Genomic DNA, 225,401 nt, shown 5'->3' with positions numbered 1-225,401 from the left:
GAGGACTTCTCGACCTGCCTGATCTCCTTCAGGCGGGCCGTGGCGGTGGAGACGGTCTGGTCGGCGCGGTTCTGCTCGACGAAGCCGGCCGAGGTGACCGTCCTGGTCAGGGTGCCGGCGAGCTCCGGCGTCGTGTACACCTTCAACCGCTCGGCGTACGCCGCCGGGTCCTCGTCGTACCGGAAGGTGCCGTACGCGGCGGTGAACCGTTCGGCCAGGTCCGCCGCCGCGGCGAGCTGCTCTTTCTGCATCGGCAGGTACGCGTAGATGTCGAACGGCGCGGCGCTCGCGGTCGCCAGCGGCGTGCTCGACACCACGGCGGAGCTGGTGGCGATGCTCGCCTCCGGCTCCCGCGCGGCCTGGTCGGACGAGTCCGGCCACATCGTCAGGTAGATGCCGACCGCTGCGATGACCACGACGATGGCGGCGAAGGCCACCCCTCGCCTGTCACCTGCCTGCGCCATGTTCAGTCCTTGTCCGGGTTGTTCGGCTTGAGCCAGAAGGGCACGTCGGGGCTGTCACCGCCGGAGCCGCCGCCGCGGCTGCTGCGCAGCCAGAGCGGGGGTGCCTCGGAGGCGCGGGACGACGGCTCGTCGGAGCCGAAGATCCGGGGGCCGGACGAGGCACCGCCACCTGACCTGGCCCCTCCGTTGCCCGACCCGCCGAACAGGCCGCCGCGCGAGCCGTTCGACCCGTTCGAGCCGCCGGACCCGCGCGAGCCGCCGGATCCGCGCGAGCCGCCACCGCCGAACAGGCCGCCACCCGAGCCACCCGAGCCGCCGCCGAACAGGCCGCCGCCGCCCGAGCCGCCACGCGAGCGGGCCCCTCCCGCCCGCGAGCCGCCCGAGCCGCCGAAGCGCGAGCCACCGGAGCGGGAGCCGCCAGAACCCGAGCCGCCGGAGCTCGTGGACCCGCCGAAGCGCGAGGTGCGCGCGCCGGTGCTCCGCGTGCCGCCGGACGAGCCGCCGGAGCCGCCGCGCCGGGCCCAGCCGCCGCCGGACGCCCCACCGAACCAGCCGCCGGCGGAACCGGAACCGCCGCCCGAACCGCCCGAACCGCCGCCCGAGCCGGAACCGCCCGGGCCGCCCGTCGTCGGGGAGGCCGCGCCCGCCCTGGGGCCGCCCGCCGCTCCGCCGCGGGTGCGGGCCGGCGTGCCGTTCAGGTTGAGCGGGGGCGCGGTGCCCCTGCGCGGTTCGAGCGTGGCCCGGCCGGCCGCCTTGCCGCCCTGCTGGTCGGTGTCGAGCGGGGCCGCCGTGGCCGGGATCCGGGTGCCGGAAGCGGCGCCCTCCCCCTCCTCGCCGCGCGCGCGCAGCTGCCCGGCCGCCGCCGTCGCCGCCGCGCCCGCCGGGTTGGCCGCGCCCGCCGCCCTGATGAGCGGCTCGGCCTTGCGCAGCCCCCAGCGGCCGATGCGGGCCGAGGCGACCGGCGGCAGCGCGCCCGCCGACCGTTCGAGCACGGACGAGCTCGCGGCCTCGCCCAGCATGCGGGTGGCGACCGTGTGGCCGCTCATCGAGGCGAACAGGTGCTGGAACGGCCGCCGGTAGAAGAACACCGCGATCGTCAGCAACGCCATGAACAGCACCTGCATGCCCCACGGCATGGCCGTCGAGATGATCAGCGCGTACCCGTACACGAGCACGCTGAGCACGACCGTCAGCACGGCCTGCCGCAGCAGCGTGCCGATGAGCATCTCCACCCAGCGCATGGCGACGATCCGCCCGCTGCCCGGATGCACGCCGATCAGCAGGAAGATCGGCCCGAGGATGAGCAGCAGCAGGAAGCCGACCTTGAGCACCAGCAGCGAGACCGCCACGAGGAAGATGAGCAGCCCCGCGACGATGGCCGCGATGAACGCTCCGACGGCCACTCCGAGCCGGTTCGACCAGTCACGGCCGGAGAAGGTGGCGTAGCGGGGGTCGTTCCTGAGCTTGTCGGCCAGCGAGGCGTACTCCGACTGCCTGGCCCCCACGTCGGGGGCAGGCTGGCCGGCCTGTGGCGGCGGGACCGACTGCATCTCCAGCACCTTGCGGCCCCAGTCGCGCACGACGGGCTGCTGCGGGTCGGAGGTGCCGAACAGGCCCACCAGCCACGGCTTGCAGACCAGGGTGGACCACAGCGCGTCGGCGTTCTGGTCCACGCCCGCCGTGCCGGTCTGGGCGTACCCGCCGGGCGTGACCTGCGGGTTGGCGTTGCCGGGCGGGGGCAGGCAGGACGCGCCGCCCGCGCCGGGCAGGCCGGAGAAGGCGGAGTTGACCACCTCGCCCGTCTTGTCCGTGACGACCTTGCCCAGGCCGGTGAAGTCGCCGGGGCGGCTGAAGAACCAGACCGCCACCGTGACCGCCAGCACCATCCAGATGACACCCTCGGCGGTCGTGGTGGCCCGCTTGCGGATCAGCCCGTACCAGGCCAGCCAGATGGCGCCGAGGATGACGATCGGGCGGAGGTAGGGCCAGTACATGGCGTTGGACAGGTTCGTGACGATGTCGTCGACCACGTCCTTGATGGCCTGGAGCGGTCCCTCGGTCGCCGCCGCCTGGTACGTGGTGATCGTCAGCCGGTCGACCGCCTTGGCCGCGGTGAAGATGCCGTTCGCCCACATGTTGCCGAGCACGGCCACGTAGTCGGAGCAGGTCAGCTCGTGCGTGTGCCAGAACTGGCCGCTCATGCCGAACTGCGTGTAGTTGGTGGTCGGCGCCTGCGGGCCGGCCGTGGTGGCCGGCGGCTGGATCAGGCCGTCGACGCCGCTGCCGACCATCTCGGGCGAGAGCGGGCCCGACAGGTCGCAGGGGGCCGCGGCGGCCGGGGTGGTGGTGGCGCCCAGCACGAGCGGCACCGCCAGGACAGCACCGATGAGCGCGAGAACCAGCGCCAGTCGTCGGGATAGCCGGACCTTCATGACCGTACCTCCTGCGCCCTGCCCACGCCCCCTTGATGATCATCATGCCCGGCGGCGCCGGGTTTGTCGTGCGTCGGGTTCGTGTCGAGCCAGCGGAGAAGTTCCTCGGAGATCAGGTCTACTCCGATCCGGCCCGCCCTGCCATCCAGATCGCGGAATACGCATTCGCCGTTGCCCAGCGAGCGCAGCACGGCCTTGTGCTCCTCCGACGGCTCCACCCCGAGCAGGGACATGACGTGGTCCACTTCCACCCGTTCCGTGGACCTGAACGCGAAGACGGACGACAGGCAGTTGGTCACCTGCTCGTTGAGCAGGTCTCCCGCGTTCTGCGAGACCAGCACCAGAGCGGTGTTGCGGGAGCGGCCCATCCGGCTGACCTCGGGCACCAGCTTGGCGCCCTCGGGCGTGGAGGTGATCGCCCACGCCTCGTCCAGGAAGATCGCCTTGGGGGCGCGCCGGTCGAGGCCGTTCATCAGCCTGCGCGCGAACTGGGACACCAGGTAGAGCAGGGCCACCGACAGCCGCTGCTCGTAGGAGTAGTCCTCCCTGCCCGTGGTCACGTCCGGCAGCGTCAGCCCGCCGAGCGTGAACACGGTCGTCCACCCCTCCGAGTCGATCTGGTCGCCACCGGAGGGGTCGAAGCAGAGCCTGGCCAGGTGCATCTCCGACATCGAGCGCAGCACCGCGCCGAGGTTCTTCGAGGCGGGGTCGTCGGCCTGCTCCAGGAAGTCGACGACCTTGCCCAGCGAGGGATCCTCGCCGTTGGACACCGCCGCCACCGCCTGGATCATCGCCGACTCGCGCTCCTCCGACATGCGGGGCAGCAGCAGCCGCAACGTCTCGGTCGCCATCGTCTTCTTCGCCGCGATGTCGTCGCCGAACGAGAACGGGTCCAGCAGCCCCGGCGCGGCCGAGCCCAGCGGGATCACGCGGGCCTTGCGCCCCCGCTTCTCCAGGAGCTGCACCAGCGACTCCGCGTCGCCCTTCGGGTCGATCACCGCGACCGTCACGCCGCGCAGCGCCATCTGGTAGATCATCAGTAGCGCGAGCGTGGTCTTTCCGCCGCCCGGCTCGCCGGTGATCGCGATGGCGGTCGGCCGGTTGCGGGTCGCCGCCACCAGCGGGTCGAAGTGCACGATGCTGCGCGCCCTGCCGACCGTCTCGCCGATGTACGGGCCCAGCCAGCCCTCGCTGCCCTCACCCAGCCGGTCGCCCAGATCGACCGTGGCCGTGGACATGCCGCCCGCGATCGTCCGCAGGGGCTGGCGCTGGGCGTAGGCGTTCATGCGAACCTTCTCGCCCGGCAGCGACTCGCAGAACAGCGAGAACTGGTCGCCGGTCGAGTTCACCACGTCGATGCCCATGTCGCGGTAGTGCTCGACCACCGCCTCCACCCGCTGCACGCAGATGTCCTCGGTGGGGGCCGAGACGATCAGGCGGTGCCAGCCGTACACGAAGGGCAGCCGTTCCTTGGTGATGCCGTGCTCCAGCATGCGGGCCGCGTCGATCTGCTCCGCCAGCGCCAGCGGCGCCTCCGCGCCCGCCTCGCGGATGTGGTGGTCCATGTCGCGGGCGTGCGCCAGCTTGCGCGCCACGTCCTTGGACGCCTTCACCGGCGGGATCAGCCGCATCCGCGACGACACCTCCACCGGGAACGGCAACTGGTCGGCGAAGTGCATCCACGGCTCGCCGTCCGGGAACGGCATCAGGTCGGGGAACCGCGCGAACGACAGGTACGCCACGTACGAGTCGCCCTGGGGCTGCACGATCCGCAGCAGCGACCTGCCGTTGTGGATCTCGCCCTCCACCAGCGACTCGATCTCGCCCCTGCCCCAGCGCCTGCGCGGGCTCGCCGACGGCGCCGGATCCCCCGCCGAGCCGGCGGCCGCGTGCTGGAACAACCACGCCACCTCGACCGAGGTGGCGTGACGGGCGTACAGGGCGCTCGACGCGAGCGCCCTGCCGAGCCGTTCGGCCTGCTCGGTCCACCGCCCGATCTCGCTGTCGGGCACGTGGTCGTCCTCCATGCCCAGCGCCTTCTCCGTCTTCTGGTAGAAGCCGAAGAGCTGGGACAGCACGCCGCTGCCGAGCTGCTTGCCGCGCGGGCCGAGCCGTACGCCGAGGTAGACCTCCTTGGTCCAGAAGTCCTTGGCCCAGACGTGCCGGTACATCTCCTCCAGGTAGTCGCGCCAGCCTGGCCCCTCGTCGGACGTGGCGTTCAGCGCCATGGCCCACTCCGCGGCGGGGTACGTGCGGTGCGCCACCCTCAGGTGGACCTCGGCGTCGGGCATCCTGATCGCCGCCAGCGCGATCGTGATGTTGGTGGCCAGCGCCTCACGCTCTTCCGGCGTGACGAACTCGTAGCTGACCGTCGGGAGGCGGAAGTACGCCCATGCGCAGGTGTCTGTGAGCAGGACGCGGTCGTCGAAGTAGCGGACCGCGAGGCGCTGGTGCGCTCGGGACGCCCTGCTCATGCCGCCCCCTCGGCGCATGAACGGGCCAGACCTGCTCGCTTGTTCACTTAACGCTCACCGATTCTCGTGCCCGGGGGGTCACTCGCCAACTCCTCTTCGCTCGTCCGTACGGTCTGTGCCGCGAAGCCCGCGACCACGACACCGGCGAGGGCCAGATAGGCCCGCCGCCCGGCCGCGCGCAACTGCCCGGGATCGACGACCTCGGCGCCGCCGGGCGCCAGATCGTCCTCCCAGGGGACCCTGACGATGGCCCGGCACCTGCCTCTGGCCACCGACTCCGCCTGCTCGACGTCGGTCATCGAACGCCTGCTGACGCCGTTGACCACCATCACCGCCCGCCTGCGCAGCTCCGCGCAGCCGTGCCCGTCGAGCCACTCGTACGTCATCGCCACCGCCTCCGGCGCCTCCTCGCTCGCCGGAACCACCAGGACGAGCTGGTCCGCGTACGGCAGCAACCTGGCCGCCAGGGCGGCGGCCGGGTCGATGACGGCCAGCTTGTAGTGGCGGTCGAGCAGGCGCATGGATTCGCCGAGCCGGTGGTCGGAGAAGAAGGACCGGTCCGCGAGACGCTGCTCGGCGCCCGCGTCGGTGTCCGCGCTGATCACCTCTAGCCCGGAGGCGGTCCGCGTGGTGTAACCCCGCATGGTGAGATAGCCGCTGACCCGGTCGAGCCCCGACAGCAACGACGTCAGGGTCTCAGGGGTCTCCGGCTGGATCTTGCTGGTCAGCGTGCCGCCGCCGGTGTTGGCGTCGACGGCCACGACCCTGTCGTCGCGTACCTGGGCGAAGGTGTGACCCAGCATGAGCGCCGTCGTGGTCTGCCCGGCTCCGCCGGTGCAGCCCAGCACGACGACCCGCCGGCCGCCCGCGAACACGGCCCTGGCCCGCGCCTCGTCGATCTCCGACCCGTCGGTACGGACCCCGCCGCCGCCGACGACGACCTGCGCGATGCGGCGCCAGCCGCCGGAGTCCCTGCCCACCACGGACTCGACCCTGCGCACCCTGCCCTCACCCGGCCTCGGCACCGGCACGGGCGCCACACTCTCCCCAGCCCGCCCACCCCGCTCACCGGCCGGCTCACGCGACTCCTGAACCGCGCCGCCGCCCCGCACGGCCGCGCCCTGGGCGCTCGCCGCCTCGCGCCCGTGGGCGCTCCTGCGCTCGCTGGCCGCCTCGCTCGCGCGGGTCGCCTCACGGTCGCGCGGCGTCGGCGCGCTGCGCTCGGGCACCGCGGGGGGTTCCTCGGTCGTCGGCGCGCGGTCACCTGCCACCTTGTCGCGGGGCTCGCCCGCCACCGGCGCGATGCCGGCCTCCGCGGTCGTGGCACCGCGGTCGCCTGTCTCCGTGGCGCTGTCATCGCCCGCTGCGGTCCCGCTGCCGTCGCCGGTCACCACGGCGCTACCGTCACCCGCGGCAGTCCCGCCGTCTTCGCGGGTCACCACGGCGCTACCGTCACCCGCAGCCGTCCCGCCATCGTCGCGGGTCACCACGGCGCTACCGTCACCCGCAGCCGTCCCGCTGCCTTCGCCCGTTACCGTTTCGCCGTCGTCGCCTGTCACCGCGACGGGCTCGTCAGCCATCACCGGTCCCGGCCCCTGAGTGCCGCCGCTCTCCCCGGCGACCACCTCGGCGGGCGCGTCCGGCGCGACGTCCTGCGGCACCTCATCCGAGCCCGGCACATCGCCCACAGCCGTCTCCACCGGAGCGGCTTCCGGCGCGCGGTCGCCGGGGTTCTCGCCGTGGTTCTCGCCGGGGTTCTCGGGCCGGTCCGCTGGAGCGTCGGGCGTCGCGGGGGCGGCAGGGCGGGGCTGGGGCTTGGCGTTGGGGTTGAGCGGGGGCCAGACCCGCTGGGTGCCGGGCAGCACCAGCCCGCCCTGGGCCAGCCGCGGCGGCTGGCCCTTCCTGTGCTGGTCCCTGGCGACCTCGTCCTCACCCCGGGCCGACGGCCCCCGGCGCACCACGCCCTCGGCCCGTCCCGGAGCGTCGGCGGGGGCGTCGGCGCTGGCCGCGAGCCGTCGCAACCGCCGCAGCGCCTCCGTGTCGATGGGCTTGCCCGCCGCGGGCTTGCGGCTCTCCGCCGTCTTGATCGGCACGCTCGCCTCGCGCGCGGCCACCGCCTCCGCGCTCATCTCCGCGTGCGCACCCAAGAGGCCCGAGCCGCCCAAATCTGAGCCGCCCGTAAGCTCCGGGCCGCTCGTAAGCTCCGAGCCGCGATCCACCGCGGCGCCCGTCTCCTGCGCCTGCTCCAACGCACGCCGCGCACGAGCGTCGTCCGCCGCCCCGTCGTCATATCCGCCGGCGATCTCGCGTGCGGCAGCGGCTCCTTGACCGGCGGTAGCGGCCTCCTGGCCGGCGATCTCGCGTCCGCCTGCTTCGCCGGCGGTTTCGCCGGCGGAACCGCCGGCGATGCTCGTTGCGCGCTCGTCCAGCCCGGGGACCGGTGCCACAGCCTCGCGCCCACCGGATCCGGAGCGAGGGCCGGTCGTCTCGGCCGGCGGGTGCGCCGTGCCGACAGCCTCGTCCAGAAGCGACACCGGCCGCTCCCGACGCCCCCCAGAGCCGCCTGAGACCCCCTTCTCACGCCACTCCGGCCCACCCGTGGTCCCAGATGCCGGGGGCGCGGCTCCCTGGCGTACCCGGCCCTTGAGGGCGGGCGCGGCGCCGCGGCGGCTGCCCCAGCCCGTACGGGCGGGCGGCTCGGCGACGGGCGCCTGGGAGGCGGCGGCAGCGGCGGCGGCGACCGCGGGGCGGACCTGGCGGGGCCCGGTGATCCGCTGGGCCTCGCGCCTGCGCTGCGGCTGGCGGGCCTTGCGGGGCGCCTTCGACTTGGCGCGGGCGGGGCCGGTGCGCCAGACGCGGCCGGAGAACGTGACGGTCTCGGGCTCCGAGCTGGGCGCCATGCGGTACCACGCCTTCGGCTGGCCCAGGTAGCGGAGCTGCGATTCGAGCAGCTCGGTGAGCCGCTTGCCCTCGATGACGGGACGGGTGGACAACCACGTCACGATGCCCGGCGGCACCAGGAACAGCACGTGCCAGGGCATCTCCACCGGCACGCCCACCAGGACCAGCAGGAGCGACCACGGGACGAACACCCCGACGAACACGCCGATCCAGACGATGGGCAGCGGCATCGGCAGCCGTAGGTCGTACAGCTTGTACAGCCGCTTCTCTATCCGCCAGATGTTCGTATACGTGGGCAGGTCCACACGGTCCTCCTCTCCACCCGCTCGTTCATGACCGCCGCGAAGCGGTCTCAACCCTTATCTGATGCCCAGTGCGCCCGCGATCGCCCGCGCTGTCACCTCGATGATGTTGGGCACGTAGAAGATCACTCCGATGGCCACGGCCAGGATCAGGAACTGCACGAACCGCGTGATCTCGCGGGTGAAGAGGAAGAACAGCGCGACCACGGAGACGACGACCAGGAACAACGGGGCGAAGAACGCGCGCAGGAAGTTGGCGAGCCCTCCGGTGTCGATGCCGGTGGACACCGGGGTCGGTGTCGGCGACATCTCGATCAAGGTGAGCATTACTGTCTTCAAGGTCACTTCTTGTCCTCCCGGGGGGTACCGATCAGCGGCGCGGCCGTGCCTCTATCCAACGACGCGGCCGCCACCGCGGATGTCGGCGACGAACCACTTGTCGCCCTGCTTTTCCACGGTCAGGCGGTAGACCTGCTCCAGCGTGCCGCCGACCGCCGCCGGGTCGGTGGCGTTGGGAGTGGGCGGGGCGTCGCCGCTGGGCACGGCCCACACCACGACCGCCTGGATCTCTCTGGTGGCACCCCCCACAGGCACCACGACTTCCTTGAGCTGCGAGAACGCGAACGCGCCGCCGAAGCTGGGCAGGCTCCTGCCCGCGGCGACGTAGCGCTGCAGCCCCGCCGCGTCACCGGACGCGTATTCCTTGAAGAAGCCCTCCAGCTGGGGCTTGAGCTCGGCTGCCGCGGCGTCGTCGGTCTCCGGCGCGGCCACCTGGGGAAGGTCGGCCGGGGCCGGTGCGGGCAGGATCGCCGGGCGGCCCGCCACGACGAAGCGCCGTCCGGCGTCGTCGCCGGAGTAGTAGATCGGCACCGACAGCAGCATCCGGCGCGGGCCCGACTGGAACGCCACGCTGACCACGGCGTTGTGGGCGTCGCTCGCCTCGATGTCGTACGGCTGGACGGCGACCGCCGCCAGCTTGCCGTAGCCGTCCCAGCCCATCTGCGCGTCCATGCCCTCGGCCAGGAACGCCGCGAGCTTGCTCGACCTGCTGGCCGCGTCCTCCGGGCTGAAATTCAGATAAACCCCAGCGAACTGGGCGGCGAACGCCATGCCGCCGTCAGTGGGGAATCCCTTGTCGACCTGCGCGGCAACATTGGACGAAGCAGGCTCTTGCTGCGTAAACCGCTCAAATGGGGCACGAATCCCATTCACCACGATAACCACGATAAGCGCCCAGAGAATGATGCGGCCCGTCCACACCAGCCATCGTCCGCCGCCACCCGACCAGCCGCCGCGCCGCGGCCTGCGGGGCGGCGGCGCCTCGAAGTCGGCCGTGTCCAGGGTTGCGGAAAGCCCGGGCCCGTCAGCGATCCGAGGATCGTGCTGGACGGTAGACCTACGAGCCATCACGCCTCCGCTCGCGCCGATCCCCCCGGCTGGCGCGGTGTCGTCCGTTGCCGATCCCCATCATCCGCGGTGAAGTAGTCACCCTATCCGGTCTCCGCCATTGTTCCGAGAAAGCCACGCCCATGCTGCGGCATGACCCTCCCCACCGGCAAACCGGGCCCGCATGACAGGCCACAGTGCCGATTCCTGTCAGTTCCCGTTGGAATCGCCTTTTGACCAGGCCAGACGCCTAAAATCGCATAGCGCGGCAGCCATGGATTCCTGTCCAAAACAGGCATGGACCTGTCTCGACCTGCGGAATCGGCATGGGTCGGAATCGGCTGCGGATCGTCAGGCCGGCTCGGGGTCCTGGCTCGTCCGCGCCTGACGGCGGCTGTGCAGGTCCACGACCGTCGGCCGCACCGAGCGCTCCAGCGAGCCCCGGAGATCGGCCAGCATCTCGGCGGGCTCGCGCTCGCGCATGCGCGACGCCATCTCGACGCGCTCGTCCACCTTCCTGCGGAGGTACGCCTCGCGGTTGACGCGCAGGCCGTACATGAGCTCGACCCGGATGAGGGCCAGCTCCTCCTCGAGGCTGATGCCCGCGAGCGTGGGCGCCGAGCGCCGCTTCCTGGTGATGCGACGGAACATGAGGGCCTCCCGATTCAGCGTGAACGCCGTGACGATTCGACGCGCGGGGGCCCAAAGTGGTTGACGCCTCAGTAATCCCTGGAACGAACGTCTGGCGTTCCAGGGACACCAGACGCTTTGGGGGCTTCGCCGTCGGCCGCCGTCGGTAACCTACCGTAGCGAAGCCTTGCTCTACGTGAGCGCCGTGCCGTCGAAAGGCGTCAGACGTTGAAGCGGAACTCCACGACGTCGCCGTCGCGCATCACGTAGTCCTTGCCCTCGATGCGCGCCTTGCCCGCCGACCGGGCGCTGGCGATCGAGCCGGCCTCCACCAGGTCGCCGAAGGAGACGACCTCGGCCTTGATGAAGCCGCGCTGGAAGTCGGTGTGGATGACGCCCGCCGCCTCCGGCGCCGTGGCGCCCTTGCGGATCGTCCAGGCCCTGGTCTCCTTCGGCCCGGCCGTCAGGTACGTCTGCAGCCCCAGCGTCTCGAAGCCGACCCTGGCGAGCTGGCGCAGGCCGGACTCCTCCTGGCCCACCGACTGCAGCAGCTCCAGGGCCTCCTCCTCGTCGAGCTCCACCAGCTCCGACTCGATCTTGGCGTCGAGGAACACGGCCTCGGCCGGGGCGACCAGCGTCGAGAGCTGCTCCCTGAGCGCGGTGTCGGTCAGCTCGTCGGCGTCGAGGTTGAACACGTACAGGAACGGCTTGGCCGTGAGGAGGTGCAGCTCGCGCAGCTCCTCGCGGTCGAGGCCACTCTCGAAGACGGTCTTGCCGGTCTCCAGGACGGCCAGGGCGGCCTCCGCGGCCTCCAGCGCGGCCTTCTTGTCCTTGTTGTTGCGCGCCTCCTTCTGCAGGCGCGGCACGGCCTTCTCGACCGTCTGCAGGTCGGCCATGATCAACTCGGTGTTGATCGTCTCGATGTCGCGCTTCGGGGAGATGTCGCCGTCGACGTGCGTCACGTCGGGGTCGCTGAAGACGCGGATGACCTGGCAGATCGCGTCGGTGTCGCGGATGTTGGCGAGGAACTGGTTGCCCCTGCCCTGCCCCTCCGACGCCCCCTTGACCAGGCCCGCGATGTCCACGAACTCGACCTTGGCGGGCAGGATGCGGGCCGAGCCGAAGATCTCGGCCAGCACGGGCAGCCGGTCGTCGGGCACGCCGACGATGCCCACGTTGGGCTCGATGGTGGCGAACGGGTAGTTCGCCGCGAGCGCGTTGCCGGTCTTGGTCAGCGCGTTGAAGAGCGTGGACTTACCGACGTTGGGCAGGCCGACGATGCCGATGGAGAGACTCACGGACGCAGAGTTTACTTGCTGAGAACGTACAGACAGGTCACCGGACGGTAGCCCTCGTCGGCGCGCAGGTAGCGCCGCGAGCTCGGCGGGCAGCGCGCGGGCGTGACCTCGAACGACAGCACCCTGGCCCAGGCGTGCGGGGAGTCGCAGGGCACGCGGGTGACGGCCGAGCGGGCGATCACGTCGGTGGCGGGCTCGGCCACGCAGGTGCCGCGGTCGAGCACCTGGCCGCCCCGGCCCAGGCAGATGACCTGGGAGTCGCCGTCCAGGGTGTCGAGGGTGCCGTCGGGGCAGGCGGCGGACTCGTCCGCGAGGGCGAGTGTCCTGCCGTACCAGCCGGGCCGCGCGCAGGCCCGCTCGCGGCCCTCCAGCGTGACGCAGTCGCCCGGCCTGAGCAGGCCGCCGCCCCCGCCGGGGTCGCCGGGATGGGGCTCCAGGAAGTTGCGTACGCACGCCGTACGGCCCGCGCCGACCCGCAGGACCTCGTCGGTGTCCACCGGGCACTCGCCGGGCGCCGGCGGGTCGGCGGCCATGGCCACCACCTCGGAGTCGCCCCCGTTGCACGCCGTCAGCGCCAGCTCGCCCGTGACGCACGCGCCCGGCGTCCAGCGCAGCACCGGGCGGGGCTGCGTGGACTCCCCCGAGCCCGCGATGACCGCGCCGGCCAGCGCGATCAGGGCCGCGGTCACGGCGACGCCCGCAATGGCGAGCTTCGGTACCGTATCCATCCCAGTACTGTGCGTGACGGGTGATGAGGCGCACAAGCGGAACGCCCAAGCGTGTCGGGAAGATTCGAGCCCCGCATCCTGGGATCATCGCTGGGGTGGACGTCGTGTCGCTTCTCATCGGTCTCGCCGTCGGTCTGCTCGTGGGGTTCCTGGTCGCCAGGACCAGGGCGGCGGTGCGGGTGGCCGAGGCCGACGCGCGCGCCAAGTCGGCGGGCGAGAAGCTGGTCTACGTCGAGGAGCAGCTCGCCGAGCGGTTCCAGGCGCTGTCCACGCGCGCGCTCGACGTCAACAACGTCCGGTTCCTGGAGCTGGCCGAGACCAGGCTCGCGGCCACCCGCGCGGAGGCCGCCGGCGATCTGGAGCAGCGCAAGCAGGCCGTCGAGCACCTGGTCGAGCCGCTGAAGGACGCGCTGGCCCGGGTGGAGTCCCAGCTGCGCGACACCGAGTCGGGGCAGCGGGCGGCGCGGGCGGAGCTGGCCAAGCAGCTCGAGTTCGTCCGCCAGAGCAACGAGCAGCTCCGCTCCCAGACCACCGCCCTGGTCAGGGCGCTGCAGCGGCCCGAGGCCCGCGGCCGGTGGGGGGAGCTGCAGCTGCGCAGGGTCGCCGAGATCGCCGGCATGCAGCGCTACTGCGACTTCGACGAGCAGGTCACCGAGGGCGCCATGCGGCCCGACATGGTCGTCAGGCTCGCCGGGGGCAAGAACATCGTGGTCGACTCCAAGGTCTCGCTGGCCGCCTACCTGGAGGCCGCCGAGGCGTCCGACGAGTCACTCGCCTCCGTACGCCTGGACGCGCACGCCCGCCACGTGCGCGAGCACATCGACCGGCTGGCGGCCAAGTCGTACTGGCAGGGGTTCAACCCGTCGCCGGAGTTCGTGGTGCTGTTCATCCCCGGGGAGGCGTTCCTGGCGCCGGCGCTCGAACGCGAGCCCGGGCTGCTGGAGTACGCGATGACGCGGCGCGTGCACATCGCCACCCCCACGACGCTGATCACGATGCTGCGCACCGCGCACTACGCCTGGCAGCAGGCCGCGCTGAGCGAGAACGCGCGGGCGGTGTTCGAGCTGGGCAAGGAGCTGTACGAGCGGCTGTCGTCCCTGGGCAGGAACGTCGAGTCGCTGGGCAAGGCGCTGACGCGGGCTGTGGAGGCGTACAACAAGTCGGTCGGATCGCTCGAAAGCCGCGTGCTGGTCACGGCGCGCAAGTTGCACGATCTCGGCGTCGTGGACGGCGAGCTCGACGCGCCCGAGATGCTCGAAGGGCTGCCCAGGCCCCTGGCCTCCCCCGAACTGCTCGAAACCTCATCTCTGATAACCCACGCGAACGGTAAGTTGGCAGGCGGGTCGCAGTAAAAGGGGGGTGGGCCAGTGGCAGGTGAGAAGGGCAGGCGCTCTGCGGTCAGGCTGACGGCTCGCGGCGCCATCGCGCTCGCCCTGGTGGCCACCCTGGCGGGCTACGTGCTGACAGCCGTGTTCGGCGTGGACCAGATCGTGGGCGCGGCGTTCGTGCTGGCCAGCGTGCTCGGCGTGGTGCTGGTCAACCAGCGCGAGCTGCTGTCGCTGGTGGTGACGCCGCCGCTGGTGTTCTTCTGCGCCACGCTCTTCGTGGAGCTGGGGCGGGCGTTCGGCTCGGTGTCGATCGTGCAGTCGCTGGCGCTGGGCCTCTACACGTCGATGACGCAGGGCGCGCCGTGGCTGTTCGCGGGCTCGGCCCTGGTGCTGGGCATCGCGTGGCGGCGCGGGCTCCGCGACAACGTACGGGAGCTGCGGGAGGAGCTGAAGGCGGGCACGGAGATGTCGCGCCCGCGCCAGCCGTTCGTGCCGGAGCCCGAAGGGTACTTCGAGCCCAAGGTGTACGGGACCCCGCGCGGCGAGGACTGAGCCGTCAGGAGGCGCGCAGGTCCTTGCGCAGCTCGTGGGGCAGGGCGAAGCGCATGCTCTCCTGCACCGGCTCCACCTCCGTCACGTCGCCGAACCCGTGCCGGGCCAGCCTCGCCAGCACCTCCTCGACCAGCTCTTCCGGCACCGAGGCGCCGCTGGTGACGCCGACCGTGGTGACGCCGTCGAGCCACTCGTCGCGGATGAAGTCGGCGTTGTCCACCAGGTACGACGCCTGCGCGCCGTAGTCCTTGGCCACCTCGACCAGCCGCTTGGAGTTGGAGGAGTTCTCCGAGCCGACCACGATGACGAGCTGCGACTCGGCGGCGATCTCCTTGACCGCGACCTGGCGGTTCTGGGTGGCGTAGCAGATGTCGTCGCTGGGCGGGTCGATCAGCGTGGGGAAACGCTCCTTGAGCCGGGCCACGGTCTCGGTGGTCTCGTCGACCGAGAGCGTGGTCTGCGACAGCCACACCAGCCTGCTCGGGTCCTTGACCTGCACCTTGTCGACCGCGTCGAGCCCGTCGACGAGCTGGATGTGGTCGGGGGCCTCACCGGAGGTGCCCTCGACCTCCTCGTGGCCCTCGTGCCCGATCAGCAGGATGTCGTAGTCCTTGGCCGCGAACCGCTTGGCCTCGTTGTGCACCTTGGTCACCAGCGGGCAGGTGGCGTCGATCGTGCGCAGGTTGCGCTGCCTGGCCTCCTCGTGCACGGCCGGCGAGACGCCGTGGGCGGAGAAGACCACGATCTCCCCCTCCGGCACCTCCTCGGTCTCGTCGACGAAGATGGCGCCCCTGGCCTCGAGCGTCTTCACGACATGCGTGTTGTGGACGATCTGCTTGCGGACGTAGACGGGCGCGCCGTACTGCTCCAGAGCCTTCTCGACCGCTACCACGGCTCGATCGACTCCGGCGCAGTAACCCCGTGGCTTGGCTACGAGGACTCGGCGGGATGAGGGGGTCTGGGGCTCCATACTTTCTATGCTACGTGGAGCGGTCATCTGGCCCGCGCGTGCGTGGTCGCCCGCGGTGCGCCAGACTAGCCGTCCAATACTGACCTCCCAGGGAGACGTTCATGTCCCTCAGCGACGTGATACGCAACATCGCAAGAACCGTCACCAACAAGGACGAGCTCAAGGAGAAGGCGAAGGACCTGCCGCTCATGGTCGTCCAGACCACGCTCAGCGCCGCCGGGCAGGCGTTGCTGCTCGTGGACAGGATGAAGAACTCCATCAAGGGGCTCGGGGGCAAGCAGGAGCGCGAGGAGGAGGAGTACGACTCCCGGCCGTCCGCCGCCGACCAGGTGGCCGCCGCTCCCGCCGAGACCTCGGAGGACAAGCCGGCGCGCAAGGAGCCGGTCATCTTCGCTCCGCGCTCCGGCGCTGCCGAGCCCAACGGCGCCGCCAAGGCCAAGCCGGACCCGGTCATCTTCACGCCCGCGACCAAGCCCGAGCCGGCGGAGAAGGCCGAGCCGGCCGGCAAGACGGAGCCTGTCACGGAGCCCGTCGCCGAGCCCGAGGCCGCTCCCGAGGCGGCTGTGGCGCCTGCCGCCCCCAAGGCCGTGGCCGAGCCCGCCGTGGAGACGCCCGCCGTGGAGGCGCCCGCTCCCAAGCCGAAGGCCGCCAGGAAGCCCAAGGCTCAGCCCAAGGCCGCCAAGGCCGCCGAGCCCGCCCCCGCGCCGGAGCCCGCCGCCGCCACCGCCGAGCCCGCCGCGGCTCCCGAGCCGGTCGCCGCCCCTGAGCCGGTGGCCGCGCCCGAGCCCGCCGCCGCCGTGGACCTGGCCGAGCCGCTGCCCGGCTGGTCCGGGCTGACCGTCGCCTCGCTGCGCGCCAGGATGCGCGGCAAGACGGCCGAGCAGATCGGCGACTTCCTCGCGTACGAGCGGGCGACGACGGCGCGGCCCGAGGTCATCAAGATGTTCGAGAACCGCCTCGCCAAGCTCCAGGCCGGCGAATAGGTCACTAGTCTTCCCCCATGACCTCGAAGACCACGCCTGAGTCCCCCCTGCCGATCCGCACGGTCCTGCAGATGGTGGGCGGCTGGATCGGCAGACTCGGCACGGTCTGGGTCGAGGGAGAGATCACCGACCTGAGCGCGCGTGGCGGCACGGTGTTCCTGACCCTGCGTGACCCGGTCGCCAACGTGTCGGCCAGGGTCACCGCCCCGCGCGGCGTCTACGAGGCGACGGTGCCCCGGCCCTCCAACGGCGCCAGGGTGGTGCTGCACGTCAAGCCCGACTTCTGGGTCAACAGGGGCTCGTTCGCGTTCACCGCGCTGGAGATGCGCCCGGTGGGCGTGGGCGAGATGCTGGTCAGGCTGGAGCGGCTCAGGCAGTTGCTGGCCGCCGAAGGGCTGTTCAACGCCGACAGGAAGCGGCGGCTGCCGTTCCTGCCGGGCACGATCGGGCTGATCTGCGGCCGCGACTCGGCGGCCGAGCGCGACGTGCTGGAGAACTCGCGGCGCCGCTGGCCGGCCGTGCGGTTCAAGGTCGAGGAGGTGGCCGTCCAGGGGCCGTACGCGGTGGCCGAGGTCACGGAGGCGCTGCGCAAGCTGGACGCCGACTCCTCGGTCGACGTGATTGTCGTCGCCCGCGGCGGCGGTTCCCTGGAGGACCTGCTGCCCTTCTCCGACGAGACGCTCGTGCGCGCGGTGGCGGCCTGCCGTACGCCCGTGGTGAGCGCCATCGGGCACGAGCAGGACAGCCCGCTGCTCGACCTGGTGGCCGACGTACGCGCCTCCACCCCCACCGACGCCGCCAAGAAGGTCGTGCCGGACGTCGGCGAGCAGCTCACGCTGGTGCGCCAGCTCCGCGACTGCGGGCGCAGGGTGATGAGCGGCTGGCTCGACCGGGAGATGTCCTGGCTGACGTCCGTACGCTCGCGGCCCTCGCTGGCCGACCCCGTACGCGAGCTGGAGCGCCGGGCCGAGCAGGCGGAGGCGTTGCGCGACAGGGCCAGGCGCTCGTTGTCGGGCTCGCTCGACCGCGCCGCCGACGACCTCGCCCACCTGCGCGCCCGCCTCGTCTCCCTGTCCCCGGCCGCCACGCTGGAACGCGGCTACGCCATCGTGCAGCACCCGTCGGGCGAGGTCATACGCCTGGCCAAGGACGTCGCGCCCGGCACCCTGCTGACCATCCGCCTGACCGACGACCGCCTCACGGTCCGCGCCGAGGACCCGGACGCCTGACCGGTCCCGGCCGGCAGCCTGCTCAGGCTGGCGGCCTGCTCAAGCTGACGGTGTGGCGCGGGTGACGGCCTCGGCCAGGGCTTCCAGGCCGGACTTGATCTGCTCGACCGTCATGCCGCGCTCCTCCCGCTGGCAGGCGATCAGGTGCGCGTTGACCGGCGCGAGCAGCGCGTCGGCCAGGTACGCGGCGTCCGCGCCCGGGCACGCCCGCGCGAGCAGCGTGGCGAGGTGGATGTGGTGCACCCGGTACGGCCCGGTGAAGCGCTTGGCCGTGCCGCCCTTCTCCAGCAGCAGGAACAGCGCCTCGTCCGCCAGGATGCGATCGACCAGCGCGTGCAGGAACGCCACGATCCGCTCGCGGGCGGGCGCGCCCGGACCGAGCGGCGGCGGCCCCGACAGGAACGCCGCCTGGAACCGCCGCTCCCGCTCGTCGATCAGCGCCAGCAGCAGCCCGGTACGGTCGCCGAACCGCCGGTAGACGGTGCCCACGCCGACGCACGCCTCGCGGGCGACCTCGTCGAGCGAGAGCTCGTCGGTGCCGCACTCGGTGACCATCCGCGCCGCCGCCTCGATGATCTTCTGCCGGTTGCGGGCGGCGTCGGCCCGCTCCGGCTGGGGCTGCCCGACGACGGGCAGCGATCGACGTTCGCGCACGGGCGCAGCATACCGGTTGTAAACGGAGAGTTCTCCGATTAACCTGTCAACCGGAGAACTCTCCGATTATTGAGGAGCCGAGGATGCCCAGCGATTTCAACCAGCAGATCATCGACGAGTTCCGGGCCAACGAGGGCCGGGTCGGCGGCATGTTCGAGGGCTCCCCGCTGGTGCTGCTCACCACCACGGGGGCCAAGAGCGGCCGGTCCGTCACCACTCCGGTCATGTACCTGGCGGACGGCGACCGTTACGTCGTGATCGCCTCCAACGCCGGTGCCGACAACCACCCGGCCTGGTACCACAACCTGCGCGCCACGCCCGAGGCCACGGCGGAGATCGGGACGGAGGAGTTCGGGGTGAAGGCGGAGTTCGTCGAGGGTGCGGAGCGCGACCAGCTCTACGCCCGGATGGTGGCTCAGGCGCCGGGCTTCGCCGAGTACGAGGCCAAGACCACCCGCCGCATCCCGGTGGTGGCTCTCCACCGCACGTCCGCCTGACTGCCGGAGACTGTACGGCCGGCGGGCCACCGCAGGGGTCGAGCGGTCCGGCGAGCCCAGAGCGACGGTGCGGGGGCCCGTCGCGCTGGGCGAGAGCGCGCCCGCGAAAGCCTCTGGAAGCGCCGGGCGAGAGCGCGCCCGCGAAAGCGTCTAGAGGGCGCTGCCCGATAGCCTCTAGAAGGGCGCGTCGTTGGAGTGGCCGGAGGCAGGGTCGGAGCGGCGGGCCATGGCGGCGGCGAGCTTGACGCGAGCGCCCTGGAGCCACTCCTCGCACACGGCCGCCAGCTTCTCCCCCCGCTCCCAGAGCTCGATCGACTGCTCCAGGGTGAGCCCCCCGGTCTCCAGCCGGCGCACCACCTCGGTCAGCTCCTCGCGAGCCTGCTCGTAGGAGGGGTTCTTCTCGCCTGATTCCTCTGCCACGGCCACCACCCTAGACGCGCCGGCCGACAACCTCAGCCTTTGGGCCGCTGCTGGAGCCGCGCCGCCAGCTCGCCCAGCTCCGTCCAGTCGGCCGTGCCGGTGATGACGAGCGTCACGTCGGGCAGCACGCGCACCAGCGAGCGCTGGTTCTTGTCCTCACGGAAGCGCTGCTCCCACGCCACGCCGCCGATCTGCTGCGTGCCTTGCGTCTTGTCGGTGTTGGACATGCGGTTGGCGAAGCCGGCCGCGGGCTGCTCGTTGCTCTGCGCGAACATCGCGTGCTGGCGCTTGGCGGTGGCGTAGCCGAGGTAGAGGACCTGCGCGCCGCTCTCGCCCTTGGCGATCCTGTTGCTGTTGGGCACCCAGCCTGCCGGGTCCTGGCTCGGGGCCCAGACGCCGAAGGGCACGGTGTGGCCGAAGTTGGCGACGGTGATGGAGTAATCAAGCCGCGGGATGTGCTCCTCCCGGCTCTGCGGGGTGACCAGGAGGAAGATCCCGGCGCCCGCGAGGCAGACGAAGAGGGCTACCGCGTAGCCGTACAGACCTTGGGTGAACCGTCGCACAGTTGGCGAGGTTACCCGCTGGAGGGCGTGGTCGCGGAAGCGGCCGGGCGGATCCGGCCGATGATGGCCAGCACCTCCTCGGCCAGCGCGCGGTCGCCGGAGCGCACCACCTCGGACACGGCCGCCGCCAGCGCCCCGGTGACGACCACGACGAGGGCGGGCTCGTCCTCGAACAGGGCCGCGTTGCGCTGGGCCCACACGCGCAGCCGGTCGCGCATCACCACGTCGAACCCGGGCGGCCCGTCGCCGCGCAGGAACAGCGCGGCCAGCTCGCGCTCCTCCAGGCAGCCCTCCAGGTACGCGCGGGCGGCGCCGACGAACACGCGCATGGGGTCGTTCTCGCCGTCGCCGCGGGCCGTGCGGACGGCCCGCTTGGTCCGCTGCGTCTGCCTGGCCTGGAACTCCTCCCACAGCGTGAGGTACAGGTCGGCCTTGCCGGAGAAGTGGTGGTAGAGGCTGCCCACGCTGGCGTCGGCCCTGCCCACCACGTCGGTCACGCCCGCCTCGGCGAAGCCCTTCGAGACGAACACCTCTCGGGCGGCGGCGAGCAGCGAGCTGCGCGTGGCGGCACCACGCTCGGACGTACGCGGCTGGGCCACCGCATTCTCCACATCAGGGCTCATACGGGATCTCCTCCACGGCGGGGGCGCCACGCTCCATGGTGGAGGCAAGATCCTTGGCGCGCACAGGGTATGACGCAAATCCTCTCGGTAAGCAGATTAACCGCCTCCGACCGGGCAGAGACCGGCAACTACGATCGAGGCAGTTGTCCCACGAGGAGGGCCCGTCATCATGTCCGACCAGACTTCCGTGCCACCGGCGCTCGCCACCAGCGAGCACGCTCCCGATCGAAACCTGGCGCTGGAGCTCGTCCGCGTCACGGAGGCCGCCGCGATGGCCGCCGCCCGCTGGGTCGGCAGGGGTGACAAGAACGGCGCGGACGGCGCGGCCGTGAACGCCATGCGCCAGCTCATCAGCACCGTGTCGATGAACGGCGTGGTCGTGATCGGCGAGGGCGAGAAGGACCACGCCCCCATGTTGTACAACGGCGAGCAGGTCGGCGACGGCAGCGGCCCCGACTGCGACGTGGCGGTGGACCCCATCGACGGCACGCGGCTGACGGCGCTGGGCATGCCCGACGCGGTGTCGGTGATCGCGGTCAGCGAGCGCGGCTCGATGTACGACCCGTCGGCCGTGTTCTACATGGAGAAGCTGGTCACCGGCCCGGAGGCGGCCGACGTGGTGGACATCGAGGCCCCCGTGGCCGCGAACATCAACGCCGTGGCCAGGGCCAAGCACTGCTCGGCGTCCGACGTGACCGTGGTCGTGCTCGACCGGCCCAGGCACGAGCGGCTGGTCAAGGAGATCAGGGAGACGGGCGCGCGGATCAAGTTCATCACCGACGGCGACGTGGCGGGCGCGATCATGGCGGCCCGCGCGGGCACCGGCATCGACCTGATGCTGGGCATCGGCGGCACGCCCGAGGGCATCGTGGCGGCGTGCGCGCTCAAGTGCCTGGGCGGGGTGATCCAGGGCAGGCTGTGGCCGCGCGACGACGCGGAGCGGGCCAAGGCCGTCGAGGCCGGGCACGACCTCGGTCAGGTGCTCACGACGAACGACCTGGTCAGGTCCGACGACGTGTTCTTCGCCGCGACCGGGATCACGCACGGCGAGCTCATGCAGGGCGTACGGTTCCGCGCCGGCTCCGCGGTGACGCAGTCGCTGGTGATGCGCGGCAGGTCCGGCACCATCCGCAAGATCGACAGCGAGCACCAGCTGTGGAAGCTGCGCGCGTACAGCGCGATCAACTTCGACACGGCGGGGTAGGGGCGGTCAGCGGCGGCGCTTGCGGCGGGGCGGTTCCTTGACCTTGACCTCGCCCGCGAAGTTCGTCGTGCGCACCTCGACCACCGGCGCTCCCGGCTCGGTGGGCTGCTTGGTCAGGCGGACCGTCTTGTCCTTGGCGACCCTGATCACCTCGAGCCCTTCCGGCACGTGGATCTCCAGCCCGCCGAAGACGAGGGTGGCGTTGATGATGATCCGCCGGTTCTGCAGGATCGCGTCGCGGAAGTCGAGCTTCGTCGTGCCGAACATGGCCGTCACGCCCAGCTCCGCCGGCACCACCCAGCGCCCGCCCCGCTGCTCCTGCTTGAAGATGGCCGAGACCGGCCGGCCGTCGAGGTTGAGCGGCTGCTGGTCGGGGGGCAGCAGGTCGGTCGTGAGCGCGGCCAGCTCGCCGAGCGTGCGCGCGGAGTAGAGCACGCCGAGCCGTTCCTCCAGCTCGTCCAGGGTGAGCCGGCCGTCGGCGTGGGCGTCCTGGAGCACCTGGGCGATGCGTTCGCGGTCGGCGTCGGACGCGCGCAGCTCGTGCGGCTGCGGCACGTCGTCGGAGGCCGGGGGACGGCGAGCGGACACCCATTCCTCGGCCAGCCGCTCGCCGACTTCCTGCAGCTTGGGCAACCACGATCCCGCGCGTTCGTTCACACTTCTGACGATATCTGGCTCTCGCCCTGTTCGCTCGTGCCGAATGACCCGGTGTCGGCGGATTCTGGCCAGGAGACCGGCCATCTCCTCCGCCAGGTTCTCGTTCACGTCGGCGTGGCGGTTGAGCAGCCGGTGCCGCGTGACGACCTGATCAGGCAGGCGCTCGGCTGAGCGGCTTTCTCACGAATTTCTTAGGAATCTACGCGCGCGCATCGCCGTTATCCCGGCAAAGGTATCCCGGTAGAGGGAGGTGTGCGTGCATCAACCGGCGCGGTGGGGTCTCGGCGCGGCAGGCACGGGCAGCATGGTCATCCTGGGCCTCGACCTGACGAACCTCGACGAGACGAACCCGTTCAGAAGGACCATCAGCGAGCACGGCCTGGGCCCCGACGGATGGATATTCGGGCTCGGGGTGGGGCTGCTGGCGGCGGGTTCGCTGGCCATCGGCGTGTCGCTGGCGCGCAAGCGGCTGGCCGGGATCTTCGGCAGCATCGCGCTGCTGGGCTGGAGCGTCGGGCTGTTCCTCACGGCCTGGTTCGAGAAGCACGACTGGTCGGTCGGGCCGAGCCTGAGCGGCAGCATCCACCGGGTGGGCAGCTTCGTGGCCTTCCTCTGCCTGCCGCTGGCCGCCGTGATCATCGCCAGGCCGTGGCGGCACAAGGAGCGGTCGAAGGCCACGCTGGCGGCGTTCGGGCTGGGGATCTGCTCGGTGCTGTGGGTGGCCGGCATCGGCGCGGTGATGCTCGTCGGGGCCGGCAACGGGCTGCCGTGGTACCGCGTCATGCCGCTGGGGCTGGTGGAGCGGGGGATGGCCGTCACCGAGGTGGCGGCGCTGCTGGCGCTCGGCGTGTGGGCCGCGGCCAAGCGCCTGGAGGACGTGCCGGCGCCCGCCGCTCAGGGGCGCAGCGTGGCGATGAGGTCGTCCACGTAGCCCTGGAAGACGGCCGCCATGTCCACCCGGTCCGGGTCGATCAGCCACTGTGTCTGCAGGCCGTCCATCATGGCGATCAGCCGGTCGGCGTGCGCCTCGGCGTCGAGCCCCGCCCTGAACTCGCCCAGCTCGACACCCTTGCGCAGCGCCGCCGCCATCATCGCGCGCAGCCGCCGGTAGCGCCGCCTGGCCCAGTCGTGCCCGGGGTGGCCGGGCGTCACGGCCTCGCCGCTGATCACGGAGAAGAGCTGGACCAGGCCCGGCACCCGGGAGTTGTGCTCGACGACCGCGGCCAGGGCGCGCAGCGCGCCGATCCCGCCGGACGGCTCCAGGTCGAACCTGCGCACGTCCAGCTCGTCGCGGTAGTCGAGGACGGCGACGAGCAGCAGCTCCTTGTTCCTGAAGTGGTGCAGCAGCCCGGCCTGTGACAATTCGGCACGCTCGGCGATGCGGGCCAGCGACGCGCCCCGGTAGCCGTGCTCGGCGAACTCCAGCAGCGCGGTGGCCAGGATGCGCTCCCTGCGCGCCGCACCGGTCGCGTAGCCCCGTCTCACGCGCGGCAGCCTATCTCGCCCCTGGCGGAGGGCCTTGGGCAGCCGTTAACCTGACCGCGCCTCACGTTTGATTCCCCCCCCCCGATCAGGAGGCCGCTGTGCCGTCCGCACGTGATCGCCAGGCCCGCGTCGCCACGTACGTCGTCTACGCCGTGCAGGGCCTCTCCTTCGCCTCGTTGCTCATCCAGGTCGCCAACCTTCAGGCCAAGCATGGGCTCGACGAGGGCTCGCTGACGATGTTGCTGCTGGTCGTGCCCGTGTTCGCGGGGGTCGGCAGCGTGGCGGCGGGCGCGTTCGCCGCCCGGTTCGGCAGCAAGCTGCTGCTGCGGATCGCCCAGCCGGTGGTGGCCGGCGCGGTGGTGCTGGCCGGGCTCGCGCCGAACGTGCCGCTGCTGCTGCCGGTGCTGCTGCTGTTCGGGGTGGCGGTCGGCGCGGTGGACGCGGGCATGAACATGCAGGGCGTGGCCGTCGAGCGCAGGTACGGCGTGGAGGTGCTGAACGGGTTCCACTGCGTGTGGAGCGTGTTCAGCCTGGCCGCGGCGCTGTGGGCGTCGGGAGCCGCCGGGCTGCCGCTGCCGGTGGTCATGGCCCTGCCCATGGTCCTCGCGGTGGCCGGCTCGCTCTACGCCGGGCGGGACCTGTGCACGCGCGAGGAGGAGAAGGTCGAGGCCGAGGGCACGGCCGTCGCCGGCCGCTTCCCGTGGCGGCCGATCATCCCGCTCTGCCTGGCCATGGGCTTCCTGTACGTCGGCGACGCCGCCGTGTCCAACTTCAACACCGTCTTCATGAAGGACGTGCTCGCCGCGAGCCCCGCCGTGATCCCGCTGGCCTACGCCGCGTACCAGGCGACCACGCTGGCCGTCAGGCTCGGCGGCGACTTCGCCGTCCGGCGGTACGGCCCCGCGGCCATCGTCAGGATCGGCGGCGTGATCGCCACGCTCGGGTTCCTCGGCGTGGTGCTGGCCCCGACGCAGCCGCTGGGCATCGTCGCGTTCGGGCTCACGGGCGTGGGGCTGGCGGTGGTGGCGCCGCAGTCGTTCTCGGCGGCGGGCAAGCTCGACCCGGCGGGCACCGGCGTGGCCATCGCCCGCGTGAACCTCTTCAACTACGTCGGCTTCATCGTCGGAGCCGCCCTGGTGGGTGGCATCGCGGACGCGGCCGACATGCGGGTGGCGTTCGCGGCGCCGCTGGTGCTGGCCGCCGCGATCATCGCGCTGGCCCCGGGCTTCGAGCCCAAGCGCGCCCCCGCCGCCACCTGAGGCCGGCGCCGCACCTCCACGCCCCCGCCGCGACCTGACGCTAGTGCCGTACCTCCGCGACCTCGACGGGACGGCCCTCGCGCAGCGACAGGTCGGCGGCCTCGGCCACGTAGAGGGCCTCCAGCGCGTCCTCGATCGAGCACGGGCTCCGGTCGCTGCGCAGGAAGGCGTCCAGCTCCGCGCGGTAGGCGGTCTCGAAGCGGGCCACGAAGTCCGGCCAGGGCGGCTCCAGGCCGGACGGGCCCTCGGTGGTGTGCAGCGGGGCTCGCGGGCCGAGGCCGACGGCCTGCGTGCGCCTGGTGCCCGCCAGCTCCATGCGCACGTCGTACCCGCCGCCGTTGTAGCGCGAGCCCTGCAGGGTGGCCAGCGTGCCGTCGTCCAGCGTCAGCAGCGCGGCGCTGTTGTCCACGTCGCCCGCCTCGGCGAAGAACGCGGCGCCGCGGTTGGCCCCCCTCGCGTAGACTGACACGACCTCCCGGCCGGTCACCCAGCGCAGGATGTCGAAGTCGTGGATGTGGCAGTCGCGGAAGAGGCCGCCGGACAGCGGGATGTACGCGGCGGGCGGCGGCGCCGGATCGGCCGTGACCAGGTGCACGCGGTGCAGCTCGCCCAGCTCGCCGGCCCTGAGCGCGTGCGCCGCAGCCACGTAACCGGGATCGAACCTGCGCTGGAACCCGATCTGCACCCGGTTGCCCGCACCGGCCTCCAGCACCTTGACGGTGTCGGCCACCGTGCCCGCCACCGGCTTCTCGCAGAAGACCGGGATGCCCAGCCGGCACGCCTTCATGATCAGCTCCGCGTGGGTGCTGGTCGGGGTGGCGATGACGACGGCGTCCGCCTCGAACGCGTCGCCCGGCCTCCCGTGCGGCGAGGTGTGTACGGGATCGCTCACGATCAGCTCGTCCACCAGGGGATGCGCGGCCAGGGTCGCGGCGTGGAAGGCCCCGATCCTGCCCAGCCCCAGCAGTCCCACCCGCATGGCGCCTCCCGTTCGCTCGTCCGGCTCTCTTTCTAAGCGAGCACTTCTCCCTCAGTCAACAGTTTGTCCTGACATGCGGACCTTCAACCCGCGTACGGCCTCGGCCGCCTTGTGCGGGGGCAGCCGCGCGAACCCCACCACCACGGCCGCCGGCCCCGGCAGCTCCCGCATCGGCCCCACCGGCTCCGCGGACAGGCCGAGCTGGAGGGCGGCGAGCACGGTACGCGACTCGTCCCACCCCCTGGGCAGCTCCAGGTACACGTGCAGCCCGGCCTCGATGCCCCTGACCCGGACTTCCGGCAGCTGCTCGGCCAGCGCCTCGACCAGGGCGTCCCGGCGGCGCCGGTACTCCCTGCGCATGCGCCGCAGGTGCTTGTCGTAGCCCCCGGTACGCAGGAAGTGGGCCAGCGCGTACTGCTCGATCACCGGCGAGCCCAGGTCGAGCTCGCCCCGCGCCCGCCGGATGGCCTCGGCCAGGTCGGGCGGCGCGGCCACCCAGCCGAGCCGCAGCCCGGGCGCCAGGGCCTTGCTCACGCTGCCGGAGAGGATCACCCTGTCGGGCGCCAGGCCCTGGAGGCAGCCGACGGGGTCGCGGTCGAAGCGGAACTCGGCGTCGTAGTCGTCCTCCAGGACGATCCGGCGCCCCGCGTACGCCCACTCCATCAGCGCGGCCCGGCGCTCCGGAGAGAGCACCACCCCGGTCGGGAACTGGTGGGCGGGCGTCACCAGCACGGCGTCCCCGCTCAGCCTGCGCACGTCGAGGCCCTGCTCGTCCACCGGCACCGGCACCAGGTGCGCCCCCGCCCTGCGCAGCAGCGGCACCTGCCGGTGGCTCGTCGGGTCCTCCACGGCCAGCCGAAGCGAGCGCTGCTGGGCCAGCACGTGCAGGGCCAGGCTCAGCCCCTGCGCCACGCCGCCGACGATGATCAGGTGCTCGGGCCGCACGTCGGCCGCCCTGACCCGCCTGAGGTAGGCGGCCAGCTCTTCGCGCAGCTCGGGCACGCCGCCGGGGTCCCCGTAATCGAGGGCGTCCGAGGGTACGGTGGTCAGGACGTGCCTTACGGCCGCGAGCCAGCGTTCACGGGGGAAGTGGCCGAGGTCGGGGGAGGTGGGGCGATGACCGTAGTGCGGGGGAGACGCCTGGGCGCTCGGCGCCCGGCGGACCGGATCGGGCCTGGCGGGGGCGGAGCCGCGCGGCCCCGGGGCGGCGCGGGTGGCGTTCTTGGGGGTGACCCGGGTGCCGGCGCCCACCCTGGAGACCAGGAAGCCCTCGGCGACCAGTTGCTCGTACGCCTCCACGACCACCCCTCTGGAGACCTGGAGGTCGGTGGCGAGGTCGCGGGTGGCGGGCAGGCGGGTGCCCGGCGTGAGCCGGCCGCCCCGGATGGAGGCGCGCAGCTCAGCCGCGATCTGCCCGGCGATGCCCCCCTTTCCGCGATTTATCTGGATATGAAGGTCTGCCATATTGGTCCTGTCTCCCGGCGGGACATTGGACTGTTTGTGCGAACCATTGTCTCCCTAGCATCCTTCGCATGAGAAACGGCATGAAAAACGGCATCGTGGGCGCCGCCGCGGCCATGTTCCTGGTCGGGACGCTGGCGGGGGTCTCCGGACTGGTCGGCGCATACCCCATATACGGCGGCCAGGCGGTCCGGTATCTCGTCGCTTCGGTCATCCTGCTTGTCATAACGAGAGTGCTCGGCCTTCGGTTCGTCCGCATGACGTGGCGCGAGTCGCTCTGCCTGCTCGGGCTGACGCTGCTGGGCCTGGTGTTCTTCAACGTGGCCGTGGTGGAGTCCACCCGCGCCTCGGGGCCGGCGCTGGTGGGCACCGTGCTGGGCACCGTGCCGCTGGCCCTGGCGCTGGCGGGCGGGCGGCCCGCGCCCCGGCTGCTGGTCGGGGCCGGCGTGGTGGTGGCGGGGGCGACGCTGGCCACTGGGCTCGGCAGCGGCACCCAGGAGAGCCTGCTGTGGGCGCTGGGCGCGCTGGTGGGCGAGGTGAGCTTCTCCCTGCTGGCGATCCCCCTGCTGCCGAAGCTGGGGCCGATCCGGGTGTCGGCGTACTCGACGACGCTGGCCGTGCCCATGCTGGCGGTGGTCGGGCTGGCCGACGCGGGGACGGGCATGCTCAGGGTGCCGACGCTGGCCGAGGCGCTCGGGTTCGCCTACCTGGCGGTCGTGGTGACCGTGGTGGCGTTCTTCCTCTGGTACACCTCGCTGCCCAAGCTGGGGCCCGGGCGGGCCGGGCTGTTCGCGGGGCTCATCCCGGTGGCGGCCATCGTCACGGGGGCCGTGCTCGGGGTGGCCATGCCGACCGCGTACGACCTGCTGGGCGCCGGCCTGGTGGTCGCCGGCATCCTGATCGGCCTGAGCGCGGAACGCGCGGGCGCGCGGGCGGCGGTGCGGCCGTCCGAGGCCTGACGGCCCTCCCCTCCTATCGGTGCGCGTAATCTCTTGTGCGACCGAAAGGATGGACATGGGCGAGTTCGACTACACCGACCTGCTGCCGCTTGGAGCCGACGAGACGGAATACCGGCTGATCACCTCGGAGGGGGTGCGGAAGGTCGAGGCGGCCGGGCGTACGTTCCTCGAAGTCGACCCCGAGGCGCTGCGCCTGCTCACCGAGACGGCCGTGCACGACATCTCGCACTTCCTGCGCGCCTCGCACCTCGCCCAGCTCAGGAAGATCGTCGACGACCCCGAGTCCAGCGGCAACGACCGCTTCGTCGCCCTCGACCTGCTGAAGAACGCCTCCATCTCGGCCGGCGGCGTGCTGCCGATGTGCCAGGACACCGGCACCGCCATCGTCATGGGCAAGCGCGGCCGCCACGTGCTGACCGACGGGCAGGACGCCGAGCACATCTCGCGCGGCGTGTACGACGCCTACACCAAGCTCAACCTGCGTTACTCCCAGATGGCCCCCATCACCATGTGGGAGGAGAAGAACACCGGCGACAACCTCCCCGCCCAGGTCGAGCTGTACGCCGAGGACCCCCACGGGCACCCCGACGAGTACAAGCTGCTGTTCATGGCCAAGGGCGGCGGCTCGGCCAACAAGTCGTTCCTGTACCAGGAGACCAAGGCCGTGCTCAACGAGAAGCGCATGATGGCCTTCCTGGAGGAGAAGATCCGCTCGCTCGGCACGGCGGCCTGCCCGCCGTACCATCTGGCCGTCGTCGTGGGCGGCACCTCCGCCGAGTACGCCCTCAAGACCGCCAAGTACGCCAGCGCCCGCTACCTCGACTCGATCCCCACGGAGGGCTCGCCGTCCGGGCACGGGTTCAGGGACCTGGAGATGGAGGCCAAGGTCTTCGAGCTGACGCAGAAGCTGGGCATCGGGGCGCAGTTCGGCGGCAAGTACTTCTGCCACGATGTGCGCGTCATCCGCCTGCCCAGGCACGGGGCCTCCTGCCCGGTCGCCATCGCCGTGTCCTGCTCCGCCGACCGCCAGGCCCTCGCAAAGATCACGCCGGAGGGGGTGTTCCTGGAGAAGCTGGAGACCGACCCGGCCCGCTTCCTGCCCGAGACCACCGACGAGCACCTGTCGGACGACGTGGTCGCGATCGACCTCAACCGGCCGATGCCCGAGATCCTCGCCGAGCTCACCAAGTACCCGGTCAAGACCCGCCTGTCCCTGTCGGGCCCGCTGGTGGTCGCCCGCGACATCGCGCACGCCAAGATCGCCGAACTGCTGGACAACGGTGGCGAGATGCCGCAGTACCTCAAGGACCACGCCGTCTACTACGCCGGTCCTGCCAAGACGCCCGAGGGTTACGCGTCGGGCTCGTTCGGGCCGACGACGGCCGGGCGCATGGACTCGTACGTGGAGCGGTTCCAGGCGGCGGGCGGGTCGATGGTGATGCTGGCCAAGGGGAACCGGTCCAAGCAGGTCACCGAGGCTTGCCAGCAGTACGGCGGCTTCTACCTGGGGTCCATCGGCGGGCCCGCGGCGCGGCTGGCGCAGGACTGCATCAAGAAGGTGGAGGTGCTGGAGTACCCCGAGCTGGGGATGGAGGCGGTGTGGAAGATCGAGGTGGTGGACTTCCCCGCGTTCATCGTCGTGGACGACAAGGGGGACGACTTCTTCACCGACAGGACCGGCCCGGTCCTGTCCATCGGCCGCCGCTGACGCCGGCGCCGGGGAGTCAGGCGCCTGCGGGCGCCTGACAGGCAGGTGCAGGAGGGGCGGCGGCGGCCGCGCGGTCAGGCCGGCCGGCGGGATCGGCCGCGCCGGGCGGCGGCGCGTCCCGCCCTGCGCCGGGCCCGGTGATCGGGGAGATGCTCATGCGGCCACCGGGGCCCGGTGCGGTGCCACGACGGAGCCGTCGGGCAGCAGCAGACCGGTGTCATCGAACAGCACGACGCCGTTGCAGAGAAGGCTCCAGCCCTGGTCGGGGTGGGCCGAGATGACGTGCGACCGCTCGCGGTCGGGGGAGTCGGCACTGGGGCAAACGGGCTTGTGACTGCACATGGCGCACCTCTCAGATTGCGCTCCGGGTTGCGGGTCTTCAAAAGGGCAGCGTGCGCCCTGACGGTGTGCGGAGGTCCAGTGCGGCTCTGGTCGGCTTCTTCGGCCGGCGGCGAACCTGGATCTGGCGCATCCTCATCACGTCCTTAGTGGTCTGACTTCATCGGTGGGACCCTCGGGCGTTCTGCTCTCAGTCTGACGTTCGGCACCGACAGTTTCCTGGATGACGGTCAGCGAGGGCGTTCGGCCTTCTTTCCTGGTCCTAACCATGCCCCCGTCCCCTTACGGCACCCTTACAAGTCGCTGACGGCGCCCCGTGGTTCCTGTCAGTCAGCCTGCCGTACGCCTGAATGTCCCCTACCAGGCATCATGCACAAATTTTCGGCCTGTCGTTGTGCCGATCGACACAAACGGCACATGAGCTGCGGAAACGCGCGGAGAGTGGTCGCGGGTAAAGCGCTCGCGCGGGCGGCGCGAACCTGCCCGCGCGCGGGAGCCCGGGCGGGCCCGGGAGCCGCGGGCCGCGAGCCCGTCACTGAACCGTGACCGATGGGAGAACACCACGCCGCCGCTCGTGTTCGACGCACCGGGGCAGGCGTACTACCTTCGGTATCGCGACGCGCCCGTCCGGATCACGCGGAGAAACTGCGGGGCCTCATCAACTGGGATGATGTGGCCAGGACGTTTGCTGACGTGACGAGTCAGGCGGCTTGACTTAAGTTCGCAACAAATTATCGGCCCCGCCTCTACTGGTCGGTTTACACAAATAGGTAAGCTGCCTGGCATGCGTGCGCCCTCCGGTTACCTACTCGCCGCGCGCTATCGGCTCGTGGAGCCGGTTGGTCGCGGCGGCATGGGCACCGTTTGGCGGGCACATGACGAGCTGCTCGACCGGGACGTGGCGGTCAAGGAAGTACGGCTGCCCACGGTCCTCGACGAGGAGCTGCGTGCCGAGCTGTGCGCGCGCACCGAGCGCGAGGGCCGGGCGACCGCGATGGTCGCGCACCCGTCGGTGATCACCGTCTTCGACGTGGTCACCGAGGACGACCGGCCGTGGATCGTGATGGAGCTGCTGCGGGCCAAGTCCCTGGAGCAGCTCATCCAGGAGGAAGGACCGCTCCACCCGCGCAAGGCCGCCGAGATCGGCCGGCAGATCCTGGGGGCGCTGCGCGCCGTGCACGCCAAGGGCATCCTGCACCGCGACGTGAAGCCGAGCAACGTGCTGGTGACGGAGGACCGCGCGGTGCTCACCGACTTCGGCCTGGCCGCACTCGAGGGTGACGTTTCCATCACCCAGGCGGGCATCGTTCTCGGGTCCGCCGGTTACATCGCTCCCGAGCGGGTGCTCGGCTCGAAGGCCAGCCCCGCCGGCGACCTGTGGTCGCTCGGCGCGACCCTCTACACCGCCGTCGAGGGCAGGGGCCTGCACGGCAGGCGTACGGCCGCCGCCGCGCTCGCGGCACTGACCAGCGGCGAGCCGATCCCGATGACCAAGGCGGGCCCGCTGGCGCCCGTGCTCGACGCGCTGCTCAGGATCGACCCCGCGACCAGGCTCGACTCCGTGCGCGCCTCGCTCATGCTGACCAGGGTCGCCGCGGGCGGCTCGGCGGAGGAGCCGCTGACTCCGCGCAGGCCGGCCCGCCCCTCGCCGTCGATCACGATCCCGCAGCCCCCTTTCGTGCGCAGGCCCGCGCACCGCGGGCTGCACAGGGCGGATCCGCCGGCGGGCTCCGTGAACGTGCCCTCGCCCCGGCAGGAACGCAAACCAGGCGAGGGCGTGCACAGGAAGCGGGTCGAACCGCGTCCGGCGCCGTCGGCTTATGCCCGTTTCAAAGCGACGGTGATAAAGTTGTGCCTTCCTCGGCGGTTCTGGCCAAGAGAACTTCGCAAGCGAGGGTAAAGCACTTCCCAAGCGAGAATCGATATCTTCTTCTCATGCCGGAACAGCAGACACGCCTGCTCGCGGAGCGCTACGAGCTCATCACCCCGCTCGGGCGGGGCACGATGGGCACCGTGTGGCGGGCCCGCGACCGCGCGCTCGGGCGCGAGGTGGCGGTCAAGGAAATCCGCCAGGACCCGGGTCTCACCGAGGAACAGCGGGCCGAGCTGCGCGAACGTATGGTGCGCGAGGGCCGCATCGCCTCCCGGATCAGCCACCCTTCCGTGGCCTCCATCCATGACGTGCTGATCCAGGACAACAGCCCGTGGATCATCATGGAGCTCATCGAGGCCCGCTCGCTGGAGCAGGTCATCGAGGAGGAGGGGCCGCTGCCGCCGCGGCTGGTGGCCGAGATCGGCGTGGACCTGCTCGGGGCCCTGCGCGCGGCGCACGCCCAGGGCATCACCCACCGCGACGTCAAGCCCGGCAACGTGCTCATCACCGAGAGCGGGCGCGTGGTGCTGACCGACTTCGGCATCGCCAAGGCCGAGGGTGACTCCCGGCTGACCAAGACCGGCATGGTGATCGGCTCGCCCGGCTACACCGCGCCGGAACGCGCCAGGGGTGAGTACACCGGCCCCGAGTCCGACATCTGGTCGCTCGGCGCCACGCTCTACTTCGCCGTCGAGGGGCGGCCGGCGTACGAGCGGTCCACGATCGCGGAGACGCTGGCGGCGCTGCTCACCGAGAGCGCCGACCCGCCCACGCAGGCGGGGCAGCTCAGGCCCGTGCTGAACGGGCTGCTGAACAAGGACTACCGGCAGCGGCTGAACGCTGCCAAGGCGGAGACCCTGCTGCGCATGGTCGCCGACACCCCCACGAGCGAGATGCCGGTGCTGACGGCCGAGGCTCTTATGGCGCAGGAGGCCGCTTTGCCCGATCCGTTCGCCACCCCCGAGAACCCGGCCCCAGGCGCCCAGCGCCCGGCCGGCCAGCCGCCCTACGGACCTCCTGGGCAGGGACCCGGCGGGCCTCAGGGCCGCGGCCCGGTGCCCGCCGGTGGGCCGGGGGCCTCCGGTGTGGGGCACGCGATGCAGGGCATGAGCGGGCCTCAGGCACCCACCGGGCCGAACGCCTTCAGCGGGCCCCCTGCCGCCCACACGCCGCCCGGACAGCGCCCGGCGGGCGCCCAGGGCCCGGGCACCCCGTCAGGGGCTCAGCCCGCGCCAGGGCCGCAGTCGGCGCCCGGACGTGGCAGCCCCTCAGGGCCGCAGCCTGCCCCGGGATTCGGCGGCCAGTCAGGGCCGCAGCCCGCGCCGGGAGCCGGCGGCCACTCAGGGCCGCAGCCCGCGGCGGGACCCGGCGGTCCGGCGGGACCGCGGCCTGCCCCGGGACCCGGCGCCCCCACAGGCCCGCACGCGGCTGGCCCGCAGGGGCCGGCGCACGGGCCGAACGCGCCGACCGTGCCGCAGGCCGCCGGCGGCGGCCACGGGCAGGGGCAGCAGCCCTTCGCCCCGAACGCGGGCCAGGCCCCAGGTACCGAGGGCGACTACGACCCCGAGCGGACGGTCAGCATCTCGCGCCCCAAGGGCCCGTTCCCCGGGGCGCAGGAGCAGGGCGGAAGGCCGCAGCGCCCCGCCGACGAGGGCTCCTTCGCGACGACCCGCATCCCGAAGGGATCCCCCGGCCAGCAGGTCTATCCGGTGCCCGCTCCCCCGCCCGGCCAGCCCCAGCCGCAGTCCGGACCCCCGCCGCAGCTGCCCCATCAGCAGAGCCTCCAGGGGCAGCAGTTCGGCGGGCACGGCCTGGGCACGGACCTGTTCGCGATCGCGGGCCCGCCGGAGGAGAAGCGCCCCGCGGGCAACCGCAACGGCATGCTGGTGCTCATGGCGGTGGCGGCAGCGGCGGCCGTGGTGATCGCCGTACTCATCGTGGCCCTGTTCTCGAGCTGAGGCGGGTGCCTCCGGGCCGTTCAGACCGCCGTGGGTCAGACTGGAAGTCATGAGTGAGTTCCGGATCGAACATGACTCGATGGGCGAGGTACGCGTGCCGGCTGGCGCCAAGTGGCGCGCGCAGACCCAGCGGGCAGTGGAGAATTTCCCGATCTCAGGCCGGCCCCTGGAGCCGTCGCACATCGCCGCGCTCGGCCTGATCAAGGCGGTGGCGGCCGAGGTCAACGGCGAGCTCGGCGTGATCGACAAGGACCTGGCCGAGGCGATCGCGCAGGCCGCCGCCGACGTGGCGGAGAACGAGCACGACGCCGACTTCCCGATCGACGTCTTCCAGACCGGCTCGGGCACCTCGTCCAACATGAACGCCAACGAGGTGATCGCGACGCTGGCCGAGGAGCGGCTGGGCCGTCCCGTGCATCCCAACGACCACGTGAACGCCTCGCAGTCGTCCAACGACGTGTTCCCCACCTCGATCCACGTGGCGGCGGCCACCGAGGTGACCTTCCACCTGCTGCCCTCGCTCAGGCACCTGGCGCAGGCGCTGAGGGAGAAGGCGATCGAGTTCGACGGCGTGGTGAAGTCGGGGCGTACGCACCTGATGGACGCGACGCCGGTGACGCTGGGTCAGGAGTTCGGCGGGTACGCCACGCAGGTCGAGCACGGCGTCGTGCGCGTCTCGGCGGCCCTGGAGCACGTGCTGGAGCTGCCGCTGGGCGGCACGGCCGTGGGCACGGGCATCAACACGCCGCCGGGCTTCGCCCAGGAGGCCATCGCCAAGCTGCGCGAGGCGACGGACATCCCGTTCCAGGAGGCCGCCGACCACTTCGAGGCCCAGGGCGCGCAGGACTCGATCGTGGAGCTGTCGGGGCAGCTCAAGGTGGTCGCGGTCTCGCTCACCAAGATCGCCAATGACCTGCGCTGGATGGGCTCGGGGCCGCGCGCGGGGCTCGGCGAGATCAACCTGCCCGACCTGCAGCCGGGCTCGTCGATCATGCCGGGCAAGGTCAACCCGGTGATCCCCGAGGCCACGGCCATGGTCGCGGCCCAGGTGATCGGGAACGACGCGGCGATCACGTTCGCCGGCGCGTCGGGCAACTTCGAGCTGAACGTGCAGCTGCCCCTCATCGCGCGCAACATCCTGGAGTCGATCAGGCTGCTGGCGAACGTCTCCCGCCTGCTCGCCGACCGCTGCGTCGCCGGCATCACGGCCAACGTCGAGCGGCTGCGCGAGTACGCCGAGTCGTCCCCGTCGATCGTCACCCCGCTGAACAAGTACGTCGGCTACGAGGAGGCGGCGAAGATCGCCAAGCAGGCCCTGGCCGAGCGCAGGACGATCAGGGAGGTCGTCATCGAGCGCGGCCACGTGGCGGCGGGAAAGCTCACGGAGGAGCAGCTCGACGCCGCACTCGACGTGCTGTCCATGACTAGGCCCTGACCGTCCCGGCGGCGGCCCGCCGGGTGGCGTCGGCCCAGCGGGTGAGCAGGGAGAGCGCGGCACCGGAGTCGACGGCGTCGGCGGCCCGCTTGTAGCCGGCCGCCAGCGCGGCCGTGATCTCGGCCGCCGGCGGGGTGCCGTCGGCGGCCACCAGGGCGGCGGCCGCGTTCAGCAGGACGACCTCGCGCACGGGGCCCTGCTCTCCGGAGAGCACGGCCCGCGCCACGCCGGCGTTGTGCCGCGCGTCGCCGCCACGCAGGTCCTCGGTGCGGGCCCGGGGGATCGACAGGTCGAGCGGGTCGAAGCCGGTACGCGTGACCCTGCCCCTGCGTACGACCCAGATCGTCGAGGGGCCGCAGGTGGTCAGCTCGTCGAGCCCGTCGTCGCCCCTGAAGACGAGCGCGGAGCAGCCGCGCTCGGCCAGCACGCCCGCGATGGTCGGGGCCATGGTCGGGTGAAAGACGCCGACGGCCTGCGCGGAGGGCAGGGCGGGGTTGGTGAGCGGCCCCAGGAAGTTGAAGACCGTGGGCACGCCCAGCTCGCGGCGCGGCTGGGAGGTGCGTCTCAGCGCCGGGTTGAACGCGGGCGCGAAGCAGAACGTGATGCCCACCTCGTCCGCCACCCGCACCACGGCGGCGGGCGGCAGGTCGATGACCACGCCGAGCGCTTCGAGCACGTCGGCGGCGCCCGCCATGGAGGAGGCGGCCCGGCCGCCGTGCTTGACCACCTTGGCCCCGGCGGCGGCGGTCACGATGGCGGCCATGGTGGAGATGTTCACGGTGTTGGCGCGGTCGCCGCCGGTGCCGACCAGGTCGACGGGGTCGCCGGGCACGCGGATCGCCGAGGCCCTGGCGAGCATGCCGTCGGCCAGCCCCGCGACCTCGGCCACGCTCTCGCCCTTGGCGCGCAGCGCGATCGCGAACGCGGCGATCTGGGCGTCGGTTGCCATGCCGGACATGATCTGGTCCATCGCCCAGGTGGCCTGGCGGGCGGTGAGCGAGGTGCCGTCGAGCAGCGTGGTGAGGATCCGTGGCCAGGTGGTGGTCATGAGTGCCCCTTCGTGTCTGTGCTCGACGGGGGGCACCCACTGCAACGGTGACGGCCGCCTCGTCGAGGCGGCCGTGCGCGTATCGCCGGAGGTCCGCCTAGGAGGCGGGCCACCACTGGGACGAATACGCGATCATGCCCTCACCATAGCAGACGCGCTTGATCCACATAGGCGGCCAGCCATCTATGTCGCCCGCACCCATGCGTCGCGGCCGGGCGAGCGCTTAGGGTGGCGAGGTATGGCGAAGGAGCTGACGGGGCGCACCGCGCTGGTGACGGGGGCCGGGGGCGGCATCGGGGCGGCGTGCGCGCGGCGGCTGGCCGCGGCCGGGGCCAGGGTGCTGGTCGTGGACCTGCGGGCCGAGTCCGCCGAGAAGGTGGCCGCCGAGGTGGGCGGCGCCGCGGTGGTGGCCGATCTGAGCGAGCCCGGCTTCGTGGCGGCGCTGCCCGACGAGCCGGTGGACATCGTGGTGAACAACGCCGGGTTCCAGCACGTGGCGCCGATCGAGGAGTTCCCGCCCGAGGTGTTCGCCACGATGCTCAAGGTGATGGTGGAGGCGCCGTTCCTGATCGCGCGCCGGGTGCTGCCCGGCATGTACGCCAGGGGCTGGGGGCGGTTCGTGAACATCTCGTCGGTGCACGGGCTGCGGGCCTCGCCGTACAAGTCGGCGTACACGACGGCCAAGCACGCGCTGGAGGGGTTCTCCAAGGTGGTGGCGCTGGAGGGGGCCCCGCACGGGGTGACCTCGACCTGCGTCTGCCCGGCGTACGTGCGCACCGGGCTGGTGGAGGCGCAGATCGCCGACCAGGCCAAGGTGCACGGCATCCCCGAGGACGAGGTCGTACGGGACATCATGCTCGCCCCCGCGGCGATCAAGCGCCTGATCGAGCCCGAGGAGGTGGCCGAGCTGGTCGCCTACCTGTGCGGGCCCGCCGGGGCGTTCATCACCGGCGTGTCGCTGCCGGTGGACGGTGGCTGGACGGCGCACTAGTGAGCATCCGGTTCCTGGAGCTGCTGGCCAGGGAGGCGTCCGCGGTCGAGTTCGAGGGGCCGATCATCCAGGCCAGGGCCGCCGGCGCGGACGCGGCGGCGATCGAGGAGCTGGAGCGCGCCAAGGTCGAGGCGCTCAAGGTGCGCGACCTGCTGAAACGGCGGGCCAGGCGCGAGGCGGAGCTGTCCGCGCTGTACGACACGGCCGGCGACCTGGCGGCGCTGCGCGACCTCGACGCCGTGCTGGAGGCCATCGTGCACCGGGCCAGGCAGTTGCTGGCCACCGACGTCGCGTACATGACGCTGCACGACCCCGAGCGGGGCGACACCTACATGCGGGTCACGGACGGGTCGATCTCGGCCAAGTTCCGGGCGTTGCGGCTGGCCATGGGGGCGGGGCTGGGCGGGCTGGTGGCGCAGACGGCGGTGCCGTACGCGACGGCCGACTACTTCGCCGACGCCAGGTTCCGGCACAAGGAGCACATCGACGACGCCGTCAAGGAGGAGGGCCTGGTCGCCATCCTGGGCGTGCCGCTGCGGCTGGGGCAGCGGGTGATCGGGGTGCTGATGGCGGCCAACCGCAGCGCCAGGCCGTTCCACCAGGAGGAGGTGTCGCTGCTGGCCAGCCTGGCGGCGCACGCCGCCGTCGCGATCGACAACGCCAGGCTGCTGCAGGAGACCAGGAACGCGCTGGAGGAGCTCTCCCACGCCCACCGGACCGCCAGGGAGCACGGCGAGGCCGTGGAGCGGGCCGCCATGGCGCACGACCGGATGACCTCGCTGGTGCTGCGCGGCGGCGGCATCGAGGACGTGGCGGCCGTGGTGACCGACGTGCTGGGCGGCTCGCTGGCCGTGCTGGACGACCTGGGGCGGGCCATCAGCGGCGACGTGGGCGAGCTGGACACGGGCGTGTTCGAGGCGGCGCAGGCGTCCAGGGCGCTGGGGCGTACCGTGCGCAGGGGCGATCTGCTGATCGCGTCCGTGGACGTGGGCGGCGAGCCGCTGTGCACGCTGATCCTGCGCAGCGACGACGCCGACGAGCGCATCCTGGAGCGGGCGGCGCTGGTGTGCGCGCTGCTGCTGCTGTTCCGCAGGAGCGTGGCCGAGGCCGAGGGGCGGGTCAGGGGCGAGCTGCTCGACGACCTGATCTCCCGGCCCGGCTCGCCGGGGCTGGCCGACCGGGCACGGCGGCTGGGCATGGACCTGGGCGCGCCGCACGTGGTGGTGGTGGCCAAGCACGCGGGGCAGCGCGAGCGGGCGGCGTTCTGGGCGTCGTCGCACGCCGCCGTGCGGCACGGCCTGGCGACGGGGCGGGGCGACGAGGTGGTGCTCCTGCTGCCGGGCGACGACGCGGGAGGGCTGGCGCAGCGCGTGGCCCGCGAGCTGACGTCGTCCCTGCACAGCCCGGCGACGGCGGGCGCGTCGTGCGTGGTGATGCCCGGCACGTGGCAGCCCGCGGCCGGTGCGGGAGCGCCGGGAGCGGGGCGGCAGCGCACCGGCGCGCCAGGAGGGCAGGAGCAGGAGGCACGGGACGTGGCCGCCGCCTACCAGGAGGCGCGGCGGTGCGCGGAGGCGCTGATCGCGCTCGGACGGGCCGGTGACGGCGCGGGCGCGGCCGAGCTGGGCTTCGTCGGGCTACTCGTCGGCGACGGCCGTGACGTGGGCGGCTTCGTCGGCAGGACGCTCGGCGCGGTCATCGACTACGACGCCCGCAGGGGCACCGCCCTGACCGACACGCTGGCGGCCTACTTCGGCACCGGCGGCTCCCCCTCGCGCACGGCCGAGACCATGCACATCCACGTCAACACCGTCACGCAGCGGCTCGACCGGATCGGCAAGCTGCTCGGCGAGGGCTGGCTGGAGCCGGAGCGGGCGCTGGAGATCCAGCTCGCCCTCCGCCTGCACCGGCTCGGCCACACAGACACGCCCGACACTATGGGTCCGCACGCTATATGAGTGACCCCGGTCACAACCTACGGTGACCGGCATGGCCACTTCCATCAAGAAGATCGTCGCCGCGAGCCTGATCGGCACCACCATCGAGTGGTACGACTTCTTCCTGTACGGCTCGGCAGCCGCCCTCGTGTTCAACAAGCTCTTCTTCCCCGAGTCCGACCCGCTGACCGGCACGCTGCTGGCGTTCCTCACCTACGCCGTCGGGTTCGTCGCCCGCCCGCTCGGCGGCCTGGTCTTCGGCCACTTCGGCGACCGCATCGGCCGCAAGACGCTGCTGGTCGTCAGCCTGCTGATGATGGGCACGGCGACGTTCCTGATCGGCTGCCTGCCGACGTACGAGACGCTGGGCCCGGCGGCGGCGCTGGTGCTGACGACGCTGCGGCTCGTCCAGGGCTTCGCGCTCGGCGGCGAGTGGGGCGGCGCGGTGCTGATCGTCTCCGAGCACGGCGACACGGCGCGGCGCGGCTTCTGGGCCTCCTGGCCGCAGGCCGGCGCCCCCGGCGGCAACCTGCTGGCCACCGGCGTGCTGGCGGCGCTGGCCGCCTGGCAGTCGGAAGAGGCGTTCCTGTCGTGGGGGTGGCGGGTGCCGTTCCTGCTGTCGGGCGTGCTGGTGCTGATCGGGCTCTGGATCAGGCTGTCGATCAGCGAGTCGCCGGTCTTCCAGCAGGCTCCGCCCGAGCCCAGGGCCCCGATCGTCGGGGTGCTGCGGCACCACTCCAAGGACGTGCTGGTCGCGATCGGCGCCCGCCTGGCGGAGAACATCTCGTTCTACCTGCTGACCGTCTTCGTCATCACCTACGCCAAGCAGACCGGCATCGAGAACTCGACCGTGCTGAACGCGGTGCTGATCTCCTCGGGCATCCACTTCGTGACGATCCCGCTGTGGGGCGCGCTGTCCGACCGGGTCGGCCGCCGCCCGATCTACCTGGCGGGCGCCGCCGGCATCGGCGTGTGGATCTTCGCGTTCTTCCCGCTCGTGGACACCGGCAACTTCCTGGCCATCACCCTGGCCGTCACGGTCGGCCTGCTCTTCCACGGCATGATGTACGGCCCGCAGGCGGCCTTCTTCTCCGAGCTGTTCGGCACCAGGACCCGCTACACCGGCGTCTCCATCGGCGCGCAGCTCTCGGCGATCGTGGCGGGCGCGCTGGCCCCGATCATCGCGGTGGCGCTGCTCCAGCAGTTCGGCAGCAGCGTGCCCATCTCGGCCTACCTCGGCGTGGCGGCGCTGCTCACCCTGGTCGCGGTCTACGCCGCCCGCGAGACTCGGGGCAGCGACCTCGCCGAAAGGATCCACGCGAAATGAAGGTCACCACGCCGAGACTCACCCAGCACGTCCTGACCGTCGAGGGCAGGACCACCGGCGAGCCCGTACTGTTCGTGCACGGCAACGTCTCCTCCGCCGCCTTCTGGCGCGACGCCATGGCGGCGCTGCCCGGCGGGTTCCGGCCGCTGGCGGTGGACCTGCGCGGGTTCGGCGACACCGACCCGGCGCCCGTGGACGCCACGAGGGGCCTGCGCGACTACTCCGACGACCTCCTGGAGCTCCTGGACGCGATGGAGCTGGACGGGGTGCACCTGGTCGGCTGGAGCATGGGCGGCGGCGTCGTCCTCCAGGCGCTGCGTGACCGCCCTGCGGCCGTCAGGAGCCTCACCCTGGTCAACCCGGTCTCCCCGTACGGCTACGGCGGCACAGAGGGCCCTGACGGGCGGCTGACGCACCCTGACGGGACGGGGGCCGGCGCCGGGGCGGCCAACCCCGACTTCGTGTCCAGGCTCGGCGCGGGCGACCTGTCGGAGGAGGCCCCCGCCTCGCCCCGGAACGTCTTCCGCTCGTCCTACGTCAAGCACCCCGTCCCCGACGAGGACTTCTACGTGCGGGCGATGCTCACCACGCGCGTGGGCGAGTCCCACTACCCCGGCGACGCCGCCACCTCCGGCGCGTGGCCGGGCGTGGCGCCGGGCAAGACGGGCGTGCTCAACGCCCTGGCCCCGACCCACTTCCGCGTGGACGACCTGCACGCGATCGACCCCAAGCCGCCGATCCTGTGGATCAGGGGTGCCGACGACGTGATCGTCTCGGACGCCTCGCTGTTCGACCTGGCCCACCTGGGCGCGCTCGGCGTGGTGCCCGGCTCCCCCGGCACCCCGGCCCAGCCCATGGTGAGCCAGACCAGGGCCGTGCTGGAGCGGTACGGGAGATACCGCGAGGCCGTCCTGGACGACTGCGGCCACAGCCCGCACCTGGAGTACCCGGAAGAGTTCCAGCGCCTGCTGGCCGAGCACCTGAGGGAGGCGTAGATGCTGGTCGCGCTCACGCTCGTGGCGAGCTTACTGACACCTGCCGGCCAGATCACGGTCCCGGGCGCCGAGCACGCGCAGATCGCCGCGCTCGACGACCTGACCACGGCCGGCACGGCGCGGACGGGCCACACCGACCCCGCCGACTGGGCCGGGCTGCACTCGGCAGCCACGGTCAACCCCACCGGCGTGCCCGGCCTCCAGATCGACGGCTACTTCCCCGACACCTCCACCGGCAACACCACGCACGGCTGGAACCACGACTCCCAGTTCGTGATCAGGCTGCCGAAGGAGTGGAACGGCGGCCTGGTCGTCTCCGGCACCCCCGGCAACAGGGAGCAGTACGCCAACGACTTCACGATCTCCGACTGGGTCCTGTCGAAGGGCTACGCGTTCGCCTCCACCGACAAGGGCAACGTGGGCGTGAACTTCCACGAGGACGGCCGCCGCCCCGGCGACGCCATCGCCGAGTGGAACCACCGCGTCACCCAGCTCACTGTGGCCGCCAAGGCCGTGGTCAGGCAGCGGTACGGCAGGCAGCCCGAGCGCACGTTCGCCGCGGGCATCTCCAACGGCGGCTACCTGGTGCGGTGGCAGCTGGAGAACCGCGGGTGGCTCTACGACGGCGGCGTGGACTGGGAGGGCACGCTCTGGCGGGTCAAGGGCGACAACCTGCTGAACTACCTGCCTCCGGCGCTGAAGGCGTACCCGGACGAGGCCGGGGTGCGGGCGGCCGGGTTCGCGGCGGGCTCGGAGTTCCTGTGGCCGTTCCACCGGCAGTACTACTGGGAGCTCACCCAGCAGCTCTACCAGAAGGAGCTGGACCCGTCCTACCAGGGCGCCGCGGCGGACTACGACTACGACCAGCGCAAGCCGTACGCCGCCGTGGCCAGGATCGCGCTGACCGGCAGGATCACCAAGCCGCTGATCACCCTGCACGGCACGCTGGACACGCTGCTGCCGATCTCGCGCGACTCCGACGTGTACGCGAAGATGGTCGGCCCGCACCGCCCGTTCCGCTACCACCGGATCGAGGGCGGCAACCACCTCGACAGCCTGGTGGACGTCTACCCCGACCGGCTCAAGCCGATGCTCCCGGCCTTCAGGAGCGCCATCGACGAGCTGGCCGGCTGGGTCCGACCATGAGGGGTCAGTCGGTGAGGTAGCGGTACCTGCCCGCGCGCGCCAGGCGCACGAGGTGCCGCGCGCCGGGCAGCCTGCGGCCGAGCCGGTGCAGCGCGGTGTCGCGGCCCATGGGCGGGCGGCGCTCGGGATCGACGGCGGCGGCGGGCCTGGCCTCGATCCTCCCCTTGCGCATCTCCAGCGCGAACCGCAGCCCGACCTCCTCGTCGGGAGAGCGCAGCGTGCACAGCCAGCTTCCCGGCCCGAAGTGCTCGGGGCCGGGAAGCAGGCGCTTGACCGGCACCTTGGCCACGAGCTGGCCGGCGAGCCTGCCCGGCACCCCGGCCTCGACCAGCGCCGGCGCGCTCACCTCGCGGGCGCGCCTGCCGGTGCTGCGCATGACGAGCTCCAGCGGCGGCCCCCCGCTCGGCGGCACGTACGGCACCGGCAGCACGACGTACAGGTGCCGCCCCAGGTGCTTGACCTCCACGCCCGGCGACACCAGCTTGATCGACTCGGAGAACGAGCGCGGCTCGATGGCCAGCCCCAGCTCCCCCGAGTCGCTCCAGCACGGCACGACCAGCCGCATCCTGGGCCGCTGGGCCAGCACGCCGAGGCAGTTGAGCGGGCCGTCGGGGCGGCTGACGCGGCTCCTGGCCTGGTTGGCGCCGCTGAACATGCGCACGTGCACCTCCCACACCCCCGGCCGCAGCGGCTCGCCGAGGGCCGCGGTGGTGATGTCCAGGCGGGTCTCGCCCTTGATGCGGACCCGGACCCGGCGGCGGCCCGCCGGGACGCGCTCGACGTGCTGGGCGAGCGGCAGGAAGTGCACCACGCCGGTCTCGGCGTGGCGCACGTAGAGCTCGATGCGGGCCCGCTCGACGTCCCTGGTGATGTCGGTGACGTCCGCGGGCAGCTTCCTGGTCTCCAGCGAGCGCGGCGGGATCCAGTGCAGGTTGTCGCCGTCCACCTGGTACTTGTCGGGCGTGCCGTCGCCGGCCAGCACCTCGGCGGTCAGCCCGAGCACCAGGACGTGGGCGTCCCAGCGCACCTCGGTGAGGTCGGCGCGCAGGCCCGCGCGCCTGGAGGAGTTCGACATGAGCACGATCTGGTCCAGACGACCCATGCGGACGTACGCGGCCACCACGCGGAGCTGGACGGGCAGGTGGCGGTCGAGGTGCTCGGGGAAGCGCCGCTCCATCAGCTCCTGCACGACGCGGAAGTGCATGCCCCTGTCGACGGACGAGTCGGCGAACCTGCTGGTCACCAGCGGGCGCAGGACGGCGTACCGCAGCCAGTACGCGTACATGCGGTCGCGCTGGCGCCCCTCGCCCACGTAGGTGTCGACGTCGTCCAGCAGCTTGTGCAGCTCCCTGACGATGGCCCGCGGCTCCTCCTCGGTGCCGGGACGCTCCCCGAGGTGGCAGCAGACGTGCTCGGCCAGCACCGCGATGACCTTGGCGTGCAGGTAGGCGCGCAGCACGAACGCCTGCTCCCCCATCCGGCTGCCCGGCACGGAGAAGCCCAGCTCGTGCTCCTCCAGGAACGCGCGCCGGAAGAGCTGCTCCGGGTGGAGCACGGTGAGCAGCCGGTCGCGCAGGATGTCGGCCCGGCCCGTGCTGCGCGCGAAGGCGGTCATCGGCGGGCCGAAGTCGCGGACCATGCGGCCGACCAGCACGTCCGCGTCGGTCTCCACGGCCCGGTCGTGCATGCGCTCGACGGCGTCCCGCTCCAGGCGGTCGCCCGGCTCCAGGAAGTAGACGTAGTCGCCGGCGGCCGCGGCCAGCCCGACGTTGCGGGCGCGCGAGGGTGAGCCCGTGTACGGCAGGTGCAGCGCCCGGACGTTCTCGCGAACGGCCGCGATGGTGTCCAGGCGCTCGGCGATCCCGTCCGTGGACCCGTCGTCCACGACGATCACCTCGTACTCGTCCGGGGGCATCGTCTGCTCCAGCGCGGAGCGGACGCACGCGTCGGCGGTGTCACCCGGATTGTGGACATTGATGATCACACTGACCTTCACACCCATGCGGCCAGCGTGCGCCCGTATACAGGATCGGGCGCGGCGGCTTGCCGATTGGGGAAGGAAAGTTGACCCGCTGCGGACCTAATACCAACCGACGCGCTGCGAGTGGCCCCAGGCGGCGCAGGGCGTGCCGTAGCGGCCCTTGATGTAGCCCAGGCCCCACTTGATCTGGGTCGCGGCGTTGGTCTGCCAGTCGGCGCCCGCGCTGGCCATCTTGCTGCCGGGCAGCGACTGCGGGATGCCGTACGCGCCGGAGTAGCGGTTCATCGCCCGCTCGTTCCAGCCGCTCTCCTTGTGCCAGAGCCGCTCCAGGCAGCCCCACTGGTCCGCGCCGAACCCGAACGAGGCCAGCATCGCCTTGGCGGTGGCCTTGTTGCTGCCCGGCGAGGGGTCGCTGCCCGGCGGGAAGTTCATGGCGGGGAAGCCGTCGCCGGCGGGGGCCTGCTCGGGCACCACCCAGTCGAGGCCCTTGCCGGCCTGGCCGGTGCGGTCCTTCTTGAGCTTGTCGGCCCTGTACGCCTGCTCGGCCTCGGCCTTGAGCAGGTCGGCCTCGGGGTCGGGCGCGTACAGGTCGCCGCTGGCGAGCCTGCCGAGATCGGTGATCGACGGCGGCTCCTGCGCCGGCCTGTTGGCGTTCTCGATGGCGCGGTTCACGACGAACCCGCCGCCACCGAAGACGATCACCAGCGAGAGCACGGTGATGATGATGCGCTTGGGAGTGAAGCGCGAAGGCCGCCGCGCCGAAGGGAGATCTTCCTTCGGGGGGCGCTCACTCAACCGCGGACCGGGGCTCACGATGCATGAGCTTGCCCTGTCCTGGGGGGTGGTCCGCAACCGAAACGCGGGAATCGCTTGACGTAAATTTCACCAACCAGCAGGTTAGCCCCGCGTTTCCGGAAAATTGTGACTTTAGTCACAGAGTTGACAGCCCCCCTTCGGGCGCCCGTTGACCGAAGGGAAGCCGCTTTCAGGGTCGCTGCCCACCTTCCGGATCTCATCTACGCCATGTCACAGTTTGGTGACACATACCGGGTATTCGAGACATGGATTAATAATGTGCGCGTGGCTGGCATCCTCCTCGTAGAAGACGACCCCTCGGTCCGCACGGCGCTAGAGCTGGCGCTGACCAGGCAGGGGCACTCCGTCACGTCGTACGCGACGGGTGAGGAGGCTCTCGACCACATCAGGGCCCGCCGCCCGGAGATCGCGATTCTCGACGTGATGCTCCCGGGCATCGACGGCGTCGAGGTGTGCCGCCGCGTACGCAAGCTCGACCAGCTCCCCGTCATCCTGCTCACGGCCCGCGGCGACGACCTGGACGTGGTCGTCGGGCTGGAGGCCGGCGCCGACGACTACGTGGTCAAGCCGGTCGAGCCGCGCGTCCTGGACGCCCGCATCCGCGCCGTGCTGCGCCGCGCCGAGTCCGCCGCCTCCGACCGCATCACGTTCGGCGACCTCGTGATCGACCGGGGTGCGCTCAAGGTCACACTGGCCGGCAAGGAGATCCACCTGACCCCGACGGAGCTGCGGCTGCTGCTCGAACTGGTCCGGCACCCCGGCCAGGTGCTCAACCGCCGCTACCTGCTGCGCGCCGTCTGGGACCACACGCACATCGCCGACTCCCGCCTGGTGGACGCCTGCGTGCAGCGCATCCGCGCCAAGATCGAGCCCAAACCGGCCGAGCCCGTCTTCATCCACACCGTGCGCGGCTTCGGATACCGGTTCAGCCCCCCGTGATCATCCCCCGTCCCACGGGGCTGCGTGCCCGCCTGGTCATCACGTTCACCCTCGTCGCCGTCACCGCCTCCCTGCTGGTCGCCACCATCGGCTACGAGCTGGCCAAGAGCGCGCTGCTCACCAGGACCGAGACCACCTCACTGGACCTGGTGACCAGGGAGCTGGCCACCATCAACTTCCCCATCGGGAAGCTCAGGCCGGGCGAGGCCGCCCCGACGTCCAGGGAGCTCTCCCGGGTGGCCCACGCGCTGGCGGGGCCGGGACGCAGCGCCCTGGTCGAGTACGGCACCGTCGTCGCCTCCGAGGGCCCCATGTCGCTCAGCGACGTGCCCAACGAGCTGCACGGCAGGGCCAAGCAGAGCGTCGTCACCCAACGCAAGATCATCGACAACGAGCTCTACCTCATCGTCGGCGCCGAGGTCTACCGCGACAACGCCGGCCGGCCCGAGTCCACCGGCCTGCAGGCGTTCGTCTTCTTCCCCCTGCGCGACGACCAGCGCCAGCTCGACACGCTGAGGACCACGCTCGCCCAGACCGGCCTCGTCATCGTGCTGATCGCCCTGGGCGTGGCGCTGGTGTCGGCCCGGCAGGTGCTGCTGCCGGTGCGCCGGCTGAGCGCCGCCGCCCAGGCGCTCGGGCAGGGCAGGCTGGACACCAGGCTGCCCGTGCACGGCCAGGACGAGCTGGCCGGGCTCACCGCCCGGTTCAACGACGCGGCGGCCGCGCTGGAGCTGAGCGTGTCGGAGCTGCGCTCGCTGGAGGCCATGTCCCGCAGGTTCGTGGCCGACGTCTCGCACGAGCTGCGCACACCGCTGACCGCCATGACGGCCGTGGCCGACATGCTCTCCGACGAGGCCGACCACCTGCCGGAGGCACCCGCGCAGGCCGTACGGCTGGTGCTCAGGGAGATCGAGCGCCTGCGCGAGCTGGTCGAGCACCTCATCGAGATCAGCCGCTTCGACGCGGGCACGGCCACGCTCAACCTGGAGCCGGTGAACGTGGCCGACTCCATCCAGGACTGCCTGGAGGTACGCGGCTGGAGCGACCAGGTGACGGTCACCGCCTCCCAGGGCCTGACCGCCAACCTCGACCCCAGCCGGTTCGACGTCATCGTGGCCAACCTGGTCGGCAACGCGCTCAAGCACGGCCTGCCCCCGGTCGTGGTCACCGCCAGGACCACGGAGAACGGCCTGGAGGTGAAGGTGCGCGACCACGGCAAGGGCATCCCGCGGGAGGCGCTGGCGCACGTCTTCGACCGCTTCTTCAAGGCCGGCGCGGGCCGGGCGCGCAGCCAGGGCAGCGGCCTGGGCCTGGCCATCGCCCGCGCCAACGTCCAGCTCCACGGGGGCACGATCTCCGTACGCCTCCAGCACCCTGGAACCCTCTTCACGGTCTGGCTGCCGCACATATGAAGGCCATCACGAGCATCGCCGCCCTGCTGCTGCTGGCCATGACGGCCTGCGGCATCTCACCCACCGACGTGCAGGACAGGGGCAGCGCCCCCACCGTCAGGATCCCGCCGCCGACCAAGACGATCTACCTGGTCAGGAACGGCAAGCTGGCGCGGGAGCCGGCCGACGTCGAGGACGACACCGTGGAGAGCGTGCTCGGCGCGCTCTTCGAGGCCTCGGCCCGCCCGCTCGGCGACCGGGACACCGCGCTGCGCGGGTTCACGTACCTGCGTACCAGGAACTCGATCAACCCGCCGCAGCGTGACGAGATCCAGCTCCCCCGCACCTCGACGCTGACCGTCTACATCAGCGGCGACGGCACGCTGACCAAGCTGGGCATGGCGCAGATCGTCTGCACCGCGCAGCAGGACGCGGCGTACGAGGTGGTGCGGATCGTACGGGAGAACCAGGGCCGCCCCCCGAAGGACGAGGGGCGGCACACGTGCGGTGAGCTCAAGTGAGCGTCACATGGTGATGTCCTCGAGCATCTCCGTCACCAGCGCGGCGATCGGGGAGCGCTCGGACCTGGTGAGCGTGACGTGGGCGAACAGCGGGTGACCCTTCAGCTTCTCCACCACCGCGACCACGCCGTCGTGCCGGCCGACGCGCAGGTTGTCGCGCTGGGCCACGTCGTGGGTGAGCACCACCCGCGAGTTGGCGCCGATCCGGCTCAGCACGGTCAGCAGCACCCCGCGTTCGAGCGACTGGGCCTCGTCCACGATCACGAACGCGTCGTGCAGCGACCGGCCGCGGATGTGGGTCAGCGGGAGCACCTCCAGCATGCCCCGGTCGAGCACCTCCTCGATCACCTCGGGTGAGGTGATGGCGCCGAGGGTGTCGTAGACCGCCTGGGCCCACGGGCCCATCTTCTCGCCCTCGGAGCCGGGCAGGTAGCCGAGCTCCTGGCCGCCCACGGCGTAGATGGGGCGGAAGACGATCACCTTGCGGTGCTGGCGGCGCTCCAGGACCGCCTCCAGGCCCGCGCAGAGCGCCAGCGCCGACTTGCCGGTGCCGGCCCTGCCGCCGAGCGAGACGATGCCGATCTCCGGGTCCATCAGCAGGTCGAGCGCGATGCGCTGCTCTGCTGAGCGGCCGTGCAGGCCGAACACCTCGCGGTCGCCGCGGACCAGGCGCACCGACTTGTCGGGCTGCACCCTGCCGAGCGCGGAGCCCTTGGCCGACAGCAGCCGCAGGCCCGTGTGCGCGGGCAGGTCCCTGGCCTCCTCCAGGTCGGCGGTGCCCGACTCGAAGAGGGTCTCCACGTCGTCCGTGGTGACCTGGACCTCCGCCATCCCCGTCCAGCCCGACTCGTGCACCAGCTCGGCGCGGTACTCCTCGGCCACCAGGCCGATCGAGGCGGCCTTGACCCGCATCGGCAGGTCCTTGGAGACCAGCACGACGTCGCAGCCCTCGGCGGCCAGTGAGCGGGCCACGGTCAGGATGCGCGTGTCGTTGTCGCCGAGGCGGAAGCCCACGGGCAGGATGGACGGATCGCTGTGGTTGAGCTCTACCCTGATCGTGCCGTCCCCTGTCGGCATCGCCTCGTCCAGCCTGCCGTACTGGACGCGCAGGTCGTCCAGGTAGCGCAGGGCCTTGCGGGCGAAGTAGCCGAGCTCCGGATGGTGCCGCTTGCCTTCCAGCTCCGTGATGACCACGATCGGAAGGACCACGTCGTGCTCGGCGAACCGGGTCATCGCCGCCGGGTCGGCTAGGAGGACCGAGGTGTCCAGCACGTACGTGCGCTTGGCCGACTGGTGAGTAGGGTTGCTCGAGGACACTGCCACACGTTCTCCCCCGGGTACCCCTTGGTGCGGGCACCCTGCAGACGAGGTGGGAATCGGACCGGACCCGCGTCCCCGACCGCGAACTGCCGTCGGTGCCGGAGTCCGGCCCCCCTCGGCAAGTGTTGGTGCAAAGGCGGGACCTCTCCGAAATGTCCGACCTGTGACCGGACACTTCCAACGTTACGTCCTGGATACCCGAATGTCGTGTCAGGAACCGTAACGTCGGTGTCTCGCAGCGTAATCACGCAGCGCCCGCAGGAAGTCCACCCTGCGGAAGTCCGGCCAGTAAGCCTCGTGGAAGTAGAACTCGGAGTGAGCACTCTGCCAGAGCATGAAGCCGGACAGGCGCTGCTCGCCCGAGGTCCGGATGAGGAGGTCCGGGTCGGGCTGGCCGCGAGTGTAAAGATGCTCCGCGATGTGCTCGACATCGAGTACCTCGACCAGGTCCTCGATGCTCGCTCCCCTGCTCGCGTGCTCCTGGAGCAGTGAGCGCACCGCATCGGCAATCTCACGTCTTCCTCCATACCCAACTGCAACGTTCACAATCAGGCCTGGACGGTGTGATGAAGCTTCTTTTGCATTTTTTAGGACATTAGCCGTCCGGTCCGGTAGCAGATCGAGGGCGCCGACCGGGCTGATCCGCCAGCCCTCGGCCACCAGCTCCTGCGTCACGTCCTCGATGATGCGCAGCAGCGGCTCCAGCTCTTCCCTCGGCCGGTTCAGGTTGTCGTTGGACAACATCCATACCGTGACCACCTCGACGCCCAGCTCCCGGCACCAGCCGAGCAGCTCGGAGATCTTGTCCGCGCCCTTGCGGTGGCCCGTGGCCACGTCGCGCAGGCCCATGGCCCGCGCCCAGCGGCGGTTGCCGTCGATGATGACCCCGACATGCCGGGGGATGCTGTCCTTCGACAGCTTGGCCTCCAGCCGGTGTTCGTACAGCCGGTAGACCAGGTCGCGCAGGCCCACGGAGTGCCTCCCCAGCGGTGCTTATGCCCCATTGGTCGTATTGCCCCAACAGGCAATTATCACCGCGGATCGCCCGTGCCCGCTCCGTCTGCGCTATTCCTCCGCAGACTCTCCACCTTTCAGACACCCTTCCGCCTCATTCACGAGCTGCCGCACGAACACCGACAGCTCCGCCGAGGTGAGCACCGCCCGCATGCCCACGCCGGTGGCGCCCCAGGCCTCCACGTAGGCCCTCCTGGTCAGCCGCCACTCGCCGGGACCCGGCTGCCACACCGGGATCGTGCGCAGCTGGCAGCGCAGCTCGCCGCCGCCCCGCCCGGCCCTGGTGAGGTAACGGAAGGAGAACAGCTCGCCGTCGGGCTCCTCGCCGGGGAAACGGTCGTCCGGATCGGCCCAGCGCGTGGCCGCGCCCCGGCCCTGGCGGGCCTCGTCCACGCCGTGCGCCAGGCGCGCCAGCAGGTGCCCGCAGCGCTCGCCCACGCTGCCGTACGGGGTGCCGTCGCGGTGCAGCTCCAGGGTGATCTCGTACGGCGCGCCGACGCTGTCCGTGCACGCCACAGGCGTCACGGTCAGGTACGACCCGTCGACGCAGCGTAGACCCCCCACCCCCTCCCCGTTACCCCGCGCCTCCCGGCTAAACCCTCGGCTCCCAGGCGTGCTCCCGCCAGCCCGGCGGCTGGTGCCACTCCGTCCAGCCGTACCCCGTCCGCCCGTCCTCGGTCTCGTACGCGCACAGCGCCCTCGGGAACTCCGCCACCACCCCCTCGGGCGAGGTGAGCGTCACGGGGGCGAACGCGATCGGGCGCACGGTCGTGGCGCAGCCGGGGAAGTTCAGCACGGTCCGCGCCGGCCGGTCGCCGTCGAAGACGGTGGCCGCCGAGAAGCCCTCGACGTGCGCCAGGCCGTCCTTGCCCGCCAGGAACGCCGGCCAGGGCAGCTCCATGCCCAGGTTGGCGCGCATGCCGTGCAGGTACGTGCCGTCGTCCAGGCGGGCGCTGCTCCACAACCACGAGATCGACCACCAGTCGCGCACGCCCCAGCTGTGGTCACGCTCGCCGTGGCCGCGGAAGGGCACGCCGCCGATCGTGCCGGTGACCTCGCAGGGGATCTCGTAGCGCGGGGTGATCGCGTAGCCGTAGACGCCGGCCGCCGAGCGGAACTCCAGGTCCAGGGTGAGCTCGGCGGAGTTCAGGTGGATCTCGGCGCGCTCGAAGGGGTCGGGGGTGCGGTGCGCGGCCGTGTAGGCGGGGCCCGCCACCGTCAGGTCCCGGGCGGGCAGGGCCGCCTCGTTGTCGAGCACCGCCACCGTGCCGCCGCCGGCGGTGACCAGGCAGGCCCAGTACCAGGCGCGGTTCCAGCCGGGGTAGAGGCCGAGCCGGACGTAGCCGGCCGTCCCGCCGTCCTCGGAGACGAAGTCGTAGTACCAGGACTCGTTCCACAGCGGCTCGCCGCCGGGGTCGTGCTGCCGCTCGTCCTCCTGGTCCAGGGGCCACTCGCCCATGTTGACGATCCGCATGCCGCCTCCCAAGCGCTTGCTGCGATCAGGGTATGCCAGGGAGGGGCGGGGTGATCAAGGGCCGATCAGCGCCTGCCGGGAAGGCGGGACCACCAGCGGCGCCTGGGGGCCGGATCTCCGGGCATCCTGCCGCGCTCGCGCAGCCAGGCGGCGAAGTCGTCGGCGTCGGCGCGGTAGCCGGGTGGCGGGGTGGCGCGGGCGGCGGCGTACGCGGCGAACTCGGCGGCCAGGTCGGGGCCGGCCGCCTGGGCGGCGTCCGGGCGGATCCTGGCCACGATGGCGCGGCGCTTGGCGATCAGGCTGAGCGCCTGGGCACGCATGCGCTCCGGGTCGAAGCCCTCGGGCACCTCCGCCCCGGCCACCAGGGCCGCCACGACGCGGCCCTGCGCCTCGGCCAGCCGCCTGCGCCGCTCCTCCTGCTCGCCGAGCCCCCGTGGCCCGCCGTGCTCGTGTCGCGGGGCAGGCCGCGGCGGCTGCGCCGACGGCCCCTGTACGTCGGCGAGCCGCCGCGCCTCCTCCGGGCTCATCCGGCCTCTCCGGCCACCGCCATCGCGGCCCTGATCCTGGACAGCTCGCCGGCCAGCACGGCGTCGCTGGGGTACTCGTCGTCCCACTCCAGCAGCACCCCGGGCGGGGTGACTCTGGAGCACAGCTCGGCGAGCAGGTCGAGCACGGCCTGGGGTGCTGCCGTGGTGTGCGTGTCGTGCCAGATGCCGTGATGCTCGTAGCCGCCGGCGACGTGCACGTACGCCAGGTGCTCCAGCGGCAGCGTGTCCAGCGCCGCCACCGCCGGCAGGCCCAGGTTGAACTGGTTGGTGTAGAGGTTGGCCACGTCGATCAGCAGCCCCACGCCGGTGGCGTCCACCAGCTCGGCCAGGAACTGCGCCTCGGTGAGCTCGTCCTCGGGCCAGCCGAAGATGGCCGCGACGTTCTCCAGGGCCAGCGGGACGGGCAGCGCGTCCTGGGCCCGGCGCACGTTCTCGACGACGACCTTCAGCGACTCGCGCGTGCGCGGCACCGGCAGCAGGTGCCCGGCCTCCACGCCGCCGCCGCGGACGAACGCCAGGTGCTCGCTGACCAGCGGCGCCTCCAGCGCCTGCGCGCAGGCGGCCAGGTGGGCCAGCCGGGCAGGGGAGGGCGGCTCCGCGCCGCCGACCCCGAGCGACACCCCGTGGGGGATCACCGGCAGGCCCCTGGACCGCAGCACGCGCAGCGACTCGGGCAGGTGGGCGGGCTTGACGTTCTCGGCGACCACTTCGAGGAAGTCGACGCCCGCCATGCGCTCGATGGTCAGGTCCAGCTCGGACCGCCAGCCGATGCCCACTCCCAGCCCCGCCATGGTCAGCTTCCTCCTCCGCAACCACCGCCGCCGCAGCCGCCGCCCCCGCCGCACGACGATCCGCTTCCGCAGCCCGCGGTGCCGTGGGCGCTGCCGCCGCCACCACCGCAGCTCGACGAGCCGCCCCCAGCGTACGAGCTCCCGCGCCGCCGCTCGCGCCTGGCCTGCTGCCTGCCGAGCTCGGCCCGCAGGGTGGGGTCGCGCAGCGACTCGACGCCGTAGAGCGCGAGCGGGACGGGCCCCTCGGCGACGCCCCTGGCGTTCGCCTGCCTGGCCGAGTCCAGCGCCTCCCGGCCGGACGCGGTCAGCGTGGCGCGCAAGGCCCGGCGGTGGGTGCCGAGCACGACCTCCGCGCCGAACGCCGTGCCCAGGAAGACCAGCGTGGCGAGCAGCGCGTAGAGGTTCGGGGCCACGACCATGGTCAGGCCCTCGATCACGAAGCCGGCGTACGCGGCCAGCGACAGCACCCGCAGCCGCACGGCCAGAGCGCGGGCCCGGGTGAAGACGTCGTCGGGCAGGAGCAGCCCGTGTGCCAGGAGCCGCTGCTTGATCTCGTCCATCGCCAGGCTCCTGGCGACCTCGATCCTGAGCGACATCACGGGCAGGCCCGAGCGCGCGGCCACCATGCCCAGCACCGCCTCCTCGACGGGCTCCCGCGCGACGGTGCTCGAGATGACGCGGTGCACCCGGCCGCCGCGCGAGACGCGGAGGTCGTGGCGCTCGGCCAGGGTGGCGATCGCGGTGTCGGCCACCCGGTGCGGGCCACCCGCCAGATAGGCCAGGTCGTAGTGGCCGAGATCCCGGTATCGGATGCCCGCGGTCTCGCGCCGGATGGCGGCGTGCGCGCGGGTGACGGCGGAGGTGGTGGCGACGGCGTAAGCCGCGATGGCCACCGAAACGATGAGCAGGAACAGGTCCATGTGCGGCCTCCCCTCGTGCGGCCGATCAGCCTGCGTGCCGGAAAGACACTTATTCGCACGGTAAAGGGTGGGCCAGGGCAGGCCATGGTTTTGCTCGTTTAGCTCCCGCTGGATCCGCCCCCGCAGCTCGATCCGCCGCCACAACTGGATCCGCCGCCACTGCTGGACCCTCCGCCACAGCTCGACGAGCCGCCGCCGAAGTCGAGCCCGCCGTGGGAGTCGCTGCCGAACGTCGAGCCGTCGCCTCCGTACGAGCCGCAGGAGCCGGCGCAGTCACCGCGCGGGTCCCCGGCCGACAGCCCGTCGCACAGGCTCTGGTCGCCCAGCTCGTGCAGCCCGTACAGGCCGACGGGGATGCCGACGGCCAGGACGAGCGAGCTGTGGTCGCGTACGCCCCGCTGGTGGTAGGCGCGGGCCGAGACCAGGACGTCGCGCCCCTCGCGGGTGACGACGTTGCGCAGTCGCCGCTTCTGCCGGTGCAGCGCCGCGGCACCGCTGACCACCGCGAACCCGGAGATCAGGAACGCCCCGACGAGGTAGCTCTCCTTGCCCGCCACCCCGATCGCGCTCAGCACGACCAGCAGCACCAGGTACGCCACGGCCACCGCCACCGCGAGCTGGGTCCGGTCCCTGAGCCGCCACGCCGTCGCGAACGCCTCCTCGCGCACGATCAGCCCGCGGGCCTCCAGCCCGCCTGCCAGGGCGCGGAGCGCGGGATGATGCTCCAGCTCCCGGCGCAGCTCGCCCGCCCGGTAGCCGCCCGGCCTGGCGGCCAGCGCGTCGAGCACGGCCTGCTCGATCGGCTCGGGCGACGGGCGCGCCCCGTGCACCGGGGTGACCTGGGAGGACCGGGACACGCGAACGGCGCCGGCCGTCGCGAGGACGGCCAGCGCCGTGTTGACGGCCCGCCGCGGGCCGCCGGAGAGATAGGCCAGCTCGTAGTGGGAGAGCTGGTGCCCCGTGCCGCTCGGCGTGACCTCGCTGATGCGCCTGCGCTCCCGCTCGACGCGCTGCTCAGCGCTGCCGACCAGGAAGAAGACTCCGAAGGCTGCGATGAGCAGGACGAGATCCAAGGCTGCCCTCCCGAGCGGCGGTACGGCGTCCGGCCAAGTTAGACGGCCTGGCCGTACCGCACAAGGGAGCGGCGCTCAGCCGAGGCGGTCGAGCAGCGCGTTGTACTCGTCCCACAGCTCCTTGGGCAGGTGGTCGCCGAACGTCTCGAAGTGGCCGGGGATCAGCGCGGCCTCCTCCCGCCAGACCTCCCGGTCGACGGTCAGCAGCGTGCGCAGGTCCTCCTCCGACAGGTCGAGGCCCTGGGTGTCGAGGTCGGCCGGCAGCAGGCCGATCGGCGTGGGCACGGCCTTGGCCTCGCCGTTCAGCCGCTCCACGATCCACTTGAGCACGCGGCTGTTCTCGCCGAAGCCGGGCCAGACGAACTTGCCCTCGTCGTTCTTCCTGAACCAGTTGACGTAGTAGATCCTCGGCAGCTTCGCGCCCTGGCGGCGGCCGATGTCCAGCCAGTGGCCGAAGTAGTCGCCCATGTTGTAGCCGCAGAACGGCAGCATGGCGAACGGGTCGTGGCGCAGCTCGCCGACCTTGCCCTCGGCGGCGGCGGTCTTCTCGGAGGCGACGTTGGCTCCGAGGAAGACGCCGTGCTGCCAGCTCAGCGACTCCGTTACCAGAGGTACGGCGGTGGCGCGGCGACCGCCGAACAAGATCGCTGAGATGGGCACGCCCTTGGGGTCCTGCCACTCGTCCGCGATGGTCGGGCACTGGGCGGCAGGGGTGGTGAAGCGCGCGTTGGGGTGGGCGGCGGGCTCGTCGCTGTCGGGCGTCCAGGAGCGGCCCTTCCAGTCGGTGAGGTGCGCGGGCGGCTCCTCGGTGAGTCCCTCCCACCACACGTCGCCGTCGTCGGTGAGCGCGACGTTGGTGAAGATGCTGTTGCCCCAGAGAGTCCGGATGGCGTTGGCGTTGGTGACCTGGCCGGTGCCGGGGGCCACGCCGAAGAAGCCGGCCTCCGGGTTGATGGCGTAGAGGCGGCCGTCGTCGCCGAACCGCATCCAGGCGATGTCGTCGCCGATCGTCTCGACCTTCCAGCCCGGGATCGTGGGCTGGAGCATGGCGAGGTTGGTCTTGCCGCAGGCGCTCGGGAAGGCGGCCGCGATGTATCGGGTCTCGCCGGAGGGCGGCGTGAGCTTGAGGATGAGCATGTGCTCGGCCAGCCAGCCCTCGTCGCGGGCCATCACGCTGGCGATGCGCAGCGCGTAGCACTTCTTGCCGAGCAGCGCGTTGCCGCCGTAGCCGGAGCCGTACGACCAGATCTCGCGGGTCTCGGGGAAGTGGCTGATGTACTTCGTGGAGCTGCACGGCCAGGGCACGTCCGCCTGGCCCTGCTCCAGCGGCGCCCCGACGGAGTGGACGGCCTTGACGAAGTCGCCCCTTTGTTCGATCAGCCGCAGCGCCCTGTCCCCCATCCGCGTCATGACGCGCATGGAGACGGCGACGTACGCGGAGTCGGTGATCTCCACCCCGAGCTGGGAGATCTCGCCGCCCAGCGGGCCCATGCAGAACGGCACCACGTACATGGTGCGGCCGCGCATGCAGCCCTTGAACAGCTCGCCGAACGTCTGGCGCATCTCGCCGGGAGCGATCCAGTTGTTCGTGGGCCCGGCGTCCTCACGGCGCTCGGAGCAGATGTAGGTGCGGTCCTCGACCCGCGCCACGTCGGTGGGGTCGGACTTGGCGTAGAAGCTGTTGGGCCTGGCGGCCAGGCGGGTGAGCGTGCCCTGCTCCACGAGGAGGTTGGTCAGCCGTGTCCACTCCTCCTCCGACCCGTCGCACCACTCGACGCGGTCCGGCTGGGTGAGTGCTGCGATCTCGTTCACCCACGCGGCCAATTCGCGATTGCTGGTGGGCGCTTCTACTTCCACGGAAACGGACACGGCTTGACTCCTCCACTCTCTCAGGGCCCAGTCATCATTAACGACGAAGCGCCCCGAAAGCCAATTGGCATAGACCTTTTGACTGGGGCGTCGCCGCAGGCAGCGGCCCTGACGATTGGGGGAGCCTACCCAGGCGGAGCGGATTTAAAAGAGAAGTTTTTCACACGTCCGAAGGCCAGTGGTCCAGTCCAATTACGCTGGTCTAAACCAATTTCCGAAGTGGTTTAGTCCTTTCCGCGAGCCGTTTCCGCTGGCCGATCTCAGGAATTGACGTCGGGCCCGGAAGAGCGAACGCGGTCGACGTGCTGGAGGGCGTCGCGCAGCTCGGCCAGCCACTCGTCGGTGTTCTTGCCGACCAGGCGCACGCACCACGCGAGCGCGTCGCTGCGGCTCCTGGCCACGCCGGCGGCCACGAGCGTGTCGAGGACCTGGCGCTCGGCCTGGCGCAGGCGTGTCATCACGGGCACGGAGAGTGTGGTGAACATCACAGTCTCGCCGCCGCAGACCACGCCCCAGGACACCTTCTGCCGGAACCTGCGCTCGGCCTCCCTGGCGATCTCGATCCGCCGCTCGCGGGTCTCCTCCCTGAACCTCCTGGCGAGCCCCTCGATCAGGGCCGGCCGTTCGGCGTCCGGCGTGTCGGCCGGCGGGTCGGGCAGCGTGCCGAGCACCGCGATCTCCTCGCGGTCCCTGACGATCACGGGCGCCCCGGTGAACCACCCCTCGGGCAGCCGCCCGGTGAACCAGCCGCGTACCTGTGCGGTCGCGTCGTCTGTAGTCATGTAATCAACATTACATTCTTGCGGCCCGAATGCACGCGCAGGTAGAAGGACCTGTTCGTCAAGGGAAGGGTCAGCGGACCTTGGCCGCCGCGATGGGGCTCACCCGGACGACGCCCGCCAGGTTCCTGGTGCTCACAGGGACGATCTTGACCACGTCCCCGGTACGCGGCGCGTGCAACATCTTCCCGTCACCCCAGTAGATCGCCACGTGGGAGATGTAGTCGGGGTTCGTCGGGTCGTTGCGCCAGAAGAGCAGGTCACCCGGATGCGCCTGCGAGTACGGCACCTGCGGCCCCGTCACCCACTGCTGGTGCGTCACCCGCGGCATCCGCACCCCCGCCTGCCCGTAGGCCCACTGGACCAGGCCGGAGCAGTCGAAGGTCTCCGGCCCCTCGGCTCCCCACACGTACGGGCGGCCCAGCTTGGAGACGGCCGCCTTCAGCGCCACCGTGAGCTGCTCGCCGGTCATGAACGAGCCCGCCGGCCAGTTCCGCTGGGTCACCTTCTGCTGCGGCTGCGGCAGCACGGGGTTGACCATGGCCACCTGCGTGCCCTTGCCCAGCGCCTTCTTGATCTTCCTGCTCAGCGTGTCGGAGTTCGCCTTGGGCGCGCTGACGATGAGCGCGTTGTCGCGGGGCAGCCCCAGCGAGCGGCCGACGTCCTTGGACACGACGGCGTCCACGGCGCCGAAGCCCGTCGTGGCGTAGGCGCCGATGCGCAGCTGCCCGGCCGAGCCGGCCGACACCCGGCTGTGCAGCGACAGCCCGCCGTCGTTGCCGAGCACGAACGAGACCGCCACGTCCCCGGCCGCGACGTTCTGCCACAGCGCGTCGGACGAGGCGGTCACCTTGGGGGTGTAGGACCGGAACGTGGAGGGGTTGACGGCCAGCGTCTGCACGCGCTTGCCGTCGAGCGTGACCGAGGCCGCGTCCGCCAGCTCCAGCGCCCGCACGCCGGACAGCCTGGCGACCTTCTGCAGCATCTCGTTCGTGAACGGCCTGTTCGTCAGCACGAACAGGTTCGGCTTGTGCAGCTTGCTCAGCGGCGCCACCGGCTGCGTGGTCACGGCGGGCTGCTGCTGCGCGGGCCGCTTCTGCGCCAGCGGCGTCTGCCGGGGTGTCACCCGCACGACGTCGTCGACGGGCGTCATGGCCGCGTCCGGCTGCGTCAGTAACAGCACGTCCGCGGTCAGCACCGCGACCAGGGCCACCACGATGAACGGCACCAGTTTGTAGGTGTTACGCCGTTTACGGGTCTTGACTAAGAAACTGAGGTCTTGCCGGATTCCGGACCCATGCGAAAAGTCCGCCGGGCCAGCGTGGGCCCGGCGGTCGTGGTCCATGGGGGTCAGTTGCCGATGTACGGCACAGCCTCGAGGATCTCGACGGTGTTCTGCCGTCCGTTGGGCAGGGAGTAGGTCGCCTTCTCACCGATCTTCTTGCCGTTGATCGCCGCCCCGAGCGGGGACTTGGGCGAGTAGACGTCGATCGGCGCCCCGCTCTCCTCGCGGGAGGCGAGCAGGAAGGTGACCTCGTCGTCGTCACCGACGAACCGGATGGTCACGGTCATGCCGGGGCCCACCACACCCTCGGCCTTGGGGGCCTCTCCCACCTGGGCGTTGTCGAGAATCTGCCGGAGGTGGAAGATCCGGGCCTCCATCTTGCCCTGCTCGTCCTTGGCGGCGTGGTATCCGCCGTTCTCGCGCAGGTCGCCCTCCTCACGGGCGGCCTCGATCTTCTTGGCGATGTCGACGCGCCCGGGGCCAGAGAGATACTCGTACTCCGCCTTCAGGCGGTCGTACGCCTCCTGCGTCAGCCATGTGACGTTCTCATCGCGAGAGTCGGCCACGGGTTCTCCTTGCTTGCCTAGGGGGCCCTGAGATCATCTGAGGTTGCGTACGGTTGAATTGCGAAAGGCTAACAAGTTAACCGCTCGAACGCTTCCCCAAATGTCTCACTATACGAGATTGCAGTACTGGATGTGGACGGAAGTCGCCTGACCACTCGTGTCGAGGCTTTCCTTGAGCTGCTTACTACCCTCACCAGCCGGGATTCTTACTTCCTTGCTGCCCACTTCCGCATGATTGACGTCCAGAGCCCTGATCCGGCAGACGGCCACCCTATCGTCTGGCTTGTAGACCTCAAAGGTGATCTCGGCCCTGCTGGGTCCGTTGACCTTGAACGTCACGACCTGCGCCGGCGCCTCCGACCCCCCGGCCGTCATCGACCACATCACGTAGCCCCAGCCACCTGCGATGATGGCCACCAGCACGCCGATCACCACGTGGACGACCAGCCGGCCACCTCGCTTGGGTCGGTCCGGAAAGTCGTCGGGCGTGCCGAGAACTGGCCCGTTCCCGGCATCTTTGGTGACCATGGCGGAATCTCCCTGCACTCCCTCAGCGTTATCCGAGACAATTGTCGCCCGCGGGGGGTGTGCCCTCGCGACCGCCCAGCAGAAACTAACCTCTCTGGGTGACTGACCGGTCCCAACTGAGGAGCATCGAGCCCGTGAGTGCACCGCTGAGGCTGATGGCCGTTCACGCCCACCCCGACGACGAGTCGAGCAAGGGTGCCGCCACCATGGCGCGTTACGTGCGTGAAGGCGTGGAAGTGCTGGTCTGTACCCTCACGGGCGGCGAGCGCGGATCCGTGCTCAACCCGAAGATGGACCGGCCTGAGATCGTCGCCAACATCGCGGAGGTGCGCAAGGCCGAGATGGCCAGGGCGCGCGAGATCCTCGGCGTCGAGCAGCGTTTCATGGGTTTCGTGGACTCCGGGCTGCCGGAGAACGAGGACGAGGCGCTGCCTGAGGGCTGCTTCGGCCTGCAGAAGCTTGAGGACGCCTCGGCGCCGCTGGTGGCCGCCGTGCGCGAGTTCAGGCCGCACGTGATCATCACGTACGACGACGACGGCGGTTACCCGCACCCCGACCACATCATGACCAACAAGGTGTCCGTGGAGGCGTTCGAGGCGGCCGGCGACCCCGACCGCTACCCCGGCACCGGCGACCCGTGGCAGCCGCTCAAGCTCTACTACCAGATGGGCTTCACCAAGGAGCGCTTCGAGGCGCTGCACGAGGCGATGACCGAGCGCGGCCTCGGCTCCCCGTACGCCGACTGGATCTCCCGCTGGGAGGACCGCCCCGCCAAGTGGCCGGTGACCACGCGGGTGCCGTGCGGCGACTACTTCGAGATCCGCGACGAGGCGCTGAAGGCGCACGCCACCCAGGTCGACCCCGACAGCTGGTGGTTCGTCTGCCCGCGCGAGCTGCAGCAGGAGATCTGGCCGACCGAGGACTACCACCTGGCGCGCTCGCTGGTCGACACCGAGCTGCCGGAGGACGACCTGTTCGCGGGCATCCACGCCGACGAGGTCGAGCCCGCCTGCCACTGAGCGGACCACTGAGCGGACCGCTGAACGGACCACGGCACCTCGGTGGCAGACTGGAAGGGTGATGGTTCTAGCAGCAGGTGAAGTGAGCCCGGGTCTGCTCGGGTTCGTCGTCGTGGCCCTGCTCGGGCTCGCCCTGTATATCCTGATCAAGTCGATGAACAAGCAGATGTCGAAGATCCAGGTGCCGCGCGAGGGCGAGATCGAGGAAGCGGCCCGCGACGACGAGAAGGCCAAGAAGTAGATGCCGATCGAAATAGTCGACAACTCGACGGAGAGCCGGTTCGAGATCCTCGTGGACGGCAAGGTCGCCGGGTTCGCCGACTATCTGCTGCTGCCCACGAAGATCGTCTTCACGCACACCGAGGTGCTGCCCGCGTACGAGGGGCAGGGGCTGGCGGGCAAGCTGGTCGGGCACGCCCTGCAGGCGAGCGCCGACACCGGCCTGCGCGTCGAGCCGCGCTGCCCCTACGTCGCCAAGTACATCGAGCGCCACCCCGAGTTCCAGGAGCTCGTGGGCTGAGCGGTCACTCGGCGGGGGGCGACCAGGCGCGTTCGAGGGCCTTGGGCAGCCCCCACCAGCCCAGTGGCGTGAGCACGTCGTCCTTGTCCACGACGCCGAGCACCCGCCACAGGGTCACCACCGACTCGAAGAGACCCTCCGTGGCGTCGAGGTCGTCGTCGTCCTGCTCGTCGACGTCGATGTCCTCCGACTCTGCGATGAGCCGTGCCATGCGCTCGGGCGAGGCCAGCACCCCGGGGCCCATGCGTACCAGTGCCGCCACCCCGGCCAGCCAGTCGGCGTGCTGGATGGCGCAGAGGTTGGCCAGCGCGGTGTCCTCCTCGCTCAGGTCCCTGTCGAGGTCGGCGAACTCCTCCAGCACGTCAGCGCCGTCCGACAGGTCCGAGATCGGCCCGGCCACCCCGGCCACCACCGCCAGCCACAGCTCCGCGTCGCCGTCCGGCACCGGCCGGTCGTCGAAGCCGGCGCAGGCCCGCAGCACGTTGGCGGGATAGCCGGGCAGGGCGAGCAGCGCGCGCAGCCGCGCCGCGGCCGCCTCCAGCTCCGTGACGGGCAGCTCGGGCTGCTTGGGCAGCTCCGCCATGATCCGCCGCAGCTCCGACAGCGCGAACGCCTCCTCCTCGTCCCAGGCCGCGAACAGCTCCTCGTCCTGCTCGTCGCTGACCGCGAACCCGGGCACCCTGCCGTCGGGCAGCGGCGTGCTCAGCCAGCGCTCCTGCAGCTCCTCGTAGGCCGTGCGGGCGTCCTGGTCGCCGGTGGCCAGCGCGTCGGGGTCGATCTCCCCCGATTCCACCCGCTCCTCCAGGTACGCCACCAACCGGGCGAACATCTCGCTCGCCACGGGCCCGCGCTCGTCCTCCTCCGGCCAGACGAAGTAGCTGGGCGTCATGAGGATCGGCTCCGTGCCCGTGGACTCAACCCACCTCTGCACGTCGCCCACCGTGGCCACCCCCGCCTCGATCGAGCTGAGCGTCGCCTTGGCCGAGTCCCAGAACGCCAGCGAGAGCGGGTTGCCCGCCGACATCATGGCCCGCCGCAGGTCGGGCAGCGCCACGAGCGCCACGCCCGATGGCACGACGAGCAGCGCGCGCGCCACGTCCCTGCGCGTGAGTTCCGGCGCCGGACGACCGGCCTGAGCGCAGACGAAGTCCATATCCACGCCCGTAACCTACGCCGCGTCCTGTTCCGGCCGCACCCCCTGATCCCCGGCGCGGCGGCCGCCGCCGTCTAGGGTGGGCGGGGGAGGTCCTGATGAACCGCTTGAAAGACGCGACGAGCCCCTACCTGCTCCAGCACGCCGGCAACCCGGTCGACTGGCACCCGTGGGGCGAGGAGGCGTTCGCGGAGGCGCGCCGCCGTGACGTGCCGCTGCTCATCAGCGTGGGCTACTCGGCGTGCCACTGGTGCCACGTCATGGCCCACGAGAGTTTCGAGGACGCCGAGACCGCGCTGCTGATGAACGAGCACTTCGTCAACATCAAGGTCGACCGCGAGGAACGGCCCGACGTGGACGCCGTCTACATGGGCGCCACGCAGGCCATGACGCACCAGGGCGGCTGGCCGATGACGGTGTTCGCCACGCCCGAGGGCCACCCGTTCTACTGCGGCACGTACTTCCCGCGCCCCCACTTCCAGCGCCTGCTCAGCGAGGTGCACAACGTGTGGACGGGCGACAGGGAGTCGGTGCTGAAGCAGGGGGCGAAGGTGGTGGAGGCGCTCACCACGCAGACCACGCTGCCGAGCGGGCCGCTGCCGGGCGAGGAGACGCTGCGGCAGGCCGTGGCCAACCTGCGGGAGTCGTTCGACGCGGCTCACGGCGGGTTCGGCGGGGCGCCGAAGTTCCCGCCGTCGATGGTGCTGGAGTTCCTGCTGCGGTCCGGCGAGCGCGAGATGAGCGGCGCGACGCTGGCGGCCATGGCCCGCGGCGGCATGTACGACCAGCTCGGCGGCGGCTTCGCGCGCTACAGCGTGGACGCGCGGTGGGTCGTGCCGCACTTCGAGAAGATGCTCTACGACAACGCCCTGCTGCTGCGCGTCTACACGCACTGGTGGAAGGCGGGCGGCGGCGACCTGGCCAGGCGGGTGGCGCTGGAGACGGCCGGCTGGCTGCTGCGCGAGCTGCGCACGCCCGAGGGCGGCTTCGCCTCGGCGCTCGACGCCGACAGCGAGGGCGTGGAGGGCAAGTTCTACGTCTGGACACCCGACGAGCTGCGCGAGGTGCTCGGCGAGGACGACGGCCGGTGGGCCGCCGGGCTGTTCGAGGTGACGCCCGCCGGCACGTTCGAGCACGGCGCCTCCGTGCTGCAGCTCCTGCGCGACCCCGAGGATCCCGCGCGGTACGCCGACGTGCGGGCGCGGCTGCTGGCCGCCAGGGAGCGCCGGGTGCGGCCCGGGCGCGACGACAAGGTCGTGGCCTCCTGGAACGGCCTGGCCATCGCCGCCCTGGCAGAGACCGGCGTCGTGTTCGAGCGTCCCGACCTGGTGACGGCCGCCACGGAGGCGGCCGAGCTGCTGGCCGGCACGCACCTGGACGGCGGCAGGCTGCTGCGCACGTCCAGGGACGGCAGGGCGGGCACCAACGCCGGCGTGCTGGAGGACTACGCCAACCTTGCCGAGGGCCTGATCTCCCTGTACGGCGTCACCGGCGAGGCCCGCTGGCTGCGGCAGGCGGGCGCGCTGCTGGACACCGTGCTCGACCGCTTCTCCGACGGGACGGGCGGCTTCTACGACACCGCCGACGACGCCGAGCGGCTCTTCCAGCGCCCGCAGGACCCCACGGACAACGCCACCCCCTCCGGCCAGTACGCGGCCGCCGGCGCGCTGCTCTCCTACGGCGCGCTGACCGGCTCCATGCGCCACCGTGACGCCGCCCACGCCGCGCTCGGCACCGTGTCGGTGCTGGCGGCGGGGCACGCCAGGTTCGCGGGCTGGGGGCTGGCCGTGGCGCGGGCGGCGCTGTCGGGGCCGGTGGAGGTGGCGGTCGTCGGGCCCGCCGACGATCCGCGCACGGCGGCGCTGCACCGGGAGGCGCTGCTGGCGGACGCGCCGGGGCTGGTGGTCGCGCTCGGCCGCGGCGACACCGCCGACCGGGGCAGCGGCGATCCGCTCGTGCCGCGCGAGAGCGCCTTCCCCGCTCTGCTGGAGGGGCGCGGGCTGGTCGGCGAGGCGCCTGCCGCGTACGTGTGCAGGGGGTTCACCTGCCGCATGCCCGTGACTACCGTCGAGGAGCTGCGCGCCGAGCTGACCTCCGGGTAAGCGGAGGGTTCGCCCGAGCACAGCGGCGGCACGCGCGGCGGCGGGCCGGGGCGGGGTCAGCGGCGGCACGCGCGGCGGCGGGCCGGGGCCGGGTCAGCGGCCAGGTTGCTCGTCGCGGCCGCCCCTGCCGCCGTCCACGCCGGAGTCCTGCACCGACGGCTGATCCGGGACCTCGCTTTCCGGCGGGGACGTCTGCTCCGGCTGCTGGTCCGGCCCGTTGTCCTCCGGGGTCTCCGTCACCGGCGGCTCGTCGGAGAACGGCGGCGGGCTGAAGTCGGGCTCCGGCCGGTCCCAGTCGTCCTGGCTCGGCGGCGGGCTGTACTGCTGGTCGGGCACGTCGCTGTCACGGTCGGGCTCGGAGTAGCGGGACGTCCACCCGTACTCCGACGGCTCTGGGAACTCCTCGACCGGCTTGCCCTCCATCGCCTCGGTCATGAACGCCCGCCAGATCTGCGCGGGGAGCTGGCCGCCGAACTGCGTGCCGTACCCCGGGATGCTGACCGTGGCGTTGTCGTCGCGGAACATGTTCACCGCCACCGCGAGCTGCGGCGTGAAGCCGTTGAACCAGACGGACCTGGAGTCGTCGGTGGTGCCCGTCTTGCCGGCCACCGGGCGGTCGTAGAGGCGGGCGGCGGTGCCGGTGCCGTACTTGACGACCTGCTGCATCGCGTAGATCGTGTCGGCCGCGGCCTGCTCGCCGACCACCTTGGTCTCTACGGGCTTCACCAGCTCCTTGCGGGCCTGCGCGTCGGTGACCGACCGGACCACGTGCGCCTCCACGTGCACGCCCTTGTTGGCGAAGGTGGAGAAGCCGGAGGCGTTCTGGACGGCGCTGACGGAGGACACGCCGAGCGGGAAGGACGCGGCCGTCTTCTGCTTCTCGAGCTGGGCGGCGGGGATGCCGGCCGCCTCGGCGGTCGCGGCCACCTTGTCCAGGCCGACCTTCTGGCCGAGGTCCACGAAGGCGGTGTTGACGGAGTTCTGGGTGGCGCTGATCAGGTTGATCTGGCCGTACGAGCGGTCGCCGTCGTTGGGGATCGCCTGGGACGCCGACGCCACCCGCAGCGGCGAGTTGCCGTTGACCCTGGTGGACAGGTCGAAGCCGTTGTCGAGCGCCGCGGCCAGCGTGTACGGCTTGAACGTGGACCCGGCCATCACCTTGGCCGAGAACGCGCTGTCGTAGTACTTCGACTGCGACGGCCTGCCGCCGTAGAAGGCGACGACCTCGCCCGTGGCGGGATCGACGGCCGCCAGCCCCGTACGCACCTTGTCGGGCGTGCTGTCCGGCAGCGTCTCCTCCACCGCCCGCCGGGCGGCCTGCATGAGCTTCTTGTCGAACGTCGTGACGATCTTGAGGCCGCCGCTGTTGATGTCCTCGTCGGTGTAGCCGCGCCGGTTCAGCTCGGCGGTGACCTGCTCCAGCATGTACTGGGACTGACCCTTGAGCTCGAAGGGCTTCTTCGGCACCGCCAGCTCGGGGAACCGCTCCGCGGCCGCCTGGCCGGCCGACAGCGCGCCGGTCTGGGCCATGGCGTTGATCACGGACTGCCAGCGTTCCCTGGCCGCGACCAGGTCGGAGCCCTTGGGATCGGCGAAGCGGCTGGGCTGCTGGATCACCGCCGCCAGGTACGCGCCCTCGGAGACGGTCAGGTCCTCGACGTCCTTGCCGAAGTAGGCGCGGGCGGCCGACTGGACGCCGTTGGCGCCGCGGCCGAAGTAGATCGTGTTGAGGTACTGCTCCAGCACCCAGTCCTTGGACTTGGACTGGTCGACCTTCATCGCGATGAGGATCTCTTTGAACTTCCTGGTGACGGAACGTTCCTGGCTCAGCCCGCTGTAGTAGTTGCGCACGAGCTGCTGGGTGATGGTGGAGCCGCCCTGGAGCTGCTGCCCGGTGAGGGTGGACCAGACGGCCCTGCCGGTGCCCTTGAGCGAGACGCCCGCGTCCTCGTAGAACGAGCGGTTCTCGGCGGCGATGACCGCGTCGCGCACGTGCTTCGGCACCCGGGCCAGCTCGACGTTCCTGCGGTCGATGCCCTGCCGGGCGAGCACGCTCTTGCCGTCGCGGTAATAGATCACCGAGCCCTGCGCGGTCGCCTGCTTCTGCGTCGTATCCGGAATGGGAGTCAAAGCCCAGGCAATGGCGAAAAGCCCGGCCAGTACGACGATTCCCGTGCCGATTGAAACCAGGAGAACCCGGAGAATCCGCCGCCTCTTCCGCATTCCGTTACCACCGCCACTCCGCACCCTCGACCCCCCTCGTCAAGCGTCGCCCAACCCCCGCAAGCTGGGCGAATGGTAAGGGTAAACGATCGACAATGGTGCCTAGTCCCTCAGCGATAGTACGTCTACCTAGCCTCCCTACGCGGAACATCGGCGACCAATGGCAGCACCCGGTAGGGAACCGGGGTGTCCAGTGCGATGATCGAATTAGTCCGGAGTACGCCCTGAACATCGACGATCCGATCGATAACCCGCTGTAAATCGGCGTTCGTCCGGGCGACCACGCGGCAGAGAAGATCGCTGTCACCGGTGATCGTGTGCACTTCCAGCACCTCCGGAATGCGGGCCAGCCGGTCGGCCACCGGGTCGTGCCCGGCCACCTGCCTGATCTCCATGCTGACGAACGCCGTGACGTCGTAGCCGAGCGCGGCGGGCGACACGTCGGGGCCGAAGCCGGTGATCACTCCCCTGTCCACCAGCCGGTCGAGCCGGGCCTGGACCGTGCCACGGGCCACGCCGAGCCGCCGCGAGCACTCCAGCACGCCCAGCCGGGGCTCGGCGGTCAGCAGGGCGATCAGCCGGGAGTCGAGCTCATCGATCGTCATGCTGTACAGAAATACCCGATGTGACGGAGGACGGCTAGGCAGATTGTGCACTCATCGAGGTAACTGTTGCGCAACTCGTCCAGGAAAATAAACAGTTAGCGGTATGAGTGATGTCTTTCCGGTCAACGGCATGCACGCCGTGGTGTTCGCCGTGGGAAACGCCAGGCAGGCGGCCCACTACTACTCGACCGCTTTCGGCATGCGGCTCGTGGCCTACAGGGGGCCGGAGAACGGCAGCCCCGACCTGGCCGCGTACGTGCTGACCTCGGGCAGCGCCACCTTCGAGCTGCGGGCCTCGATCCGGCCCGGCACGGACCTGGCGCGGCACGTGGCGGAGCACGGTGACGGGGTCGTCGACCTGGCCATCGAGGTGCCCGACGTGGAGGCCGGCTACGCCTACGCCGTCGCCCACGGGGCGAAGGGCCTGGTGGAGCCGCACACGGTGGAGGACGAGCACGGCAAGGTGGTGCTCGCGGCCATCGCCACGTACGGCGAGACCCGGCACACCCTGGTCGACAGGTCCAACTACGGCGGCCCCTACCTGCCCGGCTACGCGCCCGCCGAGCCGCTGGTCGCGCCGCCGGCGACGAAGAACGGGCGGCTGTTCCAGGCCGTCGACCACTGCGTCGGCAACGTAGAGCTGGGCAAGATGGACGAGTGGGTGGAGTTCTACCGCGAGGTGATGGGCTTCACGAACATGGCCGAGTTCATCGGCGACGACATCGCCACCGAGTACTCGGCCCTCATGTCGAAGGTCGTGGCCGACGGCACCCGCAAGGTCAAGTTCCCGCTCAACGAGCCGGCCGTCAGCCGCAAGAAGTCGCAGATCGACGAGTACCTGGAGTTCTACGGCGGGCCGGGCGTGCAGCACATCGCGCTGGCCACCAACGACATCCTGACCACGGTCGACCACATGCGGGCCGCCGGGGTGAGCTTCCTGCAGACGCCCGACTCGTACTACGACGACCCCGAGCTGCGCGCTCGCATCGGCCAGGTGCGGGCCCCGATCGAGGAGCTGAAGAAGCGCGGCATCCTCGTGGACCGCGACGAGGACGGCTACCTGCTGCAGATCTTCACCCAGCCCGTGCAGGACCGGCCCACGGTCTTCTTCGAGCTCATCGAGCGGCACGGCTCGCTCGGGTTCGGCAAGGGCAACTTCAAGGCGCTGTTCGAGGCCATCGAGCGGGAGCAGGAACGTAGAGGCAACCTTTAGTTTGTCCCGACTTAGTGGTGGTCATCCAGACATCATGGGATTGCCGCCACCGGGGCTGGCGGGACGCTGGCGGCGGCTGTTCGCCGGCGTCCTCGACTGGCTCATCGTCAACATCGTCGCCGCGCCGTTCAACTGGACGAGCTGGGACCACGTCTGGAACGAGAACCGGGGCGAGTGGGAGCGCTATCCCGTCGAGCACACCTTCGTGGCCGGTCTGGTGGCCTTCCTGTACTTCTGGCTGCTGCACGCCTTCTGGAACGGTCAGACCCTGGGCAAGAAGGTGTTCGGTCTCCGTGTCGTGTCCGAGTACGGCGGGAGGATGGGGGTGGGCCAGGCGGCGGTCAGGCAGGCCGTGTACTCCGTACTCGGGTGGCTGTGCTGCGTCGGCATCCTGGTGGATCTCGGCTGGATCCTCTTCGACCCCCGCAAGCAGGCCGTACACGACAAGGCGGCGAGGACTGTCGTCGTGAACGCCTGACTCAGCGTAATATTCTGGTCACGAACTGAAGGGGGCTCGTACGCTCATGCGTTCCAACAGGCGTGGGGTGGCCATGCTCGCGACGCTCATCAGCGTGCTGGCCTGCTCGCCCGCCGACGAGCCGACCCCGCCCGCCGCGGGGCAGAGCGCCGCCGACCGGCGCGCGGGCGCGCCCGGCATCGGCGACCCCGACTTCCCCCGCGACGGCAACGGCGGCTACGACGTCTCCCACTACGACCTGGTCGTCGACTACACGCCCGCCACCAAGCGGCTCGACGGCGTCACCACGATCAGCGCCGCCGCCACCCAGGAGCTGTCCAGCTTCAACCTCGACCTGACCGGGCTCGACGTGCGCGAGGTCGCGGTCGACGACGCGCCCGCGACGTTCACCAGGAAGGGCGACGAGCTGACCGTACGGCCCGCCCGGGCCATCACCGGCGGCACGCCGTTCACCGTCAAGGTCACCTACACCGGCTCGCCCAAGCCGGCCAGCGACAACGCCAACCTCGGCACCTACGGCTTCATCCCCACGCCCGACGGCGCGTTCGTGGCCTCCGAGCCCAACGGCTCCAAGACCTGGTTCCCGAACAACGACCATCCCGCCGACAAGGCCACGTTCGACTTCACGATCACCGTGCCCGCCGGGCTCACCGCCCTGGCCAACGGCGAGCAGGCCGGCCGGCCCACCACCTCGGGCGGCAGGACCACCTTCCGCTGGCGCGAGCGCCATCCGATGGCGACCTACCTGGCCACGGCCACGCTCGGCAAGTTCGACCTGCGCCAGGGCAGCACCGCCGCCGGCATCCCCAACCTGGCCGCCACCGACCCCAGGTTCAAGAGCTCGCTCGACCCGCTCTACACGCTCTCCGGGCAGATCACCGACTACTGGGCGACGGTGTTCGGCCCCTACCCGTTCTCCTCGACCGGCGGCGTCGTCGACGACTACTCGGCCGGCTACGCGCTGGAGAACCAGACCAAGCCGCTGTACGGCGGCTTCCAGCCCGACGAGACGATCATCGCGCACGAGCTGGCGCACCAGTGGTTCGGCAACAGCCTGACCATCAAGCGCTGGAAGGACCTCTGGCTCAACGAGGGCTTCGCCACGTACGCGGAGTGGCTGTGGGCCGAGCACAAGGGCAAGAAGACGGCGGAGGCCACGTTCACGGAGCTGCTCAAGCGGCCCGCCTCCGACCCGATGTGGAGCTATCCCCCGGGCCGCGCCAAGCCCGACGACCTGTTCAACCAGTCCGTCTACACGCGCGGCGGCATGACCCTGCACGCCCTGCGCAGGGCCGTCGGCGACGCCACGTTCTTCACCCTGCTCAAGGCGTGGGCCGCCGAGCACCGCTACGGTCATGTGACGACGGAGCAGTTCGTCGCGCTCGCCGAACGCCTGTCCGGCAAGGAACTCGACGCACTCTTCGACGCCTGGCTCTTCCAGCCCCGCAAGCCCGCCTGACCTGCGGGGAAACGCTTCGCGTCGCCCGAGCCAAGTACGAGGTGTAAGGGCGAACGACGAAGGGAGCGAGGCCGGTGCGCCTCAATGAAGACCCTGTGGCCTTTGAGGCCTTCTATCGCCGCCACGTCGATGCCGTGCTGAAGTTCGTGGTCCGGCGGGTGAGCGATCCTCACCTCGCCGCGGACCTGACGGCGGACATCTTCCTGGCGGTTCTGGACTCCGCGGACACGTACTCGCCCGGACGCGGCAGCGAGGTCGCCTGGCTGTACGGCGTCGCGCGCAACGTCGTGTCGGCCCAGTACCGCAAGGCGAGCCGGGAGGCCCGGGCGACCGGCCGGCTGGCAGCGCGTCGCCTGATGGACGACGACGACCTCGCCCGGATGGAGGAGCGGATCGATGCCGAGCGCCAGATGCGCAGCGCTCTGGAGGCCATGGAGGGCCTGCCGGAGGGCGAGCGCGCGGTGCTGGAGCTCGTGGCGATCGACCAGCTCACCGTCACCGAGGCCGCCGAGGCGCTGGGCATCAGGCAGGTCACCGCGCGGGTCCGGCTGCACAGGGCCAGGCGGGCCCTCGCACACTTCACCTCGCCCTCGGCTGTGTATTCGGAAGGACGGGCATGAGCAACTTCGAAGATCGCCTTCTCGGTGCACTCAAGGAAGAGATCACGACGAGGAAGGCGGAGGACAGGATGACGACTGTTGCACCGGCACGCAGGCGCCGTTGGGTCGGGGCGGCCGCCGCGGTGGCGGGGGTCGCGGCGGCCGCCACCGCGGTGGTGGTGGCGACGGGCCTCATCGGCGGCCCGGCGTACGCGGTGAGCAAGGGTGCGGACGGCGGGGTCGGCGTGGAGATCCACACGTTCACCGATCCCGATGGGCTGGAGGCCGAGCTGGCCAGGGCCGGGGTCAAGGCGGTGGTGGACTACCTGCCGCAGGGGCAGACCTGCAAGCAGCCGCGCGGCACGCACGGGGGCAGGTCCGGGGAGTTCGCCGCGAGCATCGGGCGGAAGGGCGACGGGATCGCCTTCAAGATCGAGAAGGGGCAGGTGCCGGCGGGGTCCACGCTGGTGCTGACGGTCTCGAAGAGCAAGGACGGCGACGACCGGCCGCCGTTCGCGACCTCGCTGGAGATCGTCCAGGGGGCGGTGTCGGAGTGCGAGCCCACCTCGACGCCGCTGCCGGGTGACGGCAGCGGGGGCACCACGGAGAAGCAGGACCAGGGGCCCGGGCTCGACTCGGGCACCGAGCAGCAGGACCAGGGGCCGAGCCTGGAGAGCAAGACCGGCTGACGTCCCGACCCGGCCCGGCGGCCCTCTCCCGAGCAGCGAGGTGCCGCCGGGCCACATCGCTTCAGGCGCTTCCGGCAGTCCGGCCGGGGTCGCGCGTCCAGGACGTGCGCTCACGCGTCGCGGACAGGCCGGGTGGCGTCGCCCGCCCAGGCCGCGTGCTCAGGCGTCGCGGGCGGGCCAGTAGGTGTCGCCCGCGAGGAGCAGGGCCGCGGCGCCGATGAGGCCGGCCTCCTGGCCGAGGGCGGCGGGCAGCACCTTGACGCGGCGGGCGAACCCCATCCTGGCGTGCTCCCGCAGCGCCTCCTCCAGCGGGCCGAACAGCGGCTCCCCCGCCTGGGACAGGCCGCCGCCGATCGTGATGACGTCGAGGTCGCACAGGTGGGTGGCGGAGGCGATGGCCACGCCGAGCGCCCGCCCGGCCCGGCGCATCGCCCGCGACGCGACCGGATCCCCGGCCCGCGCATCGGCGGCCAGCTGCCGAGCTGTCACAACCCGATCCTCCGCATACGCCCCATTCAGCGCCGCACCGCCCCCGGCGACACCACCGCCGACCCCACAGGGCACCACCGGGCCGGCCATCGCGACATCCCGGGCCACCGCGCCACGCGCTGCCGCACGACCGGCCACCGCGCCAGGCTCCCAGCCCTGTTCCAGCGCCCACGCCACCAGCGCCGGCCCTCGGGCGACGGCCTCCAGGCAGCCATGACCGCCGCAGCCGCAGCGCGGGCCGCCCGCCGCGTCGACCACCACGTGCCCGATGTGTCCCGCGTTCCCGGTACGCCCGTGGAGCAGCCGCCCGCCGAGGATCAGCCCGCCGCCGACCCCCGTGGACACCACCATGCCGAGCATGTCCCCGCTCCCCTGCCCGGCCCCCCGCCAGTGCTCGGCCACGGCCAGGCAGACGGCGTCGTTGTGCAGCCGTACGGGCACGGAGGGGAACAGCGCGGCCAGCCGGGCGCGCAGCGGGAAGCCGCGCCAGCCCGGGATGTTCAGCGGCGAGACCTCACCGGCAGGCCAGGTCAGCGGCCCGCCACAGCCCACCCCCACCCCCTCGGCGGCGGACGCGAGCGGCGAGACGAGGCCGGCGAGCACCCGCCACAGGGTCTCCGCGTCCGCCCCCTGCGGCGTCGCGGCGCGCCGGGACTCGGCCACCGTGCCGTCGGGGGCCACCAGGCCGGCAGCCATCTTGGTGCCCCCGACGTCGATGGCCAGGATCACGAGCGGCGACCGCCCGCGATCGACGCCGGCCCGCGGTACAGGACCGGGACCCGCTGCCGGCTGTCGGGGATCACGACCCGCCCGGAGTGCTGGAGAACACGAGCACGGACGCCGTGAACCCGTGCACGTGGTTGTGCCCCGCCACCGGCCCGACCTCCCCCGCCGCGAAGAAGCCGGCCACGCCGATGGGCCCCAGCGTGTCGCGCAGCGCGACCGGGTCGTGGTCGGCCGTGCCGAACATCGCCGACCCCCGCCCGTTGCAGGAGAACAGCAGCGCCCCGTCCACCTTGCCGAGCTCCTCGCGATGGGCGTCGAGCAGGTCGTACAGGTCCTCGTCGGCGGTGGCCGCGTCGCGCACCTGGAAGCGCACGGTCCTGCCGACCTCCACGATGTCGCCGATCGCCACGGCCTCCCGGTCCGGGTCGATGCCGATGACCCCCCTGATGAGGAAATCTCCGCGTTCGTGGCGTTCGGCGTACTCGTCCATGGCCAGCCCGATCTGCAGCCCGGACGCGACCAGCTCGCGATCGTCCTCGTCCAGCTCGCTGACGATGTCCTCCAGCCGGGCCAGCGCCGGCTGCCCGGCCAGCTCCAGCAGCAGGTTGTCCTCGGACGCGGTGACCACCATGCTCGGCCCGATCGGCCGGCAACCCTGGCTGACCACGGTGCTGACCTTGAGCGGCCCGCTGAGCAGCACGCCGATGGCGCCCTCGGTGTAGATCTCGCCGTCGGCGAACAACCGTACGGAGCCCCGTCCCTGCAGCCCGTTCGCCAGCCCGCCGATCAGCGGCAGCTCGCCCAGCACGTCGACCGAGCGCTCGACGAAGGCGTCGGTCGGGAAGCTGTACGGGTCGGCCAGCAGGATCGCCACGTGGTCGTCCCCGCCGCGCTCCGGCAGCCCGACCACCACGAACCGGTCCTCGGCCGCCAGCGTCTCCAGCGCGAACGTGGTCAGCCGCGCCCCGTCCAGGGTCGCCGCCCACGCGCTCACGGCAGGCGTCAGCTCCACTCCCTGCCCGTCGCCGATCACCCCTGTGGCGCTGCATCCGATCACGTGCGCCTCGGGCGCGAGTTTCATGGCGGCCTGCCCGGCCCGCGCGACGTCGTCCGGATCGTCGCCGCAGATGAAGAAGCAGACCAGGTCTGCTTGGCCGCTGAGCCTCGACAGTGCCTGACCGACGGCGTGCTCCGCGGCCTCCACCAGGTCGGAACCCACGGCGAGGCCGTCGGCGAAGCGGCTTGTCATCAAGGCCACGGATCTCGCCTCCCTCGACATGTCCAAGTTCCCTAGGCCCGATTCTCCCCACTAAAGGGACAAGCACGCCCACGAACCGTCACGCAATAGTCAAGATCCGAAATCTCCGCCAAGTGCGAAAGTCTCTGCCACATTCCTCGCAGGGGACGTAGTCTCGATCCCGTGCATCAGCCACGTATTCTCCGCGAGTTGCGAGAGAGCGGCCACGTTCATCGCACCGTCAAGGCCGAGATCCGGGAAAACCTGCTGGCCAGGCTGCGCGCGGGAGAGCCGCGCTTCCCCGGCATCGTGGGCTTCGACGACACCGTCCTGCCTCATCTGGAGCGGGCCCTGCTCGCCGGGCACGATCTGGTCCTCCTCGGCGAGCGCGGCCAGGGCAAGACCCGGCTCATCCGCACCGTCACGGGCCTGCTCGACGAATGGACGCCGGTGGTCGATGGCTGCGAGATCAACGACCATCCGTACGCGCCGGCCTGCACGCGCTGCCAGAAGCTGGCGCGCGAGCTGGGTGACGAGCTGCCTGTCGCGTGGAAGCACCGGGACGCGCGCTACGGCGAGAAGCTCGCCACGCCCGACACCTCCGTGGGCGACCTGATCGGCGACGTCGACCCCATCAAGATCGCCGAGGGGCGCACGCTGGGCGACCCCGAGACGGTCCACTACGGCCTGGTGCCCCGCACCAACCGGGGCGTCTTCTCCGTCAACGAGCTGCCCGACCTGGCCGAGCGCATCCAGGTGTCGCTGCTCAACGTCCTGGAGGAACGCGACATCCAGGTCCGCGGCTACAACCTGCGGCTGCCTCTCGACATCCTGCTCATCGCCAGCGCCAACCCCGAGGACTACACCAACCGCGGCCGGATCATCACGCCGCTGAAGGACCGGTTCGGCGCCGAGATCCGCACCCACTACCCCACGACCGTCGAGCACGAGCTCGCGCTCATCCGCCAGGAGTCCGTGCCGGACATCGGGGCCGACGTCCCCGAGCACCTGGTCGAGGTGATCGCCCGCTTCACCCGGCTGGTCCGCGAGTCGACCGCCGTGGACGCCCGTTCCGGCGTGTCGGCCCGCTTCGCCATCGCCGCGGCCGAGACCGCGGCGGCCTCGGCCGTGCGCCGGGCGGCGCTCGCCGGCGAGGAGCAGGCGGTCACGCGCGTGGTGGACCTGGCCTGCGTGGTGCACAGCCTGCGGGGCAAGGTGGAGTTCGAGGTCAGCGAGGAGGGCAGGGAGACCGAGATCCTGGCCCACCTGCTGCGCCGGGCGACGGCTGAGACGTTCAGGAGCCGGTTGGGCGGCATGGACCTGTCGGCGCTGACCGACAAGTTCGCCGAGGGCAACCAGGTGGAGTCCGGCGAGCTGGTGCCGGCCGGCGAGCTGCTGCACCGCATCGGCCCCGTGGCCGGGCTGGCCAAGGTCATGTCGCGGCTGGGCATGGGCGCCGGCGAGGAGTCGCCGGGGCACGCGGCGGCGGCCCTGGAGTTCACCCTGGAGGGGCTTTACCTCATGCGGAGGCTGTCCAAGGAAGACCTTGACGGGGTCAGCGTTTACCGGACGTGAACACATCGGCGGTCTCCCGCGTCATAGTGATTAGCTGATCACCAGTTCGGGGGAGACCGTTCATGCGCCTGCTCGTCGCCTTTGCCACCGCCGCCGCCGCTGTTTCCCTGAGCGCGCCCGCCGAGGCGGCCACCGCCGTGTACGGCTTCGCCTGGGCCGACGGCAAGGGGCACCTGCGCCTGGTGCCGAAGTCCGCCACCAGGGCGTCGAAGACGTTCTACACGTTCAAGGCCCTGCCCAAGGGCAAGGAGCTGCGGCTCGACTACACCAGGGCCGCGTACGGGCGGGTCACGGTCGCGTGCGACCTGGTGGAGACCGAGGGCAGGATCGCCGTGGACGCCAAGGGCCTGGGGCGTACGAAGTGCGGGCCGGGCGACCTGACCGACACGCTGGCCCGCGGCCCGCAGCCCGTACGCGTCGAGTACCGGGGCGGGAAGGCCACGCGCGTCAACGAGGTCCTGATCAGCGGCTGGGGCACCCCGCGTACGGCCACCGGCACCATCAAGCGGGTCAACGACACGACCGTGCTGTTCACCACGGGCGGCAGGACGATCAAGCTCGGCTACACGTACATGACGACCTTCTACCGCACCACCGCGAAGTGCGGCGACGGCTGGCTGGCCGGCAGGCCGGTCAACGCCGGCAGGAACGGCCTGGGCAAGAAGCAGTGCACCTGGACGGACCTGACGAAGGCGCTCAAGGGCAACCGGCACCCGGTGCTGGTGAAGGCCGGCTACACGCCGCTGGCCGACTCGCTGAACGAGGTGTGGGAGGTCTTCGGCGACGCCTGAAACGTCCCGCCGGGGGGTTTCTCGGGTTAGCGTGGGTTTGTGATGGCCTTTCGCTATGGCGAGTACCACGACGGCCCCGATCCCCTGGCCCCTCCCTACGACGTCCGTTCGGCGCTCGACGAGATGGGCGACGCCATCCTGTCGGGCTCGACGCCGGTCCACGCCCTGCGCGACCTGCTCAAGCGCGGCCTGCCCGGCGCTCAGGACCGGCGCGGGCTCGACGACATGCTCAGGGAGGTCCGCAGGCGCCGCCGTGACCTGCGCGAGCGCGGGCGGCTCGACGGCACGCTGGAGCGGGCCAGGGCCCTGCTGGACAAGGCGATCGGGCAGGAGCGGGCCGAGCTGTTCCCCGACCCGTCGGACGACGCGCGGCTGCGGGAGGCCGGGCTCGACGCGCTGCCCGAGGACACGGCCAGCGCGATCCAGGAGCTGAGCACGTACGACTGGCGCTCGGCCGCGGCCCGCCAGACCTTCGAGGAGCTGCGCGACCTGCTGCGCAGGGAGGTGCTGGACAGCCAGTTCAAGGGCCTGCGCGACGCGCTGGCCAACCCCGACCCGCAGGCGATGGAACGGATCCGGCAGATGATGTCGGATCTCAACGACCTGCTCGACAAGGACGCCAGGGGCGAGCACACCCAGGCCGACTTCGATGACTTCATGTCGAAATATGGGGACCTGTTCCCCGAGAAGCCCCGCAACCTGGACGAGCTCGTCGACATCCTGGCCCGCCGCGCCGCCGCCACGCAGCGCATGCTCGCCTCGATGACCCCGCGCCAGCGCGAGGAGCTGAGCAACCTCATCAACCAGACCCTCGACCAGGCGGGCCTGTCCGACCAGATGCGCCGCCTCGGCGAGGCGCTCTACGCCCGCCGCCCCGACCTGGCCTGGAACGCCCCCGAGCGCCTCACCGGCGAGGAGCCGCTGGCCATGGGCGACGCCGTGACGGCGCTGGAGGAGCTGGCCGACCTCACCCAGCTCGAGACCGCCCTGCGCCAGGACTACCCGGGCGCGCGGCTCGACGACATCGACGAGGCCGCCGTACGCCGCGCGCTCGGCCGCTCCGCGGTGGACGACCTGGAGGCGCTCAAGCGCATCGAACGGGAGCTGGAGGAGCAGGGCTACCTGCTGCGCCGCCGCGGCAAGCTGGAGCTCACTCCGAAGGCCGTACGCCGCCTGGGCGAGACCGCGCTGCGCCGGGTCTTCTCCACGCTGGACGCGGGCCGCCGCGGCGACCACGACCAGCACGACGCGGGCTCGGCCGGCGAGCTGACCGGCTCGTCGCGGCCATGGCGGTTCGGCGACGAGCAGCCGCTCGACGTCGTACGCACGCTGGTGAACGGCGTGCGCAGCGGCGGCGTCGCCCTGGGCGACCGGGTCGGCGTGCGGCTGTCAGTGGACGACTTCGAGGTGGCCGAGACCGAGCGCCGCAGCGCCGCGGCCGTCTGCCTGCTGGTGGACCTGTCGTACTCGATGGCCCTGCGCGGCACCTGGGCCGCCGCCAAGCAGACGGCGCTGGCCCTGCAGGCGCTGGTGGCCTCCAAGTTCCCGCAGGACGCCGTGCAGATCATCGGCTTCTCCAACTACGCCAGGGTGCTGCAGCCGGACGAGCTGGCGGGCCTCGACTGGGACATGGTCCAGGGCACGAACCTGCACCACGCCCTGCTCATCGCCGGCCGCCACCTCGACCGGCACCCCGACTTCGAGCCGGTGGTGCTGGTGGTCACCGACGGCGAGCCCACGGCGCACCTCATGCGCAACGGCCGGTCGGCGTTCGAGTGGCCGCCGTCGCACGAGACGCTGGAGCTGACGCTGGCCGAGGTGGACAAGATGACCCGGCGGCGGGCCACGATCAACGTCTTCATGCTGGCGGCGGACGACCGGCTCAAGGAGTTCGTGGACGAGGTGGCCCGCAGGAACGGCGGCCGGGTCTTCTCACCGAGCGCGGAACGGCTCGGCGAGTACGTCGTCAGCGACTTCCTCCGCCTGCGCCGCGCCCGCTGAAACGCGGCGCAGCCCCACCTCGGCCTCCCCGGGCCGGTCTCCCGGCGATGCGGAACTGTCGGTCCCGGATGGCAGACTCGCCTGACATGGACGACATCGTGCTGCTCAGGGATGTGACCGAGGCCGACCTGGAGGTGCTGCTGGAGCAGGAGCACGACCCGGAGGCCGTGCGGCGGTCGAGGTTCCGCCCCCGGGAGCGGGAGGCGTTCATGCACCACTGGAAGACGCGCGTCCTCGGCGACCCGACCGTGTTCGTGCAGGCCGTCATGGTGGAGGGCGAGCTGGCGGGCAACCTGGTGGCCTGGTGGGAGGGGGATCGGCGGTTCATCGGCTACTGGTTCGGCCGGGCGTTCTGGGGGCGCGGCATCGGCACCCGCGCGCTGGAGCTCTTCCTGGACAAGGAGCCGACGCGGCCGCTGTACGCGGATCCGTTCCACGGCAACACCGCGTCGGTGCGGCTGCTGGAGAAGCACGGGTTCGAGCGGGCGGGGACGGTGCGGCACGGCGAGGACGAGCACGTCCTGCTGGTGCTCCACCCGCCGCGGGTCTAGAGATGTCGGTGCCTGCGAGTAAGGTCCGCCGCATGGACGAGACCTCTGAGAACCGGCAGGCCGCGCACGCCTACGTCGACACCGCCGAACGACGCGACTGGGAGGCGTTCGCCGCCCTGCTCGCCGAGGACGTGGTCTACGAGATGCCGCAGACCCGGGAGCGCATCCGCGGCAAGCAGCTCTTCCTCCGCTTCAACATGGAGTATCCCGGCGACTGGCACCTGAAGGTCAGGAGGATCGTCGCGGACGGCCGCCACGCCGCGGCCTGGCTCGACACCCGCGTCGGTGACGAGCGGCAGGACGCCTGCGTGTGGTTCGAGTTCTCGGACGACGGCCTGATCCGCCGGGTCACCGACTTCTGGCCCGAGCCGTACGACCCGCCCGCCGGCCGCGAGCACCTCGTGGAGCGCTGGTAGGCCGGTCAGCTCGCCGTGGCCGCGTACCGCCAGAAGTCGCGCATCCACGCGGCCGGAACGGGGCTGTCCATGCCCACCTGCGTGAGCAGGATGCTCACCGTCCCGGTGGACGGGACGAGGTGGGCCGTCGTGCCGGTGCCGCCGACCCAGCCGTAACGGCCGCGCACGTTCCACGGCTCGGTGTCCGTGATGTCCACCGAGCCGCCGAAGCCCCATCCCTGCCCTTCCAGGAACAGCTCGCCCACCTTCCGCTGGGCGGCGGTGGTGTGATCGCTGGTCATCAACCGCACCGACTCGGCCGACAGGAGCCGCCGCCCGCCGCCCGTGACGCCTCCGGCCAGCAGCATGCGGGCGAAGGCTAGCCAGTCGTGGGCGGTCCCGGCCAGCCCCGCGCTGGCCAGGGGGAAGGCGGGCAGGCTGCTCCACTGCCCGTCGGGCCCGTCCACCAGTTCCAGCCCGGTTCTGTAGTAGCTGGTCAACCGGTCGCGCTTGGCCGCCGGGACCTCGAACGCCGTGTCCGCCATGCCCAGCGGCTCGAACACCCGCTCCGCCAGGAAATCGGGCAACGACCGGCCGGAGGCCCGCGCGATCAGCACGCCCTGGAGCGTGGAGCAGGTGTCGTACAGGTACGCCTCGCCCGGCTGGTAGAGCATCGGGACCTGGGCCAGCTCGGCCAGCCACACGTCCGCCTCCGGGAAGCCGCGCACGTCCCGCCCGTCCCGCTGCACCGGGAAGAGCCGCTGGACCGCCGGCAACGAGAAGTCCGACGGGAATCCGTACCCTGCGGTGGAGGTGAGCAGGTCGTACACGGTGATCGGGCGCGAGGCGGGGACCACGTCGTCGGGCTCGCTGGAAGGAGTGCGCACGACCACGGGGTCGGCGAGCTCCGGCAGCCAGGTGCGGATCGGCTCGCCGAGGGCGAGCCGGCCGTCCTCCACGAGCATCATGACGGCCGCCGCGGCGATGGGCTTGGTGATGGAGGCGAACCGGAAGATCGAGTCCACCGCCATCGGCGCGCCCCCGACGGCCATCGAGCCGGCGGCCGCCACCTCGACCCGGCCGTCCCTGGCCACCAGCCCTACCGCACCCGGCAACGCTCCGTCGTCTACATACCCCTGGAGAAGGCCGTGCAGGTCCGCCATCGTCGTGCTCCCCTCGCGTGTCGTCGGTGATCAGACCACCGCCGCCACCAGAACTCATCGCGAGCCCCGGAGCTTCAGCCCACTTCGAGCACCAGCTTGCCGGTGGTGCTGCCGGACTCGATGCGGCGGTGCGCCTGCGCGGCCTGCTCCAGCCGCAGCGACTCGACCCGCACCCGCAGCTCCCCGCTCGCCGCCGCGGCCACGACCCGGCGCAGCGCCTGCCCCGCCGTCTCGGGGAAGGCGGCGGAGAACGCGGCCAGGTTGAACCCGGAGACCGTCCTGTTGGTCAGCCACAGCTCGTTGGCCGGGATCCCGACGTCCCCGGCGCCGGAGGCGTTGCCCATCACGACCATCCGGCCCATCGGCGCGAGCAGGTCCAGGCTGCCGCGGCGGGCCGCGCCGCCCACCATGTCCACCACGACGTCGAACCGTCCCGCCCCGGCCGCCTCCTCCCGCAGCACGACCTCGTCGTACCCGAACGCCTTGGCGGCCTCCAGTTTGGCCGTGCTGCCCACGGTGCCCACCACGCGGCCCGCGCCCAGCAGCCGGGCGGCCTGACCGAGCTGGCTGCCCACGCCGCCGGCCGCCGCGTGCACCAGCACGCTCTCCCCCGGCTCGATGCGGGCCACCCGGTCGAGCACCAGGAACGCCGTCGTGCTGTTGGACGGCAGCGCCGCCGCGACGCCCAGGCCCAGCTCGTACCCGTCCAGCGGCGCCACCAGCTCGGCGGAGGTGACCACCACCTCGGCGTACCCGCCGCTGTCCACGATCGTCAGCGCGGCGACCGGCTGCCCCACGCGCAGCCCCTCGACGCCGGGACCCAGCGCCCGTACGCGGCCGGACACCTCGATCCCGGGCACGAACGGCAGCGGCACGTCCGCCAGCCCCTGCCGGTAGAGGATCTCGGCGAAGTTCGCCCCCGCGTACGCCACGTCGATGGCGACCTGCCCCGGCCCCGGATCTGGGACCTCGACCTCGTCGAGCCGGAGAACGTCAGCGCCGCCGAATTCGGGAATCGTGATTGCCTTCATGCCGTCCATCGTGCTGGGACGGCTCCGGGCGAGGCAGTGTCAGCTCATCCAGGGTGTAGGGCCACCAGGCTGGCCACCTTCTCCTTCGTGCCGGTGTCGGGATCGGGCGTGTGCAGCACCACGTTCAGGTCCGCCCGGTCCGGCAGCCGGAACAGCGAGTACTCGAAGACGAGGTCCCCGACCTCGGGATGGGTGATCGCCTTGATCCCCTGCGACCGGGACCGCACCTCGCTCCGCGCCCACAACTCGGCGAACTCGGGACTGGCCGCGCGCAACCTCCCGGCGATCTCCCCGAAGACCGGATCGTCCGGATACCGGGCCGCTCCGGCGCGGAAGTCGGCCACCATGTCCGGCGCGAACTCGTGCCACGCGGTGAACCGGCCCCGGTAGACGGGATGGGTGAAGAACGCCACCATGCAGTTGCTCACGTCGTCGTCGAAGCCGAACACCGACCTGGAGGCGTCGTTCATGGCCACCAGGTCGTAGTGCCGGTCCAGCACGTGCGCCGGGTTCGGCATCCAAGCCTCCAGCACGGCCCTGAGCTGGTCGTTCACCGGCGCACCAGGCTTCCCGGCGGGGTCAGGCGGGTTCAGCCCGGCGAGCACGTACAGGTGCGTGCGCTCGGCCTCGTCGAGCAGCAGCGCGCGGGCGACCGCGTCGAGCACGGCGTCGGAGACCTTGATGTCGCGCCCCTGCTCCAGCCAGGTGTACCAGGACACCCCGACCCCGGCGAGCACGGCCACCTCTTCCCGCCGCAGCCCGGGCGTCCGGCGGCGGCCCGCGGCGGGCATGCCGACGTCGGCGGGTGTGAGCGCTTCGCGCTTGGCGCGCAGGAACTCCTTGAGCTGCTCGCGGCGGCGTTGGCTGGCAGTCACAAAACTCACCATAAGCGACAATCAACCCCAACCATCCGCCCGCGCCGCGTCCCTTGTCATGACCGTCGTCCTAGATCGAAGATGACATCCAGCCCGACGCTCCGGGCAAGGCCAGAGAGGATCGGTTGGCGATGGACAGCACGTTCTGGGACGAGACGGACCGGCTCCTCATCCGCTACGGAGCCGCCTTCACCCCGCGCATCATCGAACGGGCCTCGGGCGCATACGTCTTCGACCACCACGGCACCCCGATCCTCGACTTCACCTCCGGCCAGATGAGCGCCATCCTCGGCCACGCGCACCCGGACATCGTGGCCACGATCTCGTCCGCGGCGGCCTCGCTGACCCACCTCTACAGCGGCATGCTCAGCACCCCGGTGCTGGAGCTCGCCCGCAGGCTCACCGCCACCCTGCCTCCCGAGCTGAGCAAGATGCTGCTGCTCACCACGGGAGCCGAGGCGAACGAGGCCGCGGTCAAGATGGCCAAGCTCGCCACCGGCCGCTGGGAGATCGTCTCCTTCGACCGCTCGTGGCACGGCATGACCCAGGGAGCGGCCTCCGCCACCTTCTCGGCCGGCCGCCGCGGCTACGGCCCGCCCACCCCCGGCAACCTCGCCCTGCCCGCCCCGAACGCCTACCGCTCCCCTTTCCGCACCCCCGACGGCTCGTACGACTGGGAGACCGAGCTCGCCTACGGCTTCGCCCTCGTCGACCAGCAGTCCGCCGGCAGCCTCGCCGCCTGCCTCATCGAGCCCATCCTGTCGTCGGGCGGCATCCTCGACCTCCCGCCCGGCTACCTGCGCCGCCTCAAGGAGCTGTGCGACGAACGCGGCATGCTGCTCATCCTCGACGAGGCCCAGACCGGCCTCGGCCGCACCGGCACCATGTACGCCTTCGACCGCGACGGCGTCACCCCCGACATCCTCACCCTGTCGAAGACCCTCGGCGCCGGCCTCCCCGTGGCAGCCGTCGTCACCACCGCCGGCATCGAGCAGACCTGCCACGACCGCGGCTTCCTCTTCTACACCACCCACGTCTCCGACCCGCTGGCCGCCTCCGTCGCCCTCACCGTCCTCGACGTCATCCACCGCGACGACCTCGTCACCCGCGCCGCCCACCTGGGCGCCCAGCTCACCACCCGGCTCCAGGCGCTCCGCGACGGCTACGAGGTCGTGGGCGACGTTCGCGGCCGGGGGCTGCTGCAGGGGCTGGAGCTGGTGAAGGACAAGCAGAGCAAGGCGCCGGCGGACGCGCTGGGCCAGGCGGTCACCTCGGCCTGCCTCGAACGAGGGCTGCACATGAACATCGTGCAGTTGCCGGGGATGGGAGGCATCTTCCGGATCGCCCCGCCTCTCACGATCACCGAGGACGAACTCCACACGGGCGTGGACATCCTGGAGTCCTCACTCAAGTCCGTGCTCGACGACGCCATCGCGTGAATCACCCAGCGGTTTGATCAGGAACCGGCACGGGTCCGCCACATCATGGCGGACACCCTGATCGTCGACGTAGTGGTAGCGATCGAGGTACCGGCACCCGGTCTCCTCGTAGCCGAGCCGGAGGTAGAGGGCGGCCGCGCGGACATTGTGGTCATCGACCCCCAGGCCCAGGTGCCGGTTGCCACGCCGAACGGCGATGCTCTCAGCGGCGCCGATGACGGCGGTCCCGATGCCCGAGGACTGACGTTCAGGAGGCCAGACGGCGAGCCCGTTGAGCTCGGGGCAGCCGGGAAAGCGCTCGCGCACTTCGACGGCCGCACACCCGCCCCAGCGGATCTCCCCGTGCCCGACAGGGACGTCGTCGATCCAGGCGGTCAGAAACGTGCTCGAACCCTGCTGCTGGCGGTGGAAGCGGGCTTCGTGAATGCGGGTGCGGCCGGAAGGGAGGTGACGCTCCAGCGTGACGAGGTCGTCCTCGCGGCACTCCCGAATGATCATGATCCTCCTTCGCCCAGGGGGCGCCGATCATGACATGCCGGCCTGCGGCCACGCATCACCTTTCTGCGCGTCACCGTGAGACCGAACCAGGACTGGCGCGGCCCACCGGCCTCCTGCCAAGTCATGATGGCCTTCAACCTCATCCCATGGTGTCCGCCTGGCGGACCTCCGCAGGTGCGGACTTCTCCTCGACGAGCGGTGCCCGCACCGCCCGATCGGTCTTCCCCCACATCGTGTACGTCACCGCGAGACCGGTGTAGTAGCCCGCCCGGCGCTCCACCGCGGGGATCCCCTCCGGCTCGATGCCGCGCGCCTACTCGACCGCCGTCCCAGCATCACCGGGTACGCCGAAGCCCTCGCACCATGTGGGAGACGCTTACCTCCCAGCACCACCACACGAATACAGCCGAAGGGTAAGAGCCCTTTCCCCATGGTCCCCGGTCGCGGAAACCGCCGCCACAGTGACGCCGCTACCGGGCGGAACCCGGCCAGGACTCGGGGGTCCGGGGGTCGGAAGACCCCCGGCAAGGGGGCCCGGGGGAGCTAGGCTCCCCCGTAAGAGGAGCCCGGAGCCGATCCGCGCGCAGCGCGCGACCTGCGCAGGCCCATGCAGTCAGCTGGAGGTTCAGGCGAGGGCGTAGAAGTCGAGGGCGACGTCGAAGCCGTCACGGCAGTTGCGGTGGGAGCGGTAGCAGGGTCGCCAGGCCGAGCTGGCGCCCACACCGGCCCGGGCGTCCTGAAGGGCCGGGGGGACACGTTCCGGCCGGGGAAGCAGGCCGTGGCCCAGGTAGCGGACGCCGGACAGCTCCGTGTGCCGGCCGCGGTCGCCGGAGACGAAGGCGCCCAGGCGCCAGCCGCTCTCCTCGTCCCACACCAGCGCGGTGTCGTCGGTGAGCCTCACCGTGGCGTCCCTGGGATCGCACGGGCCTTCCCACCAGTCGGTGACTTCAGCTCCGAGCAGGTCGACGACCTGCTGGACGTAGCTGATCGGCTGCTGCAGCCACTCGTCGGTGTACGGCTCGACGTGCCTGATGGCCACGTACGGCACCCCCTTGTGCCCAAACGGTAAGGAAAAAGCGGCGACACGCAACGATACCCGCGCCGAACTTATTCCGTTGCACGTCCGTCTAGTTATTACGGACGATATTTACGTCCGAGACGGGGAAGGAGGGGTTCCCATGATTGCCACGGTTCTCCTCTTGGTGCTGATGGTCGTCGCGGTGGCGACCACGGAGCTGTGCATGCGCTGTTCCAGAGACGGCAAAGAGAGTGTCGAGTCCCCCAGCGAGATCACCGGGGACTAGTCTCTCTGCCATGCCGTCCCTGCTTCTCTGGCTGCACATCGGCTTCGCGATCTTCACGATCGGGCCGGTGACCGCCGCGACGATGTCCGCGCCGCGCGCCATCCGCACCAAGAACGTGCCCGCGCTGCAGTTCATCCAGCGCCTCACGAGGATCTACAGCCTCGGGAGCCTGGGTGTGTTCGTGTTCGGGCTGGTGCTCGGCATCGTGCTCGGCGACGGGTTGCTGGGGCGGTGGTACATGACGGCGTCGATGACGCTGTTCATCGTGGCCGCCGTCATGCTGGTGATCATCGACCGGGATCTGCGCACCGCCGTACAGGCGCTCTCGAGCGAGAGCGCCGACGACGACGCCAAGGTGCAGAACGGGCGGATCGCCGCGATCAGCGGGCTGCTGTCCGTGATCTGGCTGGTGATCCTGTTCCTGATGGTCGTGCCTGAATAGAGGCGGTCAGCCCAGGGCCTGGGTGAGGTCGGCGAGCAGGTCGTCGACGGTCTCGATGCCGACGGAGAGCCGTACCAGGTCGGCGGGCACCTCCAGCGGCGAGCCCGCGGCCGAGGCGTGCGTCATCCTGCCCGGGTGCTCGATGAGCGACTCGACCCCGCCGAGCGACTCGCCGAGCGTGAACAGCTTCGCCTTGTCGCACACCGCGACCGCCTCCGCCTCGCCCCCGGCCACGCGGAACGACACCATGCCGCCGAACCTGCGCATCTGCTTGGCCGCCACCTCGTGCCCGGCGTGCTCGGGCAGCCCGGGGTAGAGCACCGAGGTCACGCGCGGGTGGGCGAGGAGCAGGTCGACGACGCGTTCGGCGTTGTCGCAGTGGCGGTCCATGCGTACGCCGAGCGTCTTGAGCCCCCGCAGCGTCAGCCACGCGTCGAACGGCCCGGCCACCGCCCCCATGGCGTTCTGGTGGTAGGCCAGCTCCTCCCCGAGCCCGGCGTCTGCGGCCACCAGCGCGCCGCCCACCACGTCGGAGTGCCCGCCGACGTACTTGGTGGTCGAGTGCACGACCACGTCGGCGCCCAGGGCGAGCGGCTGCTGCAGGTACGGCGAGGCGAACGTGTTGTCCACGACCAGCAGCGAGCCGTTGTCGTGGGCGAGCTGCGCCAGCGCGGCGATGTCGGCGATGCCGAGCAGCGGGTTGGTGGGCGTCTCGACCCAGACCACCTTCGTCTTCTGCGTCATGGCCGCGGCCACGGCGTCGAGGTCGTGCAGCGGCACGGGGTCGTAGTGCAGGTCCCAGCGCTCGTGCACCTTGGCGAAGAGCCGGTAGGTGCCGCCGTACGCGTCGTTCGGGATGATCACGTGGTCCTGCGGCTTGCACACCGTACGCAGCAGCGTGTCCTCGGCGGCCAGCCCCGACGCGAACGCCAGCCCGCGCGCCCCGCCCTCCACGGCGGCCAGCGCGGATTCGAGCGCGGTCCTGGTGGGGTTGGCCGAGCGGCTGTACTCATATCCGGAACGCAGGCCGCCCACCCCGTCCTGCTTGTAGGTGGACGTGGCGTAGATCGGCGGCACGACCGCGCCGGTCAGCGGGTCGGGCTCCTGACCTGCGTGGATGGCCAGAGTTTCAAAACCGTTGCTCATACAGGTCACGTTACAGGCCGCCGCATACGCGAACGGCCCGCGATCCGGTCCGTCCGGAGACGAGGGCGGGCCGCGATCCGGTCCGTCCGAAACGCGGACGGCCCGCGATCCGGTCCCCTCCGGATCGCGGGCCGCTCACGGGAGCCCGTCCCCACGTAGCCCCCGTGCGGGCTCGCGCACCATGCCCGCGCGAGCCGGGCCTGCTCAGGCCGCCTTCGGCTCGTGACGGTCCCCGCCTGACCGGGACGGGAGCCGTACGACGTCCGCCTTGACGAAGCGGCCGCTGCCGCCTTCCGCCTGCTCCCCGTTGATCCGCGAGAGCAGCACGGGGTCTGCCAGCGCGAGCAGCACGCCCACGACCAGCCCGACACCCAGCAACGCGAACCCGATGGCAACCATGTCTTCTCCCCTTCCGACACATCCAGCATCGGTGACCCGCCCCGCCCGCCGCCTCCGCTGAAGGGCTGGTCTCCGTCAGGCCCTCTCGGCCGAACGGTTGATACGAGATGTCCGACTTCCGGCTTAGGCTCGACGCCGTGGGGGATTCGAAGCGCGTCGTGTACTGGCTACGCCGGCTGAGCGAGATCGCGATGTACGGCTGGCTGGGCATGCTCCTGCTGCTCGACCTCGTGCTGGCCGGGGTCGTCGGCGGCGTCCAGTGGCTGGTGCTGGCCTGCAGCGTGGCCGGCATCGCGGCCGTGGCGCTGCGCCGCAGGTACCGGGTGGAGGGCTTCGCCATCATGCTGGCCCTGTCGTTCGGCACCTCGCTGCTGGCCGGCTCGACCGGCGCCGACACCGCGCCGGGCATGGCGGAGACGGGCTCGCTGCTCGTCCTGACCATCGGGGTGCTGCGGCACGTCGAGCCGGTGCGCCGGGCGGCCGGGCTGGCGTGCGCGGCGCTGTTCGTGCTGATGACCGAGGCGAGCGGGCGCGACTACCAGAGCTCGGGGCTGGCGTTCGCGTTCCTGCTGTTCGCGGGCTGGTCGACGGCCGCCGGCATCGGCGGCTACCTGCGTTTCCAGCAGGAGCGCCGCACGGAGGCCGTCCACTCGGTACGGCGGGCGGAGCGCCTGGAGCTGGCCAGGGAGCTGCACGACCTGGTCGCCCACCACATCACCGGCATCGTCGTCCAGGCCCAGGCCGCCCGCACGGTCGCCGAGACCAGGCCGGACGCGGTCGCTCCCGCGCTGGACGCGATCGCGTCCGCCGGCACGGACGCGCTGACCTCGATGCGCCGCATGGTCCAGGTCCTGCGTACGGAGGACGGCGCGGAGCGCAAGCCGGGCACCGCGCTGGCGGACCTGCGGATGCTGGCCGACCGGTTCTCGGCGGACGGGCCCAAGGTGGCGTTCGAGATCGGCGCGGGCCTCGACGATCGCACGCTGCCGCCCGAGGTCATGACCACCCTGCACCGGGTGCTCCAGGAGGCGCTGACGAACATCCGCAAGCACGCCGCCCGCACGGCCTGGGTGGAGGCCGACCTGCGGCGCCACGAGCGGGTCGTGGTGTTGCGGGTGCGCAACTTCGGGTCCGGGTCCGATCCGCGGGTGGCGCGGCTGGGCGGCGGGTTCGGGCTGGTCGGGATGGCCGAGCGGGTGGAGGCGCTGGGCGGCCGGCTCTACGCCGGCCCGTCCCCGCAGGGCGCCTGGGAAGTGGTCGCCGAGTTCCCACTCCCCTGACGCTGTTCCCGTTCCCCTGACGCTGAACGCTAGTGGTTGGCCAGGAAGGCCAGCAGGTCCTGGCGGGTGATCAGCCCGGCGGGCTTGCCGTCTTCCAGCACAACAGCCGCATCAGCCTTCTCCAGCGCTTCCACCGCACGCGCCACAGGTTCACCGTTGCCGATCGTGGGTAGCGGCGCGGACATGTGATCGGAGATCGGATCGTCGGAGGAGAGCCTGCCGTGGTAGAGGGCTTCGAGGAGGTCGCGCTCGACGATGGAGCCGATCACCTCCGCCGCCATGACCGGCGGCTCCTCCTTCATCACCGGCAGCTGGGACACCGAGTACTCGCGCATGATCGCGATGGCGGTGCCGACCGACTCGTGCGGGTGGGCGTGCACGAACTCGGGCAGCCCCGGCCCCTTGCGCGCCAGCACGTCACCGACCAGCCCCTCGTCGGAGGAGGTGGTCAGGAAGCCGTAGTCGGCCATCCAGTCGTCGTTGAAGATCTTCGACAGGTAGCCGCGGCCGCCGTCGGGCAGCAGCACGACCACCAGGTCGTCGGGTGCCGCCGCGGCCGCGACGCGCAGAGCCGCCACGACCGCCATGCCGCACGAGCCGCCGACCAGCAGCCCCTCCTCGCGGGCCAGGCGGCGGGTCATGTTGAAGGACTCCTTGTCGGACACCGCGATGATCTCGTCGCAGATCCCGGTGTCGTACGTGGCCGGCCAGATGTCCTCGCCGACACCCTCCACGAGGTACGGTCGCCCGGACCCGCCGGAGTAGACGGAGCCCTCGGGGTCAGCTCCGATGATCTTGACCCGCCCGCCGGAGACCTCCTTGAGGTACCGGCCGGTGCCGCTGATCGTGCCACCGGTGCCGATGCCCGCCACGAAGTGCGTGATCCTGCCGCCGGTCTGCTCCCACAGCTCGGGGCCCGTCGAGTGGTAGTGGGAGTCGGGGTTGTTGACGTTGGAGTACTGGTCGGGCTTCCAGGCGTTCGGCACCTCGCGGGCCAGCCGGTCGGAGACCGAGTAGTAGGAGTCGGGGTGGTCGGGCGAGACCGCGGTCGGGCAGACGACGACCTCCGCGCCGTACGCCCGCAGCACCGCGATCTTGTCCTGGGCCACCTTGTCCGGCACCACGAACAGACACCGGTAGCCCTTCTGCTGGGCCACGATGGCCAGCCCCACCCCGGTGTTGCCGGAGGTGGGCTCGACGATCACGCCCCCCGGACGCAGCTCACCGGACTTCTCCGCGGCCTCGATCATGCGGATGGCGATGCGGTCCTTGACCGATCCGCCCGGGTTGAAGTACTCGACCTTGGCCAGCACCTGGGCGGGCACTCCCGCATTGACCTTGTGCAGCCTGACGAGCGGAGTGTTCCCCATGAGGTCGACCAGGGAATCGTAAACGCGCACCGAGGTGTTCACCTTCTTCACCGAAGCTTGGTCAGCTTGCCAACGGCCGAGTTCCAGTGGGGGTGGCAGTTCCTCGGCTAGTTATGAAGCAAACGCTACCGCCGAGTTGGACCGAGGAGGCACGTACGTGGTCTGGGCAGCTGGCATGGCGCGCGCGGCACGGAGGATCGCTACCGCGGCGGCGCTCGGAGGGGGCGGGCTGACGGCGCTGGGAGCCACGGCGTACGGCCTGCTGATCGCCGAGGGCCTGCTCGCCAGGAAGGCCATCGGCCAGCCGCACGGCCTGGACGGTCCCTTCTCCGACGGCGTGTACGGCGAGTTCCCCGGCGAGCCGCTCAGGATGGCCATGCTCGGCGACTCCACCTCCGTGGGCCTGGGCGTGACCGACCCCGCCAAGACCCCCGCCGTGCTGCTGGCCAACGGCCTGGCCGCGGTCGCCGAGCGGCCGGTGCGCCTGGTCGTGGCGGGCAGGTCCGGCGCCCCCTCGGCCGACCTGGCGGAGCAGGTGGACGTGGCGCTCGCCATGGAGCCCGACCTGGCCGTGATCTTCGTGGGCGCCAACGACATCATCACGCAGACGCCGCCGGCCATCGCCGTACGGCACCTGACCAAGGCCGTGCGGCGGCTGCGGGACGCGGGCGCCGAGGTGATCGTGGGCACCTGCCCGGACCTGGGCACCGTGCGGCCCATCGCGCAGCCGCTGCGCTGGGTGACGCGGCGGTGGAGCAGGCAGCTCGCGGCGGCGCAGACGGTCGCGGTGGTGGACGCCGGCGGCCGTACGGTGGCGTTCGCCGACGTCCTGGGCCCGGAGTTCGCGACAAATCCGACAGAAATGTTCGGACCCGATCGTTTCCATCCATCTGACCGAGGTTACGCGCAGGCCGCTTACGCGGTGCTACCGTCGGTGTGCGCTGCGTTGGGGCTGTGGCCTGAGCCGCGGCCCGCACGCGGCGAAGCTCTGCAACCGATCTACCTCGCGGCGGCTACGGCCGCGGAGGAGCCCGGCACCGAGGTCACCGCGACCCGGGTCGACGGGCGGGCGACGGGCCTGCACGGGAAGTGGGCGACGTTGTTCCGCCGGCGACTCGGCGAGGCAGTCAACGACGCCTGACGGCCGCACGCCTCCAGCCGGTCACTCTTCGCGCCCGAGCCGTCACTCCCCCATTCTCTTTGGAGTGAATTGCCCGTGCTCCGGCCCCTCTGGAAAACGTCCATCGCTCTCGCCGGAACCCTCGCCGCCACCGCCTGCTCCGGCAGCGACGCGGCCACCTCGAAGTTCCCGACCTGGCACAACACCCAGGTCAACGCCGTCAGCCGGATGGCGGTGGCGGGCGGGGTCGTCGCCGTCACCTCCATGAGGCCCGACGGTGCCCTGGAGACGGTCGCCGTCAACCTGCGCGACGGCAAGCGTCTGTGGGCCTACCCCGCCACGATGGCCGGCCGCCTGCCCGGCATGGGCGTCTCCGCTCCCGCGATCGTGGAGACGCCAGCGAAGCAGGGCGTGGTGGTCGCGCTCGATCCGGGCAAGAAGGGCAAGTGGAACGCCACGCTCGTGGCCCGCGACGCCCACTCGGGCGCGCAGAAGTGGACGCGGCCGGTCCACTCGACGTTCGGGCCGCAGCGTTGCGGGCCGTACGTGTGTCTGTCCGAGCACACCGCCCTGGCCAAGGCGCGCATGGTGGTGCTCGACCCGGTGACCGGCAAGCAGTTGTGGAAGCTGCCCGGCATCTCCGAGGTGGAGTGGTCGGATCAGAGCCGGGTCGTGCTGCTCAGGCTGGCCGCCAACCCCATGGTGGAGTCGTACGAGGTCAAGACCGGCAAGCTGCAGTGGCAGCAGCCGATCGAGCAGGCGCTCGGGCCCGGGATCGACCTGTCGGGCGGGTGGGCGTTCGGCGCGGCGGGGGACGACCTGGTCGGGTACGTCGCCCCCTACACGAACCCGCAGAGCAAGAAGGTCTCCACCTTCGGCCTGTTCTCCGTCGGCATCGCCGATGGCACGATCAACTGGATGCGGCCCTCGGTCGTACGGGTCTACCCCAGCGGCTCCCCCGGCTTCGCCCCGGTCGTCAGGCCGGTCGATCCGCAGGGCGCCTACGGCGGGTTCGCCCGGCTCGACCCGGCCAGCGGGCGGGTGGTCGGCCAGATCAGCGCCACGGACGTGCCCGGCTCCGGCTGGTGGCTGGCCTTCCCCGACCGCATGGACAGGCTGGGCTTCCTCAAGCACGGCGCCAAGGGCACGGCGTTCGACGTGGCGGGGGGCAAGCCGGTGCCGGTGGAGGAGGAGCGCGGCTGGTCCTTCTGCGTCACCGACCCCAAGCCGCTGCCGCTGAAGGGGCAGCCTCCCGGCTTCTACTCGACGGCCGCCCTGTGCGAGTACGACCTGGGCACCGGCAAGCGCGTCTCCCCCGTGGCGGTCCCGCCGCCCTGGTTCACCGGCAGCCAGGACGGCTGGCGCCTGTGGCGCGACGAGAAGGGCGGCCTGCACGCCGTCAACGACCACGCGGCGACGGCACCCGGCATGTACGGCTGACGCGGCCTCGCGGACCGGGGGGCGGCGGGCCTTGCGCGAAGAACTGGAATATAGTTCTACTATTAGCGCCGACAAAGGAGGGGCCATGCCCGAGGCAGTCATCGTCGCAACCGCGCGTTCCCCGATCGGACGAGCCTTCAAGGGTTCGCTCAAGGACATCCGCCCCGACGACCTGACCGTGCAGATGATCAAGGCGGCGCTGGCCAAGGTGCCCCAGCTCGACCCCGCCTCGATCGAGGACATCATGCTGGGCTGCGGCCTGCCCGGCGGCGAGCAGGGCTTCAACATGGCCCGGGTGGTGGCGGTGATGCTCGGGCTCGACAACGTGCCCGGCACCACGGTGACCCGCTACTGCTCCTCCTCGCTGCAGACCACGAGGATGGCCTTCCACGCCATCAAGTCCGGCGAGGGCGACGTGTTCGTCTCCGCGGGCGTCGAGACCGTCTCGCGCTTCGCCAAGGGCAACTCCGACTCGCTGCCCGACACGCACAACCCGCTCTTCCTGGAGGCCCGCGACCGCACCAAGGCGTACGCCGAGGGCGGGAAGACCTGGCACGACCCCCGCGAGGACGGCGCGATCCCCGACGTCTACATCGCCATGGGGCAGACGGCCGAGAACCTGGCCCAGATCAAGGGCGTCTCGCGCCAGGAGCAGGACGAGTTCGGCGTGCGCTCGCAGAACCTGGCGGAGAAGGCGCTGGCCGACGGCTTCTGGCAGAAGGACATCACCCCGGTGACGCTGCCCGACGGCACCGTGGTCGCCAAGGACGACGGGCCGCGGGCGGGCACCACGTACGAGAAGGTCTCCACCCTGCAGCCCGTCTTCCGCCCGGACGGAACGGTCACGGCCGGCAACTGCTGCCCGCTGAACGACGGGGCGGCGGCGGTCGTCGTGATGAGCGACGTCAAGGCCGCGGAGCTCGGCATCACGCCGCTGGCCAGGATCGTCTCCACCGCCGTCTCCGGCCTGTCGCCCGAGATCATGGGCCTCGGCCCGGTGGAGGCCTCGAAGCAGGCGCTGGCCAGGGCCGGGATGGCGATCGACGACATCGACCTGGTGGAGATCAACGAGGCGTTCGCCGCCCAGGTGATCCCCTCCTACCGGGAGCTGGGCATCGACCTCGACCGGCTCAACGTCAACGGCGGCGCGATCGCGGTCGGGCACCCGTTCGGCATGACCGGCGCGAGGATCACCTCGACGCTGATCAACAGCCTGCAGCACCACGACAAGAGCATCGGCCTGGAGACGATGTGCGTGGGCGGCGGCCAGGGCATGGCGATGGTCATCGAGCGCCTGAGCTGACCGTCAGGGAAAACCGGGAGAAGCGAGCCGCGGCCGGGGTCCACACCGCGGCTCGCCGCACCCCCCGCTACCCGTGCCGGGTCGGCCCCACACGGGACGGGGCGATGCGCATGATGACGCGCTGGTCACGGACCATGGCGGCGCGGTAGTCGTCCCAGTCGGGGTGCTCGCCGGAGATGTCGCGGTAGTAGGTGACGAGCGGCTCCATGGCCTCGGGCAGGTGGATGATCTCCGCCGTACCGTCGACCTGGATCCACTCCCCGAAGAACCCGTCCGTGAACGCGCACACCGACACCTCGGGGTCGCGCAGCGCGTTGCGGACCTTGACCGCCGTCTCCCTGGAGCTGATGACCAGGTGGCCGTCCTGCACCCCGACCGTGATCGGGGACAGTTGAGGACGCCCGTCGCGATGCCTGGTCAGCAGGACCGCGCGGTGATTGTCGCGGAGAAAACCGAGTGCCTTGTCGAGATCCATGACCTCATGATGACGCGCCCGCGCTTGGGGCACGGGCGCGGGGATGGCTGGGCCTAGATGAAGCCCATGCGGTTACGGCGGTGCCGCTCGTGCTCGTGGACGATGGCGGCGGCGTAGCCGTGGGTCAGCCCGTGCTCGTCGGCAAGCCAGTTGGCCCGCTCGTCACACCGTAGGAAAGCCGGGCCGTTGTCGATGGCTTGGAACCACTCGGGGAGTTCGCGTCCCGTGATGGTCGGGACCCTTGCGATGAGCTTCGTCTGCGTCTCCGGTGAGTGGTTCAAGGACATGGGCACCTCCGCGGATTAAGGTCCTTTGCTTGACACTGCAACACGCACGTGCGAATGGCAAGCCCCAAGTCCGGCATCATTCTGTGACGGCAGGTAGATTTTCGGTCGCACAGCGAGAGGGCCCCGCCTGAACGGCGAGGCCCTCCTGCATGTCACGACGTTGAACGGCTAGTCGCTACTGGTGAAATAGCTGACGAACCTGAGGATCTCCAGGTAGATCCACACCAGGCTCAGCGTCAGGCCGAACGCGCACTGCCAAGCGAACTTCTCCGGCGCGCCCTGCTTGACGCCCTGCTCGATCGAGTCGAAGTCGAGCAGGAGGAAGAAGCAGCCGAGCAGGATCATCGCGACGCTGAAGATCCAGCCGATCGGCTCGTCGGCACGCAGGCCCAGGCCCTGGCCGTCGTTGACGCCGAACACGCCAAGCAGCAGGTTGAGGAGCATGAACCCGACGGCCGCGATCGCGGCGGCGATCACGAACTTCACCAGCTTGGGTGTCACCCGGACGATGCGTAGCGCGTAGACGGCCAGCACCGCCGCGAACGCGAAGGCCGTGCCGAGCACCGCCTGCAACACGATGCCGCTGGCCATGCCGTTGAAGACAAAGCTGATCTTGCCGAGGAAGACGCCCTCGGCGACCGCGTAGCCCAGGATGAGCGCCGGGTTGGTGCTCATCGTGAACGAGACGATCAGGCCCAGCGCCAGCGCCACGATGGCGGCGCCGATGGCCACCATGGGCGGCACGTTGAAATACCAGGCCGCAGCGGCGGCCAGGACGAGTGTCCCGAGGGTCAGGAACCCTCGGACCACGACGTCGTCGAGCGTCATGGTCCGATACGCCGGCCGGGACGGGGGTGCGTACGACGGCGCGTCGTACATGTTCTGCAGCTGGTCGGGGGACGGGGTGGGACCGGCCCAGCCCGCCGCGGCCTGCTGCCGCGACCTGCTGAATACGGGGTTCTTGCTCTCCATCGCTGCCTCCTGTGACGCCGAGCCTACGGGGCGCGGCGGCACCTTGGTCAACTGACGCTCAGTTCGATGTTCATTCGGGACTTCGGCAGCGTTCACAACGAACGTGCCCGCCGCGGAGTTCCCCAGGTCATCAGGCGACAAGGAAATCTTGCCACGGGCGGCGCCCGAGGGCCACGGCCCGCGCCGCGCGGGCCCGTCTCGCACTATGGACGATTGCCCTCCCGAAAACCCCGGTTGTAAGGCGTAGTCAACCATTCACGGAAAGAAACTCCCGCAAAGGCCCGCACAGAGAACCGGCCACTTGTCAATATCCGTCCGAGCACGAAAACTTTTCGAGCGGGCGAACAGGAGGCCACGCGCGGAGGTGCTCGCTCTCCCGCCCGCCAGCGGCGCTGCGACCGGCCGTCCACCAGCAGTGATCGCCCGGTCACAGGGCACTTCCATAACAACTCGATATCAGCCGCACGGGCCCATCCGGCTGCCGCGGTAAACCCCCAGGTCAGAGACCTAAATTGGGTATAAGTTGGCAAGTGCCCCCGGCGGGATTCGAACCCGCACGTCAACCCTTTTAAGGGGTTTGCCTCTGCCATTGGGCTACGGGGGCGCCGCAATCATACGAAACGGACCATGCTTCCGAGGAGCACAACTTCGCATCAGGCGTCACAAGTGTGAAGTCTGCGGTGAAGTGATAGCACTCCCGGGACTCTGTCCAAGAAGAGTAGACCGTCCAGATGGTCGAGTTGGTGCTGAATGCACCGAGCCTCGATGGCATCCGCTTCGATGGTGACGGCCTCGCCCGTGCCTGGCAAATGCCCATGTACGGTGATACGCGTCGCACGGCGTACGTCGGCCGTGAGACCGATGATCGACGCGCACCCCTCGCGGCCCTCGTCCCAGTGGGCCGCGGCGGCGAGCCGTGGATTGGCCACCACGAGCTCTCCGGCCCACGACCTGCTCCGGGGGTGGCGCCGGGCGTCAAAGGCGATCAGCCGCAGGCTCAGGCCGATCTGGGGGGCCGCCAGGCCCGTCGTGGCGGGCGAGCGGCGCAGGGTGGCCAGCAGATCCGCCGCGGCGGCGACCACCTCGGGAGCGGTCGGGTCCACCGGCTCGGCCACGGCGGACAGGAGGGGGTGCGGGGCGCCGAGCACCTCGCGAGCCGTACCCCCCGGCCTGGTCACAGCAAGTCCGGTTCGACAGGCCGGAAGGTGATGTCCGAGTCGAGACCGGCGCCGACGGCCGCGAGCCTGCGCATGAGCGCCGCCACGTCCACCTTCTTCGGCAGCTCGACGTCGGCGATCAGGACGTACAGCCGGCCGGTGAGCCTGGTGCTCATCCCGGTGATGTTGCCGCCGTCCGCCGCCAGCACGGCGCTGATGGCGGAGATGATGCCGGGCCGGTCGGGGCCGTGGACGGTGAGCACGTAGCCGAGCCCGTCGCCCTCCTCGCAGAAGTGCCGCCTGGCCTCGATGGCCGAGGCGGTCACCACCAGGTCGGGCGCCCCGAGCCGTTTCATCAGCTCCGCCGAATCCAGCTCGCCCGAGACAAGCAGCATCATCGCGACATGGCCGCCGAGCAGCGTCATGGTCGAGTCCTGGATGTTCGCCCCGCAGTCGGCGAGCGAACCGGTTACTGCGGCGATCACGCCGGGCCGGTCGACGCCGAGCACGGTCACCGCTGAAAGACCCACCCGTGGTACCCCTTCCGCTTGCGACCAGGGGCGCCGAGAACGCCCCGGCAGTGGTTCGCCGGGGCGCTGCCGTACCTGGGCTAGCGGCGGGTCGTCGCCACCGCGGCCCTGAAGCCCTCACGCGGGTGCTCCATCTCACCCAGTGAGATCGTCTCGCGCTTGAAGAACAGGGCCAGGGTCCAATCGACGACGACACGGACCTTGCGGTTCAGCGTCGGCACCCGCGACAGATGGTAGGTCCGGTGCATGAACCACGCAGGGAATCCGCGAAGCTTGACGCCATAGACATTGGCGACGCCCTGATGCAGGCCCAGGCCGGCCACCGATCCGACATACTTGTGGCGGTATTCGACCAGTTCCTGCCCGCGCAGGTGGCGGACGATGTTGTCGGCCAGCACCTTGGCCTGGCGGACCGCGTGCTGGGCGTTGGGCGCGCAGTACTGCCCGGGGTTCGTGACGTCCGGCACCCCGGCGGCGTCGCCCGCGGTGAAGGCTCCGGGGGCGCCCGCCACGGTGAGCATGGCGGTGGCCTTGACCCGGCCGCGCTCGTCGAGCGGCAGGTCGCTGTCGTTCACCACGGGGCTGGGCTTGACGCCCGCCGTCCACACGAGCGTCTCGGCGTCGAACTCCTCACCGTCCGACAGCACCACGTGCCCGCCCTCGCAGGACACGAGCCGGGTGTCGAGCCTGACGTCGATGCCGCGCTCGCGCAGCTGCTCCAGCGTCCACTTGCCCATCTCGGGGCCGACCTCGGGCAGCACCCGGTTCGTGGCCTCCACCAGGACCCAGCGGATGTCCGACGGCTTGAGGTTGCGGTAGTAACGCGTCGAGTCCTTGGCCATGTCCTCCAGCTCGGCCAGCGCCTCGACGCCCGCGAAGCCGGCCCCGACCACCACGAACGTCAGCGCCCTGCGCCTGATCTCCGGGTCGTCGGTGGACTCGGCCACGTCGAGCAGGTGCAGCACGCGGTTGCGCAGCGCGATGGCCTCGCCGACGGTCTTGAACCCGATCCCGATGTCGGTCAGGCCCGGGATGGGCAGCGTGCGCGAGATCGAGCCGGCCGCCATGACGATCACGTCGTAGGCCACCTCCCGCGGCTCCCCCTCGGCGGGCTGGAAGGTGACGGTACGGCCGGCGTGGTCCACCTTGGTGACCGTGCCGTTCAGGATGTGCACCTTCGGCAGGATCCGGCGCAGCGGGGCCACCATGTGGCGCGGCGAGAGGTTACCCGCCGCCGCCTCAGGCAAGAAGGGCTGGTAGGTCATGTAGGACTGGGGGTCGATGATCGTGATGCGGGCTTCGCCGGCGCGCAGCTCGCGGTGGAGCTTGCGCTGCAGCCGGAGCGCTGTGTACAGGCCGACGTATCCGCCGCCGACGATCAAAATGTGCTTGTTCATCCTGAGGCCCCATCCCTCGTGGAATGCTTGTGAAAGCATTCACAAGCTTACGTCAAGCGCTCTCGGCGAATCCAATCCAGGGGTGGTGGGACGCGTCACACAGCCAGTGACCTGGCCCTGGTGAAGATGTCGTCCAGCATCTGGGCGGTGACGCGGCCGGTGAACGTGTTCTGCTGGCTGGGGTGGTAGCAGCCGATGAGCGTGACGGGCGCCTCGCCGTACGACACCTCGGCCTCGGCCCCGTGGCCGAACGGCGGGCGGCTGCGCGGCAGCGCGTAACCCGCCTCCTTGAGCGCGGGCCACATGGCCTGCCAGGCGAACCCGCCCAGCGCCACGATCACCCGCACGTACGGCGCCACGAGCGCCATCTCCCGCGCCATCCACGGGAAGCACGCGGCCTTCTCCGACGGCAGCGGCTTGTTCGCGGGCGGGGCGCAGCGCACCGACGCCAGCACGCGCGTGCCGAGCAGTTCCTGGCCGTCGCCCGCGTGCGTGCTGGTCTCCCGCGCCGCCAGGCCGCAGCGGTGCAGCGAGGCGAACAGCCAGTCACCGCTGCGGTCGCCGGTGAAGATGCGGCCCGTCCTGTTGCCCCCGTGGGCGGCCGGGGCCAGCCCGACCAGCAGGATCCCCGGCCGCTCCGCGCCCCACCCGGGGACGGGACGGCCCCAGTACGTCTCGTCCGCGAACGCGCGCCGCTTCGCCGTGGCGACGTCCTCGCGCCACTCCACCAGGCGGGGGCACGCACGGCAGACCGACTGCTCCGCCGTGAGCTCCGCGAGGGTGCTGCTGGCGGCGGCGAGGCGGCGCACGTCCGCGGGGTCCAGCGCGACCGGGGTGTCGGGGGTCGCGGGGTCGCCGGGCCATCCGGTGCCAGGAGGTACGAAGGTCATGACACCGATGGTGCCCGATCAGTCACGCGGATTCGTGTCCGGGCGCTTCCGCTCGGGCGTCGCCGTGGCCATCGGCTCCGGCGCCGGAGTGGGGCAGGTGGACGCGGTGGCCGCGGGCAGGCCGTCGTCGCCCATCGCGGGCCCCTCCTCGACCAGGGGCAGCGGGTAGCGGTTGAGCACCGGCTCGCCGCACGACCTGTCCACCTTGTAGCCGTAGAACTCGGGGTTCGTCACGAACGGCTTGCCGTCCTGGTCGTAGAGGTAGACGTCGGCCAGCGGGGTGCCGTCCTTGGCGTAGGGGCGCAGGTTGTAGACGCCGTCGGACGAGGCCGGCTGCATCCACACCGCCTGCTCCTGCGCGGGGCTCGGCGTCATCGCGTCGCCCGCCTCCACCATGCCGACGAACAGCGCGAGCCCGGCCACCACGTTCGCCGCCAGCGCCGCCAGGGTAACCACCCGCCGCCTGGCCCGCCTGCCGAACCAGACCGAGACCCAGACGCCCGCCGCGACGGCGACCCAGCCGGGCGGCGTCATCGGGACGAGCGCGGGCTCGCCCGCCATCGACACCAGCACCATGGCCAGCACGTAGCCCCGCAGCACCCACCAGCCCGGCCGCAGCTCCGGCAGGAAGCGCGTGAAGCTCCGGTAGGGCCCGTATCCCGTCAGCCTGGCATGCAACCCCAGCGCCGCCGCCCGCGGCCCCTGACGGCGCCTTCCAGCGCTGCGGGGACGCTCTCCGTAGGCGGAGGCCAGCTCCTCGGCGTACGCCGCGGGCGGGCCGAGCCGCTCCTCCAGCGGCAGGCCGGACTCGGCGGCGATCTCCGCGAGGTGGTCGTCGAGGTCCTCCAGCAGTTCCTCGCGCTCGGGATGGTCGGCCAGGGCATCCCGTACGGCCTGCGCGTACTGTTCGGGGGTCATGCTTGTCCCTCCTTGAGCAGGGCCGCCATGGTGGCCGAGAAGGCGGCCCAGGTCTTGGCCGAGGCGGCGTACATCTCCCTGCCGACGTCGTTGAGCCCGTAGTACTTGCGGTGCGGCCCCTCGTCGGAGGCCACCACGTATGAGGTCAGGGCGCCAGCCTTGAACAGGCGGCGCAGCGTGCCGTAGACCGAGGCGTCGCCGACCTCCTGCAACCCGGCCTCCCTGAGCCGGCGCACGACGTCGTAGCCGTAGCCGTCACGGTCGTTGAGCACGGCCAGGACGGCCAGGTCGAGGACGCCCTTGAGAAGCTGGCTGCTGTCCACGTGAAGCACACTACTGTGCAAAGCGTAATAGTGGCAACAGAAAAACCGGGTGGCGTCCCGAAGGAGCCACCCGGTTCAGCCGGTCGTGCCGCTCAGGCGCGTCTCACGCGGCCTAGCTGCAGACGTAGGACTTGCTCTCGGTGTCGCTGCCACCCGCACCCGAGACCGAGAGGGTCACGGTGCCGCTCTTGATCTCCGACGTGGTCGAGAAGCCGTTGATGGGCTCCGACCCGCCGTCAGCGCCGAACACGACCGTGCCGTTGCTCAGCACGGTGCCGTTCAGTGCCCAGCTGTAGGTGACCGTGCCCGCCTTGGCCGAGGTGACCGAGCCGGTGGCGGTGACCGAGCAGCCGGCGCCGGTCGTCACCGAAGCGGTGGCGGAAAGCGCGCCGGCGGGCGAGTCAGGGGTCTTGTCATCGCCCTTGTGGTCGCCCTTGTGGTCATGGTCCTTGTACTCGTCCTTGCACCAGACCTTGTAGTAGGCCCGGTTCGAGGAGGTCGCGTCGGGGCTCAGCACCTGGAGCTGCGCCCAGCCGCGCTGGCTGTGACGCGGGTTGATGCCGAAGCCGACCTTGCGGACGTCGCGGACCTTGATCTTGCCGTAGTCGACCACTTCACCGTTGAGGACCCAGCGGTAACGCACCCACGAGGGGCGGTTCGTCTTGATCACACCGGTGAAGTCGATCTTGTCGCCGTAGGTGTCGCAGCGGCCGGCGTACGAGCTCGGGCTGGCCCACGCGCGGGCCGAGACCGACACGTCGAGGTGCGTACGCGCGTCATCCTGCGGCTTCTGGCAGGAGACGGAGAAGTAGCCCTTCTTCGAGGTGACCTTCTTCGGACCGAGGACCTGAACGGCCTCCCAGCCCTTGACGTCGTCCTTGAAGGTGATGGACTGCTTGACCGTCACCGTCTTGGTGCCCTTGCCCGAGAGCTTGATCACGCTGACCTTGCTCTTGGAGCCGTCACCGTGGAGCCAGCGGTAGGCCAGCTCCGTCTTGCCCTTGACGGGCACCTTGATCTTGGCCGAGAAGTTAATCTTGGTCGGGCAGGAACCGTCATAGTCGCCCGGCGTGGCCTTCGGCGCGGACACCGCGACCTTGGGCCCGGAAGCCGCCTGGGCGGGGCTGGACATCAGGCCCGCGGACAGGGCGGCCAGCACCGCGGCCGACGCGCCGAACGCAGCGGCCCTACGTGCTAACCCAACAGACATCATGTGAGAGTGCTCCATTCCGTGAGGGAAGAGACGCGCTCGGGAACGGTCGCCACGCCGGCGCCTTTCGCGCACAGCGATATGGCAAAGCCCCCGTAATGCCCCTTTACCTAATCACAATACTGAATGCACACTCAACACGGCCCACGGATCGGAAATGTCCGGATTTCTTCAGCTAGCCGGCGAGGGACCAGGCGATTCCATCGAGGATGTCGTGTTCGCTCACCACGACCTGGGAAAACGCGAAACGGCGAACGATCCGGTCAAGAATTAGCGCACCCGCGCCAATCACGTCAACCCTCCCCGGATGCATCACCGCAAGCTCGGCCCGCTCACCATGGGTCATCGCGAGCAACCGCCGCGTCACGTCATGGACCTGCTCGGCCGAGATCCGCGAATGGTGGATGCGCTGCGAGTCGTACTCGGGCAGGCCGAGCGCGATGCCCGCGACCGTCGTCACCGAGCCCGCCAGGCCCACGAGCGTGTGCGCGTCGCGCACCGGGACCTCGGCCTCCACCCGGTCGAGAGCGGCCTCGATGTCGGCCACCACGGCCTCCAGGGCCGGCGCCGGGGACGGGTCGCCCGCGTCGCGCAGGTGCCGCTCGGTCAGGCGTACGCAGCCGATGTCCACCGACAGCGCCGCCTGCGCGTGCTCGGTGCCGACCACGAACTCCGTGGAGCCCCCGCCGATGTCCACCACCAGGTACGGCGGCAGCGGCCCCTGCGGCACCTCCGTCTCGGGCGACAGGCGCACCAGCCCCCTGGTCGCGCCCGTGAACGACAGCTCCGCCTCCTCGGCCCCCGACACCACCTCCGGCTCCACGCCGAAGATCTCGCGGGCCCCGTGGACGAACTCGTGCCGGTTGGCCGCGTCCCTCGTCGCGCTCGTGGCCACCACGCGCGTGGCGGTGGCGCCGTGGCGCTCGATCAGCTCCTGGTAGGAGCGCATGGCCTTGAACGTGCGCGCCAGGGCGTCGGGCGCCAGCCTGCCCGTCCTGTCGACTCCCTCGCCCAGGCGGACGATCTCCATCAGCCGCTCGACGTCCGCCAGCTCGCCCCTCTCGAAGCCGGGGCCGGCACTCTGACCGGCGCCTGGGGCGACGTCGGCGATGAGCAGGCGTACGGAATTGGTGCCGCAGTCGACGGCGGCTACACGCATGGTCCGTCACTCCACCAGTCGGGGAGGGCGTCGAGCGCCTCCCTGCCGAACGGGTTCACTCCGGGGGCCGCCAGCTCGTGCGCCACCAGCGCGTGCAGGCACTTGACCCGCTCCGGCATGCCACCCGTGCTCTGCATGTCACGCGGGAGCGGCGTCAGCCCCTCCTCCTTGGCGGCCTCGTCGCGCCTGGCGACGTAGTCGTCGTGCGCCGCCTGGTAGGCCGCCGCCAGCTCGGGCTCGGTGGCCAGCCTGGCCTGCATCTCCCGCATCAGGCCGGAGCCCTCCAGCGTGCCGATGGCCGAGGCGGCCTTCGGGCAGGTCAGGTAGTACAGGGTCGGGAAGGGCGAGCCGTCGGGCAGCCGGGGCGCGGTCTCCACCACGTCGGGGTTGCCGCACGGGCAACGGTGCGCCACCCCGCGCAGCCCTCTGGGCGGCCGCCCGAGCTGCTTCTCGACGACCTCGGCGTCCTTACTGTCCAACACTTTCCTTCCCTGACACCACCCGGCGGCCGGTGCCCTTGTCGGCGGCCTCCACCGACTCCCAGAGCGTCTCGTACCACGGCGGCACCGCCACCGGCTGCTTGACGACCGTCTTCTCGGTGCCCTGGTCCGGCTCCATCACCACGTAGCACTTCTCGCCGGGCCCGCAGTAGTGCAGCCGTTCCTTGGCCGTCTTCTTGATCCAGTTGGGGTCGTCGGCCTGCCTGTCGCGGGCCAGCAGGGCCTGTCTCTCCGCCTCGACCCTGGCCTTCTCCGCCTCCAGCTCGGCGATGCTGCGGCGCCCGCTGATGTACTCGCGGACAGGGTAGGCCAGGCTCATCGCGATCGCGCAGACCACGACGGCCAGGATGGCGGCCCGCCCGGTCAGCTGCGGCCTCTTCGCCAATTGCTGCACACCCCCTCAAGTACGGCTCGCGGGAGATCTCGGGGACCCGCGAGCCGTACTCGAAACTAGCGCCGGAAACGCGGGAACGCCGCGCGACCCGCGTAGCGGGCGGCGTCATCGAGGAGCTCCTCGATACGCAGGAGCTGGTTGTACTTGGCCACCCGGTCGGAGCGGGCGGGCGCGCCGGTCTTGATCTGGCCGCAGTTGACCGCCACCGCGAGGTCGGCGATCGTCGTGTCCTCGGTCTCGCCGGAGCGGTGGCTCATCATGCAGCGGTAGCCGCTGCGGTGGGCCAGGTCCACGGCGTCGAGCGTCTCCGACAGCGTGCCGATCTGGTTGACCTTGACCAGCAGGGCGTTGGCCGCGCCGTCCTTGATGCCGCGCTCCAGCCGCTCGGGGTTGGTCACGAACAGGTCGTCGCCGACGAGCTGCACCTTGTCGCCGAGCGAGGCGGTGATGGCCTTCCAGCCCTCCCAGTCCTCCTCGTCGAGCGGGTCCTCGATGGAGACGAGCGGGTAGTTGGCGACCAGGTCCTCGTAGAACGCGATGAGCTCCCCGGCCGACAGGCCCTTGCCGTCGATCGTGTAGACGCCGTCCTTGTGGAACTCGGAGGCGGCCACGTCGAGCGCCAGCGCGATGTCCTCGCCCGGCACGTAGCCGGCCCTCTCGACGGCGACCAGGATCAGGTCGAGCGCGTCGCGGTTGGAGGGCAGGTTCGGGGCGAAGCCGCCCTCGTCGCCCAGGCCCGTGGCGTAGCCCTTCTCCTTCAGCACGGCCTTCAGCGCGTGGTAGACCTCGGTGCCCATGCGCACGGCCTCGCGGAACGTCTCCGCGCCGATCGGCGCGATCATGAACTCCTGGATGTCCACGTTGGTGTCGGCGTGCGCGCCGCCGTTGAGGATGTTCATCATCGGCACGGGCAGCACGTGCGCGTTGGGGCCGCCGAGGTAGCGGAAGAGCGGCAGGTCGGCGCTGTCGGCGGCGGCCTTGGCCACGGCCAGCGAGACGCCCAGGATGGCGTTGGCGCCGAGCTTGGCCTTGTTGGGCGTGCGGTCCAGATCGATCATGATCTGGTCGATGATGCGCTGGTCCTCGGCCTCGATCCCGCTGATCTCCTCCTGGATCTCATCGGTCACCGCGAGGACGGCCTTCTCCACGCCCTTGCCGCCGTAACGCTTGCCGCCGTCACGCAGCTCGACCGCCTCGAACTGGCCGGTGGACGCACCGCTCGGCACGGCCGCGCGGCCGCTGCTGCCGTCGTCGAGCACGACCTCGACCTCGACCGTGGGGTTGCCCCGGGAGTCGAGGATCTCGCGAGCGTATACGACCTCGATGGTAGCCACGGGATGCGCTCCTAAATCGAAAGGTGATATGCCATCAGAGCCTATCGGTACGGCAGCGCCGGGCTCAGTCGGTGGTGGACTCCCACGCCCGGACCCGTTCCCGGTACGACCGGGCCGCGGCCCGCAGCTCGGCCTCGGCGTCCAGCCCGGCCTCGGCCGCCCGCCGTACCAGGTCGAACAGCTCCCGCGCGACGCCCTGCCCGACCGCGGCCGACAGCGACTCCGGCGCCCCGGCGCGCCCGGCCCTGCGCATGAGCTGCGCGGCCAGCGACAGCGCCGGCTGCCCCATCGGGACCCCGTCGAGCACCGACTCGCGGCCCTTGGCCGCCCGCTCGGCCGCCTTGATCGCTTCCCAGTTGTCGTTGACCTCGTCGGCGCTCTCGGCCCGCACCGAGCCGAACACGTGCGGATGCCGCCGGACCAGCTTCTCCACGATCCCGGCGGCCACGTCGTCCATGTCGAAGCCCTCGGCCACCCGCGCGTGGAAGACCACCTGCAGCAGCAGGTCGCCCAGCTCCTCGCGGAGCGCGGGGTAGTCGCCCTGCTCGATCGTCTCGAGCACCTCGTAGGCCTCTTCCAGCAGGTACGGCACCAGCGTCTCGTGCGTCTGCTTACGATCCCACGGGCACTCCGTACGCAGCCGGTCCATCACCGCCACGAGGTCGAGCACCCGAGCCCCCGGCAGGTCGTACGACCCGGGCACGACCTCGATCAGCGGCGGCTCGTCGAGCGCGACGGCGGCGTGCCCGACGGCGCGCATGAAGTCCTCGCCGTCCTGGTCCGACAGCCACACCACGGTCTCGCCCGCCGCGCGCACGGCCAGCCCCCGCGGGTCGGGCTCGACGACCTCGACCTCGATCCCGGCCTCGGCCAGGTAGGGCAGCTGCGGGTGCGAGCCGGAGCCGGTGAGCACGGGGCCCGAGCGCAGCGCCTGCCAGGCCTGGTGGCTCAGCAGGCCCGGCGCGACCCTGGGCGAGGTGGTGACGACGATCAGCGGCACGATCAGCCCTGGGCCGGCTGCTGCGCCTGCTGCTGGGTGACCTTGCCGAACCTGCCGGTGTCGACGAACAGCGCCGGGTTCTGCTCGGAGCGCTGCGCGTTCAGCGTGCCGAAGCGCGGGTTGAAGACGGGCTTGATGGAGCTGAACTCCTGGATCAGCCGCTCCTGCCCGGCCTGCCCGCCGAACTGCTGCTGGAGCTTGGTCAGGCCCACCATGGCTCGCGCGTAGTCGCGGGCGTCGCTCGGCGCGACGCCGTTGGCCAGCAGGTTGATCTCGGGCGACTGGAACTGGCCCGGGTCCTTGAGCGCGGTGTCGATCTCGGTCTCGCTCACCTGCACCTTGTGGCGGTCCATGAGCTGCCTGGACACGCTCACGTTGACCAGGCGCTGCAGCACGGCCTGGTTGGCCGGCACGCCCAGCGCCGTCTCGTCGAGCTGAGCCTTCTTCAGCGCGGCGAGGTAGGCCTGCGTGTCGTTGTTGAGCTTGCCCATCGAGATGCGCTCGTTCCCGACCACGGCCGCGGCCCCGGCCTGCATGGGCGAGGAGCAGGCGGTCAGCGCCGCGACCGCCGCAGCGGCGGCCACGGCCACTCGTATCGATTTCACGTACGTCCCTTTCCGACCAGAAAACCGCCGCTAGCTTACCCGTGCGGGCTCGAGGAACATCGCCTCGACCAGGTCCCCGCACCATTTGAGCAGGTCGAGGTCGCGCAGCGGCTGCCCGCCCAGCGGCTTGGTCTTGGGGATCGGCACCAGCAGGGTCTCCGCGGCCTGCTTGTAGATGGCCTTCTTGTAGAGGCGGTCGAGGCGTACCTGCTGCGACTCCCTGAGCCTGGCCGGGCCGAACTTGATGTTCTGGCCCTGCAGCGTGACGTCGGTGAGCCCGGCCGCGCGCGCCCTGATCCGGAACCTGGCGACCTCCAGGAGGTTCTCCACCTCCACCGGCGGCTTGCCGTAGCGGTCGGTCAGCTCCTCGCGGACCTCCTCGATGTTGATCTCGGCGTTGATGGCCGCGATCCGCTTGTACGCCTCCAGCCGCAGCCGCTCGGAGGTCACGTAGTCGTGCGGGATGTGGGCGTTGATCGGCAGCTCGACCTTGACGTCGGCCTGCTCCTCCTCGGGCTCGCCGCCCGACAGCTTGGCCTTCTGCTCCTTGACCGCGTCGGCCATGAGCCGGACGTACAGGTCGAAGCCGACGCCCGCGATGAAGCCGGACTGCTCGGCGCCCAGCACGTTGCCGGCGCCGCGGATCTCCAGGTCCTTCATCGCGACGTACATGCCCGCGCCCATCTCGGTGTGCTGCGAGATCGTGGCGAGCCGCTCGTGCGCGGTCTCGGTCAGCGGTTTCTCCGGCGGGTAGAGGAAGTACGCGTAACCGCGCTCCCTGCCTCGCCCGACCCGCCCGCGGAGCTGGTGGAGCTGCGACAGGCCGTAGTTGTCGGCCCGGTCCACGATCAGCGTGTTGGCGTTGGGCACGTCCAGGCCCGACTCGACGATCGTGGTGGAGACGAGCAGGTCGTACTCCCGCTCCCAGAAGCCCACCATGATCTTTTCGAGCTGGTGCTCGTTCATCTGCCCGTGCGCCACCGCGATGCGCGCCTCGGGCACGAGCTCGCGCAGCCGCGCGGCGACCTTGTTGATCGAGGCCACCCGGTTGTGCACGAAGAAGATCTGCCCGTCGCGCATCAGCTCGCGCCGGATCGCCGCGCCGATCTGCTTCTCCTCGTACGGCCCCACGAACGTGAGGATCGGGTGGCGCTCCTCCGGCGGCGTGAGGATCGTGGACATCTCGCGGATGCCGGTCAGCCCCATCTCCAGCGTGCGCGGGATCGGCGTGGCCGACATGGCCAGCACGTCCACCTGCGTGCGCAGGTGCTTCATGGCCTCCTTGTGCTCGACGCCGAACCGCTGCTCCTCGTCGATGATGATCAGCCCCAGGTCCTTGAACCTGACCTCGGGGCTGAGCAGCCGGTGCGTGCCGATCACGACGTCCACCGCGCCGGAGCGCAGCCCTTCGAGCGTGCCCTTGACCTCGCCGTCGGTCTGGAAGCGCGAGACGGGCTTGATCGCGACGGGGAAGCTGGAGAAGCGCTCGGCGAAGGTGGACATGTGCTGCTGCACCAGCAGCGTCGTGGGCACCAGCACCGCGACCTGCTTGCCGTCCTGCACCGCCTTGAACGCCGCCCTGACCGCGATCTCGGTCTTGCCGTAGCCGACGTCGCCGCAGATCAGCCGGTCCATCGGGACGCCGCGCTCCATGTCGCGCTTGACCTCGTCGATGGCTTCGAGCTGGTCGCCCGTCTCGGCGTAGGGGAAGGCGTCCTCCATCTCGCGCTGCCAGGGCGTGTCGGCGCCGAAGGCATGCCCGGGGGAGGCCATGCGGGCGGAGTAGAGCCTGATCAGCTCGCCGGCGATCTCCTTGACCGCCTTCTTCGCCCGGGACTTGGCCTTGGCCCAGTCGGCGCCGCCCATGCGGTTGAGCGTGGGGGCCTCGCCGCCGACGTAGCGGGTGACCTCGTCGAGCTGGTCGGTGGGCACGTAGAGGCGGTCGCCCTTGGCGTACTCGATGACCAGGTACTCGCGGGTGGCGCCCTGCACCGTGCGCTGCACCATCTCGATGTAGCGGCCCACGCCGTGCTGCTCGTGCACCACGTGGTCACCGACCTTGAGCTGCAGCGGGTCGACCATGTTGCGGCGGCGGGAGGGCAGGCGCCGCATGTCCTTGGTGGAGGCCTTCTGGCCGACCAGGTCGAGGTGGGTGAGCACGGCCAGGGTGGGGGTGATGAAGCCGTGCTCGATCAGGCCGGTCGAGACGTGCACGACCTTGGGCTCGGGCGCCTTGTCCAGGAACTGCTGGAGCCGCGCCGGCACGTCCACGCCCTTGAGCAGCTCGACCATGCGCTCGGCCGGGCCGTGGCCCTCGCTGAGCAGCACCACGGCCTTCTCGTCGGCCAGCCAGCCCTTGATGTCGCCCAGCGCCTTGGCGGTGTCGCCGCGGTAGGCCTCGGAGTCCTGGGCGTCGAGCTCGACGCCGCCGCCGAACGGCGCCATCGTCCACCAGGGCTGGCCCAGCGAGTCCGCGTGCTCGCGGATCTCCTCCAGCGAGCGGAACGCGGCCGCGCCGAGGTCGATCGGCGCCTCGCCGCCGGCCGCCGCGTTGATCCAGGAGGCTTCGAGGAACTCCTGCGAGGTGCGTACGAGCTCCTCGGCCCTGCCCCTGATCCGCTCGGGGTCGCACACGAACACCGCCGACCTGATCGGCAGGTGGTCGAGCAGCAGGTCCATCTCCCCCGCGAGCACGGGCGCGAACGCCTCCATGCCCTCGACCGGCGTGCCCTCGGCGAGCTGGTCGAGCACCTCGGCCAGCGCCGGGTGCTCCTCGGCCAGCTCCCTGGCCCGCGCCCGCACCTCGCCGGTCAGCAGCAGCTCCCGGCACGGCGGCGCGAACAGCCCGTCCTCCGCCGCCTCCAGCGAGCGCTGGTCGGCGACCTTGAACCAGCGGATCTCCTCGACCGTGTCGCCCCAGAACTCCAGCCGCAGCGGGTGCTCCTCGGTCGGCGGGAAGACGTCGAGCAGGCCACCGCGCACGGCCACCTCGCCGCGCTTCTCCACCATGTCGACCCGGTGGTAGCCGTTGTTGACCAGGTTGTCCACGACGTCGTCGAGGTCGGCGTCGTCGCCGGCGCGCAGCCTGATGGGCTCCAGGTCGCCCAGGCCCTTCACGATCGGCTGGAGCAGGGCGCGCACGGGGGTCACGATCACGCTGAGCGGCCCGGCGGCGGTGTCGCCCTTGACCGGGTGCGCCAGCCTGCGCAGCACCGCCAGCCGCTGGCCCACGGTGTCGCTGCGCGGCGAGAGCCGCTCGTGCGGCAGCGTCTCCCAGGCCGGGAACACCGCCACGGAGCTGGGCTCGATCAGGCTCGTCAGCGCGGCGGCGAGGTCTTCCGCCTCCCGCCCGGTGGCGGTGACGGCGAGCACGGTGCGCTGGTCGTGCCCGGCCAGCGCGGCCACCCCGAACGGGCGCAGCGCGGACGGTGCGATCAGCGCGACGTCACCGCCCTCCTCGAGAGCGGCGGTCAGTTTCGGGTCGGCGCGAACAAGGTCAAGTAGCCCGGAAAGACTCATCAGATACGCCCACAGCCCCACGACGGCAACACGACTACCCCCGGCCGTGTCAGGTCGCGGGGGTCTTTTCCAAGCCTACTCGCCGCTGCAGCTCAGCCAACTCGATAACCAGGCACGGAAGGCCAGCGCACGGTCAGCACCGTCGAGGCCGCCTCCGCCCGCCAGGAATGGTCGACCCCCTTGCCCCACACCACGTAGTCGCCCGGCTCGCTCAGCAGCACGCTGCGGCCCGGCAGCTCCACCCGGAACCGGCCGCTGATCAGCACGAGCAGCGCGGTGCGCGCCTCGCCCCTGACCCATTCGGCCCGTTCGTCGCCCGCAGGGTGGACGCCCCACTTGATCTCGACGTCTTCGCTGTGTCTTGGGTCGCCAGGGGGTTTGAAGTGACCGAGCAACCACCCCCGGTCGCCCGCGGCGTCCACACCCGCGTTGCCAACGTAGACCTGATCGCTCACGGGCCAGGACGCTAGCAGGGAAATGCATTACGAACGGGGAGCGATTGATTACTGTAGGTCACATGTCTGAGGTGCGATCGGTCGCCCAGCGAGGCGACCTCTTCGGTCAGCGGGTCCGCGAGCACGTTGCCGGGCAACCGATGAGGCGGCTGGACGTGCTGGTCGCCGGGTGCGCCCACGACGAGCCCCTGGTGCTCGAGCACATCGAGACCAGGGCCACAGGGGCCGACGAGGACCATCCGGCGATCAGGCGGGTGCTGGCCGAGCGGGCCGACCTGGTCGCCTGGCAGCTCGGGGACCTGCGCTCGGTGCCGCTGACGCCGCGCGGCTTCGACATCATCCAGCTCTCGTTCCTGCTGGAACGGGTGCGGCACGCCGAGCTGGTCTTCGACCGGCTGCTGCAGTCGCTGCGGCCCGGCGGGCTGGTGCTGCTGCGCATGCGCGACCGGCGGTCGGCGTACGGGCTGCTCGACCGTCTCACGCCGAGCCCGGTGCGCCGCCTGCTCTGGCGCGGCCTGGTCCGGCCCGGCACGCCCGGCCCGCTGCCCGCCGTCTACGAGCCCCTGGCCTCCAGCGACGGGCTGCACGCGTTCTGCCTGAGCCGCGGCCTGATGATCACCGACGACGAGCGCAACCTGAGCGGGCCCGCCCGCTCGCGCCGGATCGGCGCCGCCGCCGTCGCGCTGGTGTCCAGGCTGACCAGCGGGCGCTTCCCCGCCTCCCACGACGAGATCACCATGGTGATCCGCAAGCCGCAGCACCACTTCGCGCGGCTGCTCTGAAGGCGGGCCGGGGTCCCACCGACCCGGAAGGGGCTCTAGCGGCACACTGGTATCAGCCGGTAGACTCCTTTCCTACCAATTCAATCGGAATAGTTGGGATGCAGACAACGTGGAGTGGACCCCCGACCCGCGCGAGCTGGCCGACCTCGAACTGCTGCTCTCCGGCGCGTTCGAGCCGCTGACGGGGTTCCTGGGCCACGACGACCTGCACACCGTGCACGAGCGCGGCACGCTCGCCGACGGCACCCCGTGGCCCGCGCCCGTCACCCTCCACCTCGGCGCCGCCGTCGAGCCGGGCGCCGAGGTCACCCTGCTCGACCCCGAGGGCCTGCCGCTGGCCGCCATGACCGTGGCGGCCCACGAGCCCGACGGCCTCACCTCGGGTCCTCTCAAGGCGCTGAGCGCCCCCGAGCACGGGCCGTTCGGGCGGCTGCGGCGTACCCCCGCCCAGGTCAAGCAGGAGCTCGCCGGGCGGCCGGCGCTGGCCGTCACCATGCGCGGCCCGCTCGACGACCTCGGCGAGATCGTCGCCACCGCCAAGGAGCTGGACGGGACGATCCTGCTGCTCCCCCTCTCGTACGGCGAGGCGGGCCCCGCGGTCGTCCGGGCCGCGCTGCGCGCCAGGGAACAGCTCCCCGCGGGCACGCTCGTCGTTCCCGTGCCCCTGGCCCCGCGCGACGAGCCCGAGCTCGACCTGGAGCTGCGCGAGCTGGTCGCCACCGCCTACGGCGCCACCGAGCACCTGGCGGGCCCCGACCCGGTGCACATCCCCGGCCCGCCGCACCGCCGCGGCCTGGTGGTGTTCTTCACGGGCCTGTCGGGCTCGGGCAAGTCCACGATCGCCCGCGGCCTGCGTGACGCGCTGCTGGAGCTGGGCACCCGCACGGTCACCTACCTCGACGGCGACGTGGTGCGCCACCTGCTCTCCAAGGGCCTGACCTTCTCCAAGCAGGACCGCGACCTGAACATCCGCCGCATCGGCTTCGTCGCCGCCGAGACCGCCCGCCACGGCGGCCTGGCGATCTGCGCCCCGATCGCGCCGTACGCGGCCACCCGCGAGGAGGTGCGCGAGATGGTCGAGTCCGTCGGGGCCGACTTCCTGCTCGTGCACGTCGCCACGCCGCTGGAGGAGTGCGAGCGGCGCGACCGCAAGGGCCTGTACGCCAAGGCCCGCGCCGGCCTGATCCCCGAGTTCACCGGCATCTCCGACCCCTACGAGGAGCCGGACGACGCCGACCTGGTCATCGACACCACGCACATCTCGATCGAGGCGGCCGTGTCCAGGGTGCTGGACACGCTCAGGAGCGGAGGGTGGATCCGTTGATCGACTGGGCGCTGATCGCCGGGTCTTTCGTCGTCGCCATCGTGGTCGGGCTGACCGGGATGGGCGGCGGCGCGCTCATGACCCCGATGATGATGTTGTTCTTCAACGTCCCGCCGCTGGCCGCCGTCTCCAGCGACCTGGTCGCCTCCGCCGTGATGAAGCCGGTCGGCGGCGTCGTGCACCTGCGCCGCGGCACGGTCAACCTGCGACTGGTCGGCTGGTTGTGCGCGGGCTCGGTGCCGGCGGCGTTCTGCGGGGTGTTCCTGGCCAGGGCGTTCGCGGTGAGCGACGCGGTCAAGTACGCGCTCGGCGTCGCGCTGCTGCTGGCCGTGGCGGGCATGGCGCTGAAGAGCTGGCTCGGCGGGCGGGGAGGCACGTCGAGCGCGCACGACATCGTCGTGCGCCCAATCCCTACCCTACTGGTCGGTACGGTCGGCGGCTTGGTGGTGGGCGTCTCCTCCGTCGGCTCCGGATCCCTGATCATCGTGGCGCTGCTCGTGCTCTACCCGGCGCTCAAGGCCAACCAGCTCGTCGGCACCGACCTGGTGCAGGCCGTGCCCCTGGTCGCCGCCGCCGCAGTCGGCCACATCCTGTTCGGCGACTTCCAGCTCGACCTCACGCTGTCGCTGCTCATCGGCTCCATCCCGGGCGTCTACCTCGGCGCCAGGATCTCCTCGCGGGCTCCCGGCGGCCTGATCAGGGCGATGCTGGCGATCGTCCTGCTCGCCTCGGCGCTGAAGCTGCTCGACGTGAGCAACGCGCTCACCGTCTGGGCGCTGCTCGCCGCCACCGCGGTCACCGTGGTCGGCTGGCGGGTACGGGTCAGGGCCGCGGCACGGGTGTCGAGCGGAAGTACGGATCTCGAGCCAGCTCGGTGAACGCCCGATCCGCCCCCGGGTCCGAGTCGAAGCTCGTGTCGCCGCGCGGCGCCTGCGGCGAGTCGAAGTACAGCAGCGCCTTGATCTGCGGGTAACGCTTGACCTGCTTGAGCGCGGACTCGAAGAAGCGCCGCTTGAACGAACGGTCCTTGGGCCGCTCGAACACGCCCCACTCGGCCACCATGACCGGCTTGCCGGGGAAGCGCGCCTGCATCCACCGGTAGAAGCCCGGCCAGTCGGGGTACTCCTCGCGCGTCTTGTTCACCAGCCCGTCGAAGTCGTGCACCCGGTCGTCGGCGTACGGGTCCATCGCCACCCAGTCGACCACGTCGTCACCGGGGTACAGCTCCTCGAACCAGGACTTGGCCGCCCAGTTGGGCGCCCCCATGTACGTCATGACGACGACCGCGTTCCTGACGCCCTGGTCGCGCAGCCTGAGCACGACGTGCCGGAACATGGCCGCGTAGTCGGCCGCCGCCATGCCGGAGCCCGAGGAGGCGTCGACGTCGTTCTCCGGCTCGTGGTGCAGGGTGAGGAAGAACCGCTCGGGGAAGGTGCGTCTCAGATGGCCTGCCAGCCGGTCGATCCTGGCGTCGAGCGCGCCCCCGGCGATCTCCGCCCACGTGTGGTCGAACGACGGCTTCCAATTGATCATGAGCAGCCGCGGCCTGGCCGGATCCCTGGCCAGCCTGACCTCCGCCTCGGTCGGGAACAGCTCGCTGCCCCGGTGGTAGACGTGCAGCACGTCGGCCGGCGCGCCCATGCGCGACTCCGCCCCGTGCAGCGCCTGTTCCACCGAGGCGCCGGTGAAGACCTCGGGCGCCATGCCCCACCACGCGCCGCAGGACGGGATGAGCCTGGAGGTGGCCGTACAGGCGGGCGCGCCCGCCGGCTTGGCCACGGGAGCCTGGACCGGCACCGGCAGGACGTCGGAGCTCTCGGCGCTGGAGCAGGCGGCCAGCAGCACGACCGTGGCCAGAATTGCGCTGGTGAATGATTTTTCCTGGGAAATGCCCCGTAGCTGCAAAGCCTTCCAACCCCCTCGTCGAACGACCCCCGCCTCTCACACCTGAACCTTGCCATGTCATTCCTGGAACTTCAGCCAGTGTGGAAGTCTCCCCAGTTCGTAGCGGTGAGGTGACGTTCCAAATTTCCCGATATTTCGCTTTATCGGATTGCTTGTTTATGGCCTTACCGGAGAAAATCTTGAGTATTCAACCGGGGTGCTGACCGTCCCTCTTATAGTGGGCGCACATGAGCTCCGGCACCGACCTGGACGAGCACCTCTCGCTGCTGCGCAGGCGGTGGCTGCTCCTCGTGGGCTGCGTCGTGTTCGGCGGCACCGCCGGGCTGGCCCTGCTGCGCCTGACCCCGCCCGCCTACACCGCCACGACGCAGGTGCTCGTCATGCCGGTCGGCCCCCAGGAACAGGCCAACCAGGTGACCAGCCGCCAGCGCGAGTCGCTCAACCTCGACACCGAGGCCCAGGTCGCGCAGTCGGCCGTGGTCGCCGCGCGCGCCGCCAGAGCACTCGGGCTCGACAGGACCGAGCCGGTCGAGGTCACCGTGCCACCGAACTCCGCGGTGTTGTGGATCTCGGTGACGGCCGCCGACGCCGCCACCGCCGCCGCGCAGGCCGGCGCGTACGCCGAGGCGTACCTCGCCAACCGCCGCGAGAGCGCGCTGACCTCCATGGCCGAGCAGCAGGAGGCCGTGCTCAGCAAGCTCAGGCAGGTCAACGCCGCCATGGACCAGGTGATCAAGCAGCTCGACGGCCTGCCCAGGGGCGGCCCGGAACACGCGATCGCCACCCAGCGACAGGGCGTGCTCAACCGCCAGGCCGCCAGCCTGGCACTGAAGTACGACGCGCTCAGGACGGTCGCCATCACCCCCGGCACCGTCATCAGCCAGGCCGCCCCGCCCGAGGCGCCCAGCTCCCCCAGCCTGCCCCTCCACCTGGGCACCGGGCTGATGGCCGGGCTGCTGATCGGCTCGGCCGCCGCCTACCTGCGCGACCGCCTCGACCGGCGCCTGCGCACCCCCGCCGACGTCGAACGGCTCACCGGCCTGCCCCTGCTCAGCGACCTGTCCAGCCCGCGCGAGCACGGCGCGCTGCACGACCTGGCCTGCGCCGTCGTCTCCGCGTGCCCCGGCAAGCGGCTGCTGATCAAGGCGCTGCCCGCCGACCTGTACGCCTCCTCGCTGGCCGAGCCGCTGGCCGTCAGCGCGCCGCTGGTCGTGCTCGACGGCTCCGACGTACGCGACCTGGCCAGGGCGGACGCCGCCGTGCTGCTGGTCGGCCTGGGCCTGGTCTCCGCGGAGGAGGTCGCGGCCACCGTACGCCAGCTCGGGCGGCACGACGTGCCGGTGATCGGCGTGGTGACGACCACCGACGCGGTGCCGTCGTTCGTGCCGCTGCTGGAGCCGCGCTCTCACGGCCCGCACGGCCCGCACAGCTCCCTCGGCAAGCTCGTCGCGACCGGCGAGCTGGAGCCGGGCGTGTCGGCCGAGACCACCCCCATGCAGGCGCTTCACCACCACCCGAGACGCCCCGGCAAGCAGTCGTGAAGGGGGCCGCATGGCCCATCGCCGCGTTGCTGGTCGGCTACCCGGTCTGGTGGGCGCTGGGGTTCGGCGGGCTGTCGGTGATCGTGCTGGCCGTGCCCATGGCGGTGCTGCTGTGGCGGCGGCGGCCGGTCAGGGTGCCCCGCGGGTTCGGGCTGTGGGTGCTGCTGCTGGCCGGATACCTGGTGAGCGGGCTGATGCTGGGCGAGTCGCCGCCCGGCACGTACGGCGAGCTCGGGGCGGGCCGGCTCATCGGCTACGGCATGCGGCTGGCGCTCTACTCCTCCGTCCTGATCACCGTCCTGTACCTGGGCAACCTCACCGAGCGGGAGCTGCCGCAGCTCCGCCTGGTCCGCATGCTCGGCGTCCTGTTCGTCAGCACGGTCGCGGGCGGGCTGCTCGGCGTCTTCGTGCCCGGCTTCGAGTACACCTCGCCGGTGGAGCTGCTGCTGCCGAACTGGATCAGCGGGAACTCGTTCGTGCGGAACCTCATCCACCCCACGGCCGCCCAGACGCAGAAGGTGCTCGGCTTCGCCTCGCCCAGGCCCGAGGCGCCGTACGAGTGGGCCAACGCCTGGGGCAGCAACGCGTCGGTGCTGCTGGTCTGGTTCGTGGTGGGCTGGTGGGTGTACGGCGGGACGCGGCACCGGCTCTTCGTGGCCGTGGTGCTCGCCCTGGCCGCCATCCCGATCGTGTACTCGCTCAACCGCGGCCTGTGGATCGGGCTCGGCCTGGCCGTGCTGTACGTGATCGTCCGGGTGGGCGGGCGCACCAGGGTGGCGCTGTGCGGCGCGCTCGCGGCGGCGGCGCTGGCGTTCGCGCTCAGCCCGCTGGCCTCCCTGTTCGCGCAGCGGCTGGACCGGCCGCACTCCAACGACATCCGCGCCTTCACCGTCAGCGCCACCCTCACCGCCGCCGGGCACTCCCCCGTGATCGGGTACGGCAACACGCGCAACGCCACGGGCAACCACCGCACGATCACCACGGGCAAGACCGACTGGTGCGACACGTGCGGGCACCCGCCGCTGGGCAGCGACGGGCAGCTCTGGCTGCTGATCATCACGCAGGGGTTCACGGGGGCCGCGCTGTACGTGGCGTTCTTCCTGGGCGCGATCCGGCGCCACTGGCGCGACCGCAGCCCCGTCGGGCTGGCCGGGGTGCTCGTGATGGGGCTGGTGCTGCTCTACATGTTCATCTACGACGGCCTGGTCACGCCCCTGACCCTCTACCTCGTCTCGTTCGCCCTCCTGTGGAGGAACTCATGAGGGATTCCGCCATCCGGCTCGGGTATCTCGCGGAGACCGTGCGGCTGCTGTATCCGGGGCGGGGGGCGCCGCGCGCGTACACGCTGCTGCCGCACGCCGCCGTGCCGCGCAGGCTGGCGCCGCGCCGCTGGTGGCACCTCGGATCCCAGGTCGTGGTGCCGGTCGAGGACTCCATCGCGGCGCATCTCAGCGAGGTCTTCCACCGGCCGGTGGAGACCGTCCTGCACGTGCGGCCGGCGTTGCGGGCCAACCGCAAGCCCATCCTGGAGGCGCACTCGGGCGGGCGGCGGCTGGCGTTCGTGAAGATCGGCGACAGTGCGCGGGCCCGCGCGCTGATCGACGCCGAGGCGGCGGCGCTGCGCCGGCTGGCCGGGCTGTCCCTGGACACGGTCGCCGCCCCGAGCGTGCTGCACCACGGCGACTGGCGGGGGCTGTCGGTGCTGGCGCTGTCACCGCTGCCGGTGCCCGGGCCGGCGCGGCGCCGCCGCGTGCCGGGCCCGCTGCTGCTGGACGCGGTCAGGGAGATCGCCGGCACCGGCGGCGACCGCCCGGCCTGGCACGGCGACCTCGCGCCCTGGAACCTGTGCCGCGCGCCCGACGGGCGGCTGCTGGTGTGGGACTGGGAGCGGTACGAGATCGGCGTGCCCTACGGCCTCGACGCCGTGCACCACTTCTTCCAGCGGGCGCTGCGCAGGATGCCGCCGCCGCTCGCGGCACGGGCATGCGTGGCGCGGGCCGCGCGGGTGCTGGCGCCGCTCGGGGTGTCGTCGCCGGCGGCCAGGCAGACCGCGATGCGCTACCTCATCGCACTGGCCGGGCGGCACGCCCAAGACGGTCACGCGCCGCTCGGCCCGCCGGAGTCCTGGCTCAACCCGGCCGTCGATCACGAGGAGCTGCTGACTTGAGGACGATGAAGCGATCGGTGCTGTCGCTGTCGCGGGCCACGGGACGGTTCACGTCGGCGGCCCGCGTGCTGCCCTCGTTCCTGATCACGGGGGCGCAGCGGTGCGGCACCACCTCCCTGTACCGGGCGCTGGCCCAGCACCCCCTCCTGCTCAAACCCGTCCTGCACAAGGGCGTGCACTACTTCGACGTCGCCTACTCGCGCGGCCCGGCCTGGTACCAGGCGCACTTCCCGCTCCGGGTGAGCGCGGCACTCCTCCACCACCGGTACGGCACCCGCGCCCAGGCCTACGAATCCTCCCCCTACTACCTGTTCCATCCGCTGGCCGGCGAGCGCATCGCCGCCGACCTGCCGGGAGTCAAGCTGATCGTGCTGGTCCGCGACCCGGTGGAGCGGGCCGTCTCCGCGCACGCCCACGAGCTGGCCAGGGGGTTCGAGACGGAGTCGCACTTCGAGTACGCGGTGGAGCTGGAGGCCACGCGCCTGGCCGGGGCCGAGGAGCTGCTGCGCGAGTCGCCGTTCGCGCTGCACCACTCGCACCGCCACCACGCCTACCTCGCCAGGGGCCGCTACGCCGACCAGCTCGACCGGCTGGAGCCGCTGGTCGGCCGCGAGCGTGTCCTCGTGCTGGACAGCCACCGGTTCTTCGCCGAGCCCGAGCCCGTCTACGACCGGGTGCTGGACTTCCTCGGGGTGCCGCACCTGGGGTATCCGGTGTTCGAGCGGCACAACGGGCGGGCGCTGCCGCGCCGGGTGCCGCAGGTGCTGGCGCGGGCGTTGCGGGACCACTTCGAGGCGTACGACGCGCGGCTGGTGCGCTGGCTGGGTGGTGAGCCGTCGTGGCGGCGGTGATCGGGCGCAGGGGGCTGGCCGGGCTCGGCGGGGCGGCGCTGGGGGCGGTGGCGCAGTTCATCCTCGTGGTGGTGGTGACCAGGGCGTACCCGGCGGACGAGGCGGGGGCGTTCTTCACCGCGACCGCGCTGGCGCTCATGGTGTCCGGCATCGCGAAGCTGGACGCCGGGAACGGGCTGATCTACTTCATCGCCCGCGCCAGGACCTACAGCTACCTCGGTATTTCCGGATATATCCGGGCGGCGCTCGTGCCGTGCCTGCTCGCGGCCCTGGGGGCGGCGGCGGTGCTGTACCCCCGGCTCGGGCCGCTGGCCGCGCTGCTGCCGTTCATGGTGGTGGCGGACGTGCTGCTGGCCGCCACCCGCGGGTTCGGGGTCATGCGGCCCACGGTGCTGCTCGACGGGGTGCTCGTGCCGGTCGGCCAGGTCCTGCTGGTGGGCGGGGCGGCGCTGGCGGGGGTCTCGGGGTGGGGGCTGACGGTGGCGTGGGGGGTGCCGTACCTGCCGGTCCTGGTCCTGGCGGCGGCCGGGCTGCGGGGGCGGGTGCCGCGGACGCCGTACCTGCCGGGGACGGGGCGGGACCTGTGGCGCTACACGGCGCCTCGGTCGGCGGCGGGGGCCATCCAGGCGGTGTTCCAGCGGGTGGACATCGTCATCGTGGCCGTGCTCGCCGGGCCCGCGCAGGCCGCCGTCTACACGGCGGCCACCCGGTTCAAGGTCGTCGGGCAGCTCGCCAACCAGGGGCTGGCGCAGTCGGTGCAGGCCGGGCTGGTCAGGGCGCTGGCCGACGGCGAACGGGAGCGGGCCGGCGAGCTGTACCAGGCGGCGACGGCCTGGCTGGTGCTGCTGACCTGGCCGGTGTGGCTGGCGTACGCGGCCGCCGCGCCGTGGGTGCTGCGGCTGTTCGGGCCGGCGTACGGGGTGGCGGTGCCCGTGGCGCTGGTGCTGGCGGGGACGATGATGGTGGCGACGGCCTGCGGGATGGTGGACGTGGTGCTGACGGCCGCCGGGCACACCGGGACCAGCCTGGCCAACCTGCTGGCCGCCGTCGGCTGCACCGTGCTGCTCGACCTGGCCCTGATCCCCGCCCACGGGGCGCTCGGGGCGGTCGCCGGGTGGGCGGGCGGCGTGATCGTCAAGAACCTGCTGCCCCTCTGGCAGCTCCACCGCCGCTACGGCCTGCACCCCTTCGGCCGCCACACCCTCCCGGCCCTGCGCCGGACGGCGGCCGCATGACCCCGCCCCCCGGCGACGAGAGCGCCGGCCTCATCACCCCGACTACAGGCAGAGGCGGGAGTCCTGTGCTGGTCACCGGGCTGCCGCGGAGCGGGACGAGCTGGGTGGGCAGGATGCTGGCCGCCGGAGGCGAGCTGGTCTACGTCAACGAGCCGCTCAACCCCCAGCACCCGCCCGGCCGCTGCCCCGGCGTGCTCGACGCGCGGGTGACCCACCGGTTCCAGTACATCTGCGACGACAACACCGCCGACTGGCTGCCCGCCTTCCGCGACACCGTGGGCCTGCGCTACCACTGGCTGGCCGAACTGCGCGCGAACCGCTCCCCGTACGACCTGGCCCGCCTGCTCCGCTACGGCACCGCCTTCACCCTCGGCCGCCTGTCGGGCAGGCGGGCGCTGCTGGACGACCCGTTCGCGGTGCTGAGCGCCGGCTGGTTCGCGCGGCGGCTGGGGTGCCGGGTGATCGCGCTGGTACGGGACCCGGTGTCGTTCGTGGCGAGCTGGCGGCGGCTCGGCTGGACGGTGGACTTCCACGAGCTGCTGGAGCAGCCGCTGCTGGTCAGGGACCACCCCGAGGTGCCGGCGCTGCGGGCGCTCACCGGGTCGCGCGACCACCTGGCCAGGGCGGCCGCGCTGTGGCGCCTGACCAGGTCGGTGCTGGACCGCACGCCGGGGATCCTCCTCACCTCGTACGAGTCGCTGGCCGCCGACCCGGTGCCCGGCTTCCGGCGGCTGTACGCGTACGCGGCGCTGCGCTGGACCCCGGCGGCCGAGCGTCGGATCGTACGGGCCTGCTGCCACCACTCGGGCAGCCCGGGGACGGGCTTCGCGTGGTCGGGCCTGTCACGCACGGCGTACCGGCCGATGGACTCGCGCCAGGCGATCGCGCACGGCGCCCGGGGGCTCAGCGAGCAGGAGGCAGCCCGCGTCCGCGCCCTGACGGGAACCTGAGCCGGGTGGCCAGGCACCCGCCGAGCAGCCGTACCGCGAACGGCAGGTCGTCCACCAGGTAACGGCCCGCCAGCCGCCCCGGCTCGCTCATCAGCCGGAACGCCCACTCCAGCCCGGCACGCCCGGCCCACGCGGGCGCCCTGGCGACCGTGCCCGCGGCGAACGCGATGGCCGCCCCGCACCCCACGAACCACGCCCCCGGCAGCTCCTCCCGCAACCGGGCGGTCAGCCGGTCCTGCCGCGGGAACCCCAGCCCGACGAACACCAGCCGCGGCCGGGCCGCCACCACCATCCCGCGCACCCTGGCCGCCCCCTCGGGGGTGGCGTCGAACGCGTACGGCGGCGCGTGCACCCCGCAGATGTCGAGCCGGGGGTTGCGGCTCCTGAGCTCGGCGGCGGCCCTGCCTGCCACCTCGGGCGGGCCGCCGCCGAGCAGGTAGACCGGCCAGCCGCGCCGGGCCGCGAGCGCGCTGAGCGACCAGATCAGGTCGGCGCCCGTCACCCGCTCGGGCACGGGGGTGCCGAGCAGCCGCGCCGCCCACACCAGCGGCATGCCGTCGGGGACGACCAGGTCGGCGGAGCACACCAGCTCGCGGAGCGCGGGATCGGCGGCGGCGGCGCGGCAGATGTCCACGTTCGGGGTGACGATCCGCCCGCCGTTCCCGGCCTCCAGCGCCTCGGCGACCCGCCGGACCACCTCGCCCTCGGTCAGCGCGTCCACCCCGACCCCGGCCACCTGCACCCGCGCGGGCCCACCACCCACCCGCACCCATTCACCCGCCCCGGGCCCGCTCAACGCTCCTCGACTCCCCTCAGTGCACCCGTGGCGAACAGCGGGCATGGCGGCGTCCATGACAGACCCTGGGGCCGTCCAGGAAGGGTCAAATGCCGTGCCCCCGGGCGTTCAGGACGGACAGCACGCCGGGCGCGGTGACGAGCCCGGACGCCACCGCCAGCGCGAGCGGCACACGCGGCTCCCAGCGCCGGGCGGCGAGGGCCCGCAGCGCCCAGCGGACGGCCGCGCGCCGCTGCCCCAGCGCCGCGTGGCAGAAGGCGAGCTGACCGCGGACCCGCGCCGCACCACGCGGGTCCACGGCCAGCTCGGGGTGCCGGGCGAGCATCCACTCGAGCCCGGCTATGCGGTCCGTCCAGCGGACCGCATAGTGGGACCCGGCCCAGCGCACCAGCACAAGCGGCCGGTCGACGTGGACAAGCGGCCGCCGCTTGGCGGCGCGCAGGGCCAGATCCCAGTCCTCGTTCTGCCCGCCGGGCGCGCTCTCGTCGGGCCAGAACAGCCCGCGCTCGAACAGGAACGTCGAGGAGTGCACCATCATCATCCGCGAGCGCACCAGGTCGCCGGCGCTGACGGTGGAGGCGCCCGCGAGGCGGGTCACGCGGCGCCCGCCGTGCTCCACCTCGATCGCGCAGCTGGCGAACTCGCCGCCCGCCTCCTCCAGCGCGCGCACCTGCGCGGCGAGCTTGCCGGGCAGCCACACGTCGTCGTCGTCGCAGAAGGCGATCAGGTCGGTGGCGCAGGCGGCGATGCCGGTGTTGCGCGCGCCGGGCAGCCCCGGCGTGAGCGTGTTGCGCAGGATCCGCACCGGACGCGGAACGCCGGTCACGTCGTCGGGCGAGCGGCCGTCGGCCACCACGACCACCTGCAGCTCGCCCGGGTAGTCCTGCAGCAGCACCGCGTCCACGGCCTGGCGGAGCAGCGCGGGCCGGTCGCCGCGCGTCGGGATGACGACGCCTACCGACGGGCTCACCTCACCACCCCCCAGTAGCCGTAGCGGGCCCTGAGCGGCCAGGTGAGGGCGTTGACGACCCGCCGGTCCGCGTCGGGCAGGCCGTTGCGCCAGGAGTCGTCGCGCCGCAGCTCGACCCGCCCGACGTGGAAGCGCATGGGGTTGCCCGAAGCGGTGTGCGAGGGCCCCAGCCAGGCCGTGCGGCCCTGGAGGAACGGCAGCTCCGGCTCCGGCAGCCCGAGCCGCAGCGCCAGCGCCGTCAGGGTGGCGCCGGGCGCGGCGAGCAGGTCCTCGTAACGGACCCGGGTCACCCGGGCGCCGCGCCCGGGCAGCAGCTCCAACGCGGTGTTCTGGGCCGACCAGTGGAGCGCGGTGCGGGCCGGGCCCCACCGGGTCATCGGCCGCCCGTCCTCGGGCCTGCGCACCGTCCTGCCCCAGGAGTGCGCGACGGCGCGCGGGTCCCTGACGACGTGCACGACGCGTACGTCCACGCCGCTCGCCAGCAGGCAGCAGGCCAGCGACGCGTGCTTGCTGGAGTCGATCACGACCCGTGCCCCGGTCGCGTCGTACAGCAGCCGGTACGCCCGCGCGTACTCGGCCAGATCGGGATGCGCGATCCGCGCGATCCTGCGGGTGCGGTCGATCCTGCCACGCAACAGGACCATGCGCTCGGCGTGTTCCGATCGCCAGCCGCCGAACGCCCGCTCCCCGACCGCCACCCAGAACGGACAGGCGGGGAACGCCGAACCGCACCCGCAGAGCTCCTCCGCGAGAACCCCCCGGTCCCACAGATGCACCACCTCGCCCAGCGGGACCACCCCGGGAAGCTCGCCGAGGAGCCTCTCGAGCAGCGTGGTGCCGCTTCGGCCGAGGCCGCCCAGGTAGATCACCTGGGCGGGCGCGCGATCAGTCACGGAGGAGGGCCTTCCCGTCACGACAACGGAACGCGACGACCCTACTGCGGAGAGTAAACGATCGGTAACTGAACGCTAAAAGATCTACCTTGCGTCGATGACCATGCCGGCGCCGACAGTGGCGTTCGTGGACTCGTCCACGAGGATGAAGCCGCCGGTGGCGCGGTTACGGGCGTAGTCGTCCACGAACAGCGGCTGCGTGACGCGCAGCGACACCCTGCCGATCTCGTTCAGGCCGAGGGAGGTCGCCTCCTCGTCCCGGTGCAGGGTGTTGACGTCGAGCCGGTAGTGCAGGTCGCGGACGAGCGCGCGGGCCGTACGGGTGGTGTGCTTGATCGTCAGCTTGGAGCGCGGCCCGAGCTTGACGCCGTCGGCCATCCAGCAGACCATCGCCTCCAGCTCCTGCGCCGCCTGCGGCTGGTTGTTCGGGCGGGCGATCATGTCGCCGCGCGAGACGTCCAGGTCGTCCTCGAACCGCAGCGTCACCGACATGGGCGGGAACGCCTCCTCGACCGGCCCGTCGAAGGTGTCGATCGAGGCGATGCGCGTGGTCAGGCCCGACGGCAGGTGCACGACCTCGTCACCGGGCTTGAGCACGCCGCCGGCCACCTGCCCCGCGTAGCCGCGGTAGTCGTGGAAGGCCGGGTCGGTGGCCCGCTGCGGGCGGATGACGTACTGCACGGGGAAGCGCACGTCGGTCAGGTTGCGGTCGGAGGCGATGTGCACGTTCTCCAGGTGGTGCAGGAGGGACGTGCCGAGGTACCACGGCATGTTCTCGGAGCGGGAGACCACGTTGTCGCCGTTGAGCGCGGAGATCGGGATGAAGGTGAGGTCGGCGATGTTCAGCTTGGAAGCGAACGCCGTGAACTCGTCCTTGATCTCCTCGAAGCGCTCCTGCGAGTAGTCGACCAGGTCCATCTTGTTGACGGCGAGCACCAGGTGCGGGACGCGCAGCAGCGAGGTCAGGAACGCGTGCCGCCGCGACTGCTCCAGCACCCCCTTGCGGGCGTCGATGAGCACGATCGCCAGGTCGGCCGTGGAGGCGCCGGTGACCATGTTGCGCGTGTACTGGATGTGCCCGGGCGTGTCGGCGATGATGAACTTGCGGCGCGGGGTCGCGAAGTAGCGGTACGCCACGTCGATCGTGATGCCCTGCTCCCGCTCGGCCCGCAGGCCGTCGGTCAGCAGCGACAGGTCGGTGTACTCGGTGCCGCGGTCGCGGGAGGTGCGCTCGACGGCCTCGAGCTGGTCCTCGAAGATCGCCTTGGAGTCGAAGAGCAACCGTCCGATGAGGGTGGACTTGCCGTCGTCGACGCTTCCCGCCGTGGCAAAGCGCAGAATGTCCATCGTTAGAAGTAGCCCTCTCGCTTCCGGTCTTCCATCGCGGCCTCGGAGGAGCGGTCGTCGGCCCTGGTGGCCCCGCGCTCGGTGATCCGGGTGGCCGCGATCTCCTCGATGATCTCCTCGACCGTGGCGGCCGTGGACTGCACGGCGCCGGTGCAGGTCATGTCGCCCACGGTGCGGTAGCGCACCACGGACTCGAACAGCGGCTCGTCCTCGCCGCGCTGGACGACGTCGGCGTCGGGCAGCAGCATGCCGTCGCGCTCGAAGACCTTGCGGGTGTGGGCGAAGTAGATGGAGGGGATCTCGATGCCCTCGCGCCTGATGTAGTCCCAGACGTCGAGCTCGGTCCAGTTGGACAGCGGGAAGACGCGGATGTGCTCACCCTTGCGGATGCGCGAGTTGTACAGGCTCCACAGCTCGGGGCGCTGGTTCTTCGGGTCCCACTGCCCGAAGTCGTCGCGGAAGGAGAACACCCGCTCCTTGGCGCGGGCCTTCTCCTCGTCGCGCCTGGCGCCGCCGAAGACGGCGTCGAACTCGTGTTCCTCGATCGCGTCGAGCAGCGTGGTGGTCTGCAGGCGGTTGCGCGAGGCGCGCCGGCCGGTCTCCTCCACCACGCGGCCCTGGTCGATGGAGTCCTGCACGCTGGCGACGATCAGCCGCGCGCCCAGCTCGGCGGAGCGGCGGTCGCGGAACTCGATGACCTCGTCGAAGTTGTGGCCCGTGTCCACGTGCATGAGCGGGAACGGGATCGCGGCGGGCCAGAACGCCTTCTCCGCGATGCGGAGCATGACGATCGAGTCCTTGCCTCCGGAGAAGAGCAGACAGGGACGCTCGAACTCGGCCGCCACTTCTCGCATGATGTGAATGGCCTCTGCTTCGAGCACGTCGAGCTGCGACGTCGTGTAGTCGCGCTGCAGCATGGAGCTCCCTCCGGCGGGTTCAGCGGTGCAGGTCCCGGATTCCGGCGAGCAGGGATGCCGCCAGCTCCGGTAGGGAAACCAGAATATCTGGTAGTGAGGGGTCGGCTTGGTTGTAGGTGGCCTCCGAGCCGTCGATGCGGCTCGCGTGCGCCCCCGCCGCCAGCGCGACGGCCACGGGCGCGGCGGAGTCCCACTCGTACTGGCCTCCGGCGTGCACGTACGCCTCCACCTCGCCGGTGAGCACCGCGGAGATCTTGGCCCCGGCCGAGCCGATCGGCACGAGGTCGGCCCCCACGAGGTAGGCCAGCTTCTGCACGAACTCGGGCGGCCGCGTACGGCTCACCGCGATGCGGAAGCGCCCCTTGTCGAAGGACGGCAGCTTGGGCGGCTCGGCGGTCGTCAGCGTGCGCCCCTGCGCGGGCAGCGCCACGGCCCCGGCGGCCAGCTTCCCCCGCTCCCACAGCGCCACGTGCACGGCCCAGTCGGCCCTGCCCTCCTCGGAGAACTCCCTGGTGCCGTCGAGCGGATCCACGATCCAGACCCGTTCGGCCGTCAGCCTCCTGGGGTCGAGGCGCTCCTCGCGGGTGGCCTCCTCCGACAGCACGCTGTCGCTGGGCCGCAACCGGGCCAGCGACTCCATGAGGTAGACGTGAGAGGACCTGTCGCCTTCGGCCCGCAGCGCGGCGGAGTCGGCGAACCCCACCCGCTCGCGGACCCGCAACAGCCTCTCGCCCGCCTCGGTCGCCAGGTCGGCGGCGAGGGCGTGGTCGTCGCGAATCGTCATCAATATGCTCCTTGCCCGCGGGCGACGGCCGACCAAGTCTTCCACAGGATCTGGAGGTCCAGGGTGAGGGACCAGTTCTCCACGTAACGCAGGTCGAGACGCACGGATTCCTCCCACGATAGGTCAGATCTGCCACTGACCTGCCACAGCCCGGTCAGCCCAGGGCGTACGAGGAGTCGTCTGCGCACATCGTCACCGTAGCGTGCCACCTCGTCCGGCAGCGGCGGCCGGGGGCCGACGAGCGACATGTGGCCACGTACGACGTTGAGCAGCTGCGGCAGCTCGTCCAGCGAGTGCCTGCGCATCAGCACGCCGAGCGGCGTGACCCGCGGATCGTTGCGGATCTTGAACAGCACGCCCTCCCTGTCGCTCACCAGGGTGATCTTCTGCTCCTCCGAGCCGCGCCGCATGGTACGGAACTTCAGGATCGTGAACAGCCGCCCGTCCCTGCCCACCCTGGTCTGGCGGAACAGCGCGGGCCCCGGGCTGGTCGCCCGCACCGCGATGGCCAGCCCCGCCAGCAGCGGCGACAGCACAACCAGCAGGGCGGCGGCCACCAGCCGGTCGAAGACGTTCTTGACGAGCTGCCTGACGCCGGCCAGCTCGGGGTGCTCGACGTGCAGCAGCGGCATCCCCGCCACCGGCCTGATCGTGGTGCGCGGGCCGGCCACGTCCATCAGCGCGGGGGCCACGACGAGCTCGGTGTGGCTGCGCTCCAGCCGCCAGGCCAGCCGGCGCAGCGCCTGGCCGTCCATCTCGGGGCAGGCCAGCACGGCCACCGTGTCGGCGTCGAAGTGCTCCACCGCGAGGGGCACGTCGCTGAGGTCGCCCGCGACGGGCACCTCGTCCAGCCGCTTCCCGGCATGACCGCCGGGCAGGCAGGCGGCCACGACGTCCATGCCGTGGTGGCGTTCCCTGCGGAACAGGCGGACCAGCTCGGCGATCGAGGCGGCGTGGCCGACGGCGACGACCCTGCGCATGCACGCCCCCGCGGCCCTGCGGCGGTACAGCGAGCGGCGCAGGGCGTGCCTGAAGACCAGCGTGAGCAGCGTGACCAGGGGCAGGGCCAGCACGACATAGCCGCGCGCGACGTCGGTCTTGGTGACGTAGGAGCCGATGGCCGTGCCCGCCGTCAGCGCCACCCCGGCCTGGACGACCCGGCGGAACTCCTCGGAGCCGACGCCGAGCATGCGCGGCTCGTAGGCGCGGCTGAGCGCCACCGCGCAGCACCACACCAGCGGCAACGCCAGGCTGACCAGCAGGTACGGCAGCACGTACGGGGTGAGCCCGCCGAACCTGACCGTGAACGCCGCCCCGGCCCCCAGCCAGGCCCCGCACAGATCGCCCAGCACGGCCCTGAGCCGGTAGGAGTGGACCCAGGAGGGCGTGCGCGGCCTGCTTCCCCAAGTGACCCCTTGACCCGACCAGACGACGGTCAAGAGCTCGTGGCCGCGCACGCCTAGCCTCCAGGAGGTGTTGTGTGACGAACGATCTCCCTGAACGGACAGTCACAGATAGTAGCCGCGCGGGAACCGGCCGACTGGCGAACGACCCTATGCGGGGATCAGCGAGGAGGGCCGGAAATGTGCAGATCAGCCCGGTGGAACTCGTTCTGGGTGGCCTCCAGGCCGCGGGCCATCAGCGACTCCACGACGTCGGCCGCCCGGTCCACGAGGAAGGGCAGGTCCTTGCGCTCCATGGTGGCGAAGTCGCGCAGCACGAAGGAGGCCGGGTCCATGCGGCCGGGCGGGCGCCCGATGCCGAAGCGGACCCGCAGGTAGTCACGGGTGCCGAGGACCTTGGTGATGGACTTGAGCCCGTTGTGGCCGTTGTCGCCGCCGCCCAGCTTGGCGCGCAGCGCGCCGTACGGCACGTCCAGCTCGTCGTGGACGACGATCAGCCGCTCCGGGCCGATCTTGTAGAAGTCGGAGAGCGCCTTGACGGGCCCGCCGGAGAGGTTCATGTACGTCAGGGGCTTGGCCAGGATGGCGGTGCTGGTCTCGCACACCTCGGCCCTGCTCTTGTGCGCCTTGAACCGCCCGCTCGCCCTGGCTGCCAGCTCGTCGAGCACCATGAAGCCCGCGTTGTGCCGGTTGCCCGCGTATTCGGCCCCCGGGTTGCCCAGTCCGGCGATCAGCCAGCGATCCATGCCCTACCCCTCACCTGCGGCCCCTCAGCTGCGGCCCCTCATATGCGGAACGGGACGGCTCGAGTCCGGCCGCCCCGTTCACGAGTGAACCCGTCGCCTACTCGGCGGCGGGAGCCTCCGCGGTCTCGCCCTCGGCGGCCTCGGCGGTCTCGCCCTCGGCAGCCTCCTCGGCCTCCTCGGCGGGGGCCTCGACCGGCTTGTTGATGACCTGGAGGATGACGGTCTCGGCGTCGGCGACCAGGGTGGCGCCCTTCGGGAGCTTGAGGTCGGCGGCGGTGACGACCGTGCCGATCTCCAGGCCCTCGACATCGACCTCGACACCCGTCGGGATGTGGGTGGCCTCGGCCTCCACGGCGACGGAGACGAGCTGCTGGTCGAGCAGGCCCTCGGAGTTGACGTCGCCGACCGTGGTGACCGGGATCTCGACGGTGACCTTCTCGCCGCGCTTGACCAGGAGCAGGTCGACGTGCTCGACGAAGCCCTTGATCGGGTCGCGCTGCACGCCCTTGGGCAGGGCGAGCTCGTCGACGCCCTCACCCTTGAGGTGGATCAGCACGTTGGGGGTGCGCAGGGCGAGCAGCACCTCGTGGCCCGGCAGGGTCAGGTGCTTGGGGTCGATGCCGTGCCCGTAGAGGACGGCGGGCACCTTGTCGGCGCGGCGGATCTTGCGAGCGGCGCCCTTGCCGAACGTGGTGCGCGGCTCGGCGGCGATACGTACTTCGGACACGACATCTCCTAGGGATGCAGTAGTCGGATGGTCTTCGGCGCTCACCCTCACCCGCCCTAGCGGAAGGCGTTACGAGCGCAACCCTCTTAGCTTACTGGCTTACGTGTCGCCCTCGAACAGGCTCGTGACGGAGCCGTCCTGGAAGATCTCCGTGATGGCGCGGGCGATGAGCGGCGCGATCGACAGCACGGTGAGCTTGTCGAACCGGGACGCCTGCGACAGCGGCAGCGTGTTGGTGACGATGACCTCGGAGATCCGGGAGTTCTTGAGGCGATCGACGGCCGGGTCGGAGAAGACCGCGTGGGTGGCGGCCACGATGACGTTGGTGGCGCCCTGCTCGTAGAGGGCGTCGGAGGCCTTGCAGATCGTCCCCGCGGTGTCGATCATGTCGTCGATCAGCACGCAGGTACGGCCCCGCACCTTGCCCACGACCTCGCTGACCTTCACCGAGTTGGCCACGTCGAGGTCGCGGCGCTTGTGGATGAACGCCAGCGGCGTGCCGAGCGTGTCGGCCCAGCGCTCCGACAGCCGCACGCGGCCGGTGTCGGGCGAGACGACGGTGGTGTTCTCCAGGTCGAGCTTGTTCTTGAGGTAGCTCTCCAGGACCGGCATGGCGAACAGGTGGTCCACCGGGCCGTCGAAGAAGCCCTGGATCTGGGAGGTGTGCAGGTCGATCGACATCAGCCGGTCGGCACCCGCGGTCTTGAACATGTCGGCGATGAGCCTGGCCGTGATGGGCTCGCGGCCTCGGCCCTTCTTGTCCTGCCGGGCGTAGCCGTAGAACGGCATGACCACGGTGATGCGCTTGGCGGAGGCCCGCTTGAGCGCGTCGACCATGATGAGCTGTTCCATGATCCACTTGTTGATGGGCCCGGTGTGGCTCTGGATGACGAAGGCGTCGCAGCCGCGTACGGACTCCAGATAGCGGGCGTAGATCTCACCGTTGGCGAAGTCGATGAGTTTGGTGGGGGTGAGGGAGACGCCGACGTGCTCTGCGACCTCCGCGGCCAGCTCCGGGTGGGCCCGCCCGGAGAAGAGCATGAGGTTCTTCTCTCCGGGCTGCTTGATGCTGGTCACTGCTGATTCTCCTGCTCTTGCTCGGCCAGCGCCCGTTGTGCGTGCGCGGCCGACTTCGTGCCCGCGCGCCTGCGCAAGACCCATTTCTCGATGTTGCGCTGTCGCGCACGTGCCACACCCATCGCGCCCGGCGGAACGTCGTTGGTGATGGTCGAACCCGCCGCCGTGTAGGCGCCTTCGTTAACCGTCAGGGGAGCGACCAGCATGGTGTCGCACCCGATGAACGCGCCGTCGCGCACGGTGGTGTGGTGCTTGTTGACCCCGTCGTAGTTGACGAAGACGGTGGAGGCGCCGATGTTCACGTCCTCGCCGATGGTGGCGTCACCGGCGTAGGTCAGGTGCGGCACCTTGGAGCGCTCGCCGACCTTGGTGTTCTTCATCTCGACGAACGTGCCGGCCTTGGACCTGCGGCCGAGCACGGTGCCGGGGCGCAAGTAGGCGTACGGCCCGACGCTGGCCTCGGGGCCGATCTCGGCGTGGTCGGCGACGGTGTTGCGGACCACCGCGCCCTCGCCGACGAGGGTGTCGGTCAGCGTGGTGGCGGGGCCGACCTCGGCGCCGGACTCGATGACGGTGGCGCCGTGGAGCTGGGTGCCGGGGTGGACGACGGCGTCGGGGCCGATGCGCACGCCGACGTCGATCCAGGTGCTGCCGGGGTCGACGATCGTGACGCCGGCGCGCATGTGCCGCTCCAGCAGGCGCTGGTTGAGCACCTTGCGGGCGGCGGCGAGCTGCACGCGGTCGTTGACGCCCTCGACCTCGACGAAGTCGCCGGCGACGCAGGCGCCCACCCGGTGGCCGTCGCGGCGCAGGATGGACAGGACGTCGGTGAGGTACTCCTCGCCCTGGGCGTTGTCGGTGGACACACGCTTGACGGCGTCGGCCAGGAGCAGGCCGTCGAAGGCGTAGATGCCGGAGTTCATCTCCCTGATGGCGCGCTGCTCCGGGCTGGCGTCCTTCTCCTCGACGATCTCCAGCACGGCGCCGGCCTCGTCGCGGATGATCCGGCCGTAACCGGTCGGGTCGGGCACCTCGGCCGTCAGCACGGTGACCGCGTTGCCCTCGGCGGCGTGCCGTTCGAGCAGGTCGGTGAGGGTCTGGGTGCGCAGGAGAGGCACGTCGCCGTAGGTGACGAGGACGGTGCCGGAGATCGTGCCGACCTCTTCGATCACCGTCCGCACGGCGTGGCCGGTGCCGCGCTGCTCCCGCTGCACGACGGCGCGGGCGTCGGGGCTGGTGGCGGCCAGGTGGCCGCCGACCCGCTCCAGCGCGTGGCCGATGACGACGATGAGCTGCTCGGGACCGAGGTCGCGGGCGGCGGCGAGCATGTGGTCGACCAGCGCGCGGCCGCACACCTCATGCAGGACTTTCGGGGTCTGGCTCTTCATCCGGGTGCCCTCGCCGGCGGCGAGGACGATCACGGCTGCCGGGCGCGGCACACTCACGGGCTGAGGCTCCCTGTGACTGGACGGATCGGGCTTCGGTACGTCAACTACTCAGGGCGTTCGGTACGTCAACCGCACCGCTACCCTCCCGACACCGTGAGGATACCTGGCCTCCCCCAGAACATTCTCTGGGGGAGGTCATCAAGGCTCCCGGAAGAGGACTCGAACCCCTACAAAGTGGACCAAAACCACTTGTCCTGCCGATTAGACGATCCGGGACAGATCGGACACGTGATGTCCGACACCCCCCTACGATACCGACCCCGCACCCGCACGCGCGCCCGATATTGGCCCTTGCGCATGTCCCGCCCGCGCGTGGGTAACAGACCGGCCGAAAAGACACAAGACACGAATCCCACTCACCTTGAGCCGGCACGCATCACCTTCTGGCCATTCCAGCCTTAGGTCTTCCTTACTTACGCTGGCGTAGGTTACGGTTGCGTAGCCCGGACATTCAATCTCATACATGCCCTTGGAGGTCGCCGATGACCGTTGTCGCCGAGCGCTCTGCACCTGCCCCCAAGCCCGATTTCGAAGCCGAACCGAAGTCGAAGTCCGAGCTGTTCACCTTCGGCCTGGTCGTCGGACTGCCCCTGGTCGCGATCGCGGCCGCCGTGCCGTTCGCGTGGGGATGGGGACTCGGCTGGACGGACATCGCCATCGCCTTCGTCTTCTACGTGGTCTCCGGCCTGGGCGTCACCGTCGGCCTGCACCGCTACTTCACGCACGGCTCCTTCAAGGCCAAGCGGCCGCTGAAGATCGCCATGGGCATCGCGGGCAGCCTGTCCCTGGAGATGTCCGTGCTGGACTGGGTCGCCACGCACCGCAAGCACCACAAGTTCTCCGACAAGGAGGGCGACCCGCACTCGCCGTGGCGCTTCGGCCCCGGGTTCAAGAACATGGCCAAGGGCCTGCTCTACGCCCACATGGGCTGGCTGTTCGAGAGCGAGCGCACCAACAGGGAGAAGTACGCTCCCGACCTGTGCAAGGACCAGGACGTGCTGAAGCTGCACAAGTGGTTCGGCCCGATCGCCCTCACCTCGATCCTGCTGCCGGGCGTGCTGGGCATGCTGTTCACCTGGTCCTGGCAGGGCGGCCTGACCGCGCTGTTCTGGGGCTCGCTGGTACGCATCGGCCTGCTGCACCACGTGACCTGGTCGATCAACTCGATCTGCCACGTCTTCGGCGAGGAGGACTTCCAGGTCCGCGACAAGTCCCGCAACGTGTGGTGGCTGGCCATCCCGTCCTTCGGCGAGTCGTGGCACAACCTGCACCACTCCGACCCGACCTGCGCCAGGCACGGCGCGCTCAAGGGCCAGATCGACCTGAGCGCCGGCCTGATCCGGATCTTCGAGAAGCTGGGATGGGTGTACGACGTGCGCTGGCCGACGCCTGAGCGGCTGGCGGCGAAGCGCATTGCCTAGCGCCAAACAGGCGGTGAGCGGTCATGCGGGCATGACCGTCATTATGGAAACCGTGACCGAACCCCGATCTCGCAGGCGCATGTCCGGTAGCGAGCGAAGAGAGCAGCTGATCCAGATCAGCCGCACCCTCTTCGCGGAGAAGGGGTTCGACGGGACCTCTATCGAAGAGATCGCAGCGACCGCACAGGTGTCGAAACCCGTGGTGTACGAGCATTTCGGCGGCAAGGAAGGCGTCTACGCGGTCGTCGTCGACCGCGAGATGCAGAAGCTGCTCGGCATGATCACCGAGGCCCTGGCCGCCTCCCATTCCCTCATCAAGCTGGAGCGGGCCGCGCTGGCCCTGCTCCGCTACATCGAGGAGAGCAGCGAGGGCTTCCGCATCCTCGTGCGCGATTCCCACGCCGCCTCCGGCACCGGCACGTTCGCGAGCCTGATCAGCGAGATCGCCAGTCAGGTCGAGGACGTGCTGGCCGACGAGTTCGCGGCCCGCGGCTACGACCCCAAGCTGGCCCCGATGTACGCCCAGATGCTGGTCGGCATGGTCGCCCTGACCGGCCAGTGGTGGCTCGACGTGCGCAAGCCGGGCCGCGAGGAGGTCGCCGCCCACCTGGTCAACCTGGCCTGGAACGGCCTGACCGGGCTCAACCCCAATCCGACGATCACCGCCACCAGCCGGGCCGTGACGAACGCCGCCAAGCCGCCGCAGCCGCGCCAGACCAGCGAGAAGGAGCTGCGCGAGCTGGAGAAGGCCCGCGAGAAGGAGCTCAAGGAGGCGGAGAAGGTCCGCCAGCGGGAGCTCAAGGAGGCCGAGAAGGCCCGCGTACGCGAGCTGAAGGAGCGCGAGCGGCTACTGAAGGAGGCCGAGAAGGCCCGCGAGCGGGAGGAGAAGATCCGCCAGCGGGAGGCCAGGCTCGCCGAGCGCGCCGCCCGTCTCGAACAGGTAGATCATCCCGAGTGACTCTTGAACGGGATGGGCGCGGAGAGTGACGATTGGGTTGAGCTGGGCTGACCATCACAGGTGAGCCGTTGCGGCTACGTTAACGTTCTGTTCAACCAAACGGGGCAATATACGCCATATGTCCGCGGAACCGTTCGAGCCTGCCAATGACCTGCCCCTGCCACAGGAGCGCTTTCTCAACCGCGAGGAGAGCTGGCTCCAGTTCAACCTGCGCGTGCTCGAACTGGCCGAGGATCCCTCGCTGCCACTGCTCGAACGGGTGCGCTTCCTGGCCATCTTCGCCAGCAACCTGGACGAGTTCTTCCGGGTGCGGGTCGCCGGGCTCAAGCGGCGCATGGCCACGGGCCTGCTGCTGCGCACCAAGAGCGGGCTCAAGCCGCGCGAGGAGCTGGTGCGGATCGCCACGATCGCGGACGATCTGGCCAGGCGGCACGCGGCGGCCTTCCACCGGCAGATCTGCCCGCAGCTAGCGACCGAGGGCATCGAGATCGTCCGGTGGGACGATCTGGGCCGCGAGGAGCGCACGGAGCTGCGCAAGCTGTTCAGGGAGCGGATCAGGCCCGTCCTGACGCCGCTCGCCGTGGACCCCGCCCACCCGTTTCCGTATATTTCCGGGCTCAGCCTGAACCTGGCGGTCCTGGTGCGGAATCCGGCGACCGATCACACCGTGTTCGCCCGGGTCAAGGTTCCTTCGCAGCTGCCCAGGTTCGTCCAGGCGTCGAAGGACCGGTTCGTACCGCTCGAAGACGTCATCGCCGCCCATCTCGGGCAGCTCTTCAAGGGCATGGAGATCCTCCAGCACCACGTCTTCCGCGTGACCAGGAACGAGGATCTCGACGTGGACGAGGACGTCACGGAGAACCTCATGCAGGCCCTGGAGAAGGAGCTGCTCAAGCGGCGCTTCGGCCCTCCCGTACGGCTGGAGGTCGAGGACACCATCACGCCCGAGGTGCTGGCGCCGCTCGTGGAGGAGCTGGAGCTGGCCCCGCACGAGATCTACCGGCTGCCCGGACCGCTCGACCTGACCGGCCTGCACGCCATCGCCGACCTCGACAGGGGCGAGCTGAGCTACCGGCCGTTCGTGCCCGCCGAGGTGATCAACGCCGAGGACGACATCTTCTCGACGCTGCGCGAGCGCGACGTGCTGCTGCACCACCCGTACGACTCGTTCGCCACCAGCGTGCAGCGCTTCATCGAGGTGGCCGCCAACGACCCGCGCGTGCTGGCGATCAAGCAGACCCTCTACCGGACCAGCGGCGACTCCCCCATCGTGGACGCCCTCATCGACGCGGCGGAGGCGGGCAAGCAGGTCGTCGTGGTCGTGGAGATCAAGGCCCGCTTCGACGAGCACGCCAACATCTCCTGGGCCCGCAAGCTGGAGCGGGCCGGCTGCCACGTCGTCTACGGCGTGGTCGGGCTGAAGACCCACTGCAAGCTCGCCCTCGTCGTCCGCCAGGAGGCCTCCGGCGAGCTGCGCCGCTACTGCCACATCGGCACCGGCAACTACAACCCCAAGACCGCCCGCCAGTACGAGGACTTCGGCCTGCTCACGGCCGACCCGCTGGTCGGCGAGGACGTGACGGACCTGTTCATCCACCTGACCGGCTACTCCCACCACTCCGCCTACCGGCGGCTGCTGGTCGCGCCGCACTCGATGCGCAGCGGGCTGGTGGCCAGGATCGAGCGGGAGATCGCCCACCAGCAGGCCGGGCGGCCCGCCCGGATCAGGATCAAGACGAACTCCCTGGTGGACGAGCCGATCATCGACGCGCTCTACCGGGCGTCCAGGGCGGGCGTCCCGGTGGACCTCTGCGTGCGCGGCATCTGCATCCTGCGTCCGGGCATTCCCGACCTGTCGGAGAACATCCGCGTGCGTTCGGTGCTGGGCCGCTTCCTCGAACACTCCAGGGTGTACGAGTTCGGCCTGGGCAGGCGGCCAGAGGTGTGGATCGGCAGCGCCGACCTGATGCGCAGGAATCTGGACAGGCGCGTCGAAGCCCTGGTCAAGGTGACCTCCCAGCAGCACAAGGCCTACCTCATCGACCTGATGGACCAGGCCATGGCCGACACCACCACCACGTGGTGGCTGAACTCCGACGGCACCTGGGTCCGCCATCTCGGCGAGGACATGCAGAGCCGTCTCATCGGTACGCGTCGATGGAGGACCGTTGATGACTGACCTGCTCCGCGCCGCCGGAGCCGTGGTCTGGAGGGGCGACGAGAGCAGCCCCGAGGTGGCCGTCATCCACCGCCCGAACTACGACGACTGGACCCTCCCCAAGGGCAAGATGAAGTCCGGGGAGCACGTGATCGCCGCCGGCCTCCGCGAGGTCCGCGAGGAGACCGGCCTGACCGTGCTGCTCGGCCGCGCGCTGCCGCCCGTCCACTACATGAGCGCCGGCCGGCTCAAGCGGGTCGACTACTGGGTGGCGCGGGCCGTCGCCGACGACGGCTTCGAGCCGGGCGAGGAGGTGGACGAGCTGCGCTGGCTGCCCGTGGCGGAGGCCAGGCGGCTGCTGACGTACGAGTGGGACGCCGGGCTGCTGCGGGCCCTGGGCGCCGCGCCGCTGGCCACGGTGCCCCTCCTCCTCGTCCGGCACGGCTCGGCCGGCTCCAGGAGCGAGTGGCAGGGCGACGACGCCGCGCGGCCCCTCGACACCTACGGGCTCTCCCAGGCGGCGAACCTGGCCACCGCGCTGCCCGCCTACCGGCCCGAGCTGCTGCTGAGCTCCCCCAGCACCCGCTGCGTGCAGACGCTGGAGCCGTACGCGGGCGGGACGGGGGCGGAGATCAGGACCGAGCCGCTGCTCAGCGAGGAGAGCCAGGACCCGGAGAAGACCCCCGCCCTGGTCGGGAGCCTTTCCGCACCCGCGGCCGTGTGCAGCCACGGCAAGGTGCTGCCCGGCCTGATCGAGGCCCTCAGCGGCAAGGACGTGCACCTGCGCAAGGGCTCGTTCGGGGTGCTGCACAGGGCCGGCGGGCGGGTCGTCAGCGTCGAGCGTTACCCGACCTGAACCTCACCACGTGACGGGCAGCTCGGCGTACCCGTCGGCGATCCTCCCCTCCGTGCGGGGCAGCTCCCGCTCCGGCACGGCCAGCCGCAGCGTGGGCAGGCGCTGGAACAGGCGGCTGAAGACCGCCTCCAGCTCGACCCTGGCCAGGCTGGCGCCGATGCAGAAGCGCGGGCCGTACCCGAAGCTCAGGTGCGGGTCGGTCAGCGGGCGGCGCAGGTCGAACGCGTCCGGATCCGGATAGATCCGCTCGTCCCGGTTGGCCGCCCCCGGTGTGATCACGACGGCCTCTCCCCTGCGGATCGTCAGGCCGCCGATCTCGATGTCCTCGTGCGCGTACCTGGCCAGGCCGTGCAGGCTGGGCGAGGCCAGGCGCAGGATCTCCTCGACCGCCCCCTGCGCCAGCCCCGGATCGGCCCTGAGCAGGCCGAGCTGGCCAGGGTTGGCGAGCAGGAGCAGCACGCCGAAGTCGATGCGGTTGACGGTCGTCTCGTGCCCGGCGAACAGCAACGATCCGGCCAGCTCGGCGATCGTCCCGTCGTCGTCCAGCTCCTTCGCCAGGTCCGACAGGACGTCCTCGGCCGGCTCGTGCCGCTTGCGCTCGATCAGGCCCGCCGTGTACGCGCTCATCTCGTCCATGGCGGCCTGCGCCCGCTCCCGGTCGCGCATGTCGCCCATCCGGTACGACAGGCCGCTGAAGTACTCCCTGTCCTCGAACGGGACGCCCAGGAGCTGGCAGATCACCAGCACGGGAAGCGGGAAGGACAGCTCGGCGTGCAGATCCGCCGGCGGCGTGAGCTTGGCGAGGTGCTCCAGCCGCTCGTCCACCAGCGTGCCGACGTGCCCGCTGAGCCGCTTCATGCGGCGAGCGGAGAAGGCCGGCATGAACAACCTGCGCATGCGGTCGTGCTCGGCCTTCTCCGTGGCCACGTCGCCGCGGGGCCCGCCGAGCAGCGGCGAGCCCGACAGGCGTGGCGCGTTGTCCGGGTCCGGGTGTGAGCGTCCCAGCCGGCCGTCGTTGAACAGGGCGCGGGCGTCCTCGTACCCGCTGACCAGCCAGACCTCGTCGCCCGCCGGAGTGCGTACCTTCGCGATGCCCTTCTCCGCCCGCAGTTCCCGGTACGCCTCGGGCACCTCGAGCAGACTGCTGCGTTCGAAGGGGATGGTAGGAAGGCTCCTCATAGAACCTTACTAACCGCTTTGACGGTCTCCTTCCAGACTCGGGGGAACTCGGCGTGTGCCCGCTCGGCCGCGTTGCGCTCGATCCCGATCAGCAGCCCGTACGTGAAGGTGTCCTCGCCCGCCTGCCGGGCGGTCTCGGCCTCCTTGGCCAGCGTCTCCTGCGCGACCACGCCGTCCTGGTAGGTGCCCAGCACCTCCTGGACGTTCTCGGCGTGCTTGGCGAGCCTGCCCAGGTCGGCGCCCAGGCTCGGCTGGAGCGCCTCGGCGGTGTAGCGGGCCCGCTTGGCCGCCTTGCGCACGTCGTGCATGGCGATCTCGCGGCGCTCCTCGTCCTCGATGGCCTGGGCCTCGTCGTACCGCTTGGTGACCCGGTTCCAGTTGGCGGCGGCGACGCTGCGCAGTTCCGTCTGCGCGGGCTTGGCGGCCGCCTTGCCCAGGGCCGGAGCGGCGACGAGCCGGTCGAGCGCGTCCAGCAGCACGTAGTAGCGGTCGCCGCTGAGCGCCTCCTTGATCCGCTCGTACGCCTCTTCCTCGCGTTTGCGCAGGTCCGAGCCGAGCCGGGCCTGGATGGGGCCCGTGACCAGCTCCGGCGCCAGCCCGGCGAGCGCCTTGCCGAACCTGGCCCTGATCACCTCCAGGTCGCGGGCCTCGCCGAGCACGGTGCCGAGCCAGCGCAGCTCCTCCTGCACCTCGCCGGTCTCCGTCACGACGGTCTTGAACGCCTTGAGCGCGCTGCGCAGCCTCCTGGCGGCCACGCGCATCTGGTGGACGGCGTCCTCCTCGGCCCTGCGCACGCGCGGGTCCTGGGAGAGCAGGGCCTTGACCTGGCCTTCCAGATAGCCGACGACGACCTCACCGGCGCTGCCCGGTTTCGTGGGGGCCGTGGGGAGGGGAGCGGGTTCGAGGAGTTTCGCGAGCTTGCTGGTGGACTCGGACGCGCTCGCGCCGGCCTTCCTGAGCCGCTTGCCGACCTTGGCCAGCAGTTGCCTGGTGCCGCCTTCGAGCAGCTCGGCCTCGACCTCGCGCCAGCGTACGATCTTGGGCTCGTCGCCGTACACGGTGCCCTTGACGCGGTCGTCGGCGATCTCGACCAGCCCGGTCTCGCCGTCCTTGAGGATCGTGACGCTTCTGCGGGTCTCCAGCTCGGCGACCACCTTCAGCTCGGCGCCCCGGGCGTAGGCGCGCACCAGTTCGGCCAGCTCCGGGGGGACGATCTTGGTACTGCGAGTGAGTGGATGGGTGATCTCCTGGCGTACGCCCTTGGCCTTGGGCAGCTTCAGATGCCAGCCGGCATCGGCACCGCCCCGTCTTCGCCTCAGCGTGACACCGCGCGCCGCCAGCCGCAGGTCGGGGGTGTCGAAGTAGAGAGCCACCAGCTGGTAGCTCTTCGGGCCGGCGACGTCTGCGAGACCGCCGAGGTCGGGGATCTCGTACTCCGGAGGGACGTCGAACTTGTCCTCGATCTCGATGCCCACTACACCTCACAAGTGTCCGATTTCGGACCATGATGCCACCGGAAGGTGAACATCACACGGGTTGCAGGAGTTCGATTCTGTTGCCTACCGGGTCAGAGACGTAGATGCGCCGGTATCCAGGGAAGAGCGTGTCTTCCTGCGCGCCGGGGATCTTCTTCGCGTACGCGTCGAGATCGTCCACCAGGAAGGCGGGATGGGCCTTGCGCGCGGGCCTGAACTCCTCCTCGACGCCGAGGTGGACCTCCATCCCTTCACCCCTGAACCAGACCCCGCCGCGCCTGGCCAGCTCGGCGGGCTTGGGCACCTCGCGCAGGCCCAGCACGCCCGCGTAGAACGCGCGTAACGCCGGCTCGCTGCCCGCCGGCGCGGCGAGCTGCACGTGGTGCAGCCCCTTGATCGTCATTTCTGCGCCACCACGAAGATCCTCCTGAACGGGAACGGGGTGCCGTAGCTCCTGGCGGGGTAGGCCTCGGCCAGCGGCTTGGCGAGGTCGTGCTTGAAGCGCCGCTGCTCGTCGGGGTCGAGGCGGTCGAAGACGGGGCGCAGGGCGGTGCCGGAGACCCACTCGAGCACCGGGTTCTCGCCGTGCAGGACGTGCACGTACGTCGTCTCCCACGCGTCCACCTGGGAACCGCCCTGGTTGAGCAGGTCGACGTACTCCAGCGGCTCCGCGACGGGCATGCCCCTGGACAGGTCGCCGAGCCTGTCGGACCAGGTGCGGGAGGAGCACAGCTCGCGGATCGCGACGTGGCTGGGGGCGTCGAAGTTCCCCGGCACCTGGAAGGCCAGCCAGCCGCCGGGGGCCAGCTCCTCGACCCAGTGCTCCAGCACGTCGCGGTGGGCGGGCACCCACTGCAGCACGGCGTTGGAGACGATCACGTCCATGGGGCGGTCGGGGCGCCATGTGGCGACGTCGGCCACCGCGAACCTGACCGGCGACTCCAGCTTGCGGGCCTTGGTGATCATCGCCGGCGAGGAGTCGTAGCCCTCCACGGTCGCGTTGGGCCAGCGGCTGGTCAGCTCCACGGTGAGCTCGCCGCTGCCGCAGCCGGCGTCCACGACGTAGTCGGGCTCGACGGCTCCGACGCGGGAGATCAGCTCGATGAACGGCCGTGACCGCTCGTCGGCGTAGACCGCGTACGTGACAGGGTCCCAAATATCTCTTGACATAGAGATAATTGATATCGAGAGAGATATCTCGATGTCAAGACAGTACACTCTTGTGTCATGACGGAGGATGCTAGGGACGAGGTCGATCGCCTCGTCGCGGCTTGGCGAGCGGAGCGCCCCGACCTTGATGTCGAGCCGCTCCAGGTGCTCTCTAGAGTGTCACGACTCGCCAAGCATCTCGACCGTGCGCGGCGGGCGGCGTTCGCCGAACACGATCTGGAGCCGTGGGAGTTCGACGTGCTCACCGCCCTGCGGCGGGCCGGCAAACCCTACGAGCTCAGCCCCGGAGCCCTGCTGCGGGCCACGCTGGTGACCTCCGGCACGATGACCAACCGCATCGACCGGCTCGCCCAGGCGGGGCTGGTGCGGCGGCGGCCCGATCCCGAGGATCGGCGTGGCGTGCTGGTCTCGCTGACCGATACGGGGCTGGGGCGGGTGGACGCCGCCTTCGACGACCTGCTGCGGCGGGAGCGGGAGTTGTTGTCGGGGCTGGGGGCGGCGGAACAGCGTGCTCTCGCGTCGCTGCTCCGCACCCTCCTCACGCCCTTCGACTCCCCGCTCTGACCCCGGCCCGCCTCCCGGGCACCCCTTCGCGAGCAGCCGCACGGCCTTCCGCACCCCTTCGCGAGCAGCCGCACGGCCTTCCGCACCCACGTGAACAGCCGCGCGGTCCCCTCGGCGCGGGCTCGAGCCCTCGTGCCGGCCCTCGGCTACCCTCCGCCGGCTCCGGCGCGGGGTGGCGTCAGTCGCCGAGGCGGTCGGCCACCTCCAGCCATTCGGCCTCGACCGTGTCCTTCTGGGCGGTGATCTCGCGGAGCTGGGCGTCCAGCGAGCCGAGCTTGGCGTAGTCGCTGGCCGCGTCGGCCATGGCCGCGTGCAGGCGCGACTCCTGCTCGCCGAGCTTGTCGAGCTGGCGCTCCAGGCGGTTGAGCTCCTTGCGCAGCTCGCGTTCCTCCTTGGCGGACAGCCCGCCGCCCTGCTCGGGCACCGCACCCGAGGGCGCGGCCGGCACGTCCGCGGCGGGGGCGCCGGCGCCGAGCCGGGCGGTCACCGCCGTGCCCGCGGCGCGGCGTTCGAGGTACTCGTCCACCCCGCCGGGCAGCAGCGACAGCTTGCCGTCGCCCAGCAGCGCCACGCACCGGTCGGTGACCCGCTCCAGGAAGTAGCGGTCGTGGCTCACCAGGACCAGCGTGCCCGGCCAGCCGTCGAGCAGGTCCTCCAGCTCGTTGAGCGTCTCGATGTCGAGGTCGTTGGTGGGCTCGTCGAGCAGCAGGACGTTGGGGTCGTCCATGAGCAGCCTGAGCAGCTGCAGCCGCCGCCGCTCGCCGCCCGACAGGTCGCCGATCACCTTCCACTGCGCGTCGCCGCGGAAGCCCAGCCGTTCGAGGAGCTGGGAGGCGGTCCACTCCCGCTTGCCGAGCTGCAGGTACTTGCGTACCTCCTCCACCGACTCCAGCACGCGCCGGTCGGGGTCGAGCTCGGCGAGCTCCTGGGACAGGTGCGCCAGGCGCACCGTCTTGCCCCTGACCACGCGGCCGGAGTCGGGCTTGACCGTGTCGGCGAGCAGCCGCAGCACCGACGACTTGCCCGACCCGTTCACCCCGATCAGCCCGATCCGGTCGCCCGGGCCGAACTGCCACGTCAGGTGGTCGAGCACCAGCGGGCCCGTGCCGGGGCCGCCCGCGTGGAGGGTGACGTCCTCGAGGTCGTAGACGGTCCTGCCGAGGCGGGCGGCGGCGAAGCGCATCAGCTCGACGGTCTCGCGCGGCGGGGGCTCGTTCGCGATCAGGGCCTGGGCGGCCTCGATCCGGAACTTCGGCTTGGACGTGCGCGCGGGCGGGCCGCGCCGCAGCCAGGCGATCTCCTTGCGCATGAGGTTCTGGCGGCGCTCCTCGGCGGCCTGCGCGATGCGCGCGCGCTCGGCCTTGGCCAGCACGTACGCCGCGTAGCCGCCCTCGTAGCGCTCGACCCGCCCGTCCACGACCTCCCAGGTGCGGGTGGAGACGGCGTCGAGGAACCACCGGTCGTGGGTCACCACCACCAGCGCGCTCTTGGCACCCGACAGGTGCCCGGCCAGCCACGCGATGGCCTCGATGTCGAGGTGGTTGGTGGGCTCGTCGAGCATGATCAGGTCGTGGTCGTCGATCAGCAGCTTCGCCAGCGCCGTGCGCCGGCGCTCGCCGCCCGACAGGGCGCCGGCCTTGGAGCCGAGGTCGAGGTCGCCGATCAGGTTCGCGAGGATCTCGCGTACGCGCTGGTCGCCCGCCCACTCGTGCTCGGCCAGGCCGCCGAGGACGAGCTCGCTCACGGTGGCGGCGGGGTCAAGGGTGTCCTGCTGCGACAGGAAGCCGACGCGCAGGCCGCGGTTGTGCGTGACGCGGCCGCTGTCGGGGTGCACGGTGCCCGCCAGCACGGACAGCAACGTCGTCTTGCCGCCGCCGTTGCGCCCGACGACGCCGATGCGCTCGCCGGCCTCCACCCCGAGCGAGACGTCGCTGAGGAGCGGTTTGGGGCCGTAAGCGTGGGAAACGGACTCAAGGTTGACCAGATTCATGGCCTTCCCAGGGTATCGGCTTCCCGCGGGCCTCCCTGCCGTCGCTTCGGGCCGCTCCGGTCAGATCAGGACGGCGCCCTGGACGGGGCCGTGGGCGGCCACCGCGGTGTGGGCCGCGCCCGTCGCGGTCAGGCTCTGGGCCAGGTCGCGGGCGTGGGTGGCGTCGATGGCCAGGAAGGCGCAGGTGGGGCCGGAGCCGGAGACGATCGCGCCGAGCGCTCCGTGCTGGCGGCCCGCGTCGAGGGTCGGCGCCAGCTCGGGGCGGAGGTTGAGCGCTGCCGCCTGGAGGTCGTTGCTGAGGTTCGAGCCGAGGGCGTACGCGTCGCCGGTGCCGAGGGCCTCCATCAGCGAGTCGTTGAGCTGGGGCCACGGCACCTGGGCGCCCGTGGCGGCCCTGAGCCGGTCGCATTCCGCGTACACGCTGGCCGTCGAGAGCCCGCCGTTGGCCAGTGCGAACACCCAGTGGAACGTGCCTCCCGTGGGCAGTTCGCTGAGCTGCTCGCCGCGGCCGGTGCCGACCGCCGTGCCGCCGATCAGCGAGAACGGGACGTCGCTGCCCAGATCACCGGCGATCTCCATCAGGTCCTCGATCGGCAGCCCCAGGCCCCACAGCTCGTTGCAGGCCACCAGCGCGCCCGCGGCGTCGGCGCTGCCGCCCGCCATGCCGCCGGCCACGGGGATGTCCTTCTGGATGACGAGGTCGGCGCCGTAGGTGCGGCCCGCGTGCTTGGCCAGGGCGCGGGCGGCCCGGATGGCGAGGTTGGTGTCGTCGACGGGCACCTGGTCGGACCACTTGCCGTCGACCTGGACGGTGATCGACTCGGACTCCTTGGCCACCACCTCATCGAAGATCGATACCGCGTGGAAGACGTTGACCAGGTCGTGGTAGCCATCTTCCCTGAGCGGGCCGACAGAAAGCTGCACGTTGACCTTCGCGGGCACACGTACGGTCACCGAACTCATCGATCTTCTGCCACTCTCATCGCTTGCCGGGGTCAAGGACACTCGATGTTATCCGGGCACGCTGGCCTGACATGCGATTCTTGAAATATGAACCGCAGGACACGACGGCTCGCCGACACGGAGAGTCAAGTTGGTGGGCATTTGCCGGGCCGCTAACGGGAGGCGGCCTCGCCCGACCTCGGCTGTGCTGCCTCGCCCGGCGCGAGCTGTGTGGCCTCGTCCGGGATCGGGTGGGCGGCCTCGGCGCGCAGGCCGTCGAGGAAGAAGGCCAGGCAGCGGCGCCAGGCGGCCGGAGCGGTGTCCATCGATTCGCGGATGACCTGGGACATCGCCCAGATCACGGTGATCAGGTCCTGCGGCCCGAAGTCGGCGCGGAGCCGGCCGGCGGCCTTGGCGCGCTCGATGATCCGCTGGGCGTCCACGAAGCCCTGGTGACACGCCTGGCTCACGTCACTGGCCAGGGAGAAGCCCTGGGCCAGGGCCTCGTTCAGGCCGTGGTCCTCGGCCTGCAGCGCGAACAGCCCTTCCAGGAAGCCGGCGAACCCCGCCCATGGGTCGGGGTCGGCCAGCGCCGTCGCGGTGATCTGCTCCAGGGCCGCCAGCCGCTGGGGCATGATCGCGCCGAAGAGGGCCTCACGGGTCGGGAAGTGGTTGTAGAGGGTGCCGATGCTGACGCCGGCGCGGCGGGCGACGTGCTCCAAGGGCACGTCGAGCCCGCGCTCGGCGAAGAGCTGAGTGGCGGCGACCAGCAGTTTGTCGCGATTGCGCGCGGCATCCGACCGCAGCGGCTTGGTTCCGGCTGCCATCCGTCCATCATACGAAATCGAGGGAGCCCTCAAGTTTTGTGGTACATTCAGGCTCTCGAAGTTGAGGGAGCCCTCGACTTAGTTGAAGGGAAGGCACCGTCATGCCCGCAGCAGCACGCAAGACCGTCGTCGTCATCGGAGCCGGGCCGGGGCTCGGCATGTCCATCGCCCACCGGTTCGGCCGCGAGGGGTACGCCGTGGCGCTCGTGTCCCGCAGCGACGCCCGCCATGCCGGTTATGTGGCGTCGCTGGCCGAGGCCGGGGTGGAGGCGGCGGCGTTCGTCGCCGACGTACGGGACCGCGGCCAGGCGGCGGCCGCGCTGGACGCGATCGGCGAGCGGTTCGGCGCGATCGACGTTCTCTACTACGGGCCCGGAGCCACCACCCTGGACGCCGCGCCCGCCCCCATCACGTCCATCACCTCAGGCGACGTGCAGGAGGCGATGGGGCTGGTGTATCCGGCGGTCGACCTGGTCGGCAGGGTGCTGCCGGGCATGGTCGAGAGGGGTGAGGGCGGGCTGCTGTTCGCCGGCGGGCTCAGCGCCGTCGTGCCGATGCCCGCGCTCGGCGGGCTGGCGGTCTCGTCCGCGGCGCTGCGCAACTACTCACTGACGCTCAACACGGCGCTGGCCGGGCAGGGGGTCTACGCCGGGAGCCTGATCATCGGTGGGCTGGTCGAGCGGGGGGACATCCACACGCACGTGGTCTCCCAGCCCGAGCGGTTCGGGGACGTGGGCATCAGGACCCTCGACCCGGACCTGATCGCCGGCACCGCCTGGGACCTCTACACCAAGCGGGACCGGCCCGAGGCGACCATCAGCGCCTTCGAGTGACGCGCGAAGCTCCCGCCCCCACATGGCTCGCATGCCTCCGAGCGTGGCGAGGCTCCGGGCTGGCGTGCTCCTCCCGGCTGCGTGCCTCCAAGCTCTTGGGCGGCGAGGCGCTTGGGCGGCAGGGCGTTCGCGCGCAGCGGGCTCCCGGCGCCGCGGTGGCCCTGAGGGTCAGGGTCTGAGCTCGGCGATGCGGGCGAAGGCCGTGACGTCGAGTTGCTCGCCTCTCGCCGACGGGTCCACCCCGGCCGCACGCAGCGTACGCTCGGCGTCGGCGGCCGTGCCGGCCCAGGAGGCGAGCGCCGCTCTCAGGGTCTTGCGGCGCTGCGCGAAGGCCGCGTCCACCACCTCGAACACCTCCTCCCGCGACGCCGACGTGGCCGGCGGGTCGCGGCGGACCAGGGAGACGAGGCCGGAGTCGACGTTGGGAACGGGCCAGAAGACGCTACGGCCCACGGGCCCGGCCCGGCGTACGTCGGCGTACCAGGCGGCCTTGACCGACGGCACCCCGTACACCTTCGAGCCGGGACCGGCGGCCAGCCGGTCGGCCACCTCCGACTGCACCATCACCAGGCCCTTGCGCAGCGACGGCAGCACCTCCAGGACGTGCAGCACCACCGGGACGGCCACGTTGTACGGCAGGTTCGCCACCAGGGCCGTGGGGGTGTGACCCGAGAGGTCGTCGAGCGTGATCTTCATGGCGTCGGCGTTGACGACCGTGAGGCTGTCGGCGGCCTCGCGCTCGGCCACCGTGATCGGGAGCTGCCCGGCCAGCACCGGGTCGATCTCGACGGCGACCACGTGCGCGGCCGCCGGCAGGAGCGCGAGCGTGAGCGAGCCGAGGCCCGGACCCACCTCGATGACCACGTCATCAGGCGAGAGGTCGGCCACGCGGACGATGCGACGGACGGTCCCTGCGTCGATCACGAAGTTCTGGCCCAGTTTTTTTGTCGGACGTAGATCTAGCTTGTTCGCCAAAATACGTATTTCTGCAGGGCCCAACAGCCTCATCATCCAACCAGTCTCCCGCATCGAAGAACGTGCGATGGCGGATGGGGAGACCAAAGGAGAGGATGGCGTGGAACAGGAAGGGACGTCGCTCATGGAACCAACGGGCGCCGCGCCGCTACGGCCGACCGACCTGCGCGCGATCGGGCCGTACCGGTTACTGGGCCGGTTGGGCGAGGGCGGCATGGGAACCGTGTTCCTCGCGCGGGCGCCGACGGGGCGGTTCGTCGCGCTCAAGGTGGTCAAGGCCGAGTTCGCCAATCAGGAGGGGTTCGCGGCGAGGTTCCACGTGGAGGTGGACAACGCCCGGCGGGTGGCGTCGTTCTGTACGGCCCAGGTCCTGGACAACGGCAACACCGGTGACGGCCGGCCGTACATGGTGACCGAGTACATCGCCGGCACTCCCCTGTCGGATCAGATAACGAAGTACGGCGCGCTGGAGCCGGGGCCGCTGCACGGCGTCGCGCTCGGCGTCGCGGCCGCGCTGGCGGCCATCCACGTGGCCGAGTTGGTGCACCGGGATCTCAAGCCGGCGAACGTGATCCTCTCGCTGTCCGGGCCCCGGGTGATCGATTTCGGGATCGCCAGGGCGCTCGACCGGGAGACGGGGTTCACGCTCTCCGGGGAGCTGCTGGGCAGTCCAGGCTGGTGGGCGCCCGAGCAGGTGCGCGGCGAGCCGGTCAGCCCGGCGGTCGACATCTTCGCCTGGGGTTGCCTGGTGGCCTACGCCGGGAACGGACGGCATCCGTTCGGGCGCGGCGACCCCATCACCATGGCCTCCCGGGTGCTCAACACGCCGCCCGACCTGGGGGCGTTGCCCGCGCCTCTGAACGAGCTCGTGCGGCGGGCCACGTCCATGGACCCGGCGCTGCGGCCCACGGCGCAGGAGCTGCTGATCTCGCTGGTGGGAGGGAACGCGCCGATGCCCGCGGCGGCCGATCCGCCGACGCTGGTGGCGACCGAGATGCTCAGCGACTGGCAGCCGCCACAGAACGTGGTGAACGAGCCGGACATCACGGCCACCTTCACGACACCTCCGCCCAGCGACGCGACCGGGCAGCGGGGCACGGCCCCCGGAGCCCCCACGGCCCCCGGAGCCCATGCTGGAGCCTCCTCGGTTCCCGGCGCCGATCCCCAGGCCGCCAGCCCAGCGACCGGTCCTGCAGCGCCGTTCACCGCGCCGGGTTCCGCCGGCGTGCCAGGTTCCGCCGGCGTGCCAGGTTCCGCGAGCGTGCCGGGGTCCGCGAGCGTGCCGGGGTCCGCGAACGTGCCGGGTTCCGCCGGCGTGCGCGGGCCCGGCGAGGCGGCGGGCGCGCCGGCGCCGTCCCTGGAAGAGCGGGCGCGGCGGGAGGAGGAGGCGGCACGGGAGGAGCTGGCGCGCTGGCAGGTGCCAGGGCAGGCGGAGGCTCCCCGGCGGCGCCTCGGGCTGTTCCGCTCGGGCAAGTCGTCGCGGCAGAAGCCGGAGCAGGTGCCCGGGCAGCCGCAAGATGGGCCCGCCCAGTCATTGCAGGGCCCGGGACCAGAGCGGCCGGGCACGGGGCAGGGAGCTGAGCAGTCGGGTGCTGGACAGCCAGGCGCTGGGCAGCGACCTGGGCGCCAGGGCACCGGACCGGGACTCGAGCGTCAGGCCGGCGGGCCAGGGCTCGCGTCGGCGGGCAGCGGGCCAGGGACGGCGGGAAGTGGGCCGGGGTTCGCGGCGGCGGGCAGTGGGGCGCAGGTCCCACACCCGGACGCAGCCGTCCCACACCTGGATGCAGCCGTCTCACGGCGGGACGCAGCCGTCCCGCGACCGGATGCGGCGGTCCCGCGGCCCGAGGCGGCCCTGGGGCACGTGCGGCAGGGAGCCGGCTTAGGGGCGGACACGCACCCTGGCACGCTGGCCTCCCCCGCCGAGCGGGCCGGCGAGGACGACACCATCGGCGGCACGCGCACGCCCGGCACCCGGTGGCTCATCGCCGCCGCGGCCGCGGTGCTGGCCATCGTGGTGACGGGCGCCGTACTGATCGTCACCTCGGCGCGCGACACGACCACCACCGTGACCTCGGGCACCCCGACCCAGGCCGCGGGCAGCCCCAGCCCGAACGACGTGGGCCGCAGGTTCGCGCTGGGCGCGAACTTCGACGACCCCGTCGCGATCGTGACCGGGGCGCCGGAGTGCGGGGTGAAGGAGTTCGAGGGGATCACGTCCGTCAAGGGCCAGCTCTGCGTGATCCGCTGGACGATGCTCAACCCGGGCGGCGAGCGCCGGGTGCTGGTCCAGCCCGTGGTGACCATGATCGACGACCGGGGCGGCGAGCACGACCCGGCGCCCGTCACGTTGCCGCCGGCCATCCTGCCGGGTGCGCGGGTGGACAGCGCGTTCGTGTTCGACCTGGCCATGTATCGCAAGCCGATGAGGATGACGGCGACCCTGCTGGAGAACGGCAAGCTGATCGAGGTGGCGCTGTGACGATCAGAGCGACCCTCGCAGCGCTCGCGCTCGTGGCCGGGACAACCGTGACCCCCGGGACAGCGGCGGCTCATGCGTCCGGCGTGAGCGCGGCGGCGGCCTGCGCCGGGGCTTCCGACTTCGATGGTGACGGTGCGGACGACGTGGCGGTGGGTGATCCGTTCGCGGACGATCAGAAGGGCGCGGTGCACGTGCTGTCCGGCGGCAAGGTGGTGCCGGTCGGTGTTCCCGGGCTGGCCAGGGGTGATGGCTTCGGGTGGTCCGTGCGGATGGCGCAGGTCAACGGTGACGACTGCGCCGACCTGGTGATCGGTGCACCGTACGCGGACGTGGACGGCACCGAGGACGCCGGCGTCGTGTACGTCGTCTACGGCGGCGGCGCGGCGGCCCCCGAGCGTCTGACGCCGCCGCGACCCCAGCGGTTCGCGCACTTCGGCTGGTCGATGGCCGCGCGTGGCGACCTGGTGGCGATCGGCGCGCCGTACGAGGACGAGGCCCAGCTGCTCGACGTGGGCGCCGTCTACGTGCGCAAGGGTGCGGGTGAGCTGCGCAGGGTGAGCCAGGAGAGCGTGGACGTGCGGGGCAACAGCGAGGTGGGCGACCAGTTCGGCTGGGCGATGGCGTTCGGGCCGGAGAACGGGCTGGTCGTCGGGGTGCCGTACGAGAACGACGACGGCGCGGGCCGGCAGATCGAGGCCGGCAAGATCGACTCGGGCTCGGTGGTGTTCATCGACGACGTGCTGGCGCCGCAGATCAGCTCGTTCAAGCTGGACTCGCCGACGAACGCCTCGGGCGACCGGTTCGGGTACTCCGTCGCGTACGCCGAGGGCTCCGGCTACGCGGTCGGCTCGCCCGGGCCCGGGTACGTGCAGTTCCTCGATCTCGCGCGGAAACCCACCAGGAGGGTGACGCAGGGGGGCAAGCAGGCGTTCGGGTTCTCGATGGCCGTCTCGGCGGACGGGCGGCTGGCGATCGGCGCGCCCTACGGTGGTGGTGTCCGGATCGTCTCGTGGAAGGACGCCGCCGAGGAGCGGGAGCTGGCGACCGCTGACGGGCTGTTCGGCTGGTCGGTGGCGTTCAGCGGGAACAAGCTGTATGTGGGGCAGCCGGACGCCGCGCCTTACGGGAAGGTCGCGGTGGCGGCCCGCAACGACGAGGCGGCACCCCAGCTGCTCCAGCCCTCGAAGGGTGCCGACTTCGGCGTCTCACTCGCCGGTTGACGAACGCCGGGCACCCGCCGGCGAACTGCGAGGCGCGCCGGGCGCGAACTGACAAGCGGGCCACCCGCGAACTGCCGGGCGCGCTACCGGCGAGCTGCTGCGCGTGCCACCGGTGAGCGCCGGGCGTGCCATCAGCGGGCCGAGCGGGTGGGCGGGGCAGGGCGCAGGAGTGCGGGCGCAGAGGCGCAGGGGTGCGGGGTCAGTAGGCGGTCATGGTGAACAGGCGGTCGCCGCAGTGCGGCCACTGGCCCTGCCACCGGCCGCCCACCTGCTGGTACAGGACCTGAGCCCGGTACGTCTGCTCCTCCTCCGGCCACGTGCTCGGCGTGTCCATCCCGCCCACCGACTCCCACATCGGCAGGCTGAACTGGTACAGCCCGTAGTACGGCCCGTCCGGGTTGTACGCCTCCGGATCGCCACGTGACTCGCACTCCGCCAGCGCCTCCCAGTCGAGCTGGGCGACCTCCGGCTGGATCTGTACGGTCCTCGGCGGGGTGACCGTGATGACCGTGCCGTCCTTGGGGAAGCTGCCCAGCGGCGGGTTCACCAGGTACCCGCGGCGCAGTGCGATGCGCTTCTGCTTGAGCACCTCGCGCACCGTCCTGGCTGTCGTGCGCGAGCTCACCCGCGTGGTGCCGGCCACCACGTACACCCGCCTCCGCGTGTACACGGTCAGCTCCATCCCCTCCAGCGGCACCTTGTCGCCGGGCGGGGCGGAGAGCTTGCTGGCGGCGGGGGCGATGTCCAGCTCGGCCAGGGCGTCGCCCACGTTCGTGGCGGTGACCAGGTGGGTGCTGGTGCGGCCGTCGAGGGTCAGGGTGAGGGGACGGGCGCGGCGCACCTCGATCGTGGCGCCGTCGTCCACCGGCGCCTGCGTGGACGGCCGTACGACGTCCCCGTACCCCACGGACACCTCGGCGTCGGCGAGCACCTCTTGGACCGTTCCACCGAACGCGCGGACGTGCCTGCGCTCGCCATCGACGACCACGATGACCTCTTTGACCAGGAACGACACCATGACGAGCGCGCCGACGGCCACCGCCCCCGCCACGCAGACCACCGGCGTCCACGGGGAACGCCATGGAACAGGCGGTCGGGGCGCACGCCTCTTTCCTCGCACGAGCCACCTCCGGTGTGGTGCCAGACGGCCCGAACTTTACGCTTGTCCGGTGCTTGTATCGAGGAGTTCGCCAAAAGTTGGTCACCACTCGCCGAAAACAGTGACTCCGTTGACGCTGATCGCCCCGCACAACTCGTCCGGGTGGACGTTCTTGACCTCGGCCAGGCATCGCAGGGTGAGGGGGATGAGGTAGGGCGCGTTGGGCTTGCCGCGGTGCGGGACCGGGGGCAGGTAGGGGGCGTCGGTCTCGACCAGCATGAGCTCGGCGGGCGCGACCTCGGCCGCCTCGCGGAGGTAGCCGGCGTTCTTGTACGTCACAGGCCCGGAGAACGACATGAAATATCCGGCTTCGACGCACTTCTTCGCCATTTCGGCGTCCCCGGAGAAGCTGTGGAAGACCACCTTGTCCGGGGCCCCCTCGGCGGCCAGCACCTTCAGCACGTCGTCGTGCGCCTCGCGGTCGTGGATGACCAGCGCCTTGCCGGTGCGCTTGGCGATCTCGATGTGCGCCCGGAAGCTGGCGTGCTGGTCGTCCTTGCTCGCCCAGTCGCGGTAGTAGTCGAGCCCCGTCTCCCCCACCGCGCGCACCTCGGGCCGCCCGGCCAGCGCCTCGATCTCGGCCAGCACCTCCGGGGTGGCCTCGTGCGCCTCGTTCGGGTGGATGGCCACCCCGGCGTACACGCCCTCCTGCGCGGCGGCCACCTCGGCGTTCCAGCGGGACGAGGCCAGGTCGTAGCCGATCGTGACCAGCCTCGTCACGCCCACGGCCCGGGCGTCGTCGAGGATGCTCCGTACGCTCGCCGAGGCGGCCTGCGCGGCCTGCGCCACCGGGTCGCCCGACGACGCCTGCCTGTTGCCGACCATGATGTCGAGGTGGCAGTGACTGTCGAACACGGGCGAGGAGAGCGGCTCTGGCGCGGCGGGAAGCTTGGTCACGCCATCAAAGCCTAGCCGCCGCGCCGGGCCCCGCCGTCACTCACCCGAGCCGCCCCGCCGCACCGAGCCTCTCCGTCACTCACCCAGCCGGGCCAGCTCCTCGTCGATGACCTTCGGGTCGAGCTTCTTGAACAGCGGCACGGGCGGCGCCAGCGGCGTGCCCGGCCTGATCGGCCGGTGCTCCCACCGCGCGGCGCTGTCCGCGTAGTCGCCCGTGATCACCGGGTACGGGGTGCCGCCGTCCTCGTCGACCTCGCGGATCTCCGGCATGCCCGACCACACGCCCTCGCCGCCCAGCATGGTGAAGACCTTGTTGGACGAGCCGGGCAGGAACGGCGTGAGCATCGTCTTGGCGTCGTCCACGACCTGCAGCGCGACGTGCAGGATGGACTTCTGCCGCTCGGGGTCGTCCTTGAGCTTCCAGGGCTCCTGGTCGGCGAGGTACTTGTTGGCCTCGCGCACCACGTCGAACGCCTCCGTGATGGCGTTCTTGAAGCGCGAACGGCCCAGCTCCGCCCCCACGGGCCCGAACGCGTTGCGCGAGCGCTCCAGCAGCGCCCTGTCGGCGTCGGTGAGGTCGCCGGGCTCGGGCACGGCCCCGAAGTTCTTCGCCGCCATCGAGATGGACCGGTTGACCAGGTTGCCCCAGGCCGCGACCAGCTCGCCGTTGTTGCGGTTGACGAACTCCTGCCAGGTGAAGTCGGTGTCCTGGTTCTCGGGGCCGGCCACGGCGATGTAGTAGCGCAGGGCGTCGGCGTCGTAGCGGGCCAGGAAGTCGCGCACGTAGATGACGACCTGCCGGGAGGAGGAGAACTTCCTGCCCTCCATCGTCAGGAACTCGCTGGAGACCACCTCGGACGGCACGTCGAGCGCGCCCAGCGAGCCGGGCGAGCCGTCGCGCGCGCCGATGCCGCTGTAGCCGAACAGCATCGCAGGCCAGATCTCGGCGTGGAAGACGATGTTGTCCTTGCCCATGAAGTAGTAGCCGCGGGCGTCGGGGTTCTGCCACCACTGGCGCCACGCGTCGGGGTCGCCCGAGCGCCTGGCCCACTCGATGGAGGCGGACAGGTAGCCGATGACGGCGTCGAACCACACGTACAGCCGCTTGTTGGGCTGCTCGCGCCAGCCGTCGAGCGGGATCGGCACGCCCCAGTCGAGGTCGCGGCTGATCGCCCTGGGCTGGAGGTCGCCGAGCAGGTTGAGGGCGAACTTCAGCACGTTGGGGCGCCACTCGCCCTGCTTGGACTGCAGGTAGGAGCCGAGCACCTCGGCGAAGGCGGGCAGGTCGAGCATGAAGTGCTCGGTCTCGACGAACTTCGGCGTCTCGCCGTTGATGCGGCTCTTGGGGTTGACGAGCTGGATCGGGTCGAGCTGGTTGCCGCAGTTGTCGCACTGGTCGCCGCGCGCGCCGTCGTAGCCGCAGATGGGGCAGGTGCCCTCGATGTAGCGGTCGGGGAGCGTACGGCCGGTGGAGGGCGAGATGGCGCCCATCGTGGTCTTGGGGAAGATGTAGCCGTTGTTGTAGAGACCCTTGAAGATCTCCTGCGTGACGGCGTAGTGGTTCTTCGTCGTGGTCCGGGTGAACAGGTCGTAGGACAGGCCGAGGCCGGTCAGGTCTTCGGCGATGACGCGGTTGTAGCGGTCGGCCAGCTCCTTGGCGCTGACGCCCTCCTTGTCGGCCTGGACCTGGATGGGGGTGCCGTGCTCGTCCGTGCCTGAGACCATCAGCACGTTGTTGCCCGCCATCCGCTGGTAACGGCTGAAGACGTCGGACGGCACGCCGAACCCGGATACGTGCCCGATATGGCGTGGCCCGTTCGCATACGGCCATGCCACGGCAGTCAGAATGTGCTGGGTCATGGTGCTCAGCCTACGGGTCTTCGAGATTGTTTTGTTACGCGGTGCCGTGGCCGCCGGGTACGGCGGGGTGGCTGACCACGGCGGCCCGTAAAGGAATCCCTAACGCTTCGTCTCTTCGAGAGTGATCGCGGCGGCGGCCTCCTCGGCCGCGGCGGCGGCGTTGTCGATGGAGGTCTCGCGGGTGCGGCGGATGCCGAGGATGCTGATGAACAGCGCCGCGAAGATCGTCTGGAAGCTCATGATGAGCGCCGTGGCCGCGGGCACCACGATGCGCAGGGACTCGCGCGGGTCCAGCTCGCCGAAGTCGCGCACCTGCCAGTGCACCAGCGACATCACCAGGCCGACGAGGCCGGCCACGGCCAGCAGCCCGCCGACGACGAGCCCCTTCTCCAGGCTCACGATGTCGATCAGCCGCCGGATCCGCGGCGACTCGGGCAGGAAGCCCTCCTCCGCCGCGTACACCTTCGTGAACACCGCGAACAGCGCCGCCTGGAAGCCGATCACCACCAGGGCAGCCGATCCGACCAGGGTGTCGACGTCGAAGGCCAGCTCGCCGATCTCCACCGGCCCGAACACCAGCGCCGTGCCCGCGACGAGCCCGACGATCATCATCAGCACGCCGGGGTAGAAGAACAGCCACTTCGGGCTGTAGAGGAGCAGGAAGCGCAGGTGACGCCAGCCGTCGCGCCAGGAGCGCAGGTGCGGCGGGCGGGAGCGGCCGTCGGGCGAGAGCGTGGTCGGGACCTCGCGCACGTCGAGGCCGGCCAGGGTGGAGCGGACCACCATCTCGGAGGCGAACTCCATGCCGCCCGTCTGGAGCTGCAGGCGCAGGATCGAGTCGCGCCGGAAGCCGCGCAGCCCGCAGTGGAAGTCCTTGATCGCCGAGGGGAAGAACAGCCGCCCGATGAACGACAGCACCGGGTTGCCCAGGTAGCGGTGGAGCGGCGGCATGGCGCCAGGGGAGATGCCACCCCTGAAGCGGTTGCCCATGACCAGGTCGGCGCCGTCGCGCAACTGCTCGACGAACGGCAACAGCGCGGTGAAATCGTAGGAATCGTCGGCGTCGCCCATGATGACGTACTTGCCGCGCGCCGCCCTGATTCCGCCCATGAGGGCGTTTCCGTACCCCTTCTCGTCCACATGGACCACGCGGGCCCCGGCGTCTCGGGCGAGCTGCTGTGAGCCGTCCGTGCTGCCGTTGTCGGCGATCAGCACTTCGCCCTCGATGCCGTGCTCCTCCATGCACGCCAATGCCTTGCGTACACAGACTTCCACGGTCTCCGCCTCGTTGAGGCAGGGCATGACCACCGTCAGTTCCACGTGTCTACCCTTCAGTTAAGGCTCTTCCAGTGAACCATCATGCCCTGAACGTGTCCGTGCTCGGGCACAGACCCGAAAACGACTGGCATTCTTTACAGCATGGTGAGCGTTGCGGAGATTACCCCTGTGGACCCCTCCGCCCCTGGCAGGACGGCCCGTCTGCTGGCCATGGTGCGCAGGCATCGGGTGTTCGCCGCGGCCTTCGGCGTGGGCGCCGTGCTGCGGCTCGTCACCATGCTCGGCTACGGCCCGGCCATGTGGTTCAACGACTCCTACGAGTACGTCTCGGTGGCGCTGCACCCGCGGCCGCACCCGATCAGGCCCGACGGCTACAGCTTCTGGCTGATGCTGCTCCAGCCGTTCCACAGCTTCACCCTGCTGACGTTCACGCAGCACCTCATGGGCCTGGCCACGGCCTGCCTGATCTACGCGTTGCTACGGATCAAGTTCAGGCTGCCGAAGTGGGGGGCCACGCTGGCCGCGGCGCCGGTCCTGTTCGACGCCTACCAGATCCAGCTCGAGCAGATGGTGATGTCCGACACCCTGTTCATGCTGCTGGTGGTGGGCGTGATCACGATGGTGCTGTGGAAGCGGCGGCTGACGTGGAAGGCGGGCGCGGTCGTCGGGCTGCTGCTGGCGCTGACCTGGCTGACCCGCTCGATCGGGCTGCCGATCCTGGCTCTGGTCGTGCTCTACCTGCTGGTCAAGCGCACCGGCTGGCGGCCGATCGCCGCCGTGATCACCGCCTGCGCGATCCCGGTGATGGTCTACATGGGGTGGTTCGCCTCGGCGTACGGGAAGTTCGCGATGACCAACAGCGACGGCCTGATCCTCTACATGCGCACCGCGATCTTCGCCGACTGCAACAAGATGGACATCGACAAGTACAAAGAGGTCCAGCTCCTGCTGCTGTGCATCAACGACCCGGTCAGCCAGCGCAAGGACTACGCGCAGTGGTACCTGTGGGGTCAGGGCAACGGCGACGGCACCGGCACCGGCGAGGTGCTGCACCGGTGGGGCATCAACAAGAAGTGGAGCGAGATCACCAACGACGCGGCCAGCAAGTTCGCCACCCGGGCGATCCTGTCGCAGCCGGGTGACTACCTGAAGGTCGTGGCGCGCGATTTCTTCCGCTCCTTCCACTGGGCACGTCCACGCTTCCCCGACGAGTCGACTTACAACATGTACCAGTTCAAGCCGTACGTGGAGCGCGACGAGACCGGCCAGCCCAAGCGGCTGCCGAAGTGGTCGTCGTACGCGGGCGGCCGCACCGACACCGACGCCTTCAGCTACGAGCAGGGCCCGCCGGAGACCCGGATCGTGCAGCCGTGGGCCACGATCATGAGCAACTACCAGAAGGTCTTCTACCTGCGCGGCATCATGGTCGGCGGCATCCTGCTGATCGGCCTGTACGGCGTGGTCGTGCGCTGGCGGAAGTTCGGCGGCCCCGTGGTGCTGCCGTGGCTGGGCGCGGTCGGGCTGCTGCTGGCACCGGCGGCCACGGCGGAGTTCGACTACCGGTACGTGCTCCCGGCCGTCCCCCTGGCCTGCATCGCGGCGGCGATCACGCTGCGCCGCGGGGTCACTTGGGTGCGGCGGTCACCCAAGAGCTCATCAGCATCCGAGCCCACCACTGTGCGTGCGTGATCGTCTCGGCGGTCAGCACCGGGTGGAGCCACCAGAAGTTGATCAGCACGACGAGCGCGAACGCGCCCACGACCGCGGCCCCCGCCGCCCTCCGGGGCGCGGGGGCGTCCTGCTTGCCGAGGGCGAGCCCCGCCATGAGCACCAGCGCCAGCACCATGAACGGCACCACGGGGATCATGTAGAACAGGTACATCGTGCGGTTGTCGGCGATGGCGTAGTAGAACCACGGCAGCCAGCCGGCCGCGAAGCCCAGCAGCGCCGCCCCGGCCCGCCAGTCGCGCGAGGAGACGTACCAGGCGATGAGGCCGAGCAGGGCGAGCGCGGCGGCGTACCAGAGCGCGGGGGTGCCGACGCCGAGCACGGCCTGGGAGCACTGGCCGCCGCCGCAGGCGGAGGCCGGCAGGTCGGTGGGGTAGTGGAAGGAGACCGGCCGCAGCAGCAGCGGCCAGGACCACGGCTCCGACATGTACGGGTGGTAGTCCTCCAGGCCGCTGTGGAAGCCCAGCACCTGCGTCTGGTACTGCACCCACGACCGTAACGAGTCGAAGACGAAGAACACCGGCCCCGAGGAGGTGGCCCGGTCCCAGTTGCGGCCCCAGCCGTCGGCGGAGGCGAACCAGCCGGCCCACGACGCCGTGAACACCAGCGCGGGCACCAGCACCATCGCTCCGGCCCCGCCGGGCAGGTCGTACGACAGCGCCCCCCGGTACGGCTCGCGCAGCCCCAGCGCCCGACGGGCCCCCAGGTCCCACATGATCGACAGCACGGCGAAGGCGACGAGGAAGAAGATCCCCGACCACTTGACCGCGCACGCCGCACCCAGGCAGGCCCCCGCCGCCAGCCGCCACGGCCGCAGCCCCAGCCGCGGGCCCGTCTCGGTGACGGGCGCGCTCTCGTACCAGGCGACCAGCTTGCGCCGCGCCCAGTCGCGGTCGGCCACCAGGCACGCGAACCCGCACAGCACCCAGAACATCAGGAAGATGTCCAGCAGCGCCGTCCGCGACAGCACCAGGTGCAGCCCGTCGAGCGCCAGCAGCAGCCCGGCCAGGCAGCCCAGCAGCGTCGAGCGGGTCATCCTGCGCGCCACCCTGGCCAGGACGAGGACGGACAGCGTGCCGGCCAGCGCGGCGGCGAAGCGCCAGCCGAACGGGTTCATCCCGAACAGCCACTCCCCGGCGCCGATCATCCACTTGCCGAGCGGCGGGTGGGCCACGAAGGAGGCGCACTCGGACGGCTGCGCGCACTGCTTGAAGATGTCCAGGTTCCCGGCGATGAGGCGCCGGTCGGCGATGGGGTTCTTGGCGTCGCCGAGCGTGGCCATCTCGACGCCGTGGACGATCAGCGAGTACGCGTCCTTGACGTAGAACGTCTCGTCGAAGACGACGGCCTTGGGCTCGCCCAGCCGGACGAACCGCAGGATGCCGCCGAAGATCGCCACCGCGAGCGGCGCCAGCCAGCCCAGGAGGGCCCCGCCCTGCATCGGCGGGATCAGCCGCTGTGCCGGCACCCCCCAGTTCCTCACGATGCGCACCCTATGGCGTGGCGGTTCTCCTGTGAACCAGGTCGTACAGCTCTCGCCTGGGAACGCCCGCGCCCCTGGCCACCTCGGCCACGGCCAGGCTGCGCCGCTCCCCCGCGGCCACCCTGCGGTCGACCTCCGCCGCCAGGGCGTCGAGGTCGGGCTCGGCCTCGCCCGGCGCGAACCCCGCCACCACGATCGTGATCTCGCCCTTGACGCCCTTCGCCGCCCACTCGGCCAGCTCGCCGAGCCCGCCCCTGCGGACCTCCTCGTAGGTCTTGGTCAGCTCCCTGCACACCGCGGCCCGCCGGTCGGGCCCGAACGCCTCGGCCATGGCCCGCAGGGACTCCTCCAGCCGGTGCGGCGACTCGAAGAAGACCATCGTGCGCTCCTCGGCCGCCAGCGCGCCCAGGCGGCGGGCCCGCTCGCCGGTCTTGCGCGGAGGGAAGCCCTCGAAGCAGAACCTGTCGCTGGCCAGCCCCGACACGGCCAGCGCGGTGGTGACGGCGCTCGGTCCCGGCAGCGCGGTGACCGTGACACCCGCCTCGACCGCGAGCTGCGTCAGCCGGTAGCCGGGGTCGGACACGCCGGGCATGCCCGCGTCCGTGATCACCACGACCGTGCGGCCCTGTTTCAGCGTCTCGACGAGCTCCTGGGCCCGGCCCGCCTCGTTCTGGTCGTAGTAGGACACCACCCTGCCCGTGAGCTCGACGCCGAGGTCGGCCGCGAGCCTGCGCAGCCGCCTGGTGTCCTCCGCCGCCACCACGTCGGCGCCCGCCAGCAGCTCACGCAGCCGCGGCGAGACGTCTCCGACCTGGCCGATGGGGGCTCCTGCCAGCACCAACCTGCCGTTCCCAGTCACCAGGCCATTGTTGCAGGGCATCCCAATTAGACCGTGTTTCCTTGGTAACCACCGCTCTGGGGCCCGTACGATGTCCGAATGGCGGTGACCGATTCCCCGTACCAGGCCTACGAGAGCTCGGAGGTCGGCGAGAGCCATCCCACAGCGCATCCGAAGACCCGGTCCGTACGCGAGCGGGTCGTGCCCCCCATGCGCGGCAGCGTGTTGTGGGGATGGGTGGGGCCACTGCTCGTCACCCTGTTCGGCGGAATCCTCCGCTTCATACAGCTCGGTCATCCCAAGGCCGTGGTGTTCGACGAGACGTACTACATGAAGGACGCCTTCTCGCTCATCACCCACGGGGTCGAGAAGGTCACCGTCAAGGACGCCGACAAGGCGATCATCGCGGGGAACACCGACATCTGGCAGGCGTGCACGCCGGACGACCTCGGCAAGTGTGCCTCCTACGTGGTGCACCCGCCGATGGGCAAGTGGATGATCGGCGTCGGCGAGTGGCTGTTCGGGCTCAACCCGTTCGGCTGGCGCTTCGCCGCCGCCGTGGTCGGCACGCTGTCCATCCTCATCCTGGCCAGGGTGGCCCGCCGGATGACCCGCTCGACGCTGCTGGGCTGCTTCGCCGGCCTGCTGCTGGCGCTCGACGGCCTGCACTACGTGCTCTCCCGCACGGCACTGCTGGACATCTTCCTGATGTTCTGGGTGCTGGCGGCGTTCGCCTGCCTGGTGGTCGACCGTGACCGCGCGCGCGAGAAGCTGGTCACGTGGTACGAGGGCTCGCCCCTGTCGCCGCAGGGCCCGTCGCTGGGCATCAGGTGGTGGCGGATCGGGGCCGGGGTGTGCCTGGCCTTCGCGATGTCGGTCAAGTGGTCGGGCCTGGCGTTCGCGGTGGCGTTCGCGATCATGTCGCTGATGTGGGACTTCGGCGCGCGCCGCGCCGTGGGGCTGCGCCGGCCGTACCTGGGGGCGATCAACAAGGACGTGCCGCAGGGGGTCGTGGCGTTCGGCGTGGTGCCGTTCGTGGCGTACATGGCCACCTGGACGGGCTGGTTCGTCAACGCGTCCGGTTACGGGCGCAACTGGGACCAGGCCACCTCGCCGGGCAACCCGCTCTTCTTCGTCTTCGACTCGATGCGGTCGTGGGTGCAGTACCAGTGGCAGGTCTTCACCTTCCACAGCGGGCTGGAGACCTCGCACCCGTACATGTCGGAGCCGTGGTCCTGGCCGCTGCTGCTGCGCCCCGTGGCCTTCTTCTACGAGGGCAAGCAGAACACGTGCGGCGTCAAGGACTGCTCGCAGGCCGTGCTCGGCGTGGGCACGCCGGTGATCTGGTTCGGCGCGGTGGCCGCGCTGGTGGCGCTGGTGGCGTGGTACTTCTCCTCGCGCGACTGGCGGGCCGGGGCCGTGCTGCTGGCCTACGCGATGGGCTGGCTGCCGTGGTTCTACTTCGCCATCGCCGACAACCGCACGATGTTCCTGTTCTACGCCATCCCGATGGTGCCGTTCATGGTGCTGGCCATCACGTTGTGCGCCGGGCTGCTGATCGGGCCGTCCGCGCCGGCCGTCAAGGGGGCGACGCCGATGCGGCGTACGCTCGGTGCCGCCGTCGTCGGCGCGTTCGCGCTGCTCGCGCTCATCAACTTCTGGTGGCTGCACCCCATTCTCTCCGCCGAGCTGATCCCGTACGTGGACTGGAAGGCCCGCATGTTGTTCGAGAAACGGTGGATATGATCACGTTACAGTCGGCTCAATAGGGGTTTCTTAGGGTAGTCGCTGTGCAAGACCCAATACGCACCGGATTCGGTCATCGTCAGGCCCGGGGTCGATACGGCAAACTTCGAGGCATGAGTGCACCGGATGTCACCGCCCTTCTCGCCGAGTTGGAGCGATCTCACCCGGATCTGGCCGAGGAGGCCAGGACCGCCGTCGAATGGTTGACGGGTGGGGAGCCGCTGGAGACGGTGACCCAGCTCGACGTCTGCGAGTTCCTCTGGTACACGTTGCCGCTCAAGGTCGCGCCGCCCACTGCCGGGGCGGCCAAGGGCAGCGGCGACATGGAGCGCCTGGCACGTTCCCTGGGGCGGTTGCTCCAGCTCGGCGGCATGGACCGGTACGCCGCCATGTGCGTGTCCCCGACGACCGTACAGATCCTGCGCACCTACGCCCGCGAGGGCGAGGACGCCGGCACCACCGCCTACCAGCAGGCGCTGGAGGCCACGGGTGTGCTCCCGCCCGACGTGCCCGAGCTGCAGTGGAGCATGATCATGGGGCCGGAGGAGCTGGGCGCGCACATCGCCTGCTCCGCCGCCCTGGAGCTGGCGATCGTGGCCGGCGAGAGCGTCGACCGCACGGCCCTGACCCGGCGCTGGCTCACCGAGCCCCGCGCCGACCTGGGAGGCGACAGCTGGCTCAACCGCGTGCACGGCGAGCGGCTGAACCGCTGGGTGCTGGGGCGCGGCCCGGCCAGGCGGGAGCTGGCGCAGCCGTTCGAGGTGCGGCTGCACGCGCCCGTCACCCCGCAGCCGCTGCCCGCGCTGCACCGGCTGCTGTCCGTGGCCGCCTCCGGGGAGTCGCTGCCGCTGCGGCTGGCGCCCTCGCCCGAGGCGGCGCGGCTGCGTGACCTGGCCGAGCGGGAGCTGGGCGCGATCCGCCGCGAGGGCGCCAAGCTGGCCATCACCGAGTACGGCCTGCGGCTGCTGCAGTCGAAGTCGGCCATGTGGTCGGCGGTCACCCGGCTGCTGCTGGCCAGGGGCGAGCACGAGTTCGAGGTGTCGGCCAGGGAGGCGGCGCTGATGCTGCTGGCCGACGGCACGCTCATGTCGCCCGCGAAGCTGCGCGAGCGGGTGGCCGAGGTGGTGGGCGGCGAGGGCTGGCATCCGGCGACGAGCCTGGAGGACGTCACCGGGCCGGTGACCGATCTGGTGGCCCAGCTCACGGCCCTGGGCCTGGCGTTCAGCGACGACCTGGCCGTACGGATGGACCGGCCGGGGCAGTTCGCCGCCCTGGCGGCCCTGCGCGCCCACGCCCTGCGGCCGAGGAAGTACGTGAGCTCGGCCTGAACCGCGAACGGCGGGCGGGTGCCCGCTCAGCTCGGCCTGAGAAACGCCGGCGGGTCGCCCTGGGTCAGCCCTGGGGCACCCGCCGTACGGCCTGCTTGAACTCGGGGCATTCCACCAGCGGGTCGTGCGTGCAGACCACCGCGTGGCGCAGGCTGTCGCGCAGCCGGGTGAGCTGGTCGACCCGCTGCGACACCTCGCGCTCCTTGGCGGCCATCCGGGCCCGCAGCCGCTCGTCGGACGGCCCGGCCCGCAGGAACTCGCCGATCTCGGAGAGCGTGAACCCGGCGTCGCGGGCGCAGGAGATCAGCGCCAGCCGCTCCAGCGTCTCCGGCCGGTACGCGCGGCGCAGCCCGTTGCGCCCCTCGGCCTGGATGAGCCCCTTGCGCTCGTAGAACCGCAGCGCGGACGCGGCCAGGCCACTCTGCCTGGCCACGTCACCGATGTCGATCAACGTGTCGTCCACGTCCTGGCTCGCTCCTTGACTTGAACCGCACTTCAAGTCGCAGTCTATCCGCATGCGAATTCACCATCTCAACCTCGCCTCGATGCGCGAGCTCGACTCCCCCGACGGCCGGCCCTCCCAGCCCGCCGTCTGCCACGCGCTGCTCGTCGAGACCCCGGCCTCCGGGCTGGTCCTCGTGGAGTCGGGCCTCGGCCTGGACGACGTGGCCGACCCCGCCGTACATCTCGAACGCGAGTGGACGGAGCTGGTCGAGCCGGTGCTGTCCCCCGCCGAGACGGCCGTGCGACAGGTGGCGGCGCTCGGGCACGACCCCGCCGACGTGCGCCACATCGTGCTGACCCACCTGGACGTGGACCACAGCGGCGGCCTGCCCGACTTCCCGCACGCCGAGGTGCACGTCATGGAGGCCGAGCTGAAGGCCGCGCTGGCCCAGGGCCCGAACCGCCGCTACCGCCCCTCGCACTGGGCGCACGCGCCGCGCTGGGTGACGTATCCGGGCACGGGCACCCGCTGGCTGGGCGTGGACGGGGTGCGGCCGCTGACCGGCCTGCCGGAGGAGGACTTCCTGTACGTGCCGCTCGACGGCCACTCGGACGGCCACGCGGGGGTGGCGGTCAGGGACGGCGACCGGTGGCTGCTGCACGCCGGGGACGCGTACTTCTACCACGGCGAGCTGGCCCGCGAGCCGAGACCCCACCCGCTGATGGACCTCGTGCAGCTCCAGGCCCAGGTGGACGAGGGGCGGCGGCTGTCGAGCCAGGAGCGGTTGCGCTCGCTCGCGAACGACCACGGGGTGGCGGTCTTCTCCGCGCACGACCCCTGGGAGCTGACCGAATACTCCCAGTAGTTACGATTGTCGGGAAATGCTCTACGTCGGAGGGGGCCGTCATGGAGCTGTTCCCGGCCATGCCGCTCGCGGAGTGGACAGAGGCAAAGGAGACCTTTCACAGGTTCGCCCAGATCGTGGGGAAGATCCGGCTGGCGTCGAGCAACCGGCGCAACCACTGGTGGCAGGTGCCGTTCCACCCGACGGGGCGGGGGCTCACCACCCGGCCGATGGGCGGGCTGGGCGAGCAGCCGCTGTTCTGCGTCGACTTCGACCTCGTACGCCACCGGCTGGTCGTGGACGTCTTCGACGGGCGCAGCGCCGAGTTCAGCCTGATCGGCAGGTCGGTGGCCTCGTTCCACGACCGGCTCTTCGAGACGCTGGCCGGGCTGGGGATCCGGCCGGAGATCTGGGCCGTGCCGTTCGACCTGAGCGACGACACGCCGTTCGCCGACGACACCCTGCACGCGCGTTACGACCCGGTGCTCATCAACCGGTACTGGCGGATCCTGTCGCAGGTGGTGCAGCTCCTGGACCGGTTCGCCGCCGACTTCGCCGGGAAGACGAGCCCCGTGCACCACTTCTGGCACACCTTCGACATCGCGGTCACCCGCTTCACCGGGCGGGTGGTGAAGGTCTCGCCCGACGCCGACCCGGTGACGCGGGAGGCCTACAGCTGGGAGGTGATCAGCTCGGGGTTCTGGTTCGGGGACAAGGAGCGGCCCTATCCGGCGTTCTACTCCTACACCGCGCCGGAGCCCGAGGGGCTGGAACGGGAGCCGCTGTGGCCCGCCCAGGCCGAGTGGATCACCGCCAGGGGCAGCCATCTGGCCGTGCTGCGCTACGACGACGTACGGGCCATGGAGGACCCGGTGGGGGCCGTGCTGGAGTTCCTGGACAGCGCCTACCAGGCGGGGGCGCGGCTGACCGGGCTCGACTCCGAGGCGCTGGCCTCTCCCGGCGGCATCACGGACCCGTACCTGCGGACACACACGTGAGCGCCCGCCCTCCGGGGAGGACGGGCGCTCTACGAGTGCGTACCGGTGTGCGTGTCGCCTCTCGGCGAAAGGCACAACACGGCTCCAGCCGAACGGTATTCCGTGAAGGCAATAGGTGAGGCCCGGGGACACTGGGCACACCGGCCACGAGATATGTAACCACACCTCGGCGGGATCCATTCCCCCGCCACGGCGATTATTTTCCGGCGGGCCGTCCGGTCCACCGCGGATCGTGCTCCGCCGCCAGTTGCTCGAACGTGCAGCCGTCGATGAGCCGGTCCAGCATCGCGACCGCGACCTCGCACTCCGCGGCCGGATGTTCCTCCTGGCAGCGCAGCCCGTGGCGGAGCACCTCCTGGGCCACCCTGGCCCGGATGATCACCGCCTCCAGCTCGCCGATCCGCTCCCGCACCGCCGCCCGCCACTGCTCGCCGGGCGCGTCCAGCATCGCCCCGGCGGTGTCCAGGGGCACGCCGAGCCGCTGCATCGTGCGCAGGAAGACCAGCCGCCGCAGCTCCTGCCTGCCGTAGACGCGCCGCCCCTGGTGGCGCCGTGCGGGGGCGACCAGGGCACGCTCCTCGTAGTACCGCAGGGCGGAGGCGTTCACGCCGAGCAGGCGGGCGGCCTCGCCGATCGGGATCGTGTCGTCCATGGTCCCATTCGACGCCACGTCCGCTCGAAACGTGAGAAGTCCCGCCATCTTCCGCCCTAAGCTGAGCGGCATGCTCGTGTGGATCAACGGCACGTTCGGGGTGGGCAAGACGCAGACCGCGTACGAGCTGCACCGGAGGCTGCCGGGAAGCGTGGTGTGCGACCCCGAGCACGTCGGCCTGGGCCTGCACAGGATGACCCCGCCCGCGCTGCGCTCGGACTTCCAGCTGCACCCCGCCTGGCGGCAGGGCGTGTTCGAGGTGCTGGACCTGGTGCTGGGCAAGCAGCAGGGCGTGGTCATCGCGCCGATGACGCTGACGGAGCCCGCCTACTACGACGAGATCCTGGGCCGGCTGCGCGAGGCCGGCCACGAGGTGCGCCACTTCGCGCTGCTCGCCGATCGGGAGACGGTGCTGGCGCGGCTGCGGGAACGTTCGCTGAGCCGCAGCCTCAAGCGGGAGGCGTTCGCGGTCGCCAAGCTCGACGGGTGCCTGGAACGGCTGCGCACGCCGGAGTTCGCCGAGCACGTCGAGACGGACCGGCTGACGGTGCCGCAGGTCGCCGACCGGATCGCGGCCTCCGCCGGGCTGAGCCTGGCGGCCAACGCCGACGGCCCGCTACGCCACCGGCTACGCCGGATCGGGGTCACCATCCGGCACATCAGGCTCTAGCCTGGCGGCCCTGGCGTGCAGGTAGCGCTGCTGGGGCAGGCTCATGGCCCGCTCCGCCGCCTCCTTGTACGCCGTGCGGGCGCCCTCGTCGTCGCCGGACATCTCCAGCAGGTGAGCGCGGACCGCGTACAGCCGGTGGTCGCCCGACAGCCGCTCGTCGCCGGCGAGGCCGTCGAGCAGGTCGAGCCCGGCCCCTGGGCCTCGTGCCATGGCCACGGCGACGGCGTGGTTGAGCGCGATCATGGGGTTGTCCGTGCCGCGCATCAGCAGCTCGTACAGGGCCGTGATCTGTGGCCAGTCGGTCTCCTCCGCGGTCGGCGCCTCGTCGTGCAGGGCGGCGATGGCCGCCTGGAGCTGGTACGGGCCCGGAGCGCCCCGGGAGAGCGCGTTCGTGACCAGCTCGACGCCCTCGGCGATGAACGCGGCGTTCCACAGCGTGCGGTCCTGCTCGGCCATCGGGACCAGCGCGCCGTCCCTGCCGGTACGTGCCGGGCGGCGGGCGTCGGTGAGCAGCATGAGGGCCAGCAGCCCCGCCGCCTCGGGGTCGTCGGGCAGCAGCCGGTGCACCACGCGGGCCAGCCTGATCGCCTCGGCCGCCAGCTCGGCCCGGTGCAGGTCGGGGCCGGATGTGCTGGCGTACCCCTCGTTGAAGATCAGGTAGAGCACGTGCAGCACCGCGCCCGTCCGCTGGGCGCGCTCGGCGGCCCCCGGCAGGCGGAACGGCACGCCGCTGTCCTTGACCCGCTGCTTGGCCCGGGTGATGCGGCGCGTCATCGTGGCCTCGGACACCATGAAGGCACGGGCGATCTCCGCCGTGGTCAGGCCGCCGACCGCGCGCAGCGTGAGCGCGAGCTGCGAGGGCGGCGACAACGACGGGTGGCAGCACATGAACAGCAGCACCAGCGTGTCGTCCGACGCGGGCGCCGGGCGGTCGGCGGGCGGGGACAGCCAGTCGTCCGGCAGCGCGCGGGCGGCGACGGTGTCCTCGCGGCGGCGGCGTGCCTGCTCGGCGCGGAGCAGGTCGGTCAGGCGGCGCGCGGCCACCGTGACCAGCCAGGCGCGGGGATCGTCCGGCACGCCGTCGCGCGGCCACTGCGTCGCCGCCGCGAGCAGCGCCTCCTGAACCGCGTCCTCGGCGAGGTCGAAGTGCCCGTAACGGCGCACGACCGCGCCGAGGACCTGCGGCGCCAGCTCACGCAGCAGGTCCTCGGATGCGCTCACGTCGATCAGAACCCCATGTCCGCCGCCGACTCCATGATGGGCCTGATGTCGGCGTAGGCGCTGGCGTAGGTGCCCTCGGGAGCCGGGCACTGGCCCAGGCGGCCGGCGATCTCCAGGGCCCTGTCGAAGCTCTCGCACTCCACGATCCAGTAGCCGGCCAGCACCTCCTGGGTCTCGGCGTACGGCCCGTCGGTCACGTACGGGACCCCGTCGCGCAGCCCGACCCTGCGGGTGTGCACGGGCGCCGCCAGGCCGCGGGTCTCGACCAGCTCGCCCGACTCCTCCAGCTCCTTGTTGACGGTCGTCATGAACGTCGTCATCGCCGCCAGCTCCTCCCCGGACCAGGCGCCGCGCCCGGCGTCCTTGCCGGACATCTCGTCGTAGTCCTGCTGGGAGGCGTACGAAAGGATCATGTACTTCATCGGGATCGTCCTCTCTCTCGTGGGCTCTCACCAGGGACGTCGGAGCCGGAGCAGCGCACCGGACATGGCACCATCGAGTTCGTGTCCTACGCAACCACAGCCGAAGGCGTGAAGCTGTCCTACCAGGTCCGCGGCCACGGGGAGCCTCTCGTGCTGCTGCAGGGGCAGGCCAACGACCACCGCTGGTGGGACTCCGTACGCGACGACTTCGGCTCCTACCTGACCATCACCCTCGACTACCGCGGCACCGGCGGCAGCGACAAGCCGGACGAGCCGTACAGCACGCGCGGGTTCGCCGCCGATGTGCTGGCCGTGCTCGACGAGGCGGGCGTGGAGCGGGCGCACGTGTACGGCACGTCGATGGGCGGGCGGGTGGCCCAGTGGCTGGCGGCGGACCATCCCGCGCGGGTCGGGGCGCTGGTGCTCGGCTGCAGCTCGCCGGGCGGCGCCCACGGGGTGGAGCGGAGCAACGAGGTACGCGGGTCGCTGGCCCAGCCCGACCGGGCAGCCGCCGAGCGGGCGCTGCTGGAGCTCATGTACACGCCCGCCTGGCTGGCCGCCCACCCGGGCCCGTACCGCACGATCGGCGACCCGCACATGCCCGCCCACGCGCGCCGCCGCCACCTGGCCGCCAGCGCCGGCCACGACGCCTGGGACGCGCTGCCCGGCATCGCGGCGCCCACGCTGGTCGTGCACGGCACCGACGACGTCTTCAACCCGGCGGCCAACGCCCCGCTGCTGGCCGGACGCGTCCCGGGGGCGGAGCTGCGGATGATCGAGGGGGCGCGGCACGCGTACTTCGAGGAGTTCAGGCAGGTGGCGAGCCCCCTGGTGCTGGACTTCCTGCGGCGGCACTGACTCCTTCACTGCCAGAGCGCCGCCAGTCACCGCCAGAGCGCCGCCAGCGCGCGCAGGTCCGGGGCCGTGAGGTGTGGGGCGGACATCGTGTCCGGGTACGGCACGCCGCGCCGGTCCAGGTACGCCCCCGACAAGCCCGCCCGCTGGGCGCCGTGGACGTCCCACGGGTGCACGGCCACCAGGGCCGCCTGGGCCGGCACCACGCCCGCCAGGCCCACGGCGTACTCGTAGGCCGCCCTGGCGGGTTTCCACGCGCGCGGGCCGCTCACGTCGAGCGTGGCCTCCACCAGGTCCAGCAGGCCCTCGCGGCGCAGGATGCCCGCGGTCGTCGCGGCGGAGCCGTTCGTCATGGTGAACAGCCTGATGCCCGCCTCGCGCAGGCTCCGCATGCCGTCCGGCACGTCGGGGTGCACCCGCAGCCCGGCGAGCCCGCTCAGCACGTGGTCCACCGCCTTGTCCTGCAGCCGCATGCCCTTGAGCACGTCCGCGCCGATCCGGGCGAACTCGGCGAACCCACCGGATACCGTGAGCGCGAACCCGTCGCGCAGCACGCTCGCGAACCACGTCGGCAACTGCTCCCCTGACAGCCCCACGTCCTCGAACCTGGCCCGCAACGGCTCCATGTCGATCAGCGTCTCGTTCACATCGAAGATCACAACGTGCGGTCTGGCGTTCATGGGTTTTCTCCTAGCGCTCCACCGTCGCGTCCATGCTAAATTGACGCTCATGTCCAGCCCTGAGGCGTCAAGACGCTAGCCACCGGTCGTCCGGTGGCTGTTCCGCGCTGCCTCCCCGCCGCTTGAGGCGGGTGTTCTCCATGGGCGCTCTCGCCATCCGGATCACCGTGTCACGGGCCATTCCAGCCTGAGCCGCTTGACGCGCTTCTCGCGTGGTCGCGCCGGGCTGTTCCATCGCGAGCGGGACCGGTCTGCCGGCCTGCCCGCCGTCCTGTGAGAGCTCTCTGATGCCTTTCGCTGTCTACCTGCTCGGGCTGGCGGTCTTCGCCCAGGGCACGTCCGAGTTCATGTTGTCCGGGCTCGTGCCCGCCATCGCCCGCGACCTGGGCGTGTCCATTCCCGCCGCGGGGCTGCTGACCTCGGCGTTCGCCGCCGGGATGGTGGTGGGGGCGCCGCTGATGGCCGCCCTGAGCCTGCGGCTGTCCAGGCGGGCCGCGCTGCTCGCCTTCCTTCTCGTCTTCCTCGCCGCGCACGTCGTCGGCGCGGTCACCACCAGCTACGAGGTGCTGGTCGTGACCCGCGTCCTGGCGGCGCTGGCCAACGCCGGGTTCCTGGCCGTGGCCATGGCGACCGCCGTCGCCCTGGCGCCCGCGGACGCCAAGGGGCGCGCCACCTCCGTCCTGCTGGGCGGGGTGACCATCGCCTGCGTCGCCGGGGTGCCCGGCGGGGCGCTGCTCGGCGAGCTGTGGGGGTGGCGGTCGGCGTTCTGGGCGGTGGCGCTGGCGCTGGTGCCGGCCATCCTCGCGGTCCTGAAGTCCGTGCCCGGCGGAGCCCCTGACGGGGGTGCGGGGAGCGTGCGGGGCGAGGTGCGGGCGTTGCGGCGGCCCCGGCTCGTGCTGCTCCTGGTGCTCGGCGCCCTGGTGAACGGGGCCACCTTCTGCACCTTCACCTACCTCGCGCCGGTGCTCACCGGCGTCAGCGGGATCGGCTCCTCCTGGATGCCGGCGATGCTCGCACTGTTCGGGCTCGGCTCGTTCGCCGGGGTGACGATCGGCGGCCGGATCGCCGACCGGCGGCCCGTGCCGCTGATGGTGGCCGGCGGGGTGGCGCTGGCGGCCGGCTGGGCCGCGTTCGCGCTGGCGGCCGGGGCTGCCGGGCCGGCGATCGGGCTGGTCCTCGTCCAGGGCACGCTGTCGTTCGCGGTCGGGTCCACGCTGATCTCGCAGGTCCTGTACGCCGCCACCGGCGCCCCCACCCTGGGCGGCGCCTTCGCCACGGCGGCGTTCAACGTGGGCGCCACCCTCGGCCCCGGGCTGGGCGGCCTGGCCATCGAGGCCGGGCTCGGGTTCCGGTCGCCGCTGTGGGTGAGCGCCGGGCTGGTGGGGCTCGCGCTGGCCGTCGCCGGGATCGCCGGGTTGCGCGGACGGCGTAAACCGATGGAGGTCGATCTCCGGCGTGCGGCACAGTGAGGTCCATGGATGCTGCCGCACATTTCCACCGGGAAGTACGCGCCTTCCACGCCGCCGCCCGCGAGGCCGCTGAGGCGGGCGACGCGCCCTTCGTGCCGTCCTGTCCCGAGTGGACCATGTCCGATCTGGTGTTCCACCTGGCCGCGGTGCACCGGTTCGTGACCGCCATCATCAGGGACCGGCTCGACGAGCCCCCGGACCCCGCCGAGCTGGGCAGGACGGAGTTCCCGCCCGACACGGCGGGCTGGCCGGTCCACGGCAGGAACCCGACTCCCGGGCCCATCCCGGCGACCCTGCTGGACGCCTTCGAGGAGGGCGCCGGCCGGCTCGAAGCGCTGTTCAGGGAACGTTCGCCGGACGATCCCGCGTGGACCTGGTCGCGGGAGCAGACGGTCGGGTTCTGGCTGCGGATGCAGACCATCGAGGCCGCCGTGCACCGCTGGGACGCCGAGAACGCCGTCGGCGCGGCCGGCCCCATCCACGAGGAGATCGCGGTGGACGCCATCACGCAGACGTTCGAGGTGATGGCGCCGGCCCGGCGGGCCTGGGCGTCGGCGCCGCCGGGAGCGGGCGAGCGCTTCCGCTTCCTGCGGACCGACGGGCCGGGCGAGTGGGTGGTGCGGTTCGACGGGGAGCACGTACGCGTGGGCGACGGGGCCGATTTCGAGGTCGAGCTGGCGGGCACGGCCTCGGATCTCATGTTGTTCCTGTGGCAGCGGATCCCGTCCGGCGCGCTGGCCGTGCGGGGGGACAAGGGCGTGCTCGATCGCTACTTCGAGCTGGTTCCCCCCATATGACCTAATCTGGCGGGCATGCAGGTCAGGGACGTGAACGGCACCCAGCTCGCCGTCGTCACGCCGGCGTCCGGGGGGTTCGCCCGGCACAGCCATGACGAGTACGTCATCAGTGTCAACGTCAGCGGGCGGGAGCGGGTGCGGCTGGATCGGGCCTCGTTCGAGGTGGATCTGGACGAGGTGACCGCGTACAACCCCGGCCAGGTGCAGTCCTGCACGACGCGGACGGGTGAGGGGGTGGCGTTCACCTGTGTGAGCTGGTACGTGCCGCCGGGTGTGGTCGGAGGGCTGGTCGGCGGGGCGGCTCCGGACTTCTCGCGGCCCGTCGTCCGGGCTCCTCAGCTGCGGCGGGAACTGCTCCGGGCGGCCCGCCACCTGGCCGTGACGGGGGGCGATCCTTCTGGGAGCGACTGTCTCGGTGGGGGTGAGGTGCTCGCTCTGGTCGAGGAGCGGCTGACGCTCGTGCTGCTGCGGCTGCTCGACCTCGCCGCTCCCGGCCTGGCCCGCCGGTCCCCGGGGCCGGAGCCGGGGGATGCCAGGATCGCCGCCGTGCTGGAGCGGCTGCGGGACGACCTGTCCAGCGCGCCGCGGCTGGCCGACCTCGCCGGTGAGGCCGGGATGTCCCGGGAGCATCTGGTCCGCTCCTTCACCCGGGCCACGGGCTGCCCGCCGTACGCGTGGCATCTGCAGGCCAGGCTGGCCGAGGGGCGCCGGCGGCTGCGTGGCGGGCTGGCGGTCGCGGAGGTGGCGCACGGGCTGGGGTTCGCCGACCAGGCCCACTTCCACCGGCACTTCACCGCCGCGTACGCCATCACGCCCGGGCGCTACCGGGCCATCAACATCTGACAAGACGCCGTACGACGCCCGCCGACAGAGTGAACGCCATGTCCGAGATCTTCACGCTGGCCCTCTGGATCGGGCTGGTGTTCAACGCGGCGCCCGGTGCGGTGTTCAGCGAGTCGTTGCGCAGGGGGGTGCGGGGCGGGTTCGGGCCGGCGTTCGCGGTGCAGGCCGGGTCGCTGGCGGGGGACGCCGTGTGGGCGGTGCTCGGGCTGGCGGGCGTGGGGGCTCTGTTCGCGGTCCCCGTGCTGCGGGTGCCGCTCACGGTCGCCGGGTGCGTGCTGCTCGCCTGGCTCGGGCTGACCGGCCTGCGCGACGCCGCCTTCCCCCGGCCCGGCCCCGAGGCGGCGGGGGCGGTCGCGGGTGGGCGGTCCAGCCGGGGTGCGGTCGCGGTCGGCGCCGCCATGTCGCTGGGCAATCCCTGGAACGTCGTGTACTGGTCGGGGGCGGCCGGGGCGGTCGGGGCCGTGCTGGGTGAGGACGCGGGGGCCGGGAGCCTGGCTGTGTTCTTCGCCGGGTTCATGACGTCCTCCCTGGCCTGGTGCTTCGTCTCGGCGGGGCTCATCGCCGTGCTGCGCAGGGCGTTGCCTCCGGTGGCCGTACGGGTGCTGGAGGCGGCGTGCGGGGCGGCGCTGATCGTCTTCGCCGTCCTCCTGGCTGCCAGGCTGCTGTAGAGGGCTCACCGGAGCAGCGGCAGCCGCCCCGTGAGCCGTTCGACGATCGCCCGGGGGCCGAAGAGGCTGACCGCGTAGTACGGCGGCTCCTCCGTGCGTGCCAGCTCGGCCAGATAGTCGTCGTAGACGTTGGTCCGCTGCGCGATGGCCGCCATGTCGGTCACCACCAGCCCGGGCTCGGCGGCGGCGTCCTTCCTGATCCGGCTCACGATCGCGGCCGGCGCCCCCAGCACCGTGCAGCCCGTCCACGGCAGCCCGGCGTGCGGGAGCCCGGAGCCGTCCACGCCGCCCGACCCGACGATCGCCGGCACGGCGACCCCGACGGAGGCGGCCAGGCAGGCCGCGGCGTTGGCCTGCAGTCCTCTGGGCAGGTCGCGGTCGATCACGATCACCCACTTGACCGCGAGCTCCTTGGTGGGCAGATCGGTACGGCGTTCGAGCTCGTCCAGCACGGTCATCGACGGATCCCTCCTCCGAAGTTGTGCCAGAAGGTTCACACCTAGGCCGCCGTTCCACCAACCAGGAAGCGGTATTTCCGAAGAAAATTCGGAAAGACGTGCCACGATGTGCACGTGGACGAACTTGATACGGCGATTCTCGCCGAGTTGCAGCGCGACGGCCGCCAGACCAACCGCGAGCTGGCCGAGCACCTCGGCATCGCGCCCTCGACCTGCCTGGAGCGGGTGCGGTCGCTGCGCTCGTCCGGCGTCATCGAGGGCTTCCACGCCGAGGTCAACCTCGACGCGATCGGCCGGCCGGTGCAGGCGCTGATCAACGTGCGCCTGCACCCCAAGATCCGCGAGGCCGTGGAGGGGTTCCGCGACTACGTGGCCGCGTTGCCGGAGACGCTGGCCGTGTTCGTCGTCTCGGGCGGTGACGACTTCATCATCCAGGTCGGGGTGCGGGACGCCGGGCATCTGCGCGACTTCGTGCTCGACCACGTCTCGCGGCACCGCAACATCGCGGACGTACGCACCTCGCTGGTCTACGACCACATCCGCAAGACGTCGGTGGAGGTGCTGCCACCGGAGCGGCCTTCCCGCCCGCGCACCGCCCGCAAACGCTGAACCCCTGCCGACACGTCCAGACAAAGAAGATGAACACGCGCTGGCCGCAACGCTAAATAGGTGGTGGCCGAATGGGCCGCCCGGCTACGGTTACGGCAGGTCAGCGAGCGGACAAGGGGTGGCGATGCTGCTGGCGGCGCCTCGCCGCGCCCTGTCCGCCTGCCAGCCTGCGAACCCGCGGCTCACCCGTACGGAGTCGTCCGACGGCGAGGCGATGGTCACCAGGGGCACCGTCCAAACCCCAGAGATGATCGCGAGCCGCGGGTTCACCCCTCCTTGGCCGGAGAGAACCTCTCGATGGCCTCCTGGAGCACCTTCCTGAACGTCTCGCTGCCCGTGTGCCCGGAGTCCCCCACCACGTGCAGCTCGGCGTCCGGCCAGGCCCTGGTCAGCTCCCATGCCGTCTGGAGCGGGCCGCCCATGTCCAGGCGCCCGTGGACCAGCGCGCCGGGGATGCCGGCCAGCCGTCCCGCGTTCCGCAGCAGCTCGCCCTCCTCCAGCCAGGCGCCGTTGGAGAAGTAGTGCGCGCAGATGCGGACCAGGGCCATGACGGCGTCGCCCGGACGGTCGCTGTAGGCGTTGGGCTTGCCGTTGGCCTCCTGGGAGATGACCGCGTCCTCCCAGGTCACCCAGTCCTGGGCGGCCTTCTCGCGGACCCGCTGGTCGGGGTCGGACAGCAGCCGCGAGTAGGCGGCCAGCACCTGGAAGACGTCCCCGTCGCGATCGGCCTCGGGCACCCCCCGCACGAACCGCTCCTGCTCCTCGGGGAAGAACCTGCCGACGCCGCGGTAGAGCCACTCGATCTCCGAGCGGCGTGTCATCGTGACGGCGGGGATGACGATCTCCGACACGCGTTCGGGATGGGTCTCGGCGTAGGCCAGGATCAGCGTCGAGCCCCACGACCCGCCGTACAGCAGCCACTGGTCGATGCCGAGGTGCTCGCGCAGCAGCTCCATGTCGGCGATCAGGTGCCGGGTGGTGTTGTTCGTCAGGTCGGTGGCCGGGTCACTGGCGTGCGGGCGGCTGCGGCCGCAGTTGCGCTGGTCGAACAGGACGATGCGGAAACGTTCCGGGTCGAACACGCGGCGCGAGCCGGTGGAGCAGCCCGAGCCCGGCCCGCCGTGCACGACCACGGCCGGCTTGCCGTCGGGATTGCCGCAGACCTCCCAGTAGACGAGGTTGCCGTCGCCGACGTCGAGCATGCCGTGCTCGTACGGTTCGATCGGGGGATACAACGAGGGCTCCTCTCAGCGATGTAACAGCGCTTCAATATATCCTGAGAGTCACTGTGCCGATTTGAGCTCCTCGAGATACTCGTTCAGGGGCTTCAACCCGACGCCGGCCCGCCGCTCGTCCACCTTCGCCTCGTCCTCGATGGGGGTGCGCGGCCGCCACTTGCCCTGCGGATCGGTCTCCCACTGAGTGCCGTACACCTGCGGCTTTTTCTCCGCCACGCGCACCCTGTCCACGAGGAAGGCCAGGTCGGACGGGTCGGCGTCGCCCTCGTCGGCGGCCCGCCGCATCAGCTCCAGGCCGCGCTTCTGCAGCTCCAGGTCGCGGTCGGCGTGCTGGATGAGCGCCCAGGCGGCCTGCGCGCCGTCCTTGCCGACCAGTTCGTAGCCGGGCCAGCCGTGCTGGTCGAGGATCTGGCGCATGCGGTCGGTGTTCGCCTTCTCCACGCGGTCCCAGTCCTCCTGGGACGCGTCCAGGGTTCTGACCTCCTGGTCCAGTTTGAGCATGGCGAGCAGTTCGGTGCGGAGGGCCGGGTTCACGGGCGCGGGATCGCCGCAGGCCGTGACGAAGGCGAGTGCGGTTAACAGGAAGGCGAGGAACTGGCGCATGCTTCGGCTCCTTCCGGCCGATGCCCCCGCGGCGACCGGGCGGCCGCCGCGGGGGGGTTCTTCAGGCCACCTTGGACGTGCGGCCCTTCAGCGGCCAGACGCTCTTGATGAAGGCGACGCCCAGACACGTCGCAGGGTGCGGTTCTTGGCACAGTACAAAGCCTGGGAGTCGTCCTTGTCCGTCTCCATGCCGCACCACTTCTTGGGGAACTTGGTGACGTGTTTCACGTTCACCTTGCCATAGGTCAGGCCGGCGTCGGTGAAGTGGTTCTCCCACGTCGTCTCCAGGCAGGTGACGACCGCGTCGAAGTAGGTGCTGGCCTGCTTGACGTTGCCGTTCCCGGCCTTGCGCTCCGCGCAGGTCGTGGTGGGGAGCGCGCACGCCAGGACGGCGGTCCTCAACGATTTCACGAAGCGTGACAACGGAGTCCCGGCGTAAAGAGGGCTAGATCCAACTATGAAGTAATTGAACCACCACTAAGGGTACTGATCGCAGCGATAACCGGATCATCACCCTCAGGGAGCATCATGTACCGGCATGCCGTTGCCGTCGTCACCGCCACCTCCGCCGCCCTGCTCGCGACCGCCGCACCGGCGATCGCGGACGACCCCAAGCCCGAGCCCGCCGCCCAGTGCAGCAACCACGACCTGTTCAGCATCAACGTGTCGCCGCCCCCGCCGCTCGCCGGGACCGTCACGGCCGATGACATCAGGGGGCTGATGGACACGATCGTCGCCGGGTCCCGGCTACAGGGGTTCTTCTCGGCCGGCGCGGGGGCGCCTGCCGTTCCGGCGGTGCCGTACGTGCCGTACGTCATGCCTTGGGGTGCGGCGCGGTACGCGGCGCCGTACGAGCCGCAGCACGCCCTCCCGGGGCAGCCGCTGAACGGCGCCACGTACCAGCCGGGGGCCGGTGACGGCGCGGATACAGGCCAGCCGGGGGCCGGTGGGGCGATTCCGAGCCAGCCCGGGTATGGCGGCCCCAGTCCGAGCCTGTCGGCGAGCGCCAACCCGAGCCCGTCCGCCGCCCCCAGCTCCTCAGCCTCGGCCTCCGCGTCCGCCGCCCCGAGTACTTCCGCGTCCGCCGCCCCGAGCGGCTCGGTGTCCACGGTTCCCGGTGGCTCGGCGTCCACCGCGCCCAGCCTCGCCCCTGCCCCGCTGAACGCGGGCGAGGCGTCGGTCTCTCCTGTTCAGGCCATCTTCGAGGACCTCATCGGCCGGGCGCTGGAGTGCGCCCGCGCCACGGCGGCCCCGGGCACGGAGGTGCCGCCCATGCCGGACATCGACACCTCGGAGATCGCCCGGTATCTCGAAACGCTCGCCACCAGCCTTCCGGCCTCCTGCGTGACGGCCGCCTCCCCCTCCACCGGCGCGTCCACCGGTTCGTCCACCGCTTCGTCCGCCGGCTCTCCCGCCGCCGGTGCGGCCAGTCCGGCGCAGAGCCCGGCCACGCTCCTGGACGCCATCGGCGTGAGCCAGATCCTGAGCACGCTGGCCAGCTACCCGGCACTCTGCGCGGGCACGGTTTCGACGGGCGGCACCTCCACCTCGCTCCTGGACTCGATCGGCGTGACGAGCCTGTTCAAGTCGCTGACCGGCTGACACGAGCCGCGGGGGAACCGGGCTGCCCGACAAGTAACGCGAGATCAGCGAACGGGCCGAGCAGCCCGTTCCAGGACACCGCGCCCGCTCCCGAGCCGCCGCCGGGCGTACACCTCGATCTCGATCTTCATCCGTGGATCCGCCAGGCCGCACATGAGCATCGTGGCGGCCGGCCGTACCTTGCCGAAGCATTCGCGCAGTACGGGCCAGCACGGCTCGAAGTCGGCGCGGTCGGGCAGGAGGTAGCGCACGCGTACGACGTCGGCGAAGCCGCACCCGGCCTCCTCCAGCGCCTGGCCGATGTTGCGCAGGCACTGCCGGGCCTGCTCCACCACGTCGTCGGAGATGGTCATGGTCGAGTAGTCGAACCCGGTCGTCCCCGAGACGTGCACCCAGTCACCGTCGACCACGGCCCTGGCGTATCCGATCTGCTCCTCGAACGTGGAACCGCTGAGGATCGCGCGTCGCTCCGTCATGCGCGGAACGGTACGTGGCCAGCACCGATACGTCTAATACAGCCTGAACGATGGGCTGATATCTCTAGAGGTATGGATCGCCCGGAACTGCCGCTGGCCCAGCTGCATGCCTTCGTCGTGCTCGCCGAGGAGCTGCACTTCGGCCATGCCGCCGATCGCCTGGGCATCGCGCAGCCGCCGCTGAGCCAGCAGATCCGGCGGCTGGAGGGCAAGGTGGGGCACGCGCTGTTCAGCCGTACGCCGGGCCGGGTCGCGCTCACCCCGGCCGGTCGCGAGCTGCTGCCGGCGGCCCGCCGGGCGCTGGACGAGCTGGCGGGCGGGCTGGCGGCGGCGCGGGCCGTGGGCAGCGGGCGGGAGGGGCGGATCCGGGTCGGGTTCGCCGCCTCGCTGGCCTTGACGATCCTGCCGAAGTTGCTGAGCGCGTACCGGGAACGGTTCCCGCGCGTGCGCATCGAGATCCACGAGATGACGACCGCGCCGCAGCTCGACGCCCTGCGGGAGCGGCGCATCGACGTCGGGCTGCTGCGGGAGCCGCCGGACGACGAGCCCGGGCTGGCGTTCGCGACCGTGCTGCGAGAGCCTTTCGTGGCCGTGCTGCCGACCGGCATCGAACTCGCCACCGGCCACCCGCTCGCCACCGGGCACCCGCTCGCCGCCGGGCGGGTGGTCGAGATCGCGCGGCTGGCCGGCTCGCCGTTCGTGTTGCTGCCGCGCGAGCACGGTCCCGGCCTCTACGACCGGATCGTGGGGATGTGCGAGGACGCCGGGTTCACTCCCGAGGTGGCGCAGCACGCGGTGGAGTGGCAGACCGTGTGCGCGCTGGTGGAGGCGGGGCTGGGGGTGTCGCTGGCGCCTGCGAGCATCCGCCGGATCCGGCTCAAGGGGGTGGCGTTCCGCCGGGTGACGCCGGGCGGCGTACGCACGAGCGTGGCCGCGGCCTGGCGCGCGAGCGACACCGACCCGCTCGTCACGGGCCTGCTGGAAACGCTCGTCTGATCGGGACGAGGTCTCGGAAGGGGCGGCTGAACGGGACGAAATCCCGGAGGGCCGACGGCAGCGCCGATCATGCCCGGAAGGAGCCGGCGAACAAGCAGGCTCTAGCGGGGGATCAGCACGGTGGCCTGGTTGCTGCCGGGCACCACGCCCGCCTTCCGGTGTGCCTCCTTGAGCGCGTCGGAGGCGAAGTGCCGCCGCATCCCCTGGGCGTCCTCGCATTCGAACAGGACGACCGCCTCCTCCGGCTGCTCGGCGTCCACGGTGACCAGGACGGTGCGCATCCCGGCCGCCTCCCGCACCTCCGCCAGCTCGTCGAACGCCGCGCGCCACGTGTCGTAGTCGGTGAACCGCTGCCTGATGAGCAGGTACTCCATGGCTGGAACTCCTCTAACTCAACACTGTTGAGTTCACTGTAGCAGGCAAATCTCAACAGCGGTGAGTTAATCTGGGCCCATGCCACAACAGAAGCGGGCCGGAGGGCGGCGACCAGGCGCGACACGTACGCGCGAGGAGATACTCGAAGCCGCGCAGCGCAGCTTCGCCGACTCCGGCTACGACGGCACCACGATCCGCGGGGTGGCCAGGGCGGCGGGCGTCGATCCCGCTCTGGTGGTGCAGTTCTTCGGCAGCAAGGACGGGCTCTTCGACGCCGCCCTGCGTGCCGACCCGCCCATGCGGGACCTCGTCACGCTGGCCGGCGAGGGCGAGGCCGCCGACCTCGGCGTACGCCTCGCCCGCCGCTATCTGGAGCTATGGGAGGACCCGCACACGGGCCCCCGGATGCTGGCCGTCATCCGGGCCGCCACGGCCGCGCCGAGCGCGTCGGCCATGGTCACGGCGTTCATGACGGACGCGGTGATGTTGCCCCTGGCGCGGGCCATCGAGGCCGACGAGCCCGAGCTGCGCGCCGCACTCGCCGGAGCCCACCTGTTCGGCATGGCGACGGCGCGGTACGTGCTTCACATCGGGCCGCTGGCCTCACTGTCCCGGCAGGACGCCGTGTCCGTGCTGGCGCCGGTCATCCAGCACCACCTCACCGGCCGGCTCCGGGGTCCGGTCGCCCAGCGCCACCCCACCGGCTAGCTTCCGGGGTTTCGAGGCCCGAGCACCACCGGCAGCGTCATCGGCCCCTCCGTGATGAGCGAGGGCGTGTACGCGATCTCGTCCGCCCCGACCGCCAGCCGCAACCCCGGATACCGCCCGAACAACGCCGACAGCGCGATCCGCATCTCCAGCCTGGCCAGCGGCGCCCCCAGGCAGAAGTGCGGCCCGCGCCCGAACCCGACGTGCGCGTCCGGCTCCCGGGAGGCGTCGAAGCGGGCGGCGTCCGCGCCGTACCTGGCCGGGTCCGTGTCCGCCCCGTCGAGTGCGACGACGATCGGCTCGCCCGCCGGGATCTTCGTCCCGGCCACCTGCACGTCCTCGAGCGGGTAGCGGAACATCACGTTGAGCACCGAGTTGCGGCTGCGCAGCGCCTCCTCCACCACCTTCGCCCAGGAGTCCTGGTCGTCGGCGGCGGGCACCTGGGCGGGATGGGCGCACAGGGCGATGACGGCGTTCGCGATCAGGTGCACGGTGGTCTCGTGACCGGCGACGAGCACCAGCCACAGGATCCACAACATCTCGTTGTCCGACAGCCGGTCCCCGTCGTCCTCCTGCGCCTGGATGAGGCCGGTGGTCAGGTCGTCGCCCGGCTCGGCGCGCCTGCGCTCGATGAACGCGGCCAGGTATCCCAGCATCGCCTGCGCGGCCTCGGCGGCCTGCTCCGGGCTGGCCGTGTGGAAGAGCAGCACGTTCGTCCACTCGCGGAGCTGGTAGCGCTCCTCTTCCGGCACGCCGAACAGCTCGCAGATCACGGCGATGGGCAGCGGCTCGCTGAAGTGCCGTACGAGGTCCACCACCTCGCCCTCGGCGGCCAGCCCGTCGAGCAGCCCGTCGGTCATCTCCTGGATGCGCGGCGCCATGGCGGCCACCCTGGCGGGGGTGAAGGCGCGGTTGATGAGACCGCGCAGCCGGCGGTGGTCGTCGCCGTCCTTGGTCAGCAGGTGGTCGCCCTCGACGAGCTGGCGCAGCGGCCAGTCGGGCGGGATGGTGCCGTCGTGCATGGCGGGGCAGTTGCGGGAGTTCTTGCTGAACAGGGTGCCGTCGTTGAGCAGCACCTCGCTGACGCTCTCGTACGAGGCCACCATCCAGGCGTGGACCTTGCCCGGCAACTCGATGGGAACGACAGGTCCGCCTTCGTCCCTGAACCGGCGGATCGTCTGCGACGTTCGCTCACCAGGGACTGGAATCTGCAGGGGTTCCATGCGCAGTCTCCCGTGTCGGAGGGACTTCAACTGTCCGCTCAACCACCGACCTGAGCCAGCCTGCTTCATGGTCATGTCACCACACAGTCGGCGACACCTGCCGCCGGAGTTACATTCTGCTACGGGACGACTTCATCCAGTCCCACCCTCACCAGGAGGTGGATGGCGCCCTTCTCCGCCCGTTGTAGCAAGATGTCCGGATGATCGCCCCCAGCCCGTTACGGCCACGACGACTGCCGCTCTTCGGCCTCGCCGTCGCCCTCGCCTCCGTCGCCTTCGCCTTCAGCGCACCGTCACTGTTCGAGCTGACCGCCATGACACCGGGCGTGTACCACCTGCGCGGTCTGGCGGTGACCGTCGCGGCCGTCCTGGTGGCGCCGCTGCTCGGGGTGCTCGTGGACCGGGCGCGGCGGCGCCGTACGCCGATGGTCGTGCTGCCGCTCGTGGGTGCGGCGGGGATCGCGATCGCGGGCGGGACGGCGGCGGGATGGGACGCGGCGGGCACCCCCGCCGTCACGACCGGGATGATCATGGCGGCCGGCCTGGCGGCCCTGTGGCCGGTCGGGCACGAGGCGTACCTGCCGTCGATCGTGGGCCGCGAGCGGCTGGTTCCGGCGAACGCCCTGCTGTACGTGCTGCCGCAGCTCGTCATGGTGCTGGTCGGGATCGTGCTGTCCTGGGCCGAGTACAGGGACCTGGCTCTCGTGATCGCCGTCTGCGTGCTCCTGGTCCTCGCCGCGGTGGCGTTCCGCGGGGTCGAGGCGGTCGAGGAGCCGCCACCGGCCAGAAGCGGGCTCTGGCGGGAGGCGGTGGAAGGAGTGCGCTTCACGCTGAAGGAACCGGTGCTGCGGGCGATCGCCCTGTGCCTGGTGGTGACGACGCTGTCCGCCGAGTTCGCCGACGAGGTGGTGGACGCCGCCCGCGGTGCGCTGCTGGAGAACCGCCTGTCGGCGGGGCCCTTCTCGCTGTCCCTGACGATCACGAGCTACGGCGCGATCATCCTGGGGCCGCTGGTGGCCGTGCTGCTGCACCGCAGGCTCGGCGCCTACCGCCTGGCCTCGGCGGTCCTGCTGGCGAGCCAGCCGTTCACGCTGTTGCTCGCCCTGTCGGGGGTGGCGGGCGGGTTCACCTGGTACACGCTCGGCAGCCTCGTCCCGCTGGCCGGCTCGATCGCCGTCACCATCGCGCTGACGAGTCACCGCCAGGCGATCACCCCCGACCGGCTGCTCGGCCGGGTCGGCGGCACGCTGATCGCCCTGGTCGCGCTGAGCGAGGTCGCGGGGGCCCTGCTGCTGGGCCGGCCCGGGGACTGGCTCGCCGAGCTCGCGGAGGACGCGACGTCGCCGCTGCCCCTGCTTCCCGGCCTGGTCCTGGCCACGGCGCTGGCCATGGCCGCCGCCGTCCCGCTGCTGCGCGCCCGGCACCCGGTGGTCTCCGAAGAGGCGGCCGAGTCAGCGCACCCGTAGGACGCGGCCCTTGCGCTCGCCGGTGAACTCGCCGGACTCCACCACCACGTGCCCTTCCAGCAGCACGTGCACGATGCCGGACGGCCGCACGGAGGGGGCGGCGTAGGTGCCGGCGTGGCCGATGGTGGCCGGGTCGAAGACGCAGATGTCGGCCCAGGCCCCGGGTCCCAGCCAGCCCCTCCCGCGCAGGGCGAACTGGTCGGCGTTCGCGGAGGTCGCCTTGCGTACGGCCTCCTCCCAGGAGACGACCTGGCGCTCCCGCACGTACGTGCCGAGGAAGCGCGGGAAGCAGCCCCACGTACGAGGGTGCTCCAGGCCGGCGGGAAGCCCGTTGTCGGAGCCGATGCCGATGAGCGGATCGGCCATGATCTCGGTCAGGTCCTCCTCGGCCATCAGGAAGGCCACCATCGTGGCGGCGGGGTCGGCGGCGACCAGCGCGCAGGCGGCCGCCCAGGCGTCCACCTCCAGCCCGCGGGCGATGTCGGCCAGCGAGCGGCCGGTGTAGGCGGGCTGGGCGTGCGCGGTGACCAGCACGTCGTCCGGCGTGACGTCCTGCCACAGGCCCGCTCCCGTGCCGCCCGCCTCGGCCCGCGCGCGCAGCCGGTCCCGCTCGGACGGCGCCGCCAGCACCTCGCGCACCCGGCCGCCGGCCAGCGCCGACGGCGGCAGCAGCGCGGCCAGGACGGTCGCGCCCGCGACGTACGGATACTGGTCCCCGCGCACGTCCACCCCGCGCATCCGGGCCTGGCGCAGCCGGTCGAGCAACATCCGGGCCCGCCCGTGGTTCGCCCGCCCGGCGACCTTGCAGTGCGAGACCTGCAGCCGCACCCGGGCCCGCCGCGCCACCTCGATGGCCTCGTCCAGCGCCGCCGCCAGCCCGGCACCCTCGTCACGCAGGTGCGTGGCGTACGGCACCCCGTACCCGTGCGCCACGCCGGCCAGCGCCACCAGCTCGTCGGTGCCGGCGTAACCGCCCGGAGGGTAGATCAGCCCGCTGGACAGCCCGCACGCGCCCGCCGCGAAGGCCGCCGCGGCGAGGTCGCACATCCGGTCCAGATCGCCGTCGCGCAGGCGCTCGTCGAACCCGGCCACGGCCGCGCGCAGCGTCGAGTGCCCGATGAGGGTGGCCATGTGGTTCGTGGGGCCGGCCGCGGTGATCGTCTCCAGGTACTCGGCGAACATCCAGTCCGGCACGGCGGCGCCGGTCACCTCCGCCAGCACCGAGGCGTCGGGCGCGTAGGAGAAGCCGCAGTTGCCGTTGACCTCGGTGGTGACGCCCTGCAGCAGCTTGAACGGCTGCGGCTGCGCCATGAACGGCACCAGGTCGGAATGTGCGTGCGCGTCCACGAACCCCGGCGCCACGGCCAGCCCCGTGACGTCGATCACCCGGCGCGCGGCCCCGAGCTCCCGCCCGATCTCCACGACCCAGCCGCCCGAGATGGCGACGTCACCGGCGATGGCCGGGGACCCGAGACCGTCGTACACGGTGCCACCGCGAAGGATGAGATCGACCATGTAACCCGCCCATCATCGAATGAGTCAATAAGTCTTGTCATGTCATACAACGTCGCTCGCGAGTTTGGGTTCCACGGCGTCTCCCCGATCAATGACATCCAGTCAGAGCGGGAGCAAGGACCCTCTTGCGGACCGCATACCGGCTGGCTTTAAATACGCCCTGGCGCCGACCGAGCCGCCCCCGCCGCCAACGAGGAGCTTTCGTGACCATTCCCGCAGGTAGGGCACCAATGACCGATCTCCACGCCACCCTGTTAGCGCTATCACCGCGCCGCCCCGCCTCATGAAACTTTCTTTTTGCCCATCGGGAAAGCGCTTACCAGCCGCAAAGGAAACCGCCATGCGCTTACATCTGGCCGCCGCGGCCGCCGTCCTGGCCCTGGCCGCGACCGCGTACCCCGCCCAAGCCGCACCGCCCACCAAGCAGATGGAGGACCTGGACCGGGGGCTGGTCAGCGTCCGCTCCGGCTCCGGCAACCTCGTCTCCTGGCGGCTGCTCGGCACCGACCCCGACGGCGTCTCCTTCAACGTCTACCGCGGCTCCACCAGGGTCGCGTCCGGCCTGACCGGCTCGACCAACTACCTCGACAACGGCGCCGCCGCCGACTCCTCCTACACGGTCCGGGCCGTCGTGAACGGCTCCGAGCAGGCCGCCTCACCGGCCTCGCTGCGCTTCACCGGCGGCTCCTACCTGGACGTGCCCATCCAGCCGCCCTCCGGCGGCACCACCCCTGACGGCGTCTCCTACACCTACAGCGCCAACGACGCCAGCGTCGGCGACCTGGACGGCGACGGCCAGTACGAGATCGTGCTGAAGTGGGACCCGTCCAACGCCAAGGACAACTCCCAGTCCGGTTACACCGGCAACGTGTTCGTGGACGCGTACCGGCTGAACGGCACCCGGCTGTGGCGCATCGACCTGGGCCGCAACATCCGCGCCGGCGCACACTACACGCAGTTCCAGGTCTACGACTACGACGGCGACGGCCGCGCCGAGGTGGCCATGAAGACCGCCGACGGCACCAGGGACGGCGCCGGCACGGTGATCGGCAGCTCAGGCGCCGACCACCGCAACTCCAGCGGGTACGTGCTCAGCGGCCCCGAGTACCTGACCATGTTCAACGGCCTGACCGGCGCCGCCATGTCCACGGTGAACTACGACCCGCCTCGCGGCACGGTCTCCTCCTGGGGCGACAACTACGGCAACCGGGTGGACCGGTTCCTGGCCGGGACCGCGTACCTGGACGGCGAACGCCCGTCGCTGATCATGGCCCGCGGCTACTACACCCGCAGCGTCATCGCCGCCTGGGACTTCCGCAACGGCACCCTCACCAAGCGCTGGACGTTCGACAGCAACTCGGCCGGCTCCCAGTACGCCGGGCAGGGCAGCCACAGCCTGTCCGTCGGCGACATCGACCAGGACGGCCGCGACGAGATCGTCTACGGCGCCATGGCCGTCAACGACAACGGCACCGGCATGTGGTCCACCCGCACCGGCCACGGCGACGCCCAGCACCTGGGCGACTTCGACCCGGCCAGGGCTGGCCTGGAGTACTTCAAGGTCAGCGAGTCCAGCTCGCAGCCGAGCTCGCTCTACATCGACCCGCGCAACGGCGGCGTCCTCTGGTCCACCCCCGCGGGCTCCGACAACGGCCGCGGCGTGGCCGGGGACATCTCGACGGTCAGGGCCGCCAGTGAGTTCTGGTCCGCCGCCGACACCACCCTGCGCAGCGTCACCGGCAACGGCGCGGGCCGCGAGCCGTCCTCGGTGAACTTCCTCATCTGGTGGGACGCCGACCCGGTCAGGGAGCTGCTCGACCAGACCAGGATCGACAAGTACGGCACCAGCTCCGACACCCGCCTGCTGACCGCCTCCGGCGTGCACTCCAACAACGGCACCAAGGCCACCCCCTCGCTGTCGGCGGACCTGTTCGGCGACTGGCGCGAGGAGGTCGTCTGGCCCACCAGCGACAACCGCGCCCTGCGCGTCTACGCCACCACCACGCCGACGGACCGGCGCATCTACACGCTGATGCACGACCCGCTCTACCGCGTCTCGGTGGCCTGGCAGAACACCGCCTACAACCAGCCCCCGCACACGAGCTTCTTCCTCGGCGACCGCATGCCCGCGCCGCCGAGGCCGGACATCTACGTGCGCTGACCTCCGTACGTGCCGGATCCCGCGCCGGTTTCACCCGAGGCCGGCGCGGGCCCGCGCGAGCACGCGCAGGGCGCGGGGGAAGCCGGCGACCCGGTCGGCCAGCGCGTCGAGGGCGGCGGGAACCTCGGACTCCGGGACGCCGCGCGCCGTGAGCACGCCGGTCATCCAGCCCACGAAGGAGGTGAAGAGCTCGGGGTCGTCGACGTACAGGGCGGCGCGCAGGTAGTCGACGAGGGCGGCGAGGTGCTCCGCCGTCCATCCGGGCGGCTGCCCGGGCCTGGTGAGGTCGGCCACGAGGCCGCGTACCAGGTCGCCGGCGGACCGGGTGAGCTCGGTGTACTCCCGGTCGGCCAGTCGCCGCGGCTCGTCGCGGGAGGGGGCCCGGCGCGGCAGCGGCCCGGCGGCCAGGAGGTCGGCGGCGGCACGGGCGTCGGGGGCCCAGGCGTCGGCGCCGAGCAGGCGGGCGTAGCGGCCGCCGGGGCCGAAGGCGGCGCCGCCCACCACGACCGGCGTGCCCGCCGACTGGCAGGCCGTGATCGCGGCGTGCGCGGCCGGCAGCCGGATCGCCAGCGAGCTGGACAGCGCCACCGCGTCCGGGTTCGTCAGGTGCAGGTGCGCGACCAGGTGCGGCGTGGGGACCTGGGCGCCCAGGTAGTCGACGTGCCAGCCGCGCACCCGCAGCACCTCGGCCAGCAGCCGCGCGGGGAACGCGTGCCACTCGCCGTCGATGCACGCCACCATGATCCGCCCCATGGCCCGATCGATCTGCCGGGACGAGCGGTGCGCCAGGGAGGCGAGCACCCGCTCGTTGACCGCCGTGGCGGTGTGCTCCTGGGCCACCGAGATGCGGTTGGCCGCCCACTCGTGGCCGACGCGCGCCTGCACGGCGGCCACCACATCCAGCAGCAGGGTCTCCATGGGCAGGCCGGCGTCGAGCGCGTCCGCCGCCAGGCCGGTCGCGGCGTACTCGTCGCCGGCCGTCGCCGCCGCCCACAACGCCTCCACCCGCTCGGCGACGCCGGCCGTCACAGGCGTTCCCGCCCGGCCGCCCGAGGGGCCGAGATGGCGACGACCGCCATGTCGTCGTGCTCGCCCTCGCCGGCCCACTGGGAGGCCAGCATCTGCACGCGTTCAGCCAGCGCCTCCGGAGGCATGCCCGCGCACTGCCCGAGCTGCTCGCTCAGCCGCTCCTCGCCGAAGAACTCGTGGCCGAGCGGGCCGCCTCTGGCCTCGATGATGCCGTCGCTGTAGAGCAGGCAGGTCTCGCCGGGCTCCAGCACCGCCGAGTGGGTGACGCTGGTGATGTCGTCCAGGATCCCGATCAGCGTGCCGACGGCCGGGACGTCCTCGACGCGGCCGTCGTTGCGCAGGATCAGCGGCGCCGGGTGGCCGGCGCTGGTGAGCCGCAGCGCCACCCGCGGGCCGAGCTGCTGGAACGAGGCCAGCACGAGGGTGACGTAACGGGTCGGGTCGTCGTCGTTGACGAGCACCCCGTTCAGCAGCTCCAGCACGCGCTGGTGGTCGTCGGCCAGCGGTAGCAGGGCCCGCAGGGTGTTGCGGATCCGGCCGGTGAGCACGGCGGCCTCCAGGCCCTTGCCCGCCACGTCGCCGAGCACCACCAGCGACTCGCGTCCCGAGCCCGCGACCGGGTACACGTCGTAGAAGTCGCCGCCGACCCGCTCGCTGGGGCCGGCGGGCCGGTAGCGGGCCGCCAGCTCCACCCCGGGCAGGGCCGGCGTGGGCGGCGGCAGCAGCTCGGACATCAGCGTCTCGGTGACGAGCGCCTGCTCGGCGTAGAGCCGGGCGACCGAGATCGCGGAGCCGGCCCACAGCGCGAACAGCCGCACGAACAGCCGCTCGTCGTCGGAGAAGCCGGCCCGAGAGCCGCGTACCAGCACCAGCGCGCCCGCGGGCAGCCCGTGTCCCGGCAGGGCGGTCACCGCCACGGAGCCCACCTCGCCGGGCCCGTCACGCAGCACCCAGCCCGGGACGTCCTCAGGGGCGCTCCAGCGCGGGGGCACCGGCGGGAACCCCTGCAACGCCTCGGTCAGGCCGGGGAGCGTGCCGGGGTCGATGACCGCGTCCTCCCTGACCGCCTCGCCTCCCCGGGCGCAGCGGGCGATCGCGTACCAGCGCCCGGGCCGCGGCAGGACGACCAGCGCGGTGTCGGCCAGGCGGCGGGCGGCCAGGCAGGCGGTGACCTCCAGGCAGCGGTCCAGGTTCAGCGAAGGCAGCAGCTCGTTGGAGGCGTCGGACAGGAACGCGGCCCACTCCCGCAGCGAGTCCACCGCGTGCTGCCTGCCGGTGACGTCGATGAGCCACCAGACGGTGCGCCCGGCGGGCGCGTGCACGGCGTGCGCCTGGTAGACCCGGTCGCCGATCTCCCCGTACGGATCCGCCCCACGGCACCCGAAGTGCGCCCGCGACAGCCACCCCGGGACCACGTGCTCCAGCCGGTCGCCGATGACGGGGCCGGGCAGGAGCAGCCTGGCCGCCTCGTTCGCCTGCTCGACGGTCCCCATGGTGCTGACCGCCAGCATGGGGTACGGCGCGTCCTCCCACACCATCCCGACCATGGCACCATCCCGCGAGACCCCCGGATTCCTCACGCTACCGGCGGGACACCGGGGCCCTCTTTCCGCAATATCGCTTCTTTGCAGGATCTTTCCTCCGCTGGGCGTACGTGACCCGGGCGGCGCAGGCCGTACCGATGAGGAGGAGCGCGGCGACGGCCACGGCGACCCGCTGCACGCCGGCGGCCGAGGTGGGCGCGGCGAAGTAGACGCTGCCGAGCCCGGCCACGGCGGTCACCCCGGCGAGCACGGGACCCGTGGCGTTCAGCGCCGAGATCGCGGAGGCCAGCCGCGGCTCCACCAGGGACGTGATCCGCGCGATCAGCGGGCTGTACCCGGCGGCGTGCCCGGCTCCGGCGAGCATCAGCAGCGGCACGGAGGCCACCTCGTGCCAGCGCAGGGCCAGCAGGCCGGCTCCGGCCGCGAACGCGAGCGGTCCCGCCACCGGCAGGGCGTCCCGCAGCCGGCGCGGGTAGCGGCTCCAGGTCAGGCTGAGCGTGCCGAACCCCAGCGCGTACGGCACGAACGCCAGCCCCGCCCGCAGCGGCGAGTACCCGAGCGCGTCCTGGAGGTGCAGGGTCAGGGTGAGCAGGAAGACGGTATAGCAGCCCATGACGATCCAGCAGGCCGCCAGCCCCGGCTTCACGCCCGCCGGTCGCAGCGCCGCCGGGTCCAGCAGCGGATGCCGCGCCCTGGCCTCGTAACCGGCGAACCCCGCCAGCAGCGCCACCCCACCCGCCAGCGAGATCCACGCCCAGGCGGGCCAGCCCTGCTCCTGGCCGAAGATGAGCGGGACGGTGAGCGCGGTCATCGCGGCCGTCAGCACGGCGACGCCCGCCGGGTCGAGCCTGGCCTGCCCGTCCGTACGCGAATCGGGCAGCACCCGCCGCCCGGCCAGCGCCACGACCAGCCCGATCGGCACGTTGACCAGGAAGATCGGCCGCCACGAGAGCCCGAACAGGTCCGCCCCGGCCACCAGCCCGCCGATGACCTGGCCCAGCGCCACCCCCAGGGCGAGCACCATGCTGTAGACGCCGATCGCCCTGCGCCTGGCCGCCCCGTCGAAGTGCTGGAGGATGAGCGCGAAGATCTGCGGCGTCAGCAGGGCCGCGCCGGCGGCCTGCGCGACGCGGGCGAGCACCAGCACGGTCGCCGTGGGCGCCAGGCCGCACAACAGCGACGCGGCGGTGAACCAGCCGAGCCCCAGCAGGAACGCCCGCCGGTGCCCGATCACGTCGCCGATCCGCGCGCAGGTCACCAGGAGCACGCCGGTGGTCAGCAGGTAGCCGGAGACGATGAGCTGGATCGCGGCCCCGTCCGCGTTCAGCCCCTCGCGGATGGTCTGCGCCGCCACCGAGACGATGGAGCCGTCCATGGAGGCCATGACCTGGCCGGTGAGCAGCACGGCCAGCATCGGGCCACGGCGGACAGGTGTGATCATTCACCCAGCATGGTGCGGGGGTGGCCGGGCCGTATTGAAGGAATGTGCGGATCCGCGCGTTGTCGTACGGTGGTGCGGTGCGTACCACGAGGACGGTGATCGAGAGCCGCCACTTCGCGATCCGCGCGGTCGAGTGCACCGACGACCACGCCCGCTGGTCGGCTCCGGAGGCGGCGCCGTCCGCGCACATCGTGCTGGTCCGGCGGGGGCGGTTCCGGGTCGACGTCCAGGGGCGGAAGGTGACCGTGGAGCCCGCCACCGGATACCTGCACCTTCCCGGGGAGGAGATCCGGTTCGCGCATCCGGCGGGCGGCGACGTGTGCACGGCGGTCGCGTTCGCCGGGGACGAGCTGACCGCCGGGGTGCGGGCGGCGCCGCGCTCGCGGGCCGTCCGGGTGGACGCGCGGCTCGAACTGGCCCACCGGCTGCTCCTGCGTTCCGGCGGCGACCCCGGGTTCGCCGCCGCGGAGGCCGTGCTCGACCTGCTGCGGCTGGCCCTGCGCGAGCAGCCGCACGACTCCCCGCCGCCTGGGCGGGCCTTCCTGGCCGAACGTGCCAGGGAGGCGGTGCTCGCCGACCCGCTCGCCGGGGCGAGCCTGGTGGAGCTGGCCCGGCTGCTGGGGACGTCACCGTCGCATCTGAGTCACACGTTCCGGCACCACGTCGGCATGCCGTTGAGCCGTTACCGCAACCGCGTACGGGTCAGCCGGGCGCTGGCGCGCCTGGACCGGGGCGAGACGGACCTCGCCGCGCTCGCGGCCCGGCTGGGCTTCAGCGACCAGGCCCACCTGACCCGGGTCATGCGTGCCGAGCTGGGGCACACGCCCGGCCGGGTGCGGGCCCTGCTCGCGTCATGAGTGTGGCGGGGTTCGTGCCGCGGCTGGCGAGCGCGGTGGAGCTGCGCGACTGGTGTGCGGTGTTCGGCGAAGGGCATCGCGAGGTCTCCGGCGACCCGGCCCTGCCGGGCGCGCTGGCCGCGCGGCTGCTCGCCGAGGAGGGAGACGGCGGCCCGCTGCGCTGGGCCGCCCGCGCCAACACGCCGGCCAGCCGGACCCTCAACGATGCCTGTGCGCGGATCGTGGGTGCCGCCGAGTTGCGGCGCCAGGCGCACGATGCCCGGATCGGGTTCCTGCGCCTGTTCGTGGCCCCGCCGGCCCGCCGCAACGGGGTCGGCACCGCCCTGCTGGCCAGGGTCGCCGCGGACGCGCGCACGTCCGGGTGCGAGCGGATCCAGGCCACGGCACCGGCAGGAGGGCCCGGCGAGGCGTTCGCCCGGGCCTGGGGCGGCGTGCGGGAGCTGCTCCGTCTGGAGCTGCAGGAACAACGGCTCGACGAGGACGTCCTGGCCCGCTGCCGCGAGCTCGCCACGTGCCCCGACCCCGCCCGCTACGAGCCCGCGCACTGGTACGGCGCGGCCCCTGATCCGCTGGCGGACTCGTTCGGACAGGTGATGAGCCACGTCCTGGACGCCCCCGGCGCGACGCTCCAGCTGGCGCCCCGAGCCTGGGACCGGGCCGCGGTGCGCGCCTGGGAGGCGGGCATGACCGGCGAGCACCTGCTGGTCACGGCGGCCCTGCACCGCACCACCGGCCACGTCGCCGCCGCCACCGTGACCACCGTCGCCGCGGGCCGGCACGACCTGGAGGCCACCGCGGCGGATCGGCACGACCCGGAGGTCACCGCGGCGAGCCAGCACGACACCGCCGTGCTCCCCCAGCACCGGGGCCGCGGCCTGGCCCGCTGGATCAAGGCCGAGCAGACCCTCCGGCTGCACGCCCGCTTCCCCTCCGTACGCACCATCACGGCCACCGTCAACACGCGCAACCTCCCGATGCTGGCGGTCAACCGGGCCGTGGGCTACCGCACGATCACCGAACGGCTCCTGCTGGAAAATCCGCTGTAATCCGAATCCGGGTCCCAACCGGTAGTCATCACCGGAAGACGACGAGACGGAGATGACGGATGGACGACGGGTTCGCCGAGTACGTGGCACACCGGCAGCTACGGCTGTGCCGGATGGCGTACCTCCTCACCCGGGACTGGGGCACGGCCGAGGACGTGGTGCAGACCGCGCTGGCGAAGGCGTGGCTCGCCTGGCGCAGGATCGAGGGCAACCCCGACCCGTACGTCTACCGGATCATCGTGAACACCCACACGTCCTGGTGGCGCAGGCGCTGGCGCGGCGAGGTCCCGGCCGAGTCGCTGCCCGAGACCGCCGATCCGCGCGACGCGGCGGCCGAGGTGGACGACCAGGCCGCGCTCTGGAGCGCCATCGGCACCCTGTCCCCGCGCCAGCGCGCGGTGGTCGTCCTGCACTACTACGAGGGCCGCACGCTGACGCAGGTCGCCGGCATCGTCGGGTGCTCGCTGGGAGCGGTGAAGAGCCAGCTCAGCCGGGCCCTCGCCCGTCTCCGGGTCGATCCGGACATTCAGACCATGAGCTTGGAGAGGGTCAAGCGATGAGCCACACCGAGAACGACCTGCGGGAGCTCCTGACCGGGCGGGCCGGGGAGCAGGAGGGCGCGGCGGCCCGGCTCGACACGATCATCGGGCGTGGCCGCCGCATCCGCCGTACCCGGCGGGCACTGACGGCCGGCGCGGCGGCCCTGGCCGTCACCGCGGTCGCCCTGACCGGCGTGCAGCTGCGGCCCGGCGAGGCGCCGGTCGCCCAGCGGCCCGTGGACTCGGCCCAGGTGGAGCCGCCCGGTCCGGAGATCCCGGAGAAGTTCGAGGTGCGGCTGGGGGCCGAGCGGTTCGACCTCGGCCTCATCCACTCCGAACGCTTCGAGACGATGGGCGCCCGTTCCGTGACCTTCACCCCGACCAGCACCTCGACCGGGTACAGAGTGGTCTGCGACGATCCCGGGGCCTGGGTCGTCACGGTGCTACGGCTCAAGGGCGGTGAGCCGGGCGGCTCGGCCGCGCGGTGCGGCAACGTGCCCGGCGGGCACCACGACGAGCGCTCCGCGCCCGCTGACTGGCTGGAGCGTCCGCACTCCATGCAGGTGTGGGTCTTCCCAGCGGACGCCCCGGTCCGGAAGGTGGCGGAGGAGGTCACGGGCTGCCGGCCGATCGGCAAGGGAAGGGACTGCGACGGGCCTGCCCAGCTCCGCGCGCTGATGAACCCGGAGGTACGCGAACGGCTCCTGGCCGAGGTGGGCGACCGTACCGGCAGGTGGGCGGTCGCGATCTACGACCGGCCCGCCGCTCCGGGAACCCCCACCGGCTGAGCCCGTACCGGGCCGGTCACCGATCGGGCAGCAGGGAGCCGCGACGCGCCCGCCGGGTGGCGGCCAGCGCGCCCGCCAGCCCGCTGGCGGCGCAGACCAGCACCAGCCCGGCGTACTGCGGCAGCGAGTAGGCGAACCAGGGCCGGCCGGTGGCGGCCTGGCCGAGCGCGGTGAGGCAGGCGGCGGCGATGCCCGTTCCGATCAGCACCCCCGCGGCGGTCACGATCAGCGTCTCCCAGACCACCGCCCTGGTGAGCTGCCGCGGCGCGGTCCCCACCGTCCGCAGCAGCCTGAGCTCCTCGGCCCGTTCGGTCATCGTCATCGCGGTCGCGTTGAGCACCGAGATCACGGTGTAGATCACCGCCGACCCCACCAGGGTCGGGGCGGCCCACGCCGACGCCCCCGTACGGGTGACGCCCGCCGCCACGTCGGACGTCGTCACGGCGAACAGGAAGGTGCACGCGAGCGCCACGGTCAGCATCACCGGTGACGCCGCCGACATCGCCCGGCGCGGCTGGGCGACCAGGGACGCCCTGGCGAGCATCCCCGCACCGGGGTCGAGCCCGGCCACCACGGCCCCCAGCAGCCGGCCGATCCCGCGCAGCACGACCGGGCCCAGCGCCGAGGCGCCCACGCAGAGCACCATCGCCGCCCCCAGCCCGGCCGGCACCGCGTCGGCCGGTTCGAGCCGCGGCACCAGGAACACCAGCACTCCGCCCCCGACCAGCGCCACCACCCCGGCGACGGCCCTGGGCCAGGGCAGCAGCCGTTCCTGTGCCGCGCTGTCGCGCAGCACCTCCAGCGGCCCGACGCGTACCGCCTTGCGTGCCGCGACCCGGGCCGCGAGCAGCGTCACCACCAGCCCGGCCACCAGCGCCAGGACGAACGGCCCCGCCGTCACCCGCACCTGCACGCCGGCGGGCGCCAGCCCGGTCACCCGCACGAACCCGGCCATCAGCACGGCGTACGGCACGGCCAGCACGCAGCCCGCCGCGCTCGCCAGCACCGCCACCACCAGCGCCTCCGCCGTGACCAGCCGTCGCACCTGCCGCGGCGTCATGCCGACCGACCGCAGCAGCCCCCAGGTCCTGCGCTGCCGCAGCACGTGCAGGCTCAGCGTGCCCGCGACCACGAACACCGCCACGAACCCGGACACCACGGCCGACAGCACCAGCAGCCCCATGACCCCGTTCAGGTCGTCCCTGCCGGCCGCGGCGGCGACGACCAGGCCGCCCCCGGCCACCAGCGTGACGGCCAGGAGCACCGCAGCGAACGACGCGGCCACTCCCATCCGGTTGGCCCGGACGTTGTTGAAAGCGAGCACGAGCGTCACCGGCGGCCGCCGAGCCGCGTACCGATCTGCTCGGCGGTGGGCCGCTCCAGCACGTCCACGATCCGGCCGTCGGTCAGGAACAGCACCCTGTCCGCGCGCGCCGCCGCCTCCGGATCGTGCGTGACCATCACCACCGTCTGCCCAAACGCGCCGACCGCCTCCCGCAGCAGCCCCAGCACCTCGTGCCCGGTGGCCCGGTCCAGCGCCCCGGTCGGCTCGTCGGCGAACAGCACCTCGGGCCTGCCCAGCAGGGCACGCGCGATCGCCACCCGCTGCTGCTGCCCGCCGGACAGCTGCGCCGGGCGGTGCCCTTCCCGCCCCTCCAGGCCGACCCTGCGCAACAGCTCCCGCACCCGCGCCGGATCCGGCCGCCGCCGGGCCAGCCTGCTCGGCAGCACGACGTTCTGCCACGCGGTCAGCGACGGCACCAGGTTGAACGCCTGGAACACGACGCCGACGCGGTCGCGGCGCAGCACCGCGAGCTGCTTCTCCCCGAGGCGGGTGATGTCCTCCCCCGCCACCCGCACCGCTCCGGAATCCGGCCGGTCCAGCCCCGCGGCACACTGCAGCAGGCTGCTCTTCCCCGACCCGGACGGGCCCATCACCGCGGTGAAACTCCCGCGCGCGAACCCGACGCTGACCTGCCGGAGCGCCGCCACCTCGGTGGCGCCCTTCCCGTAGGTCCTGGTCACCTCCTCCAGGAGGACCGCGTGATCATTCATGATCAGCAGCGTGCCGGAACCCGCGCCCGCCGCCCATCGGGGACATCCCCGGCCCGCCCCTGGGACCTGCCCGGACCCGCCCTGACGGCGCCGGAGCGGTCAGAGCCAGTGCCACGTGACGCGGGCCCGCTCGGCCGCGTCTGCCAGCCACTCCTCGAAGGCGGCCGTTCCCGCCGCCGCCAGCGTGTCCGCGTCCGCCACGGCCTCCTCCCGCTTGTGCACCGAGCCCGTCAGGAACCGCCCCTCGAAGGGAACCGGCCCGGCGCAGCCCCCGGCCGGCACCGCTCGCAGCGGCTCGGGCAGTTCGCCGGACCACGCCCGGGCCCTGTTCAGCCGCACCTCCCAGCGATCATCGAGAGAGCCGTCGAGCTCGGCGACCTCGACCGGCTCCTCGGACACCACCCAGGCCGCCCACACCCTCGCGAACCGGTCACGGTGGCGGGCCAGGTACTCGGGCGCCAGCTCGGCACGCTTCCGGGCCCGGAACCGGTCGTCCTTGGCGTTCGTCGTCATGTGGTCGTGGAACGCCTCGGCGCTCATGCCCATCCGCTCCAGCCACTTCAGCATCGCCTCCCGGCCGGTGAGGCCGTGCCGCCTGCGGAAGCCGTCCGCGGCCGCCTGGACGTCGTCCGGGGCGACCTCCTCGCCGGCGGCGGCGTTGCGCAGGACGCAGAACCGTACCAGCTCCTCCTGCGGCGACAGCCCGGCACGCGTGAGCGAGCGGAGCATGAGCATCGCCTCCGGCATGGAGATCTGCATGCCGTCAACGGTGAGCAGGTTGCCCGCGGCCCAATGGGTCGAGTGATCGACCAGCCAGGACGTGCCGTCGTCCGGCTGCACGCCGAGCATGATCGTGCCGCCCGCGGGGTCGTCGATCAGCAGGTCGTAGTCCACGACCGGCGAGCCGGGCCGCGGGTTGCTCACGAGCTGGGCGGCGAGCGCGGGATACGACCGCGCCCAGTCGGCGGCGGCACGCCGGGCCTCCTCCACCGCCGAACGCCGGCGGGTCAGGCCGCGGAGCAGGCTCACGCCGCTCTCGAGTGCCGGGCCGAGCGAGGACTGTGTCATGGCGCATCCGTTTCTCCGGTGAGCCAGTCGGCGATGGCGTCGCCGATGGGCAGGCCGGTCAGGTCTTCGATCCAGGCCCACTGGCCGTTGGGGTTGATCTCGAGGAACACGTACTCCCCGTCGGGGGTCAGGATCAGGTCGATCGCGCCGAACGTCACGCCGAGCGCGGCGACCAGGTCGGCGCACCGGCGGGCGACGTCATCGGGCAGGTGGTGCACGCTGTGGCGGGCCCGGTCGAAGTCGTAGTGGCGCCAGTCGTCCCGGGTGCGCGGCGAGTCCTGCGAGGCGATCTCCGCGGCGAAGACCTGCCGCCCGACGACGGTGACCCGCAGCTCCACGGCCTTGCGGACGTACGGTTGCAGGATGGTCGGCTCGTGCGCCAGCCGCGCGCGGCCCGCCAGGTCCCTGCGCTGCACCACGGTGGTGTAGACGGTGTGCCGCGCGCCGTCGAGCTCGAACGGGGCGTACTCGATCGGCTTGGCGATCAGCCGCCCGCCCGCCCGCTCGTAAGCGGGCACCAGCTCGGACGGATCGTTGGTGACCACGGTACGCGGCACGGTGAAGCCCAGTTTCCTGGCCAGGGCCAGGTGGACCAGCTTGTTGTGCGCCCGGCGCAGCACCGGGTGCCTGGCCGGCAGCCAGCGCGCGTCCAGCAGGTCCCAGAACCCTTCCAGGAACCACTCCGAGAGCTCCCCCACGCGCTCCCGGAGATCACCGGCCGTGACGCCCGGGGCGGCGGCGGGCTGCCCGGGGCGCCGGTTCCACACGGCCGTCGTCCCGGCGAGATCCACGACCTCCCCGCCGGTGACCAGCCTCAGCTCGGTCCCGCCCGCCGCGAACCGCGCGGTCAGGTGGGCGGCGGCCGGGTACTGGGCGGGATCCCACCAGACGACCTCGGCGCCCCTGGCCTTCAGCTTGGGCAGGACCATCCGGACGGTGGTGTCACCGGGTTCGCTGAGAATCAGTAGCATGTGCCCCCCTCAGCCGCGCGGGAGGAGCACGGGGCCCCTCCCACGCGACGCCGAGTGATCTTTAGTAGTCGGACACCCAGCCGTCGGACGGCCTGCCCTCGGTGCCGTTCGTGTGGTAGCAGCGCTCCATCGGCCTGCCACCCGAGACGAGACCGAGGTCGGCCTCGTCGATCACCGGCAGCTCGTTGCTCAGATCGTCCAGGTTCACGATCTTCTTGTTCATGTCTTTCCCTCCCTTTCCTTCGAGGTACGAGCCGCAGCGCGTCCGCGCCGGAGTTCCGCGGCTCGTGGGGTGAAGCACACCAGCCGGGATTTGGAGCCGACTTGAATGTGGCTTGGAGGGGGAAAAATCCCTTGATGCGGGTCCTCGTCGTCAGTCCCGCATGGCCCGGATCAGCACGGGCAGGGCGACCAGCAGGAAGATCCCGCGCAGCGCTCCCGCGACGGGATACGCCGCGTGCACCCCGAACGTGTGCGCCACCAGCCCGCCGGCCAGCGCCCCGAGCGGCATCAGCCCCCAGCCGAGCATCCGGTAGACGCTGTTCACCCGGCCGAGCAGCCCGGACGGCACGATCTGCTGCCGGAGGCTGACGGTCACGATGTTCCAGAGCGTGGTGACGAAACCGGTGACGGCCAGCAGGGCGCCGAGCACGATCGCGTTCGGGCTCAGGCCGATGCCGGCGAACGTGACGACGTTCGTGACGAGGGCGGCGAGCAGGGCGGGCAGCGTGCCCAGCCGCTCGACGACGAGCGCGCCGGTCAGCCCGCCGAGCAGGCTGCCGATGGCGGCGCCGGCGAGCAGCAGGCCGTAACCGGGCGCGTCGAGGTGCAGCTCCTGGGTCGCCAGCAGGACGAGCGAGACGTTGCCGAGCTGCCAGCAGAAGGTGTTCACGCCGAGCAGGACCGCGAGGATGCGCAGCAACCGGTGCCCGGCCAGCCACCGCAGCCCGTCCGCGATCGCCGCCCGCATCGGCGGGTGCCCGCCCTCCCGGGGGGCGCCCGGCCGGGCCAGGGACACCAGCAGCACGGCGGACAGCGCGAACGAGGCGGCGTCCAGCCCGAACGGCAACGCCGCGCCGATGGCGAAGAGCAGCCCGCCGACCGGCGGCCCGGCGAACTGCAGGCCGACCGTGGTGATCGCCTGCTGATGACCGTTCGCCTGGTGCAGCAGCGGCTTGGCCACGAGGTCCGGCAGCACGGCCTGCGCCGCGTTGGAGAAGACGACCGTACAGGCGCCCAGCGCGAACGCCAGGACCGCCAGCACCGGCACGTCGATCCGGTCGAACGCGACCAGGACCGCGATGACCCCGACGATCACCGCCTGGATCGCCTGCGCCCGCCACATGAGCCGCACCCGGTCGTAGCGGTCGACCAGCACCCCGGCCGGCAGCGACAGCAGCAACCAGGGCAGGAACGTCGCCGCGGACACCACCGACACCAGCCGCGCGTCCTGGGTGACCGTGACGGCCAGCAGCGGGACCGCCGCCGCGAACGCCCCGTCCCCCACGCTGTTGATCCCCGTCGCCCACCACAACCGCCAGTACCCCGAGGTCAGGCGCGGCGCCGCTTCGCTCTGCGTCATGCCGCGATCTTCCGGCGAGGCGGCACCGCCACGACACCTTGTAGGTGACCGCTACATAATCGGCACATGGCTCTGACGGTCGATCTCGGCGTGGCCGAGCTGGCGGCGACCCGGTTCGCGATCTCGCCGCTGTCGGAGACCGTGTCCGCCCTGCAGCAGCTCGGTGATCGCGACCGCCACCCGGTCAACCTGCGCTGGCTGCGCTGGGCGGCGGACGAGCTCGCCAGGCGTCCGCTCGACCTCTCGCACACGTGGCCGCTGATCGTGAGCGACCGCCCGAACTGGCCGGAGTTCCTCGTCCCCGCTCCGCGCGGCTCGGGCGCGTCCATCGACGACGACCTGGCCGCGCTGCGGCGGACACCGGCGTCCCAGGTGCGGCTCAGCCTGCGGCGCGTGTTCGGCGAGCACCCGCCCGCGCCGATCGCCGCGCTCGCCGAGCAGCCGGCGGCGGGGCTGCGCGCGGTCGCCGGAGAGCTGCGCGCGGCGCACGACCGGCTCATCGCGCCGCACTGGCCGCGGATCCGGGCCGTGCTCGACGCCGACGTCGGCTACCGCGCCAGGCAGATGGCGGCGGGCGGTGCCGAGCGGCTGTTCGCCGACCTGCATCCCGACCTGCACTGGCAGGACGGCCGGCTGAGGCTGGAGGGGGCGCGCTGGCGGGCCGAGCGCATGGTGGACCGCGGCCCGGGCGGCCTGGTCCTCATGCCGGTCGCGCTCGGCACGCCGCACGTCCTGATCAAGGGGAGGACGTCCACGCAGACCACGGTCCGCTATCCGGCACGCGGGGTCGCGACGTTGTGGACCGCCGGGACGCGCGCGCCCGCGGGCAGCGCGGTCCGGCTGCTCGGCCGGGTACGCGCCGGGCTGCTGGAGGCCCTGCGCTCGCCCGCGACGACGACGGACCTGGCCCGCGCGCTCGGCGTCACCCCCAGCGCGGTCTCGCAGCACCTGCGCGTGCTGCGCGCGAGCGGGCTGGTCACCAGCGAACGCTCCGGACGCCACGTCCTGCACCTGACGACCGCCCTCGGAACGGCCCTGATCGGGGAGGGCTAGCTGTACGGCCGCCCGGCGTCCGGGACCGGCGGATCACCTCGGGAAGATCTCCATCTCTCCGAGCATGCGCCAGCTCTCCAGGGCCTTGATCGAGTTGGGGTATTCACCCTTGGCGATCCAGTCGCCCAGCCTGCGCTTGCCCGCGTACTTCTTCAGCTGCCCGTTGAACTCCCCCACGTTGTAGTACACGTACGTCCAGTAGACGAGCTCGTCCCTGGTCGGGGCGGCGTAGCCGTAGGTCCTGACGTCGGCCAGGAACAACGCGCGGCGCCGCTTCAGCATGGCGGCCTCTCCCTGCAGCCCCATCGTCAGGTTGGGGAACAGGGCCGACTCCACCAGGGTGCCCTTCTCGTTGCGCCTGGTGTCGAGGACGACCCTTCTCTGGTCGTAGGGCAGGAAGTTCCTGCCGGGCACCCTGGAGGCGTTCATGTCGAGGAAGAAGCGGTCGGTGCCGAGGTAGTCGTAGCCGAAGATCGGGCTGGTGGTGCTGACGCTCCTGAGCTGCGCGTCCGTCGGGTCGCCGTCGTCCTTCCCCAGGCCGATGCGATCGCGTACGTAGTCGGCCAGCCCCTCCAGGAACGCGTACGTGTAGAGCTGGTCCGCCGGCAGGTCAGGCGTCGCGGCGGTGAAGACGACCTCGAGCACCTGCGGCGGGGTGTTCTTCAACCAGTACTTGACCTGCGAGTTCGGGTACTTCTGGACCAGCCTGGCCAGAGGTGTGGTGAACGCGCCGAAGAACCGCCGCTCACCGGCGGCGTAGGCCGGCGTCCCGGCGCGGGCCCGATCGGCCACCAGCCCGGCCCACTGCGCCTGGACCGCCTCCACGTCGCTCGCCCTGCCGAGCACGCCCAGCGCGTGAGTGATCCTCGCCCGTCCCGCGTTCAGGTTGAACGTCACGCTCTTGCCCCGCTTCACCTCGCGCAACGCGCTCCTGAGCACGTCGACGTCGGCCTTCACGCTCGCGTCCGGGACGAGGTACCGCTTCCTGGCCTGGTCGACGACCCGCTCGCCCCGCGTCTGGAGTCCCGCCGCCTGCGCCGGGCTCCCGGCGACGGCCACGGCACAGGCCAGAGCGGCGACGGCGAACCCGCGTCGTGAGTACGTGTGCATGCCGGCTGCCTCCAGAGGTCGGTTGGGCCTCCTTGCTACCGGCGCGGGTGTTGACCTGCCATGGCGCGGCGTCCGTGGTCATACGTGGACAAATCCCCGCCTGGACGTCCGCCCACGGTCGGACCTCCGGCCTCTGCCTGAGGTCGTAGGAGCAGCACCGGCGTCCGCCCGAAGATGCGACCCGAGCCAGACGCGCCCGCACCCCGCCGCCCGCCACCATGCTGTTGCACCCTCCAGCCAGACCATTCCGGACAAGGACGGGCACGAACCCATGACCCCTCAGGGCCGCATCACCCGATGGCGGCAGACCGGCGCGGACCGCCGGGCCGCCAACGCCGCAGCCAACCTGGACCGGCAACCCCCGTTCCCTGGACGGTGGGTGAGCGCCGTCTCGCTGATCGCCGGCCCCGTCCTGATCATGACGGGCACCCTCCTGCGCTCCCCCTTCCACTTCTTCGTCCCGCACCAGCTCACCGCCTACACTCAGCACCCCACCCTGATCATGACCGCCTACACCTGCTTCGCCGCGGGTTTCGTCCTGTTGTGGCCGGCGGTCATGACCCTGGCCCAGCGCATCGCCGCCACCAGCCCGCTGTGGGCGATGTGGGGCGGCTGCCTGGTGATCGTCGGCCTGTTCACCCGCACCTTCCAGTACGGCACCGACTACCTGACCTTCCACCTGATCGACAGCCTCGGCCCGCAGACCGTGCTCGACGGCATCAACCACTACTACCGGGAACGGCTGGAATCGAGCTGGCACCCGTTCAAGGCCATGTCGGGACCGGCCTTCTTCGGCTGGATCGTGCTGGCCATCGGCGCCTACCGCTCCGGCGCCCTCGGCCTGGGCCGCTCGGTCGCGCTCGGCCTGATGTCGGCGCTCGCGCTCGGCACGCTCAAGGGCACCGAGCCCCAGTCCTTCCTCGCGGTGGGCGGCCTGTGCGTCGCGTTCATCCCCCTGGGCGTCTCGTTGCTGCGCGGCGGGCCCCCGCCGACCAGGCGTGCCATGTTCTGGATCGTTCTCCTCGTCCTCGTGCACGTTCTCATGACGGCGTACGGGCCCAAGGGGTGAAGGTCCCCCGTGGGAGGACACAATCGCCTGGGGTGCCCTCGGTGGCCAGGTCGTACAGGATCATGAGCACCGGCCCGGCGAAGCAGCTCAGGATCCACAAGGTGCCGGCGAATCGCTCCCCGGAGCTCAGATCTCCCGCGCAGTAGAGCTGCGCGCGAGCCACCAGGTGAATGTCGAGAAAGGTGCCGAACGTCGCGCACAGCACTGCGCTGATGAGGGAGAGCCCGCATCCGAACGTCCAGTAGACCTCCCGCACCTGTGGTAATCGCCGCTCTGTCACCGCGCCATCAAAACAGACACGTTTGCGCGCGCGGCGCAGCCCGTGTGCGGATCCGGTGCAGGTTACCGCCGCCCGGCAGGGCCCGCACCGTTGATCCACCTATCGGAGAGAGCGTGCTCGGCTGATCGGCATGGTGTCAGGAGCCGCTCGCGGTGCCGGGACCACCCAGGTGCCGGGCGAAGAATCGGATCGAGCTGTCGATCTCGAAGGACGGGACTCGAAAGTGGCTGCCGGGGTTGGCATGCAAGGTCTTCTCGGCGGAGCCGAGCGCGTCGAACAGCTTCATGACCGAATCCCGCGGACTGCCTTCATCGTCCCACTGCAGCACGAACTCGACCGGGATCGTGACCCGCGCCGCGGTCTCGGTGAGCCAGTCGCTGCCGACGAGGCCGAGGACGGCAGCGGTGATCCGAGGTTCGGCCGCGACGAGGCGGATGCCCATCTCACCGCCCTGGGACAGGCCGTAGTACCCGACGGGCCGGCTGTCGCCGACGGAGTCCAGTTTCCGGAGCGCGTCCAGGGTGGTCTGCCAGTCGGGTATGAGCTGTGCTGCCACGGTTTCGTTGAGGGCGGGCCACTCCGGGCCGGACCAGAAGGGCTCGCCCGCGGCCTCTCGTTCCTGGGTGAGCGCGACCAGTCGCCGGATCTCCGGGTGCTCCGGCCTGTCGCCGGTGCCTGGCGCGTCGATCGCGGCGACCGCGAAGCCGCAGGAGGTGACGTAGGGGAAGGCCCGGGAAACGACCTCCCATCCCTTCTTGTGCGACCCGCCGCCGTGCCCGATCAGGACCAGCGGACGGGGACCGGAGCCCTCGGCGGGCGTCCAGAGCACCCCGGGGATGTCTCCGATGGTGAAGAGCTGTTCGCGGATGCCATCAGCGACGGTTTCCGAGGTGATACGCATGGCCCGATTACATCGGCATTCCCGCTGACGCGACCAGTCAATTTCGGTCGCCGGAATCGTCTTATGATCACGTTCATGCCCGAAAGGATCTCCCGATCAACCGCTCGTGTGCTGCTGGTGGATTCCGTCGATCGGCTCCTGCTCTACCGCGGGCTGCTGCTTCAGGTCGAGAAACCTTTCTACGCCTGGTTCACCCCGGGAGGCGCCGTCGATCCCGGCGAAACCCTGCATCAGGCCGCCGCACGCGAGCTCCGGGAGGAACTGGGATACGTCATCGCCCCTTCGGCTCTCGGACCGGTCGTCGCGACCAGTTCGGGAACCTGGTCACTACGCGGCGAGATGTTCACCTCCGTGGATTCCTATTTCTTCCTTCGCGTCAGCGACCTGAAGGTGGACACCTCGGGCATGGACGACGAGGAACGTCAGACGACCGACCGTTTCGAGTGGTGGGCAGTTCCGCAGCTGAGGTCGGCGGCCGAGCTCGTGGTCCCGGCGGGCCTGCCCGCACTGATGGACCTCCTGCTGCAAGGGAACCTTCCCGCTCAGCCGATCGAGCTGCCGTGGCATTTGCCAAGTACGGGCCCGCGCCGAACCGGTAGCGATGTAGCGCTCCAACCACGCAAGCCCTATTCTCACCCGTCGTGAAGCCCCTGAAGATCGCGGCACTCTCCTGCGTGCGACTGGGACCGCACGCCGCCCTTCAAGATCGGCAAGTACTGGCTCCTCGGCCTTCCCGGACACCGGGCAAGACCAAGCGGGACTGGGAGAGGGTCGAGTCGTCCTTCTACCGCGACACCCCCGAGTCCGGCAAGGTCGCCAACATCAAGCGGTGGGTCAAGGCCGGCTTCCGCACCGCCGACCCGGCCTCCTGCAACACCTGGGCGGCCCCCTCGTCCAAGGTCTCCTGACATCATCACCCCAGCCCGGCCTGCCGGAACGTCCTGATCACCGGAGGCGCGGGCGGCATCACCGCGGCAACCAGCCGGGCGGTCGCCGGCGCTCGTGTGGCGGCCGGGCGTTCGCCACACGACGGCAAGACGCCCGCGCACCCGGGCCGTACCGTCGCCCCTACCGCGTGCGGGACGCGGTCGGAGTGTCATCCGCTTCGAGCGCGATGACCTGTTCCAGAGCGCGCCGCAACACGGCGACCACGTCCTCGCCGAGAAGCCGTGACCATCGCTGCTCGACGTCCGCGAGGATCCGGGCGGCCGCGGCCTGAGCCATCCTGCCTTGCTCGGTGAGGCGGATGATCTTCGCCCGGCGGTCGCCCTCGTCGGCGACCCGTTCGAGGTAACCGTGTTCCTCCAGGTCGCCGACGAGTTCGCCGATCGCCTGCTTGGTAAGCCCGGAGCGTTCGGCGAGCGTGGTCAGCCGCGAGCCCTCGGCGTCGATGTGCCGGAAGACCGAGCCGTGGACGTACCGGATCCCCTCGAACCCCTCCTCGGCCAGCCGCCGGTGAAGTCCCTCGAGCGCAATGTCCCTGACCTGCGTGAGCAGGGTGGGGAGTGGCAGCTTCCGGCGTTCTGAAGACGTCGTCATCGTGGTGCGGTCCCTCTTCCAGGCAAGTTCGTCAGGCGACTTGACAATATCAGCCGGCACAGTGGTAAGGTCGCCTGACTGTTAGGGCGCTTGACTAATTCCTGGGAGGACGACATGCTCACCATTGCCGAACAGCGCGAGCAGTTCGCGGCGATGTTCACCCGGCCCTTACCTGCGGATGTCGGCTCGTCGGCGACGACACTCGGCGGCCGGCCCGCACTGCAGCTGCGGATCACGACACCCCGCCCGACGGGCGACGCCGTGCTGCCAGGCGGACCCGTGCTGCTGTATCTGCACGGCGGTGGGTTCGTGGTCGGGTCGGCGCGGGTCACCGCGCACGTCTCCGCCGCGCTGCTCCGGCATCTGAACGGCCGGGCGATCTCCCTCGACTACCGGCTGGCGCCCGAACACCCGTTCCCGGCCGCACCCGATGACTGCCTGGCGGCCTACCGCGAGCTGCTGGACTCCGGCATCGACCCGCACCGGTTGGTGGTCGCGGGCGACTCTGCCGGTGCCGCGCTGGCCGTCGTCACCATGATGCGCGCCCGGGACGCGGGCCTGCCGATGCCGGCGGCGGCGGTCCTGTTCTCGCCGGCGGTCGATCTGACCCTCAGCGGCGCGAGCATGCGGTCCAAGGACGGGGTGGACCCGTTCTTCGCTCCGGCCGACCTCGAATGGCTCTTCGGCCAGTACGCCGCCGGCAGCGACAGGTCGGCGCCCGAGCTGAGCCCGATTTTCGCCGATCTCACCGGGCTGCCACCCCTGCTGATCCAGGCCGGCTCCAGCGAGCTCCTGCTGGACGACGCCGTACGGCTGGCCGGACGTGCCGGGGCCGACGAGGTCGCGGTGACGTTGGAGGTGGTTCCTCGCCAACCGCACGTGTTCCAGCTCGACGACGGATCGGCCGGGGCGGCGGCGGCGCTGGAGCGGGCAGGCCGGTTCCTGGCCACCCGGCTCGGCGGCGCGAAGGAGGCATCATGAACCGGCTGGCCGATCGGGTGATGGGCCCGGTACTCGCACCCCGCGACGAAGGATACGACGACGAACGCGCCGGCTGGCAGACCGCCCGCCGGCACCGTCCCGACCTGGTGGTGGGCGCCGCCCGACCCGCCGACGTGCAGGCGGCGGTCACCTACGCGAGCGACTGCGGGCTGCCGGTCGGGGTGCAGGGCACCGGGCACGCCTCGGCCGCCGTCGCCGCCGAGGGCGGAGTGCTGATCACCACCGCGCGGATGAGCGCCGTCCGCCTGGACGCCGACGCCGGCACCGCGTGGGTGGCCGCCGGAACCCGCTGGGATCAGGTGATCCACAGAACGGCACAGGCCGGGCTGGCACCCCTGTCCGGCTCGGCCCCGCGCGTGGGCGCGGTCTCCTACACCCTCGGCGGTGGCCTCGCCCTGCTGTCCCGGACCTACGGCTACGCCGCCGACCACGTACGCGGCCTCGACGTCGTCACGGCGGACGGCCACCTGCGGCACGTCACCCAGGACTCCGGCCCGGACCTGTTCTGGGCACTGCGCGGCGGCCGGGACAACTTCGGCGTGGTGACCGGAATGGAGATCGACCTGATGCCGGTCACCACGCTGTACGGCGGAACCCTGATCTTTCCCGTCGAGAAGGCGGCCGAGGTGTTCGGCACCTACCTGCAATGGGCCGCCACCGTGCCCGAGACGATGAACTCCTCGATCGCGCTCATCTCCCTGCCGGACGTTCCGGCGATCCCGGAGCCGATGCGCGGCCGTCACACCGTCCATGTCCGCATCGCCTGCGCGGCCGGTGATCCCGGAGCCGGCGAACGCCTGGTGGCGCCACTGCGGGCCATCGGCCCGATGAGCGACACCCTCGGTGAGCTGGCCTACGCCGAAGCCGGGTCGATCTACAACGACCCCGTCGCACCGGGCGCGGCCGAGTCGGGCACGGCCATGCTCGGCGAACTCGACGCCACCGCCGTGCAAGCCATCCTCGACCTGGCAGGCCCCCATGCGCCGGTGCCGCACGTCGTCGAGCTGCGCCACCTCGGCGGCAGGCTCGCCCACCTGCCCGCCGTGGACAACGCCATCGGCAACCGCGACGCGCGATACCTGCTCAACGTGGTGTCCCGGCTGGAACGCGCCGACTTCACCCAGATCCGGCCCGCACACGCGCGCCTGTTCGAGGCGCTCGCGCCGTGGAGCACCGGTGGCCGGTTCCTCAACTTCATGAACGGCGAGAACGCCACCACCCAGGTGCGCTCCGCCTACAACGCCACGGACTACCGGCGACTGACCGGACTCAAAGCCGTCTACGACCCGGAGAACATCTTCCGCCTCAACCACAACATCCCGCCCGGCCGAGGACCGACCCGCGATTGAGCCGATCATGTACAGCGACCTCGCCGCTGCGCCCGCCGTACTGATCGGCACGGGCAGTGAACCGCGCCTTCACCGACCAGACCGCTGACCACTTCGCCCGGCCCGCCCGCGCCCCGCAGTTCAGCACCGGACGTGCAGCGCTGTCCGTCGCGAACAACGGGCAGAACCTGGACAGCCGCCGCTCGCTCGGCCTCATGACAAAACGGCACCCCGACTCGGGTTCGTCGCTGATGTCCGGTCAGCCCATCGAGATGAGGATAGGCGCGACATATCGCCCGCGGTCGCCCGGATGCCGGTGGGCGCCGTAGACCATCGTCGGCAGGGCCGCGGGCCCCTCGGCGGGCCCCAGCCCGGTGAGCCACGGGCGCAGGCCCGGGTAGGCGTCCAGCAGGTCGATCCGCACGTCGCGGTCGGCACCGTGGGCGGCGGCCAGGATGAGCTCGCGGGCCGCTTCCTCCGAGGGCGCGACGACGGGCCCGATGACCCGGTGCGGGCCGGCGTTCCAGGCCACGGCGAAGCCGCCGTCGGTAACAACCGTACGCTCGGCCGTGGCCAGCAGAGCGCTCAGCGCCTTGCCCCGGTCGGCCCCGGTGACCTCGGCGTCCAGGGCGAGGAGCGCGGCGTGGTCGTCCGGTGTGGCCTCGCGGGCTCCGGACGGCCACGCCGTCCCCTGCATCGGCCCCATGGTGATCGTCAGGCTGCCCGTGGTCCGGAAGCCCAGCCGTTCGTAGACGGGACGCCCGAAGCGGGTCGCGGTCAGCTCCACGACGCGGTCCCCGGCGACCTCCAGGGCGTGCTCCATCAGCCGGGTGCCGAGCCCCTGCCTGCCGTACCTGCCGGCGACCAGCATCATGCCCACGCCGGCCAGCGAGTCACCGTAACGGGTCACCACGACGCACCCGGCCAGCCCGTCACCGTCGGCCGCATCGACGGCGTAGACCTCGCCCGCCTCGAACATCAACCGCCATTTGGCCTCGTCCGTGGACCAATCGCGATCACTTTCGAGCCGCTGGCAGAGGGGCAGTTCCTCAGGCCTGAGAAGGCGAATATCACTCACAGCCGAGAACCTACTCCGATCGTGCTTCCTTCCACTGGGCGCGGGTCGAACCGCACAGGCCAGCGGCCCAGCCGGCCAGGAATCGGAGCCGGCCTCAACCTACAGGGCTGGACACCCCGCGAGATGCGGCACAGCTTCGTCTCGCCGCTCCCCGACTCCGGCATGCCGATCGAAGCCATCAGGGAGCGCCCCTCATCTTGGGGTGACTTCACCGGAAGATCGCTTGCCAGGAACCAAGATGATCGTTTCCCAGGTTGAAGCCATCGGACCCCATGAGACTAGAGGGGCGGTTTGATGTCGTGTGTCCGACCGCCGTGCTACCCGATGATGTTCGGCCTGGCAATCACCTTGAACAACAAGATCCTGGGGTACGGAGGGTATGCGATGGGACTGGGGATCAAGATATTGGGCCCGTGGGAGCTGACGGCAGACGGCGACGTGCTGCCGCTGACCGGCAACCGGCGGATCGGCCTGCTGACCCGGCTGGCGTCGAGCGCCGGCCGGGTGGTCACCACTGACCAGCTCCTCACCGATGTGTGGGGGGAGAACCGGGTGGCGACGGCGCCGAAGCAGCTCCACATCGTGGTGTCGAAGCTTCGCGAGTTCCTTGCGCCTCGGGCCCTCGACGAGGTCATCGTGACCGCGCCGGGCGGATACTGCCTGGATGTACCACCTGATCACGTCGATGCTCACCTGTTCATGAGGCTGGTGCGCGAAGCGCGTGCCGGCCGGGCCAGGGGCGAGATCGTTGCGGCGGACGGGTTGTTCCGGCAGGCTCTGGCCTTGTGGCGGGGAGAGGCGCTGGCGGGCATGTCGGCGGAGTGGGCCCAGATCGAGGCCACCCGTCTGACGGAGGAACGTCTCACCGCTCTGGAGGATCACGTCGATCTGCGGATGGCGGCGGGTGATCACCATGCGGTGATACCGGATCTGACCGTCCACATCGAGGCGCACCCGCTGCGGGAGAGGCCGCACGCGCAGCTGATGCTGGCGCTGTATCGCGCTGGACGGTCGTCGGAAGCGCTCGCGCTCTACCAGGAGACTCGCCGCGTCATGATCCAGGAGCTCGGGATCGAGCCGAGTGCCGAGCTGCGCCGGCTCCAGCAGGCGGTGCTCACTCGCGATCCCGTCCTCGAGCTGACCACTCCGGCACAGGAGGCCACACTCGGCGACTCCGTCGCCCCGGCCGAGCTGCCCGCCGACACCCGCGCCTTCACCGCTCGCGACGTCGAGCTCGCCTGGCTCGACAAGGCGCTCACCACCCCGGAAGCCGGCATGCCGGCGATCGTCGCCATCGGCGGTCCCGGCGGGATCGGCAAATCCGCGCTGGCCGTACACCTGGCGCACGCCGTCGCCGACCGCTACGCCGACGGCGTTCTCTACATCGACCTGCACGGCGCCACCGACGGTCTCCGGCCGCTGTCGCCGCTCGAGGCGCTCGGCCGGCTCCTACGTTCGCTCGGCCTGGACGGCTCCGCCGTACCGACCACGGTGGACGAGGCGGCGGCCCGCTACCGATCACTCACTTCGGCGCGGCACGTGCTGCTCATCCTCGACAACGCCCTGGACACCCGCCAGCTCCGCCCGCTCATTCCCGCCGGGCCGGGGTGCGCGGTCGTCATCACGAGCCGGCAGGTTCTCACCGCGGTCGACGGGGCGAGCCAGCTGAACCTGCCCGAACTCGACCCGTCCGAATCCACCGCGCTGCTGGCCCGGATCGCCGGCCCCGGCCGGGTCCACGCCGAGCCCGAGGCTGCCGGGCGGATCGTCCGGCTCTGCGGTGGCCTGCCCCTCGCCCTGCGCATCGCGGCGGCGCGTCTGGCCGCCCGCCCCGACTGGACACTGTCCTATCTCGCCGACCGGCTCGCCGACGCCACCCGCCGCCTGGACACGCTGCAGCATGCCGACCTGGCCGTCCGAGCCAGCATCGCCGTCAGCCTCCAGCACCTCCAGGAGGAGCCCGCCGGCCAGGACGCCGTCCATCTGTTCGCCCTGCTCGGCCTTCTCGACACGCCCACCCACACGCCGGCAGCCACCACCGCTCTCGCTGATCGGCCCGAGCGCACGGTGGCGGACGCGCTGGACCGCCTCCTGGATGCCCGGCTGCTCGAATCGGCGGGGCCGGGCCGCTACCGGATGCACGACCTCGTCCGCCTCTACGCCCGCGAACAAGCGGACGACATCGTCCAGGAGAACGATCGGGTGGCCGCGACTCACCGCGCGTTGCACCATTACCTCGCCACTGCCAGAACGGCCAGCCTTCTGCTCGATCCCACCTCTCCCATCGTCAGAGATCTCCGCGCCGACCAGCCGGGCCTTCGCCTGGACACACCGCAGGAGGCGATCGACTGGATCGAGCTGGAGCGCGACAATCTCATCACCGTCGCCCGGCAGGCCACCGGCCGCACCGACGATCCCGTCACGGTGGAAGGCCTCGCCGCCAGTCTCAACAGACCCTTCAGCCACAGAGGCTGGCTCGCCGATCTGACCGAGATCCATCACCACGCCTTGCGCGTGGCCGCCCGGACCGGTGACTGGGCGGGCCAAGCCCGCGGGCACAACCATCTGGGCCTCATCCACAAGAACCAGGGTCGCTTCGAGCTCGCGATCGAGCAGTTCGAGCGCGCCCTCGCGTGCTGGGATCGAGCAGGTCTGCCCCTGCGCAAGGCGGGCGCCCTCCACAATCTCGGTACGACGTACGGCAAGCTGGGACGGTTCGACGACGCGCTCGCCACCCAGGACGAGGCGACAGCGGCAGCGACAGCCAGTGGCCTGCGCGACTACCAGGCGATGATCCTCAACGGCCGGGCCGCGGTGCTGATCAGGATGGGCCGGCTGGACGACGCGATCGAAGCCAGCCTACGAAGCCTGGAGATCTGGGCGGAGTTCGACAATCCCTACGGCGAGGGAACGGCGACCGACACGCTGGCCGACGCCTACCGGCGCGCCGGCAGGCTCGTCGAGGCCGAGGCCGGGTACAGGAGGGCGGCCCACCTCCATCACAAGGCCGGTGCCCGCGCGCTGGAGGCCGGCACCCTGTGGGGGCTCGGCGACACCCTGTACGATCTCGGACGGCAGGACGAGGCGCGGCAGCGCTGGCACCAGTCGGCTCGGATTCTGTGTGACGTCCATCTCCTCACCGAGGAGGAGCTGGAGGTCCTGCTCGCCCAGGACCTCCCACAAGCTCCCGACTCGGTCAAGCACTTGAGCGCGGGAGCGCGCTGATCAACGTGGCCGCCGGGTCAGGGAGCCGCCCGGAGCGACCTCGTCGAAGGTCTCGACGGCACCCGGGCCGTGACGCCGGACTGTCACGCCCCGGAGTCCGGGCCGAGATGGCTGCGGCGTTCTTCCGCGGTCAGCTCGCGGGTACGGCGTGATCTGGCCAGTTCGAGCACCGTTCCGGCCGGGCCGCACACCTCGCAGGCGCGGGTCCGGACCAGGCTGCCGCCCAGACCGGTCACCAGGGAGCGGCCGAGGAAGATCTGCGGGCTCAGCCCCCTGACGATCCGCGTACCGTCGGGGCTGAACGCCGAGAGACCGCCGCTCGCGCCCCAGCCGGTCAGCTCCAGCGGTTCGCCGCCGCCTGCCGCCCGCCACAGCCGCAGGTGGCCCGCGGGTTCGTTGGTGACCAGCCAGGTGCCGTCAGGGCTGAAGTTCACTTCGCGAACGGTGCTCTCGGCGCCGTGCAGCACGTCCGCGGACTCGCCCCGGCCGTCGAGGTCCCAGAGCCGGATGGCGCCGTCCGCGGCCGCGGCGGCCAGCCGCAGCCCGTCCGGGCTGAAGGCGAGGCCCGTGATGTCCTCCGCATGGCCGCGGAGGATCTTCGGCTCGCTCTTGCCGGTCAGGTCCCAGACGACGACGGTGTGGTCGTCACGGGCGTCGGCCAGCTTCGTGCCGTCCGCGCTGAGTGCCACGTCGCCGTCGGCGCGGCCGGTGGGCGGGGTCTGCCAGCCGGTGAGCGCTGTCAGCCCGCCGGACGGGGAGACCTGCCACACCTGCGGTTCGGTGCGGAAGGCGCCCGCGACGATCCGCTTTCCGTCGGCATTGAACACCAGGCCGGTCGGGAGGCCGTGGAACTGCGCGGGTGTGGTGACCGGCGCGCCGCCGGTGGTGAGGTCCCACAGGCTGAGGGTCCCGGCCCGGCCGATGCCCGCCATCCGCCGGCCGTCAGGGCTCAGCGCGACAAGGTAGCCGGTATCACGCGGGCCGCGCACCTCGGCCGAGGTCGTGCCGCGCCAGGTCCTGATGCGGACGTCCTGCGGGCTGAGGAGTGAGGTCGGCCCCGCGCTGACCGCCACCGTGCTCGTGTCAGCGCTGAGCGCCAGGGGTCTGCCCTCGCTCGGTGCCGGGTCGCCCGCCGTGACGTCCCACGTCCGCAGGGTGCCGTCCGCATCGACGCTGACCAAGGACTTCCCGTCCGGGGTGAACGCCGCTCCGTGCGGATCCCCCTTCGAGCTGCGCAACACCAGTGGGTCGGCGTCGCTGCCCGTCGTCCAGACGCGGATCACGCCGTCGGCGCCATAGGTCGCCAAACGATCCCCGGCCGCGGTGAACACCAGGCCGTTGAGCTTCGGGGCGTGGCCGGCCAGCTCGATCTGCGGGATCCAGTCACCGGCCGGCGTCTCCGTCGCGTCCCAGACCCGGGGAACGTCGCCTTCGACGGTCGCGACCCATGGTCCACGCGGGCTGAAGGCCGCCTGCTCCGGCTCGCCGCGCGTGGCCGCGCGCTGCAGAACGGGCCGGTCCCCGGTCATGTCCCACAGTCGCAGCGGCGATCCGTTGCCCCCGGTGGCGAGCAGCCGGCCGCTGGGGCTGAACGCGACGCTCCTGACCGCGCGGCCGGGGACGCTGAGCTTGACGGGCTTCGACCGTCCCGGCTTCCAGATGCGTACGCCGTCGCTGTGCGCGCTCGCCACCGTACCGTCCTGGCTGACGCTGACGCCGTGGACGCTGCCGTCAACGGTCCCCAGAACCACGGGCGGACCGCTGGACGCCAGGTCCCACAGCACCAGCTCTCCTCCGGAGCCTCCGGTGACGAGCTGCCGGCCGTCGCCGCTGAACGCGGCGCTCTGGATACCGTCCGTACGATCCGCCTGGAGCACATGGCCGGCCCGGCTCGGTGCGGCACCGTCCAGACTCCAGATCTCCAGGCCGGCCGGGCCCGACCCGGCGCCCCAGATCGCGATCTTCCGGCCGTCCGGGGTGGCCGTCGTTCCTGTGACCCTGCGCAGGCCGGACGGGGTGGAGCCGCGCAGCCGGGAGTCCGCGGTGGCCTGGCGGAGCACGAGGTCGGCCTCCGGAGTGGGCTCCGCCTCGTACGCCTCGATCGCCAGCAGCAACGCCAGTTCCGGGTCTTGCTGGAGCTGGCGGCGTGCCTCGGCGGCCAGCCGTACCGAGGTGGCGCGGTCACGCTCGATGTCCCTGTCGCCTGCCTGGACCAGGACGAGTGCGGCCAGCACGATGACGGCGACGGCAGCGACCGACAGTCCGCCGAAGGCGAGCCGGGTCCGGCGGCGGGCTCGGCCGCGCTCTGCCGCGCTCGAGTGGCAGGCCGCCAGGAAGGTCCGCTCCAGCTCGTTCGGCGGCACGAAGCTCGCCTCGCCGTCCCAATAGGCGAGGCGAGTGCCGCGGTACAGATAGTCCTCGCCGCGCCCGTTGCGCTCCCACTCGGCCGCGTCGAACGTGAGCCGCTGGTGGCGCAGAAGGGTCTCACGGTCGGCGGTGAGCCATTCCCGCAGCCGGGGCCAGCCGGTGAGGAGCGCTTCATGCGCGATGTCGATCAGGTCCTGGTCCACGACGATCAGCCTGGCGGCGGCGAGCCGGTCGAGAACCGCGTCCAGCTCGCCGGCGGGTCCGATGCCGGCAAGCTCGTCCCGGTCGAGACCACGGCGGGTGTCGGAGCTGCCCGAGCCCAGGACGACGAGCCGCAGCAGCACGGCGCGGAGCAACCGCTGCTGGTCGGCTTCCAGATCGGCGTACAGGTGCTCAGCGGTCCGCGCGATCGCGCCGGACACGCCGCCCACGGCCCGGTAGTCCGCCAGCGCCAGCGTGTCTCCCCGCTGCCTGCTCCACGTCTCGCGCAGCGCGTGCGCGACCATCGGGAGCGCCCCCTTCTGCTCGGCGGCCTCGGCCACCACGGTGACCACCAGATCCGGGTCCACGCGCAGCCCCGCCCGGGCGGCGGGTTCGGTGATGATGGCGCGCAGTTCCTGCTCGGACATGGGGCCGACCGGCAGGTGAACGCTGTCGAGGAGGGCCTCGGCCAGACCGGCGTGCGACATGCAGCGTTCGTAGAAGTCAGTGCGGATCCCGATCACCAGCGCCGGGCCGTCCTGACCGCTGACGAGCTCGCTCAGCGCGTCGAGGAAGCCGTCGCGCTCCTGCACGTCGGCGCAGAGCGTGAACGTCTCCTCGAACTGGTCGATGATCACCACGTCGGAGCCGTCGACATCGGAGGCGTGCAACTGGGACAGCGGGTGCGCACCCGGAGTGAGCAGCGTGACGGCAGCTCCGCCGGCGGTCAGCCGCGCGGCCAGCCCGGCCCGCAGCAACGAGGACTTACCGCTGCCGGTGGCCCCGCGGACCACTGTCAGCGGCCCCTGCCTCACGGCCTTCAGCAGGACCTCGAGAAGGTCGTCCCGGCCGAAGAACAGGTCGGCGGCGTCGACGTCCAGCGGGAGCAGGCCGGGGTAAGGGCAACGGCGCTGCGACCGTTCGAGTTCGGCCGCGACCGACTGCCACTTCCGCTCCCATTCGGCGGCGTCGCCACCGCAGGCGACGGCGTACGCCAGTGTCGCCTCAAGGGTGGGCAGCCGCGTCCCGGTGGCCGCCTCGGCGAGAGTGCTCCGCGAGAAATGCGCGCGCTCCGCGAGTACGCGGTAGCTCGGTCGCCCGGCCTCGTCCCTGAGCCGGCGCAATTCCCAGGCGAGCCTTTCGACGGGACCGGCCAACGGATCCACCGGCTGTTCGGGCCGTCCCAATGTGCTCTCACCTCTTGTTGTCCGGAGTCTTCGCCGCGTTGTCCTGAACCCACGGAGGGCTATTTCGGACATCCCTGGGCCGCCTTAGACCTTAGATCTCAAGCGCAACAAGAGGGGGCAGATGATGAGATTTCACGTATTGGGATCCTTCGAGGTCCGCACGGGGGATGGAGCCGTCGACGTCCACGTGAACCAGGCCGGGTTCCTGTGCGGCATGGGCTACGGGGTCTACGTCCGGCGCGGCATGGGCTACGGGGTTTACATCCGGCGCGGCGTCAGGGCCGGCCTGGCACCCGCGCCGTCCGATCCCCGCCTGTGGTGCCCGCGCGGCCGACTCCTGGGCCGACTCCTGGGCCGGCTTCCGGGCCGGCTCCTGGCCGAGGACAACGGCATTCCGGCTGCCAAGGCGGCCCTGCCCGCCGCGGTCGCAGCCGACTCCAGGCCGGCGGAAGTGTCCCGCAACGCGTCGGCCGACCAGGACGGAGACCTGGACGCCCCCGTCCAGTTCTTTGACGTCCACGCGGACGTTGCCGCGATCGCAGGAGGCCGGCGGCCTGGTCGTGGTCGTCCGGTGCCTCGGTCAAGCGCCCGAGGTGCCGGTGGCGGGCAGGGGGCTCGCGACAGGCGCGTGACTTGTTCGGGTCGACGGTAACGAGCGTGGTCTAGCCGCCGATGGCCTGCTCGTGGCCGCGGGACGGAGCCCGGGCAGCGGCCTGGGTGCATGAGCATCCAGCGTCCACGGAGATGGCTCGGAAAGCACGGGATCCTGTCCGATACAGATGATCGGACGGGATCCCATCAACCGCAGTCCAGCCGTCTCAAGAACGGCCCCGGTGGGGCGTTCACGAGTAGGCACGACCTGCGGTGGAGGGTGCGGCTTGTGTCCTGGCCGGGTCGTCCGCCCCACGACCGTGCCAGCCGAACCGATTTCTGGCCGGACATCACGGCGCGGGGTGTGGATCAACTGCCGGGCGGTGGCGTGGCGTCGCCGATGTCGTTGGCCGAGGGATCCGCCACGACCTTGCACACCTCGATGGGCCCGGTCGTCAGCCGCCCGCTGAACTGCCAGGCGACCCCGGGACGCTCCACCGTGGGCGTGGCTGGATTCTCCATGACCTCGATCATCGCGATCTGGCCCGGCTGGATGTGGCGAGGGTAGATGGTGATGCCATCTTGCGGACGGATCGCCTGGTAGGAGATCGACTTTTGCAGTCTCTCCCGAAGCCTGGCCTGCGTGGCGGCATCACTGCTCGACAGTTCCTCCTTGGTCGCGCCGAAGTCGTCACCCTCGACGAAGGGTGCCCGGTTGTTACCGCAGCGCTTGCCGAGAGGCAGATAGGTGATGTCTGCCGGCACACCCCAATCCTGCAGTTCCTTCTCGAGGCGCTCGGGGTCCCGGAAATCGTAGATCTTGAGGTTGATCGATCCGTCCTGGTTCTTCGTCAGGGCGTACGCCGGCTCGGCGGAACCGAGCAAGGAGGGCACGGCCACGCCCACCGCGACGGCCACCGCCACAGCGGTGCCCATCGCGAGCCGCCGCCCGCTCAGGAGCGGCCGTTCCAGCCGAGTGTGCCGGCCGAACGGAAGCAGCCTCCTCCGGCGCCGATCGAGCGGTGCCGCGGTCGCCTCCTGAGCGAGCCGGAGTCGTTGCCGGGCCAGGGAGTGGGGCGGCTCATGCTCCAGCTCCTTGATGAGCGTCTTCAGTTCATCCATGATCGTGCTCCTCCAACGGGTTGACCCCACCCAGGGTGTGGCGGACCTTGCGCCGGGCCCGGTTGAGTCGTGACTTGACCGTGCCGACCGGAATGTCGAGCGCTCGGGCCGCTTCCTCGTACGTCATGTCGCTCCAGGCGACCAGGAGCAGGACGTCGCGGTCGCCTCGCGACAGCAACGCGAGCGCGTTCAGCAGGATCGTCCGCGACCCTTGAGCGGTCAGATCACGAGTGATCGCCTCTTCTGGTCCCTCAACGGGCTGGGCCGGACTCTGCCGCTCCAGCGCACGGTAGCGGCTGACCTCGGTCCGGCGGTGGCCGGTGATGAGCTTGGTTGCGATGCCCAGCAGCCAGGGCCGGGCATCGCGGTAGGAGATGTCGTACGCGTGACGCCTGCGAAAGGCGATCAGGAACGTCTCTCCGACAAGGTCCTCGGCGAGTTCTGGGCCGAGCCGGAAGGAGATGTACCTGTAAAGCGTTGCGGCGTAGCGGTCGAACAGGGCGGCGAACTTCTCCGGATCATCGAGGGAACGTGTGATGATCTCGGAGTCCACCACCAGTGGCGACGTGTCGGTCACCATAGATGATCTATTTTCAGCACTGGACCCCCTCGAGATGTCATCTGTGTCTTGTCACAAGAGCCTCAAGTGTTCACGGGCATCTGCCGCTGGTTGATCGTCGGCGCCGTTGCTGGGGTCCTGAAGGGGCCCTTCAGGGACCTTGCAGTCTTTGAGGCCAGCAAATGGCTCAAGCGCTGGGCGGGCCCGACGCGCGGGGGCGGGTGGAGACGACCCGGGCACGGCTCAACCGGCTGACGGCGCTGGACTGGCCGACCCAGCACGAACCGGGCCTGTTCTCCATCGCCGCGGGCATCAATGGCCACGCGTTGGGAGGAGTCGCCAACGACGAGGCATAGAGCACAGACACATCGCTGGTCAGGCGTTCAACGACGGTCGTGGGCGCCGGGCCGGACGAGCAGGGTGCCGCCGAGATCAGGCCCTCGGCAGCACCCGAGGTTGCGTGAGCACCCTCCAGGTTCTAACTGACAGCGGCTCGCGCACTCCCGGGAGTAACTCGAATGGAGCCTCTTGGGGAGCCGTCGAGCCTGGATTTCGCCTGCCCTGCGATCACCAGGGCGAGGGCGGGAAAAATCGACGATGCCCTCACCAGGGCGAGAAGGGATTCGGCGCGGGTCAGCTTCCACCGGTCCCGGTGGGCGAAGCAGGCTACAGCCGAACGTCCAGACCGGCCTCCAGTTGGCGATGGTGGCCACATCCGGCCAACATCGCCCGACATTCACGTCGTTGACGGTCTGCCGGTTCACCCCACTGACCTCGGCCAGCCGACGGAAACTCAGCCCCCGCTCGGCCATCACTGCTTGCAGGGCCGCGGCAATGGCCTGGACGACGGCGGCGGCCGGATGACCGGACAGATCCGCGCCCGCTCCGCGGCTCCCGAACCAGGACGAACCCGCTTCGGAAATCCCTGAAGCGACAAAGATCCCGTCTGATCGCGATGATCAGACGGGATCCCGTCAACTTCAGTCCAGCCGTCTCAAGAACGGCCCTGGGTGAGGTGTTCACGAATAGGGCTGGCCTGGGGTGCAAGCGGGGCGGGAAAGATCGCTTCCCGAAGGGAAAATGATCGTTTCCCACACCTGCCGCGCGAGCTCTGGCCTGAAGAAAATTTGGTTGCCCCTCGCCCTGCAACCGCGGTCGTCTCCAACCGGGCAAGAGTCACGAGGACGCAGCACGGCGTGAGCTGTGTGAGGAGATTATTGATGGGTGTGGTGTCGGACCGCGGTGCGGCGAGAGCATAATGAGGACCCGCCGACTTGGCCAACGGCGTTGCGGGCTCGGACTTCACTCCGGTTTAGCCGTTCGGGGCCGCCTGGCCGCACTCGAGATCACAGGTTCACCACGGTCAGTGGATCGCCCACTCGTTCCTCGGGATCCGCTCGGTGTCGTCGGCCCATGCCTCGTTGAGGAAGAGCGGGCGGGTCAGGAGTCGATCGTCGGCACGTTGCACGCGCAGGATGAACCCCAGGTCCACTGACCCAGGCTCGTAGTTGCCGAAGTAGTAGAAGGGCAGTTCTTTCGCGGTGAGGTAGTTCTCCAGCCACTCCTCCATTACCGATGGCACCCGCGCCACCAGCTCAGTGCCGTCTAGAGTCACCTGCGGGCCGGTCCGCATGTCGATCGCGATACCAGCCAAGAGTTCGTGAATGTCGAAATACAGCTGCACCCCCTCGTGCTTGAAATCAAGCTCGCTGCTGCGTCGCATCAGATCCTCCGGGGACCTGCCGAGCGCACGCGCCACGTCGGCGTGGCTTGTCCCGAACCGCAGTGGTCCGACGCTCACCAGCGGCGCAAACTCCCACCGTTCCCGTTCCGCATCGTCCTTCACATCCCACCAGCCCATAGTCTCTCCCTCGTTTGCCGCTGTCTCGGCTGTCATCGTCATTCCATCCAGTGGCAGGGATGGAGCTCGATGCCCACGACGATCCCGCCGAATAGGCCCAGGCGGGATGAACTCGTCCAAGGCGGGCGCGGGCTTCCCGCTCCTGATCATCTTCACGAACCGTATGCTTCGCTGACGGCGGCTCATCCCCATGCTGCGACAAGCGGTTTGCGATCTACTGGGTCCACGGACGCAGCATCGCCGTGAGCATCCGGCGGGTGTGTAGTCGCAAAGGCGGAAGCTGCGCTCGGCTGTGAGGCGCCTGTTGCAGATGTGTCTCTTCACGCGAGCCGCAAAGCCATCTACAGTTACGGTTTGCAAGCGCCGGCCACCTCGACAAATTCCGCCATGGCCTGGCCTACCTCAGTCCCGCCTGGATCGGAACCTACAAATCCGTCCGGGCCATGACGGAGGGCCTCAACGGCAGGATCAAGGGACACGACCTCGACCTCGACGATCCCAAGAACCGGCTCGCCCACGGACGCGTCGCCCAGACCATCCTGGTCGCGTTGCTGCCGCGGTCGCCAACGACCAGTTCCTCGATCAGTGGCGCCACATACACGAGCCCCAAGACGAGCCCGTCACCCTCGCCGAGACTCCGGCCGGGACCTTCGACGGCACACCACCCGCAGGCCAGAGTCGGCCACCACCCACCCCATGAGCGCAAAACCCGCCACCTGGCCGCAGCACCCAGCCCACCGTCGGCTTCGCCATGCCCAACGGCCGGTTCCTGGTCCTCCACCAGCGGCCTGACACCATCCGGGCCTTCCCAGGCGCCCGTTCCGCAGTTCCCAACCCAGGACGAACCCGATTCGAAAACCCCTGAAACGACAAGATCCCGCCCGATCTCAACGATCAGACGGGATCCCGTCGACTTCAGTCCGGCCGTTTCAAGAACGGCCCCGGGTGGAGATGAGGGGATTCGAACCCCTGACCCCTTCGATGCGAACGAAGTGCGCTACCGGACTGCGCTACATCCCCAAGGACTCGACTAGATTAGCAAACTTCCGAGAGTCCTCGCGCCACCCATTCAGTCCCCCACCGCCCGCTTGGGCGGTTCGGCGTACTGATCGAAGAGAACGTCCTGATGCATCGTCGTGAGATCGATGACCTCGGCCTCAGCCTCTACGACGGCCCGCCGCTGCTCCCGCAGCCGCCGGAGCCGCTCAGCGCGCGCCTGGTGGACCCGATCGCGGCGTTCCCTGTCCACCTGTACGGCAATGCGCAGAAACGCCATGTACGCCACCATGATGACCCCGGACGGCGCCACCCCCCACCACGGGATCACCTTCACCGCGGCGGTCACGACGGAGGCCAGCACCAGCAGGGCGGTGAAGAAGAGCAGGCGCCGGCGGCGGGCCACGATGATGGCGCGGCGCCGGAGGCGGAACTGGCGGACATCGACCTTCTCGACCTCCACCGGCGGCGCCTCGTCGTCCTCGTCGGAGTCGGGCGGAGCCAGGTTGTCGAGGTCGGGAAGCTGGTGCTCGCCGGTGTAATACTCTTCGAGCTCCGCCAGCTCGGCGAGGTTGGCCTTGTCCTTGCGCAGCCACATCGGGATGAGGACGCACAGCCACATGACGACGATGGCCAGATAGAGGAGGACGCTGCTCACGACCACCTCCAGGCAGCACGAAGACGCGGATGTGCTCGTCGCGCCTTCAATATGCTCACGTCACGCACCGTAAGACCGCGTGTCACTGATTGACGAGCATTCGGTGCGGTGTGTCGCGAGATCGTCAAACCTCTTCGACGGGAGAACCCCCGCGAGCGGCTGACTCACGCGCGCGACGCCACTGCACGAGCAGCCCGCCGGGAACATCCTCAACGGTCAGCGCATAGCAAATGTGATCGCGCCAGGCTCCGTCGATGTGAAGTTGGCGACGCCGAATGCCTTCTTCCCTGAATCCCAGCTTCTCAACCACTCTACGGCTGGCTTGGTTCTCGGGGCGGATGTTCGCTTCCAGCCGATGCAAACCGG

Annotated in this window: 214 protein-coding genes and 3 tRNA genes (2 of these 217 only partly in view); 88 read left to right on the top strand and 129 right to left on the bottom strand. The window is 71.3% G+C overall.

Annotated features, from left to right (window positions below):
• The 9 genes from HD593_RS04495 to HD593_RS04455 form a co-directional block, all read right to left on the bottom strand.
• Nucleotides 1-464: the 5' portion of a hypothetical protein gene (locus tag HD593_RS04495; protein WP_185100853.1), read on the bottom strand. The gene continues 157 nt to the left of window position 1, outside the view; 464 of the gene's 621 nt are visible here — the first part of the coding sequence; it begins with the start codon at nt 462-464; its stop codon lies off the left edge, out of view.
• A gap of 2 nt (nt 465-466) precedes the next feature.
• Nucleotides 467-2,896: a type IV secretion system protein gene (locus tag HD593_RS63230; protein ID WP_185100852.1), complete on the bottom strand. Its 2,430-nt coding sequence runs from the start codon at nt 2,894-2,896 to the stop codon at nt 467-469.
• Nucleotides 2,893-5,370, bottom strand: coding sequence for an ATP-binding protein (locus tag HD593_RS04485; protein WP_185100851.1), 2,478 nt, complete (start codon nt 5,368-5,370; stop codon nt 2,893-2,895). Before HD593_RS04485 ends, HD593_RS63230 begins: the two co-directional genes overlap by 4 nt.
• A gap of 47 nt (nt 5,371-5,417) precedes the next feature.
• Entirely contained in the window at nt 5,418-8,576 is a 3,159-nt protein-coding gene (locus HD593_RS04480) for a TcpE family conjugal transfer membrane protein (RefSeq protein WP_185100850.1), read from the bottom strand.
• 54 nt (nt 8,577-8,630) lie between these two features.
• On the bottom strand, nt 8,631-8,900 hold the full coding sequence (locus tag HD593_RS04475) for a hypothetical protein (RefSeq protein ID WP_148437234.1): 270 nt from the start codon (nt 8,898-8,900) through the stop codon (nt 8,631-8,633).
• A gap of 63 nt (nt 8,901-8,963) precedes the next feature.
• A complete protein-coding gene (locus tag HD593_RS04470) occupies nt 8,964-9,683 on the bottom strand; it encodes a conjugal transfer protein (protein ID WP_246546281.1) in 720 nt (239 codons plus the stop codon).
• A gap of 627 nt (nt 9,684-10,310) precedes the next feature.
• Nucleotides 10,311-10,610, bottom strand: a complete 300-nt coding sequence (locus tag HD593_RS04465; protein ID WP_185100849.1) for a hypothetical protein — start codon at nt 10,608-10,610, stop codon at nt 10,311-10,313.
• Between the two features lie 200 nt (nt 10,611-10,810).
• Nucleotides 10,811-11,887: a redox-regulated ATPase YchF gene (gene ychF, locus HD593_RS04460; protein ID WP_185100848.1), complete on the bottom strand. Its 1,077-nt coding sequence runs from the start codon at nt 11,885-11,887 to the stop codon at nt 10,811-10,813.
• Nucleotides 11,888-11,898: 11 nt separating this feature from the next.
• Complete coding sequence (locus HD593_RS04455; protein ID WP_185100847.1) at nt 11,899-12,615, bottom strand: hypothetical protein; 717 nt, start codon at nt 12,613-12,615, stop codon at nt 11,899-11,901.
• 95 nt (nt 12,616-12,710) lie between these two features.
• Between HD593_RS04455 and HD593_RS04450 the strand changes: the two genes are divergently transcribed.
• Together HD593_RS04450 and HD593_RS04445 are read left to right on the top strand one after the other, a co-directional pair.
• Nucleotides 12,711-13,967 (top strand): DNA recombination protein RmuC, encoded by a 1,257-nt coding sequence (locus HD593_RS04450; RefSeq protein WP_185100846.1) that lies wholly within the window; start codon nt 12,711-12,713, stop codon nt 13,965-13,967.
• 15 nt (nt 13,968-13,982) lie between these two features.
• Entirely contained in the window at nt 13,983-14,495 is a 513-nt protein-coding gene (locus HD593_RS04445; protein WP_185100845.1) for a DUF6542 domain-containing protein, read from the top strand.
• 4 nt (nt 14,496-14,499) lie between these two features.
• Here HD593_RS04445 and HD593_RS04440 read toward each other — a convergent pair whose 3' ends face one another.
• Nucleotides 14,500-15,465 carry a 4-hydroxy-3-methylbut-2-enyl diphosphate reductase gene (locus HD593_RS04440; RefSeq protein WP_185100844.1) on the bottom strand — a complete coding sequence of 322 codons (966 nt, stop codon included), beginning with the start codon at nt 15,463-15,465 and terminating at the stop codon, nt 14,500-14,502.
• Between the two features lie 101 nt (nt 15,466-15,566).
• On the opposite strand from HD593_RS04440, the gene HD593_RS04435 reads away from it, so the two are divergent.
• Together HD593_RS04435 and xseA are read left to right on the top strand one after the other, a co-directional pair.
• Nucleotides 15,567-16,448, top strand: a complete 882-nt coding sequence (locus HD593_RS04435) for a hypothetical protein (RefSeq protein ID WP_185100843.1) — start codon at nt 15,567-15,569, stop codon at nt 16,446-16,448.
• Nucleotides 16,449-16,465: 17 nt separating this feature from the next.
• Nucleotides 16,466-17,677, top strand: coding sequence for an exodeoxyribonuclease VII large subunit (xseA, locus tag HD593_RS04430; protein ID WP_185100842.1), 1,212 nt, complete (start codon nt 16,466-16,468; stop codon nt 17,675-17,677).
• Between the two features lie 39 nt (nt 17,678-17,716).
• Here the strand turns inward: xseA and HD593_RS04425 are convergent, their stop codons facing one another.
• Nucleotides 17,717-18,331, bottom strand: a complete 615-nt coding sequence (locus HD593_RS04425) for a TetR/AcrR family transcriptional regulator (protein WP_185100841.1) — start codon at nt 18,329-18,331, stop codon at nt 17,717-17,719.
• Between the two features lie 83 nt (nt 18,332-18,414).
• Here HD593_RS04425 and HD593_RS04420 point away from each other — a divergent pair, with 83 nt between their 5' ends.
• Nucleotides 18,415-18,828 carry a nitroreductase family deazaflavin-dependent oxidoreductase gene (locus HD593_RS04420; protein ID WP_185100840.1) on the top strand — a complete coding sequence of 138 codons (414 nt, stop codon included), beginning with the start codon at nt 18,415-18,417 and terminating at the stop codon, nt 18,826-18,828.
• 174 nt (nt 18,829-19,002) lie between these two features.
• Here HD593_RS04420 and HD593_RS04415 read toward each other — a convergent pair whose 3' ends face one another.
• From HD593_RS04415 to HD593_RS04405, 3 genes are read right to left on the bottom strand one after another with little or no spacing between them, the layout of a single operon-like run.
• Entirely contained in the window at nt 19,003-19,248 is a 246-nt protein-coding gene (locus HD593_RS04415) for an exodeoxyribonuclease VII small subunit (RefSeq protein WP_185100839.1), read from the bottom strand.
• A 32-nt stretch (nt 19,249-19,280) separates the two neighbouring features.
• On the bottom strand, nt 19,281-19,811 hold the full coding sequence (locus HD593_RS04410; RefSeq protein ID WP_185100838.1) for a DUF4245 domain-containing protein: 531 nt from the start codon (nt 19,809-19,811) through the stop codon (nt 19,281-19,283).
• Between the two features lie 11 nt (nt 19,812-19,822).
• Nucleotides 19,823-20,434 carry a TetR/AcrR family transcriptional regulator gene (locus tag HD593_RS04405; protein ID WP_185100837.1) on the bottom strand — a complete coding sequence of 204 codons (612 nt, stop codon included), beginning with the start codon at nt 20,432-20,434 and terminating at the stop codon, nt 19,823-19,825.
• Between the two features lie 169 nt (nt 20,435-20,603).
• Here HD593_RS04405 and glpX point away from each other — a divergent pair, with 169 nt between their 5' ends.
• A complete protein-coding gene (gene glpX, locus HD593_RS04400) occupies nt 20,604-21,638 on the top strand; it encodes a class II fructose-bisphosphatase (RefSeq protein WP_185100836.1) in 1,035 nt (344 codons plus the stop codon).
• Between the two features lie 6 nt (nt 21,639-21,644).
• Here glpX and HD593_RS04395 read toward each other — a convergent pair whose 3' ends face one another.
• Complete coding sequence (locus HD593_RS04395) at nt 21,645-22,295, bottom strand: DUF1707 SHOCT-like domain-containing protein (protein ID WP_185100835.1); 651 nt, start codon at nt 22,293-22,295, stop codon at nt 21,645-21,647.
• Nucleotides 22,296-22,551: 256 nt separating this feature from the next.
• Here HD593_RS04395 and HD593_RS04390 point away from each other — a divergent pair, with 256 nt between their 5' ends.
• Nucleotides 22,552-23,226, top strand: a complete 675-nt coding sequence (locus HD593_RS04390) for a DUF998 domain-containing protein (RefSeq protein ID WP_185100834.1) — start codon at nt 22,552-22,554, stop codon at nt 23,224-23,226.
• Here HD593_RS04390 and HD593_RS04385 read toward each other — a convergent pair.
• The gene (locus tag HD593_RS04385) at nt 23,190-23,780 is read right to left on the bottom strand and encodes a TetR/AcrR family transcriptional regulator (RefSeq protein WP_312903349.1); all 591 of its coding nucleotides are present in this window, start codon (nt 23,778-23,780) and stop codon (nt 23,190-23,192) included. The genes HD593_RS04390 and HD593_RS04385 overlap by 37 nt on opposite strands.
• A gap of 98 nt (nt 23,781-23,878) precedes the next feature.
• Between HD593_RS04385 and HD593_RS64220 the strand changes: the two genes are divergently transcribed.
• Nucleotides 23,879-25,039: an MFS transporter gene (locus HD593_RS64220; protein ID WP_185100833.1), complete on the top strand. Its 1,161-nt coding sequence runs from the start codon at nt 23,879-23,881 to the stop codon at nt 25,037-25,039.
• A 40-nt stretch (nt 25,040-25,079) separates the two neighbouring features.
• Here the strand turns inward: HD593_RS64220 and HD593_RS04375 are convergent, their stop codons facing one another.
• Together HD593_RS04375 and pdxR are read right to left on the bottom strand one after the other, a co-directional pair.
• Complete coding sequence (locus HD593_RS04375) at nt 25,080-26,018, bottom strand: Gfo/Idh/MocA family protein (RefSeq protein WP_185100832.1); 939 nt, start codon at nt 26,016-26,018, stop codon at nt 25,080-25,082.
• A gap of 51 nt (nt 26,019-26,069) precedes the next feature.
• The gene (pdxR, locus tag HD593_RS04370; protein WP_185100831.1) at nt 26,070-27,482 is read right to left on the bottom strand and encodes a MocR-like pyridoxine biosynthesis transcription factor PdxR; all 1,413 of its coding nucleotides are present in this window, start codon (nt 27,480-27,482) and stop codon (nt 26,070-26,072) included.
• Between the two features lie 68 nt (nt 27,483-27,550).
• Between pdxR and HD593_RS04365 the strand changes: the two genes are divergently transcribed.
• Complete coding sequence (locus HD593_RS04365) at nt 27,551-28,438, top strand: DMT family transporter (RefSeq protein WP_246546276.1); 888 nt, start codon at nt 27,551-27,553, stop codon at nt 28,436-28,438.
• 55 nt (nt 28,439-28,493) lie between these two features.
• On the top strand, nt 28,494-30,146 hold the full coding sequence (locus HD593_RS04360) for a fumarate hydratase (protein ID WP_185100830.1): 1,653 nt from the start codon (nt 28,494-28,496) through the stop codon (nt 30,144-30,146).
• A gap of 153 nt (nt 30,147-30,299) precedes the next feature.
• Here HD593_RS04360 and HD593_RS04355 read toward each other — a convergent pair whose 3' ends face one another.
• A complete protein-coding gene (locus HD593_RS04355; protein WP_185100829.1) occupies nt 30,300-30,488 on the bottom strand; it encodes a DUF5999 family protein in 189 nt (62 codons plus the stop codon).
• Between the two features lie 781 nt (nt 30,489-31,269).
• Here HD593_RS04355 and HD593_RS04350 point away from each other — a divergent pair.
• The 3 genes from HD593_RS04350 to HD593_RS04340 are packed head-to-tail and all read left to right on the top strand — an operon-like array spanning nt 31,270 to nt 35,751.
• Nucleotides 31,270-32,385 carry a serine/threonine-protein kinase gene (locus HD593_RS04350; RefSeq protein ID WP_185100828.1) on the top strand — a complete coding sequence of 372 codons (1,116 nt, stop codon included), beginning with the start codon at nt 31,270-31,272 and terminating at the stop codon, nt 32,383-32,385.
• Between the two features lie 35 nt (nt 32,386-32,420).
• Complete coding sequence (locus tag HD593_RS04345) at nt 32,421-34,316, top strand: serine/threonine-protein kinase (protein ID WP_185100827.1); 1,896 nt, start codon at nt 32,421-32,423, stop codon at nt 34,314-34,316.
• 49 nt (nt 34,317-34,365) lie between these two features.
• Nucleotides 34,366-35,751 carry a class II fumarate hydratase gene (locus tag HD593_RS04340; protein ID WP_185100826.1) on the top strand — a complete coding sequence of 462 codons (1,386 nt, stop codon included), beginning with the start codon at nt 34,366-34,368 and terminating at the stop codon, nt 35,749-35,751.
• Here HD593_RS04340 and trpD read toward each other — a convergent pair.
• Nucleotides 35,741-36,799 carry an anthranilate phosphoribosyltransferase gene (trpD, locus tag HD593_RS04335; RefSeq protein ID WP_185100825.1) on the bottom strand — a complete coding sequence of 353 codons (1,059 nt, stop codon included), beginning with the start codon at nt 36,797-36,799 and terminating at the stop codon, nt 35,741-35,743. The genes HD593_RS04340 and trpD overlap by 11 nt on opposite strands.
• Nucleotides 36,800-37,037: 238 nt before the next feature.
• Here trpD and HD593_RS04330 point away from each other — a divergent pair, with 238 nt between their 5' ends.
• Genes HD593_RS04330 through HD593_RS04310 form a run of 5 tightly spaced genes read left to right on the top strand, consistent with a single transcriptional unit; the run spans nt 37,038 to nt 43,192 of the window.
• On the top strand, nt 37,038-37,790 hold the full coding sequence (locus tag HD593_RS04330) for a 3-hydroxybutyrate dehydrogenase (protein ID WP_185100824.1): 753 nt from the start codon (nt 37,038-37,040) through the stop codon (nt 37,788-37,790).
• Nucleotides 37,790-39,745, top strand: coding sequence for a helix-turn-helix domain-containing protein (locus HD593_RS04325; RefSeq protein WP_312903348.1), 1,956 nt, complete (start codon nt 37,790-37,792; stop codon nt 39,743-39,745). The genes HD593_RS04330 and HD593_RS04325 overlap by 1 nt, the downstream gene beginning before the upstream one ends.
• 31 nt (nt 39,746-39,776) lie before the next feature.
• Nucleotides 39,777-41,051, top strand: coding sequence for an MFS transporter (locus HD593_RS04320; RefSeq protein ID WP_185100823.1), 1,275 nt, complete (start codon nt 39,777-39,779; stop codon nt 41,049-41,051).
• Entirely contained in the window at nt 41,048-42,046 is a 999-nt protein-coding gene (locus HD593_RS04315) for an alpha/beta fold hydrolase (protein WP_185100822.1), read from the top strand. The genes HD593_RS04320 and HD593_RS04315 overlap by 4 nt, the downstream gene beginning before the upstream one ends.
• Complete coding sequence (locus HD593_RS04310; RefSeq protein ID WP_185100821.1) at nt 42,047-43,192, top strand: tannase/feruloyl esterase family alpha/beta hydrolase; 1,146 nt, start codon at nt 42,047-42,049, stop codon at nt 43,190-43,192.
• A gap of 4 nt (nt 43,193-43,196) precedes the next feature.
• Here the strand turns inward: HD593_RS04310 and HD593_RS04305 are convergent, their stop codons facing one another.
• Nucleotides 43,197-45,194 carry a glycosyltransferase family 2 protein gene (locus HD593_RS04305; RefSeq protein WP_185100820.1) on the bottom strand — a complete coding sequence of 666 codons (1,998 nt, stop codon included), beginning with the start codon at nt 45,192-45,194 and terminating at the stop codon, nt 43,197-43,199.
• Between the two features lie 78 nt (nt 45,195-45,272).
• The gene (locus HD593_RS04300; protein WP_446686251.1) at nt 45,273-45,887 is read right to left on the bottom strand and encodes an aggregation-promoting factor C-terminal-like domain-containing protein; all 615 of its coding nucleotides are present in this window, start codon (nt 45,885-45,887) and stop codon (nt 45,273-45,275) included.
• Between the two features lie 366 nt (nt 45,888-46,253).
• Between HD593_RS04300 and HD593_RS04295 the strand changes: the two genes are divergently transcribed.
• From HD593_RS04295 to HD593_RS04285, 3 genes are read left to right on the top strand one after another with little or no spacing between them, the layout of a single operon-like run.
• Complete coding sequence (locus HD593_RS04295) at nt 46,254-46,928, top strand: response regulator transcription factor (protein ID WP_185100819.1); 675 nt, start codon at nt 46,254-46,256, stop codon at nt 46,926-46,928.
• Entirely contained in the window at nt 46,925-48,340 is a 1,416-nt protein-coding gene (locus HD593_RS04290; RefSeq protein WP_312903347.1) for an ATP-binding protein, read from the top strand. Before HD593_RS04295 ends, HD593_RS04290 begins: the two co-directional genes overlap by 4 nt.
• A complete protein-coding gene (locus HD593_RS04285) occupies nt 48,337-48,840 on the top strand; it encodes a hypothetical protein (protein ID WP_185100818.1) in 504 nt (167 codons plus the stop codon). Before HD593_RS04290 ends, HD593_RS04285 begins: the two co-directional genes overlap by 4 nt.
• Before the next feature lie 3 nt (nt 48,841-48,843).
• On the opposite strand, the gene HD593_RS04280 is transcribed toward HD593_RS04285, so the two are convergent.
• The 13 genes from HD593_RS04280 to HD593_RS04220 all read right to left on the bottom strand — a co-directional run bounded on the left by HD593_RS04280 (nt 48,844) and on the right by HD593_RS04220 (nt 61,007).
• Nucleotides 48,844-50,112, bottom strand: coding sequence for an RNA 5'-3' helicase PhoH2 (locus tag HD593_RS04280; RefSeq protein ID WP_185111651.1), 1,269 nt, complete (start codon nt 50,110-50,112; stop codon nt 48,844-48,846).
• A gap of 258 nt (nt 50,113-50,370) precedes the next feature.
• Nucleotides 50,371-51,132 (bottom strand): isoprenyl transferase, encoded by a 762-nt coding sequence (locus HD593_RS04275; protein WP_185100817.1) that lies wholly within the window; start codon nt 51,130-51,132, stop codon nt 50,371-50,373.
• Between the two features lie 93 nt (nt 51,133-51,225).
• The gene (locus HD593_RS04270; RefSeq protein ID WP_185100816.1) at nt 51,226-51,738 is read right to left on the bottom strand and encodes a hypothetical protein; all 513 of its coding nucleotides are present in this window, start codon (nt 51,736-51,738) and stop codon (nt 51,226-51,228) included.
• A 28-nt stretch (nt 51,739-51,766) separates the two neighbouring features.
• Nucleotides 51,767-52,648 carry a DUF7064 domain-containing protein gene (locus HD593_RS04265; RefSeq protein ID WP_185100815.1) on the bottom strand — a complete coding sequence of 294 codons (882 nt, stop codon included), beginning with the start codon at nt 52,646-52,648 and terminating at the stop codon, nt 51,767-51,769.
• 65 nt (nt 52,649-52,713) lie between these two features.
• Nucleotides 52,714-53,175 (bottom strand): SCO6045 C-terminal-like domain-containing protein, encoded by a 462-nt coding sequence (locus tag HD593_RS04260; protein ID WP_221524607.1) that lies wholly within the window; start codon nt 53,173-53,175, stop codon nt 52,714-52,716.
• Nucleotides 53,172-53,987, bottom strand: a complete 816-nt coding sequence (locus HD593_RS04255) for an MbnB/TglH/ChrH family RiPP precursor modification enzyme (protein WP_185100814.1) — start codon at nt 53,985-53,987, stop codon at nt 53,172-53,174. Before HD593_RS04255 ends, HD593_RS04260 begins: the two co-directional genes overlap by 4 nt.
• Before the next feature lie 2 nt (nt 53,988-53,989).
• On the bottom strand, nt 53,990-54,907 hold the full coding sequence (locus HD593_RS04250; protein WP_185100813.1) for a TIGR04222 domain-containing membrane protein: 918 nt from the start codon (nt 54,905-54,907) through the stop codon (nt 53,990-53,992).
• A 98-nt stretch (nt 54,908-55,005) separates the two neighbouring features.
• Nucleotides 55,006-55,980 carry a TIGR04222 domain-containing membrane protein gene (locus HD593_RS04245; RefSeq protein ID WP_185100812.1) on the bottom strand — a complete coding sequence of 325 codons (975 nt, stop codon included), beginning with the start codon at nt 55,978-55,980 and terminating at the stop codon, nt 55,006-55,008.
• Nucleotides 55,981-56,055: 75 nt separating this feature from the next.
• Nucleotides 56,056-57,849 (bottom strand): phosphoenolpyruvate carboxykinase (GTP), encoded by a 1,794-nt coding sequence (locus tag HD593_RS04240; RefSeq protein WP_185100811.1) that lies wholly within the window; start codon nt 57,847-57,849, stop codon nt 56,056-56,058.
• Between the two features lie 260 nt (nt 57,850-58,109).
• Complete coding sequence (locus HD593_RS04235; protein WP_185100810.1) at nt 58,110-58,631, bottom strand: hypothetical protein; 522 nt, start codon at nt 58,629-58,631, stop codon at nt 58,110-58,112.
• A 70-nt stretch (nt 58,632-58,701) separates the two neighbouring features.
• Nucleotides 58,702-59,856, bottom strand: a complete 1,155-nt coding sequence (locus HD593_RS64215; protein ID WP_312903346.1) for a C40 family peptidase — start codon at nt 59,854-59,856, stop codon at nt 58,702-58,704.
• A 122-nt stretch (nt 59,857-59,978) separates the two neighbouring features.
• Nucleotides 59,979-60,479, bottom strand: coding sequence for a transcription elongation factor GreA (greA, locus tag HD593_RS04225; RefSeq protein ID WP_043628806.1), 501 nt, complete (start codon nt 60,477-60,479; stop codon nt 59,979-59,981).
• 108 nt (nt 60,480-60,587) lie between these two features.
• A complete protein-coding gene (locus HD593_RS04220) occupies nt 60,588-61,007 on the bottom strand; it encodes a DUF4307 domain-containing protein (RefSeq protein WP_185100808.1) in 420 nt (139 codons plus the stop codon).
• A gap of 134 nt (nt 61,008-61,141) precedes the next feature.
• Between HD593_RS04220 and mca the strand changes: the two genes are divergently transcribed.
• From mca to HD593_RS04205, 3 genes are all read left to right on the top strand, one after another.
• Nucleotides 61,142-62,026 (top strand): mycothiol conjugate amidase Mca, encoded by an 885-nt coding sequence (gene mca, locus HD593_RS04215; RefSeq protein WP_185100807.1) that lies wholly within the window; start codon nt 61,142-61,144, stop codon nt 62,024-62,026.
• 82 nt (nt 62,027-62,108) lie between these two features.
• On the top strand, nt 62,109-62,267 hold the full coding sequence (locus tag HD593_RS04210) for a hypothetical protein (RefSeq protein WP_185100806.1): 159 nt from the start codon (nt 62,109-62,111) through the stop codon (nt 62,265-62,267).
• The gene (locus tag HD593_RS04205; RefSeq protein WP_185100805.1) at nt 62,268-62,546 is read left to right on the top strand and encodes a GNAT family N-acetyltransferase; all 279 of its coding nucleotides are present in this window, start codon (nt 62,268-62,270) and stop codon (nt 62,544-62,546) included. It abuts the gene before it with no gap.
• A 4-nt stretch (nt 62,547-62,550) separates the two neighbouring features.
• Here the strand turns inward: HD593_RS04205 and HD593_RS04200 are convergent, their stop codons facing one another.
• Nucleotides 62,551-63,699: a hypothetical protein gene (locus tag HD593_RS04200; protein ID WP_185111649.1), complete on the bottom strand. Its 1,149-nt coding sequence runs from the start codon at nt 63,697-63,699 to the stop codon at nt 62,551-62,553.
• A gap of 98 nt (nt 63,700-63,797) precedes the next feature.
• On the opposite strand from HD593_RS04200, the gene HD593_RS04195 reads away from it, so the two are divergent.
• A complete protein-coding gene (locus HD593_RS04195) occupies nt 63,798-65,801 on the top strand; it encodes a thioredoxin domain-containing protein (protein WP_185100804.1) in 2,004 nt (667 codons plus the stop codon).
• A 93-nt stretch (nt 65,802-65,894) separates the two neighbouring features.
• Here the strand turns inward: HD593_RS04195 and HD593_RS04190 are convergent, their stop codons facing one another.
• Both HD593_RS04190 and HD593_RS04185 read right to left on the bottom strand, forming a co-directional pair.
• Nucleotides 65,895-67,931, bottom strand: a complete 2,037-nt coding sequence (locus HD593_RS04190) for a transglycosylase domain-containing protein (RefSeq protein ID WP_246546274.1) — start codon at nt 67,929-67,931, stop codon at nt 65,895-65,897.
• A 218-nt stretch (nt 67,932-68,149) separates the two neighbouring features.
• Nucleotides 68,150-68,629: an Lrp/AsnC family transcriptional regulator gene (locus HD593_RS04185; protein ID WP_185100803.1), complete on the bottom strand. Its 480-nt coding sequence runs from the start codon at nt 68,627-68,629 to the stop codon at nt 68,150-68,152.
• A gap of 103 nt (nt 68,630-68,732) precedes the next feature.
• Between HD593_RS04185 and hppD the strand changes: the two genes are divergently transcribed.
• From hppD to HD593_RS04160, 5 genes are all read left to right on the top strand, one after another.
• Nucleotides 68,733-69,842 carry a 4-hydroxyphenylpyruvate dioxygenase gene (hppD, locus tag HD593_RS04180; RefSeq protein ID WP_185100802.1) on the top strand — a complete coding sequence of 370 codons (1,110 nt, stop codon included), beginning with the start codon at nt 68,733-68,735 and terminating at the stop codon, nt 69,840-69,842.
• A 34-nt stretch (nt 69,843-69,876) separates the two neighbouring features.
• Nucleotides 69,877-70,320 (top strand): RDD family protein, encoded by a 444-nt coding sequence (locus HD593_RS04175; protein ID WP_185100801.1) that lies wholly within the window; start codon nt 69,877-69,879, stop codon nt 70,318-70,320.
• 46 nt (nt 70,321-70,366) lie between these two features.
• Nucleotides 70,367-71,779, top strand: a complete 1,413-nt coding sequence (locus HD593_RS04170; protein WP_185100800.1) for a M1 family metallopeptidase — start codon at nt 70,367-70,369, stop codon at nt 71,777-71,779.
• A 95-nt stretch (nt 71,780-71,874) separates the two neighbouring features.
• Complete coding sequence (locus HD593_RS04165) at nt 71,875-72,399, top strand: RNA polymerase sigma factor (RefSeq protein ID WP_312903345.1); 525 nt, start codon at nt 71,875-71,877, stop codon at nt 72,397-72,399.
• 68 nt (nt 72,400-72,467) lie between these two features.
• Entirely contained in the window at nt 72,468-73,067 is a 600-nt protein-coding gene (locus HD593_RS04160; RefSeq protein WP_185100798.1) for a hypothetical protein, read from the top strand.
• Nucleotides 73,068-73,226: 159 nt separating this feature from the next.
• Here HD593_RS04160 and HD593_RS04155 read toward each other — a convergent pair whose 3' ends face one another.
• Together HD593_RS04155 and HD593_RS04150 are read right to left on the bottom strand one after the other, a co-directional pair.
• Nucleotides 73,227-74,285, bottom strand: a complete 1,059-nt coding sequence (locus HD593_RS04155) for an ROK family protein (RefSeq protein ID WP_185100797.1) — start codon at nt 74,283-74,285, stop codon at nt 73,227-73,229.
• A gap of 70 nt (nt 74,286-74,355) precedes the next feature.
• Entirely contained in the window at nt 74,356-75,531 is a 1,176-nt protein-coding gene (locus HD593_RS04150) for an FIST signal transduction protein (protein WP_185111647.1), read from the bottom strand.
• Between the two features lie 171 nt (nt 75,532-75,702).
• Between HD593_RS04150 and HD593_RS04145 the strand changes: the two genes are divergently transcribed.
• From HD593_RS04145 to HD593_RS04125, 5 genes are all read left to right on the top strand, one after another.
• Nucleotides 75,703-77,094 (top strand): sigma 54-interacting transcriptional regulator, encoded by a 1,392-nt coding sequence (locus tag HD593_RS04145; RefSeq protein WP_312903344.1) that lies wholly within the window; start codon nt 75,703-75,705, stop codon nt 77,092-77,094.
• 62 nt (nt 77,095-77,156) lie between these two features.
• Nucleotides 77,157-77,885 (top strand): hypothetical protein, encoded by a 729-nt coding sequence (locus tag HD593_RS04140; protein ID WP_185100796.1) that lies wholly within the window; start codon nt 77,157-77,159, stop codon nt 77,883-77,885.
• A gap of 42 nt (nt 77,886-77,927) precedes the next feature.
• Nucleotides 77,928-79,886 carry a vWA domain-containing protein gene (locus HD593_RS04135; protein WP_185100795.1) on the top strand — a complete coding sequence of 653 codons (1,959 nt, stop codon included), beginning with the start codon at nt 77,928-77,930 and terminating at the stop codon, nt 79,884-79,886.
• Between the two features lie 86 nt (nt 79,887-79,972).
• Nucleotides 79,973-80,437: a GNAT family N-acetyltransferase gene (locus tag HD593_RS04130; RefSeq protein ID WP_185100794.1), complete on the top strand. Its 465-nt coding sequence runs from the start codon at nt 79,973-79,975 to the stop codon at nt 80,435-80,437.
• A gap of 32 nt (nt 80,438-80,469) precedes the next feature.
• Complete coding sequence (locus HD593_RS04125; protein ID WP_246546271.1) at nt 80,470-80,853, top strand: nuclear transport factor 2 family protein; 384 nt, start codon at nt 80,470-80,472, stop codon at nt 80,851-80,853.
• A 5-nt stretch (nt 80,854-80,858) separates the two neighbouring features.
• Here the strand turns inward: HD593_RS04125 and HD593_RS04120 are convergent, their stop codons facing one another.
• From HD593_RS04120 to HD593_RS04110, 3 genes are all read right to left on the bottom strand, one after another.
• Nucleotides 80,859-81,995, bottom strand: coding sequence for a serine hydrolase domain-containing protein (locus HD593_RS04120; RefSeq protein ID WP_185100792.1), 1,137 nt, complete (start codon nt 81,993-81,995; stop codon nt 80,859-80,861).
• 74 nt (nt 81,996-82,069) lie between these two features.
• Nucleotides 82,070-83,026 (bottom strand): quinone oxidoreductase family protein, encoded by a 957-nt coding sequence (locus HD593_RS04115; protein ID WP_185100791.1) that lies wholly within the window; start codon nt 83,024-83,026, stop codon nt 82,070-82,072.
• Between the two features lie 44 nt (nt 83,027-83,070).
• Entirely contained in the window at nt 83,071-83,901 is an 831-nt protein-coding gene (locus HD593_RS04110; protein WP_312903343.1) for a helix-turn-helix transcriptional regulator, read from the bottom strand.
• Between the two features lie 131 nt (nt 83,902-84,032).
• Here HD593_RS04110 and HD593_RS04105 point away from each other — a divergent pair, with 131 nt between their 5' ends.
• Nucleotides 84,033-85,340, top strand: coding sequence for an aspartate aminotransferase family protein (locus HD593_RS04105; RefSeq protein WP_185100789.1), 1,308 nt, complete (start codon nt 84,033-84,035; stop codon nt 85,338-85,340).
• Here HD593_RS04105 and HD593_RS04100 read toward each other — a convergent pair.
• The 3 genes from HD593_RS04100 to HD593_RS04090 form a co-directional block, all read right to left on the bottom strand.
• On the bottom strand, nt 85,305-85,838 hold the full coding sequence (locus HD593_RS04100) for a GNAT family N-acetyltransferase (protein ID WP_185100788.1): 534 nt from the start codon (nt 85,836-85,838) through the stop codon (nt 85,305-85,307). The two genes, HD593_RS04105 and HD593_RS04100, sit on opposite strands and share 36 nt — an antisense overlap.
• Nucleotides 85,839-85,977: 139 nt before the next feature.
• On the bottom strand, nt 85,978-86,118 hold the full coding sequence (locus tag HD593_RS04095) for a hypothetical protein (RefSeq protein WP_185100787.1): 141 nt from the start codon (nt 86,116-86,118) through the stop codon (nt 85,978-85,980).
• 345 nt (nt 86,119-86,463) lie between these two features.
• A complete protein-coding gene (locus tag HD593_RS04090) occupies nt 86,464-86,877 on the bottom strand; it encodes a DUF6292 family protein (RefSeq protein WP_312903342.1) in 414 nt (137 codons plus the stop codon).
• 139 nt (nt 86,878-87,016) lie between these two features.
• Here HD593_RS04090 and HD593_RS63225 point away from each other — a divergent pair, with 139 nt between their 5' ends.
• On the top strand, nt 87,017-87,142 hold the full coding sequence (locus HD593_RS63225) for a hypothetical protein (RefSeq protein ID WP_281402445.1): 126 nt from the start codon (nt 87,017-87,019) through the stop codon (nt 87,140-87,142).
• A gap of 10 nt (nt 87,143-87,152) precedes the next feature.
• A complete protein-coding gene (locus tag HD593_RS04085) occupies nt 87,153-87,584 on the top strand; it encodes a DUF2269 family protein (RefSeq protein ID WP_185100785.1) in 432 nt (143 codons plus the stop codon).
• Between the two features lie 6 nt (nt 87,585-87,590).
• On the opposite strand, the gene HD593_RS04080 is transcribed toward HD593_RS04085, so the two are convergent.
• Together HD593_RS04080 and HD593_RS04075 are read right to left on the bottom strand one after the other, a co-directional pair.
• On the bottom strand, nt 87,591-88,730 hold the full coding sequence (locus HD593_RS04080) for a cystathionine gamma-synthase (protein WP_185100784.1): 1,140 nt from the start codon (nt 88,728-88,730) through the stop codon (nt 87,591-87,593).
• A gap of 204 nt (nt 88,731-88,934) precedes the next feature.
• Nucleotides 88,935-89,129, bottom strand: a complete 195-nt coding sequence (locus tag HD593_RS04075) for a hypothetical protein (protein ID WP_185100783.1) — start codon at nt 89,127-89,129, stop codon at nt 88,935-88,937.
• A gap of 137 nt (nt 89,130-89,266) precedes the next feature.
• Here HD593_RS04075 and HD593_RS04070 point away from each other — a divergent pair, with 137 nt between their 5' ends.
• Nucleotides 89,267-90,409, top strand: coding sequence for a sensor histidine kinase (locus tag HD593_RS04070; protein ID WP_185100782.1), 1,143 nt, complete (start codon nt 89,267-89,269; stop codon nt 90,407-90,409).
• 29 nt (nt 90,410-90,438) lie between these two features.
• Here HD593_RS04070 and HD593_RS04065 read toward each other — a convergent pair whose 3' ends face one another.
• Nucleotides 90,439-91,809, bottom strand: a complete 1,371-nt coding sequence (locus HD593_RS04065) for a cystathionine beta-synthase (RefSeq protein WP_185100781.1) — start codon at nt 91,807-91,809, stop codon at nt 90,439-90,441.
• A gap of 127 nt (nt 91,810-91,936) precedes the next feature.
• Between HD593_RS04065 and HD593_RS04060 the strand changes: the two genes are divergently transcribed.
• From HD593_RS04060 to HD593_RS04050, 3 genes are all read left to right on the top strand, one after another.
• On the top strand, nt 91,937-92,920 hold the full coding sequence (locus HD593_RS04060; RefSeq protein ID WP_312903341.1) for an SGNH/GDSL hydrolase family protein: 984 nt from the start codon (nt 91,937-91,939) through the stop codon (nt 92,918-92,920).
• 75 nt (nt 92,921-92,995) lie between these two features.
• Nucleotides 92,996-94,339, top strand: coding sequence for an outer membrane protein assembly factor BamB family protein (locus HD593_RS04055; protein ID WP_185100780.1), 1,344 nt, complete (start codon nt 92,996-92,998; stop codon nt 94,337-94,339).
• Between the two features lie 85 nt (nt 94,340-94,424).
• Complete coding sequence (locus tag HD593_RS04050) at nt 94,425-95,642, top strand: acetyl-CoA C-acetyltransferase (RefSeq protein ID WP_185100779.1); 1,218 nt, start codon at nt 94,425-94,427, stop codon at nt 95,640-95,642.
• A gap of 67 nt (nt 95,643-95,709) precedes the next feature.
• On the opposite strand, the gene HD593_RS04045 is transcribed toward HD593_RS04050, so the two are convergent.
• The 19 genes from HD593_RS04045 to HD593_RS03955 form a co-directional block, all read right to left on the bottom strand.
• A complete protein-coding gene (locus tag HD593_RS04045) occupies nt 95,710-96,117 on the bottom strand; it encodes a PPOX class F420-dependent oxidoreductase (RefSeq protein WP_185100778.1) in 408 nt (135 codons plus the stop codon).
• 53 nt (nt 96,118-96,170) lie between these two features.
• Complete coding sequence (locus tag HD593_RS04040) at nt 96,171-96,404, bottom strand: DUF4287 domain-containing protein (protein ID WP_043628756.1); 234 nt, start codon at nt 96,402-96,404, stop codon at nt 96,171-96,173.
• 168 nt (nt 96,405-96,572) lie between these two features.
• Nucleotides 96,573-97,376 (bottom strand): Bax inhibitor-1/YccA family protein, encoded by an 804-nt coding sequence (locus HD593_RS04035; protein WP_185100777.1) that lies wholly within the window; start codon nt 97,374-97,376, stop codon nt 96,573-96,575.
• A gap of 531 nt (nt 97,377-97,907) precedes the next feature.
• Nucleotides 97,908-97,980: transfer RNA gene (locus tag HD593_RS04030), tRNA-Leu, on the bottom strand.
• Nucleotides 97,981-98,029: 49 nt separating this feature from the next.
• Nucleotides 98,030-98,524 carry a peptide deformylase gene (locus tag HD593_RS04025; RefSeq protein WP_312903340.1) on the bottom strand — a complete coding sequence of 165 codons (495 nt, stop codon included), beginning with the start codon at nt 98,522-98,524 and terminating at the stop codon, nt 98,030-98,032.
• A gap of 26 nt (nt 98,525-98,550) precedes the next feature.
• A complete protein-coding gene (locus HD593_RS04020; RefSeq protein WP_185100775.1) occupies nt 98,551-99,063 on the bottom strand; it encodes a glycine cleavage system transcriptional repressor in 513 nt (170 codons plus the stop codon).
• Between the two features lie 80 nt (nt 99,064-99,143).
• Entirely contained in the window at nt 99,144-100,460 is a 1,317-nt protein-coding gene (locus HD593_RS04015) for an NAD(P)/FAD-dependent oxidoreductase (RefSeq protein WP_185100774.1), read from the bottom strand.
• A 95-nt stretch (nt 100,461-100,555) separates the two neighbouring features.
• On the bottom strand, nt 100,556-101,350 hold the full coding sequence (locus HD593_RS04010) for a uracil-DNA glycosylase (RefSeq protein WP_185100773.1): 795 nt from the start codon (nt 101,348-101,350) through the stop codon (nt 100,556-100,558).
• Nucleotides 101,351-101,368: 18 nt separating this feature from the next.
• Nucleotides 101,369-102,268 (bottom strand): hypothetical protein, encoded by a 900-nt coding sequence (locus HD593_RS04005; protein ID WP_185100772.1) that lies wholly within the window; start codon nt 102,266-102,268, stop codon nt 101,369-101,371.
• Nucleotides 102,265-102,591 carry a PadR family transcriptional regulator gene (locus HD593_RS04000; RefSeq protein ID WP_185100771.1) on the bottom strand — a complete coding sequence of 109 codons (327 nt, stop codon included), beginning with the start codon at nt 102,589-102,591 and terminating at the stop codon, nt 102,265-102,267. The genes HD593_RS04005 and HD593_RS04000 overlap by 4 nt, the downstream gene beginning before the upstream one ends.
• A gap of 112 nt (nt 102,592-102,703) precedes the next feature.
• On the bottom strand, nt 102,704-103,804 hold the full coding sequence (locus HD593_RS03995; RefSeq protein ID WP_185100770.1) for a hypothetical protein: 1,101 nt from the start codon (nt 103,802-103,804) through the stop codon (nt 102,704-102,706).
• Nucleotides 103,805-103,976: 172 nt separating this feature from the next.
• Complete coding sequence (locus HD593_RS03990) at nt 103,977-104,960, bottom strand: Ppx/GppA phosphatase family protein (RefSeq protein ID WP_185100769.1); 984 nt, start codon at nt 104,958-104,960, stop codon at nt 103,977-103,979.
• Nucleotides 104,951-105,439, bottom strand: coding sequence for a DUF501 domain-containing protein (locus HD593_RS03985; RefSeq protein WP_185111644.1), 489 nt, complete (start codon nt 105,437-105,439; stop codon nt 104,951-104,953). The genes HD593_RS03990 and HD593_RS03985 overlap by 10 nt, the downstream gene beginning before the upstream one ends.
• Complete coding sequence (locus HD593_RS03980; RefSeq protein WP_185100768.1) at nt 105,429-105,845, bottom strand: FtsB family cell division protein; 417 nt, start codon at nt 105,843-105,845, stop codon at nt 105,429-105,431. The genes HD593_RS03985 and HD593_RS03980 overlap by 11 nt, the downstream gene beginning before the upstream one ends.
• A 65-nt stretch (nt 105,846-105,910) precedes the next feature.
• A complete protein-coding gene (gene eno, locus HD593_RS03975; RefSeq protein ID WP_185100767.1) occupies nt 105,911-107,188 on the bottom strand; it encodes a phosphopyruvate hydratase in 1,278 nt (425 codons plus the stop codon).
• Nucleotides 107,189-107,252: 64 nt separating this feature from the next.
• Nucleotides 107,253-108,188: a nucleoside triphosphate pyrophosphohydrolase gene (locus HD593_RS03970; RefSeq protein ID WP_185100766.1), complete on the bottom strand. Its 936-nt coding sequence runs from the start codon at nt 108,186-108,188 to the stop codon at nt 107,253-107,255.
• Nucleotides 108,189-108,190: 2 nt separating this feature from the next.
• Nucleotides 108,191-108,793 (bottom strand): SurA N-terminal domain-containing protein, encoded by a 603-nt coding sequence (locus HD593_RS03965; protein ID WP_185100765.1) that lies wholly within the window; start codon nt 108,791-108,793, stop codon nt 108,191-108,193.
• A 30-nt stretch (nt 108,794-108,823) separates the two neighbouring features.
• Nucleotides 108,824-112,312 carry a transcription-repair coupling factor gene (mfd, locus tag HD593_RS03960; protein WP_185100764.1) on the bottom strand — a complete coding sequence of 1,163 codons (3,489 nt, stop codon included), beginning with the start codon at nt 112,310-112,312 and terminating at the stop codon, nt 108,824-108,826.
• Nucleotides 112,313-112,404: 92 nt separating this feature from the next.
• Complete coding sequence (locus HD593_RS03955; protein WP_185100763.1) at nt 112,405-112,767, bottom strand: cupin domain-containing protein; 363 nt, start codon at nt 112,765-112,767, stop codon at nt 112,405-112,407.
• 62 nt (nt 112,768-112,829) lie between these two features.
• On the opposite strand from HD593_RS03955, the gene HD593_RS03950 reads away from it, so the two are divergent.
• The 3 genes from HD593_RS03950 (at nt 112,830) to HD593_RS03940 (ending at nt 115,751) form a co-directional block, all read left to right on the top strand.
• The gene (locus HD593_RS03950; protein WP_185100762.1) at nt 112,830-113,549 is read left to right on the top strand and encodes a methyltransferase domain-containing protein; all 720 of its coding nucleotides are present in this window, start codon (nt 112,830-112,832) and stop codon (nt 113,547-113,549) included.
• 109 nt (nt 113,550-113,658) lie between these two features.
• Complete coding sequence (cysC, locus tag HD593_RS03945) at nt 113,659-114,873, top strand: adenylyl-sulfate kinase (RefSeq protein WP_185100761.1); 1,215 nt, start codon at nt 113,659-113,661, stop codon at nt 114,871-114,873.
• On the top strand, nt 114,870-115,751 hold the full coding sequence (locus HD593_RS03940; protein WP_185111642.1) for a sulfite exporter TauE/SafE family protein: 882 nt from the start codon (nt 114,870-114,872) through the stop codon (nt 115,749-115,751). Before cysC ends, HD593_RS03940 begins: the two co-directional genes overlap by 4 nt.
• On the opposite strand, the gene HD593_RS03935 is transcribed toward HD593_RS03940, so the two are convergent.
• Nucleotides 115,696-116,718 (bottom strand): glycoside hydrolase family 26 protein, encoded by a 1,023-nt coding sequence (locus tag HD593_RS03935; RefSeq protein ID WP_312903338.1) that lies wholly within the window; start codon nt 116,716-116,718, stop codon nt 115,696-115,698. The genes HD593_RS03940 and HD593_RS03935 overlap by 56 nt on opposite strands.
• Before the next feature lie 287 nt (nt 116,719-117,005).
• Here HD593_RS03935 and HD593_RS03930 point away from each other — a divergent pair, with 287 nt between their 5' ends.
• The 6 genes from HD593_RS03930 to HD593_RS03905 are packed head-to-tail and all read left to right on the top strand — an operon-like array spanning nt 117,006 to nt 123,522.
• On the top strand, nt 117,006-118,319 hold the full coding sequence (locus HD593_RS03930; protein WP_185100760.1) for a Wzz/FepE/Etk N-terminal domain-containing protein: 1,314 nt from the start codon (nt 117,006-117,008) through the stop codon (nt 118,317-118,319).
• Complete coding sequence (locus tag HD593_RS03925) at nt 118,316-119,581, top strand: hypothetical protein (protein ID WP_185100759.1); 1,266 nt, start codon at nt 118,316-118,318, stop codon at nt 119,579-119,581. Before HD593_RS03930 ends, HD593_RS03925 begins: the two co-directional genes overlap by 4 nt.
• Nucleotides 119,578-120,486, top strand: a complete 909-nt coding sequence (locus HD593_RS03920) for a hypothetical protein (protein ID WP_185100758.1) — start codon at nt 119,578-119,580, stop codon at nt 120,484-120,486. Before HD593_RS03925 ends, HD593_RS03920 begins: the two co-directional genes overlap by 4 nt.
• 5 nt (nt 120,487-120,491) lie before the next feature.
• Nucleotides 120,492-121,337, top strand: coding sequence for a sulfotransferase family protein (locus HD593_RS03915; RefSeq protein ID WP_185111641.1), 846 nt, complete (start codon nt 120,492-120,494; stop codon nt 121,335-121,337).
• Nucleotides 121,325-122,572, top strand: a complete 1,248-nt coding sequence (locus tag HD593_RS03910; RefSeq protein ID WP_185100757.1) for a lipopolysaccharide biosynthesis protein — start codon at nt 121,325-121,327, stop codon at nt 122,570-122,572. Before HD593_RS03915 ends, HD593_RS03910 begins: the two co-directional genes overlap by 13 nt.
• On the top strand, nt 122,569-123,522 hold the full coding sequence (locus tag HD593_RS03905; RefSeq protein ID WP_185100756.1) for a sulfotransferase: 954 nt from the start codon (nt 122,569-122,571) through the stop codon (nt 123,520-123,522). Before HD593_RS03910 ends, HD593_RS03905 begins: the two co-directional genes overlap by 4 nt.
• On the opposite strand, the gene HD593_RS03900 is transcribed toward HD593_RS03905, so the two are convergent.
• From HD593_RS03900 to HD593_RS03845, 12 genes are all read right to left on the bottom strand, one after another.
• Complete coding sequence (locus tag HD593_RS03900; RefSeq protein WP_246546253.1) at nt 123,476-124,318, bottom strand: WecB/TagA/CpsF family glycosyltransferase; 843 nt, start codon at nt 124,316-124,318, stop codon at nt 123,476-123,478. The two genes, HD593_RS03905 and HD593_RS03900, sit on opposite strands and share 47 nt — an antisense overlap.
• A gap of 85 nt (nt 124,319-124,403) precedes the next feature.
• On the bottom strand, nt 124,404-125,288 hold the full coding sequence (locus HD593_RS63220; RefSeq protein WP_185100754.1) for a glycosyltransferase family 2 protein: 885 nt from the start codon (nt 125,286-125,288) through the stop codon (nt 124,404-124,406).
• Entirely contained in the window at nt 125,285-126,181 is an 897-nt protein-coding gene (locus HD593_RS03890) for a sulfotransferase (protein ID WP_312903337.1), read from the bottom strand. The genes HD593_RS63220 and HD593_RS03890 overlap by 4 nt, the downstream gene beginning before the upstream one ends.
• A gap of 84 nt (nt 126,182-126,265) precedes the next feature.
• Entirely contained in the window at nt 126,266-127,528 is a 1,263-nt protein-coding gene (gene cysN / locus HD593_RS03885; protein ID WP_185100753.1) for a sulfate adenylyltransferase subunit CysN, read from the bottom strand.
• A 2-nt stretch (nt 127,529-127,530) separates the two neighbouring features.
• Nucleotides 127,531-128,445: a sulfate adenylyltransferase subunit CysD gene (gene cysD, locus HD593_RS03880; RefSeq protein ID WP_185100752.1), complete on the bottom strand. Its 915-nt coding sequence runs from the start codon at nt 128,443-128,445 to the stop codon at nt 127,531-127,533.
• A gap of 19 nt (nt 128,446-128,464) precedes the next feature.
• Nucleotides 128,465-129,229, bottom strand: a complete 765-nt coding sequence (locus HD593_RS03875) for a 3'(2'),5'-bisphosphate nucleotidase CysQ (RefSeq protein WP_185100751.1) — start codon at nt 129,227-129,229, stop codon at nt 128,465-128,467.
• Nucleotides 129,229-130,686 (bottom strand): sugar transferase, encoded by a 1,458-nt coding sequence (locus tag HD593_RS03870; protein ID WP_312903336.1) that lies wholly within the window; start codon nt 130,684-130,686, stop codon nt 129,229-129,231. Before HD593_RS03870 ends, HD593_RS03875 begins: the two co-directional genes overlap by 1 nt.
• A 107-nt stretch (nt 130,687-130,793) precedes the next feature.
• The gene (gene pth, locus HD593_RS03865; RefSeq protein ID WP_185100750.1) at nt 130,794-131,378 is read right to left on the bottom strand and encodes an aminoacyl-tRNA hydrolase; all 585 of its coding nucleotides are present in this window, start codon (nt 131,376-131,378) and stop codon (nt 130,794-130,796) included.
• A 97-nt stretch (nt 131,379-131,475) separates the two neighbouring features.
• Complete coding sequence (locus HD593_RS03860) at nt 131,476-132,105, bottom strand: 50S ribosomal protein L25/general stress protein Ctc (RefSeq protein ID WP_185100749.1); 630 nt, start codon at nt 132,103-132,105, stop codon at nt 131,476-131,478.
• 99 nt (nt 132,106-132,204) lie between these two features.
• Complete coding sequence (locus HD593_RS03855; RefSeq protein ID WP_185100748.1) at nt 132,205-133,182, bottom strand: ribose-phosphate diphosphokinase; 978 nt, start codon at nt 133,180-133,182, stop codon at nt 132,205-132,207.
• On the bottom strand, nt 133,179-134,627 hold the full coding sequence (gene glmU / locus HD593_RS03850; RefSeq protein ID WP_185100747.1) for a bifunctional UDP-N-acetylglucosamine diphosphorylase/glucosamine-1-phosphate N-acetyltransferase GlmU: 1,449 nt from the start codon (nt 134,625-134,627) through the stop codon (nt 133,179-133,181). Before glmU ends, HD593_RS03855 begins: the two co-directional genes overlap by 4 nt.
• 147 nt (nt 134,628-134,774) lie before the next feature.
• Nucleotides 134,775-134,846, bottom strand: a tRNA-Gln gene (locus tag HD593_RS03845).
• A gap of 266 nt (nt 134,847-135,112) precedes the next feature.
• On the opposite strand from HD593_RS03845, the gene HD593_RS03840 reads away from it, so the two are divergent.
• From HD593_RS03840 to HD593_RS03825, 4 genes are all read left to right on the top strand, one after another.
• Complete coding sequence (locus HD593_RS03840; RefSeq protein WP_185100746.1) at nt 135,113-136,051, top strand: acyl-CoA desaturase; 939 nt, start codon at nt 135,113-135,115, stop codon at nt 136,049-136,051.
• Between the two features lie 43 nt (nt 136,052-136,094).
• Nucleotides 136,095-137,009: a TetR/AcrR family transcriptional regulator gene (locus tag HD593_RS03835; protein WP_379478773.1), complete on the top strand. Its 915-nt coding sequence runs from the start codon at nt 136,095-136,097 to the stop codon at nt 137,007-137,009.
• A gap of 118 nt (nt 137,010-137,127) precedes the next feature.
• Nucleotides 137,128-139,188: an RNA degradosome polyphosphate kinase gene (locus HD593_RS03830; protein ID WP_185100745.1), complete on the top strand. Its 2,061-nt coding sequence runs from the start codon at nt 137,128-137,130 to the stop codon at nt 139,186-139,188.
• Nucleotides 139,181-140,023, top strand: coding sequence for an NUDIX hydrolase (locus tag HD593_RS03825; RefSeq protein WP_246546243.1), 843 nt, complete (start codon nt 139,181-139,183; stop codon nt 140,021-140,023). The genes HD593_RS03830 and HD593_RS03825 overlap by 8 nt, the downstream gene beginning before the upstream one ends.
• Before the next feature lie 3 nt (nt 140,024-140,026).
• Here HD593_RS03825 and HD593_RS03820 read toward each other — a convergent pair whose 3' ends face one another.
• The 4 genes from HD593_RS03820 to HD593_RS03805 are packed head-to-tail and all read right to left on the bottom strand — an operon-like array spanning nt 140,027 to nt 143,847.
• The gene (locus HD593_RS03820) at nt 140,027-141,202 is read right to left on the bottom strand and encodes a cytochrome P450 (RefSeq protein ID WP_185100744.1); all 1,176 of its coding nucleotides are present in this window, start codon (nt 141,200-141,202) and stop codon (nt 140,027-140,029) included.
• Nucleotides 141,199-142,677 (bottom strand): CYTH and CHAD domain-containing protein, encoded by a 1,479-nt coding sequence (locus HD593_RS64210; RefSeq protein ID WP_185100743.1) that lies wholly within the window; start codon nt 142,675-142,677, stop codon nt 141,199-141,201. Before HD593_RS64210 ends, HD593_RS03820 begins: the two co-directional genes overlap by 4 nt.
• A gap of 52 nt (nt 142,678-142,729) precedes the next feature.
• Nucleotides 142,730-143,080: a VOC family protein gene (locus tag HD593_RS03810; protein WP_185100742.1), complete on the bottom strand. Its 351-nt coding sequence runs from the start codon at nt 143,078-143,080 to the stop codon at nt 142,730-142,732.
• Nucleotides 143,077-143,847: a trans-aconitate 2-methyltransferase gene (locus HD593_RS03805; protein ID WP_221524600.1), complete on the bottom strand. Its 771-nt coding sequence runs from the start codon at nt 143,845-143,847 to the stop codon at nt 143,077-143,079. The genes HD593_RS03810 and HD593_RS03805 overlap by 4 nt, the downstream gene beginning before the upstream one ends.
• Nucleotides 143,848-143,904: 57 nt before the next feature.
• On the opposite strand from HD593_RS03805, the gene HD593_RS03800 reads away from it, so the two are divergent.
• On the top strand, nt 143,905-144,411 hold the full coding sequence (locus tag HD593_RS03800) for a MarR family winged helix-turn-helix transcriptional regulator (protein ID WP_185100741.1): 507 nt from the start codon (nt 143,905-143,907) through the stop codon (nt 144,409-144,411).
• 178 nt (nt 144,412-144,589) lie between these two features.
• On the opposite strand, the gene HD593_RS03795 is transcribed toward HD593_RS03800, so the two are convergent.
• The 3 genes from HD593_RS03795 to HD593_RS03785 form a co-directional block, all read right to left on the bottom strand.
• Nucleotides 144,590-146,401 (bottom strand): ABC-F family ATP-binding cassette domain-containing protein, encoded by a 1,812-nt coding sequence (locus HD593_RS03795; RefSeq protein WP_185100740.1) that lies wholly within the window; start codon nt 146,399-146,401, stop codon nt 144,590-144,592.
• Between the two features lie 60 nt (nt 146,402-146,461).
• Nucleotides 146,462-147,364 carry a 4-(cytidine 5'-diphospho)-2-C-methyl-D-erythritol kinase gene (locus HD593_RS03790; RefSeq protein ID WP_185100739.1) on the bottom strand — a complete coding sequence of 301 codons (903 nt, stop codon included), beginning with the start codon at nt 147,362-147,364 and terminating at the stop codon, nt 146,462-146,464.
• Between the two features lie 152 nt (nt 147,365-147,516).
• The gene (locus HD593_RS03785; RefSeq protein WP_185100738.1) at nt 147,517-148,170 is read right to left on the bottom strand and encodes a TetR/AcrR family transcriptional regulator; all 654 of its coding nucleotides are present in this window, start codon (nt 148,168-148,170) and stop codon (nt 147,517-147,519) included.
• Between the two features lie 101 nt (nt 148,171-148,271).
• Here HD593_RS03785 and HD593_RS03780 point away from each other — a divergent pair, with 101 nt between their 5' ends.
• On the top strand, nt 148,272-149,003 hold the full coding sequence (locus HD593_RS03780) for an SDR family NAD(P)-dependent oxidoreductase (protein ID WP_185100737.1): 732 nt from the start codon (nt 148,272-148,274) through the stop codon (nt 149,001-149,003).
• A gap of 168 nt (nt 149,004-149,171) precedes the next feature.
• On the opposite strand, the gene rsmA is transcribed toward HD593_RS03780, so the two are convergent.
• Nucleotides 149,172-150,032 carry a 16S rRNA (adenine(1518)-N(6)/adenine(1519)-N(6))-dimethyltransferase RsmA gene (rsmA, locus tag HD593_RS03775; protein WP_221524599.1) on the bottom strand — a complete coding sequence of 287 codons (861 nt, stop codon included), beginning with the start codon at nt 150,030-150,032 and terminating at the stop codon, nt 149,172-149,174.
• A gap of 46 nt (nt 150,033-150,078) precedes the next feature.
• Between rsmA and HD593_RS61065 the strand changes: the two genes are divergently transcribed.
• Together HD593_RS61065 and HD593_RS03765 are read left to right on the top strand one after the other, a co-directional pair.
• Entirely contained in the window at nt 150,079-152,457 is a 2,379-nt protein-coding gene (locus HD593_RS61065) for a serine/threonine-protein kinase (protein WP_379478771.1), read from the top strand.
• Nucleotides 152,454-153,677, top strand: a complete 1,224-nt coding sequence (locus HD593_RS03765) for an FG-GAP repeat protein (RefSeq protein WP_185100735.1) — start codon at nt 152,454-152,456, stop codon at nt 153,675-153,677. Before HD593_RS61065 ends, HD593_RS03765 begins: the two co-directional genes overlap by 4 nt.
• 199 nt (nt 153,678-153,876) lie before the next feature.
• Here the strand turns inward: HD593_RS03765 and HD593_RS03760 are convergent, their stop codons facing one another.
• The 4 genes from HD593_RS03760 to HD593_RS03745 all read right to left on the bottom strand — a co-directional run bounded on the left by HD593_RS03760 (nt 153,877) and on the right by HD593_RS03745 (nt 158,913).
• The gene (locus HD593_RS03760; protein WP_185100734.1) at nt 153,877-154,728 is read right to left on the bottom strand and encodes a resuscitation-promoting factor; all 852 of its coding nucleotides are present in this window, start codon (nt 154,726-154,728) and stop codon (nt 153,877-153,879) included.
• Between the two features lie 150 nt (nt 154,729-154,878).
• Nucleotides 154,879-155,733, bottom strand: a complete 855-nt coding sequence (locus HD593_RS03755; protein WP_185100733.1) for a TatD family hydrolase — start codon at nt 155,731-155,733, stop codon at nt 154,879-154,881.
• A gap of 75 nt (nt 155,734-155,808) precedes the next feature.
• The gene (gene metG, locus HD593_RS03750; protein ID WP_185100732.1) at nt 155,809-157,593 is read right to left on the bottom strand and encodes a methionine--tRNA ligase; all 1,785 of its coding nucleotides are present in this window, start codon (nt 157,591-157,593) and stop codon (nt 155,809-155,811) included.
• A 99-nt stretch (nt 157,594-157,692) separates the two neighbouring features.
• Nucleotides 157,693-158,913: a glycosyltransferase family 2 protein gene (locus tag HD593_RS03745; RefSeq protein WP_185100731.1), complete on the bottom strand. Its 1,221-nt coding sequence runs from the start codon at nt 158,911-158,913 to the stop codon at nt 157,693-157,695.
• A 99-nt stretch (nt 158,914-159,012) separates the two neighbouring features.
• Between HD593_RS03745 and HD593_RS03740 the strand changes: the two genes are divergently transcribed.
• Entirely contained in the window at nt 159,013-160,560 is a 1,548-nt protein-coding gene (locus HD593_RS03740; protein WP_221524597.1) for a hypothetical protein, read from the top strand.
• On the opposite strand, the gene HD593_RS03735 is transcribed toward HD593_RS03740, so the two are convergent.
• Complete coding sequence (locus tag HD593_RS03735) at nt 160,496-162,082, bottom strand: dolichyl-phosphate-mannose--protein mannosyltransferase (RefSeq protein WP_312903334.1); 1,587 nt, start codon at nt 162,080-162,082, stop codon at nt 160,496-160,498. The two genes, HD593_RS03740 and HD593_RS03735, sit on opposite strands and share 65 nt — an antisense overlap.
• A gap of 10 nt (nt 162,083-162,092) precedes the next feature.
• Nucleotides 162,093-162,941, bottom strand: coding sequence for a 16S rRNA (cytidine(1402)-2'-O)-methyltransferase (gene rsmI / locus HD593_RS03730; protein ID WP_312903333.1), 849 nt, complete (start codon nt 162,939-162,941; stop codon nt 162,093-162,095).
• A 78-nt stretch (nt 162,942-163,019) separates the two neighbouring features.
• Here rsmI and HD593_RS03725 point away from each other — a divergent pair, with 78 nt between their 5' ends.
• Together HD593_RS03725 and HD593_RS03720 are read left to right on the top strand one after the other, a co-directional pair.
• On the top strand, nt 163,020-164,666 hold the full coding sequence (locus HD593_RS03725) for a dolichyl-phosphate-mannose--protein mannosyltransferase (RefSeq protein WP_185100729.1): 1,647 nt from the start codon (nt 163,020-163,022) through the stop codon (nt 164,664-164,666).
• 113 nt (nt 164,667-164,779) lie between these two features.
• A complete protein-coding gene (locus tag HD593_RS03720; protein WP_185100728.1) occupies nt 164,780-165,994 on the top strand; it encodes a hypothetical protein in 1,215 nt (404 codons plus the stop codon).
• A 64-nt stretch (nt 165,995-166,058) separates the two neighbouring features.
• Here HD593_RS03720 and HD593_RS03715 read toward each other — a convergent pair whose 3' ends face one another.
• The gene (locus tag HD593_RS03715; RefSeq protein ID WP_312903332.1) at nt 166,059-166,457 is read right to left on the bottom strand and encodes a MerR family transcriptional regulator; all 399 of its coding nucleotides are present in this window, start codon (nt 166,455-166,457) and stop codon (nt 166,059-166,061) included.
• Between the two features lie 52 nt (nt 166,458-166,509).
• Between HD593_RS03715 and HD593_RS03710 the strand changes: the two genes are divergently transcribed.
• Together HD593_RS03710 and HD593_RS03705 are read left to right on the top strand one after the other, a co-directional pair.
• Nucleotides 166,510-167,304, top strand: a complete 795-nt coding sequence (locus HD593_RS03710) for an MBL fold metallo-hydrolase (protein WP_185100726.1) — start codon at nt 166,510-166,512, stop codon at nt 167,302-167,304.
• 41 nt (nt 167,305-167,345) lie between these two features.
• On the top strand, nt 167,346-168,281 hold the full coding sequence (locus tag HD593_RS03705) for a DUF5996 family protein (protein ID WP_185100725.1): 936 nt from the start codon (nt 167,346-167,348) through the stop codon (nt 168,279-168,281).
• A 196-nt stretch (nt 168,282-168,477) separates the two neighbouring features.
• Here the strand turns inward: HD593_RS03705 and HD593_RS03700 are convergent, their stop codons facing one another.
• Nucleotides 168,478-168,933: a MerR family transcriptional regulator gene (locus tag HD593_RS03700; protein WP_185100724.1), complete on the bottom strand. Its 456-nt coding sequence runs from the start codon at nt 168,931-168,933 to the stop codon at nt 168,478-168,480.
• 70 nt (nt 168,934-169,003) lie between these two features.
• On the opposite strand from HD593_RS03700, the gene HD593_RS03695 reads away from it, so the two are divergent.
• Complete coding sequence (locus HD593_RS03695) at nt 169,004-169,603, top strand: AAA family ATPase (RefSeq protein WP_185100723.1); 600 nt, start codon at nt 169,004-169,006, stop codon at nt 169,601-169,603.
• Here HD593_RS03695 and HD593_RS03690 read toward each other — a convergent pair.
• Both HD593_RS03690 and HD593_RS03685 read right to left on the bottom strand, forming a co-directional pair.
• Nucleotides 169,562-170,824 (bottom strand): RNA polymerase sigma factor, encoded by a 1,263-nt coding sequence (locus tag HD593_RS03690; RefSeq protein WP_425568377.1) that lies wholly within the window; start codon nt 170,822-170,824, stop codon nt 169,562-169,564. The genes HD593_RS03695 and HD593_RS03690 overlap by 42 nt on opposite strands.
• 5 nt (nt 170,825-170,829) lie before the next feature.
• Complete coding sequence (locus HD593_RS03685) at nt 170,830-171,246, bottom strand: YciI family protein (RefSeq protein ID WP_185100722.1); 417 nt, start codon at nt 171,244-171,246, stop codon at nt 170,830-170,832.
• Nucleotides 171,247-171,327: 81 nt separating this feature from the next.
• On the opposite strand from HD593_RS03685, the gene HD593_RS03680 reads away from it, so the two are divergent.
• Nucleotides 171,328-172,104, top strand: coding sequence for an alpha/beta fold hydrolase (locus HD593_RS03680; RefSeq protein ID WP_185100721.1), 777 nt, complete (start codon nt 171,328-171,330; stop codon nt 172,102-172,104).
• Between the two features lie 26 nt (nt 172,105-172,130).
• On the opposite strand, the gene HD593_RS03675 is transcribed toward HD593_RS03680, so the two are convergent.
• Nucleotides 172,131-172,781, bottom strand: coding sequence for a haloacid dehalogenase type II (locus HD593_RS03675; RefSeq protein WP_185100720.1), 651 nt, complete (start codon nt 172,779-172,781; stop codon nt 172,131-172,133).
• A gap of 287 nt (nt 172,782-173,068) precedes the next feature.
• Between HD593_RS03675 and HD593_RS03670 the strand changes: the two genes are divergently transcribed.
• Genes HD593_RS03670 through HD593_RS03655 form a run of 4 tightly spaced genes read left to right on the top strand, consistent with a single transcriptional unit; the run spans nt 173,069 to nt 176,558 of the window.
• The gene (locus HD593_RS03670; RefSeq protein ID WP_185100719.1) at nt 173,069-174,250 is read left to right on the top strand and encodes a Cmx/CmrA family chloramphenicol efflux MFS transporter; all 1,182 of its coding nucleotides are present in this window, start codon (nt 173,069-173,071) and stop codon (nt 174,248-174,250) included.
• Between the two features lie 5 nt (nt 174,251-174,255).
• On the top strand, nt 174,256-175,047 hold the full coding sequence (locus HD593_RS03665; protein ID WP_185100718.1) for a maleylpyruvate isomerase family mycothiol-dependent enzyme: 792 nt from the start codon (nt 174,256-174,258) through the stop codon (nt 175,045-175,047).
• Between the two features lie 15 nt (nt 175,048-175,062).
• A complete protein-coding gene (locus HD593_RS03660; RefSeq protein WP_185100717.1) occupies nt 175,063-175,890 on the top strand; it encodes a helix-turn-helix domain-containing protein in 828 nt (275 codons plus the stop codon).
• A 38-nt stretch (nt 175,891-175,928) separates the two neighbouring features.
• Nucleotides 175,929-176,558 (top strand): LysE family transporter, encoded by a 630-nt coding sequence (locus HD593_RS03655; RefSeq protein ID WP_185100716.1) that lies wholly within the window; start codon nt 175,929-175,931, stop codon nt 176,556-176,558.
• Between the two features lie 5 nt (nt 176,559-176,563).
• Here HD593_RS03655 and HD593_RS03650 read toward each other — a convergent pair whose 3' ends face one another.
• The gene (locus HD593_RS03650) at nt 176,564-177,016 is read right to left on the bottom strand and encodes a DUF2000 domain-containing protein (RefSeq protein ID WP_185100715.1); all 453 of its coding nucleotides are present in this window, start codon (nt 177,014-177,016) and stop codon (nt 176,564-176,566) included.
• 114 nt (nt 177,017-177,130) lie between these two features.
• Between HD593_RS03650 and HD593_RS03645 the strand changes: the two genes are divergently transcribed.
• Nucleotides 177,131-177,625: an Lrp/AsnC family transcriptional regulator gene (locus HD593_RS03645; protein ID WP_312903331.1), complete on the top strand. Its 495-nt coding sequence runs from the start codon at nt 177,131-177,133 to the stop codon at nt 177,623-177,625.
• 266 nt (nt 177,626-177,891) lie between these two features.
• Here the strand turns inward: HD593_RS03645 and pip are convergent, their stop codons facing one another.
• The 3 genes from pip to HD593_RS03630 form a co-directional block, all read right to left on the bottom strand.
• Nucleotides 177,892-178,860, bottom strand: a complete 969-nt coding sequence (gene pip / locus HD593_RS03640; RefSeq protein ID WP_185100713.1) for a prolyl aminopeptidase — start codon at nt 178,858-178,860, stop codon at nt 177,892-177,894.
• Nucleotides 178,861-178,908: 48 nt separating this feature from the next.
• On the bottom strand, nt 178,909-179,466 hold the full coding sequence (locus HD593_RS03635) for a DUF6624 domain-containing protein (protein ID WP_221524596.1): 558 nt from the start codon (nt 179,464-179,466) through the stop codon (nt 178,909-178,911).
• A gap of 87 nt (nt 179,467-179,553) precedes the next feature.
• A complete protein-coding gene (locus HD593_RS03630) occupies nt 179,554-179,877 on the bottom strand; it encodes a hypothetical protein (RefSeq protein WP_185100712.1) in 324 nt (107 codons plus the stop codon).
• 117 nt (nt 179,878-179,994) lie between these two features.
• Between HD593_RS03630 and HD593_RS03625 the strand changes: the two genes are divergently transcribed.
• On the top strand, nt 179,995-181,068 hold the full coding sequence (locus tag HD593_RS03625; RefSeq protein ID WP_185100711.1) for a hypothetical protein: 1,074 nt from the start codon (nt 179,995-179,997) through the stop codon (nt 181,066-181,068).
• Between the two features lie 44 nt (nt 181,069-181,112).
• Here the strand turns inward: HD593_RS03625 and HD593_RS03620 are convergent, their stop codons facing one another.
• A complete protein-coding gene (locus tag HD593_RS03620) occupies nt 181,113-181,544 on the bottom strand; it encodes a RidA family protein (protein ID WP_185100710.1) in 432 nt (143 codons plus the stop codon).
• Between the two features lie 72 nt (nt 181,545-181,616).
• Between HD593_RS03620 and HD593_RS03615 the strand changes: the two genes are divergently transcribed.
• The gene (locus HD593_RS03615) at nt 181,617-182,540 is read left to right on the top strand and encodes a LysR family transcriptional regulator (RefSeq protein WP_185100709.1); all 924 of its coding nucleotides are present in this window, start codon (nt 181,617-181,619) and stop codon (nt 182,538-182,540) included.
• Nucleotides 182,541-182,641: 101 nt separating this feature from the next.
• Here the strand turns inward: HD593_RS03615 and HD593_RS03610 are convergent, their stop codons facing one another.
• The gene (locus tag HD593_RS03610; RefSeq protein WP_185100708.1) at nt 182,642-182,914 is read right to left on the bottom strand and encodes an antibiotic biosynthesis monooxygenase; all 273 of its coding nucleotides are present in this window, start codon (nt 182,912-182,914) and stop codon (nt 182,642-182,644) included.
• 79 nt (nt 182,915-182,993) lie between these two features.
• Here HD593_RS03610 and HD593_RS03605 point away from each other — a divergent pair, with 79 nt between their 5' ends.
• The gene (locus HD593_RS03605; protein ID WP_185100707.1) at nt 182,994-183,623 is read left to right on the top strand and encodes a TetR/AcrR family transcriptional regulator; all 630 of its coding nucleotides are present in this window, start codon (nt 182,994-182,996) and stop codon (nt 183,621-183,623) included.
• Here the strand turns inward: HD593_RS03605 and HD593_RS03600 are convergent.
• Nucleotides 183,620-184,846, bottom strand: coding sequence for a cytochrome P450 family protein (locus HD593_RS03600; RefSeq protein WP_341850701.1), 1,227 nt, complete (start codon nt 184,844-184,846; stop codon nt 183,620-183,622). The genes HD593_RS03605 and HD593_RS03600 overlap by 4 nt on opposite strands.
• Nucleotides 184,847-185,046: 200 nt before the next feature.
• Between HD593_RS03600 and HD593_RS03595 the strand changes: the two genes are divergently transcribed.
• The gene (locus HD593_RS03595; protein ID WP_185100705.1) at nt 185,047-186,312 is read left to right on the top strand and encodes an MFS transporter; all 1,266 of its coding nucleotides are present in this window, start codon (nt 185,047-185,049) and stop codon (nt 186,310-186,312) included.
• Here the strand turns inward: HD593_RS03595 and HD593_RS03590 are convergent.
• Nucleotides 186,298-187,827, bottom strand: a complete 1,530-nt coding sequence (locus tag HD593_RS03590) for an N-acyl-D-amino-acid deacylase family protein (protein ID WP_185100704.1) — start codon at nt 187,825-187,827, stop codon at nt 186,298-186,300. The two genes, HD593_RS03595 and HD593_RS03590, sit on opposite strands and share 15 nt — an antisense overlap.
• A 340-nt stretch (nt 187,828-188,167) precedes the next feature.
• Between HD593_RS03590 and HD593_RS03585 the strand changes: the two genes are divergently transcribed.
• Nucleotides 188,168-189,988 carry a rhamnogalacturonan lyase gene (locus HD593_RS03585; RefSeq protein ID WP_281402444.1) on the top strand — a complete coding sequence of 607 codons (1,821 nt, stop codon included), beginning with the start codon at nt 188,168-188,170 and terminating at the stop codon, nt 189,986-189,988.
• Nucleotides 189,989-190,018: 30 nt separating this feature from the next.
• On the opposite strand, the gene HD593_RS03580 is transcribed toward HD593_RS03585, so the two are convergent.
• From HD593_RS03580 to HD593_RS03570, 3 genes are read right to left on the bottom strand one after another with little or no spacing between them, the layout of a single operon-like run.
• Complete coding sequence (locus HD593_RS03580; protein ID WP_185100703.1) at nt 190,019-191,017, bottom strand: cobalamin B12-binding domain-containing protein; 999 nt, start codon at nt 191,015-191,017, stop codon at nt 190,019-190,021.
• Nucleotides 191,014-192,564, bottom strand: a complete 1,551-nt coding sequence (locus HD593_RS03575; RefSeq protein WP_246546240.1) for a PP2C family protein-serine/threonine phosphatase — start codon at nt 192,562-192,564, stop codon at nt 191,014-191,016. The genes HD593_RS03580 and HD593_RS03575 overlap by 4 nt, the downstream gene beginning before the upstream one ends.
• Before the next feature lie 34 nt (nt 192,565-192,598).
• A complete protein-coding gene (locus tag HD593_RS03570; protein WP_221524595.1) occupies nt 192,599-194,002 on the bottom strand; it encodes an MFS transporter in 1,404 nt (467 codons plus the stop codon).
• A 77-nt stretch (nt 194,003-194,079) separates the two neighbouring features.
• Here HD593_RS03570 and HD593_RS03565 point away from each other — a divergent pair, with 77 nt between their 5' ends.
• The 4 genes from HD593_RS03565 to HD593_RS03550 are packed head-to-tail and all read left to right on the top strand — an operon-like array spanning nt 194,080 to nt 197,232.
• Nucleotides 194,080-194,859 carry a helix-turn-helix domain-containing protein gene (locus HD593_RS03565; protein ID WP_185100702.1) on the top strand — a complete coding sequence of 260 codons (780 nt, stop codon included), beginning with the start codon at nt 194,080-194,082 and terminating at the stop codon, nt 194,857-194,859.
• Nucleotides 194,856-195,905, top strand: coding sequence for a GNAT family N-acetyltransferase (locus HD593_RS03560; RefSeq protein WP_185100701.1), 1,050 nt, complete (start codon nt 194,856-194,858; stop codon nt 195,903-195,905). Before HD593_RS03565 ends, HD593_RS03560 begins: the two co-directional genes overlap by 4 nt.
• Before the next feature lie 59 nt (nt 195,906-195,964).
• Nucleotides 195,965-196,465: a SigE family RNA polymerase sigma factor gene (locus HD593_RS03555; protein ID WP_185100700.1), complete on the top strand. Its 501-nt coding sequence runs from the start codon at nt 195,965-195,967 to the stop codon at nt 196,463-196,465.
• Entirely contained in the window at nt 196,462-197,232 is a 771-nt protein-coding gene (locus HD593_RS03550; protein ID WP_185100699.1) for a hypothetical protein, read from the top strand. Before HD593_RS03555 ends, HD593_RS03550 begins: the two co-directional genes overlap by 4 nt.
• A 16-nt stretch (nt 197,233-197,248) precedes the next feature.
• On the opposite strand, the gene HD593_RS63215 is transcribed toward HD593_RS03550, so the two are convergent.
• The 6 genes from HD593_RS63215 to HD593_RS03520 all read right to left on the bottom strand — a co-directional run bounded on the left by HD593_RS63215 (nt 197,249) and on the right by HD593_RS03520 (nt 202,908).
• Complete coding sequence (locus HD593_RS63215) at nt 197,249-198,556, bottom strand: ABC transporter permease (RefSeq protein WP_185100698.1); 1,308 nt, start codon at nt 198,554-198,556, stop codon at nt 197,249-197,251.
• A gap of 5 nt (nt 198,557-198,561) precedes the next feature.
• A complete protein-coding gene (locus tag HD593_RS03540; RefSeq protein ID WP_185100697.1) occupies nt 198,562-199,287 on the bottom strand; it encodes an ABC transporter ATP-binding protein in 726 nt (241 codons plus the stop codon).
• A 99-nt stretch (nt 199,288-199,386) separates the two neighbouring features.
• On the bottom strand, nt 199,387-200,355 hold the full coding sequence (locus HD593_RS03535; RefSeq protein ID WP_185100696.1) for a TIGR04500 family putative peptide maturation system protein: 969 nt from the start codon (nt 200,353-200,355) through the stop codon (nt 199,387-199,389).
• Entirely contained in the window at nt 200,352-201,326 is a 975-nt protein-coding gene (locus tag HD593_RS03530) for an MvdC/MvdD family ATP grasp protein (RefSeq protein WP_185100695.1), read from the bottom strand. The genes HD593_RS03535 and HD593_RS03530 overlap by 4 nt, the downstream gene beginning before the upstream one ends.
• Nucleotides 201,327-201,387: 61 nt before the next feature.
• Nucleotides 201,388-201,549 carry a hypothetical protein gene (locus tag HD593_RS03525; RefSeq protein WP_185100694.1) on the bottom strand — a complete coding sequence of 54 codons (162 nt, stop codon included), beginning with the start codon at nt 201,547-201,549 and terminating at the stop codon, nt 201,388-201,390.
• Between the two features lie 150 nt (nt 201,550-201,699).
• Nucleotides 201,700-202,908, bottom strand: coding sequence for an MFS transporter (locus HD593_RS03520; protein ID WP_185100693.1), 1,209 nt, complete (start codon nt 202,906-202,908; stop codon nt 201,700-201,702).
• 66 nt (nt 202,909-202,974) lie between these two features.
• Between HD593_RS03520 and HD593_RS03515 the strand changes: the two genes are divergently transcribed.
• Complete coding sequence (locus HD593_RS03515; protein ID WP_185100692.1) at nt 202,975-203,961, top strand: ArsR/SmtB family transcription factor; 987 nt, start codon at nt 202,975-202,977, stop codon at nt 203,959-203,961.
• 33 nt (nt 203,962-203,994) lie between these two features.
• Here the strand turns inward: HD593_RS03515 and HD593_RS03510 are convergent, their stop codons facing one another.
• Nucleotides 203,995-205,071, bottom strand: coding sequence for a hypothetical protein (locus HD593_RS03510; protein ID WP_185100691.1), 1,077 nt, complete (start codon nt 205,069-205,071; stop codon nt 203,995-203,997).
• Between the two features lie 271 nt (nt 205,072-205,342).
• Between HD593_RS03510 and HD593_RS03505 the strand changes: the two genes are divergently transcribed.
• Entirely contained in the window at nt 205,343-206,140 is a 798-nt protein-coding gene (locus HD593_RS03505; protein ID WP_185100690.1) for a hypothetical protein, read from the top strand.
• On the opposite strand, the gene HD593_RS03500 is transcribed toward HD593_RS03505, so the two are convergent.
• Nucleotides 206,112-206,420: a hypothetical protein gene (locus HD593_RS03500; RefSeq protein WP_185100689.1), complete on the bottom strand. Its 309-nt coding sequence runs from the start codon at nt 206,418-206,420 to the stop codon at nt 206,112-206,114. The genes HD593_RS03505 and HD593_RS03500 overlap by 29 nt on opposite strands.
• Nucleotides 206,421-206,556: 136 nt before the next feature.
• Entirely contained in the window at nt 206,557-207,321 is a 765-nt protein-coding gene (locus HD593_RS03495; RefSeq protein ID WP_185100688.1) for a dienelactone hydrolase family protein, read from the bottom strand.
• A gap of 75 nt (nt 207,322-207,396) precedes the next feature.
• Here HD593_RS03495 and HD593_RS03490 point away from each other — a divergent pair, with 75 nt between their 5' ends.
• Nucleotides 207,397-207,966, top strand: coding sequence for an NUDIX hydrolase (locus tag HD593_RS03490; RefSeq protein ID WP_185100687.1), 570 nt, complete (start codon nt 207,397-207,399; stop codon nt 207,964-207,966).
• Nucleotides 207,963-208,229, top strand: a complete 267-nt coding sequence (locus tag HD593_RS03485; RefSeq protein WP_185100686.1) for a hypothetical protein — start codon at nt 207,963-207,965, stop codon at nt 208,227-208,229. The genes HD593_RS03490 and HD593_RS03485 overlap by 4 nt, the downstream gene beginning before the upstream one ends.
• 160 nt (nt 208,230-208,389) lie before the next feature.
• Here HD593_RS03485 and HD593_RS03480 read toward each other — a convergent pair whose 3' ends face one another.
• Nucleotides 208,390-208,860, bottom strand: coding sequence for a MarR family winged helix-turn-helix transcriptional regulator (locus HD593_RS03480; RefSeq protein ID WP_185100685.1), 471 nt, complete (start codon nt 208,858-208,860; stop codon nt 208,390-208,392).
• 114 nt (nt 208,861-208,974) lie between these two features.
• Here HD593_RS03480 and HD593_RS03475 point away from each other — a divergent pair, with 114 nt between their 5' ends.
• Both HD593_RS03475 and HD593_RS03470 read left to right on the top strand, forming a co-directional pair.
• Nucleotides 208,975-209,841, top strand: coding sequence for an alpha/beta hydrolase (locus HD593_RS03475; protein ID WP_185100684.1), 867 nt, complete (start codon nt 208,975-208,977; stop codon nt 209,839-209,841).
• Complete coding sequence (locus HD593_RS03470) at nt 209,838-211,211, top strand: FAD-binding oxidoreductase (RefSeq protein WP_185100683.1); 1,374 nt, start codon at nt 209,838-209,840, stop codon at nt 211,209-211,211. Before HD593_RS03475 ends, HD593_RS03470 begins: the two co-directional genes overlap by 4 nt.
• A 238-nt stretch (nt 211,212-211,449) precedes the next feature.
• On the opposite strand, the gene HD593_RS03465 is transcribed toward HD593_RS03470, so the two are convergent.
• Nucleotides 211,450-212,268, bottom strand: a complete 819-nt coding sequence (locus tag HD593_RS03465; protein WP_312903330.1) for a GNAT family N-acetyltransferase — start codon at nt 212,266-212,268, stop codon at nt 211,450-211,452.
• 324 nt (nt 212,269-212,592) lie between these two features.
• Between HD593_RS03465 and HD593_RS03460 the strand changes: the two genes are divergently transcribed.
• Nucleotides 212,593-215,493, top strand: coding sequence for an AfsR/SARP family transcriptional regulator (locus tag HD593_RS03460; protein ID WP_185100681.1), 2,901 nt, complete (start codon nt 212,593-212,595; stop codon nt 215,491-215,493).
• 83 nt (nt 215,494-215,576) lie between these two features.
• Here HD593_RS03460 and HD593_RS03455 read toward each other — a convergent pair whose 3' ends face one another.
• From HD593_RS03455 to HD593_RS03445, 3 genes are all read right to left on the bottom strand, one after another.
• Complete coding sequence (locus tag HD593_RS03455) at nt 215,577-219,218, bottom strand: nSTAND1 domain-containing NTPase (RefSeq protein ID WP_185100680.1); 3,642 nt, start codon at nt 219,216-219,218, stop codon at nt 215,577-215,579.
• Nucleotides 219,219-220,208: 990 nt separating this feature from the next.
• On the bottom strand, nt 220,209-220,961 hold the full coding sequence (locus HD593_RS03450) for a hypothetical protein (RefSeq protein WP_185100679.1): 753 nt from the start codon (nt 220,959-220,961) through the stop codon (nt 220,209-220,211).
• Entirely contained in the window at nt 220,954-221,541 is a 588-nt protein-coding gene (locus HD593_RS03445) for an RNA polymerase sigma factor (RefSeq protein ID WP_185100678.1), read from the bottom strand. The genes HD593_RS03450 and HD593_RS03445 overlap by 8 nt, the downstream gene beginning before the upstream one ends.
• A gap of 161 nt (nt 221,542-221,702) precedes the next feature.
• On the opposite strand from HD593_RS03445, the gene HD593_RS03440 reads away from it, so the two are divergent.
• Entirely contained in the window at nt 221,703-221,876 is a 174-nt protein-coding gene (locus HD593_RS03440) for a hypothetical protein (RefSeq protein WP_185100677.1), read from the top strand.
• A 1,007-nt stretch (nt 221,877-222,883) separates the two neighbouring features.
• Here HD593_RS03440 and HD593_RS03435 read toward each other — a convergent pair.
• The 4 genes from HD593_RS03435 to HD593_RS03420 all read right to left on the bottom strand — a co-directional run.
• The gene (locus HD593_RS03435; protein ID WP_185100676.1) at nt 222,884-223,381 is read right to left on the bottom strand and encodes a hypothetical protein; all 498 of its coding nucleotides are present in this window, start codon (nt 223,379-223,381) and stop codon (nt 222,884-222,886) included.
• 946 nt (nt 223,382-224,327) lie between these two features.
• A tRNA-Ala gene (locus HD593_RS03430) sits at nt 224,328-224,401 on the bottom strand.
• A 49-nt stretch (nt 224,402-224,450) separates the two neighbouring features.
• The gene (sepX, locus tag HD593_RS03425) at nt 224,451-225,035 is read right to left on the bottom strand and encodes a divisome protein SepX/GlpR (protein ID WP_185100675.1); all 585 of its coding nucleotides are present in this window, start codon (nt 225,033-225,035) and stop codon (nt 224,451-224,453) included.
• A 124-nt stretch (nt 225,036-225,159) separates the two neighbouring features.
• A protein-coding gene (locus HD593_RS03420) for a GNAT family N-acetyltransferase (protein ID WP_185111629.1) crosses the window boundary here: on the bottom strand, nt 225,160-225,401 show its 3' end. 412 nt of this gene lie beyond the right edge of the window; the window shows 242 of its 654 coding nt (coding positions 413-654); its start codon lies off the right edge, out of view — the gene reads right to left on this strand; its stop codon occupies nt 225,160-225,162.

This window comes from Nonomuraea rubra (genome assembly GCF_014207985.1).
In the GTDB taxonomy this organism is placed as follows: domain Bacteria; phylum Actinomycetota; class Actinomycetes; order Streptosporangiales; family Streptosporangiaceae; genus Nonomuraea; species Nonomuraea rubra.
The sequence above is the reverse complement of the archived record's forward strand: the minus strand, read 5'-3'. Positions and strand labels throughout refer to the sequence as shown.

Excerpts from the sequence above, each read along its gene's own strand:
- HD593_RS04015 (WP_185100774.1), bottom strand. The coding sequence starts at position 100,460 with ATGAACAAGCACATTTTGATCGTCGGCGGCGGATACGTCGGCCTGTAC.
- HD593_RS03705 (WP_185100725.1), top strand. The coding sequence starts at position 167,346 with ATGGAGCTGTTCCCGGCCATGCCGCTCGCGGAGTGGACAGAGGCAAAG.
- HD593_RS04235 (WP_185100810.1), bottom strand. The coding sequence starts at position 58,631 with ATGACTACAGACGACGCGACCGCACAGGTACGCGGCTGGTTCACCGGG.
- HD593_RS03625 (WP_185100711.1), top strand. The coding sequence starts at position 179,995 with ATGTACCGGCATGCCGTTGCCGTCGTCACCGCCACCTCCGCCGCCCTG.
- HD593_RS03830 (WP_185100745.1), top strand. The coding sequence starts at position 137,128 with ATGTCCGCGGAACCGTTCGAGCCTGCCAATGACCTGCCCCTGCCACAG.
- HD593_RS04130 (WP_185100794.1), top strand. The coding sequence starts at position 79,973 with ATGGACGACATCGTGCTGCTCAGGGATGTGACCGAGGCCGACCTGGAG.
- HD593_RS04105 (WP_185100789.1), top strand. The coding sequence starts at position 84,033 with ATGGACAGCACGTTCTGGGACGAGACGGACCGGCTCCTCATCCGCTAC.
- HD593_RS03950 (WP_185100762.1), top strand. The coding sequence starts at position 112,830 with ATGTCTGAGGTGCGATCGGTCGCCCAGCGAGGCGACCTCTTCGGTCAG.
- HD593_RS03800 (WP_185100741.1), top strand. The coding sequence starts at position 143,905 with ATGACGGAGGATGCTAGGGACGAGGTCGATCGCCTCGTCGCGGCTTGG.
- HD593_RS03615 (WP_185100709.1), top strand. The coding sequence starts at position 181,617 with ATGGATCGCCCGGAACTGCCGCTGGCCCAGCTGCATGCCTTCGTCGTG.
- HD593_RS04160 (WP_185100798.1), top strand. The coding sequence starts at position 72,468 with ATGACGACTGTTGCACCGGCACGCAGGCGCCGTTGGGTCGGGGCGGCC.
- HD593_RS03835 (WP_379478773.1), top strand. The coding sequence starts at position 136,095 with ATGGAAACCGTGACCGAACCCCGATCTCGCAGGCGCATGTCCGGTAGC.
- HD593_RS04035 (WP_185100777.1), bottom strand. The coding sequence starts at position 97,376 with ATGGAGAGCAAGAACCCCGTATTCAGCAGGTCGCGGCAGCAGGCCGCG.
- HD593_RS03495 (WP_185100688.1), bottom strand. The coding sequence starts at position 207,321 with ATGCGTATCACCTCGGAAACCGTCGCTGATGGCATCCGCGAACAGCTC.
- HD593_RS03660 (WP_185100717.1), top strand. The coding sequence starts at position 175,063 with ATGCAGGTCAGGGACGTGAACGGCACCCAGCTCGCCGTCGTCACGCCG.
- HD593_RS04085 (WP_185100785.1), top strand. The coding sequence starts at position 87,153 with ATGCCGTCCCTGCTTCTCTGGCTGCACATCGGCTTCGCGATCTTCACG.
- HD593_RS03990 (WP_185100769.1), bottom strand. The coding sequence starts at position 104,960 with ATGCGTGTAGCCGCCGTCGACTGCGGCACCAATTCCGTACGCCTGCTC.
- HD593_RS03665 (WP_185100718.1), top strand. The coding sequence starts at position 174,256 with ATGGATGCTGCCGCACATTTCCACCGGGAAGTACGCGCCTTCCACGCC.
- HD593_RS03780 (WP_185100737.1), top strand. The coding sequence starts at position 148,272 with ATGCCCGCAGCAGCACGCAAGACCGTCGTCGTCATCGGAGCCGGGCCG.
- HD593_RS03915 (WP_185111641.1), top strand. The coding sequence starts at position 120,492 with ATGAAGCGATCGGTGCTGTCGCTGTCGCGGGCCACGGGACGGTTCACG.
- HD593_RS04100 (WP_185100788.1), bottom strand. The coding sequence starts at position 85,838 with ATGATCATTCGGGAGTGCCGCGAGGACGACCTCGTCACGCTGGAGCGT.
- HD593_RS03460 (WP_185100681.1), top strand. The coding sequence starts at position 212,593 with ATGATGTTCGGCCTGGCAATCACCTTGAACAACAAGATCCTGGGGTAC.
- HD593_RS04005 (WP_185100772.1), bottom strand. The coding sequence starts at position 102,268 with ATGACCCCCGAACAGTACGCGCAGGCCGTACGGGATGCCCTGGCCGAC.
- HD593_RS03555 (WP_185100700.1), top strand. The coding sequence starts at position 195,965 with ATGGACGACGGGTTCGCCGAGTACGTGGCACACCGGCAGCTACGGCTG.
- HD593_RS04175 (WP_185100801.1), top strand. The coding sequence starts at position 69,877 with ATGGGATTGCCGCCACCGGGGCTGGCGGGACGCTGGCGGCGGCTGTTC.
- HD593_RS03620 (WP_185100710.1), bottom strand. The coding sequence starts at position 181,544 with ATGACGGAGCGACGCGCGATCCTCAGCGGTTCCACGTTCGAGGAGCAG.
- trpD (WP_185100825.1), bottom strand. The coding sequence starts at position 36,799 with ATGACCACCACCTGGCCACGGATCCTCACCACGCTGCTCGACGGCACC.
- HD593_RS63225 (WP_281402445.1), top strand. The coding sequence starts at position 87,017 with ATGATTGCCACGGTTCTCCTCTTGGTGCTGATGGTCGTCGCGGTGGCG.
- HD593_RS03635 (WP_221524596.1), bottom strand. The coding sequence starts at position 179,466 with ATGCGCCAGTTCCTCGCCTTCCTGTTAACCGCACTCGCCTTCGTCACG.
- HD593_RS03825 (WP_246546243.1), top strand. The coding sequence starts at position 139,181 with ATGACTGACCTGCTCCGCGCCGCCGGAGCCGTGGTCTGGAGGGGCGAC.
- HD593_RS04465 (WP_185100849.1), bottom strand. The coding sequence starts at position 10,610 with ATGTTCCGTCGCATCACCAGGAAGCGGCGCTCGGCGCCCACGCTCGCG.
- HD593_RS04475 (WP_148437234.1), bottom strand. The coding sequence starts at position 8,900 with ATGCTCACCTTGATCGAGATGTCGCCGACACCGACCCCGGTGTCCACC.
- HD593_RS04435 (WP_185100843.1), top strand. The coding sequence starts at position 15,567 with ATGTCCCTCAGCGACGTGATACGCAACATCGCAAGAACCGTCACCAAC.
- HD593_RS04350 (WP_185100828.1), top strand. The coding sequence starts at position 31,270 with ATGCGTGCGCCCTCCGGTTACCTACTCGCCGCGCGCTATCGGCTCGTG.
- HD593_RS04485 (WP_185100851.1), bottom strand. The coding sequence starts at position 5,370 with ATGAGCAGGGCGTCCCGAGCGCACCAGCGCCTCGCGGTCCGCTACTTC.
- HD593_RS03595 (WP_185100705.1), top strand. The coding sequence starts at position 185,047 with ATGATCGCCCCCAGCCCGTTACGGCCACGACGACTGCCGCTCTTCGGC.
- HD593_RS04260 (WP_221524607.1), bottom strand. The coding sequence starts at position 53,175 with ATGAGCCCGGAGGAGGCGCGGCGGCTCGCCGACGTACAGGGGCCGTCG.
- HD593_RS03590 (WP_185100704.1), bottom strand. The coding sequence starts at position 187,827 with ATGGTCGATCTCATCCTTCGCGGTGGCACCGTGTACGACGGTCTCGGG.
- HD593_RS03685 (WP_185100722.1), bottom strand. The coding sequence starts at position 171,246 with ATGAAGTACATGATCCTTTCGTACGCCTCCCAGCAGGACTACGACGAG.
- HD593_RS04330 (WP_185100824.1), top strand. The coding sequence starts at position 37,038 with ATGGCGAAGGAGCTGACGGGGCGCACCGCGCTGGTGACGGGGGCCGGG.
- HD593_RS04470 (WP_246546281.1), bottom strand. The coding sequence starts at position 9,683 with ATGGCGTTCGCCGCCCAGTTCGCTGGGGTTTATCTGAATTTCAGCCCG.
- HD593_RS04340 (WP_185100826.1), top strand. The coding sequence starts at position 34,366 with ATGAGTGAGTTCCGGATCGAACATGACTCGATGGGCGAGGTACGCGTG.
- HD593_RS03530 (WP_185100695.1), bottom strand. The coding sequence starts at position 201,326 with ATGCTACTGATTCTCAGCGAACCCGGTGACACCACCGTCCGGATGGTC.
- HD593_RS03560 (WP_185100701.1), top strand. The coding sequence starts at position 194,856 with ATGAGTGTGGCGGGGTTCGTGCCGCGGCTGGCGAGCGCGGTGGAGCTG.
- HD593_RS04455 (WP_185100847.1), bottom strand. The coding sequence starts at position 12,615 with ATGGATACGGTACCGAAGCTCGCCATTGCGGGCGTCGCCGTGACCGCG.
- HD593_RS04205 (WP_185100805.1), top strand. The coding sequence starts at position 62,268 with ATGCCGATCGAAATAGTCGACAACTCGACGGAGAGCCGGTTCGAGATC.
- HD593_RS03535 (WP_185100696.1), bottom strand. The coding sequence starts at position 200,355 with ATGACACAGTCCTCGCTCGGCCCGGCACTCGAGAGCGGCGTGAGCCTG.
- HD593_RS04045 (WP_185100778.1), bottom strand. The coding sequence starts at position 96,117 with ATGGATCTCGACAAGGCACTCGGTTTTCTCCGCGACAATCACCGCGCG.
- HD593_RS03795 (WP_185100740.1), bottom strand. The coding sequence starts at position 146,401 with ATGAATCTGGTCAACCTTGAGTCCGTTTCCCACGCTTACGGCCCCAAA.
- HD593_RS03520 (WP_185100693.1), bottom strand. The coding sequence starts at position 202,908 with ATGACGCAGAGCGAAGCGGCGCCGCGCCTGACCTCGGGGTACTGGCGG.
- HD593_RS03840 (WP_185100746.1), top strand. The coding sequence starts at position 135,113 with ATGACCGTTGTCGCCGAGCGCTCTGCACCTGCCCCCAAGCCCGATTTC.
- HD593_RS03550 (WP_185100699.1), top strand. The coding sequence starts at position 196,462 with ATGAGCCACACCGAGAACGACCTGCGGGAGCTCCTGACCGGGCGGGCC.
- HD593_RS04185 (WP_185100803.1), bottom strand. The coding sequence starts at position 68,629 with ATGACGATCGATGAGCTCGACTCCCGGCTGATCGCCCTGCTGACCGCC.
- HD593_RS04150 (WP_185111647.1), bottom strand. The coding sequence starts at position 75,531 with ATGACAAGCCGCTTCGCCGACGGCCTCGCCGTGGGTTCCGACCTGGTG.
- HD593_RS03525 (WP_185100694.1), bottom strand. The coding sequence starts at position 201,549 with ATGAACAAGAAGATCGTGAACCTGGACGATCTGAGCAACGAGCTGCCG.
- HD593_RS04075 (WP_185100783.1), bottom strand. The coding sequence starts at position 89,129 with ATGGTTGCCATCGGGTTCGCGTTGCTGGGTGTCGGGCTGGTCGTGGGC.
- HD593_RS03650 (WP_185100715.1), bottom strand. The coding sequence starts at position 177,016 with ATGACCGTGCTGGACGAGCTCGAACGCCGTACCGATCTGCCCACCAAG.
- pdxR (WP_185100831.1), bottom strand. The coding sequence starts at position 27,482 with ATGGCAGACCTTCATATCCAGATAAATCGCGGAAAGGGGGGCATCGCC.
- HD593_RS04140 (WP_185100796.1), top strand. The coding sequence starts at position 77,157 with ATGCGCCTGCTCGTCGCCTTTGCCACCGCCGCCGCCGCTGTTTCCCTG.
- HD593_RS04375 (WP_185100832.1), bottom strand. The coding sequence starts at position 26,018 with ATGCGGGTGGGACTGCTGGGGCTGGGCAGGATCGGGGCCTTCCACGCC.
- HD593_RS03600 (WP_341850701.1), bottom strand. The coding sequence starts at position 184,846 with ATGGAACCCCTGCAGATTCCAGTCCCTGGTGAGCGAACGTCGCAGACG.
- HD593_RS04255 (WP_185100814.1), bottom strand. The coding sequence starts at position 53,987 with ATGGCGGGGCTGGGAGTGGGCATCGGCTGGCGGTCCGAGCTGGACCTG.
- HD593_RS03725 (WP_185100729.1), top strand. The coding sequence starts at position 163,020 with ATGGCGGTGACCGATTCCCCGTACCAGGCCTACGAGAGCTCGGAGGTC.
- HD593_RS04355 (WP_185100829.1), bottom strand. The coding sequence starts at position 30,488 with ATGTGCAGTCACAAGCCCGTTTGCCCCAGTGCCGACTCCCCCGACCGC.
- HD593_RS04305 (WP_185100820.1), bottom strand. The coding sequence starts at position 45,194 with ATGGGTGTGAAGGTCAGTGTGATCATCAATGTCCACAATCCGGGTGAC.
- HD593_RS03505 (WP_185100690.1), top strand. The coding sequence starts at position 205,343 with ATGACCCCTCAGGGCCGCATCACCCGATGGCGGCAGACCGGCGCGGAC.
- HD593_RS03740 (WP_221524597.1), top strand. The coding sequence starts at position 159,013 with ATGGTGAGCGTTGCGGAGATTACCCCTGTGGACCCCTCCGCCCCTGGC.
- HD593_RS04115 (WP_185100791.1), bottom strand. The coding sequence starts at position 83,026 with ATGAAGGCAATCACGATTCCCGAATTCGGCGGCGCTGACGTTCTCCGG.
- HD593_RS03470 (WP_185100683.1), top strand. The coding sequence starts at position 209,838 with ATGAACCGGCTGGCCGATCGGGTGATGGGCCCGGTACTCGCACCCCGC.
- HD593_RS03605 (WP_185100707.1), top strand. The coding sequence starts at position 182,994 with ATGCCACAACAGAAGCGGGCCGGAGGGCGGCGACCAGGCGCGACACGT.
- HD593_RS03480 (WP_185100685.1), bottom strand. The coding sequence starts at position 208,860 with ATGACGACGTCTTCAGAACGCCGGAAGCTGCCACTCCCCACCCTGCTC.
- HD593_RS03655 (WP_185100716.1), top strand. The coding sequence starts at position 175,929 with ATGTCCGAGATCTTCACGCTGGCCCTCTGGATCGGGCTGGTGTTCAAC.
- HD593_RS03695 (WP_185100723.1), top strand. The coding sequence starts at position 169,004 with ATGCTCGTGTGGATCAACGGCACGTTCGGGGTGGGCAAGACGCAGACC.
- HD593_RS03610 (WP_185100708.1), bottom strand. The coding sequence starts at position 182,914 with ATGGAGTACCTGCTCATCAGGCAGCGGTTCACCGACTACGACACGTGG.
- HD593_RS03585 (WP_281402444.1), top strand. The coding sequence starts at position 188,168 with ATGCGCTTACATCTGGCCGCCGCGGCCGCCGTCCTGGCCCTGGCCGCG.
- HD593_RS03805 (WP_221524600.1), bottom strand. The coding sequence starts at position 143,847 with ATGTCAAGAGATATTTGGGACCCTGTCACGTACGCGGTCTACGCCGAC.
- cysD (WP_185100752.1), bottom strand. The coding sequence starts at position 128,445 with ATGCTGCAGCGCGACTACACGACGTCGCAGCTCGACGTGCTCGAAGCA.
- HD593_RS04050 (WP_185100779.1), top strand. The coding sequence starts at position 94,425 with ATGCCCGAGGCAGTCATCGTCGCAACCGCGCGTTCCCCGATCGGACGA.
- HD593_RS04125 (WP_246546271.1), top strand. The coding sequence starts at position 80,470 with ATGGACGAGACCTCTGAGAACCGGCAGGCCGCGCACGCCTACGTCGAC.
- HD593_RS63230 (WP_185100852.1), bottom strand. The coding sequence starts at position 2,896 with ATGAAGGTCCGGCTATCCCGACGACTGGCGCTGGTTCTCGCGCTCATC.
- hppD (WP_185100802.1), top strand. The coding sequence starts at position 68,733 with ATGAGTGATGTCTTTCCGGTCAACGGCATGCACGCCGTGGTGTTCGCC.
- HD593_RS04265 (WP_185100815.1), bottom strand. The coding sequence starts at position 52,648 with ATGCGGATCGTCAACATGGGCGAGTGGCCCCTGGACCAGGAGGACGAG.
- metG (WP_185100732.1), bottom strand. The coding sequence starts at position 157,593 with ATGACCCAGCACATTCTGACTGCCGTGGCATGGCCGTATGCGAACGGG.
- glpX (WP_185100836.1), top strand. The coding sequence starts at position 20,604 with ATGTCCGACCAGACTTCCGTGCCACCGGCGCTCGCCACCAGCGAGCAC.
- HD593_RS04220 (WP_185100808.1), bottom strand. The coding sequence starts at position 61,007 with ATGGTCACCAAAGATGCCGGGAACGGGCCAGTTCTCGGCACGCCCGAC.
- HD593_RS03445 (WP_185100678.1), bottom strand. The coding sequence starts at position 221,541 with ATGGTGACCGACACGTCGCCACTGGTGGTGGACTCCGAGATCATCACA.
- HD593_RS03440 (WP_185100677.1), top strand. The coding sequence starts at position 221,703 with ATGGCTCAAGCGCTGGGCGGGCCCGACGCGCGGGGGCGGGTGGAGACG.
- HD593_RS03435 (WP_185100676.1), bottom strand. The coding sequence starts at position 223,381 with ATGGGCTGGTGGGATGTGAAGGACGATGCGGAACGGGAACGGTGGGAG.
- HD593_RS04310 (WP_185100821.1), top strand. The coding sequence starts at position 42,047 with ATGCTGGTCGCGCTCACGCTCGTGGCGAGCTTACTGACACCTGCCGGC.
- HD593_RS04080 (WP_185100784.1), bottom strand. The coding sequence starts at position 88,730 with ATGAGCAACGGTTTTGAAACTCTGGCCATCCACGCAGGTCAGGAGCCC.
- HD593_RS03905 (WP_185100756.1), top strand. The coding sequence starts at position 122,569 with ATGACCCCGCCCCCCGGCGACGAGAGCGCCGGCCTCATCACCCCGACT.
- HD593_RS03700 (WP_185100724.1), bottom strand. The coding sequence starts at position 168,933 with ATGGACGACACGATCCCGATCGGCGAGGCCGCCCGCCTGCTCGGCGTG.
- HD593_RS04135 (WP_185100795.1), top strand. The coding sequence starts at position 77,928 with ATGGCCTTTCGCTATGGCGAGTACCACGACGGCCCCGATCCCCTGGCC.
- HD593_RS04200 (WP_185111649.1), bottom strand. The coding sequence starts at position 63,699 with ATGGACTTCGTCTGCGCTCAGGCCGGTCGTCCGGCGCCGGAACTCACG.
- HD593_RS04040 (WP_043628756.1), bottom strand. The coding sequence starts at position 96,404 with ATGTCCTTGAACCACTCACCGGAGACGCAGACGAAGCTCATCGCAAGG.
- HD593_RS03710 (WP_185100726.1), top strand. The coding sequence starts at position 166,510 with ATGCGAATTCACCATCTCAACCTCGCCTCGATGCGCGAGCTCGACTCC.
- HD593_RS04010 (WP_185100773.1), bottom strand. The coding sequence starts at position 101,350 with ATGACCTTCGTACCTCCTGGCACCGGATGGCCCGGCGACCCCGCGACC.
- HD593_RS03785 (WP_185100738.1), bottom strand. The coding sequence starts at position 148,170 with ATGGCAGCCGGAACCAAGCCGCTGCGGTCGGATGCCGCGCGCAATCGC.
- HD593_RS03820 (WP_185100744.1), bottom strand. The coding sequence starts at position 141,202 with ATGAGGAGCCTTCCTACCATCCCCTTCGAACGCAGCAGTCTGCTCGAG.
- cysN (WP_185100753.1), bottom strand. The coding sequence starts at position 127,528 with ATGGACATTCTGCGCTTTGCCACGGCGGGAAGCGTCGACGACGGCAAG.
- HD593_RS04285 (WP_185100818.1), top strand. The coding sequence starts at position 48,337 with ATGAAGGCCATCACGAGCATCGCCGCCCTGCTGCTGCTGGCCATGACG.
- pth (WP_185100750.1), bottom strand. The coding sequence starts at position 131,378 with ATGGATCGCTGGCTGATCGCCGGACTGGGCAACCCGGGGGCCGAATAC.
- HD593_RS03450 (WP_185100679.1), bottom strand. The coding sequence starts at position 220,961 with ATGGATGAACTGAAGACGCTCATCAAGGAGCTGGAGCATGAGCCGCCC.
- HD593_RS04360 (WP_185100830.1), top strand. The coding sequence starts at position 28,494 with ATGGGCGAGTTCGACTACACCGACCTGCTGCCGCTTGGAGCCGACGAG.
- HD593_RS03930 (WP_185100760.1), top strand. The coding sequence starts at position 117,006 with ATGAGCTCCGGCACCGACCTGGACGAGCACCTCTCGCTGCTGCGCAGG.
- HD593_RS04420 (WP_185100840.1), top strand. The coding sequence starts at position 18,415 with ATGCCCAGCGATTTCAACCAGCAGATCATCGACGAGTTCCGGGCCAAC.
- HD593_RS03475 (WP_185100684.1), top strand. The coding sequence starts at position 208,975 with ATGCTCACCATTGCCGAACAGCGCGAGCAGTTCGCGGCGATGTTCACC.
- HD593_RS03575 (WP_246546240.1), bottom strand. The coding sequence starts at position 192,564 with ATGGTCGGGATGGTGTGGGAGGACGCGCCGTACCCCATGCTGGCGGTC.
- HD593_RS03790 (WP_185100739.1), bottom strand. The coding sequence starts at position 147,364 with ATGAGTTCGGTGACCGTACGTGTGCCCGCGAAGGTCAACGTGCAGCTT.
- HD593_RS03670 (WP_185100719.1), top strand. The coding sequence starts at position 173,069 with ATGCCTTTCGCTGTCTACCTGCTCGGGCTGGCGGTCTTCGCCCAGGGC.
- HD593_RS03810 (WP_185100742.1), bottom strand. The coding sequence starts at position 143,080 with ATGACGATCAAGGGGCTGCACCACGTGCAGCTCGCCGCGCCGGCGGGC.
- HD593_RS04440 (WP_185100844.1), bottom strand. The coding sequence starts at position 15,465 with ATGGAGCCCCAGACCCCCTCATCCCGCCGAGTCCTCGTAGCCAAGCCA.
- xseA (WP_185100842.1), top strand. The coding sequence starts at position 16,466 with ATGACCTCGAAGACCACGCCTGAGTCCCCCCTGCCGATCCGCACGGTC.
- rsmA (WP_221524599.1), bottom strand. The coding sequence starts at position 150,032 with ATGCGGGAGACTGGTTGGATGATGAGGCTGTTGGGCCCTGCAGAAATA.
- HD593_RS03720 (WP_185100728.1), top strand. The coding sequence starts at position 164,780 with ATGAGTGCACCGGATGTCACCGCCCTTCTCGCCGAGTTGGAGCGATCT.
- HD593_RS03510 (WP_185100691.1), bottom strand. The coding sequence starts at position 205,071 with ATGCACACGTACTCACGACGCGGGTTCGCCGTCGCCGCTCTGGCCTGT.
- HD593_RS03515 (WP_185100692.1), top strand. The coding sequence starts at position 202,975 with ATGGCTCTGACGGTCGATCTCGGCGTGGCCGAGCTGGCGGCGACCCGG.
- HD593_RS04170 (WP_185100800.1), top strand. The coding sequence starts at position 70,367 with ATGCGTTCCAACAGGCGTGGGGTGGCCATGCTCGCGACGCTCATCAGC.
- HD593_RS04320 (WP_185100823.1), top strand. The coding sequence starts at position 39,777 with ATGGCCACTTCCATCAAGAAGATCGTCGCCGCGAGCCTGATCGGCACC.
- HD593_RS03995 (WP_185100770.1), bottom strand. The coding sequence starts at position 103,804 with ATGATGTCTGTTGGGTTAGCACGTAGGGCCGCTGCGTTCGGCGCGTCG.
- HD593_RS03675 (WP_185100720.1), bottom strand. The coding sequence starts at position 172,781 with ATGAACGCCAGACCGCACGTTGTGATCTTCGATGTGAACGAGACGCTG.
- HD593_RS03490 (WP_185100687.1), top strand. The coding sequence starts at position 207,397 with ATGCCCGAAAGGATCTCCCGATCAACCGCTCGTGTGCTGCTGGTGGAT.
- HD593_RS03920 (WP_185100758.1), top strand. The coding sequence starts at position 119,578 with ATGAGGGATTCCGCCATCCGGCTCGGGTATCTCGCGGAGACCGTGCGG.
- HD593_RS04405 (WP_185100837.1), bottom strand. The coding sequence starts at position 20,434 with ATGAGCCCTGATGTGGAGAATGCGGTGGCCCAGCCGCGTACGTCCGAG.
- mfd (WP_185100764.1), bottom strand. The coding sequence starts at position 112,312 with ATGAGTCTTTCCGGGCTACTTGACCTTGTTCGCGCCGACCCGAAACTG.
- HD593_RS03540 (WP_185100697.1), bottom strand. The coding sequence starts at position 199,287 with ATGAATGATCACGCGGTCCTCCTGGAGGAGGTGACCAGGACCTACGGG.
- HD593_RS04250 (WP_185100813.1), bottom strand. The coding sequence starts at position 54,907 with ATGGACCTGTTCCTGCTCATCGTTTCGGTGGCCATCGCGGCTTACGCC.
- HD593_RS04365 (WP_246546276.1), top strand. The coding sequence starts at position 27,551 with ATGAGAAACGGCATGAAAAACGGCATCGTGGGCGCCGCCGCGGCCATG.
- HD593_RS04195 (WP_185100804.1), top strand. The coding sequence starts at position 63,798 with ATGAACCGCTTGAAAGACGCGACGAGCCCCTACCTGCTCCAGCACGCC.
- HD593_RS04315 (WP_185100822.1), top strand. The coding sequence starts at position 41,048 with ATGAAGGTCACCACGCCGAGACTCACCCAGCACGTCCTGACCGTCGAG.
- HD593_RS04345 (WP_185100827.1), top strand. The coding sequence starts at position 32,421 with ATGCCGGAACAGCAGACACGCCTGCTCGCGGAGCGCTACGAGCTCATC.
- HD593_RS03875 (WP_185100751.1), bottom strand. The coding sequence starts at position 129,229 with ATGACGATTCGCGACGACCACGCCCTCGCCGCCGACCTGGCGACCGAG.
- HD593_RS03570 (WP_221524595.1), bottom strand. The coding sequence starts at position 194,002 with ATGATCACACCTGTCCGCCGTGGCCCGATGCTGGCCGTGCTGCTCACC.
- HD593_RS04120 (WP_185100792.1), bottom strand. The coding sequence starts at position 81,995 with ATGGCGGACCTGCACGGCCTTCTCCAGGGGTATGTAGACGACGGAGCG.